At 61.4% G+C, this 228,225-nt stretch carries 202 protein-coding genes, 2 tRNA genes and 2 pseudogenes (2 of these 206 only partly in view); 106 read left to right on the forward strand and 100 right to left on the reverse strand.

Features of this window, described 5'->3' with window-relative positions:
* On the reverse strand, nt 1-596 hold the 5' portion of the coding sequence (locus NKT35_RS03390; RefSeq protein WP_254298851.1) for a LysR family transcriptional regulator. It extends 316 nt beyond the left edge of the window; 596 of the gene's 912 nt are visible here — the first part of the coding sequence; the start codon lies at nt 594-596; the stop codon falls past the left edge of the window.
* 112 nt (nt 597-708) lie between these two features.
* Between NKT35_RS03390 and metE the strand changes: the two genes are divergently transcribed.
* From metE to NKT35_RS03415, 5 genes are all read left to right on the forward strand, one after another.
* A complete protein-coding gene (gene metE / locus NKT35_RS03395) occupies nt 709-3,000 on the forward strand; it encodes a 5-methyltetrahydropteroyltriglutamate--homocysteine S-methyltransferase (RefSeq protein WP_254298852.1) in 2,292 nt (763 codons plus the stop codon).
* A 436-nt stretch (nt 3,001-3,436) separates the two neighbouring features.
* Complete coding sequence (locus NKT35_RS03400; RefSeq protein ID WP_254298854.1) at nt 3,437-3,895, forward strand: MarR family winged helix-turn-helix transcriptional regulator; 459 nt, start codon at nt 3,437-3,439, stop codon at nt 3,893-3,895.
* A gap of 38 nt (nt 3,896-3,933) precedes the next feature.
* Nucleotides 3,934-4,293, forward strand: a complete 360-nt coding sequence (locus NKT35_RS03405; RefSeq protein WP_254298856.1) for a VOC family protein — start codon at nt 3,934-3,936, stop codon at nt 4,291-4,293.
* A gap of 32 nt (nt 4,294-4,325) precedes the next feature.
* Nucleotides 4,326-4,682, forward strand: coding sequence for a hypothetical protein (locus tag NKT35_RS03410; protein WP_254298858.1), 357 nt, complete (start codon nt 4,326-4,328; stop codon nt 4,680-4,682).
* Between the two features lie 141 nt (nt 4,683-4,823).
* Nucleotides 4,824-5,318, forward strand: coding sequence for a DUF1398 domain-containing protein (locus NKT35_RS03415; RefSeq protein WP_254298859.1), 495 nt, complete (start codon nt 4,824-4,826; stop codon nt 5,316-5,318).
* Nucleotides 5,319-5,504: 186 nt separating this feature from the next.
* Here NKT35_RS03415 and aguA read toward each other — a convergent pair whose 3' ends face one another.
* The gene (aguA, locus tag NKT35_RS03420) at nt 5,505-6,614 is read right to left on the reverse strand and encodes an agmatine deiminase (protein WP_254298861.1); all 1,110 of its coding nucleotides are present in this window, start codon (nt 6,612-6,614) and stop codon (nt 5,505-5,507) included.
* Between the two features lie 257 nt (nt 6,615-6,871).
* Between aguA and NKT35_RS03425 the strand changes: the two genes are divergently transcribed.
* Both NKT35_RS03425 and NKT35_RS03430 read left to right on the forward strand, forming a co-directional pair.
* Entirely contained in the window at nt 6,872-7,828 is a 957-nt protein-coding gene (locus tag NKT35_RS03425; protein ID WP_254298863.1) for a LysR family transcriptional regulator, read from the forward strand.
* Between the two features lie 183 nt (nt 7,829-8,011).
* Complete coding sequence (locus tag NKT35_RS03430) at nt 8,012-9,718, forward strand: amidase (RefSeq protein ID WP_254298864.1); 1,707 nt, start codon at nt 8,012-8,014, stop codon at nt 9,716-9,718.
* 325 nt (nt 9,719-10,043) lie between these two features.
* On the opposite strand, the gene NKT35_RS03435 is transcribed toward NKT35_RS03430, so the two are convergent.
* Complete coding sequence (locus tag NKT35_RS03435; RefSeq protein ID WP_254298866.1) at nt 10,044-11,711, reverse strand: ABC-F family ATP-binding cassette domain-containing protein; 1,668 nt, start codon at nt 11,709-11,711, stop codon at nt 10,044-10,046.
* Between NKT35_RS03435 and NKT35_RS03440 the strand changes: the two genes are divergently transcribed.
* Nucleotides 11,710-11,910: a hypothetical protein gene (locus NKT35_RS03440; RefSeq protein ID WP_254298868.1), complete on the forward strand. Its 201-nt coding sequence runs from the start codon at nt 11,710-11,712 to the stop codon at nt 11,908-11,910. The two genes, NKT35_RS03435 and NKT35_RS03440, sit on opposite strands and share 2 nt — an antisense overlap.
* 464 nt (nt 11,911-12,374) lie before the next feature.
* Here NKT35_RS03440 and NKT35_RS03445 read toward each other — a convergent pair whose 3' ends face one another.
* The 3 genes and pseudogenes from NKT35_RS03445 to NKT35_RS03455 all read right to left on the reverse strand — a co-directional run bounded on the left by NKT35_RS03445 (nt 12,375) and on the right by NKT35_RS03455 (nt 15,742).
* Nucleotides 12,375-13,676, reverse strand: a complete 1,302-nt coding sequence (locus tag NKT35_RS03445) for an MFS transporter (protein ID WP_254298870.1) — start codon at nt 13,674-13,676, stop codon at nt 12,375-12,377.
* Between the two features lie 421 nt (nt 13,677-14,097).
* Nucleotides 14,098-14,685, reverse strand: a pseudogene (locus NKT35_RS03450) (IS5 family transposase); the annotation flags it as partial.
* Between the two features lie 4 nt (nt 14,686-14,689).
* Nucleotides 14,690-15,742 carry a DEAD/DEAH box helicase gene (locus NKT35_RS03455; protein WP_254298872.1) on the reverse strand — a complete coding sequence of 351 codons (1,053 nt, stop codon included), beginning with the start codon at nt 15,740-15,742 and terminating at the stop codon, nt 14,690-14,692.
* A 56-nt stretch (nt 15,743-15,798) separates the two neighbouring features.
* Here NKT35_RS03455 and NKT35_RS03460 point away from each other — a divergent pair, with 56 nt between their 5' ends.
* Nucleotides 15,799-16,263: a hypothetical protein gene (locus tag NKT35_RS03460; RefSeq protein WP_254298873.1), complete on the forward strand. Its 465-nt coding sequence runs from the start codon at nt 15,799-15,801 to the stop codon at nt 16,261-16,263.
* Nucleotides 16,264-16,560: 297 nt separating this feature from the next.
* Here NKT35_RS03460 and NKT35_RS03465 read toward each other — a convergent pair whose 3' ends face one another.
* Both NKT35_RS03465 and NKT35_RS03470 read right to left on the reverse strand, forming a co-directional pair.
* Complete coding sequence (locus NKT35_RS03465) at nt 16,561-19,188, reverse strand: hybrid sensor histidine kinase/response regulator (protein WP_254298875.1); 2,628 nt, start codon at nt 19,186-19,188, stop codon at nt 16,561-16,563.
* Nucleotides 19,185-19,988 (reverse strand): response regulator transcription factor, encoded by an 804-nt coding sequence (locus NKT35_RS03470; protein ID WP_254298878.1) that lies wholly within the window; start codon nt 19,986-19,988, stop codon nt 19,185-19,187. The genes NKT35_RS03465 and NKT35_RS03470 overlap by 4 nt, the downstream gene beginning before the upstream one ends.
* Before the next feature lie 740 nt (nt 19,989-20,728).
* On the opposite strand from NKT35_RS03470, the gene NKT35_RS03475 reads away from it, so the two are divergent.
* From NKT35_RS03475 to NKT35_RS03490, 4 genes are all read left to right on the forward strand, one after another.
* Nucleotides 20,729-21,130 carry a hypothetical protein gene (locus NKT35_RS03475; RefSeq protein WP_254298881.1) on the forward strand — a complete coding sequence of 134 codons (402 nt, stop codon included), beginning with the start codon at nt 20,729-20,731 and terminating at the stop codon, nt 21,128-21,130.
* 279 nt (nt 21,131-21,409) lie between these two features.
* Entirely contained in the window at nt 21,410-22,783 is a 1,374-nt protein-coding gene (locus tag NKT35_RS03480; RefSeq protein WP_254298882.1) for a hypothetical protein, read from the forward strand.
* Between the two features lie 13 nt (nt 22,784-22,796).
* Entirely contained in the window at nt 22,797-24,944 is a 2,148-nt protein-coding gene (locus NKT35_RS03485; protein WP_254298891.1) for a LodA/GoxA family CTQ-dependent oxidase, read from the forward strand.
* On the forward strand, nt 24,941-26,101 hold the full coding sequence (locus NKT35_RS03490; RefSeq protein ID WP_371926435.1) for an NAD(P)/FAD-dependent oxidoreductase: 1,161 nt from the start codon (nt 24,941-24,943) through the stop codon (nt 26,099-26,101). The genes NKT35_RS03485 and NKT35_RS03490 overlap by 4 nt, the downstream gene beginning before the upstream one ends.
* A 195-nt stretch (nt 26,102-26,296) precedes the next feature.
* On the opposite strand, the pseudogene NKT35_RS03495 reads toward NKT35_RS03490, so the two are convergent.
* The 10 genes and pseudogenes from NKT35_RS03495 to NKT35_RS03540 all read right to left on the reverse strand — a co-directional run bounded on the left by NKT35_RS03495 (nt 26,297) and on the right by NKT35_RS03540 (nt 40,539).
* Nucleotides 26,297-27,261 (reverse strand): annotated as a pseudogene (locus NKT35_RS03495) (IS5 family transposase).
* 302 nt (nt 27,262-27,563) lie between these two features.
* Entirely contained in the window at nt 27,564-29,171 is a 1,608-nt protein-coding gene (locus tag NKT35_RS03500) for a GMC oxidoreductase (RefSeq protein WP_254298893.1), read from the reverse strand.
* An 11-nt stretch (nt 29,172-29,182) separates the two neighbouring features.
* The gene (locus tag NKT35_RS03505; protein WP_254298895.1) at nt 29,183-30,055 is read right to left on the reverse strand and encodes a hypothetical protein; all 873 of its coding nucleotides are present in this window, start codon (nt 30,053-30,055) and stop codon (nt 29,183-29,185) included.
* Nucleotides 30,056-30,082: 27 nt separating this feature from the next.
* Complete coding sequence (locus NKT35_RS03510; protein ID WP_254298897.1) at nt 30,083-31,330, reverse strand: ferritin-like domain-containing protein; 1,248 nt, start codon at nt 31,328-31,330, stop codon at nt 30,083-30,085.
* On the reverse strand, nt 31,327-33,174 hold the full coding sequence (locus NKT35_RS03515; protein WP_254298900.1) for a GMC family oxidoreductase: 1,848 nt from the start codon (nt 33,172-33,174) through the stop codon (nt 31,327-31,329). The genes NKT35_RS03510 and NKT35_RS03515 overlap by 4 nt, the downstream gene beginning before the upstream one ends.
* Before the next feature lie 68 nt (nt 33,175-33,242).
* On the reverse strand, nt 33,243-33,734 hold the full coding sequence (locus tag NKT35_RS03520) for a hypothetical protein (protein ID WP_254298902.1): 492 nt from the start codon (nt 33,732-33,734) through the stop codon (nt 33,243-33,245).
* A 254-nt stretch (nt 33,735-33,988) separates the two neighbouring features.
* Nucleotides 33,989-36,667 carry a DEAD/DEAH box helicase gene (locus tag NKT35_RS03525; protein WP_254298904.1) on the reverse strand — a complete coding sequence of 893 codons (2,679 nt, stop codon included), beginning with the start codon at nt 36,665-36,667 and terminating at the stop codon, nt 33,989-33,991.
* Nucleotides 36,664-38,667: a phospholipase D-like domain-containing protein gene (locus NKT35_RS03530; RefSeq protein WP_254298906.1), complete on the reverse strand. Its 2,004-nt coding sequence runs from the start codon at nt 38,665-38,667 to the stop codon at nt 36,664-36,666. The genes NKT35_RS03525 and NKT35_RS03530 overlap by 4 nt, the downstream gene beginning before the upstream one ends.
* Nucleotides 38,660-39,955 (reverse strand): hypothetical protein, encoded by a 1,296-nt coding sequence (locus NKT35_RS03535; RefSeq protein WP_254298908.1) that lies wholly within the window; start codon nt 39,953-39,955, stop codon nt 38,660-38,662. The genes NKT35_RS03530 and NKT35_RS03535 overlap by 8 nt, the downstream gene beginning before the upstream one ends.
* A 23-nt stretch (nt 39,956-39,978) precedes the next feature.
* On the reverse strand, nt 39,979-40,539 hold the full coding sequence (locus NKT35_RS03540) for a hypothetical protein (protein ID WP_254298910.1): 561 nt from the start codon (nt 40,537-40,539) through the stop codon (nt 39,979-39,981).
* Nucleotides 40,540-40,681: 142 nt separating this feature from the next.
* Here NKT35_RS03540 and NKT35_RS03545 point away from each other — a divergent pair, with 142 nt between their 5' ends.
* A complete protein-coding gene (locus NKT35_RS03545; RefSeq protein ID WP_254298912.1) occupies nt 40,682-41,614 on the forward strand; it encodes an IS5 family transposase in 933 nt (310 codons plus the stop codon).
* Between the two features lie 94 nt (nt 41,615-41,708).
* Here the strand turns inward: NKT35_RS03545 and NKT35_RS03550 are convergent, their stop codons facing one another.
* From NKT35_RS03550 to NKT35_RS03560, 3 genes are read right to left on the reverse strand one after another with little or no spacing between them, the layout of a single operon-like run.
* Nucleotides 41,709-42,446, reverse strand: a complete 738-nt coding sequence (locus NKT35_RS03550) for a hypothetical protein (protein WP_254298913.1) — start codon at nt 42,444-42,446, stop codon at nt 41,709-41,711.
* Nucleotide 42,447: 1 nt separating this feature from the next.
* Nucleotides 42,448-43,851: an SH3 domain-containing protein gene (locus NKT35_RS03555; protein WP_254298916.1), complete on the reverse strand. Its 1,404-nt coding sequence runs from the start codon at nt 43,849-43,851 to the stop codon at nt 42,448-42,450.
* A 3-nt stretch (nt 43,852-43,854) separates the two neighbouring features.
* The gene (locus NKT35_RS03560; RefSeq protein WP_254298918.1) at nt 43,855-46,608 is read right to left on the reverse strand and encodes a type VI secretion system Vgr family protein; all 2,754 of its coding nucleotides are present in this window, start codon (nt 46,606-46,608) and stop codon (nt 43,855-43,857) included.
* Nucleotides 46,609-46,901: 293 nt separating this feature from the next.
* Between NKT35_RS03560 and NKT35_RS03565 the strand changes: the two genes are divergently transcribed.
* Nucleotides 46,902-47,240, forward strand: coding sequence for a hypothetical protein (locus tag NKT35_RS03565; protein WP_254298920.1), 339 nt, complete (start codon nt 46,902-46,904; stop codon nt 47,238-47,240).
* Nucleotides 47,241-47,323: 83 nt separating this feature from the next.
* Here NKT35_RS03565 and NKT35_RS03570 read toward each other — a convergent pair whose 3' ends face one another.
* Both NKT35_RS03570 and NKT35_RS03575 read right to left on the reverse strand, forming a co-directional pair.
* Entirely contained in the window at nt 47,324-47,503 is a 180-nt protein-coding gene (locus NKT35_RS03570; RefSeq protein WP_103321104.1) for an antitoxin PaaA2 family protein, read from the reverse strand.
* Nucleotides 47,504-47,825: 322 nt separating this feature from the next.
* Nucleotides 47,826-48,506 (reverse strand): hypothetical protein, encoded by a 681-nt coding sequence (locus NKT35_RS03575; protein ID WP_505190901.1) that lies wholly within the window; start codon nt 48,504-48,506, stop codon nt 47,826-47,828.
* A 503-nt stretch (nt 48,507-49,009) separates the two neighbouring features.
* Here NKT35_RS03575 and NKT35_RS03585 point away from each other — a divergent pair.
* From NKT35_RS03585 to NKT35_RS03595, 3 genes are read left to right on the forward strand one after another with little or no spacing between them, the layout of a single operon-like run.
* On the forward strand, nt 49,010-51,598 hold the full coding sequence (locus tag NKT35_RS03585; RefSeq protein WP_254298924.1) for a TnsB C-terminal domain-containing protein: 2,589 nt from the start codon (nt 49,010-49,012) through the stop codon (nt 51,596-51,598).
* Nucleotide 51,599: 1 nt separating this feature from the next.
* Entirely contained in the window at nt 51,600-52,751 is a 1,152-nt protein-coding gene (locus NKT35_RS03590) for a TniB family NTP-binding protein (RefSeq protein ID WP_254298933.1), read from the forward strand.
* A 14-nt stretch (nt 52,752-52,765) separates the two neighbouring features.
* Entirely contained in the window at nt 52,766-54,094 is a 1,329-nt protein-coding gene (locus NKT35_RS03595; protein WP_254298935.1) for a TniQ family protein, read from the forward strand.
* 160 nt (nt 54,095-54,254) lie between these two features.
* Here the strand turns inward: NKT35_RS03595 and NKT35_RS03600 are convergent, their stop codons facing one another.
* The 4 genes from NKT35_RS03600 to NKT35_RS03615 form a co-directional block, all read right to left on the reverse strand.
* Nucleotides 54,255-56,024 carry a UvrD-helicase domain-containing protein gene (locus tag NKT35_RS03600; RefSeq protein ID WP_254298937.1) on the reverse strand — a complete coding sequence of 590 codons (1,770 nt, stop codon included), beginning with the start codon at nt 56,022-56,024 and terminating at the stop codon, nt 54,255-54,257.
* Nucleotides 56,014-58,059, reverse strand: a complete 2,046-nt coding sequence (locus NKT35_RS03605) for an ATP-dependent nuclease (protein ID WP_254298940.1) — start codon at nt 58,057-58,059, stop codon at nt 56,014-56,016. Before NKT35_RS03605 ends, NKT35_RS03600 begins: the two co-directional genes overlap by 11 nt.
* 757 nt (nt 58,060-58,816) lie before the next feature.
* Nucleotides 58,817-58,892: transfer RNA gene (locus NKT35_RS03610), tRNA-Ala, on the reverse strand.
* Between the two features lie 52 nt (nt 58,893-58,944).
* A complete protein-coding gene (locus tag NKT35_RS03615; protein WP_254298942.1) occupies nt 58,945-61,284 on the reverse strand; it encodes a PAS domain-containing sensor histidine kinase in 2,340 nt (779 codons plus the stop codon).
* A gap of 136 nt (nt 61,285-61,420) precedes the next feature.
* On the opposite strand from NKT35_RS03615, the gene NKT35_RS03620 reads away from it, so the two are divergent.
* The 6 genes from NKT35_RS03620 (at nt 61,421) to NKT35_RS03645 (ending at nt 68,410) form a co-directional block, all read left to right on the forward strand.
* Nucleotides 61,421-62,425 (forward strand): TRAP transporter substrate-binding protein, encoded by a 1,005-nt coding sequence (locus NKT35_RS03620; RefSeq protein WP_254298944.1) that lies wholly within the window; start codon nt 61,421-61,423, stop codon nt 62,423-62,425.
* A gap of 56 nt (nt 62,426-62,481) precedes the next feature.
* The gene (locus NKT35_RS03625; RefSeq protein ID WP_254298946.1) at nt 62,482-63,072 is read left to right on the forward strand and encodes a TRAP transporter small permease; all 591 of its coding nucleotides are present in this window, start codon (nt 62,482-62,484) and stop codon (nt 63,070-63,072) included.
* Entirely contained in the window at nt 63,069-64,397 is a 1,329-nt protein-coding gene (locus tag NKT35_RS03630; RefSeq protein ID WP_254298948.1) for a TRAP transporter large permease, read from the forward strand. Before NKT35_RS03625 ends, NKT35_RS03630 begins: the two co-directional genes overlap by 4 nt.
* Nucleotides 64,398-64,550: 153 nt before the next feature.
* The gene (locus NKT35_RS03635) at nt 64,551-66,827 is read left to right on the forward strand and encodes an NADP-dependent malic enzyme (protein WP_254298949.1); all 2,277 of its coding nucleotides are present in this window, start codon (nt 64,551-64,553) and stop codon (nt 66,825-66,827) included.
* An 84-nt stretch (nt 66,828-66,911) separates the two neighbouring features.
* Entirely contained in the window at nt 66,912-67,154 is a 243-nt protein-coding gene (locus NKT35_RS03640) for a PhaM family polyhydroxyalkanoate granule multifunctional regulatory protein (RefSeq protein ID WP_254298950.1), read from the forward strand.
* A gap of 353 nt (nt 67,155-67,507) precedes the next feature.
* A complete protein-coding gene (locus tag NKT35_RS03645) occupies nt 67,508-68,410 on the forward strand; it encodes a VirK/YbjX family protein (protein ID WP_254298951.1) in 903 nt (300 codons plus the stop codon).
* A 67-nt stretch (nt 68,411-68,477) separates the two neighbouring features.
* Here NKT35_RS03645 and NKT35_RS03650 read toward each other — a convergent pair whose 3' ends face one another.
* A complete protein-coding gene (locus NKT35_RS03650; RefSeq protein ID WP_254298952.1) occupies nt 68,478-69,080 on the reverse strand; it encodes a flavin reductase family protein in 603 nt (200 codons plus the stop codon).
* Between the two features lie 117 nt (nt 69,081-69,197).
* On the opposite strand from NKT35_RS03650, the gene dnaE reads away from it, so the two are divergent.
* Both dnaE and NKT35_RS03660 read left to right on the forward strand, forming a co-directional pair.
* Nucleotides 69,198-72,632, forward strand: a complete 3,435-nt coding sequence (gene dnaE, locus NKT35_RS03655) for a DNA polymerase III subunit alpha (RefSeq protein WP_254298953.1) — start codon at nt 69,198-69,200, stop codon at nt 72,630-72,632.
* A 206-nt stretch (nt 72,633-72,838) separates the two neighbouring features.
* Nucleotides 72,839-73,051 carry a cold-shock protein gene (locus NKT35_RS03660; RefSeq protein WP_254298956.1) on the forward strand — a complete coding sequence of 71 codons (213 nt, stop codon included), beginning with the start codon at nt 72,839-72,841 and terminating at the stop codon, nt 73,049-73,051.
* 65 nt (nt 73,052-73,116) lie between these two features.
* Here the strand turns inward: NKT35_RS03660 and NKT35_RS03665 are convergent, their stop codons facing one another.
* A complete protein-coding gene (locus NKT35_RS03665) occupies nt 73,117-75,087 on the reverse strand; it encodes a phosphocholine-specific phospholipase C (RefSeq protein ID WP_254298959.1) in 1,971 nt (656 codons plus the stop codon).
* A 146-nt stretch (nt 75,088-75,233) separates the two neighbouring features.
* Between NKT35_RS03665 and NKT35_RS03670 the strand changes: the two genes are divergently transcribed.
* Genes NKT35_RS03670 through NKT35_RS03705 form a run of 8 tightly spaced genes read left to right on the forward strand, consistent with a single transcriptional unit; the run spans nt 75,234 to nt 80,920 of the window.
* Nucleotides 75,234-75,674, forward strand: coding sequence for a GNAT family N-acetyltransferase (locus NKT35_RS03670; protein ID WP_254298960.1), 441 nt, complete (start codon nt 75,234-75,236; stop codon nt 75,672-75,674).
* 39 nt (nt 75,675-75,713) lie between these two features.
* On the forward strand, nt 75,714-75,899 hold the full coding sequence (locus tag NKT35_RS03675) for a hypothetical protein (RefSeq protein WP_254298962.1): 186 nt from the start codon (nt 75,714-75,716) through the stop codon (nt 75,897-75,899).
* The gene (locus tag NKT35_RS03680; RefSeq protein WP_254298964.1) at nt 75,896-77,359 is read left to right on the forward strand and encodes a sodium:solute symporter family transporter; all 1,464 of its coding nucleotides are present in this window, start codon (nt 75,896-75,898) and stop codon (nt 77,357-77,359) included. The genes NKT35_RS03675 and NKT35_RS03680 overlap by 4 nt, the downstream gene beginning before the upstream one ends.
* A gap of 34 nt (nt 77,360-77,393) precedes the next feature.
* Nucleotides 77,394-78,017, forward strand: coding sequence for a glutathione S-transferase family protein (locus tag NKT35_RS03685; RefSeq protein ID WP_254298967.1), 624 nt, complete (start codon nt 77,394-77,396; stop codon nt 78,015-78,017).
* A gap of 25 nt (nt 78,018-78,042) precedes the next feature.
* Complete coding sequence (locus NKT35_RS03690; protein ID WP_254298968.1) at nt 78,043-78,348, forward strand: hypothetical protein; 306 nt, start codon at nt 78,043-78,045, stop codon at nt 78,346-78,348.
* Nucleotides 78,345-78,857, forward strand: coding sequence for a cupin domain-containing protein (locus NKT35_RS03695; protein ID WP_254298970.1), 513 nt, complete (start codon nt 78,345-78,347; stop codon nt 78,855-78,857). The genes NKT35_RS03690 and NKT35_RS03695 overlap by 4 nt, the downstream gene beginning before the upstream one ends.
* A 15-nt stretch (nt 78,858-78,872) precedes the next feature.
* On the forward strand, nt 78,873-79,541 hold the full coding sequence (locus tag NKT35_RS03700; protein ID WP_254298972.1) for a M15 family metallopeptidase: 669 nt from the start codon (nt 78,873-78,875) through the stop codon (nt 79,539-79,541).
* Nucleotides 79,538-80,920 (forward strand): FAD-binding oxidoreductase, encoded by a 1,383-nt coding sequence (locus NKT35_RS03705; protein ID WP_254298979.1) that lies wholly within the window; start codon nt 79,538-79,540, stop codon nt 80,918-80,920. The genes NKT35_RS03700 and NKT35_RS03705 overlap by 4 nt, the downstream gene beginning before the upstream one ends.
* Nucleotides 80,921-81,516: 596 nt before the next feature.
* Here the strand turns inward: NKT35_RS03705 and NKT35_RS03710 are convergent.
* From NKT35_RS03710 to NKT35_RS03735, 6 genes are all read right to left on the reverse strand, one after another.
* Complete coding sequence (locus NKT35_RS03710; RefSeq protein WP_254298980.1) at nt 81,517-83,403, reverse strand: tetratricopeptide repeat protein; 1,887 nt, start codon at nt 83,401-83,403, stop codon at nt 81,517-81,519.
* 210 nt (nt 83,404-83,613) lie between these two features.
* Nucleotides 83,614-83,811, reverse strand: coding sequence for a hypothetical protein (locus NKT35_RS03715; RefSeq protein ID WP_254298981.1), 198 nt, complete (start codon nt 83,809-83,811; stop codon nt 83,614-83,616).
* Nucleotides 83,812-83,902: 91 nt separating this feature from the next.
* The gene (locus tag NKT35_RS03720) at nt 83,903-85,780 is read right to left on the reverse strand and encodes a methyl-accepting chemotaxis protein (protein ID WP_254298982.1); all 1,878 of its coding nucleotides are present in this window, start codon (nt 85,778-85,780) and stop codon (nt 83,903-83,905) included.
* 377 nt (nt 85,781-86,157) lie between these two features.
* On the reverse strand, nt 86,158-87,789 hold the full coding sequence (locus tag NKT35_RS03725; protein WP_254298983.1) for a 3-(methylthio)propionyl-CoA ligase: 1,632 nt from the start codon (nt 87,787-87,789) through the stop codon (nt 86,158-86,160).
* 121 nt (nt 87,790-87,910) lie between these two features.
* Nucleotides 87,911-88,435 carry a response regulator transcription factor gene (locus tag NKT35_RS03730; RefSeq protein ID WP_254298985.1) on the reverse strand — a complete coding sequence of 175 codons (525 nt, stop codon included), beginning with the start codon at nt 88,433-88,435 and terminating at the stop codon, nt 87,911-87,913.
* On the reverse strand, nt 88,432-89,694 hold the full coding sequence (locus NKT35_RS03735) for an ATP-binding protein (RefSeq protein ID WP_254298986.1): 1,263 nt from the start codon (nt 89,692-89,694) through the stop codon (nt 88,432-88,434). Before NKT35_RS03735 ends, NKT35_RS03730 begins: the two co-directional genes overlap by 4 nt.
* A 116-nt stretch (nt 89,695-89,810) precedes the next feature.
* On the opposite strand from NKT35_RS03735, the gene NKT35_RS03740 reads away from it, so the two are divergent.
* The 8 genes from NKT35_RS03740 to NKT35_RS03775 all read left to right on the forward strand — a co-directional run bounded on the left by NKT35_RS03740 (nt 89,811) and on the right by NKT35_RS03775 (nt 98,687).
* On the forward strand, nt 89,811-91,754 hold the full coding sequence (locus NKT35_RS03740; protein ID WP_254298988.1) for a TonB-dependent copper receptor: 1,944 nt from the start codon (nt 89,811-89,813) through the stop codon (nt 91,752-91,754).
* A gap of 204 nt (nt 91,755-91,958) precedes the next feature.
* Complete coding sequence (locus NKT35_RS03745) at nt 91,959-93,035, forward strand: MbnP family copper-binding protein (RefSeq protein ID WP_254298989.1); 1,077 nt, start codon at nt 91,959-91,961, stop codon at nt 93,033-93,035.
* Nucleotides 93,032-94,156 (forward strand): methanobactin export MATE transporter MbnM, encoded by a 1,125-nt coding sequence (locus NKT35_RS03750; RefSeq protein ID WP_254298990.1) that lies wholly within the window; start codon nt 93,032-93,034, stop codon nt 94,154-94,156. Before NKT35_RS03745 ends, NKT35_RS03750 begins: the two co-directional genes overlap by 4 nt.
* Nucleotides 94,157-94,221: 65 nt before the next feature.
* A complete protein-coding gene (locus tag NKT35_RS03755) occupies nt 94,222-94,617 on the forward strand; it encodes a hypothetical protein (RefSeq protein ID WP_254298991.1) in 396 nt (131 codons plus the stop codon).
* A 27-nt stretch (nt 94,618-94,644) separates the two neighbouring features.
* Nucleotides 94,645-94,980, forward strand: a complete 336-nt coding sequence (locus tag NKT35_RS03760) for a 5-carboxymethyl-2-hydroxymuconate Delta-isomerase (protein ID WP_254298993.1) — start codon at nt 94,645-94,647, stop codon at nt 94,978-94,980.
* A gap of 219 nt (nt 94,981-95,199) precedes the next feature.
* Nucleotides 95,200-96,039 carry a UDP-2,3-diacylglucosamine diphosphatase gene (locus NKT35_RS03765; RefSeq protein ID WP_254298995.1) on the forward strand — a complete coding sequence of 280 codons (840 nt, stop codon included), beginning with the start codon at nt 95,200-95,202 and terminating at the stop codon, nt 96,037-96,039.
* Entirely contained in the window at nt 96,027-97,061 is a 1,035-nt protein-coding gene (locus NKT35_RS03770; RefSeq protein ID WP_254299003.1) for a glycosyltransferase family 4 protein, read from the forward strand. The genes NKT35_RS03765 and NKT35_RS03770 overlap by 13 nt, the downstream gene beginning before the upstream one ends.
* An 843-nt stretch (nt 97,062-97,904) precedes the next feature.
* Nucleotides 97,905-98,687 (forward strand): ferredoxin--NADP reductase, encoded by a 783-nt coding sequence (locus NKT35_RS03775; RefSeq protein ID WP_254299005.1) that lies wholly within the window; start codon nt 97,905-97,907, stop codon nt 98,685-98,687.
* 174 nt (nt 98,688-98,861) lie between these two features.
* Here the strand turns inward: NKT35_RS03775 and NKT35_RS03780 are convergent, their stop codons facing one another.
* The 10 genes from NKT35_RS03780 to NKT35_RS03825 form a co-directional block, all read right to left on the reverse strand.
* Nucleotides 98,862-99,815: a hypothetical protein gene (locus tag NKT35_RS03780; protein WP_254299007.1), complete on the reverse strand. Its 954-nt coding sequence runs from the start codon at nt 99,813-99,815 to the stop codon at nt 98,862-98,864.
* Nucleotides 99,816-99,953: 138 nt separating this feature from the next.
* Nucleotides 99,954-100,661 carry a rhodoquinone biosynthesis methyltransferase RquA gene (gene rquA / locus NKT35_RS03785; protein ID WP_254299009.1) on the reverse strand — a complete coding sequence of 236 codons (708 nt, stop codon included), beginning with the start codon at nt 100,659-100,661 and terminating at the stop codon, nt 99,954-99,956.
* Between the two features lie 167 nt (nt 100,662-100,828).
* Complete coding sequence (locus NKT35_RS03790) at nt 100,829-101,944, reverse strand: response regulator (RefSeq protein WP_254299012.1); 1,116 nt, start codon at nt 101,942-101,944, stop codon at nt 100,829-100,831.
* Nucleotides 101,945-101,955: 11 nt separating this feature from the next.
* Nucleotides 101,956-105,081 carry a hybrid sensor histidine kinase/response regulator gene (locus NKT35_RS03795; RefSeq protein ID WP_254299014.1) on the reverse strand — a complete coding sequence of 1,042 codons (3,126 nt, stop codon included), beginning with the start codon at nt 105,079-105,081 and terminating at the stop codon, nt 101,956-101,958.
* The gene (locus NKT35_RS03800; protein ID WP_505190902.1) at nt 105,078-105,689 is read right to left on the reverse strand and encodes a SpoIIE family protein phosphatase; all 612 of its coding nucleotides are present in this window, start codon (nt 105,687-105,689) and stop codon (nt 105,078-105,080) included. The genes NKT35_RS03795 and NKT35_RS03800 overlap by 4 nt, the downstream gene beginning before the upstream one ends.
* Entirely contained in the window at nt 105,680-106,126 is a 447-nt protein-coding gene (locus NKT35_RS03805) for an anti-sigma regulatory factor (RefSeq protein ID WP_254299018.1), read from the reverse strand. Before NKT35_RS03805 ends, NKT35_RS03800 begins: the two co-directional genes overlap by 10 nt.
* Nucleotides 106,123-106,485, reverse strand: a complete 363-nt coding sequence (locus NKT35_RS03810) for an STAS domain-containing protein (protein ID WP_254299019.1) — start codon at nt 106,483-106,485, stop codon at nt 106,123-106,125. The genes NKT35_RS03805 and NKT35_RS03810 overlap by 4 nt, the downstream gene beginning before the upstream one ends.
* A gap of 10 nt (nt 106,486-106,495) precedes the next feature.
* A complete protein-coding gene (locus NKT35_RS03815; RefSeq protein WP_254299021.1) occupies nt 106,496-107,383 on the reverse strand; it encodes a protoglobin domain-containing protein in 888 nt (295 codons plus the stop codon).
* Nucleotides 107,384-107,540: 157 nt separating this feature from the next.
* Entirely contained in the window at nt 107,541-108,314 is a 774-nt protein-coding gene (gene xth, locus NKT35_RS03820) for an exodeoxyribonuclease III (RefSeq protein WP_254299023.1), read from the reverse strand.
* Nucleotides 108,315-108,565: 251 nt separating this feature from the next.
* On the reverse strand, nt 108,566-110,602 hold the full coding sequence (locus NKT35_RS03825; RefSeq protein ID WP_254299025.1) for a M3 family metallopeptidase: 2,037 nt from the start codon (nt 110,600-110,602) through the stop codon (nt 108,566-108,568).
* A gap of 101 nt (nt 110,603-110,703) precedes the next feature.
* Here NKT35_RS03825 and NKT35_RS03830 point away from each other — a divergent pair, with 101 nt between their 5' ends.
* Nucleotides 110,704-111,249, forward strand: coding sequence for a gamma carbonic anhydrase family protein (locus NKT35_RS03830; RefSeq protein ID WP_254299027.1), 546 nt, complete (start codon nt 110,704-110,706; stop codon nt 111,247-111,249).
* Between the two features lie 3 nt (nt 111,250-111,252).
* Complete coding sequence (locus NKT35_RS03835) at nt 111,253-111,741, forward strand: RDD family protein (protein ID WP_254299029.1); 489 nt, start codon at nt 111,253-111,255, stop codon at nt 111,739-111,741.
* A 2-nt stretch (nt 111,742-111,743) separates the two neighbouring features.
* On the opposite strand, the gene NKT35_RS03840 is transcribed toward NKT35_RS03835, so the two are convergent.
* On the reverse strand, nt 111,744-113,387 hold the full coding sequence (locus tag NKT35_RS03840; protein ID WP_254299031.1) for a methyl-accepting chemotaxis protein: 1,644 nt from the start codon (nt 113,385-113,387) through the stop codon (nt 111,744-111,746).
* A gap of 351 nt (nt 113,388-113,738) precedes the next feature.
* On the opposite strand from NKT35_RS03840, the gene NKT35_RS03845 reads away from it, so the two are divergent.
* Nucleotides 113,739-115,373 (forward strand): APC family permease, encoded by a 1,635-nt coding sequence (locus NKT35_RS03845; RefSeq protein WP_254299033.1) that lies wholly within the window; start codon nt 113,739-113,741, stop codon nt 115,371-115,373.
* Between the two features lie 74 nt (nt 115,374-115,447).
* On the opposite strand, the gene tpx is transcribed toward NKT35_RS03845, so the two are convergent.
* Complete coding sequence (gene tpx, locus NKT35_RS03850) at nt 115,448-115,945, reverse strand: thiol peroxidase (protein WP_254299034.1); 498 nt, start codon at nt 115,943-115,945, stop codon at nt 115,448-115,450.
* Nucleotides 115,946-116,223: 278 nt separating this feature from the next.
* Between tpx and NKT35_RS03855 the strand changes: the two genes are divergently transcribed.
* From NKT35_RS03855 to NKT35_RS03865, 3 genes are all read left to right on the forward strand, one after another.
* Nucleotides 116,224-116,703, forward strand: a complete 480-nt coding sequence (locus tag NKT35_RS03855; protein ID WP_254299036.1) for a DUF1842 domain-containing protein — start codon at nt 116,224-116,226, stop codon at nt 116,701-116,703.
* A 183-nt stretch (nt 116,704-116,886) separates the two neighbouring features.
* On the forward strand, nt 116,887-117,612 hold the full coding sequence (locus NKT35_RS03860; protein ID WP_254299038.1) for a superoxide dismutase: 726 nt from the start codon (nt 116,887-116,889) through the stop codon (nt 117,610-117,612).
* Nucleotides 117,613-117,625: 13 nt separating this feature from the next.
* A complete protein-coding gene (locus NKT35_RS03865; protein WP_254299040.1) occupies nt 117,626-118,345 on the forward strand; it encodes a haloacid dehalogenase type II in 720 nt (239 codons plus the stop codon).
* A gap of 62 nt (nt 118,346-118,407) precedes the next feature.
* Here NKT35_RS03865 and NKT35_RS03870 read toward each other — a convergent pair whose 3' ends face one another.
* The 5 genes from NKT35_RS03870 to NKT35_RS03890 form a co-directional block, all read right to left on the reverse strand.
* Nucleotides 118,408-119,640 carry a DUF2399 domain-containing protein gene (locus tag NKT35_RS03870; protein WP_254299042.1) on the reverse strand — a complete coding sequence of 411 codons (1,233 nt, stop codon included), beginning with the start codon at nt 119,638-119,640 and terminating at the stop codon, nt 118,408-118,410.
* Complete coding sequence (locus NKT35_RS03875; protein ID WP_254299045.1) at nt 119,640-122,441, reverse strand: AAA family ATPase; 2,802 nt, start codon at nt 122,439-122,441, stop codon at nt 119,640-119,642. The genes NKT35_RS03870 and NKT35_RS03875 overlap by 1 nt, the downstream gene beginning before the upstream one ends.
* Nucleotides 122,441-123,199, reverse strand: coding sequence for a hypothetical protein (locus NKT35_RS03880; protein ID WP_254299047.1), 759 nt, complete (start codon nt 123,197-123,199; stop codon nt 122,441-122,443). The genes NKT35_RS03875 and NKT35_RS03880 overlap by 1 nt, the downstream gene beginning before the upstream one ends.
* Before the next feature lies 1 nt (nt 123,200).
* The gene (locus NKT35_RS03885; RefSeq protein ID WP_254299049.1) at nt 123,201-123,419 is read right to left on the reverse strand and encodes a hypothetical protein; all 219 of its coding nucleotides are present in this window, start codon (nt 123,417-123,419) and stop codon (nt 123,201-123,203) included.
* A 189-nt stretch (nt 123,420-123,608) separates the two neighbouring features.
* Nucleotides 123,609-124,874 carry a hypothetical protein gene (locus NKT35_RS03890; protein WP_254299051.1) on the reverse strand — a complete coding sequence of 422 codons (1,266 nt, stop codon included), beginning with the start codon at nt 124,872-124,874 and terminating at the stop codon, nt 123,609-123,611.
* 120 nt (nt 124,875-124,994) lie between these two features.
* Here NKT35_RS03890 and NKT35_RS03895 point away from each other — a divergent pair, with 120 nt between their 5' ends.
* From NKT35_RS03895 to NKT35_RS03905, 3 genes are all read left to right on the forward strand, one after another.
* Entirely contained in the window at nt 124,995-126,122 is a 1,128-nt protein-coding gene (locus NKT35_RS03895) for a succinylglutamate desuccinylase/aspartoacylase family protein (protein WP_254299053.1), read from the forward strand.
* 61 nt (nt 126,123-126,183) lie between these two features.
* Nucleotides 126,184-126,642 (forward strand): inhibitor of vertebrate lysozyme family protein, encoded by a 459-nt coding sequence (locus tag NKT35_RS03900; RefSeq protein ID WP_254299056.1) that lies wholly within the window; start codon nt 126,184-126,186, stop codon nt 126,640-126,642.
* Between the two features lie 2 nt (nt 126,643-126,644).
* On the forward strand, nt 126,645-126,884 hold the full coding sequence (locus NKT35_RS03905; RefSeq protein WP_505190903.1) for a putative hemolysin: 240 nt from the start codon (nt 126,645-126,647) through the stop codon (nt 126,882-126,884).
* A 131-nt stretch (nt 126,885-127,015) separates the two neighbouring features.
* Here the strand turns inward: NKT35_RS03905 and NKT35_RS03910 are convergent, their stop codons facing one another.
* From NKT35_RS03910 to rplU, 7 genes are all read right to left on the reverse strand, one after another.
* On the reverse strand, nt 127,016-127,783 hold the full coding sequence (locus tag NKT35_RS03910; RefSeq protein WP_254299058.1) for an ABC transporter ATP-binding protein: 768 nt from the start codon (nt 127,781-127,783) through the stop codon (nt 127,016-127,018).
* Nucleotides 127,784-127,802: 19 nt separating this feature from the next.
* Nucleotides 127,803-128,516 (reverse strand): ABC transporter permease, encoded by a 714-nt coding sequence (locus NKT35_RS03915; RefSeq protein ID WP_254299059.1) that lies wholly within the window; start codon nt 128,514-128,516, stop codon nt 127,803-127,805.
* Nucleotides 128,513-129,205: an ABC transporter permease gene (locus NKT35_RS03920; RefSeq protein WP_305883464.1), complete on the reverse strand. Its 693-nt coding sequence runs from the start codon at nt 129,203-129,205 to the stop codon at nt 128,513-128,515. The genes NKT35_RS03915 and NKT35_RS03920 overlap by 4 nt, the downstream gene beginning before the upstream one ends.
* A gap of 140 nt (nt 129,206-129,345) precedes the next feature.
* Nucleotides 129,346-130,125 (reverse strand): ABC transporter substrate-binding protein, encoded by a 780-nt coding sequence (locus tag NKT35_RS03925; protein WP_254299060.1) that lies wholly within the window; start codon nt 130,123-130,125, stop codon nt 129,346-129,348.
* A 473-nt stretch (nt 130,126-130,598) separates the two neighbouring features.
* Nucleotides 130,599-131,765 carry a GTPase ObgE gene (gene obgE / locus NKT35_RS03930; RefSeq protein WP_254299061.1) on the reverse strand — a complete coding sequence of 389 codons (1,167 nt, stop codon included), beginning with the start codon at nt 131,763-131,765 and terminating at the stop codon, nt 130,599-130,601.
* Between the two features lie 134 nt (nt 131,766-131,899).
* On the reverse strand, nt 131,900-132,175 hold the full coding sequence (rpmA, locus tag NKT35_RS03935) for a 50S ribosomal protein L27 (protein WP_114060389.1): 276 nt from the start codon (nt 132,173-132,175) through the stop codon (nt 131,900-131,902).
* Between the two features lie 12 nt (nt 132,176-132,187).
* Nucleotides 132,188-132,499, reverse strand: coding sequence for a 50S ribosomal protein L21 (gene rplU / locus NKT35_RS03940; RefSeq protein WP_254299062.1), 312 nt, complete (start codon nt 132,497-132,499; stop codon nt 132,188-132,190).
* Between the two features lie 188 nt (nt 132,500-132,687).
* Here rplU and ispB point away from each other — a divergent pair, with 188 nt between their 5' ends.
* From ispB to NKT35_RS03960, 4 genes are all read left to right on the forward strand, one after another.
* Nucleotides 132,688-133,656 carry an octaprenyl diphosphate synthase gene (gene ispB, locus NKT35_RS03945; RefSeq protein WP_371926439.1) on the forward strand — a complete coding sequence of 323 codons (969 nt, stop codon included), beginning with the start codon at nt 132,688-132,690 and terminating at the stop codon, nt 133,654-133,656.
* 22 nt (nt 133,657-133,678) lie between these two features.
* Nucleotides 133,679-133,753: transfer RNA gene (locus NKT35_RS03950), tRNA-Arg, on the forward strand.
* Between the two features lie 185 nt (nt 133,754-133,938).
* The gene (locus NKT35_RS03955; protein ID WP_254299064.1) at nt 133,939-134,454 is read left to right on the forward strand and encodes a tyrosine-type recombinase/integrase; all 516 of its coding nucleotides are present in this window, start codon (nt 133,939-133,941) and stop codon (nt 134,452-134,454) included.
* A 9-nt stretch (nt 134,455-134,463) separates the two neighbouring features.
* Entirely contained in the window at nt 134,464-135,396 is a 933-nt protein-coding gene (locus tag NKT35_RS03960) for an IS5 family transposase (protein ID WP_254294827.1), read from the forward strand.
* 209 nt (nt 135,397-135,605) lie between these two features.
* Here the strand turns inward: NKT35_RS03960 and NKT35_RS03965 are convergent, their stop codons facing one another.
* The 3 genes from NKT35_RS03965 to NKT35_RS03975 form a co-directional block, all read right to left on the reverse strand.
* A complete protein-coding gene (locus NKT35_RS03965; protein ID WP_254299066.1) occupies nt 135,606-136,817 on the reverse strand; it encodes an MFS transporter in 1,212 nt (403 codons plus the stop codon).
* Between the two features lie 70 nt (nt 136,818-136,887).
* Nucleotides 136,888-137,358 carry a cyanase gene (gene cynS, locus NKT35_RS03970; protein ID WP_254299068.1) on the reverse strand — a complete coding sequence of 157 codons (471 nt, stop codon included), beginning with the start codon at nt 137,356-137,358 and terminating at the stop codon, nt 136,888-136,890.
* A 41-nt stretch (nt 137,359-137,399) separates the two neighbouring features.
* Nucleotides 137,400-138,035 (reverse strand): carbonic anhydrase, encoded by a 636-nt coding sequence (locus NKT35_RS03975; protein WP_254299069.1) that lies wholly within the window; start codon nt 138,033-138,035, stop codon nt 137,400-137,402.
* 108 nt (nt 138,036-138,143) lie between these two features.
* Here NKT35_RS03975 and cynR point away from each other — a divergent pair, with 108 nt between their 5' ends.
* Complete coding sequence (cynR, locus tag NKT35_RS03980; protein WP_254299070.1) at nt 138,144-139,031, forward strand: transcriptional regulator CynR; 888 nt, start codon at nt 138,144-138,146, stop codon at nt 139,029-139,031.
* A gap of 196 nt (nt 139,032-139,227) precedes the next feature.
* Here the strand turns inward: cynR and NKT35_RS03985 are convergent, their stop codons facing one another.
* Nucleotides 139,228-140,304 (reverse strand): zinc-binding alcohol dehydrogenase family protein, encoded by a 1,077-nt coding sequence (locus NKT35_RS03985; protein WP_254299071.1) that lies wholly within the window; start codon nt 140,302-140,304, stop codon nt 139,228-139,230.
* Nucleotides 140,305-140,408: 104 nt separating this feature from the next.
* On the opposite strand from NKT35_RS03985, the gene NKT35_RS03990 reads away from it, so the two are divergent.
* Complete coding sequence (locus NKT35_RS03990; RefSeq protein ID WP_254299072.1) at nt 140,409-141,254, forward strand: LysR family transcriptional regulator; 846 nt, start codon at nt 140,409-140,411, stop codon at nt 141,252-141,254.
* Between the two features lie 7 nt (nt 141,255-141,261).
* On the opposite strand, the gene lpxO is transcribed toward NKT35_RS03990, so the two are convergent.
* The 3 genes from lpxO to NKT35_RS04005 form a co-directional block, all read right to left on the reverse strand.
* Nucleotides 141,262-142,182 (reverse strand): lipid A hydroxylase LpxO, encoded by a 921-nt coding sequence (lpxO, locus tag NKT35_RS03995; RefSeq protein WP_254299077.1) that lies wholly within the window; start codon nt 142,180-142,182, stop codon nt 141,262-141,264.
* 77 nt (nt 142,183-142,259) lie between these two features.
* Complete coding sequence (locus NKT35_RS04000) at nt 142,260-142,994, reverse strand: metallophosphoesterase (protein ID WP_254299079.1); 735 nt, start codon at nt 142,992-142,994, stop codon at nt 142,260-142,262.
* 121 nt (nt 142,995-143,115) lie between these two features.
* Entirely contained in the window at nt 143,116-145,476 is a 2,361-nt protein-coding gene (locus NKT35_RS04005; RefSeq protein WP_254299080.1) for a penicillin-binding protein 1A, read from the reverse strand.
* A gap of 114 nt (nt 145,477-145,590) precedes the next feature.
* On the opposite strand from NKT35_RS04005, the gene NKT35_RS04010 reads away from it, so the two are divergent.
* The 8 genes from NKT35_RS04010 to NKT35_RS04045 all read left to right on the forward strand — a co-directional run bounded on the left by NKT35_RS04010 (nt 145,591) and on the right by NKT35_RS04045 (nt 152,773).
* Nucleotides 145,591-146,703, forward strand: coding sequence for a pilus assembly protein PilM (locus NKT35_RS04010; protein ID WP_254299082.1), 1,113 nt, complete (start codon nt 145,591-145,593; stop codon nt 146,701-146,703).
* Nucleotides 146,704-147,345 (forward strand): PilN domain-containing protein, encoded by a 642-nt coding sequence (locus NKT35_RS04015; RefSeq protein WP_254299084.1) that lies wholly within the window; start codon nt 146,704-146,706, stop codon nt 147,343-147,345. It begins immediately after the preceding gene.
* Entirely contained in the window at nt 147,342-147,959 is a 618-nt protein-coding gene (locus NKT35_RS04020) for a type IV pilus inner membrane component PilO (RefSeq protein WP_254299085.1), read from the forward strand. The genes NKT35_RS04015 and NKT35_RS04020 overlap by 4 nt, the downstream gene beginning before the upstream one ends.
* Nucleotides 147,960-147,979: 20 nt before the next feature.
* Nucleotides 147,980-148,498, forward strand: coding sequence for a pilus assembly protein PilP (locus NKT35_RS04025; RefSeq protein ID WP_254299087.1), 519 nt, complete (start codon nt 147,980-147,982; stop codon nt 148,496-148,498).
* Nucleotides 148,495-150,603: a type IV pilus secretin PilQ gene (locus tag NKT35_RS04030; protein WP_254299088.1), complete on the forward strand. Its 2,109-nt coding sequence runs from the start codon at nt 148,495-148,497 to the stop codon at nt 150,601-150,603. Before NKT35_RS04025 ends, NKT35_RS04030 begins: the two co-directional genes overlap by 4 nt.
* Before the next feature lie 34 nt (nt 150,604-150,637).
* A complete protein-coding gene (gene aroK, locus NKT35_RS04035; RefSeq protein WP_254299089.1) occupies nt 150,638-151,189 on the forward strand; it encodes a shikimate kinase AroK in 552 nt (183 codons plus the stop codon).
* 4 nt (nt 151,190-151,193) lie between these two features.
* Entirely contained in the window at nt 151,194-152,273 is a 1,080-nt protein-coding gene (gene aroB, locus NKT35_RS04040) for a 3-dehydroquinate synthase (protein ID WP_254299090.1), read from the forward strand.
* Between the two features lie 119 nt (nt 152,274-152,392).
* Nucleotides 152,393-152,773, forward strand: a complete 381-nt coding sequence (locus NKT35_RS04045; RefSeq protein ID WP_254299091.1) for a type IV pilus assembly protein FimV — start codon at nt 152,393-152,395, stop codon at nt 152,771-152,773.
* Nucleotides 152,774-152,827: 54 nt separating this feature from the next.
* Here NKT35_RS04045 and msbA read toward each other — a convergent pair whose 3' ends face one another.
* The 11 genes from msbA to cysG all read right to left on the reverse strand — a co-directional run bounded on the left by msbA (nt 152,828) and on the right by cysG (nt 164,969).
* The gene (gene msbA, locus NKT35_RS04050) at nt 152,828-154,585 is read right to left on the reverse strand and encodes a lipid A export permease/ATP-binding protein MsbA (RefSeq protein WP_254299092.1); all 1,758 of its coding nucleotides are present in this window, start codon (nt 154,583-154,585) and stop codon (nt 152,828-152,830) included.
* Nucleotides 154,586-154,751: 166 nt separating this feature from the next.
* The gene (locus tag NKT35_RS04055; RefSeq protein ID WP_254299093.1) at nt 154,752-155,984 is read right to left on the reverse strand and encodes an O-antigen ligase family protein; all 1,233 of its coding nucleotides are present in this window, start codon (nt 155,982-155,984) and stop codon (nt 154,752-154,754) included.
* Nucleotides 155,984-156,967 carry a glycosyltransferase gene (locus NKT35_RS04060; protein ID WP_254299094.1) on the reverse strand — a complete coding sequence of 328 codons (984 nt, stop codon included), beginning with the start codon at nt 156,965-156,967 and terminating at the stop codon, nt 155,984-155,986. The genes NKT35_RS04055 and NKT35_RS04060 overlap by 1 nt, the downstream gene beginning before the upstream one ends.
* Complete coding sequence (locus tag NKT35_RS04065; RefSeq protein ID WP_254299095.1) at nt 156,968-158,023, reverse strand: glycosyltransferase family 4 protein; 1,056 nt, start codon at nt 158,021-158,023, stop codon at nt 156,968-156,970.
* Complete coding sequence (locus NKT35_RS04070; RefSeq protein ID WP_254299096.1) at nt 158,020-158,862, reverse strand: glycosyltransferase family 2 protein; 843 nt, start codon at nt 158,860-158,862, stop codon at nt 158,020-158,022. Before NKT35_RS04070 ends, NKT35_RS04065 begins: the two co-directional genes overlap by 4 nt.
* Nucleotides 158,863-159,648: a glycosyltransferase family 2 protein gene (locus tag NKT35_RS04075; protein WP_254299098.1), complete on the reverse strand. Its 786-nt coding sequence runs from the start codon at nt 159,646-159,648 to the stop codon at nt 158,863-158,865.
* Nucleotides 159,649-159,819: 171 nt separating this feature from the next.
* Nucleotides 159,820-160,920, reverse strand: coding sequence for a putative lipopolysaccharide heptosyltransferase III (gene rfaQ, locus NKT35_RS04080; RefSeq protein WP_254299100.1), 1,101 nt, complete (start codon nt 160,918-160,920; stop codon nt 159,820-159,822).
* Between the two features lie 14 nt (nt 160,921-160,934).
* Nucleotides 160,935-162,674, reverse strand: a complete 1,740-nt coding sequence (gene ptsP, locus NKT35_RS04085; RefSeq protein WP_254299102.1) for a phosphoenolpyruvate--protein phosphotransferase — start codon at nt 162,672-162,674, stop codon at nt 160,935-160,937.
* Nucleotides 162,675-162,784: 110 nt separating this feature from the next.
* Entirely contained in the window at nt 162,785-163,054 is a 270-nt protein-coding gene (locus NKT35_RS04090; protein ID WP_254299104.1) for an HPr family phosphocarrier protein, read from the reverse strand.
* Nucleotides 163,041-163,448 carry a PTS sugar transporter subunit IIA gene (locus NKT35_RS04095; protein WP_254299106.1) on the reverse strand — a complete coding sequence of 136 codons (408 nt, stop codon included), beginning with the start codon at nt 163,446-163,448 and terminating at the stop codon, nt 163,041-163,043. Before NKT35_RS04095 ends, NKT35_RS04090 begins: the two co-directional genes overlap by 14 nt.
* Nucleotides 163,449-163,556: 108 nt before the next feature.
* Nucleotides 163,557-164,969 carry a siroheme synthase CysG gene (cysG, locus tag NKT35_RS04100; protein WP_254299108.1) on the reverse strand — a complete coding sequence of 471 codons (1,413 nt, stop codon included), beginning with the start codon at nt 164,967-164,969 and terminating at the stop codon, nt 163,557-163,559.
* 201 nt (nt 164,970-165,170) lie between these two features.
* Here cysG and NKT35_RS04105 point away from each other — a divergent pair, with 201 nt between their 5' ends.
* Entirely contained in the window at nt 165,171-167,120 is a 1,950-nt protein-coding gene (locus NKT35_RS04105) for a sensor domain-containing diguanylate cyclase (RefSeq protein WP_254299109.1), read from the forward strand.
* 30 nt (nt 167,121-167,150) lie between these two features.
* Complete coding sequence (locus tag NKT35_RS04110; protein WP_254299111.1) at nt 167,151-167,960, forward strand: DUF3025 domain-containing protein; 810 nt, start codon at nt 167,151-167,153, stop codon at nt 167,958-167,960.
* Here the strand turns inward: NKT35_RS04110 and NKT35_RS04115 are convergent.
* Nucleotides 167,912-169,165: a YihY family inner membrane protein gene (locus NKT35_RS04115; protein ID WP_254299113.1), complete on the reverse strand. Its 1,254-nt coding sequence runs from the start codon at nt 169,163-169,165 to the stop codon at nt 167,912-167,914. The genes NKT35_RS04110 and NKT35_RS04115 overlap by 49 nt on opposite strands.
* A 55-nt stretch (nt 169,166-169,220) precedes the next feature.
* Between NKT35_RS04115 and wrbA the strand changes: the two genes are divergently transcribed.
* Nucleotides 169,221-169,817: an NAD(P)H:quinone oxidoreductase gene (wrbA, locus tag NKT35_RS04120; RefSeq protein ID WP_254299115.1), complete on the forward strand. Its 597-nt coding sequence runs from the start codon at nt 169,221-169,223 to the stop codon at nt 169,815-169,817.
* A gap of 222 nt (nt 169,818-170,039) precedes the next feature.
* On the opposite strand, the gene NKT35_RS04125 is transcribed toward wrbA, so the two are convergent.
* Nucleotides 170,040-170,813, reverse strand: a complete 774-nt coding sequence (locus tag NKT35_RS04125) for an AraC family transcriptional regulator (RefSeq protein WP_254299117.1) — start codon at nt 170,811-170,813, stop codon at nt 170,040-170,042.
* 96 nt (nt 170,814-170,909) lie between these two features.
* Between NKT35_RS04125 and NKT35_RS04130 the strand changes: the two genes are divergently transcribed.
* The 6 genes from NKT35_RS04130 to NKT35_RS04155 all read left to right on the forward strand — a co-directional run bounded on the left by NKT35_RS04130 (nt 170,910) and on the right by NKT35_RS04155 (nt 176,445).
* On the forward strand, nt 170,910-172,109 hold the full coding sequence (locus NKT35_RS04130; RefSeq protein WP_305883465.1) for an MFS transporter: 1,200 nt from the start codon (nt 170,910-170,912) through the stop codon (nt 172,107-172,109).
* 238 nt (nt 172,110-172,347) lie between these two features.
* Nucleotides 172,348-172,893, forward strand: a complete 546-nt coding sequence (locus NKT35_RS04135) for an iron transporter (protein ID WP_254299119.1) — start codon at nt 172,348-172,350, stop codon at nt 172,891-172,893.
* Nucleotides 172,894-172,991: 98 nt separating this feature from the next.
* Nucleotides 172,992-173,324 carry a cupredoxin domain-containing protein gene (locus tag NKT35_RS04140; RefSeq protein WP_254299121.1) on the forward strand — a complete coding sequence of 111 codons (333 nt, stop codon included), beginning with the start codon at nt 172,992-172,994 and terminating at the stop codon, nt 173,322-173,324.
* An 18-nt stretch (nt 173,325-173,342) separates the two neighbouring features.
* Nucleotides 173,343-174,170: an FTR1 family iron permease gene (locus NKT35_RS04145; protein ID WP_254299123.1), complete on the forward strand. Its 828-nt coding sequence runs from the start codon at nt 173,343-173,345 to the stop codon at nt 174,168-174,170.
* On the forward strand, nt 174,134-175,618 hold the full coding sequence (locus tag NKT35_RS04150) for a 4Fe-4S binding protein (RefSeq protein WP_254299125.1): 1,485 nt from the start codon (nt 174,134-174,136) through the stop codon (nt 175,616-175,618). Before NKT35_RS04145 ends, NKT35_RS04150 begins: the two co-directional genes overlap by 37 nt.
* A gap of 65 nt (nt 175,619-175,683) precedes the next feature.
* A complete protein-coding gene (locus tag NKT35_RS04155; protein ID WP_254299127.1) occupies nt 175,684-176,445 on the forward strand; it encodes a substrate-binding periplasmic protein in 762 nt (253 codons plus the stop codon).
* On the opposite strand, the gene ybaK is transcribed toward NKT35_RS04155, so the two are convergent.
* The 4 genes from ybaK to mnmL all read right to left on the reverse strand — a co-directional run bounded on the left by ybaK (nt 176,429) and on the right by mnmL (nt 179,529).
* On the reverse strand, nt 176,429-176,905 hold the full coding sequence (gene ybaK / locus NKT35_RS04160; RefSeq protein ID WP_254299129.1) for a Cys-tRNA(Pro) deacylase: 477 nt from the start codon (nt 176,903-176,905) through the stop codon (nt 176,429-176,431). The genes NKT35_RS04155 and ybaK overlap by 17 nt on opposite strands.
* A gap of 71 nt (nt 176,906-176,976) precedes the next feature.
* A complete protein-coding gene (gene msrQ / locus NKT35_RS04165; RefSeq protein ID WP_254299138.1) occupies nt 176,977-177,594 on the reverse strand; it encodes a protein-methionine-sulfoxide reductase heme-binding subunit MsrQ in 618 nt (205 codons plus the stop codon).
* The gene (gene msrP / locus NKT35_RS04170) at nt 177,594-178,511 is read right to left on the reverse strand and encodes a protein-methionine-sulfoxide reductase catalytic subunit MsrP (protein ID WP_254299139.1); all 918 of its coding nucleotides are present in this window, start codon (nt 178,509-178,511) and stop codon (nt 177,594-177,596) included. Before msrP ends, msrQ begins: the two co-directional genes overlap by 1 nt.
* Before the next feature lie 79 nt (nt 178,512-178,590).
* Complete coding sequence (gene mnmL, locus NKT35_RS04175; protein WP_254299140.1) at nt 178,591-179,529, reverse strand: tRNA modification radical SAM protein MnmL/YtqA; 939 nt, start codon at nt 179,527-179,529, stop codon at nt 178,591-178,593.
* Nucleotides 179,530-179,690: 161 nt separating this feature from the next.
* Here mnmL and NKT35_RS04180 point away from each other — a divergent pair, with 161 nt between their 5' ends.
* Nucleotides 179,691-180,452, forward strand: a complete 762-nt coding sequence (locus NKT35_RS04180) for a hypothetical protein (RefSeq protein WP_254299141.1) — start codon at nt 179,691-179,693, stop codon at nt 180,450-180,452.
* A 4-nt stretch (nt 180,453-180,456) separates the two neighbouring features.
* On the opposite strand, the gene NKT35_RS04185 is transcribed toward NKT35_RS04180, so the two are convergent.
* Nucleotides 180,457-180,639 carry a protein MIGRI gene (locus tag NKT35_RS04185; RefSeq protein WP_254299142.1) on the reverse strand — a complete coding sequence of 61 codons (183 nt, stop codon included), beginning with the start codon at nt 180,637-180,639 and terminating at the stop codon, nt 180,457-180,459.
* A 160-nt stretch (nt 180,640-180,799) separates the two neighbouring features.
* Between NKT35_RS04185 and metX the strand changes: the two genes are divergently transcribed.
* The 4 genes from metX (at nt 180,800) to NKT35_RS04205 (ending at nt 184,152) form a co-directional block, all read left to right on the forward strand.
* Nucleotides 180,800-181,942: a homoserine O-succinyltransferase MetX gene (gene metX / locus NKT35_RS04190; protein WP_254299145.1), complete on the forward strand. Its 1,143-nt coding sequence runs from the start codon at nt 180,800-180,802 to the stop codon at nt 181,940-181,942.
* Nucleotides 181,939-182,535, forward strand: a complete 597-nt coding sequence (gene metW / locus NKT35_RS04195; RefSeq protein ID WP_254299147.1) for a methionine biosynthesis protein MetW — start codon at nt 181,939-181,941, stop codon at nt 182,533-182,535. The genes metX and metW overlap by 4 nt, the downstream gene beginning before the upstream one ends.
* A gap of 25 nt (nt 182,536-182,560) precedes the next feature.
* A complete protein-coding gene (locus tag NKT35_RS04200) occupies nt 182,561-182,749 on the forward strand; it encodes a YqaE/Pmp3 family membrane protein (RefSeq protein WP_254299150.1) in 189 nt (62 codons plus the stop codon).
* A gap of 125 nt (nt 182,750-182,874) precedes the next feature.
* Nucleotides 182,875-184,152 carry an AmpG family muropeptide MFS transporter gene (locus tag NKT35_RS04205; RefSeq protein WP_254299151.1) on the forward strand — a complete coding sequence of 426 codons (1,278 nt, stop codon included), beginning with the start codon at nt 182,875-182,877 and terminating at the stop codon, nt 184,150-184,152.
* Nucleotides 184,153-184,365: 213 nt separating this feature from the next.
* On the opposite strand, the gene NKT35_RS04210 is transcribed toward NKT35_RS04205, so the two are convergent.
* From NKT35_RS04210 to polA, 6 genes are all read right to left on the reverse strand, one after another.
* On the reverse strand, nt 184,366-184,794 hold the full coding sequence (locus NKT35_RS04210; RefSeq protein ID WP_254299152.1) for a type IV pilin protein: 429 nt from the start codon (nt 184,792-184,794) through the stop codon (nt 184,366-184,368).
* Complete coding sequence (locus NKT35_RS04215; protein ID WP_254299153.1) at nt 184,791-185,447, reverse strand: pilus assembly PilX family protein; 657 nt, start codon at nt 185,445-185,447, stop codon at nt 184,791-184,793. Before NKT35_RS04215 ends, NKT35_RS04210 begins: the two co-directional genes overlap by 4 nt.
* Nucleotides 185,444-186,226, reverse strand: a complete 783-nt coding sequence (locus NKT35_RS04220; RefSeq protein WP_254299154.1) for a hypothetical protein — start codon at nt 186,224-186,226, stop codon at nt 185,444-185,446. Before NKT35_RS04220 ends, NKT35_RS04215 begins: the two co-directional genes overlap by 4 nt.
* Before the next feature lie 28 nt (nt 186,227-186,254).
* The gene (locus tag NKT35_RS04225) at nt 186,255-186,764 is read right to left on the reverse strand and encodes a PilV family protein (RefSeq protein WP_254299155.1); all 510 of its coding nucleotides are present in this window, start codon (nt 186,762-186,764) and stop codon (nt 186,255-186,257) included.
* A complete protein-coding gene (locus NKT35_RS04230; RefSeq protein WP_254299156.1) occupies nt 186,751-187,293 on the reverse strand; it encodes a pilus assembly FimT family protein in 543 nt (180 codons plus the stop codon). Before NKT35_RS04230 ends, NKT35_RS04225 begins: the two co-directional genes overlap by 14 nt.
* Nucleotides 187,294-187,524: 231 nt before the next feature.
* On the reverse strand, nt 187,525-190,302 hold the full coding sequence (gene polA / locus NKT35_RS04235; RefSeq protein ID WP_254299158.1) for a DNA polymerase I: 2,778 nt from the start codon (nt 190,300-190,302) through the stop codon (nt 187,525-187,527).
* Between the two features lie 14 nt (nt 190,303-190,316).
* Here polA and NKT35_RS04240 point away from each other — a divergent pair, with 14 nt between their 5' ends.
* From NKT35_RS04240 to NKT35_RS04250, 3 genes are read left to right on the forward strand one after another with little or no spacing between them, the layout of a single operon-like run.
* Nucleotides 190,317-191,045, forward strand: a complete 729-nt coding sequence (locus NKT35_RS04240) for an LOG family protein (RefSeq protein WP_254299160.1) — start codon at nt 190,317-190,319, stop codon at nt 191,043-191,045.
* Between the two features lie 30 nt (nt 191,046-191,075).
* Complete coding sequence (locus NKT35_RS04245) at nt 191,076-191,408, forward strand: DUF2782 domain-containing protein (RefSeq protein ID WP_254299162.1); 333 nt, start codon at nt 191,076-191,078, stop codon at nt 191,406-191,408.
* A 9-nt stretch (nt 191,409-191,417) separates the two neighbouring features.
* Nucleotides 191,418-192,359 carry a homoserine kinase gene (locus NKT35_RS04250; RefSeq protein WP_254299164.1) on the forward strand — a complete coding sequence of 314 codons (942 nt, stop codon included), beginning with the start codon at nt 191,418-191,420 and terminating at the stop codon, nt 192,357-192,359.
* 9 nt (nt 192,360-192,368) lie between these two features.
* Here the strand turns inward: NKT35_RS04250 and NKT35_RS04255 are convergent, their stop codons facing one another.
* The gene (locus NKT35_RS04255; protein ID WP_254299166.1) at nt 192,369-192,842 is read right to left on the reverse strand and encodes a hypothetical protein; all 474 of its coding nucleotides are present in this window, start codon (nt 192,840-192,842) and stop codon (nt 192,369-192,371) included.
* Nucleotides 192,843-193,161: 319 nt separating this feature from the next.
* Between NKT35_RS04255 and NKT35_RS04260 the strand changes: the two genes are divergently transcribed.
* From NKT35_RS04260 to NKT35_RS04270, 3 genes are all read left to right on the forward strand, one after another.
* A complete protein-coding gene (locus tag NKT35_RS04260) occupies nt 193,162-195,990 on the forward strand; it encodes a YjbH domain-containing protein (RefSeq protein ID WP_254299168.1) in 2,829 nt (942 codons plus the stop codon).
* Between the two features lie 75 nt (nt 195,991-196,065).
* Nucleotides 196,066-197,946, forward strand: coding sequence for an SLBB domain-containing protein (locus NKT35_RS04265; RefSeq protein ID WP_254299175.1), 1,881 nt, complete (start codon nt 196,066-196,068; stop codon nt 197,944-197,946).
* Nucleotides 197,943-199,157, forward strand: a complete 1,215-nt coding sequence (locus tag NKT35_RS04270) for a GumC family protein (protein ID WP_254299177.1) — start codon at nt 197,943-197,945, stop codon at nt 199,155-199,157. The genes NKT35_RS04265 and NKT35_RS04270 overlap by 4 nt, the downstream gene beginning before the upstream one ends.
* Before the next feature lie 122 nt (nt 199,158-199,279).
* On the opposite strand, the gene NKT35_RS04275 is transcribed toward NKT35_RS04270, so the two are convergent.
* Complete coding sequence (locus NKT35_RS04275; protein WP_254299179.1) at nt 199,280-200,491, reverse strand: multidrug effflux MFS transporter; 1,212 nt, start codon at nt 200,489-200,491, stop codon at nt 199,280-199,282.
* Nucleotides 200,492-200,658: 167 nt separating this feature from the next.
* Here NKT35_RS04275 and arsC point away from each other — a divergent pair, with 167 nt between their 5' ends.
* The 5 genes from arsC (at nt 200,659) to NKT35_RS04300 (ending at nt 205,841) form a co-directional block, all read left to right on the forward strand.
* A complete protein-coding gene (arsC, locus tag NKT35_RS04280; RefSeq protein ID WP_254299180.1) occupies nt 200,659-201,009 on the forward strand; it encodes an arsenate reductase (glutaredoxin) in 351 nt (116 codons plus the stop codon).
* Nucleotides 201,010-201,134: 125 nt separating this feature from the next.
* On the forward strand, nt 201,135-201,635 hold the full coding sequence (locus tag NKT35_RS04285; RefSeq protein ID WP_254299182.1) for a MarR family transcriptional regulator: 501 nt from the start codon (nt 201,135-201,137) through the stop codon (nt 201,633-201,635).
* Between the two features lie 89 nt (nt 201,636-201,724).
* Nucleotides 201,725-203,134 (forward strand): efflux transporter outer membrane subunit, encoded by a 1,410-nt coding sequence (locus NKT35_RS04290; RefSeq protein ID WP_254299184.1) that lies wholly within the window; start codon nt 201,725-201,727, stop codon nt 203,132-203,134.
* Nucleotides 203,135-203,147: 13 nt separating this feature from the next.
* Entirely contained in the window at nt 203,148-204,296 is a 1,149-nt protein-coding gene (locus tag NKT35_RS04295) for an EmrA/EmrK family multidrug efflux transporter periplasmic adaptor subunit (RefSeq protein ID WP_254299186.1), read from the forward strand.
* Between the two features lie 12 nt (nt 204,297-204,308).
* Nucleotides 204,309-205,841 carry a DHA2 family efflux MFS transporter permease subunit gene (locus NKT35_RS04300; protein ID WP_254299187.1) on the forward strand — a complete coding sequence of 511 codons (1,533 nt, stop codon included), beginning with the start codon at nt 204,309-204,311 and terminating at the stop codon, nt 205,839-205,841.
* Between the two features lie 54 nt (nt 205,842-205,895).
* On the opposite strand, the gene NKT35_RS04305 is transcribed toward NKT35_RS04300, so the two are convergent.
* Nucleotides 205,896-206,765, reverse strand: a complete 870-nt coding sequence (locus NKT35_RS04305; protein WP_254299193.1) for a LysR family transcriptional regulator — start codon at nt 206,763-206,765, stop codon at nt 205,896-205,898.
* 105 nt (nt 206,766-206,870) lie between these two features.
* Between NKT35_RS04305 and NKT35_RS04310 the strand changes: the two genes are divergently transcribed.
* Nucleotides 206,871-207,896: a YeiH family protein gene (locus NKT35_RS04310; protein ID WP_254299194.1), complete on the forward strand. Its 1,026-nt coding sequence runs from the start codon at nt 206,871-206,873 to the stop codon at nt 207,894-207,896.
* 199 nt (nt 207,897-208,095) lie between these two features.
* Here the strand turns inward: NKT35_RS04310 and NKT35_RS04315 are convergent, their stop codons facing one another.
* From NKT35_RS04315 to NKT35_RS04335, 5 genes are all read right to left on the reverse strand, one after another.
* A complete protein-coding gene (locus NKT35_RS04315) occupies nt 208,096-208,689 on the reverse strand; it encodes a hypothetical protein (protein WP_254299195.1) in 594 nt (197 codons plus the stop codon).
* A gap of 63 nt (nt 208,690-208,752) precedes the next feature.
* Nucleotides 208,753-209,223: a hypothetical protein gene (locus NKT35_RS04320; RefSeq protein ID WP_254299196.1), complete on the reverse strand. Its 471-nt coding sequence runs from the start codon at nt 209,221-209,223 to the stop codon at nt 208,753-208,755.
* Nucleotides 209,224-209,331: 108 nt separating this feature from the next.
* Nucleotides 209,332-209,514, reverse strand: a complete 183-nt coding sequence (locus NKT35_RS04325) for a hypothetical protein (protein ID WP_254299197.1) — start codon at nt 209,512-209,514, stop codon at nt 209,332-209,334.
* 147 nt (nt 209,515-209,661) lie between these two features.
* Nucleotides 209,662-209,850 carry a YbdD/YjiX family protein gene (locus NKT35_RS04330; RefSeq protein ID WP_254299199.1) on the reverse strand — a complete coding sequence of 63 codons (189 nt, stop codon included), beginning with the start codon at nt 209,848-209,850 and terminating at the stop codon, nt 209,662-209,664.
* Nucleotides 209,843-211,909 carry a carbon starvation CstA family protein gene (locus NKT35_RS04335; RefSeq protein WP_254299201.1) on the reverse strand — a complete coding sequence of 689 codons (2,067 nt, stop codon included), beginning with the start codon at nt 211,907-211,909 and terminating at the stop codon, nt 209,843-209,845. Before NKT35_RS04335 ends, NKT35_RS04330 begins: the two co-directional genes overlap by 8 nt.
* 176 nt (nt 211,910-212,085) lie before the next feature.
* On the opposite strand from NKT35_RS04335, the gene NKT35_RS04340 reads away from it, so the two are divergent.
* The 13 genes from NKT35_RS04340 to NKT35_RS04400 all read left to right on the forward strand — a co-directional run bounded on the left by NKT35_RS04340 (nt 212,086) and on the right by NKT35_RS04400 (nt 224,712).
* Nucleotides 212,086-212,802, forward strand: coding sequence for a response regulator (locus NKT35_RS04340; protein ID WP_254299203.1), 717 nt, complete (start codon nt 212,086-212,088; stop codon nt 212,800-212,802).
* Between the two features lie 3 nt (nt 212,803-212,805).
* Nucleotides 212,806-214,158 carry an ATP-binding protein gene (locus tag NKT35_RS04345; RefSeq protein WP_254299205.1) on the forward strand — a complete coding sequence of 451 codons (1,353 nt, stop codon included), beginning with the start codon at nt 212,806-212,808 and terminating at the stop codon, nt 214,156-214,158.
* 95 nt (nt 214,159-214,253) lie between these two features.
* Nucleotides 214,254-215,072: an alpha/beta hydrolase gene (locus tag NKT35_RS04350; protein ID WP_254299207.1), complete on the forward strand. Its 819-nt coding sequence runs from the start codon at nt 214,254-214,256 to the stop codon at nt 215,070-215,072.
* Nucleotides 215,073-215,241: 169 nt separating this feature from the next.
* Nucleotides 215,242-216,150: an oxygen-dependent coproporphyrinogen oxidase gene (gene hemF / locus NKT35_RS04355; RefSeq protein WP_254299209.1), complete on the forward strand. Its 909-nt coding sequence runs from the start codon at nt 215,242-215,244 to the stop codon at nt 216,148-216,150.
* Between the two features lie 102 nt (nt 216,151-216,252).
* The gene (locus tag NKT35_RS04360; RefSeq protein WP_254299211.1) at nt 216,253-217,911 is read left to right on the forward strand and encodes a glycosyltransferase family 39 protein; all 1,659 of its coding nucleotides are present in this window, start codon (nt 216,253-216,255) and stop codon (nt 217,909-217,911) included.
* A gap of 96 nt (nt 217,912-218,007) precedes the next feature.
* A complete protein-coding gene (locus NKT35_RS04365) occupies nt 218,008-218,379 on the forward strand; it encodes an SMR family transporter (protein ID WP_254299213.1) in 372 nt (123 codons plus the stop codon).
* A gap of 14 nt (nt 218,380-218,393) precedes the next feature.
* Nucleotides 218,394-219,518, forward strand: coding sequence for a DegT/DnrJ/EryC1/StrS family aminotransferase (locus NKT35_RS04370; protein ID WP_254299215.1), 1,125 nt, complete (start codon nt 218,394-218,396; stop codon nt 219,516-219,518).
* Between the two features lie 5 nt (nt 219,519-219,523).
* Entirely contained in the window at nt 219,524-220,474 is a 951-nt protein-coding gene (locus NKT35_RS04375; RefSeq protein ID WP_254299217.1) for a glycosyltransferase, read from the forward strand.
* Nucleotides 220,471-221,388: a formyltransferase gene (locus tag NKT35_RS04380; RefSeq protein WP_254299219.1), complete on the forward strand. Its 918-nt coding sequence runs from the start codon at nt 220,471-220,473 to the stop codon at nt 221,386-221,388. The genes NKT35_RS04375 and NKT35_RS04380 overlap by 4 nt, the downstream gene beginning before the upstream one ends.
* A gap of 42 nt (nt 221,389-221,430) precedes the next feature.
* Nucleotides 221,431-222,474, forward strand: coding sequence for a bifunctional UDP-4-keto-pentose/UDP-xylose synthase (locus NKT35_RS04385; protein WP_254299221.1), 1,044 nt, complete (start codon nt 221,431-221,433; stop codon nt 222,472-222,474).
* 258 nt (nt 222,475-222,732) lie between these two features.
* Nucleotides 222,733-223,398 (forward strand): DUF4145 domain-containing protein, encoded by a 666-nt coding sequence (locus NKT35_RS04390; protein WP_254299223.1) that lies wholly within the window; start codon nt 222,733-222,735, stop codon nt 223,396-223,398.
* Between the two features lie 69 nt (nt 223,399-223,467).
* Nucleotides 223,468-224,367 (forward strand): 4-deoxy-4-formamido-L-arabinose-phosphoundecaprenol deformylase, encoded by a 900-nt coding sequence (locus NKT35_RS04395; RefSeq protein ID WP_254299225.1) that lies wholly within the window; start codon nt 223,468-223,470, stop codon nt 224,365-224,367.
* 90 nt (nt 224,368-224,457) lie between these two features.
* A complete protein-coding gene (locus NKT35_RS04400) occupies nt 224,458-224,712 on the forward strand; it encodes a DUF6868 family protein (protein WP_254299226.1) in 255 nt (84 codons plus the stop codon).
* A 187-nt stretch (nt 224,713-224,899) separates the two neighbouring features.
* On the opposite strand, the gene NKT35_RS04405 is transcribed toward NKT35_RS04400, so the two are convergent.
* A complete protein-coding gene (locus NKT35_RS04405) occupies nt 224,900-225,913 on the reverse strand; it encodes a nucleoid-associated protein (protein WP_254299228.1) in 1,014 nt (337 codons plus the stop codon).
* A 60-nt stretch (nt 225,914-225,973) separates the two neighbouring features.
* Nucleotides 225,974-226,843 (reverse strand): LysR substrate-binding domain-containing protein, encoded by an 870-nt coding sequence (locus NKT35_RS04410; RefSeq protein WP_254299235.1) that lies wholly within the window; start codon nt 226,841-226,843, stop codon nt 225,974-225,976.
* A 99-nt stretch (nt 226,844-226,942) separates the two neighbouring features.
* Here NKT35_RS04410 and NKT35_RS04415 point away from each other — a divergent pair, with 99 nt between their 5' ends.
* A complete protein-coding gene (locus NKT35_RS04415; protein WP_305883466.1) occupies nt 226,943-228,082 on the forward strand; it encodes an S-(hydroxymethyl)glutathione dehydrogenase/class III alcohol dehydrogenase in 1,140 nt (379 codons plus the stop codon).
* A gap of 5 nt (nt 228,083-228,087) precedes the next feature.
* Nucleotides 228,088-228,225, forward strand: the start of a protein-coding gene (fghA, locus tag NKT35_RS04420) for an S-formylglutathione hydrolase (protein ID WP_371926490.1). 693 nt of this gene lie beyond the right edge of the window; only the first 138 of its 831 coding nucleotides appear in the window; it begins with the start codon at nt 228,088-228,090; the stop codon falls past the right edge of the window.

Consider the following 228,225-nt stretch of genomic DNA (forward strand, 5'->3'; position numbering starts at 1 on the left):
ACCGGATAGGTGATCAGCGTCTCCTCCGCCAGATGTTCCGGCTCGGCGTGCGGCCGGTCGCGCAGCGGATGGCCGGGGCCGACCACCAGCACCTGCTCGTAGTCGAACACCGGTTCAAAACGCAGGCCGGGCCGATACAAGGGATCGGGCGTCACCAGCATGTCTATCTCGTAGCCGAACAGCGCGCCGATGCCGCCGAACTGGAATTTCTGCTTCACATCCACATCCACCAGCGGCCAGGCCGCCAGATAGGGCGACACGATTTTCAGCAGCCACTGGTAGCAGGGGTGGCACTCCATGCCTATGCGCAGCGCCCCGCTCTCGCCGCGGGCAAACTGCTTCAGGCGCTCCTCGACATGGGTCAGCTGCGGCAACAGCCGGTTGGCGGCGGCCAGCAGGTATTCGCCGGCCTGGGTCGGCTGCAGGCTGCGGCCCTCGCGCCGCCAGATCGCCACGCCCAGCTGGTCTTCCAGCTTGCGCATGGTGTGGCTGAGGGCGGACTGGGTCAGGTGCAATTGTTCTGCGGCGGCGGTCAGCGAGCCGTGCTGGTCCACCGCGCGGACGATGGACAAATGGGTGCGTTCAAGAATAGCCATGGCGCATCTTTCATGAAATTTATTTATCGATCAATGAAACAATACCATTTTTCTTCATGCAAAAGCCGCTCTACGATGACCCTACATTTGGTTATTAAGCAAAGGAGAAATCATGGCTTTTACGCATAACCTGGGTTTTCCCCGCATCGGCGCCAAGCGCGAACTGAAGTTCGCCCTGGAATCCTACTGGAAAGGCCAGACCTCGCTGGCCGAGTTGAAGTCGGTCGGCGCCGAGCTGCGCCGCCGCCACTGGCATGACCAGGCCGCGCTGGACCTGGCGCCGGTGGGCGAATTCTCCTTCTACGACCAGGTGCTGGACATCAGCTTCACGCTGGGCAACCTGCCGCAGCGCGTGCGCGATTTCCACGGCGACGCGCTGGACAACTACTTCCGGGTGGCGCGCGGCCGCTCGGCCCAATCCGCCGAAGACCACGCGCACTGCTGCGGCGGCGTGGCGGCCGGCGAAATGACCAAGTGGTTCGACACCAACTACCACTACATCGTGCCGGAATTCAGCGCCGCCACCGCTTTCAAGCTGGATGCCTCGCGTCTGCTGGAACAGCTGGCGGAAGCCAAGGCGCAAGGCGTCAAGGCCAAGCCGGTGATCATCGGCCCGGTCACCTACCTGGCGCTGGGCAAGGCCAAGGACGGCTCCGACAAGCTGGCGCTGCTGCCGCGGCTGCTGCCGGTGTACGCCGAACTGCTGGCCAAGCTGGCCGAGCACGGCGCCGAGTGGGTGCAGGTGGACGAGCCTATCCTGGTGACCGAGCTGGACGCCGGCTGGCGCCAGGCTTTCGTCGACGCCTACCAGGTCCTGGCCGGCGGCAAGGCCAAGCTGCTGCTGGCGAGCTACTTCGGCCAGCTGCAGGGCAATCTGCCGCTGCTCGCCTCGCTGCCGGTGCAAGGCGTGCATGTCGACGCCGTCAACGCCCGCCATGAAGCGGAAGAACTGGCCAAGCAGCTGCCGGCCGACCGCGTGCTGTCCGTCGGCGCCATCAACGGCCGCAATATCTGGAAAACTGATCTGAGCGCCGCGCTGGAATGGCTGGAGCCGCTGGCCCGCGCGCTGGGCGACCGGCTGTGGCTGGCGCCGTCGTGCTCGCTGCTGCACGTGCCGGTGGACCTGGACAGCGAGCAGAAGCTGGATGGCGAAATCCAGTCGTGGCTGGCCTTCGCCAAGCAAAAACTGGAAGAGCTGCGCGTGCTGGCCGCGGCCCTGAACCAGGGACGCGATGCCGTGGCGGCGGAACTGGCCGCCAACCGCGCCGCCATCGAGGCGCGCCGCCTGTCGCCGCGTGTCCACAACCCAGCGGTGAAGGCCGCCGTCGCCAACATTGATGCAGATCTGGGCCGCCGCCAGAACGGCTATGCCCAACGCGCCGTCAAGCAAGCCGCGCGGCTCCATTTGCCGAAATTCCCGACCACCACCATCGGCTCCTTCCCGCAAACGGCGGAAATCCGCCAGGCGCGCAGCCGCTTCAAGGCCGGCGAGATCGACGAGGCAGCTTACACCGCGGCGATGCGCGCCGAGATCGAACACAGTGTGCGCGAGCAGGAAGCCCTGGGCCTGGACGTGCTGGTGCACGGCGAAGCCGAGCGCAACGATATGGTGGAGTACTTCGGCGAGCAACTGGACGGCTACGCCTTCAGCCAGTTCGGCTGGGTGCAGTCCTACGGCTCGCGCTGCGTGAAGCCGCCCATCCTGTTCGGCGACATCAGCCGCCCCAAGGCGATGACGGTGCAGTGGATCACTTATGCGCAATCGCTGACCGCCAAGCCGATGAAGGGCATGCTGACCGGCCCGGTGACCATCCTGAACTGGTCCTTCGTCCGCGACGACCAGCCGCGTTCGGTATCGTGCCAGCAACTGGCGCTAGCCATCCGCGCCGAAGTGCTGGATCTGGAAAAGGCCGGCGTCAAGGTGATCCAGATCGACGAGGCCGCGCTGCGCGAAGGCCTGCCGCTGCGCAAGGCGCAATGGCAGGAGTACCTGGGCTGGGCGGTGGAATCGTTCCGCATCACCGCCAACGGCGTCGGCGATGAAACCCAGATCCACACTCATATGTGCTACTCGGAGTTCAACGACATCATCGCCTCCATCGCCGCCATGGACGCCGACGTGATCACCATCGAGACCTCGCGTTCCGACATGGAGCTGCTCGACGTATTCGACCACTTCAGCTACCCGAACGAGATCGGCCCCGGCGTCTACGACATCCATTCGCCTAACATCCCGAGCGAAGAGCACATCATCCAGCTGATGAAAAAAGCCGCCGAGCGGATTCCGTCGGAACGGCTGTGGGTGAACCCGGACTGCGGCCTGAAGACCCGGCAGTGGAACGAAGTGATCCCGGCGCTGACCCATATGGTCGCGGCGGCCAAGACGCTGCGCCAGCAGGCTTAAAACCGCATCGCCCGGTGAGACGCCTCACCGGGCATTTTTTCGCCTAGCATTCACCGCTTGAAAGAAGGCTCAGGCCGAACCGCTCCCCCCATATCGCACAAGCTCCAGCCTGCGCGCCCCACTCATCAAAGCCGGAAACATAAGCTGACCAAGAGCTGGCGGCACAAAACCACTCTGCACAAGCCCTTTGAGCGGCTGCCTCGCTCTAGAACCCACCGCGCAAGCGACCCGAGCATCAAGGCATCATCCCGCCCTGCCCCAAGCCCAAAGCGCTTGCCTCAGCGCATCGGAAACAACGTCCGCACGCCTCCAGCGGCCTACGCTGTATTCAACGCTTAGATAAGCGAATACCTGACGGAAGCGCGAGCCAAATTCATCGCTTGACAAAGGTTTCCATGGAAACCACCATGCAATTAAAGTTTCCAGGGAAACAAAAATGAACTCCAATCAAATCAGCCATCTTCAAGCTCACCTCGGCTACTGGATGCGGATGGTCTCCAACCGCGTTTCAGAAGAATTTCAGCGCGGGGTCGAAGCCAGTGGCGTGTCGGTGTCGGAATGGGTGGCGCTACGCGTCCTGTATGACCAGAGCAACACCACTCATGGCTCGCTGACGCAAACGCTCGGCATGACAAAGGGAGCCATCTCGAAAATCGTCTCGCGCCTTGAAGATAAGCAATTAATCGAACGCAGCGTGGACGACGGCGACGCGCGGCTTGTCGTACTGGCGCTGACGCCTGCCGGACGGGCGCTCGTGCCTCGTCTCGCGCAAATTGCGGATGAAAACGATCAACGCTTCTTTGGGCATCTGTCTGAAGCGCAGCAAGCCCAGTTGCGCGAGTTGCTCGAGAGCATCGTCCGTCAACAGCAGCTCACGGAAATACCAGTTCGCTGAAACACTGATTGCACCCTTCCCACAGCAAGGAGAAAACCATGATCGACCATATCGGCTTGCGTACCCATCAAATGGACCGCATGCGCGCCTTCTATGCCGCGGTGCTGGCTGAACTGGGCTACGCCTTATCGGCGGACTACGGTGAATCCATCGCGTTCGGCGAAAAAATGACTTTGTGGATATCGGCATCGGATGCCGCGCCATCCAGCACGCATCTGGCTTTCCAAGCGCCGTCGCGCGACGCGGTTGAGCGCTTTCATGCCGCGGCGCTGAAGCTAGGCGCCGGCGACCATGGCGCCCCCGGATTGCGCCCGCACTACCATGAGCACTACTACGCGGCGTTCGTCATAGACCCCGACGGCAACAATATCGAGGCTGTCTGTCACGACGCGTGCTAGCTGGCCGCGGAATTCACATCAGGAGATTGGCGATGGGCTCGAAAGCGATTCTTATCGGCGGTGTACTGCCGGCTGTTCTGCTCGGAACGGCGACGGTGCTGATGAAACTGAGCATGCGCGCCGGCTCTAGCATCATGGGCTACCTGGCCGTGGTCGGACTGACTGTTTGCGTGATTGGACTATTCGGCATGAGCTTCCTGAATCAGGATGCGGGAACGCTGAAATCGGCGGGCTTTGCCGTCGCGATGGGCGCAGCCTGGTCAATTGCCATCGCCACAATGGCCTATGGCATTTCGCGGCTCAACATCCCGGTTTCCATTATCGCGCCACTGACGAACTCAAACGCATTGATCGCCTTGATGCTGTCTAGTGTGATCTTCCGCGAATGACAAAACCTAAGCATGCCCAAAGTCCTAAGCGGCAGCTTACTCATTGTCTTGGGGGCGACAATCGTCTCCACTGCCCAATCCTCGTAGATCGCCTTGCGCGAATAGCGTTTGCCATCAACCACCCCCCAAGAGGCAACTGAAATGAACTCGAATGCCAACATCTCCATTCCCGCGGCAGCAGCCCGTGTCGCCGAGCAAGTGGCGGCGGATGTGCAAGCTGGGAGAATCGACTTCCCCAGTGGGCTTAAAGCCTTGGCCAGCGCCGGCTTCGTCGGATACGCCGTCGATTTTCGGACAGCGACGAAGACTTTCTTTCACAAATCCGGAGGCTATCAGGTGGAGTCTTTCATGGAGGAATTCATCGCGGCCGGCGGCGATAAGCATCGTTTCAAGATACGCAGCACCTTTGACGTGGAAAAAATCCGGGCGCTGCTGGAATGGGCGAAATCCGGCGACCCCGAATACACCTATGCCAAATTCGCCGCGCTGGCGACACAAGAGGGAGGGTGCGCCTTCTACAACATCTCCTTTACCGCAGGCAGCAATCACTCAATCGGTTTGGACAACGAAACCCACACCGAACATTTCCCCGCAGGGACTGCGGAATTACTGCGCAGCCTGATCGCGCAAGCGTAACCGACGCCCATTGCGATTGCGTCGGATAGCGTGGCGCCCCCTGCTCAATAGGGCGCCACTCATCCATCCTTCATGCGCGGATCCACCGTCCCACTTCACATGGCGTATTCGCTGCCATGCCAAACGGCGGTTCGGCTCATGCCCGGCAAAAACGGCGGGAATTCACCCGCCGTGCGCGATAACGCCTCAGCCAGCCTTGCCCGCCGGAATCTGCTGGGTGATGCAGTGGATATTGCCGCCGCCAAGCAGTACCTCGCGCGCCGGAACGCCGACAATTCGGTACTCGGGGAAGATCTCCTGCAAGCGGCTGGCGGCCGCGGCATCGGTGCGCTCATCCAGCAGCGGGAAGATAATCTGTCCGTTGCTGATCAGGAAATTGACATAGGAAGCGGCCATGCGCTCGCCAACCTCGCGCGGCACTGCCTGTCCGCTCGCCACCACGCCAGCCGTTTCATCCTGCTCATAGAACAAGGGGCCCGGGGCCAGCATCTTGTGGATCTTGAGCTGGCGGCCCTTGGCGTCGCGCGCTTTGGACAGCACTTCGTAGGCGGCCTGCGAGCGCGGATACTGCGGATCCTGCTCATCGTCGACCCAGTGCAGCACCACCTCGCCCGGGCGGGCAAAGCAGCACATATTGTCGATGTGGCCGTCGGTTTCATCCATGAACACGCCTTCCGGCAGCCAGATGAAGTGGCTCACGTCCAGATATTCGGACAGCAAGGCCTCAATCTGGGCTTGGGACAAATCCGGATTGCGATTGGGATTGAGCAGACATTCTGCGGTGGTGAGCAGCGTGCCTTCGCCATCGACATGGATAGAGCCGCCTTCCAGCACCAGCGGGGCTACATAGCGGTCAAAACCATGGTGGGCCAACACCTGGCGCGCAACTTCGCTATCCTGGTCCCAAGGATGGTACAGCCCGCCATTTAAGCCGCCCCAGGCATTGAACTGCCAGTCCACGCCGCGCACATTGCCGGTCTTGTCGATGACCACGGTCGGGCCGCTGTCGCGCATCCAGCAGTCATCGCTATTCATTTCCACCAGCGTCACTTCGGATGGCATCACCGCGCGGGCCTCGGCCATGCAGGCTGGCGGCACCGCCATGAAGACCGGGGTGGCCGCGGCAATGGCCTTGGCGATGGCGGCGAAGGTTTGTTGCGCTTCGCGGCCGGCATGGCGCCAGTTATCCGGGCGCTGCGGCCAGATCATCCATACCGCCTGATGCTCAGCCCACTCGGCCGGCATGTGAAAACCGTCGGCGGCAGGTAGACTATTATTGTGCGTTGTATTGTTCATGTTGATCACCTTCGACTTGATAAATGCATCAGAAGTATTCAATAGATCGTGCATTTGCGGATGACAGACTCGGCACGTCTCCCGATCTGCCCGATATGGAGGCTAGAGCAATGCACATTCGCCGGGCGGATCAGCCTGCTCGAACGGCAGATTTTCTCTGCAATGAGCGACGAAGTGATTGACAGACGCAGTCTAGGGAGAGCCAAACTATTCAGCAAATGAACAATACTAATACTTTCATAAATACGGTGCATGGCGTGAAACTGCATCAACTGGATCTGAACCTGCTGTTGGCGCTGGATGCCTTGGTCAGTCTGCGCAGCGTCACGCGCGCGGCAGAGAAACTGTTTGTCAGCCAGCCGGCGATGAGCCACTCGCTCAATCGCCTGCGGACATTCTTCGACGACCCGCTGCTGGTGCGCTCGCCGCATGGCATGCTGCCGACACAAAAAGCGCTCTATCTGCAACAGGGCGTCCATCAGGCGCTCAGCCTGCTGCAAAGCCATTTCAGCCAGCCGGAGGCCTTTGACCCGGCCACATCGACGCGCCGCTTCACCCTGTGCACCACCGATTATGTAGAGTGCGTGCTGATTCCGCCGCTGGTGAAAAAACTGGCGGAGGCCGCGCCTAACGTTCATATCGACATCTCCATCCTGCGGGAAGACATTCCGGAACTGGCGCTGGCCGACGGTGAAATCGACTTCCTGCTGGGTTTTGACGAATACATGTCCATCCCCAACTATCTGTGCCGGGAAACCTGGCTGAACGAGCCGCTGATCGGCATCTTGCGCCATGACCACCCTCTCCAGAGCGATAGGCTGACACTATCGGATCTGATTGCCTTGCCGCATGTCTTCCACGCGCCGCTGGGCAATCTGAGGTCGCCTATGGATGACTTTCTTGCCGAGCGTGGCTTGCAGCGCAAGATTTCGGTGCGCAGCCAAAGCTATATGGCCGCGGCCGCCATCGTCAGCAACACCGATCATTTGTTTATCCTGCCCAAGAAAGTCGCGGCGATGATAGCGGGCTACTGGCCGTTGAAGATGGTTGCGTTGCCGGAAGAGTTGCCAGGCTATCATCTTAACTGTATCTGGCACCCAGTACAGGATAGTAATCCTGCGCTGCACTGGCTGCGCGATTTGATGCGCAAGCTCATCGAATCCGATGAGGCGGCGCACGGCATGATGCTGCCCCGGTATTCGCCGCATGAATAAGTGCATCAAAATGAATCATTTTCCCGCATAACGCTATCTCTTGTAGATTAGCCGCCCTATTGCAGAACAGCCCATGCGTGCGCCGGCTTCCGCGCGGCGCCTGAACGCGCTGACCCGCCTGCGCATGCAGGAAACGGCCACCGCGATGGGAGTGAAATCCGTCTTCTTAGTGGAGGTAGTAGCATGATCGAGGTGACCGAACTATCCATTGCCGAGCTGCGCGCAGCGCTCGAATCCGGGCGTTCGACAGCGGTTGAACTGGTCAAGGCCTATCTGGCGCGGATAGAGGCCTACGATGGCCCCGCGACGGAGACCAGGCTCAATGCGGTGGTGGTGCGTAATCCGGATGCGATCCAGGAAGCCGAGGCATCCGATGCCCGCCGCGCCCGCGGCGAAACGCTGAGCCCGCTGGACGGCATCCCCTATACCGCCAAGGACAGCTATCTGGTGAAGGGGCTGACCGCCGCTTCCGGCAGCCCGGCGTTCAAGGATCTGGTTGCCCAACACGATGCCTTCACCATCGCGCGCCTGCGCGCAGCCGGCGCCATCTGCCTGGGCAAGACCAATATGCCGCCCATGGCCAATGGCGGCATGCAGCGCGGCTGCTACGGCCGCGCCGAAAGCCCCTACAACGCCGACTACCTGACCGCGCCGTTCGCCTCCGGCTCCTCCAATGGCGCCGGCACCGCAACGGCCGCCAGCTTCGCCGCCTTCGGCATGGCGGAAGAAACCTGGTCGAGCGGCCGCGGCCCGGCTTCCAACAATGGCCTGTGCGCCTATACGCCGTCGCGCGGGGTGATCTCGGTACGCGGCAACTGGCCGCTGACGCCGACCATGGACGTGGTCGTGCCGTACGCCCGCACCATGGCAGACTTGCTCGAAGTGCTCGACGTCATCGTCGCAGACGACCCGATCAGCCGCGGCGACCTATGGCGCCTGCAGCCCTGGGTGGAGATTCCCAAAGCCTCGGCGGTTCGGCCGGATTCCTATTCCGGCCTGCTGGCTCAGCCCGACATGCTCAAAGGCAAGCGCTTTGGCATACCGCGCATGTACATCAACAAGGACGAACTGGCCGGCACCAGCGAGACGCCCGGCATCGGCGGCCCGACCGGACAGCGCATCCATACCCGCGCTTCAGTGATCGATCTGTGGGAAGCCGCCCGCCAGGCGCTGGAAGCCGCCGGAGCAGAAGTCATCGAAGTGGATTTTCCGCTGGTTTCCAACTGTGAAGGCGACCGCCCCGGCGCGCCCACCGTATTCAATCGCGGCATCGTCTCGCCTGAGTTCCTCAATGACGAGCTGTGGGAGCTGTCCGGCTGGGCCTTCGATGAGTTCCTGCGCGCCAACGGCGACCCCAAGCTCAACAAACTGGCTGACGTGGATGGCCCGAAGATCTTCCCGCACGATCCGGGCACCCTGCCAAACCGCGAAGGAGATCTGGCCGCCGGCATGGACGAATACGTCAACATGGCCAAGCGTGGCCTCAAGTCCTATGAGCAGATTGCAAGCGTGCCGGATGGCCTGCGTGGCCTGGAAAAGACCCGCAAACTGGATCTGGAAGACTGGATGGATCAGCTAAAACTGGACGCGGTGCTGTTCCCCACCGTGGCCGACGTCGGCCCGGCTGACGCAGACATCAATCCGCGCTCAGCCGACATCGCCTGGAGCAACGGCATCTGGGTAGCCAATGGCAATCTCGCCATCCGCCATCTTGGCGTCCCGACCGTTACCGTACCAATGGGGGTGATGGCGGATATCGGCATGCCGGTGGGGCTGACTTTTGCGGGGCGCGCCTATGATGACAACACGCTGCTGCGCTTCGCCGGCGCATTTGAAGCCACCGGCAACAAGCGCATGATCCCGCCGCGCACGCCGCCGCTAGGTCAATGAGCGCCAGCCAGGGTTGACCAGAACTGCTATTCAACCAGTAGCAGTGGAGTGGAAGCTTCATTGGTTTCTTTGCGGGGGAATACCACTCTACTCTGGCCGAACCTTCATCCATAGCCAGTGGCGCTGGACGACGGCTTCACTTGAATAAGCACACAATAGAAACGACAAACCCGCCGTTAGGCGGGTTTGCATGGATAGTGATGCGCAGTTCAGCGTTATATGCACGGACCCTGCGCCAACGCTTACGAACTATCTCGCGTAAGGCCAGCTAGCTGTCCAGTCCCGGGGGATTGGCCGCAAGGCGGCAGCGCGCAGACGGGCCGGCTTAACGCTTGCCGGCCGCCTCTTCTCGCCGGCGCTTGGCCTCTTCCAGCAGGTAGACCTGGTAATCGTCCAGATCGCCCGCGAAATCGCTGACCCCGCCGCGCGACACCATCCAGAATTCGTCGCACACCGCGCGCAGCAACGCCCGGTCGTGGCTGACCAGCATCACCGAGCCTTCGAACTCGTTCAGCGCCACGCTCAGCGCCTCGCGGGTGGCGAGGTCCAGATGGTTGGTAGGCTCATCCAGCAGCAGCAGATTGGGCCGCTGCCACACGATCATGCACAGCACCAGCCGCGCCTTCTCGCCGCCGCTCATGCTGCCGACCGGCTGCTTCACCATGTCGCCGCTGAAGTTGAAGGTGCCGAGGAAATTGCGCAGCCCCTGCTCGCGGCAATCGTTGGCCGGCGGCCGCATCGCCGCCGGGGTGTCGCGCGCCAGACGAAACATGTGCTGCAGCGGATCGTCCTCCGGCCGCAGCACGTCCAGCTCCTGCTGCGAGAAGTAGCCGATATTGAGCCCCTTGCCGCGAATGATCTCGCCGCCGACCGCCTGCAGCGCCTCGGCCACGGTTTTCACCAGCGTCGACTTGCCCTGGCCGTTGGCGCCGAGAATGCCGATGCGCTGCCCAGCCAGCACGGTGCGGTTCACATTGCGCACGATCACCGTCGGCGGCGTGCCTTCCGGCGCGCCCTCCGGCGCCGGATAGCCGAACACCGCGCCGGTCATCGACAGCATCGAGTTCGGCAGGCTCTGCGGCTCTTTGAATTCGAACTGGAACTCGGCATCGGCCAGCACCGGCGCGATCTTCTCCATCCGCTCCAGCGCCTTGACACGGCTCTGAGCCTGCTTCGCCTTGCTGGCCTTGGCCTTGAAGCGGTCGATGAACTTCTGCAGGTGCGCCATCTTTTCCTGCTGCTTGGCCTGCGCCGCCTGCTGCAGGACCAGCTGTTCGGCGCGCATGTCCTCGAACTTGCTGTAATTTCCGCCGTAGCGCACCAGCTTGGCATTGTCGACGTGCAGCGTCACGTTGGTGACCGCATCGAGGAATTCGCGGTCATGGCTGATCACCACCATGGTGCCGGCGTACTGCTTCAACCACGCTTCCAGCCATACCAGCGCGTCCAGATCCAGGTGGTTGGTCGGCTCGTCCAGCAGCAGCAGGTCGGACGGACACATCAGCGCGCGCGCCAGTTGCAGCCGCATGCGCCAGCCGCCGGAAAAGCTGTTCACCGGCTGCTGCAGCTCGGCGACGCTGAAACCCAAGCCGAGAATCAGCGCCTGCGCCCGCGCCGGCGCGTCGTGGGCGCCGGCATCGTTGAGCGCGGTATAGGCGTGCGCCATGCGCATGTAGTCTTCGCCGGCCTCGGCCTCGGCCACCTCCCGCTGCGCCGCGAGCAGGGTGGTATCGCCTTCGACCACAAACTCGGTCGCCGTCTGCGCCGTTTCCGGCATGTCCTGCGCCACCTGCGACATGCGCCATTGCGACGGAATCGACACATCGCCGCCGTCTTCGTGCAGCGAGCCGTTCAGCACAGCGAACAGCGAGGATTTGCCGGCGCCGTTGCGGCCGACCAGGCCGACTTTCTCACCGGGATTGAGCGTCACCGATGCGTTGTCGAGCAGGACTTTGGTGCCGCGGCGCAAGGCCACGTTTTTCAGAATGATCATGGGAAGCGCCGTGCGGCGGCAGAAAAAAGGTTACGCCGCGACCGGCGACAAGGCGGGAAGACGACAGAAAAACGGCCAACATTGGCCGCATCATGGCAATGGTGCGGCAGCGGTGCGCCGCCGCATGCCGCAAAGCAATAAAAACGGCACGGCGCAGATGGTAACACGCCCCTGCGGCTCCAAAGTGGAAGAAAGCTGACCTTCAACAGAGAAATCGCCGGTATGTGAATCTGGGCAGACGTTCAGAACAAATGGGATAACAGACCGCCTTGGCCGACCTCCTGTCCGACCACAACAGTTGCATCGATGCAATGACGGGATTGGCAGGAAGCAACACATGCCAATGGCAAGCATGCGTAAGTTGAAAACAGACCGTTACGGTAAACATCATCTTGTGACGCTGAAGCAGATTTCGTTCAGATAAATCGAACGGTACTGCAAGGACACGCTGGGAAAAACCTGAGCCAATGGCATTGGCGGGGAGAATTGTTCAATCAGCTTGAATACAATGAGAGAAAGCACAGTAGCGTCGGAACGATAACCCTGCGAATTTCGCAACATTATGGTTCCGATCACAGCTCTGATCCACGCAGCTGTCGGCACATGATTAGTCACACCCTTTCAGGTGTGCCCAAGCCTCCAAATTGAATCGCCCCCGCTTTACTAGATACTTAGATGGGGATCATCGATCACAAAAACATGCTCGTGAGCCTCATCCGCTTCATGCTTAGCCAAGTGCGGGTGGCCGGCCGGCAAATCATCATGACTGTGCGCCAACTGATCCGGATCGTGATAGGCCCAGATCCTCATGCTGATCAACGCCGCCACGCCGGCCAGCCCACCCAAGATGATGAAGGTTGCCAGCAAACCCGCCTTGGCACCCAACCAACCGGCCAATGGGTAGGTGATCAGCCAGCAAGTGTGTGAAAGCGCGAACTGGGCGGCAAATAGCGCCGGCCTATCCTCTGCATGCGCCGAACGACGCAGCAGTCGGCCAGACGGTGTTTGCACCAGGCAGTATCCCAGCCCCAGAACGAACCACAGCGGCAGCAGCAAGGTGTAACTATCCAGCCAAGCACCTAGCAGCAGGCCGACTACCAGTATCGCGGCACCGGCCAGCATTGCGCTTCGATCCGGAATACCCTGCAACAACCGAGGCAGCGCCAGCGCTGCCGTCATCGAGCCGGCGCCAAAAGCGGCTAATGCCCAGGCCGTGGCATGTTGCGTCAGACCAAAGTGGGCCTGGACCAGCACCACTGTGTTGACGATGACCATCGCGCTAGCTGCGGCCACAGCCAGGTTCAGCGCCAACAAGCCCCGCAACCGAGGTGTCGCCAGGTAGATGCGAATCCCACGCGTGGTGCGGTCATAGATACCGCGGCGGATCGCCGGTGCCGCTTTGGGCAAGGTCACGGAGACCACCAAGGCCGCCGAACCGAGAAACCCCACCACGGTGCCGGCGAACAGGCTGTGGTAGCTGATCACCGATAGCAGAGCCGCCGCCAGCATCGGGCTGGCTACGCTTTCCAGATCGTAGGCGAGGCGGGACAACGACAGTGCCCGGGTGTAGTCCTCTTCGTCTGGCAGCACATCGGGAATGGTCGCCTGGAAAGTCGGCGTGAACGCGGCCGATGCCGACTGCAGAACAAAGATCAGCGCATAGACCTGCCACACTTGCGTGACGAATGGTAGCGCCAGCGCCACGGCGGCCCGCACCAGGTCCAGCGCCACCAGCATGCTCCGCCGCGGCCAGCGACTGGCGAATGCGGTGGCGATCGGCGCCACGCCAATGTAGGCGATCATTTTGATCGCCAGTGCGGTGCCAAGCACCTCGCCGGCCTTGCCACCTGCCAGCTCATAGGCCAGCAGGCCCAGCGCCACCGTTGCCAGACCGGTGCCGACCAAAGCCACCACCTGGGCCAGGAACAAATGCCGGTACGTCCGATTGGTTAAAACATTCAGCATGCATCACCTGTTCGATCAGGACGATCACCGGCCTGACAACCGTCTAAGAAGGCATCTGGGAGGGAGGACATCGTTGCGTGGCTCTGCCATTCGCAAGCCGCCACATAATACTACCACCCAGTATATGAGGCCACTTTTTCCTGATCACCTGCCTAGGTGGTGTTATTAGAATGCTCAGAGGCTTTGTTACATAACCCCGCACAAGAATGAGGGGCCCCGGATTTAGCCCATAGCCGCCACCTGTCGGTCAAAGATGTGACCGGAACCGGCGCTGTTGCACAAATCCAGAACAGGGTGAGTTTCCCCTTTCCCCAAACGGATTTACGCCACCGGCACCGTGCACGGTCGGCCCAGCATGCTGAAGCGGTTCAAGATGGCAGCACGCACTTGAAGCTCTGCCACTTGACCATCGAAACGCCGGGCCATCTCCGCTCACACAGGCTATCGGCTCGTCGGCCGGAATTTGGGTCAATAGCGAAGGCAACATTTGTGCATCGCTCTGGCGGTTGTCGGTTACCTCGATCGCGCGGATTTGCAAGGTTTCCGCATCGATGCCCAGATGCACCTTGCGCCATTGCCGGCGATATTCCGCGCCATGTTTCTTGGTTTTCCATTCACCTTCGCCCAGCATCTTGATGCCTGTGCTATCCACCAGCAGATGCAGCGCGCCAGAGCTTTTCTGGTAGGGAATCTTGACCTGTAGTGTCTGCTGCCGCCTGGATAGCGTGCTGTAATCTGGGACGCCCCAGTCCAGGCCCGCCAACTTGATCAGGCTTTGGATTAAGCCGATGGTCTGCCGCAACGCCAGTCCAAACAGGTTCTTAATGGTCAGGCAGAATTGAATAGCGGCATCGCTATAGGTCTGCGTCCGTCCGCGCTTGCCCTGAGGAGTTGCCCGCCATGACATGCTTGTGTCCAGCCAGACGGACAGGGAGCCGCGTTGGATCAGGGCTTGGTTGTAGGCTTTCCAGTTGGTGGTGCGGTAACGTTTCGGAGCGGGTTTGGTCATGCCACTACCCCATCGCTCGGTATCCGACTTGCCGCTTTTCCCACATCCGCACGAGGGCTGGGTGCCCTATATCGATAAAATCAATAATGCGTACGTCCGTCTTTTCAGCATGCTCCCGGTGAAGCCGCCCAGCATATTGCTGTAGTGTTCCCTTCCAAGAAACGGGCATGGCCAATACCAATGTATCGAGCGGAGGATGGTCAAAGCCTTCACCAACTAGCTTGCCTGTGGCCAGCAGAACACGAGGGGAGTCCGGCGGCAAGCCGTTCAATTCTGCGACCATTGCCGTGCGCTGTTTACGCGACATCCTCCCGTGCAGCACAAACAACGAAGCAATGAGTGGCTGCAGCATTGACTGAAGCATATCCAGATGTTCCGTCCGCTCGGTCAATACCAGGATTTTCCTCCCCAGCCTGAAGGCCTCAGTCACTTCATTAACAATCATCTGCGTTCGCATACCATCTGCTGACAAATGGCGGAACACATCCTGAATACCCGCATCACCCGGCACGTCAATAACGTGAGACAGAGACCGGGGATATACTTCAAGCAGATGGGGCGCAGTAGCCGGTCGCTCCGCGGTGTAGCGTATTGGGCCACACTGCATGAAAATTATCGGTTGTTGGCCATCTCGCCTTATCGGCGTGGCCGTCAGCCCAAGCACATATTTCGCCCTGGCCCGCTTCAAGAGCAAATCGAAAGAAACTGCGCCAACGTGATGGCACTCGTCAACAATCACCTGTCCATAGTTCTCGATAAGTGAACTGATTTCCCCTTTGCGGGACAGCGACTGCATCACCGCAATATCGATTTTGCCGGTCGGCTTGTTTTTACCGCCCCCAATGCAGCCAACCAATCCTTTGCCAGCCCCCAAGAAAACTTGTAATCGTTCCTGCCATTGCTTGAGCAACTCGGTCCGATGCACCAATATCAGCGTATTGACTCCTCGCCGGGCTATCATCGCGGCCGCTGTGACCGTTTTCCCAAATGCTGTCGGCGCACACAATACGCCAACATCGTGATGCAACATCGCCGCAATGGCTGCTTCTTGGTCCAAGCGCAAGGTGCCGCCAAAATTGACACGAATGGGCTCCCCCTGATGGCGGCATCGGCTTGGACAAACTGTTCGCCGGCGAGGTCCAGAACTGGGCAATGCCGCATCAGCCCTTGCAACTGAACATTGCGCTGTCCGAATCGCCTCGTGCTGGCATCCAGTCGCGCGAGCTGGATTGGGAAGAAATCCGCGCCAGTTTGCGTTTGATGCTTGAGCTTCCCACGCCCCTTTCCATCAACGAAGCGGGTAAACGTGTGGGAATCGGCCGCAAACACCTGTACCTGCGGGCGAATGCCGAGGCCCGTGCGATTGCAGACCGCCATCGCCGCTACCGCGCGGCCTCCAAACAACAACACGTTGACGAACTACGGGCCAAGATTGAGATGTTGCTCGACGAGCGACTGGAGGCGGGATATGAAGGAATCAGCGCGCGCGACATCTGGGCGCGGCTGGACACGGAAGCGCAATCCGTCAACGGCATCTTCCACCACATCAATCTGGTCATCTCAAGCCGCTACGGCTGACCGCGCGCGCAGCCAGAAAACCAAAACGGGACCTTCAGGTCCCGTTTTTCATGTCTGGAATCTTTGCCGCCAAGTAGATAATGCACTGGTTTGCAAGGAAAAATCGATTATTGTACTACGCCGTTTCCCGTAAACCATAATGTGTCCAAACGGGAAATAAAGCATATCTTGGCCACCTGGCCACTTTATGCTTAACGGCACAACAACGATGTGACCGGAACCATATCTTGGCCACCCTTGGGAACCATAAGCTGGCCAAAGGCACAAAAGCAGTGCTATGCGTTGATCGGGTTGCCGCTATTCTTCACAAAGCATATGCAAGGCGGCCAACTCCCCCCGCCTAACTAACTGTCGCACCTGCTCGACGAAATCCTCGTAACGCGCATCTCCCTGAACAATACATTCAGCCCAGTCCAACAAATCGGTCATCGCGCCCAAACGGATCAGCCCGCGCGCCTCCTCCAACTGCCTTGCATCCGGCTTATGAGCATTACCAGGTATGGATGGCACATCAACAGACGACTGCCCCACCAATTTCAGCAATCTGACCAGGGTATGGCGCAGCTCGGCCAGATTGATCGGCTTGAGCAGGCCGGCATCGAAACCCTGCGGTCCAATCGCTTGCGGCAGGGCGGAAATCGCCACCACCGGCACACCGGGCAGCAGGCGGCGGGCAGCGGCCAAGACCTCCAGCCCGCTTGCGCCGGGCATCATATGGTCGGTCAGTATCAAGTCGGGCGCGGGGACTCGCTCCTGCATTTTCCCGATCAGCTCCAGTCCGTTTCCCCAGGCTTCCACAGCAAAATTTTGGCCAAGCAGCTCGTCGGACAGCAGCCCGCGGATCTCGGGCGTGTCTTCTGCAAGCCAGATCGTTTTGCCCACTCCGTCTATCTGCGGCAGTACGCCCAGCGCGTCCGGTTGGTAATAGCTGCTCATGTTCTCTTCGGGCAAAGCCCGCGCAAACAGCGTGATATGGATGGAGGTGCCGACGCCCGGCACACTGTCCATGCTCAACGCACCGTCCATAAGCTCCACCCATTGCTTGACGATGGACAGACCAAGACCGATGCCGGGTTGCGAACGAGTCTGGCTTAGGCGCTGAAAAGGCTCAAAAATGCGCTGCTGGTCTTCCGCGGCAATACCGCAGCCCGAATCGCGCACCGTAAACGACAGCTTTCCAGCTTTATTCGAATCCAAGCAGTAATCGACCGAGAGGACAATCAGACCGGACTGGGTGAATTTATTGGCGTTATCCAGCAAATTGCCCAATAGCTGACGCAGGCGCTTTCCATCCAGCTCCAATACAGCGGGCAGCGCCTCGCTCACCTCCAACTGGAAACAGTTGCCGCTTTGCATCGTGAGATTCTCGTTCTCCTGTGCAATCGCCTTAAGCAGCGCATGGATGTAAACCGGCTCCTTGCGCACCGCATTGGGTGAGCCACCCGCTGCGTAGTCGATCAGGTCGTTGATCATTTGCAGCATGTGGGTGGCGCTGCGGCGGATGATGCCGCCGCGCTCGGCCTCGCTGTGGCCGCCGGCCTGGATCAGATCGGCATAGCCGATGATGGACGTCAACGGCGTGCGTAGATCATGGCTGACCCGGGCCAGGAAGTCCGATTTGGCGCGGTTGGCCTCGTCGGCCACGATCAAGGCGCCCTGTAATTCCCGCGTGCGCTCTTCCACAGCATTTTGCAGCCGTTCATGCTCCTGCAAGCGGGCATCCTGCAAAGCGTCTTGAGCCAGTTGCTTTTCCAGCCTCAATTGTCGTTGGCGTCGGACGTTGACGACCAGCAGCAACAAGATGATGGACAGATTACCCCATACGATTTCCGCGCCACCGACCAGGGATTCGGAAAGCAATCCCAAACCGACCGCCATCTTCAAGACACCACGGCTGCTATACAGGCAAAAGGCCAGAAAAAACAGCCTGGCTTCGCGTGAACCTTGCCGCCAGCGATGCAGACAGCTGCCGAAAATCAGAATCAGACAGGGCATCAGCACCCAGGTCAAACCGTAAGCAAACAGACCATAGTCTGCAAAGGCCATTCCCGCGGTGCAAACTGCCACGCCCAACAGGGATGCTCGATATAGCCAGCGCCAAAACGCAATACCGCCTGCTTCGATAAAGTTCATCATCAGCGCGAGGAACAGCATCACCGTGACACCAGGCAACACGCCGGTAATGCGCAGCGCGGCGTCCCCGCCGCTTTGCATCAGGTAGTAATAGTGGTAGCCCTGGAAAGAAAGATCGTAGACAAGATCGCTGAACGCCATGCCTGCCAGCAACAGGGAGATCCGGTCCCGCCGCGCGATCCCCATTGCCAGCGTGTAGAGGCCGATCGTGAGCATGGAGCCTACCAGCAGCATTTCCATGGCCAGCTGCACATCCTGATTGGCGCGGTGAGCGGTTGGTGTCCATAACTCCGGCGAGATGCTGATGATTGAGCGGCTGCGGACGCGCAGCACAAAACGAATGCTCTCGCCGGGAGCCAAAGTAATAGGGAAAATCGACAGCAAGGCCGGAACGGGATGCAAGGCCAGCGGCATGCCGAGTCCGGCTTGAAGGGTTTCCATCGGCCACACCGCGCTCAGCCCCAGCCGGTAAAAGCGGATGTCCTCCAAGCGGCAGGAGCCGACGGACAACCAGCGAGTCGCCGGCTGGCTGCCGCTATTGTAAAGCCGGCCTTGCAGCCAGTAAGTATCGGCGGAAAAGCCGGCAGTCAGCCGTTTGAGCGTGGCGGTCTGCCAGTCTGGATTCGCTAGCGCCTGTTGCAGCGTCAGGCTCTTTCCTGGCTCGCGCATGATGTCGAGCTGACCATACAGCGGGACATGTTCGGGCGCAACGGCCAAGTCGACAGGCTGTGCCGCCCTGGCCTGGCCGCAGCAGATCAACAGCAGCCAGAGCAGCCAGCCGCGCCAACTCATGCGCCGACATCCCCGCCGCGGCGCAGGCTGGTAGGCGGGCAGCCAAACCGGTCTTTGAAAGCGGTGGAAAAATTCGACTGGTTGCCATAGCCGGTGGCCTGCGCGATTGCTTGCACCGGCAGATCGGACTCCACCAACAGACGCCGCGCCTCCTTCATTCTGGCCTCGCGCAGGAAATCGAACACCGTCATGCCCGCGCAGCGGCGAAAGGCCTGGTTTAGGCGCCGGGTATTGGTGCCCACCGTCTGAGCTAACCCGGCCAAGTCCGGCGTAGCGTCCAGCGCTGCCAACAGCAGCTTGCGAGCAGAACGGTACAGCACCCCGTCCAAGCCGCCAGCCTTGGGTTCTTCGCTTTTCTCTGCGGCTTCGGTCAATGGTGGTCCGGGTGGTTGGCTCATGCGCAGATGGATGCACAACCGGATGCGGACTTCCTCGAAATCAAAAGGCTTGGTGATGTAGTCCACCGCGCCGGCAGCCAAGCCCTCCACCCGCTCCTTGGGCAGCGCGGATGCGGTGAGAAACAGCAGCGGGATGGCGGCGGTCTGCGGGTTGGCTTTCAGCAGCCGGCAAGCGGTCAAACCATCACATTGCGGCATGGAGATGTCCATCAGGATCACATCCGGCCGCACCGCTTGCGCCTTGTGATAGCCGTCCCGGCCATCCTCGGCAAGATAGAGACGACAACCATGCCGGGATAGAAAGTCCATCAGCAACATGCGGTCTTGGGCATTGTCGTCGACGATCAAGACTCGTAAGCCGCGCAGCACGCCATCAAGAGATGAAGATGCAGATGGGTTCATGCTTCGCATTATCGCACAAAAAAATCGAATGGCATGTTTTTCAGGCTTTGCTGCGTCAACCATCTCTTTCTGAGACAGGCTCAGGCTAAGCACAGCACACCCGCAACGCCTCGGGACCAGAAATGCAAGCAGCGCTACACAAGCGCCAATTGGCATGAGCACGACCGCGCTTACCTCACGCGGATCGCGCGGGTCTGGCTAGGGGCTGTTGACGTTTGCTGAGCGGTCGTGCCGAGATGCATTTTGCGCCGAATCGAGGCGTTTCGCGCGCCGCAGCAGCCATGCAGTTTTGTCTGAGCATCAAATACGCGTGCAAGCAGCCGTTGCGACAGCGCTTGGGCACAGTGCAAAGCCTGCGGTATCTAGGAAGAAGGACAGCGAGCCGCGCGGGATCCGGACTTGCTCGTAGGCTTACCCGTTGAAAGGCAGTAGCTTTCGGAGCAGCTTTTGCCATTGCGCAATCTTACCAAACTGCGGTGCAGGCTGATTTGTGCAAGAAAGCGGTGCGCCATCAAAAGATGGGGATGCCGACGGGCAGTACACAAATTATTCCGGGGAAAAATTCCAGGCCATGTAGTTCTCAATTAGCTCATGCATATAGCCACCATCCATTCACAGACAAATAATATTCCCTACAACAAACATTTTCTTCCTTTACGCAAAAACTTCACCTTGCCGACCCACTATGCTACCCATGACATGTGATTGGAAATTAATTCAACCCAACAGGAGAAGCACTTATGTCGCAAATAAACATTACCAACACCACCGGAGTCTCTTTATCCATAACGGTGGTAATAACCCCCAAGAATGGGAACCCCCAACAGATTTTCAACAACACCCTTATAAACCCAGGCAGCACTTTAGTTGAAAACTACACAGCAGGCTTATCTCAGGATTTTGATAAAATAAAATTTAATGCATTTTTTTCGGGCAAGTATTATTCATTAGAACTGAATAAAGACCATTACTTCGGCGACAACGAAGGCATATACCCTGGCAGCGACACTGCCGTCAATTTTATACTTACTGGCTTTTTTAGCAACTTCAATAAAATCCGACTGGCCAATTCATATAAAAAGCTCGCAATTTCAAACGACCCATTTATTTCTTCCGACGATTGGAAGGTTCTATCCTCATAACAATAAAGCCAGCAAAGTTCAGCACAGCCCCGACCCAAGCTCTAACTCAAGGGAAGGGGCTGGTGCTCAACTGTGAAACAAGCGGAAAATTTCAAGGGCATTTTCCAAACCAAGAACTTAACCAAACCCGTTCAAGCTATTTATCACTGACATCAATTCAATCGAAACATCAATGGTTTTCTCATCGTGGCGACTGACAGGCTGCCGCAATAATAGTCTAGGCATTCATGGAGACATCAAATGATGAACCGTTCTTCGCTCACCAAAGCGTGGTTGGGCTTGGCGCTTGGCGGCACCGTTCTGTTAAGCGGTGTGATTGGCGCCGAGCAGGCTTATTCTCCCGTGCAGAAAGCGGCGGCATCCACCGGAAAAAACGCGAGCGCCTGTCTGCCGCAACAGGCGTGGTTTCCCCACGCGCAAACGCAAGAGCCGGACTCCGCTCAGTTTGCCGCCGACCCTGGCAATTGCGCTTTCCATCAATGGTCCTGGCAAATGTTCTTGTGGCTGACTCAGCCAGTGCCGGATACCGCCCACCAAGGCCAGAGCCTGCCTCGTTTCCTGACCTTTCCCAATCCCAGCATCCTGCGGCATGAGTCAACCGCAGATAGTTTCCTGCCCGCTCTGAATTTGAAAGATGACCGGCCGCTCGATGAGTACTTGCAGGCTGGACCGGATGGCATGCTGATCGACCAGAATGGCCGCTTGGTTTATTACTCGATGTATCTGAACGATGTCTTTGCTCAATTCGTCAAGGAGCAGGGCCTGAACAACGCGGAAAGCATACGCAATTTCAGTCCGGACAAAAATTATCCAGTCGGAACGCTGACTTTGAAAGCGGCGTGGAAAGTGCTGTCTAGCGAGGAACAGAAGCTTAATCAGGCATCCGGCAAGTTTTACACACGCACGGCGCTGGTACATCCGCTGAAGAAGCGAGGGCGGGGGTTTGCGATAGATCGCAGCCGTAGCGAAGCCGTGGTGTTGGCCTTGGTGGGCCTGCATGTCGTAGGTGTCACCCAGCATCACGAAGAAATGATTTGGGCTTCTTTCGAGCATGTCGACAACGCACCGGATGTCGACGCGGGCGCGATACCAAGCCCCCAAACCCCCGTTTCCGACCGGGACTGGACTTTTTACAAAAAGAACACGCCGCTAACGGAATGCAATCTGAATCTGGCGTCCAGCGGCAAGTTAAAGCTGGATGAGGCAAGCCAGACCTTTAGCCCGGTCACCCAAGCATGCCGGATGTATCCCTATGGCAGCGGCCCGGACAAGCAAGCTGTCAATGCCGCCAATATCAAAACACTGAATGCCGCGGCGAGCGAGAAGCTAGAGGCGCCTTGGAACCACTATTTCGAAGTCGGCGCCATCTGGTTTGATACTCAGAATGGCAAGTCGCTGCAAGCGAACTGTGACTTTCAGCCCGGCGCCAACCAATGCGACGTATTGCTAGCCGGCTCCACGCGGCTGTCCAACGCCGCGATCGAAACTTTCACCCAGTCCCAGAGCAGCTTGAACAACTGCTTTGCCTGCCACCAGACCATGCCGCGTTATGGCAGCCCGGGACAACAAAGCTTGCCGGGCAAGAACATCAACATCAGCCACATCATGAACAATCTGTATTTCGACCTGCAATCGTCGAAGAAGCCGAACTAAGGAGGAAGACTCGATGAGCGATTACATTCTGCGGGTGCACCCCGCCATCAATATCGCCCGCATTGGGAGCAGCGATGAGTTCTACATCGCGCCGGAAACGCCGGCCGGCGAAAGCCTGCCGGACAGCGATTTACTGGGCGGCTTGCCTATCAAGGCAGGGACAGAAAATACGCCTATCGACGAAAGCGATTTCCGCGACGCGAAAGGGCTGGTCAAACGGCAGGCGGCTCGTTTCCGCATCTTCGCCTATCCGGCCGACAGCCAGAGCCTGAACCAGTACCCGATGGGGCCACAGATCAAGCCGATAGAGGTGGTGCTGGGCGCCCGGCTAGGAAACCGGGTGGTCAAAGATATCGTTTGGACCGTGCATGTGGCCAACAAAAAGCTCAACAACTTCGCGATCGGCGATGATGGCCTGGACGGGTATCTGGACCCCGCCACGGTGCCCTTGCGCAACGGTTATTATCCCAACCTTCCGCCCAACTTCCCCGTGCTGCCCACGACCAATGGTTCGCCGTATTGGCGTGAAATCATGAACAACATCAAACGCTGTGCCGATCTGGTGATCGATCCTGGCCCGCGCAGCATTAGCGCACTTCAAAATCAAGGCAAGGCAAAAGCTTTTTCCAAACATGAGCGAGCCTGCTTTGCCGATAGCCAAGGCGGCATCCAGTATCTGGATTACCCGCAAAGCTTCCCCCAGGACGCTCACCCCTATCTGGAGCAACCGTTGGGGGCCATCGACTCCTTGGGCGAGCTAAGGGTCGATGCGCAAGGTCGGCTGCTGGTGACCGGGGGCTTTGGCCACACGGCGGGAGTGAAGCTGTCGGCGACCGGTATGCCCCCTCCCCTGAAATACTCCACGGAAAACGGCTTGTGGTTCGATGATGCCTCGGACGGCCCGGTCAACGCGATAGTGATCTTTGAGGATGGCAGCCAAGAGGCGCATGGCGCATGGGTGGTAACCGGCGATCCCGGCTACGCGCCGCAAATCCGCAATGTGGTTTCGGCCTGGGATGATATTTTCGACATGTGGGTCAGGGAGTTGGATCTGATGCCGTGCCTCTACCGGGACCAGGCATACGACCATGCCGAATATCAACCCAGCTTCCGTCATCAGGTGCAGCCGATTTTCCAAGCCGCGATGTTGCAGCGCTGGGGCACCAATCTGCCGAATCATGTGGTGAATGCCCATGACAGCATCGGCGCCATCCAACCGACGACAGATCCCCGCGCGATCATCCCGGATCTGGAAAAACTGATACGCAATCCGGAAGGCACTGCTCAAGAGCTGCAAACCGGGCGGCCACTGATGCCCCTGTCCCTGGGCGATGCCCGCAAGAGCTTCCTGACCGTGACGCGCACCCAATATTTCTTTTTGCAGCGCTGGCACCAGCAGCAATGCTCGACCGAGGAGACAATGTCCTTGGGCGAAGGAGAGAAATTGGATTATGCCGCGCTGGCCAACTGTCTTGGCGGCCGCTACAGCCCAGGGATAGAAGTCTCCTTTCCCGTGAGGGATCCCAATCTCTACATCCGGAACTGGCGAGAGCGCGGGTGCGGGCCATTCCGCATCAATCAGGCCCGGATAAATTACGCCAATATTGATAGCAGCCAACCCGTTCTGCGCTGCGGCTATGTGCCTCTGCAAAAAGTACCGGTAGATAAAGGCACGGTAGAACCGGGCGATGTTTCCAAATTCATGTCGGTGCCTTGGCATACCGATTACAACTCCTGCGCCGTGCATCTGCCGAATCCCAATCCCATCAATGTGGATGGCAACGGCACGCCCTATCCCAATAACGTGCTGTTCTGGTCCTGGCCTGCGCAGCGCCCGGTGCAGGTTTTTCCCAAGTCCAGCTGCGACTACGATCCGGAAACCGGCACCTGGATCTTGGGCAACCAAGTTTTTTCCATCCGCGGGGCGGGAACCGAAACCGAATATCCCGCGACGGCTGGCCGTTTCCAGAGCTATGCCGACTATATGCAGCAATGGAACAAGACAGGCTTTGTCATCCAGGGCCTGCAAATCCCCGCAGCCGAAAAAGCAAACTATGGCCCTCGCCTGTTTCTGGAGGTGTCCAGTCAGATGGATCCGGAGGCGGGCCCCCCGGTACAGCCCTTCCCTACGGCTTCCGTTCCGCCGGAGGAAAAGGCTTGACGACGCGTGGTCAGAACCGGCAGGCAGGCGCAGCCGAGCAAACCGAATCTATCCGTGTCGCTATTATCGGTGCCGGAGCGGCAGGATGCGCCGCCGCTCTCGGCTTATTGGCTTGCGGGGTGGACGAGGTACTGATGCTGGACAGCGCCTCGTCCGGCGAGGCGGACCGCATAGGCGAGTGCCTTCCCCCATCGTGCGTGCCGATTTTGCAAAGCCTGAGGCTATGGGATGACTTTCTGTCCCAGGGGCACTTGCCCAGCGTTGGCAGCGCGGCGTGCTGGGGGAGAAACGGCTGGGGCTTTAATGATTTTCTCATGGATCCGCACCGTTGCGGCTGGCATTTGGATCGGCGGATTTTCGACGCAAGCATGTTGGCGGCGGCACAACAGCGCGGCGCCCGCCTAGAGCAAGGCTGCCGTTTGCGCGGCTTGACGAGACGTGGGAAAGGCGGCTGGCTGCTTGACTTGGAACAGGCGGGGCAGCCGCTGCGGCGGCAAGCGGACTTTGTGCTGGATGCCAGCGGCGTGGCGGCTGTCGCGGCCAGGCAGCTTGGCGTGATGCGCAACGAAATCGACTGCCTGAATGTGTCTTATGCCTACTTGAATTGCGTCGATGCCATGGCCTTTCCCGCACGCTCCTGGCTGGAAGCGGTGGAGAATGGCTGGTGGTACGCGGCCGGCGTGCCAGGGGACAGAATAGTTGTGGCCTATGCCACGGATCGCAAGCGGGGCAAGCCGCAAGGCGCCGCGGCCTGGATGGCAGCATTGCAAAATACCCGTCACTTATGGCCGGTGATACGGGACGCACACCCCATCCCAATGCCTGGTACCGTGAGGATCACGGCCGCGCCCAGCGCCATTCTGAGCAATGTGGCAGGCCAGGACTGGTTGGCCGTGGGAGATGCGGCCTGCAGCTATGATCCACTGACGGCGCATGGGATTTTAAAGGCCTTGCATGATGGAGAGGCTGCCGGGCGCGCGGTGGCCAAGGCCTTGGCGGGAAATCCGCAAGCCTTGCAGAATTACCAAACTGGCGTCTTCGCCCGTTTTTCCAACTACTTGCGCTTGCGAAACCGTTTGTACTGTGATGAGGGGCGTTGGCGGCATATGGGCTTCTGGGCTCGGCCCTTAACTCAAGTGGCGAGGAGAGCTGGCTGAGGGCTGGATTCAGGAGACCATAGCAAAAAAGGGGATGATCAACGAGTAAGCTGACCCCAACTTGTGCAAAATTGCACGACTTGAGCCCAACACTGGGCGCGACAGTTGCAGTCACTGGGCCATAACAATCAGCGGATCCATGACTCTGTTGCACAAACCCAGAACAGGGCGACGCTCCCCTTTCTCCAGACAGATTTACGCCACAGCCATCGTACAAGGACGGCCCAGCATGCTGAAGTGGTTCAAGATGGCAGCACGCATTTGCAGCTCTTCCACTTGACCCTCGAAGCGCCGGGCCGTCACCCTTTCCCCCAACTGTTTGAAGCAATGCATCTTGGTTTCCACCAAGCGGCGGCGATGGTAGCCGCTCCAGCGTTTCCAGATCGTCCTTCCTAGCGGTTGGGTGGCACGGAGTATCTCGTTTCGCGCCAGCACGCCCAGCGAACTTCCTTTCCATGATCTCGCATCCTTGCGTGTCGGGATGTCCCCCGATGCACCTCGCGCGGCAATCGCCTCGTGGCACGCCTTGGTATCGAAAACCCCGTTCCGGCTCACGCAGGCTATCGGCTGATCAGCCGCCGGGATTTGCGTCAATAGCGAAGGCAACATTTACGCATCGCCCTGGCGGTTGTCGGTCACCTAGATGGCGTGGATCTGCAGGGTTTCTGCATAAATGTCCAGATGCACTTTGCGCCATTGCCGGCGATATTCCGCGCCATGCTTCTTGGTTATCGCTGAACGAATCTAAATATTCGCACGCAGCCCACTCGCCTTCGCCCAACATCTTGATGCCTCTGTTATCCACCAGCAGATGCAGCGTGCAAGAACATTTCTGGTAGGGAATTTTGACTGTAGCGTCTGCTGCCGCCTGGACAACGTGCTGTATTCCAGGATGCGCCAGTCCAGATCCGCCAGCTTGAGCACACTTTGGATAAAACCGATGGACTGCCGCAATGCCAGTCCAAACAGTTCTTGATGGTCAGACAGAACTGAATGGCGGCATCGCTATAGGTCTGCGTCCGTCCGCGCTTGCCCCGAGGAGCCGCCCACCATTACATGTTCGTGTCCAACCAGACGGACAGAGAGCCGCTTTGGATCAGGGCTTGGTTGTAGGCATTACAGTTGGTCGTTCGGTAGCGTTTTGGAGCGGGCTTGGTCATGCCGCCATCTTACCAAGCTGCTGCGGGGAAGGATTTGTGCAACAAAGCCAATCGTACCCAATCACTATGTTCGCAACCTGAGCCAGGCTTTGCCTGGTCCTGTAGCATCGGGCCCAATCACTTGGTCAGCAACCTGAGGAGGTACTCTCCCGTTTTTCCTGCGCAGAACGGTAGGGCCGCATCGCTGCAGGCAGATGCACGCCCGCCGAGCAGGGCCTTCTCGTTCCCGCAGGAGGGGCAGCCACAAGCGTCCGGCAGGCAAGAAAAAGCCCATGCGGGCGGTTTGCGTTAGTGCGTCTCGATTAGCGCCCTTGCTGTGCCAGGTCCCGGGCCAGTGCAAAAGTCATGGCGATGCCGGTAAAAGTCGGGTTCCACGAACCGGGGGACGGGAACAACATGCTGCCGGTGCCGTATAGATTGGCCACGCCATGCATCTTGCCTCGGATGTCGGTGACTGAATGCGTCGGATTGTCGCCCATCCAAAGCGTACCGGCCTCGTGGAACACCATCCGCGAGCAGATGTGCTCTGGCGGCTCGGCATGCCAGCTGATGTCCAAAGGCTTGTCCGGCGGCGCATGCATATACTCCACCTTGGCGCCGGCGGCTAGCACGCACACGATGTCGAACACCGAACGGTCCATGATCTCCCAGGCCTTATTGTCCGCCTCGCGCGCCTTGATCGTGATGATGGTCTGTTCGCCGCTGCGACTGACGTGGTTCCAGCTCTCGGCGCTGCGCTCGCCCAACACCTCGCCCAGCGCCTGCACCAGCACGTAGATGTAGCCGGTCTGCTGGTACATCGCCAGCGATTGCGACGAAGAGGCGTCGGGCAAAATGCGGTACAGCAGATCGTTGTCCTGTTGCGGGTCCGGGTTGTACACCACCGAGATATGGTTGTGGAAGAAGCGCTGGCTGTCGATCTGGCTCAACTGGTAGTAGCCGCATACTTGCAGTTGATCGGCGATGCTGGGGAATTGCTCGACCGGAACCCGGAAAGTCAGCGCCGAGCGATTGTGCACGCACAGGTTCTTGCCCAGCAGCGGGTGGTCCGGAAAGGCGGTGAGCGCCAGCGAGGCCGCTTCTATGCTGTTGTTGGCCAATATGACTTGCGCCTTGGCCACGGACAGCGTGGTCCGTTGCTCGCCCCCGGTGGCCTTCAGCTCCAGCTCGGCGATGCGTCCGCCAGCGGCCCGCATCGCCGTCACGGTGCTAAGCGGCACGACCTTGAGCCGATCCGGATAGCGCTGCGCCAGGCCGACCAGATGGCCGACCGGCGCATATTTGGCGAATTGTCCCGGCGCGATGTCGGCGCCGGTCGCCATGGCGCTCTCTAGGTCTGCCGGGGTGGTGAGCGGCACCGCGCAGGCAATACTGTCGTTGCCGGCGAACAGCCGGTTCTTGGCCACCGCGTCCAGGGTGGCGTTGTCGTTGCCGGCGCAGGCCAGGCTGAAGCGCCGGCCCAGCATTTCGTTGGCCGGATACCATTCGCGGTTCAGCCGCGTCACCGCCGCCCGCGGCCAGTCCGGAAATTCAAACGGACGCGGCTGCGGCACCCAGGCGTTCCAGAACAGCGCGCGGCCGCCCAGATACGGCTGCTGCGGCGCCAAATAGAAATCGCCCTCGCAAATCCACGGCGTCGCCGCCGCGCCATAAACCGCGTCTACGTAAGAGGGCGGCAGGTTCTGCGAATGGTCGGGGAAAAACACCGTGCCTTGTTCCAGAACCAGCACGCGGGCGGTTTGGCTCAGGCTGAGCATGCGCTGGGCAAAGGCGGTGCCATACGCGCCACCGCCTATCACCACATAGTCGTAGTGCTGGTTCAGATCCTGCCAACTGCCAAGGAAGTATTCGGCCAGATTGGTGTAGACCTTGCGATTGCTGGGGGCGGGCGTTTTATCGTTGCAGCTCATCGCGCGGCCCCTCAGAGGAACACGGCCCGGCTTTGGACCGCCGCCGGCGCTGAAATAAAGGTTTGCACCGCGCGCACTTGCGCGCCGGCCAGCAGTTCCCGCATCGCGGCCTGCATCGGGTGGCAACTGTCGCCGTAGCTGAGCTTGACCCGTCCGGCGTCCTTGTCGTTCAGGAAATAAGTCTTGAACGGCTGCAGGATGTTCCAGCGGCAGGCGATGGGCTGCTGGTCGTGGATGCCGTATTCAGTGATCGACGAGATATTGCCGGGAATGGGATTGAGGCCGTTCAGATCGGCAATGCAAGTGAAGATGTCATTCTTGGGCGAGTCAGGATCGTTGACTTTGAACCCCCAGGTCTCCACCCACTCCGGTTGGTAATGCGCGCAGCTGGCGTCACGTACCGGATTGAACGAGGGCAGGTTGACGCCGAAAGTGGTCTTGAACTTGGGTTCGCCAAAGAGAACTTCGCCGGCCTGGATCGCCTGATCGTTATCGCAAGGCACGTACACCCGGTGGTTGCCCATCAGCTTGCTTTGCTCATCGCCCATCACCCATTCGGCAAAACTGACGCGCGGCAGATAAGCGGCTTGCGCCCGCGGGTAGGCGACAATATTCAGCTCCACTTCCTGCGTGACGCCTATGCAGCCGGTAGACCATTGCGCCGGCGGCTGGTCCACGCCGCCGGAAAACTGGCCGGCATAAGCCTGGAAGTTGAAAGCCACGCAGGCCTTGCCATCGAACAGCGCCGGCTCCAATACCGTATCCGCCAGGAAGGGGCGGACTTGATGCGGTTCGGTCAGGTAATGCACCACGCAATTATTGAGCGAGGCATAGTAAAACGGCATGGTGAGCGGCGCCGGAACGGACGGTAGCGGTTTTTCCATGGTGTCTTCTCCTGCAGGGCTAGGGGTTTAGTCGGCTTGCTGAGCCAGCGTGGTCGATGGGCTTGCAACGGCGGCGCCAGGCGCCGCGTATTCGAATGTAGGCGCCGCATGCCAGCCTTCCGTCGAGCCGGGCAGCGGGTTGTTGACCAGGCGCAGGATCAGCTCCTTGAGCGAGAACATGCAGCCGATGCCGGTTTGAAGCAGCGCCGGCTCGCCGTTATAGGCGCGGTTGAGCTGGCGCAGGAAATCGCAATACGCCGTGTTGAAGGCCAGGGCATGGGCGTGAATTTCCGGCGCGGCGCGGTAGTCGGCCAGCTTGCTATTGGGCTTGATCTTGATCGCCGCCTCCCAGTCCACCTCGAATGGCTTGCCCGTCGGCCCGCTTTGCACCGTGTCGCCGCGCTGATATAGCCGGCCCTGCAGCAGCTCGTTGAAGCGGAAATAGTGCGCCACTTCCGGGAAACTCTTGAACTGTTCGCGGTTGCCGGTCCAGATGGTATCGGACACCCCTTCGCCCTGGTGGCGAATGGTCTGCAGCGCGAGCAGGGCGGAGACGGTATCGGTGATGGGGAAAGTGGCGCCGGCGCCGTCGTAATAAAAGCCTTCCCTGACCTGGCGGCGGGTATCTCCGATGAACACCACCGCCTCGCCGTGTCTTTCCACCATGGCGCGCAGCCGCGCCTCCAGGATCAGATAGAACTCGCCTATGGTCAGCTCTCCCGGTGCCGGCCGGGCTTGGAACAGCATGCTCGCGCGGATGTCGCGCGGCCGTTCAATCGCGCAGCCTTGTTCCACCGCCGCGCGCGAGAAGCCAAGCAGATTGACTTTGATGCCATCGACGTCGAAGGGCAGCGCCGACGGGTAATCGGGCATGAAATCGGCGGCGGCGGTATCCGGGCTGCCGCCCAGCGCATTGATCAGGTTGGCCACCAGGGTCATGTGCAGCATTTCCTCCACCACCACCGAGCGCAACACTTCCTGGGCATGCCAACTGCTCTTATTCGACAAGGTATATAGCGCGGTCAGGTAGGGCGGAATGGTGGCATGCTCCAGCTTCAGCGCCTGTTGCAGATCGTGCAGCAGCAAGGCCCGTTCCGCCTCCAGGTCCTGCCAGTCCATGGTTTGGACCAGGGCGGCGAAGTCCTGTTCCAGCCCGGGAATGGCTTGGTCAAGCCCCGGTTGCGGCAGCCCGCTGGGCAGGTGGGCTTTGCCGCGCGGATCCGCCTGGTTGGCGCGGTATTGGCCCAGCAGTTCGAGTTGTTGGATCAGATTCATGCGCTGACTCCCGTGGCGATCGCCTGCGTATTGCCCAAGGCCTGGTGAATGCGTTCCGCCGCCAGGATGCTAAGCGCGGCGCCGGTCAAGGTGGGGTTGGAAGTGCCACTGGTGGTCATGCTGCCACAGCCCACCAGATACAGATTGTTGTGATCCCAGGAACACAGATTGGCATCGACCACCGAGGTGTTGCGGTCGCTGCCCATGCGGTGCCCGCCCATGTAATGGCCGGCGCCCTGGTAGTTGAACGGCTGGCCGGCGTAGCTGAAATTCGGCTGGTCCGGGAAGAAGGTGGTGTGGTCGGCAATGCCGCAGCGCTGGAAAATGGCGTTGGAAACCTCGCGCGCCTTGGCGAAACCGGCGCGGCTGTAATCGCCTACGTCGTAGTGGATGACCGGCCGGAAATTGCCCAGTGGATCGCGATATTGCGGATCGATGACGACGCGGTTGCCGGCCTCCGGCAATTGCTCCACCAGGATGCCGAAGCGGACCTGGCGGGTGACCCGCTCAATCAGCGAGCGCTGCAATTGCTTGCCCCACAGATTCTGGCCCACGAATTCCTGCACGTCGTAGCCGGGCGAACCGGTTGGCCAGCCCCAGCCCTCGTTGCCGATCTCGATCCGGAACGAGGCGTGGCGGCTGCGGAAATCGCCCCAGCGCAGACCCTCGATGCCCGAAGTGGCGATCGGGCCGCGAAACGGCCATACCTGCTGTTGGGTCAGGCCCCAGGTCAGCAATTCCGGATGGTCCATGATGCCCACGCCCACCAGGCCGCTGCTGTTGCCCACCCCGGAGGCCAGCATCAGCTTGGCGTTTTCCACCGGCGCGGCGCAAAGCGCCACGATATCGCCACGGGCGATATAGACCTTGTGCGCCGGATCATTCGGCCGGTCGTAGCTTTTGACCTCCACCCCGCTGATACGACCATTGTCCGGATCAAGCAGCAGCCGGCTGGCCACACACTGCGTCACCATGGTGACATAATCGTGCTTGCTCGCCACCAGGGTTTTCATGGCGTTGTATTTGGCCTGCACCGGACAGATCGGCACACAGCTGGTATTGCCCATGCAGCGGTGGCCGATGGCGCGCGAACCGACCGCGCCCACCGGCTGGTAGCCCTTGCCGCCGTTATAACGCGGATTGGGAATGCCGTTGCGTGCCGCCGGCGTGCCAATCACATCGAGCGGGTGGCGCTGGCCGTCCAGCTCATAAAACTGGCCGCGCAGCGGCTCGGCGAAAGCCTGATCGACCAAGCTGGGCGGCAGCCCATGCATGGGGTAAACGTAGCCGGGCGGAAACTGCTGGCCGTGGTAAGACTGATCCTCCACGTCGGCGGAAACCCCAAGCTCCCATTCCGCCTGTTCGTAATAGCGAGAGAACGACTCGTAGGCCAGCGGCCAATCCTGCGCCTGACCGTACAAGGATTGCATGCGGAAATCCTCGGGCAGCATGCGCAAGGAAGTGCCCAGCCAATGCAAGGTGGTGCCGCCGGCATAGCGGGTATAAGTGCTGCGATAGGGCAGCGGCCCGCGTTGAATGAAATAGCCCGGCGCCGGCTCCTGGCCGGGCGGCGTGAGGCCTATGGTCAATTCGTCTGGCTGCGGCGCGTCCGGGTTTTCCGGATAAGGCGATTGCGGCACCTTGGCGCTGGCACGGTAATAATTTTCCAGGAACTGGCTGTAATTGTCGTAACTCAGGCCGGCGCCGTTGCCGGCTTCCAACAGCAGTACGCGCCGCTTGTTTTCAGCCAGGCGGCGAGCCAGGATGGCGCCCATGATGCCGGCGCCGACAATCACCACATCGTAATGGCGCGACAACGCCGCTTCGGCTTTTTCGATTTTCATGGCGGTAAACCTCATCAACAGCCAGGCTAGCGCTGGCAAGGGAAGATGGAGAGCCCGGCCCGCGGGCCTCAGCCCAGCGCCGCGGGCAGCGGCGGACGCGACCACACGGCCCAACCCTGTTGCTTGGCCCCCGGGGGGTGGGCGTCCAGCAGTGGCCAAACCAGCCCCTGCTGATAGGTCTGGCTGGACACCACCACGCTGGTATTGGGCTTGTCCGGCGCATAGCGCTGCTGCCAGCTTTCCGGCAGCTGCAACCACGAGCCGAGATACCAGACCATCTGCAGATTGCGGGTGATCGGGCCGTAAAAATCATCGTTCAGCAGCTTGAACATGGCCTGCTCCTTGGCCAGCGGCTCGGACGGCAGCTCAAGCAATTGTTCCATCCAGCCATCAAACCGTTCAGGCCCCACGTAATCACGGCAAAACTCGCACAAGGTCGCGGCCACGCCGGTGCCTTGCAACTGATAAAGGGAAAATTCGAGCAGCTTACAGCTGGCTTGCAGGAAAACATCGACCCGCTGCGGCGCATGCGAGCCGGCGGCTGAGGCGGTATTCGTCATTGCTAAGCTCCCTTAGCGGACTGTGGTACGGAACAATGGGCAGCGACATGAGCGGCAAAATTTGCGACGCAAGCAGGCTCTGCGCAAACTCAATATATGCTTAGCAGATAAAAACACTAATAGCATAACGATTTTGCATTTTACTAGTCAGCCAAGGCCGGGAGGGCATTGCGCTGCTAAGGGAAGGGATGGCAGGCATGGGCTGTTATTTGGGGGTTACGGTCTCGGTCTGTACAGACAGACGCTCAGTTACGCTATCCCTTATCGAAACGCATCCTGAAAGGAGAGAAATTCGGTGCAGACCCGTTTATTTCTCCGATCAGCGCCTCGGGAAGATTTGCTAATTTCCCACGGATCGAGGAAATCACGACCCCGTGCAATTGGGCCCGAAGATCATCCCAGCGTTCACGCAAAATGCCCCAGTTCCTTTCATCGTATGTCCCTCGGAACACGACAGGTCGCACAGTAATGCGAGGCAGTTCTCCACTTCCGGCCCCAGATTTCAGCACATCCTCAAGCTGCTGTTCCCACAGGCTGCCGACACGGTCGACTCGACCGATTTGCTGCTCTACCACCCCGGGGTTCCACTCTGGATGCAACAAAACGACAGTCTTGCAGGCTTTGTGAAGGTTCAACCCTTCGCGTCCGACAACCGATTGTGCTACCAGCACACGGGGGTGGCTGTGAGGTCGGTTAAACGACAACTGCAGCAATCTGCGAGTTTTGACCTGGGTACCACCATACATCAAACGGGCAAAACTACCTTCCGAACGATTAAATTCTTCAGCGATCCGTGCCTGCAACTGCGCCCACAAGGCCTGTGCTTCATGCTCATCCAGTTGGCCATCCCCATTCTCACCCCCTTCGTCACGTTCGCATAAGGCCTCGACCAACTCAGTGAAAGCATCTGCGAATTGCGTGGCCGACATGCCATCCGGTTGCCATCCCTGTAAATCATGCAAGGCTTTCGCCACTAGCACGATAGGGGACTCGCCCTCATTCGGCTGTACCTTCTCGACCTCGGAACGAAACGCATCAAAAATCGCGCGCATCCGCCCTTCGAGAGGCGGTGCCTCATCCAAATGTTTCAGCAAATCGAGACGTCCCACCCTCCGTCGTTCTTCAAGGTGGCGATATTGCCGCTCAAGCTGGAAATCCAACGCATCTCTGTCCAATGTGCCTGTGCGGTGCAACTGGCGATGCGCAGCCTGCAGTGCTGGCCATTCATTCTCATGAACCTTTGCTTGCGCCCACAACTCACCCGAATCAAGCGCTCTGAGCATCGCTCTAGCATTGAGCAACAATACCAAAGCCTGTAATGGCCGGGTAAAGCGTCCAAATACCAATACCTTCTCTTTCTTTTCACAAGCGATTTCTTCAATGGCCACGATGGCAGCCAAAATGGCCGGATGATCAAAAAGCGGGTTTTCATCTTTGGGAAATGCAGAGATCAACGCCGTTTTCCACCACTGCGTCCTCGCCTTACGCTTGTCATCTCCCGGAACCGATGCATTGTTCTTACCTGAATCTTGCTCTTGGGCTTCAGCCTCTATCTGATCGCAATCGAGAGCCGTATCCTGCTGAGAAGAATCAAGTAAAGATGCAATCCCATGACCATTTCCAATAGTCAATCGCGAACGCTTGGCGGTTGAATCAGCCACCATATCGCTCACAAATGACAGCGCCTCCGCCGCACAAACGGCTTGTCGCCAAGCAGGAGAGAGCAATGCCATATCTACAGCAATCTCAGCCTCGCTACGGTAAGCATGCAGCGGCTCCCCACTGCGTTCGGCAAAGGCTTGCACACAAGACAACTCTCGCTTGTCCCGGCGCAATAAATAAGGGGATAACGCCGCCTGGAATTGTTGCGAAAGCTGTCGAAACCTTTCTCGTGCATCCGGGTCATTTGGACAACGCCTTACCTTGTCGCAAGCATCGGCATAACGCTGGAAAATATCCCCCTCATTGTTTGACAGGCCAACGCCTTCAACACCAATCCGTTTCAGCGTCTGGTGCCATTGTCCCGCATCCAGCTCCACCGGGGTGGCAGTCATGGCCATACGCCGCGCACTGTGGTTGTGAATAATGACCTGCTCAAGCAGACGAGCAAGTCCGCTTTCACCACTCCGGCTTTTGTGGGCCTCGTCCACGATGACCAGATCAAATGTACCCAAGCCCAAACCCACCGCTGTTTCCAACCATGGGCGCAGATCCTCACCCTTTCCGTACTCACTGGCATGCATAGCCTTCGGCCAAGGCGTGCCTTCACTTAACGATTCAAGTTTCTCGCGGGCAACGTGATTAACTGGCAAGGATTCAACGAATTCCGCAATGCTTTCAGCAGCCAGGAGCGCCATCTGCGCCCGCTTGTCATCCAGTGCTGTACCAAATCTTTCCGCCCAGGTTTGATCGCCCTGCACCAGTTTGTTGTAACCCCGGGGATAACGTCCTTCCGTCGCCTTTCTCCATTCTGCATACAGCGCTGGCAGCATCGCCCACCGCCAGGTCGCACTGTCTTGCCCCAGCCGCCAATTGGCAAAACCATGAGAAATCAGCACGACATTCTGTTTGAACCAGGGCGATGCCTCATCCCAATTCCTCAAATATTGACCAATGCTGCGCAGAAATACGGGAGCCTCAACGCCACCTCCCCGCAACTCATCCTGCCACTGGAATCCCAATCCCGGCGGAACCAGTATCGCTACGCGGCCACCCGCCTGTATCACACTCGATGCCAATGCAACGGCGATACGTGTCTTGCCCATCCCCACTTCATCGGCAATGACCACGCCGTTGTTTGGCAGGCGAGCGCCCATGGCTCTCAAACTCGCACATTGCCCTTCGTTAAGGGACCAATGTTCTTTGCCCCCTGCTGCCGCCAGCTTTCCCAATTGATCGGCAACCACACCCCAGCCTTGAAATGGCTTATTCATTCAGTTGTGCCTCCCAAAGGCATGAGATCTGCAATACCCCATTGCTCACCAATCCGCTCCAGCACACTTTCATACAGCCTGCCTGCAGAGGTTGAAGCATCTTCCGCAAAATCTGGACGAAATACCGGCACCAGTAAGGGACTTAAAGGATTCAACCCAAGGGTCTTGAAATAATCGACCACAGGGCTATCAGCGACGCGAGACAGCGTCTGCTCCAGACGCGCACACCATGCAAGCCAATCTGTTTCCTCTACGGCTGACTGTCGATCCGCGATCCGCTCTATCAATTCCATCATTTGGCGAACCGGATAAGAAGCCGTGTTGTCTTGAGGCACCTGCCCATTACCCTGGGGGATTCTCAACATTTCGCCTTCTTCATCCAGATTGTCTTCCTCACCCTCACTCATTGCGGCAGGAAAGCCCACCAAAGCCCACCAGGCTTCGTCAAAATCAATTGCAGTCAACGGCGTGGCCGCCAAGCGGCCGAACTCATCCCGAACAGGGACTCGGCATTCATGTTCGCCATCCTCGGTGTACCATCTCACTCGAACTTGCAAAGGAGGCGCATCATCCCAGACAAATTTCTGGCCTTCCCGATTACAAGGGATACCAGCGGTATCCAGCACATCGCCACTGGACAGCTCCTGCTCAGGAGCGCACAGATACCCACCATGCTCCGCAGCTTGCCAATTCAACCATGCCCAGGGCGGGGCGAGGAAAGGGTCACCTGGTGGCGGCATGTCTCCGCCCATAGACAGCGCATCGACGTTTTCAATTTCGGAATCCCATTGGATCGGCAATAGATGGGTAACCGCATTTTCCGGTTCCGCATCTTCTGCATCCCAATACAGCGCCCCCGGGCTGAAGACAACCCCGGCTTCCAGATTGCCGCCCGATGAAGAGCTCTTGGAATCAAAACCCGGTCCGGTCAAGTTGCCAGACCCCAGATACACCCAAGGCTTACCACAACGTGAGCTCGTTTCCCGTGTGTTTGCGCTAAAGAGGAACTTGGCATGCAAGGATCGCTGGGCATTGGACCCAAAGACCGCTTCCATTTTGGATGCCGCTCTCACCTGCCAGCCTCGCTGCATCATGGCAGGCAAGGCGGATGCCACTGACTGGCAAGCCACTGGGTTGACAATCACATCCACACTAGGCTTTTGGATTAATAAGTCAGAAGCCTGCAGTTGCTTAACGATGCTTTCCAGCACCTTAGGAACTGAAGGTTGCTCACTAAAGGGTGCACCTTCAAAAAAACCCGATCCCATGGCCAGATAGTTTCGCTTGCCTTCAACCTTCGTGCTTTTGACCAAATCAGGCAGCTGCTCCAACAAGGACTTTGATCGATTATCAAAAAATCTCGTTTCAGATCCTGCATACTTCGCGCATTGCGCAAGCCAGGCGTCAAGACTTTCCCGTTTACCGCTGCGTGTATCCATGCCATGTGCTGTCGAGGCATTGAGTAGTCGCATGTCAAAACAGGATTGCAAAAATTCAAACATCGACCAGCTGGCCATGATGTCAGCGCAGCGCAAAGGCAAGTCGCTATTTTCTCGACCCAACTCATCAGAGTCGACCTCGATAGACCATGCCAGGTCAAGACTTTCTTCCAGGGTTTGTCGTGTCCAGTTACCGGTAGACACAATCAACCGCAAACGCCAGTGATCCAGTTTTTCAACATGGCGAAAACCCAGCAGCGCAACTTTGGCATGCAATAAGCGGAATGGTTTATTGCGAAAGGACAGGAGGGGAAGATGTGCCAGCCCCGGCACTTCTGTCGGCTCTATCGCCGGATGTCCGGGATCCAGCATCAGGGCCACGGAAATTTCGCCACGGGATGCACGTTGCCCTTTCGTTTCACGCGTCAATCTTTCCAGCGCATCGTTGAGAAAAGACGCATCAGCAGAATAGCCACACATCCAGCCAAAAATACATTTGAAATCTTCCGGCGCGTCAAAATGCTGCACCAATGAAGGGGGGCAAAATCTGTTTTTAGCCATTTTCTGTTTCCTCAGCATTTGGATGCAGATATTCTTCGAGGCGACCTTCCAGATCCAGACTCATCCACCAAAGATTGCGGATAGAGTAAGAAATATTATCCGGCCAAGAAATTTGATCAGTCAGGGACGTCTCCTCCTCACTTTCACTTATTTCGTCAGCCCCAATCATGACTTCCCCACCTTTGAATGCAGGGCCCGGGCACACTTTATCGCCAACAAGCCGTAAAATACGACCATCACGCGCCACCAGCCGTCGCAATACACTCTCATCAGATGGATCCATCACTTCGTGTCCAAAGCGATTGGCCTCGGCATCCGCATGTTTGAATTCAAGAAACGCTTTCGCCCTGCTTCGCAATTCGACCAACCGCTTGCCAACTTGCTCTGGCAAGTCGCTGTTTAATGCAAAGTTTCCCTCACGAGTCCCAATAAGCTGCTCCAGCGCATCCAGTACGGCATAGGCTGCATCACGCATGGCAAAGAAGCAGGCACCCGCATGCATATCCCGCCAATGCTCAGGGCTAATTTGCGCAGGGCGCTCACTCCAACTTACAACAGTCGCACCTTTTCGACGGGATGCTACCCATTGAAAAGCATCATTTCTTCTTTTATGTTCCTCTGGTGAGCCGCCGGGAGCACCTTGAAGGATGCGTTCCTTCAGCAATTTTCTGGCCTCTTCAGGCAAAGGGTTTAGAGGAGTCAAGGCATTCCGTAGTGCCTCTGTATTGATCCGATCCGCTTTACCCAACGCCCACTGCAGGAGATAACCTTCAACCGTACTGTTGAAAGGCCTATATTTTTGACCAGCCGCTTCGACAAACTGAATCCCTGCCAAGCTGCATGAAAACCCGTTGAAACGCCCGCCTCCCTTTGCTTCAACCAAACCTAAAGCAGGCAAGGCTGTAACACACGACATGCGCATAGGCTGAGTCACATAGAAACTTGGCTGACGAGCCTTTTTAAAACTGAATTCACTCTCAGTTATATTGGCCAGCTTCACCCGCCCTTGAATACGCCCATCGACAAGGTTGCTTTCGTTCAAGGCATACCAGCAAGCCAATGCCTCAATCGCATTGGCAACCGCAATCTTGGTTACCTTATCTCCAGCCATTTCGGCCACGCGCACGCCAAGCGTAGCCAGGTATAACTGCTTGCCAAACCAGACTCTTCCCAGACCGGGCACCGCAAGGTCATTAAAAAGCCGGGTACTCACACCCAAGCCAAGTGTGCGAGTTCGCCGTGTACTTTCAATGACACCGGGCCCCAGAATTCCCCATCGCATCGCCACTGTTTCTCCTTTGTAATAATTGATTACTTAACTGGCTTCCCATTCTCCGTCACTCGCCCATCCTTGTAGACAAACAAGTGTTTTTCTTTTCCAGCCTTTTTCTGGGAAGCTTTGGATTCAAACTCCCCCTTGTATCCCGGCATGGATACCGTCAGTACAACCCCATCCTGTTTTACTTTTATCAGGTCAGAGCATGTTCCGAATCCAGGGGTGGCAGACACGCGAGCCTTTGAAACCGTAGCGAAATAGTAGGTCGCAGGACAGGCCGTTCCACCATTATCTTGAACCAATACAACATCTTTATCATCGATGGTATATTTTTCAAGCAGCGACAATCCATTATTTCCTTGCACCTCTGGCTTGAGCGGCTTCCCATTAAACAGCAACTGGTTTTCATCATTGACTTGCAACTGACCAAAGCGGGTGGGGAGTGCATCAGCCCATGTGGCCGAAGCCAAAGATCCCATTACCAAAACAGACATAAGCGCGTATTTCATATTAACCTCAAGCATGGCAATTGATTTTAAATAATTTTCTAAAAAACAGATCGAAGAAAATGGTTGTATGGAATGATCAATACTCACCACCCAGCCCAGTTAGCATATTTTTCCTGAAAATATTTTCACCGTGGAAATATCTTGCTCATTACAATATTCGAAACGGTCTTGCAACCAAACGGCGCTGTTGCACAAATCCTCCCCATCCGCAGCCTGGTAAGATAGCGGCATGACCAAGCCTGCGCCGAAACGCTACCGAACCACCAACTGGAAAGCCTACAACCAAGCCCTGATCGAACGCGGTTCTCTGTCCGTCTGGCTGGACACAAGCATGTCATGGCAGGCGACTCCACGGGGCAAACGCGGACGGACACAGACCTATAGCGATGTGGCTATCCAGTTCTGTCTCACCATCAAGAACTTGTTTGGATTGCCTTTACGGCAGACCATCGGTTTCATCCAAAGCCTGCTCAAGTTGGCGGGCCTGGACTGGAATGTTCCTGACTACAGCACGTTGTCCAGGCGACAGCAGACGCTGCAGGTCAAAATTCCCTACCAGAAAAGTTCAGGTGCGCTGCATCTGCTGGTTGATAGCACTGGCATCAAGATGCTGGGTGAAGGTGAGTGGAAAACCAAGAAACATGGCGCAGAATACCGCCGGCAATGGCGCAAAGTGCATTTAGGCATTGATGCGGAAACCCTGCAAATCCGCGCCATTGAAGTGACGGACAACCGCCAGGGTGATGCGCAAATGTTGCCTTCGCTATTGACGCAAATTCCGGCTGATGAGCCGATAGCCTGCGTGAGCGGCGACGGGGCTTTCGATACCAAAGCATGTCATGAGGCGATTGCCGCACGCGGCGCGATCGGGTGCATTCCGACCCGCAAGAATGCGAAACCGTGGAAAGGAAATTCGCTGGGTGTACTGGCTCGCAACGAGATTCTGCGGGCTACCAAGCGATTAGGCAGAGCGATCTGGAAACGCTGGAGCGGCTACCATCGCCGCAGCCTGGTGGAAACCAAGATGCATTGCTTCAAACGGTTGGGTGAAAGAGTGACGGCCCGGCGTTTCGATGATCAAGTGGCAGAGCTGCAAGTGCGCGCTGCCATCTTGAACCGCTTCAGCATGCTGGGCCGTCCTTGTACGGTAGCTGTGGCGTAAATCTGTTTGGGGAAAGGGGAGCCTCGCCCTGTTCTGGATTTATGCAACAGTGCCCAACAAAGCCGTACGTGCATCAAATTTATGGAGTGTAGTATTATTTTTTAGTATGCAACGGAATATTTGGAGGCAATTGAACACCAAGCTTTCTGCTTGCTTGAATGGCAGCCGCAATGCAAATACAGCTGATCATATAAATTTGAATGAGGCAAGCCAGTAGAAATGACATTGCCGTACTAATAGCCATCGTTGAAAACTCAGGGTATGTCTTTCTAAGGTTTAGACCCAATATTAATAGCAACATCATCGCAATGGGGAAGATTAGCTTTAGGATGGAGCCATTGAACTTATTAAGCAGGAGCTTTTCCTGTATGGAAAAATGTTCAATCACCCTCCCTCCCGAAATTACACCGGAAGCTTTAAATTCTTTTATAAAAAACTCTTTTACTTCTAATGTTTTTGGGAATGCAAGGAAACCATGTACGATGGAAAATATTGCCCAGGCCGCAGTGTAGGCGATTAATATAAGTGTAAAGTTTTCCGCATCGTATTTTGTAAAAAATGCAGGAAAAATGAACAAGAATGCACTAAGAATCGTGCACGCAAAAAAAACATTAAAAATAACCAAGGAGTAAACAGCTATTTTGTTTGCTTTCCTACTAAGCGCAAGCGTTGAAATTGTTGCAAAAATTGCAAAGGAAAGATAGAAATTTATTGAGAATCTAATAGCCTCAACTGATTTGCCAGACCATTGATTTGCCATGACAAAAGCTAGGGGCAGCAGAATCCATGCCCATACCAACACAATTCTAGAAATTTTTGTAATGGGACTCATATTATCTAGCCCAACCGGCTACGGTCTCTTTAACATTGAATGTGCTATCTACATAGTCAATTACTGTTGCGGCAAGTATGTAGCCTCCAACAACAACCATTGCGCCAAGCCAAACCGGGGCAGTTACAGTAACACCAACTGCTGATGCGGCAGCGGCGGCAGTATACATAATACCTGCGGTAATCAAGCCTCCTAAGGCAGCTGTACTCCCTGCTTTGAAGATAGACACTCCAGCTCTTCCAAAAAATTCGCTCATATCATTGGATTTTCCATCTCCAAATGTGGTAGCGAAATCCCCATATAAATCTATCACTGTTCCAATGCCTTGAACCTTCATCCCCGCCCGAAAATTTCCCTTAGCGGTTAAGAATACTCTTTTAAAGCCACCGAGACCACGCCGTCCTGTCAAGTGATGGTTCGACCCTAAAAATTCAGCTTTGTTGCTACCTACGGGCATGCTAACAGTTTTGGCTTTGGACAGTCCTGCTGGAGTAATCAGCTTGCCTTTGAAGACATAGCGATACATGCCAATTTTGGACCTTTCTATATAGACTCGCATGCCTAGCATGTTGAACCTCTTCCAATGAGACTGAATATAGCCTGCTGTTTCTTTAAAATAATTGGCTGTGAGAGGGGAATCATTGCTTGTCATTGCGACATTGGTTCCTTCAACTACATTAGCAATTATAGATTCAAGCTGACTACCTTTCTCAGGCTCTTTAAATAATTGATCTGGAGCCCCTGTTATTTGCCCCCCAAGTCGTTCAAGTTGCTGAATTGCCACAGGAGTTAGCTCATTTTTTGATATCGTGCCGGCAATATAGTGCTCTTGGAGATCGGGCTTATTCATACTTCCTAGCAAATAGGAGTATTGACTCTTCTTCATTTTTTCATCGCTCAGGAAGTCTTGAAGCAACTGATCTTCCTTGGTTAAAACAGCAGAGTGCCCATAGGGGTCCGCAGCTGTACATTTCAAGAGGTTAGATGCCGCTGGCTTACTATTCAGAATGATCATCAGCGGTTCAGGTTTGATTGCCGGATCTTTGTCATACTTATTATTGTCTAGTTTGTTCGGATGCCATTCGCCCAGAACTTTCCCAGAATTTTCAATAATTAACTTTCCAGAAAAGTCTCTGGATATCCAAACATATATGCGCTCACCATCCTTAAAGGACATGCCTTTGCTTGCATGATAAGCATATAGCAGTTTGTCTCTTTCGCTATAAAAATCACTTCGGTCTGTTCGCAGAGTATAGGTGGCATTTGGTTTTATATTTATTTGAATAACCACATCTCTGTGCTTGCGCTTAATTACTCGATTTTTGCAACCGGCGACCAGACCTTTTGCAGTTTCCCCGGGAAGACAAACATAAACTACATTTTCCGGCATCGCTTTATCGGACATGATTTAACCTTTTCTCCTTCCAGGCAAATCGCCCTTGAATGTATCGAAAAGCACATTCTTAAATTTTACCCAGCCGTCTGCATCGGATGATTGTTGCAATTGCGTATTATCACCTGATTGCAGCTTGATTTGTTCTCCAACCAAGGGGTTGCCCTCAGCATCCTCATAACGTACATGCAAGTCAGTGGTTTTATTCTCTGATTTCAGCGTCTTAACAAGACTTGTGGGTCCGCTAAATTGATGCTCAGCCCCCTTGATGCTGACCGTATCAGGACAATGCACCTCAATATTGCCGCCGGCAATACGGATATAGCCGCCGCCGCTGGCGAGCAGGATTTCCTGGCTGGCGGCGATCTGTACCTTGCCTTTTACTGACGTGATGGTGACGTCCTTATCCGCCGTCAGTTCCATCGCATCGCTTTGCGCCTGGATTTGTACCTTGCCCTTGGCGGCGATCAATTTCACCGCGATCTTGTCCTTCACTCCTGCCACAAACAAGCTGATGTGTTTGCCCACGTTGTGAATCCAGCGCCGGCCCGTGGTGTGGTTAGTGTCGCGCTGGGCGACGAGGTTCAGGTTAGTACCGGCAGTCAAGGTTTGGCTTTGCTCAGTCACGCTGGCAATGCCGGCCGGGCCGGACAGCACCAGCAAGGGCTGTTGGCCGGCCTGTTCTTTCGCCGTTTTGCCGTCTTTGTCGGTGTTGCTGCCGGCTTCCCAGGCTTTCAGCGCGTCGACGTGGTGTTGCAGGTGACCGTCCGGCTTTTTGCCGGCTTTGGCGTTGTCCGGGCCAATTTCGTCGGGCCCGGTTTCCATGGTGTCGGCCAGCTGGCCGGTGGCGGTTTCCGCTAGCGCCTGGCTCAGTGCGACGGCGGACTGCAGCTGGCTTTGCGCATGCTCGCGCGCTAGCTGTTTGCCGCCGGCGCCGTTTTTCGCTTCGGTGGACAGCAGCAGGCCGTGCGCGGCGCGGATGGCGCCGTGCTGGTCGGTGCGCAGCTCGAAGCCTTCGCCACGCGGCTGGGCTTTGCCGTTGCTGCGCGGGTGGGTGAGGAAGCCCTGGTTGAGCTGGGTCTTGCCGGATTCGGAGCTGAGCTTGGCGCGCACTTCGCCGGGGGTGTCGTCGAACAGCAGCTCGTTGTAGCCGCCGCCCTGGTGTTCTTTACTCTTGATGCCGGACAGCGTCTTGTTGGCGGGCAGACTGCCGGCGCCGCTGAAGTCGGGCGTAGGGTGGCTACCGTTGTACAAGACGCCTGTTATTACGGGACGGTCGATGTCGCCTTCGATGAAGTCGACCAGCACTTCCTGGCCGATGCGCGGGATGAACTGGTGGCCGAAGCCGGCGCCGGCGCTGGGCATGGCCACGCGCAGCCAGCAGCTGGATTTGTCGTCGAGATTGGCGCCGAACTGGACGTGCTCCTCTGGCCGTTGCCAATGGAATTGCACCTTGATGCGGCCTTGGGCATCAGTGTAGATCTCGTCGGCGACTTGGTCTGTCGGCTCGGCCGGGCCGACCACGGTGGCGGTTTGCACGCCGCGCGATTTGGGTTTGGCCAGCGGCGTGTCGGCATAGGCCGGGGTCAGCGGAATGCCACGGCGCTGGGTCTGCAGCGTGGTGGTGAACGGCGCGGCGTCGCTGGGGGCGCCGACGTGCTGGGCCAGGTCTTGCGGCAGGTTGTTGCGCACCAGGAAGGTTTGGCCGGTGACCACGAATTCGCGGTGTTGCGGGCTGTCGGTTTCATGCGCCGGATGGTCGTCCAGGCGGAACCATTCGCCCGGCTGCAGGCCGCGCACGGTGCCGCTGGCGCGGAAGGACTTGGCCTGCAGGTCATGCGCCTGCTGGCGCAGCTGGGCGTAGCGGCCCAGCTGTTCATCGTCGCCGGCGTAGTACAGGCCCGGCGCGTCGTAGTGGGTCAGGCTGCTCTGCAGCGACTGGCCGGCCTGGCCCTGCTCGATGCGGCTGCCGTCTTCGCTGCGCTGGGTGGAGACGGGTTTGTAGTCGTAGCTGGCCAGCGCCACGCTGCCGGGCACGATCTGGCGCGCGGCTTGCCATTCGGTCAGGCCGTCTTCATCTTCAGTGGCGTCGCTGCGGTGGAAGCGCACGCGGCTCAATGGGGCGGCTGGCAGGCTATGCGGATCGTCAAACACCGCCAGCTGCACCTGCGGGCCGTCATCGTCTTGATGCAGGAAACGCCAGGCGTAGCCTTCTTCGTGCAGCAGGCGGACGATGAATTCGTAATCGCTCTCGCGGTATTGCAGGCAGTAGCTGCGCGGCTGGGCCGGCTGCACCTGGATGGACAGCGTCTGCACGCGGGCGAAGGCCGGGTTGCTCTGCTGATGTTCGGACAGGATCTGCTGGATGATGTCCGGCACCGTCAGGTCCTGGAACACGCGCGAAGTGCGGCGGTGACGCAGCAGCGCGAACGGCGGCTCGATGGTCAGCTCGTACTTGGCGAAACCGCCATCGGCGCCTGCCAGCCTGGCCTCGCTCACCACGCCGCAGCGGATGGACTCGCCGCCCGCCGCATCCTCGATGCCGATGCGCGCCGGCTGGCCCAGCAGTGACTTCAGTTCGAGATGGGTATCCGGCGACAAGCAGGTCAGCGTATAGCGGTAAGGTTGGGACAGGCCTTCTTCGGCATGCAGACTCAGCGGCAGCAGCTGTTCGGCGGCGATCTGCCCGGTGCCCAGCTGCAAAGTCAATACCCGTCGATCTTGGCCAAAAGCGGAGGCGAAACTGGCCAGCAGTGCGTTCAAATCCATCCGATTCCCAAATAAAAATACCCTCCAAAGAGGGTATGTCATTGAACTAAAAGAGGATAAGAATTTTATGATGTTACGCGGGCGTCAACAACCGATGAGTGCCAAAAAGGTTGACAGACCTAGACTAAAGTACAGGTCTAACGATGAACGTGGCCCGCCATTGCGACCGGTAGAGCACCTTGCCAGCGATCCTTGGCTTGGCAAACACACCCGTTTATATCATAACCAGGGCACCTCGTCCGGTGGCCATGGACTACAGCCAAGTGGTTTACAGCATGCGATTGGAGTGCATCATGATCGATGATCCGTATTCTGAAACTTGGCTAACGCTGCTCGTGAGTCGTCAACTCCAGCAGCGGCTCGCCAAAATGGCTGCAGCCCAACAACAGTCGGTGGATGATTTAGCAGCAAGTCTGCTGGATGCTGCGATTTCAGATTGGGAAAACCTGCCCCAAACCAGCTGGACGGTTCCGCTACTGGATGCAGGAGATGGCAGTGGCGATGCGCTACTGGCGATTCCCGATGAGCTACTGGCTTCTGCAGGCTGGGTAGAGGGCGATACCCTATCTTTTGAAGATCAAGGTGATGGGACGCTGTTGCTGAAAAAGGCAGGTAATAAGGAGGATGCGTAACTGCTAGAAGACTACCTCTGGCAGATGGCCTTCAGGCCACCAAACCCTTGCGTCTGCCATAACAGATGGGGCCTAATGGCCACTTAGTCGGGCTTTGAGCGCTGCAGCAGCGCGGCGCGCTTGAGGGCAAAGTAGTGCTTCGCCTCCTCATGTGAAACGCAGGGGCGCGGATCATCCAGCGCGGCCTGGACGGCTTGGCGAACGTACTCGTTATAAGAAATCGCAGATTCGGGAGCGAGGGGGATGGGCTCCGGCAATGGCATGGGGTCTTCTCCTGACTTTCGCTACTAGCGTATTGCAGAAGGAGCGTTACATGGCAACCACGATTAAAAGCACAGCACGTCGCATGGCAGGTGGCACGGGTCATAAGCACATCACATAACTGAGCTTATCAGCCGAGAGGTCTTGGAAAAGTTGCTTGGCCAACTCCAGGCAGCCCTACACAGCCCACTGGATGGGGCCACAACAACGCTCAACTAGCGACTCGGACCAGACATGCAGCCCTCCTGAGGGCCAGCCGATTTCAGTTCATGGAAAATCGTCGTCCGGCATAGCAAGCCCATCTGACATACATGCGCTCCGACATCACATCCGATAGTCGCCCAGGCGCCTGAGCACATCTCTGCCCAATACATCAGCAAAGAGATGCAGCAACTCCCCCTGAGAATAGGCAAATTTCTGCCGGAATGGCGACTGCTCCAACCAACACGCAAAGGCCTCGCGACCACTCAAGTAGTCGCTGCGATTGAGCCGTAGCCGGGCCTCCGCAATCAGACACAAGATAACGGTGCCGGCTTCCAAGGTGGGCGAAGCAATCAGCTCGGCGCCGAGCTCTCGAATCCCCTCCCGACTCCGCCAGAATTCCTCGCGCGCGTGGCGCTCATCGATCAGTCTGTAGCGCCACTGGCCTTTCAGTTGCAAGTACACCTGCTGGATTTCAGGCCAAGTTAGTGCTTTCCGTTCGAGTACTGACCAGAACAGGTGACGATACCAGGTGGCGGTACCGCGATAGTCCTGCTCGACCAGGCCGATCACCGATGCCTGCCCCATAACGCCATCGTCCTTGGGACTAACCAGCCCTTTCTGATACTTGTGCCAGAGACACTGCCGCTGCCCCCTCCCCTGTGAGTTGGGCGGCGCATAGAAGCGATCGAGTTCTGCCAGCGGGGCGCAAGACAGCTGCAGAACCAGCTTCACCCAGGTTGCTACTCGCAATTGCTCGTAAACGCTCCGCCGGGGACGCCCCCGTTTTTTCAGCGTGCCCAAAGCTCCACCCCATGCCAAATGGTTGTGGAAAAATATTACGCAAAACTTTCCGAATTAACAAAAAAATCTTCAACGTCAAGACCAGGCTAAATTTAGGTAAGGAATGGCTGAAACCCTTGTACAGCAAGGAAAGCAGCTTGAATTCGCCCGTCATTACGATCGAGAAGAAAGGCGGGATTAACTAACAAAAAACCCAAAAAAAGCGGTTTTACCTCTTGCATGGGATTTGATTTCTTGCATTGTAATTTCCCCTGAGGGGCGTTTCGCACCACAGGGAAATGGAAGGAACCGTAGCCGGACCACGACATTATCGATACAAACAAAACGGCCCAGGATGGTGTCCTGAGCCGTTTGATGCCGCTCATCCAGTTTGCCGACTAGATAAGCGCAGCATACAACAGGCCTCGTTGAATTCAAGCAGCCTGAGGGTGCCTGCATTTTGCCGCATCGATACTGTCCCAGCCACGGCTCCGCGTGAACGACTTCACATGGAGTGCATCGTCATGTTCAACCTGCAAGAACTCGAAACGTTCTACCTTCGACAACAATTCGGCCTCCGCGCGCGCAAGGCCATCGAACGCGTCAGAAGCCATCCACCCAGCCGCCGCGTGCGTAGCAGCGCCGGCAATGTCGCCTGCCGCTTCCCCAGCAAAAAAATGAACTGCGTGATCCAGGCGGAGAGCCACCACAATGAACTCGGCGCTATCTACCTGTGGGAGCGCGATCCTGACGTCTACGAGTTCTACGACCAGCCGGATCCGATCAAACTCAGCTACACAGCCGCGTCCCGCAAGATCAGCTACATGCACACCCCAGACTTCTTCCTGATTTCCGAAAACTTCACCGGCTGGGTGGAATGCAAACCGGAATCGAAGCTGCAAAGCCTGGCCAAGAAATACCCGCAACGTTTTCAGAAAATCAACGGGGAATGGGTGAGCCCTCCAGGCCAAGCCTATGCCGCGCAGGTCGGCCTGGGTTACGCCCTGCGCTCCTCCCAAGAAAACAATGGCGTGCTGATCCGCAATCTCAAGTTTCTGGACGACTATTTCGATGCCGAAGCCATGGAGCCATCGCCATCCGAATACGCCCTGGTCGACCAGCTCTTCCAGCTGCGCAGCTGCTACAGCCTGCATGAACTCCTGCTGGCGGAGCCACGCCCCCTTCCAGACACGATCTACAAAATGATCGTGGAGGATGAGCTCTACATGGATCTGAGCGTAAGCCTGCTCAGCGATCACAGTCATGCGCTGGTTTATCGCGACTACAACACCGCCCTGTTGATCCAGCAACAGGCACGCAGCGCATGCCAAGTCCATCCGATCAGCTTCGAAGCCGGCAGCAAACTGCTCTGGAAGGGGCAATCCTGGGAGGTCATACACCAAGAGCAAGACCAGCTCACGTTGGCCTCCTCCTCCGGGCAGATACTCCCGCTAGCCTGGGAGTCAGTCCAAGGACTGCTCGATCGCTGCGAACTACAAGCGGACGCTGAAGCGGAGCAGCTTTCTCTGAAAAATCAAGCCTTCGCCAAGATGTCGCATCATAGCCGCGCAGACTTGCTGAGCGCCAAGCTGCGCCTGGACAAGCTTGAAGGCCGGAGCGCCACTTCGGTGCGGAGCTTACGCCGCTATCGCCATAACTATCAGCAGGCCAAAGACCTGATGGGGAACGGCTTTGTCGGCCTGATCGACCAAACTGCGCGCAAGGGCAATCGAACGCCTCGCTTATCGGAAGAGACCGTGGAGCGGATGAATACCGCGCTGCGGGAGCACTACCTCAACCAAAGCAACGCCAAATTGTCCATGGCCTACGCAATGCTGCTAGGACAGTACGTAGATGAGCCGGATGCCGCGCCCAGTATCAAAGCTTTTCGCAAAGCGTTGAAACGGATGCGCACCCATTATGAGGTCAAGCTCATCCGGGAAGGCAGCAAAGCCGCGTATAACCAGAAAGAACTGGTGTGGACCGAAGCTGCAGTCTTCCCGCCTCATGGCGAGTGCCCCTTCGATATCGCTCACATCGATCACACCCAGATCGACCTGATGGGCCGCGAACTGGGCCCTGACAGCAAACCTCAACGTCTCTGGCTCTCGGCAATGATCGATGGCTACTCTCGCATGGTGCTGGCCTACTACTTCAGCTACGGCACGCCCACGTCCATCAACACCATGATGCTGATCCGTCAATGCGTGCAAAGGCATCATCGACTGCCAGGCACCATCGTGACGGACGGCGGCAAGGACTTCGCCTCCACGCATGTGGAAACACTCCTGGCCTCGCTCTACATCACCAAGAAAACACGTCCTCCTCATGCTCCGCGTTTCGGCGCCACAATGGAACGCCTGTTCGGTGTCCTGAATCAGGAGATCTGGCACAACCTGAGAGGCAATACCCAGTTGCTACGGGATCCAAGATCCTGCTCTCCCAGCCATGATCCGCGAAAACTGGCGGTCTGGAGCCAGGAGAAAGTCGAAGAGTACTTCGAAAAGTGGCTGAACGACGTCTACGAAGTGAACCAGCACACCTCTCTACAAGCGTCGCCCCGGCGCGTCTTCGAGACTGGCTGCTTCACATCCGGGGCCCGTGCGCACACGCACATAGCCTACGATCTGGCCTTCTTGATTCATTGCCTGCCTCAAACCAAAGCCAAGGGCCACGCCATCCACGGAGGCCGCGGCATCAAGCACAACAATCGCTACTACTGGAACAATGCGTTCCGTCAGCCGGAAGTGCAAGCCACCAAAAAGATTCCCGTGCGCTATGACCCCTTCGACCTATCCACCGTCTACGCGCAGATCAATGGCGAATGGCTGAGCTGCCGCAGCCAGGACCGCATTCGTTACCAGGATATGAGCGAGCACGCCATTCGCCACGAGGCGCTTGCAGATCATTTGCTTACAGCACAGACGGCTGAAATGCGGGTCGAAGACGCCAAGCGTAAGTCCGATTTCTATCGCGAGGTTCACCAAGTCGAAGCCGCCCAAGCTGAAGAGCACAAAAAGCTGGCGACTCAGGAACACGTAGAAGCCCCCACCACCCCGCCCCCGCCGCCCCTCCCATCGCTCCATACGCTGACGGTTTTCGGAGATTTCTGACATGAACACACTGCCCAACCAAAATCAGGAACAGAACATGCGCGAAGCCCACGTAGCGGACTTTTTGAGCCGGAGGATCAACCACCCCAAGCTGAACGACGCGCTGAAACAACTGGAAGACACGCTATGGCAGAAGTCTCATCCTGACATCATCGTGCTGACGGGCCCAACCGGCGTCGGCAAATCCACCCTCGCCGAGAAACTGGAGCAACGGATCCAAGAGCGATTTGCCACAGACATGCGGCGCCAGATCGACATGGTCCCCGTGCTCCACCTGTCGATTCTTTCCGCCGGCAGCAGCACATTCAACTGGAAAGAGCTTTACAGCCGGATGCTGCAGCAACTGAGCAGCGTCAGCCCCCAGCTCACGCTGCCGTTCGACACGGACGACATGATGCTGATCGATGAGCCGATCAAGCTGGGGCGCTCGGCGCCGACGGCGAACAGCCTGCAAAGCGCGCTTGGCAAGGCCGTCAAAAAACGCGGCGTGCGCGCCATCATCCTCGACGAGGCCAATCAGCTCCTGCTGGGCCATAAGGCACAGGAGCAAAGTCGGCAGTATGAAATCCTCAAATCGCTGGCGGCCAGCACCAACGCCGTCATCATCCTGGTCGGCACTTACGATCTGCTGTCCATTCAAGAGCAGAGTGCCCAGTTGGTGCGGCGTACCCGCATCATCAAACTGCCGCACTATCACAGGACAGACAAGGATGACTGGGAGTCCTTCTGCTCATCGCTTAGCACGCTGATCTCGTGGATGAATCTGCCCCGCCAACCAGACCTGCTCCACAAAGCTGAGTATTTCTATCTCAAATCGGCAGGTTGCATCGGCATCCTGAAGCCTTGGTTGGATAGCGCATACGAGTACTGCCGCGTACATGGGCTCGATCAACTCGACATGAATGTGGTCGAGCAGTTGGCTCCAGAAAACCGCTCCATTCTGACCATTCTGAAAGAGGCCCAGGCAGGAGAAATCCGCCTGCAGGATATCCCGATGGATGAGCTACGCCAGCACTGCCTGCTTGGAGAGAAGGACTACAAGGAGTCGCATCACTACCGCGATGACGACAACCACCGCTATGGCAAACCCAAACAGAAACGCAGACCGGGAGAACGCAAGCCCACTCGAGATCAAACCGGCTGGCAGCCTTGAGGGTGGACAGGACCATGGACAGGAATCTCACCCCCTCCAATCCAAGCGCGCTGTTCGCCTTGCCGCCCATGCAGGGCGGCGGGCGCGCGACGGAGAGCCTGCTGTCCTATCTGGTGCGGCTGGCGCGAGCGCACCAGATCGACGCACGGCGGCTGGTTCGCTACACGGTATGGCCGGTACTGCCGCTAGACGGCGCCGGCCTAGCCATCTCGTTTTACCGGGAGGACGCCAGAACGGTAAACGGCATCGGCCGCTATGCCTACGCTTTTACCCAGGCCTTGGAGCGGCTCACCTCGGTACAGGGCCTGGAAGGTCTTACCTTCCAGGCCTGGAAAGGCGTGATCCCGGAAATCGGCGCCGGCTTTCTGGCCAAGGAGGTACGCTGGTGCCCCGCCTGCCTGGCCGAACAACGGCACCAGCGTGTTGACAGCCACTTCCCGCTGGTCTGGTCCTTGGATGCCTACCGGGTGTGCACCCGGCACCACCGGCCACTACAGCACTTGTGTCCCTGGTGCGGCAAGCGCCAACAACTGATCCCGCACTATCCGGACCAGGCACGCTGCACCCACTGTTGCGGCTACCTGGCGCCAACATCCTCCCTGCAAACGCAAGAAACCATCCAGGAAGCCGACCTGCGCCGCGCCCACTCACTGGAAAGCATGATCGCCACGCCTGAAGGCAGGATCATGCCCACGCAACTGCAGCTGATGGCCATCCTGCAAACCGCGGCCGAACGCTGGACCGAAGGGGAAAAGAAGAAACTGTCGCTCACGCTGGGCCTGGGCGACCGAGCCATCGGCGGCTGGGCCAACAAACAGCAGAAGCCGGCATTCCCACAGCTGCTTCAGATAGCAGACACGCTGGGCATGACGCTGTACCAGCTATTCACCCAGCCTCTGCCGGATCAGGCGCCAAGCAGCGCATCACCCGTCCCTGCAAAGGACAAACCACGCCCCGCAGCCCAGCTGAGTAAAGCCTCTCTCGAATCACGGCTTCGCCAGCAGCTCGACGCCCCCAACACCGCGGAACCAGTCTCCCGCATCCTGAAGCGCATCGGCGTGACGCGCAGCTACGCCAAATATTGGTTTCCGGAACTGCTGGCACAGCTTGCGTACAAGCACCAGCAGTCACAGCAGCAGGCCACTGCCGAACGCCAGATAGAAGACGTGGAACGGGTAGGCAGAGTCTTCAGGAACATCGTCGCCGGCGGGGACTATCCGAGCATCCGCCGGATGTCCCAGGCCCTACGGCCTTATCGGCTATCGCTGCAGCGCGGACCGCTGCGCGAGGAGTACAACGAGCTGCGGGAACAACTCCGAAACACCGGGCAACATAGGTCATAAAGCAATGGTAACAGTAGGTCTGCATATCGGCCGAAGCCGCCTTTCATCCCCTCACCCCACCTCAGCCATGAACGTCCGATCTAAGATGATTACCAGCCTTTACCTTCCCCATCGTCACTGTTTGACGTACGACCAAGCCCGTCTGTATTGCGCATTTTTGCTATGTAAGCGAAAAATCGAAGACATTCTTGCTGCCGAATAACTTGGAAAGGCATTGGATCGCTGTATCTGAGAGCTCCTGCGTAAATAGCACGGCCAGCCGTTTCTTTGGTCGGGAGCAGGCGACGTAGAAGAGGTTGCGCCACCTTTCATATGCGGACCGGTCAGCAGGGATGTCTCCGGGATTTGCCAGGTACTCGAGCAGCTTGTTGAAGTCGTATTTGTTCCACCCCCGACCGGCGACAACGATCACGTTGTCGAACTCCACTCCCTTGACCCCGTGCTTCGTCGAGAACAGCGTGTGTTCGTCCACGAATTGTGAGAGTGCAATAACTTCCGTGTAATTGATCGAGAGGAGTTGCTTCAAGCGTGCTTTGGAACCAGACTCCTCTGCTTCACCCGCTTCCATCCACTCCCGCAATTCCTTTTCCCTCTGCAGAATCGAATCTGGCAAGCGAGGGTGCCCTGTCGCCTTCAGGTGGTCGATTACCTCCCCGATGGTTGCCTCCTGGCGGAGCTGCAGCAATGCCGACATGTCGCGAGCCCATTCGAGCTTGTCTTTCGCCCGGCGTATCTGCGGGATCTTCATTCCTAAAACCCGGAACATCTCGCCGAAGCGCTTGCCTTCGTACGCAACAGCCATGGGTTCCACTACTTCCAACAAGAACTTGATGAGGCTGTCTTCCTTCTTGGCGTAGGAATTGTTGAATCCCGAAAACGCCTTCGCGATACCCCTGTAGCCTTGCTCGGAGGCGAGCACCCCGTGGGTGAGCATGAGTATTTTGGTCTGACCCGACGACATGTCCCAGCCGTCGGCTTCCAGTTTTCCACGTAGTGCTTCGAGGTAAGCATGGGCTGTCTCTTCAGGGAGATCGCCTTTCCAATGTCCCCCGCCTTTTCCGTCCCGCCGTACCCCTTTCCACGAATTCGTGTGATAGGCTGCAACCTCTCCTTCCGCGTCGGGGTCTGAAAAAGCTTGTGGCAGCTCGGGGCGCATCTTATTAAGAACCTCAATTACTGGTGGCGCTGAGCGGAAGTTTGATTTCTGTTGGACTTTCGCCAACGCATCGTCGGTGATACGGCCACAAGTGTCCTCCTCACCGTAGATCTGCTGCCAATGGTCTCCGAAGAATCCAATCAGAGGTCCCTCGCCCTTCCTGACACAGTTGTCGATGATAGAGCTGACGAACTGCCTATTAGTGTCTTGATACTCGTCGATAAAAATGACGGGGTACCTAGAAACAAGCAGCTTCCGAAACTTCGGCTGATCCATTAGCCTAACCATCAGCTGCAGCACATCGTCATGATGGAGCGAAACTTTTGGATATTCCTTGCGGGCGGAGGCAAAGCCAAGCTCGTATTCAATTTCTCTCCCAGCCAGGCCGCCAGCTTCGTCCAGCCTTTCCTGCCATTTCGGCAGTTTGGGTAGCTCCTCGCGTAGAAACACTTGGAAGCCCTTAATCAGCGACCAACAGAATGCGTGGATAGTCGCCGAAAAGACCGCCGGGTGACCATCCGTGCGAGAGGTGATCTCTTCACTTGCGACGTTTGTGTAGGTGATACAGGCGATCCGTTTACCCCGGCGAATGAATTCGTCCCCCTGTTTCCCTATCAGGTAGCGCAACGCCATCACAAGCGAATGGGTTTTCCCCGAACCGGCGCCCGCCTCGAGGATGAAGCTCTTCCCGCCGTCCAAGCATTCGTAAATCTCGTTTAAGGACTTGCGCGCCGCCTCGACGGCAGGATTTTCGGCAACCACGTTAGTTTCCATGAGAACCAGCCTCAACTGCTTGTTCAGCCGCTTGGCCGGGCTTCGAACCGCTGGCTTCTGTTGGCGTCTTCGCGAGCCAGATGAGCCCCTCGCGTATGTAATGCGGAGCCGCCCAGTTGGTATCGCGGATGGCATGTTTAAGTGCGAATTCCGACTTCTTTGCCTTTGCTGCCTTATCCCAAGCCGACATTTCTAAATCGGCGGCGTCCAGCGAGAATTTGGCAGCATTGGCGAGCATAAAAGCACCCTCCAGGCTGCGCCCGCATGCAGGGGTGCCCGGCTCCGGGACCTGGTAGGCCATCCGCCGAACACCCTTGATCTTGTCAGCTTCTTTTTTCTCCAATAGCTCTTGAGGAGAAATTGCACCTACGTCGAACCAGGCCTTGATGCTGGCATTGCTTGTTCCTGCCCCCTTGGAAACCGCACAAGCCTCGCTGCCCGCATCCACCGAGTCCAGATCCGTGATAATGAGCGCGGGTAGTTCTAGGAAATCGAGCAACCGGAAAAATATGTGCGAGTAGGCTCCACCGACCTCCAGCACGCTGATGTACTGGCTTTCTAGCTTCTCCGCGTCGGCCAGGACGGCATCAACTTTCCCGATCATAACGGGGAGCAGTAGGCGCTCGGACGTGCCCTCAATGAGGATGACCTTATCTGCGAACAGGAGGTCGCAGCGGGTCAGCGTCATGTATTGGTGGAGGAATTCGTTGTCCTTGTTCTCGCGGTCTCCGAAGTCGAGCTTGAGGTCCTTGACCTTCGTGCGGGAGGAGCCAGCCACGTCCGGATCTGGCATCGCCAGGAAATACCGAATGGAATTGAATTCCGCTTTGTTTGCCATGTGCGACGAATGGGTCGTCACAACGAATTGCACGGGCCACGGCTGCCCGTCGCCGTATCTGTCTGCGAACAACTTGGCAATTACTTCCAGCTTGCTGACGAAAACCTCCTGCATCTGGGGATGCAGGTGTGCCTCCGGTTCTTCAATGAACATCAGGTGCATGCCGGGTTCGCTGCCTCGGGCCTTGAAGGATTTAAATGCCTCGAACAGTTTGAGCAGGATGTAAATCAGGTTGCGAGTACCGAGGCCGTTGTAAGCCTCCGGCAGGCTAATGCCATTGGCGCCGGCGTAGCGGATTTTCGTATGGTTCCGGAGCAGGAGGCCTACATCGAGACTGGTCTCAGTCTGAATATTTGGGTCGGGAAACCTGTATCCAAAGAGGTTGAGCGCTGGCAGGAGGTTGGTGAGCTGTCCGTTAAAGCTCTTGTCGATGCTTTCCTGGACGTTTTTGACCCCTTCTTTGAGTGTGTTGACGGTCTGCTGGTCTGCCTCTCGGGAATTCTCTTGGCCTGCCGATTCAAACAAGGCGCTCAGGATCCTGCTCAGGGAGTCGTTTTCCTTATGGGTGATATCGTCGATTCCACGTTGGGCTGAGACGAGATCCCCTTGGATGAGTTCCCTGAGCTTCGCCCATTCCAAAGGCCGCTCATTGGTCGGGTCGTTCGGATCCCTCGCGAAAACCTTGCACGAATAGTGCTTCGGGACCAACTCTTTCATTTTCTGAAGCAATATCGCCTTTTGCAGGGCCTCATCTGTCTCATTGTCCACCTCGATCTCGCCGAGGAATACCTTTAGCTTTCCATCGCCAAGCTGGTAGCAAATATCAACGCACGCTTCCTCACAATCGGGATCCAGATCAACGATAAAGTCCGAGAGCGGGCCAAAGCTTGCTGCCGCTTTGTCATAACCTACTGTAAGCGTTACCTCAATAGAGGGCAGGGCCGTTCGCACGTCGGTATCCTCCCGCTTCTGCCGCACCATTTGGAGTGCATCCCAAAATCCTGAATGTGCCGCAAGCGAAAAGTCCTCAAGGCTGAATCCGGCAGCCTTTTCTGAGAGTAGTCTCCTGAAAAGTTCGGCAAGCGACGTTTTGCCACTGTTGTTTCTGCCGACGATCAATGTCATGTGTTCGTCAAGGCATAGTTCAGTGTTCTTCAGTAAGCGAAAATTCTTTACCTGTACCTTTTTAATTCGCATGATAATTTTCGTTTGGAGGCTTGATGCGAAGTTGGCTGAATAAAAAAAATAAATTTTTTGTCGATCACGAAACACTTCGATTATCGGTGTCTCCGAATCGACGGACGTGCGCCAAAGCCCAGTCGAGCGAAGCCACTTGTAGCCTTAGCACGCGGTCTCCTTATTCCACAGTAGACAACGCCGTGAGCTCAATGCAGTTATTGGGTGGTCTCGGGGGTTCCCTGGGTCCTAGTGCGTATCAATAATCCATGTCTCAATTATGACCCTGTACTTGGATGGCCCGCAAGCCATATTGCCAGGCGGGAACAGCATAGCAATCTGTGCTGCGCGGGTATTTGTGGAGGCTGTTTGGTTTAAGTTGGTCTGTCCTGCCTTCCCTTAACAAGAAGTAGAGCGTCTGGCGATGGCTGACTGTCGCATAGCTGCCGCTGGAAGTTCATAGGCCAATTGGCGGCTTTGGCCGAACAGCAGCCCGCACATATCACACACGCTATCCTGACAAGCATCGCACTCTGTCGTTAGGAACCATAAGCTGGCCAAAATCGACGATTTGTACCCATAAGCTGGCCAAAAGCTGGAACGGTGTTTCAAACGTGGAAAGCCTTGCTGCGCAACACTTTCAAGGAATAGGGGTGGAGAAAATGGAATGACCTTGGGACGGCGGAGTGGCTAGAAACGCGAAACGGGAAGTATAAGCTGGCCGTTTCGGCCAACTTATGCTTCCCGTCACAAACGAAGAAAAAACTGAGGGGCGTGTTGGTGGACCGAAAGGGGATCGAACCCTCGACCTCTGCATTGCGAACGCAGCGCTCTCCCAGCTGAGCTATCGGCCCGTATCGATTTTGAATCGATCCAAACATCCTATCACAACGGCATTTTGCTTGCCTAGCCCCTCTCTCCGGCCAGCGGCAGGCTGAACCAGAACACGCAGCCGCCTTCCGGGCTGCTGAGCGCGCCGAATTCGCCGCGGTGGAATTCGACGATGGAGCGGCAGATGTTGAGGCCTATGCCCATGCCTTCCGGCTTGGTGGAGTAGAACGGCGTGAACAGATTGTCCTGCATGCCCTGGGCCAAGCCGGGGCCGTTGTCCACCACCTCCACCCGCCATTGCTGGTCGCCCACGCAGGTGTGCAGCTGCACGCAGGGGCGCGGGGTGCCAGCTTCCACCAGGGCTTCGATGGCGTTTTTCAGCAGGTTGAGCAGCACCTGTTCGATCAACACCGGGTCCATGTCCAAGAGACAGGCGCGGCGGTCGGGCTCCCATTGCAGGCTGACGCCGTGCTTGGCGGCCAGCGGTTCGGCCAGGCCCATCGCCCGCGGCACCACTCGCGCCGGGTCCACCCGCTCCAGCTGCGGCTCGTGCTTTTTGACGAAGGCGCGGATGCTGCTGACAATCTGCGCCGCGCGCTTGGCCTGCTCGGCCATGGCTTGCAGCGCCTCGCGCACGCCGGCGGGCAGAGCCAATTCTTCCGGCAGGCGGCGGTTGACGCCGGCGGCGTAGGTATTGATGGCGGTGAGCGGCTGGTTGAGCTCATGCGCCAGCGTGGAGGCCATTTCGCCCATGGCGATCAAGCGGGCGGTGTTCTGGAAGCGTTCCTGCTGCGCTTGTTCGCGCTCTTCGCGGCGGCGGTCGGCGGTGACATCGCTGACAATGGCCAGCCAGGCCGACTCGCCGTTCACCCACTCGATGCGGCGGCGGCGGATCAATAAATAGCGGTGCTCGTGGGCGACAATGAACTCCATGCCGAAATCCTCGCTGCGCCCGTCCGCCATCAGGCCCGGCAGCAGCACGCAGCACGGCGCTTCGGCATCGCCCACTAGCCAGAGTTCGGCGAAGCCGGGGTTGGCGTACAGCAGCTGCCCGCTGCCCTCGTCCACCACGCACACGCCGGCCGCCAGGCCATTCAGCACGGTGAGAAATCGGCGATGGGCGGCGTCCAGCGCGGTGCGCTGGCGCTGGCGCTCGGTGATATCGAACATCGAGGTGATCCAGCCGTGCTGACTGCCGTCCTCTTCCACCAGCGGCGTGGCGAACAGGCGCACTACCACCGTGCCGCCATGCTTGCGCCGCATGGTCAGTTCGAAGCCGTTTTCCGGCTGGTGGTTGGCCCGCATCGCCGCCAAGGCCTCAGCCAAGGGCGCGTGATGCGCCGCCGGCCAGAACGGATGCGGCGGCAGGCTGCCCACCAGCTCGTCGGGGCTGAAGCCCAGCATGTCGCAGAAGGCGCGGTTGACGCGGACGATTTCGCCCTCCTGGCCGATGGCCATCAGGCCGCTTTTCATCGAATCCTCTATCGCCTGCCGCAGCGACACTTCCTTGGACAGCCGCTGCTCGGCCAGGGCGCGCTCGCGCATATGGCGGCGGGTGCGCCACACCGCGTAGGACAGGGTGAACAGCAGCAGCACGATCACGCCGGTCAGCACAGGCAAGGTCAGGCCCAGGCCGCTGCGGTACGCCACCGCGCGCAGATATAAGCCAAAGCCCGGCGGATCCAGGCTGGTCTGGTGCGAGATATTGCCTGGCCGCTCGGCGGCGTCGAACTTCTGCGCCAGCGTTTTCCCGCCCAGATCAATGATGCTGATGTAGTTCTTGGAGGCGATCCACCACGGCACCTGGTGATACAGCAGCCCGTCCAGTTGATAGGACAGCCGCACCCCGCCTTGCAAATGGCCATCGTGGACGATGGGGATGGCCAGATCGAAACGGTATTTGCCGTCGACGCCCTGATAAGGCGCGCCGTAGGATGGCCGCAGCAATCGCGCGGCCCGCCACAGCGCGTCGTACTCCGCCGAGTTCAGCTCGCGGCCATCGCGCCGGGTGCCATGCGCGTCCCATTGCACCACCCTGCTCTCATCCACCCTTTCCAGCGTCACCAGCTCCGGATTTTCCCGCATGTAGAAGGCCGCCAGATGCGCGAAGCGGCCGCTGTCCACTTTGCCGGCGGCGATGTCGCGCGCCAGTCCGTCGCCCCACTCCTGATGCCCTTCCAGATGCATGCGCAGCGATTGCTCCAGCCACAGCACTTCCTGGATCAGATTGTCCTGCTGCTCGTCGCGCCAATCGCGGTATACCAGATAACTCAGACTGCACAGCGCCAGCAGCAAGGCGATCAGCGACAGGCTGATGCCGGGCCACAGCATGAAGGGCAGGCGTTTTAGACGGGAATCGGATGAGGACATGATGGAGACGCGGACAATTGCACAGTCCGGATGATAGCTCGACATGAGACCTTCCGGGCGCATGACCATGTTCTGGAATTCCCTAATGGTCAACCTGGTCTGGAGCAACTACTTTAACGGCACAAAATGCCGCAACATCGGCGCACAACACTATCAATGCTACAAACGGATGGAGAAACCCATGAAATTCAAGCATGCCGCTCTGGCGCTTTGCGTCGGCCTGTCTTTTTCCGCCATGGCTCAGGCCGCCGGCGAAATCGTCATCAAATTCAGCCATGTGGTGGCGCCGGACACGCCCAAGGGCAAGGCCGCGGAATACTTCAAAAAGCTGGCCGAACAACGCACTCACGGCAAGGTGAAGGTGCAGGTCTACCCCAACAGCCAGCTGTACAAGGACAAGGAAGAGATGGAAGCGCTGCAACTGGGCGCGGTGCAAATGCTGGCCCCCAGCCTGGCCAAATTCGGCCCGCTGGGCGTGAAGGAATTCGAAGTTTTCGACCTGCCCTATGTGTTCGACAACTATGACGAAGTCAATAAGGTGATGCACGGCGCCATCGGCAAGCAATTGCTGGGCAAGCTGGAAAGCAAGGGCATCAAGGGCCTGGCTTACTGGGACAACGGCTTCAAGAATTTCTCGTCCAACAAGCCGATCAAGACCCCGGCCGACCTCAAGGGCATGAAGATCCGCATCCAGTCGTCCAAGGTGCTGGAAGAGGAAATGCGCACCCTGGGCGCGCTGCCGCAGGTGATGGCCTTCTCCGAGGTCTACCAGGCGCTGCAGACCGGCGTGGTGGACGGCACCGAGCTGGAAGCGTCCAATCTGTACACCAGCAAGTCCTACGAAGTGCAGAAGAACCTGACGCTGACCCAGCACGGCTTCCTCGGCTACGCGCTGATCGTCAACAAGAAGTTCTGGGACGGCCTGCCTGCCGACGTGCGTTCGCAGCTGGACAGCGCGGTGCAGGACGCCAGCGTCTACGCCAACAAGATCGCCAAGGAAGAAAACGACAAGGCCGTGGCGGCGATCAAGGCCTCCGGCAAAACCAAGGTCTATGTGCCGACGCCGCAAGAGCGCGAAGCGTTCAAGAAGGCGCTGCTGCCGGTGCACCAGAAAATGGCCGACCGCATCGGCCCGGACCTGCTCAAAGCCATCTATAAAGAAACCGGCTTCAAGCCCGCCAAGTAAGGCCATCCGCCGCGCCCTGAACGGCGCGGTTTTTTCATGCGCCAAGGAAACCTGCCATGCTGAAATTCCTCGACCACCTCGAGGAGTGGATGATTGCCTGTCTGATGGGGGCCGCCACCCTGATCACCTTCGTAGCGGTGCTGCACCGCTACGGCTCGGGCATTCCCACCCTGCAACCCTACCTCGCCCACATCAATCTGTCGTGGGCGCAGGAGCTGACTGTTTATCTGTTTGTGTGGATGGCCAAGTTCGGGGCCGCCTATGGCGTGCGCACCGGCATCCACGTCGGCGTCGATGTGCTGATCAACCGCCTGCCGGACAAAACCCGCGGCTATTTCATCGTATTCGGTCTCCTGGCCGGCGCGCTGTTCACCGGCACGGTGGCGGTAATGGGCGGCGACTTCGTCTGGAACATCGCTCACACCGACCAGACCTCGCCTGACCTGGAGGCGCCGATGTGGCTGGTCTACCTGGCCATCCCGGCCGGCTCCACCCTGATGTGCTTCCGCTTCCTGCAAGTGGCCTGGCGTTTCGTCAAAACCGGCGAACTGCCCAAGCACGACCACGGCCACGTGGACGGCATCGAGGGCGATGAAGCGCTCGACAATCTGCACCCGCACGATACCCCGCACGGAGGCCGCCCATGAGCGCTTTGATCATCTTCGGCCTGCTGCTGGCGCTGATGCTGACCGGCATGCCGATCTCCATCTCGCTGGGCCTGACCGTCCTCACCTTCCTGTTCACCATGACCGAGGTGCCGATCACCTCGGTCGCGCTCAAGCTGTTCACCGGCATAGAGAAGTTCGAGATCATGGCGATCCCCTTCTTCATCCTGGCCGGCAACTTCCTGATGCACGGCGGCGTGGCGCGGCGGATGATACGCTTCGCCACCACCCTGGTGGGCCATTGGTACGGCGGCCTGGGCCTGGCCGGCGTGGTGTCGTGCGCGCTGTTCGCCGCCATCACCGGCTCCTCGGTGGCCACCGTCGTCGCCGTCGGTTCCATCATCCTGCCCGCCATGCTGAAACAGGGGTATCCGGCCCGCTTCGGCGCCGGCGTCATCACCACCTCCGGCGCGCTGGGCATTCTGTTTCCGCCGTCGATCAATCTGGTGATGTACAGCATCGCCACCGCTGGCATGAGCGTCACCGGACCGGATGGCAACTCGGTGTCCACCGCCTCGGTCGGCCAGCTGTTCATGGCCGGCGTGCTGCCCGGCTTGTGCCTGTCGGCGCTGTTGGGCCTCACCACCTGGTTCCGCGCCAAGAAGTTCGATTACCCGCGACTGCCCAAGGCCAGCTGGCTGGAACGCTGGCAAGCCTTCCGCGAGTGCGTGTGGGGCTTGCTGCTGATGGTGCTGGTGATAGGCGGCATCTACACAGGCATCTTCACCCCCACCGAGGCGGCGGCGATGGCGGCGGTGTACGCCTTCGTGATCGCGGTGTTCGTCTACAAGGACATGGGGCTGAAGGACGTGCCCAAGGTGCTGATCAACGCCGCGTCGATGAGCGCGATGCTGCTCTACATCATCACCAACGCGGTGTTGTTCTCCTTCCTGATGGCGTCGGAACAGATTCCGCAAACCATGGCCGCCTGGATGGCTACCCAAGGCTTCGGCATCGTCGCCTTCCTGCTGCTGACCAATGTGCTGCTGCTGGCGGCCGGCAACTTCATGGACCCGTCGGCCATCGTGCTGATCATGGCGCCCATCCTGTACCCGGTGGCGGTGAAGCTGGGCGTCAACCCCATCCATTTCGGCATCCTGATCGCGGTGAACATGGAGGTGGGCATGTGCCACCCGCCGGTGGGATTGAACCTTTATGTGGCATCGGGGATCACCAAGATGGGGATCACCGAATTGACGGTGGCGGTATGGCCCTGGCTGCTGACCATGCTGGGCTTCTTGCTGGCCGTCACCTTCATCCCGGAAATCTCGCTGTGGCTGCCGAGGGCGCTGGGCATGATGGGTTGAAATCTTCAGCTCAAATAATATGCAGCCGCGATGGAGCGATCTGTCGCGGCTTTTGTCCGACACCTCGTAGCCCCTGCTTGGCAGAAGGCATATAATGCTGGGCTAAATTCCCTTACACAAACACAAGAACATCTCTCTATCAGGAGCCTGCGAATGGACGAGCAATTGCGCCAAAGCGCGCTGGAATTTCACCAGTTCCCCACACCCGGCAAGATTCAGGTCGCCCCCACCAAGCCGCTGACCACTCAGCGCGACTTGGCCTTGGCCTACTCTCCCGGCGTGGCCGCCCCCTGCGACGCCATCGTCGAAGACCCGCTCAACGCCTACAAGTACACCGCCCGCGGCAACTTGGTGGCGGTGATCTCCAACGGCACCGCCGTGCTGGGCCTGGGCAATATCGGCGCGCTGGCCAGCAAGCCGGTGATGGAAGGCAAGGGCGTATTGTTCAAAAAATTCGCCGGCATCGACGTGTTCGACATCGAAGTCAACGAGCTCGACCCGGACAAGCTGGTAGACATCATCTGCTCGCTGGAGCCGACTTTCGGCGGCATCAACCTGGAAGACATCAAGGCGCCGGAGTGCTTCTACATCGAGAAGAAGTGCCGCGAACGCATGGGCATCCCGGTCTTCCATGACGACCAGCACGGCACCGCCATCGTGGCCGCCGCCGCCGTTCTGAACGGCCTGCGCCTGGTGAAGAAGGAAATCGGCGAAGTGCGCGTGGTGGCCTCCGGCGCCGGCGCCGCCGCCATCGCCTGCCTGGACCTGCTGGTGGCCCTGGGCGTGAAGCGCGAAAACATCACCATCTGCGACTCCAAGGGCGTGGTCTTCATCGGCCGCGACGAGAAGCTGGATGAGTCCAAGCTGCGTTACGCGATCAAGGACAACGGCTGGCGCAAGCTGGCAGACGCCATGGCCGGCTCCGACATCTTCATGGGCCTGTCCGGCCCGCGCCTAGTGTCGCAAGACATGGTCAAATCCATGGCCCGCGATCCGCTGATCCTGGCCATGGCCAACCCGGAACCGGAAATCCTGCCGCCGCTGGTCAAGGAAGTGCGTCCGGACGCCATCATCGGCACCGGCCGTTCGGACTTCCCGAACCAGGTCAACAACGTGCTGTGCTTCCCCTTCATCTTCCGCGGCGCGCTGGACGTGGGCGCCACCACCATCAATGAAGAGATGAAGCTGGCCACCGTGCGCGCGATCGCCGACCTGGCGATGGCCGAGCAGAACGACGTGGTCGCCTCCGCCTACGACAATCAGGAACTGTCCTTCGGCCCGGAATACGTGATTCCGAAGCCGTTCGACCCGCGCCTGATCGTCAAGATCGCCCCGGCCGTGGCCAAGGCCGCCATGGAGTCCGGCGTAGCCACTCGCCCTATCCAGGACTTCGACGCCTACGCCGACCAACTGGCGCAGTTCGTCTACAAGACCAATCTGTTCATGAAGCCGGTGTTCGCCCAGGCCAAGCAAAACCCGAAACGCGTGGTGCTGACCGAAGGCGAAGACGAGCGCGTGCTGCACGCCACCCAGGAAATCGTCACCCAGGGTCTGGCCAAGCCCATCCTGGTGGGCCGTCCGAGCGTGATCGAGAAGCGCATCGAAAAGCTGGGCCTGAAGCTGCGCGCCGGCGTGGACTTCGAGCTGGTCAACAATGAGTCCGACTCGCGCTTCAACACCTACTGGCAGGACTACTACCAGCTGATGAAGCGCAAGGGCGTGTCGCAAGAGCAGGCTCGCCGCCGCGTGATCGGCAACACCACGCTGATCGGCGCGATGATGGTGCGCCGCGGCGACGCCGACGCGCTGATCTGCGGCACCTACGGCCCGTACCGCCAGCACTTCGACATCCTGGAGAACGTGCTGGGCTACGCCAATGAAGACAAGGTGGCCGGCGCGATGAACGCGCTGATCCTGCCGACCGGCAACATCTTCATCACCGACACCTACGTCAACGCCGAGCCGAGCGCCGAGCAACTGGCCGCCATCACCAAGATGGCGTCGCAGTCGATCAAGCGCTTCGGCATCCAGCCCAAGGCCGCGCTGCTGTCCAACTCCAGCTTCGGCGCGCTCAACACCGCGTCCTCGCAGAAAATGCGCGCCGCCTTCGACCAGATCCGCGAGAACCAGCCGGAACTGGAAATCGACGGCGAAATGCAGGGCGACGCCGCGCTGGTGGAAAGCATCCGCCAGCAAGCGATGCCGGATTCGACGCTGAAGGGCTCGGCCAATCTGTTGATCATGCCGAACGTGGAAGCCGCCAACATCAGCTACAACCTGCTGCGCGTATCGGCGTCCGACGGCGTGACCATCGGCCCGATCCTGATGGGCATGGCCAAGCCGGCGCACATCCTGACCCCGATCTCGTCGGTGCGCCGCATCGTCAACATGGTGGCGCTGGCCTCGGTGGACGCCCAGCAACAGGGCTAAGCCGGACACGCTCCGACATCCAGCGGTATACTGAACGGGCAAGCTTGGCTTGCCCGTTTTTCATTTCTCACAAGGACAAGCGCCATGAGCGACCAAGGCCACGATCCGTTCTCGCTGTTCCGCCAGTTCTGGCAACAAGCGACGCCCCCTGGCATGCAGGCTTTTCTGCCGCCGATGACGGAGGAGGAAATCGACCGCAAGCTGGCCGAATTGAAAGTGGTGGAAGGCTGGTTGACGATGAACCTGGGCGTGCTGACCATGCAGATCAAGACGCTGGAGATGCAGAAAACCGCGCTGCATTCGATGCGGCCCAAGGATGCGCCATGATGCCGGAGACTCCAGCCGTGGAGAGCTCCTCTTTCGCCTAAATATGCGGAAGGGCAAACAGGCCGCGCGGCGGCTGCGCCAGCCCTTGGCCTTGACTCGAATCATTACTGCGCCAGCATTACAGATCCTTGCCGGGAATCGATGTTTTTTGCGATTTGACTAAGCGTCAGCCTGGCCTAAATGTGCTTGCAAGCCCTGCTCAGAGGCTGGACGCATATTTATTGCAATAAACTGTAAACCTTGGCATGACATAAAATTAAAGCGTCACAGACAGTCACACTATCCTACATAACTATTAACAATTTGCCTGACAGGTTTACCGTATCCTTATGTGCTCATAGGTAGAGGTACGCATGACTGTCATTCAATCCATGGATCTGTTCTGGTCGCTGGCCAATGGCTCGTTCTCGCAACGGGACGGCTTCGACGAAGGCAAGAACCGCTTCAAATTCGCTCTCCGCGGCATGCTGACGCTGCCGTGGACTTTGCGTTGGCTGAATACTTTCCGCTCGCAATCCCTGCTCACCTATCTGAAACGCAATCCCAGGCTGGCTTGCAAGCTGCATCGTCCCTACCTGTACCGCTCACTGGGCCCTGCAGGCAAACTTGCCGCATTGCAAAACCACTATGCGCTGCAAGAAAGAACTTTCAACGCCCAAGCCCTGAAAGTTCTGTTGTCCAATGCGCAGTTGGAGCTTGCGCAAGTCTCGGGCAAAAATGAGGAAAGCCTGCTGGCGCAATTGACGCTGAACCACTCCTTCGACAAGGAGGGTGAGTTGTCACTGCAGGTTTGCAATGCGGATCGGGTGCCGCTAGCCACCCTGACCTTCACGCTGACCCGCCGCGAAGACCTCTCCGTGCTGGTAGTGGGCGGCCTGCAAGGCCCGCGCAAGCCGCATGGAGCGGAAACCGTGCAAAAAGCCACCAAGGCGGCGCACGGGCTGTTCCCCAAGCGGCTAGCCATCGAGGCGCTGACCGCGCTGGCCCGCAAGATCGGCGTCGATGAAATCCTGGCCGTAGGCAACCGCGAGCATATCTACAGCTCCTGGCGCTATCGCCGCGACTTTTTCGCCGATTACGACAGCTTCTGGCAAACGCTGGAAGGCGAGCCGGTGGAGAACGGCCGTTTCTACCGCCTTCCGCTGACGATTCCGCGCAAGGCCATGGAAGACATCGCCAGCAAAAAGCGCGCCGAATACCAACGCCGCTACACGCTGCTGGACGAGTTGTCCGCCCAAACCGCCCGCGCGGTTTAATACCCGCTCACACAAGCCCTCACGCTGCCGCCGCGAACGGACGCTCCTTCGCGGCAGGCAAGACCCGTCAGGGCCGGGCCAGGCTGAACGCAGGTTCGGCCTTGCTATAGCGGTCGCCGCCCAGCTTGCCGATCGCCTGCAGGCCGACGTCGTCGATGGCGCCGTTTTTCCAGACCTGATCCGCCACATAGATATGCCGCACTTCGGCCAGCACCAGATTGCCGGCCCCGGTGCCATGTCCGAAAGTCAGGCACTGATGCAGCGTGCACTCCAGACGCACCGGCGCGTCGGCCACGCCCGGCGGCTTCACCGTCACGCTCTGCGATTTGGCCAAGCCCGCCAGTTCGAACTCGTCCACATCGGCCGGATAGCTGCCGCAAGTGATATTCATCGCCTCGGCCAAAGGCTGGCTGACGATATTGACCACCAGCTCGCCGGTCAGACGGATGTTGGCCAGCGTGTCCTTATCCCGCTCCGACGCCTGTTTGAGGATGCTGAAACCCAGCAAAGGCGGCGTCACGCTCATCACATTGAAGAAAGAAAACGGCGCCAGATTGCAGACGCCCTTCACATCCTGCGTGCTGACCCAGGCGATGGGCCGCGGCAACACGCAGCCCACCAGCAGTTGATACAGATTCGTTCGCTCCAATTGCTGCACATTGAACTCCATCGTTTCGCTTCGCCCGAGGTGAATATTGCCATGCCAGCATTCTAATGCGGCAAGGCCGCCGAGTGCCAGCCGTGAATTCAACTGGTTCGCCATCCCGCCAGCCGGTAAAATGCCGGGATGAACGCACCTCGCTTTGTCCATCTTCGCCTCCACTCGGAGTTTTCCATCACCGACGGCATCGTCCGCCTCGATGACGCGGTCAAACGCGCCGTCAAGGAACAGATGCCCGCGCTCGGCGTATCCGACCTGATGAACCTGTTCGGCATGGTCAAGTTCTACAAGAGCTGCCGCAACAAGGGCATCAAGCCCATCATTTCCGCCGACATCTGGCTGGAGAACGAGGAAGACCGCGACAAGCCCTACCGGCTGATGCTGACGGCGAAGAACCGCGAGGGCTACCGCCGCCTGTGCGAACTGCTGACCGAGGCCTTCAGCCACAACCAGTACCGCGGCCGCGCCGAGATCAAGCGCGAATGGCTGGAGAGCGGCGACAACAGCAACCTCCTCTGCCTGTCCGGCGCGCATCTGGGCGATGTCGGCGTCGCCCTGTCCATGGGCCAGCGCGACGAGGCGCGCCGCCGCGCCGACTACTGGGAAAGACTGTTCCCCGGTGCCTTCTATCTGGAAATCCAGCGCGTGGACAACCCGCAGGTGGAAAGCGTGGTGCAAGCCACCCTGTGGCTGGCTGGCGAAGCCGAACTGCCCGTCGTCGCCACCCACCCCATCCAGTTCATGGATAAGGACGATTTCAAGGCGCACGAAGCGCGGGTGTGCATCGCCGAGGGCTTCACGCTGGGCGACAAGCGCCGGCCGCGCAACTTCAACGAATGCCAATACTTCCTCAGCGCTGAGGAGATGGAGACCCGCTTCGCCGATATTCCGGAAGCGCTGGCCAATACCGTTGAAATCGCCAAGCGCTGCAATATCTCAGTGGTGCTGGGCAAGAACTACCTGCCGTTGTTCCCGACGCCGGACGGCATGTCGCTGGACGATTTCCTGGTCTACGAAGCCAAGCGCGGCCTGGAAGAACGGCTGAAGCAGCTCTATCCGGACGAGGCCGAGCGCGAAGCCAAGCGGCCCGATTACGACGCGCGGCTGAAGTTCGAGTGCGACACCATCATCCAGATGGGTTTCCCCGGCTACTTCCTGATCGTGGCGGACTTTATCCAGTGGGGCAAAGGCAACGGCTGCCCGGTGGGACCGGGCCGGGGTTCCGGCGCCGGCTCGCTGGTGGCGTACAGCCTGTCCATTACCGATCTGGACCCGCTGAAATACGCGTTGCTGTTCGAGCGCTTCCTGAACCCGGAACGGGTGTCGATGCCCGACTTCGACGTGGACTTCTGCCAGGAAAACCGCTGGCGCGTGATCGAATACACCCGCCGCAAATACGGCGAGGAGGCTGTGAGCCAGATCGTCACCTTCGGCACCATGTCGTCCAAGTCGGTGATCCGCGACGTCGGCCGCGTGCTGGACCTGCCCTTCGGCCTGTGCGACCGCCTGTCCAAGCTGATCCCGCTGGAGGCCAACAAGCCGCTGAGCCTGGACAAGGCGATGCAGGTGGAGCAGCAGATCGGCGAAATCATAGAGAGCGAGGGCGCGCAGGAGCTGATCGAACTGGCGATGAAGCTGGAAGACCTGACCCGCGGCCTGGGCATGCACGCCGGCGGCGTGTTGATCGCGCCGGGTAGGCTGACCGACTTCTGTCCGCTGTACATCGCCAGCGGCGAAGGCGCGTCGCCGGTTTCGCAATTCGACAAGGACGACGTGGAACAGATCGGCCTGGTGAAGTTCGACTTCCTGGGCCTGCGCAACCTCACCATCATCGAGCTGGCGCAGAAGTACATCAAGGACATCACTGGCGAAGAGGTGGACGTCGCCCACCTGCCGCTGGACGACAAGCCGGCCTACAAGGTGTTCGCCACCGCCAACACCACCGCCGTGTTCCAGTTCGAGTCCTCCGGCATGAAAAAGATGCTGGTGGAGGCAAAACCCAGCAAGTTCGAGGAAATTATCGCCTTCGTGGCCCTGTACCGTCCGGGTCCGATGGACCTGATCCCGGACTTCATCCAGCGTATGCACGGCGCCAAGTTCGAGTACCTGCACGCGCTGCTGGAGCCGGTGCTGGCCCCGACCTACGGCATCATGGTGTACCAGGAACAGGTGATGCAGTCCGCCCAGGTGATCGGCGGCTATAGCTTGGGCGGCGCCGACTTGCTGCGCCGCGCCATGGGCAAGAAGAAGGTCGAAGAGATGGTGGCCCAGCGCGCGATGTTCGTGCAGGGCGCGGCCAAACAGGACATTCCCGAGTCCAAGGCCAACGAAATCTTCGACTATATGGAGAAGTTCGCCGGCTACGGCTTCAACAAATCGCACGCCGCCGCCTACGCGCTGGTGGCCTACCACACAGCCTGGCTGAAGGCGCATCACTGCGCGGCCTATATGGCGGCGACGATGTCCACTGAATTGGACAACACCGACCAGCTGAAGGTGTTCTACGACGACTGCCAGGACAGCAAAAACGGCATCACCTTCCTGCCGCCGGACGTCAACCACAGCTTCTACCGCTTCGTGCCGGTCAGCCGCCAGGAAATCCGCTACGCGCTGGGCGCGATCAAGGGCACCGGCGAATCGGCGGTCGATCACATCGTCGCCGCGCGCCAAAGCGGCGGACCGTTCACCGATCTGTTCGATTTCTGCAAACGCACCGACAAGAAGCTGGTCAACAAACGCGTGATCGAGGCGCTGATCCGCGCCGGCGCTTTCGACGCCATCGAGCCCAACCGCGCGCTGCTGTTCGCCAATGTCGGCCTGGCCATGGACGCCGCCGAGCAAGAGCACGCCAACGCCAACCAGGGCGGTTTGTTCGACATGTTCGGCGACGATGTCGCCCCAGCCGTGGAGATGGTGGCCACTCGGCCATGGAACGACGCCGTCAAGCTGGCCGAGGAAAAACTGGCCATCGGCTTTTATCTGTCCAGCCACCCCTTCGCCGCCTATGAGAAAGAAGTGCGCGGCTTCATCAAGACCCGGCTGTCGCGCCTCAGCCCGCGCAAGGAGCCGCAACTGCTGACCGGCTTCGTCACCGGCATCCGCGTCAAAGTGGGCAACCGCGGCAAAATGGCCTTCGTGCAACTGGACGACGGCTCGGCCAAACTGGAAGTGTGCCTGTTCGCCGAAAGCTTCGAGCTCAACCGCGACAAGCTGAAGGAAGACATCGTGCTGGTGGTGGAGGGCAAGGTCAGCGAGGACAGCTTCTCCGGCGGCCTGCGCATCGTCGTCGACAAGCTGCACACGCTGGGCGAAGCGCGCAGCCGCTACGCCCGCGGCCTGGCGCTGCAATTGCCGGCCAAGCCGGACATCGCCCGGCTCAAATCCGAACTGCACCCCTTCAAGAGCCAGGACGCCGGCTGCCTGGTGCGGCTGGCCTACAACAACGGCCAGGCCAAGGGCGAGCTGATGCTGCCCCAGGAGTGGGGCGTGCGGCTTGACGATGGCCTGCTGTTGGCGCTGGGCGACTGGCTGGGCGAAGACAAGGTCAAGGTGATGTGGTAAGCGACGCTTCGCCGGCCGCCTTCAGATGCTTTGCGCGGCATTTTCTTTGCCGCGCAAGGCTGGGCAGGCTATGATGCCAACGTTGCGCGCCGCGATGATAGACTAATCAGCCGCTCGCGCGCGAATTCGCTTATGATGGGCTAAGGTGCCAGATCAGCCGATCTGGGCTTTCGGCACTGAAAATACCCGTTTCCTGGAGATACCCCATGTCTAATCGCCAAACCGGCACCGTAAAGTGGTTCAACGATGAAAAAGGCTTCGGCTTCATCACCCCTCAAGGTGGCGGCGACGACCTGTTCGTACATTTCAAAGCAATCGAAAGCGATGGTTTCAAAAGCCTGAAAGAAGGCCAAACTGTCTCCTTCGTGGTTGAAAAGGGCCAAAAAGGCCTGCAAGCCGTACAAGTTCGCGTCGAGTAATCGTCCGAGCAGCGAAAAACCCCTGTCGAATCGACAGGGGTTTTTTTATTGTCCAGCCGCCGCGCTCAACCGCTTATGCTGGCCGCGCCGTTTTCCACATGGCCCACCAGGCGGCGCACAAAGCTGCTGTCGCCGGTGCAGGTGACGGTGAAGTCGTACCAGCCGTAGACGCTGGACAGGTTCCAGCTCAACAGCTGGCCGCCGCCCGGCGTCACCGTGACCTGTTGCGGCGCCGAACCGCCATAAGCATTGCCGCTCACCTGGAAAACCGCCACCTTGCCGCCCTGGTTGTTCAGCTGCAAGGTCAGCTGCGGCACGCCCGCCACGACCGAGACCGCGCTGACCGCCTCCAGCACGCCCAACGCGCTCTTCAGATTGCCGGCGAAGCGGCGCAGGAAGCCATTGGGGCCGTAAACGGTCAGATCGTACCAGCCATTGCCGTAAGTCTGGGCATGAAAGTAGTCCTTGATCTCCGCGCCCGCCGCCACATCGTACTGCCAGGGGCCGTCGATTCGATATTGGTTGGCGTAGATGGCGTAATGCGCGCCCTGCTTGCCGCCGTTCTGCATATGCACCCAGAAGATGCCAGACGACAGATCGGTGCTGCCATAGGCATTGCACTGATAAGGCAAGGCCCGCGCCGGCCGGCGGCCGTTTTCCGGCTGCGGCATCTGCCCCGGCTGCGGCGCGGTGGGCGCGGGCCAGTTCTTGGTCTGCTGGGCCTGGGACAGCAGAGCCGAGGCATCGGGGAAGGCCGGCACGCTGACATTGCTGCTGCTGAAGTCCAGCGCCGTGGTCAGATCGCCGCAGATCTGCCGCCGCCAGGCTGAGATATTGGGTTCCTGCACCCCGGTCCAGGTCTCCAGGAAGCGGATCACCGAGGTGTGGTCGAATACCTGGGAGCAGACATTGCCGCCGCGGCTCCAAGGCGACAACACCAGCATAGGCACCCGCGGCCCCAAACCGATAGGCAGGCCGCCGATGAACTCGTCCGCCGTGCCGGCAGGCGCCACCGGCGGCTGCAGGTGGTCGAACAAGCCATCGTTTTCGTCGTAATTGAGCAATAGCACCGTCGAGGCCCACACATCGGGATTGGCCGTCAGCGCTTGCAGAACCTGATCCAGCAGATAAGCGCCGGCCGCGGGAGCGGCGCTGGGGTGCTCGGAGTACTCCTGCGGCGCGACGATCCACGATACCTGCGGCAGCGTGCCGTTCACCGCGTCCTTGCGGATGGCGGCGACCAGGTCCGGCACCGAGTTGCCGCTGACCTTGGGCACCGAGCTCATGCCGCGATCGAACAGCGGATTGCCGGCCTTGGCATTGCGATATTGGGTGAACCAGGCCAAGGCGTTGTCGTCGAAATTATCGCCCAGCACCTGATACACCTTCCAGCTGACGCCCGCGTTCTGCAAACGCTCGGGATAGGTGGTCCAGCTATAGCCTTTTTCGCTGTTGTCGGTCACCGGCCCGCCGTGCTTGCCGGCCGGATCGATCATGCCGCTCCACAAATACAAGCGGTTGGGATTGGTCGGCCCCTGCACCGAACAGAAGTAGTGGTCGCAAATGGTGAAGGCGTCCGCCAGCGCGTAGTGATAAGGAATGTCGGCGCGGGTGAAGTAACCCATGGTCAGATTGGACTTGGCGGCGATCCAGCCATCGTACTTGCCTTGATTCCAGGCCGCGTGGGTGCCCGTCCAGGAGTGGTCCAGATCCGTCAGGTACTGGGCGCTGGTGCGGCTGGTATCCAGATGGAAGGGATATTCGCCGGAGGCCAAAGTCGGCTGACGGAACACGCTGTTGCCGCTGCGCAGCTGCAAAGCGCTGCGGTCGCCAAAGCCGCGCACGCCGCGCAAGCTGCCGAAATAGTGGTCGAACGACCGGTTTTCCTGCATGAACACCACAACATGCTTGACCGACGACAGGCTGCGGCCCGCCGGCCTCACGCCCATCGCGGCCGCCAGGCCGGGGGGAATAGCGCCAGCCGCCATCCCGGCGGCGGACAATTTCAAAAACTCGCGACGCGACAATTCGCTCATGACAACGCTCCAGATAGGTTCACGATCCATGACCATGGCAATTCTGGCCAGCGCGCAGTGTGCTCAAGCAATATGATTGTTTGATGAAACCGCCGCATGGTTTACTCTTGGCCGGTACCAGAACCTCAATCTTCAGCATAGCTCCGATGAAACTCCGCCAGGCCACTCACGCCGATCTCGCCGCCGTCTTCGCCATCGAACAAGCCGTGTTCGGCGAACACGTCTACCCCGACTTCTTCTTCCGCCAGGCGCTGGACCTGTGGCCCAGCTGGTTCTGGCTGGCCGTGGACCAGGCGGACCAGCCCGCCGGCTATCTGCTGGGCGCGCCCAGCCAGGATCCGGCGCACTTATGGGTGCTGTCGCTCGCCCTGCTGCCGGCCTGCCGCGGCCAAGGCGCGGGCAAGGCCTTGCTGCAGGCGGCCATGCAGGCGATGCAGCCCCGCGCCGCCAGCATCCGGCTGACGGTGGATCCGGCCAATCCGGCCGTCGGCCTGTACCGCCGGCTCGGCTTCGCCGAAATCGGCCGCGAGCCCCATTACTTCGGCCCCGGCGAAGCGCGCTTGCTGATGGAGTGGCAGCCGCGCTGACATGCGCTACACTCGATCCTTTGCCCGAGTGAAGCGCGCATGAAGTTGCTGCTGGTTCTCCTCGCCCTGGCTTCCAGCCTGGGCTATTACCTGATTCTGGCCCTGTGCCCGGCCTGGCTGGCCGGCCATGTCGCAGGCCTGCCTGCCGCCATTGTCCTGGCGCTGGCCGCCATGCTGGCGCTCTGCCTGATCGCTACGTTTTATGGCCGGGGAACGCAAGAATGAGCCTCGCCCAAATCCTGTTCCTGGCCTTGGTGCTGCTGACGCTGGCGCTGACCGCCGCCGCCCGCAAACGCACCGCCTCCCTCAATGATTTCTATACCGCCGGCGGCCGCTTGCCCGCCTGGCAAAACGGCCTGGCGCTGGCCGGCGACTATTTGTCCGCCGCGGCCTTTCTCGGCGCGGCCGGCATGTATCTGGGCCAGGGCTACGACTCGCTGGCCTACGCGGTGGGCACGCTGGCCGGCTGGCCGCTGCTGCTGCTGTTGCTGGCCGAGCCGCTGCGCAAGCAAGGCCGCTATACCGTGGCCGGGGTGCTGAGCCAGCGCTTCGACCACGGCGGCGTGCGGCTGGTGGGCATCGCCAGCACGCTGACGGTGACCTTGTGCTATCTGATCGTGCAATTGGTGGGCGCGGGCAAATTGATCGAGCTACTGTTCGGCCTGCCTTACCTGGCGGCGGTCGGCTTGGTAGGCGCGCTGATGATGGCCTATGTGGCGGCGGGCGGCATGTTGGCCGCCACCTGGGTGCAGATCGGCAAGGCCAGCCTGCTGTTCGTCTGCGCGCTGCTGCTGGCCATCGGCGTGCTGGGCCGTTTCGACGGCAGCCCGGCTCGCTTGTTCCAAGCGGTGGAGCAGCTGCGCGGCGGCGCGGTTTTCCTGCCCAGCAAGGGCTTGTCAGACCCCATCGAGGTGCTGTCGCTGGGCCTGGGGCTGAGCCTGGGCCTGCTGGGCCTGCCGCACGTGCTGATGCGCTTCTTCACCGTCGCCGACGCTCGCGCCGCCTGCCGTTCGGTCAAGCTGGCCACCTGGCTGGTGGGCGCGTTTTTCGCGCTGAACCTGATCATAGGCTACGGCGCGATGGCGCTGGTCGGCCCCGATCCGCGCTTTCACGGCGCGGACGGCAAGCTCTTGGGCGGCGTCAATATGGCGGCCCTGCACTTGGCCGAGCTGCTGGGCGGCGATTTCGCCCGCGCCGCCATCGCCGCCATCGCCTTCGCCACCATTCTGGCAGTGGTGGCCGGCCTGACGCTGGCCGGCGCCAGCGCCATCAGCCACGACTTGTACGCCAGTTGGCTGAAAAAAGGCCGCGCCGACGCCGCGGCCGAACTCAAAGTCTCGCGCCTGGCCACCTTGGGCCTGGGCCTGGCCGCCATGCTGCTGTCCACGGTGTTTCAGCAGCTGAATATCGCCTTGATGATGGGCCTGGCCTTCGCCATCGCCGCTTCGGCCAATTTTCCGCTGCTGCTGCTTAGCCTGCGCTGGCGCGGCCTCACCGCCCGCGGCGTGATCTGGGGCGGCGCGGCCGGCATAGCCGCCTCGCTGGCGCTGATCGTCTGCGGCCCCTCGGTGTGGGTGGCCGCGCTGGGCCACGCCAAGCCGCTGTTTCCCTATTCCAACCCCGCGCTGTTCGCCATGCCGCTGGCCTTCGCCGCCGCCTGGCTGGGATCGCGCGGCAAGCGCTAATATGAGTTGATGCGCCTTACCGAAAGCAAGCAAGATGAGCAACCTGATCCTCTACGGCAACCATCTCTCCGGCCACAGCTATAAAGTGCGCCTGGCGCTGGTACTGGCTGACATTTCGCACGATTACATCCATATCGACCTGTCCCTGCCGCGCGGCGAGCGCCCGGAAGATTTCCGCGCCGCCAGCCGCTTCGGCGAAGCGCCAGTGCTGGTGGCCGACGGCGTGCCGCTGTGCCAGTCCAACGCCATCCTGCAATGGCTGGCCGACAGCTACGGCGCCTTGGGCGGCGCTCTGGGCGAGCGCCAACGGGTGCGCGAATGGCTGAATTGGGAAACCAACCGTCTGGGCATGTCGCTACCCAATCTGCGTTTCTCCCGGCTGGCGGCCCACTACGAGCCGGCGGTGGAAGCCTGGCTGGAGGCGCGGCTGCGCGAAGACTTGGCCGTGCTGGAGCAAGAACTGGCCGAGCGCCGCTATCTGGCCGGCGATCAGGTCAGCATCGCCGATGTGTCGCTGTCAGGCTATCTATGGTGGCAGGGCGACGCCGGCCTCAACATCGCCGACTGGCCGAACATCCAGGCCTGGCTCGCCCGCATCGCCGCCCAGCCGGGCTGGCAGCATCCGGACGAGCTGATGGCGGCGGACATACCCGAATAATTCTTTCGTCATGAATAGCCGGCAAGTGATATGGTTGCAGGCGGCCGCGCCAGCCAAACCCGCGCCCGGCCAGCCTTGCAATGGCTGCGGCGTGTGCTGCGCCGCAGCGCCCTGTCCTTTGTCGCGCCTGCTGCTGGGCCACAAGACCGGCCCCTGTCCGGCCTTGAAATGGGAAACCCCGCATTACCGCTGCGGTCTGATCATGCATCCCCGCAGCCATCTGCGGCGCCTACCCGCTTGGCTGGAACTCGGCTTCCGGCGGCTGGCGCGGCGTTATCTGGCGATAGGCGCGGGCTGCGACAGCCTGGCCACTACTGAGGAAGACACATGAGCCGTCCCGACTGCATCCAACACTGGCGCGAACTGGAGAATCCGGAAGCCGGCCGCTACCCCGGCAGCCAAGAGGAAATGGGCTATGCCGCCCGTTTCGGCCAGCATTTCGGCTTTGCCCGGCTGGGCATCAACCATCTGCGGCTGGAGCCGGGACGCCGCAGCAGCCTGCCGCATTGCGAAAGCGCCGAGGACGAATTCATCCTGGTGCTGGAGGGCGCGCCCGACGTTTGGCTAGACGGCGAGCTGCACCGGCTGGCGGAGGGCGACTCGGTCGGTTTCAAGGCCGGCGACGGCCTGTGCCATACCTTCATCAACAATACCAAGCAGACCGTGAGATTGTTGGTCGTCGGCGACAGCCACCGAGCGGACAACCGCTACCACTATCCGCGCAACCCGGAACGCAACGCCGCCGCCGGCGCGGGACATTGGTTCGACTCTCCGGCCCGCCCGGACGGCGGCCATGACGGCCTGCCGGACAAGCTGCGCGCCAGCGACGGACCCTTTTGAAAGCCGTTTGACACGATGCTGACTTTAGCCGACCCGAGCTTGCTCGACATCGCCATCGCCGGCGGCGACGAGCCTTTTATCGATCTCGCCGCCTATGCCGAATGGGAAACGGACCTGAGCCGCAGCCAGATCTCCAGCCGCAGCCCGCACTTTTTGAAAGCCCGCCGCGCAGTGGCCGAACGACTGCGTCTGGCGGCCGGCCTGCTGCCCGATGGCCTGCGCTTCTATGTCAAGGAAGCCTACCGGCCGCTGGCTCGGCAACGCCGCTCTTACGAAGAGCACCTGGCCAAGCTGCGCGCGCTGCGGCCGGAACTGGATGAAGCTCAGCTGCTGAGCGAGGTTAGCCTTTACGTCGCGCCGCCGGCGGTGGCCCCGCATCCCACCGGAGCGGCGCTGGACCTGACGCTGATCGATGCCGCCGGCCGCGAGCTGGACATGGGCTGCCCATTCAACGCCGACAGCGAGGAATCGGGCGGCGCCTGTTATACCGACGCTCCCGGCCTGCCGGAAGCCGCCCGCGCCAACCGGGCCATGCTGATCCAGGCAATGCGAGCCGCTGGTTTCGTCAACTATCCCTCCGAGTGGTGGCACTGGTCCTATGGCGACCGCTACTGGGCAGCCGTCACCGGCGCGCCCGAGGCCTTGTACCCTGCCGTGGAAGAACATCTGCTGGAACCCGCATGAGCGAATTTTTGCGACAGCTGGCCGCCGTCATCGGCCCCCATCATCTGCTGACCGCCGACAGCGACACGGCGCCCTACACCTTGGACTGGCGCCGCCGCTACCAGGGCGCGCCGCTCGCCGTGGCCTTGCCCGGCGCGGTGGAAGAAGTGTCCGCCCTGGTCAAACTGTGCCGCGCCCATCAGGTCGCCATCGTGCCGCAAGGCGGCAACACTTCCACCTGCGGCGCAGCCACGCCTGACGCCAGCCGCCGCCAGCTGATCGTGGCCATGCGCCGGCTGAAGAGCGTCCGCAGGGTGGATACCGACAACAACGCGCTGACGGTGGAAGCCGGCGTCACGCTGCTGGAGGCGCAACAGGCCGCCGAAGCGGCCGAGCGGCTGTTCCCGCTGGCGCTGGCCTCGCAAGGGACCTGCCAGATCGGCGGCAATCTCTCCACCAACGCCGGCGGCGTGGCGGTGCTGCGTTACGGCACCATGCGCGAGCTGACGCTGGGGCTGGAGGTGGTGCTGCCGGACGGACGGGTGCTGGATCAATTGCAAGGCCTGCGCAAGGACACCACCGGCCTGGATCTGAAACAGCTGTTCATCGGCGCGGAAGGCCAGCTCGGTCTGATCACCGCCGCCACGCTCAAGCTGTTTCCGCTGCCGCTCGCTCACGCCACCGCCATGGTCGGCGTAGCCGACATCGAGACAGCGATCGCTTGGCTTAACCGGCTGCGCGCCCGCTTCGGCGATCGGCTTACCGCCTTCGAGGTGATAGACGCCAACTGCCAGCAAGTGCTGCAGCGCCACCATCCCAGCCTGATGCCGTTCACCGCGCCCTGGCTGATCTTGATCGAGCTGTCCGACGGCGGCGATGCCGCCCAGTTGAACGACGCGCTGGTGGAGTGGCTGGCCACGCAGGAGATGGCGGACGGCGTGGTCGCGCAGAACGAAAGCGATAGACGCAAGCTGTGGACGCTGCGCGAGGAAATATCGGAAAGCCAGCGCAAGGACGGCCCCAGCATCAAACACGACATCGCGGTGCCCACCTCCGCTCTGCCGCAATTGGTGCGCGACTGCGCGGCCGATCTGCAGCGCGCCTTCCCCGGCGTCCGCATCGTCGCCTTCGGCCATGCCGGCGACGGCAATCTGCACTACAACGTCAGTTTCACCCGGCCCGGCAATATCGATCTGTTTGACGACGAAGCGGCGGTCAACGCCATCGTCTACGACCATGTCTACCGGCTGGGCGGCACTCTGGCGGCCGAACACGGCGTCGGCCAATTGAAAAAGGATTGGCTGGTCCGCTACAAAGACCCGCTGGCGCTGGAGCTGATGCGCAACATCAAGAGGACGCTGGACCCGGATGGTTTGATGAACCCTGGGAAGTGGCTGTAACGCCCCGTTTCTGGTACTCATCAGCCAATGCCCCCCCTCTCCCTCTCCCCCGCCCCCTCTCCCGCAAGGGGAGAGGGGAGGCACGGAGAGACTTGGCTGCAAGCCACAGAGTTCAAACATTCCCGGATAGGCAGGACCGAATCCACTCATCAAACCCTTCTCCCTCAAGGAGAGAGGATGAGGCACGGGGAGACTTGGCTGCAAGCCGCAGAGTTCAAACATTCCCGGATAGGCAAGACCAAATCCACTCCTCAAGCCCATTCCCGCAAGGAGAGAGGGTGAGGCACGAGGAGACTTGGCTGCAAGCCGCAGAGTTCCAACATTTCCGGATAGGCAAGACCGAATCCACCCTTCAAGCCCACCTCTCGCAAGGGGAGAGGGGAGGCACGGAGGGACTTGGCTGCAAGCCACAGAGTTCAAACATTCCTGGGTAGACAAGACCGAATCCACTCCTCAAGCTCATTCCCGACCAGGGGAAGGGAGTGGCGCGGACAAAGATGAGGCCATTCACTCCGACGATAGGGAACGGCACCGCCAAACAATCCTGACTGCCGTCTGTAGAACTCAAACCTTCCCGTCAGCCAAAACAAGATCGCCTAGGCAAGCCCCTCTCCCCTCGCGGGAGAGAGGTTGGGGAGAGGGGGCGGCTCAAGCCATCCTCTCGCCATCGCCGCCTCCCACGCCTCGCCATGCCGCTGGCGGATCAACCGCATCGAGGGATACCACGACGTCGCCTCTCCGTCCCGTCCCCAGCGCCAATCAACATGCTCAGACGCCAACAACAGACGACACGGCAAGCCTAAGGCCCCTGCTAAATGCGCCATCGCCGTATCCACCGTCACTATCCCGTCCAGCTCAGACAACAAGGCAGCGCTATCGGCGAAATCGCCCAATTTGGAGCCCAGATCCAATACGCCGTGTCGCGCCAGCCATGCAATCTCCTCCGGCGTCGGCTCCGGCTGCAGAGACAGCCAAAGCGTGGACGCATCCGCTAGCAAAGGCTCCAGCAAGGCCGGGCTTGGCAGCGAGCGGCAATGATCGAAGGGATGCTCGAAACGGCCGCGCCAGACCAGGCCTATCGTCCTCCGTCCAAGTGCCAACGCCAGCCTTTCGCGCCAACCTTCGCGCAATAAAGGATCGGCCCTCAGATCAGGCGGAAAGGCCCATGGCTCGGGCGCCAGCAGCAGGGGCAGGCTCATCGAGAACACATGGCTATCGTGAGCGGGGAATGCCGCTGGATAGGCATCCCCCATAGCCTGCCACGACACTTGCGGCCATTGGCTGGAGAACAAACGCAGCAACGGTTTCCGGCACAACGCGGCTACCCTCCCCTCGGCCCTCTCCAACAGGGCGGGAAGATAGCGGCTGAACTGGATGGCGTCGCCATAGCCTTGCTCGAATATCAGCAACAGCTGCCGCCCATTCAACGCTTCTCCCTGCCAGCGGGGCGAATCCGGTTTAGGGTAGATGGCAGCCGCCAAGCGCGCCTCATGCAAGGCCCAGCCTTCCCGCCACTGGCCGCGCGATAGCTGCAAATAGCCGAGATTCTGCCGCAGCCGCAGGTGATCCGGCGCCGCCTGCAGGCCTTGCCCCCAGGCCTGCTCCGCCTCATCGCTCCTGCCTTGCTGCTCCAAGGCCACGCCCAGCGCGCACAGCCAATCCGCATCGCCAGGCTTCGCCGCAGCGGCTTGGCGCAGCACCGCCTCCGCCTCTGGGGCCCGGCCGGTCGCGGTCAGCAAAGCCGCCAGATTGGCCGCCACCGCCGCGGGCGACTGTTGGAAAGCTTGCCGCAGCAAGCGCTCCGCCTCTTCCCAACGGCGCAGTCCGGTCAACAACAAGCCTAGATTGTTCAAAGCGGCGAGGTGGCCGGAATCGAGAGCCAGCGCCCGGCGCAAACAAAGTTCCGCCTGCTCCGCTTGTCCCAATTCCGCCGACAGCTGCCCCAATAATTGCAGGGCCTCGGCATCGTCCGGCTGCCGCGCCAAGGACTGGCGGAAGCTCTCCGCCGCTTCGTCCAAACGGCCCAGTCGCCGCTGCAGTCGGCCTAAGTTGAAATGAGGATTCGCCGCCTCAGGCTGGGCATCCATCTGCCTGCGGTAGCAGCCCTCCGCCTCCTCCAGGCGGCCATCGTTCTGCAAAAGATTGCCCAGATTGCCCAGGCTGGCGGCATGGGACGCATCGCGCGCCAATTCCGCCCGATAGCAAGCTTCGGCCAGAGCCGGCTCGTTTTGCTCTTCCCGCAAACAGCCCAGATTGAACTGCGCGTCCGGCGTGGCCGCATCCAGCGCCAAGGCTTGACCCCAGCATTGCTCGGCCAGTCCGCTCTGCCCCAGCCTGGCGGCGCAGACGCCCAGCAGATTCCACACCGGCGCATTGTCGGGCTCCGCCAGCAACACCCGCTGCGCCCATTGCAGGGCCTCGCCGATTTTGCCTTCGCCCAGCAAACGGCCTGCCGTCAAAGCATCGGTGGATAAGGCATGCATAGCGGCTCCGGCGGAATTCGTTGTTCAGAATCTTCCAAGCAAAACGGGCGCCTGACAAGACGCTGCCGCTATCAGGAGAAAAACGGGAGCTAGGGGAGAAGAAGCATGGACGGAAATGAGGACTTCCGGATCAGAAAGCGGCGGAGCGCTCCCGCCCGCGCGAAGCGGCCGTTCAATCACAAGCAGCGGGGAAAGCGCGCGGGCCGCCCATCATCTGCCGGCGAGGTGCGCTCTTTTCATCAATTGCAAACCCACCCAGCCGACCAGCAGCGACCACAGCACAATCGCCAGGCAGAATCCTCGCGGCGACAATGTGCGCAGCGCGACGAGCAATAAGAGCGAGCCGATGGCAATAGCTAGAACTTGAAAACCGAAGTAATGTTGGTAGCGCTTTAAATAAGCAATCATGGCGTTGCCTTTAGGTTGTCGGGCGGGGGACTGCCATCCCCCGCTATTGCCAACATAACCTCAAGACATCGTCATTGCAAGAGAATGACCGTCAAAGCCTGAACTTGTTGAACTCCGAATCCATCTTGCCCGCATTGCCGGCCAGTCCTTGCAAGGTGCTGCTGACGTTCTGCAGCACGTCGTCGTTCTCCAGCACGTGGCCGTTGATCGCTTCCGAGCTTTGCGCGATCAGCGTGGTGGCTTTGTGCTGCTCCTGGGTGGAGTTGGAGATTTCGCTCATCTTGGCCACCACTTCCAGCATCGATTCGCGGATGGCGGCGATATTGTCCACCGCCTCGCGGGTCAGGCCCACGCCTTCGTCCACCGCCTCCACCGTGCTGTGGACATCGCCCACCGCGCGGCTGGTTTCCTCGCGGATGGCGCCGACCATATTGGAGATTTCCAGCGTGGCTTGCGCGGTGCGCTCGGCCAGCTTGCGCACCTCATCCGCCACCACCGCGAAGCCGCGGCCCTGCTCGCCCGCGCGCGCCGCTTCGATGGCGGCGTTGAGCGCCAGCAGATTGGTTTGGTCGGCGATGTCGCGGATCACATTGGTGATGCCGGAAATCTCCTGCGAGCGCTTGTCCAAGGCCGCCAACATTTCCTCCAGCCCCCTTACCGACTGCACCGTGCTTTCCATGCCGCTGGACAAGCGTTGCATATTGTCGGCGCTGGCGGCCAGATTCTGGCCGGTGGCGCTGGCCAGATCGTCGGCCTGGCGGGCGCTGTCGGCGATATGGGAGATGGAGACGGTGATCTGCTCCAGCGTCGCCGCGTTGGAGGAGGACACGTCGGAGATATGGCGCGAGCTTTGCGCCACATTGGCCACCAGCTGGCTGGCGTCCTGCACGCCGCCCACCACGCCCTGAGCGTCCACTTTCAAGCCGCGGAACAGGTTGCCCAATTGCGCGATGAAGGTGTTGAAGGCGCGCGCGGTGGCGGCGATTTCATCCTGGCCGTCGTCTTTCAAGCGCAGCGTCAGATCGCCCTGGCCGCGGGCGATGTCTTCCATCGCCGCCTTCAAGCGCACCAGACCGGCCAGCATCTTGCCGATGATCAGGCTGGAGAACGGGATCATCAGCGCGAACACCAGCAGCGTCAGCCCTCCTATGGTGTACAGCAGCTTGTGCAAGGGCGCGAGGATTTCGTCCCTGTCGGCCACCAGCGCCAGAATCCAGTTGGTGCCGGGTATGGTTTGCGCCGAGATCAGCATCGATTTGCCGCCGATTTGCGCCTCAGAGGCCTGATCGTTCTGGACCAATTGGGCGAAACGGTCGGCAGTCAGCTCCGGCACCAGCGTCGTCAGCGGTTTCAGCGTCAGGTCCGCCTGCGGATGCGCGATCACCGTGCCCTTTTTGTCGACAAGGAAGGCGTAGCCATTGCCGCGCACCTTCACCGCCAGCACCGATTTGACCAGGGTATCCACCATCACGTCGCCGCCGACCACGCCGGCGAAAGCGCCGTTATGGCTGAACGGCGCGGCGATGGTGACGGTCAGCTTCTTGGTCGCCTCGTCCACATAGGGCTCGGTGACGATGGGCTGGCCGGCGTCCTTGGCCATTTTGTACCAGTCGCGATCGGCCACTTTGTAGTCGGCCGGCGCGACCCAGTCGTCGGAAAACAGCGAATGGCCGTCGGAGAAACCGGCGTAATTGACATTGAAACCACCGGCCTTGGTGCCCACTTTGAGGAAACGCAGCGCGTCGGCTTCGTTCGCCGCGCTGGCCTGGGCGGCGATCTGCTGTTTCTTTTCACCTAGCCAAGTGCTCACCACCGCGCTTTGCCCTTTCAGGCTGGCGGAAAATTCATTATCCAAGCCCTCCAGGATTTCTGAGCGCATCTGCATGAAGACGATGCTGACCAGCACCAGGCCGAACAAGGCCATCAGCAGCGCGTTAAGCGCGATCAGGCGGCTGCGGAGTGATTTCATGTTTTCCCTTTCCTACTCTGTAAGGCCCACGCAGATTCTGCTTCCCCGGGCTGCATTTATAATATTTTGTTAGATGCCGGCAGAATAATCTAAATCAAATTGCCTAAACTCAGCTTGATCAAACTCATGCCGCTTCAAATTATGATAGGTGGTAGCCAGACAGGCGTCGATGTGAAAAACACTGCCGATTGGACAAAAAAACACCCCTGCGGCAACGCGGCAGGGGTCAACACGAGGAAGAAACATCGGACCGGCCTTTGCCAGCCTGATATTTCGAGGGGCTAACACCTCAAAACCTCACGGTTCTCAGTGCAGCCGGCATTCTAACGTAATTGCTCTATGAAAATCCAGCGCTTTTAGAGCAATTCATCCAAATTTCATGACTCCGGCCAGACATGCTGGCGGAACTGCTCGCGCAGCTTCATCTTCAGCAGCTTGCCGGTGGCGGTGTGCGGCAGCTCGTCGACGAAGGCCACATCGTTGGGCGTCCACCATTTGGCGATCTTGCCGTCGAAGTAAGCCAGCAGTTCCTCCCGGCTGGCTTTGGCGCCGGGCTTGAGCGTCACCACCATCAGCGGCCGCTCGTCCCACTTGGGATGCGCCACCGCGATGGCCGCCGCCTCCGCCACCGCCGGATGGCCGACCAGGATGTTTTCCAGATCGATGGAGCTGATCCATTCGCCGCCGGACTTGATCACGTCCTTGGTGCGGTCGGTGATGCGCATATAACCGTCGGCGTCTATGGTCACCACGTCGCCGGTGTGGAACCAGCCGTCGGCGCTGTGATTGGCGTCCAGCTCGCGCTTGAAGTATTGCGACAGCACCCAGGGGCCGCGCACTTGCAGATTGCCGAACGACACGCCGTCATGCGGCAAAGGCAGGCCGGCGTCGTCGACAATGCGGATGTCCACGCCGTAAATCGGCCGGCCCTGCTTGATCAGCAGATTGATCTCCTCCTCGCGGCCCTGCCCCTCGTGCTTCAGTTTGGGCGTGCAAGTGGTGCCGCAGGGCGACAGCTCGGTCATGCCCCATAGCTGGCGCATCTCTATGCCTTGCGCGGCCAGTTGCTCGATCATGCTTTCCGGCACCGCCGAACCGCCGGCGATGACGCGCTTGAGCGGCGCGAGCGACAGTTTTTCGCGCTGGCAATATTGCAACAACTGCAGCCAGACCGTCGGCACGCCTATGGTGGTGGTCACGCCCTCCTCCGCCACCAGTTGCTGCAAGCTGGCCCCATCCAGCTTGGGCCCCGGCAACACCAGCTTGCTGCCGTTCATCGCGCAACTGTAAGGCAGGCCCCAGGCGTTGGCGTGGAACATCGGCACCACCGGCATCACCACGGCGCGCGCCGAAATATCGAAGCTGTCCGGCAGCGAGCTGCCATAGGCATGCAGCACAGTGGAGCGGTGCGAATACAGCACGCCCTTGGGATTGCCGGTGGTGCCCGAGGTGTAGCACAGGCTGGAGGCGGCGTTTTCATCCAGCTTGGGCCAGGCGTAGACATCGCTGTGGCTGTTGACCAAATCCTCGTAGCTGAGCAGGTTCGGGATGCCGCTATCGGCCGGCAGATGGGCGTGATCGGCCAGCAGCACGAACTGCTCCACGCTCTTGAGCTGATCGGCGATCTGCTTCACCAAGGGCAGGAAGCTGGCGTCGAACATCAGCACCTTGTCTTCGGCGTGGTTGATGATCCAGGCGATCTGTTCCGGGAACAGCCGGGGATTGACGGTGTGGCAGACCGCGCCGCTGCCGGAGACGGCAAAATAGATCTCGAAGTGGCGGTAGCCGTTCCAGGCCAGCGTGCCGACGCGGTCGCCGGCCGCCACGCCCAAGGCAGGCAGCGCGTTGGCCAACTGGCGCGCGCGGCGGGCGGCGTCTCGATAGGTATAGCGATGAATGGGACCTTCCACGGCGCGCGACACGATCTCGGTGTCGCCATGAAAGCGCTCGGCATGCACAAGCAGGTCGGAAATCAGCAACGGCAGTTCCATCATCTGGCCACGCAACATCTCGCATCTCCCCATTATTGGTATGGAAATAGCACGTTACGACGCCATGGAGCATTCGCTCCAATCATATTTTCTGATGGCCGGCCCTTGTTCGATTTATATATCCGTCATTCCCTTTGACTTAGCTTTTCACCGGCTTTTTGGCCAGCATCCGCTGCAAAGTGCGTCTATGCATGTTCAGCGCCCGCGCGGTGGCGGAAATATTGCCGTCATGCTCGGCCAGCACCCTTTGCAGATGCTCCCAGGTGACGCGGCGCAAGGACATGGGCTGCGGCGCCACCGGCAATTCCGGATTGGCCGACTGCTGCGCGAAAGCGGCCAGGATTTCATCCACATTGGCCGGCTTGGCCAGATACTGCACCGCGCCCAGCTTGGTGGCCTCCACCGCGGTGGCGATGCTGGCGTAGCCGGTCAGCACCACGATGGCGCTGGCCGGGCTGATTTCGCGCAAGGCCGGCAGCAGCCGCAGGCCGCTGTCGCCGTCCAGATTCAGGTCCAGCAAAATACGCGCCGGTTCTTCGGCGGCCATCGTCAGCGCTTCCGCGGCATCGCGCGCGCGCGCCACCTCCTGGCCGCGCCGGCCAAGCGAGCGCGCCAGCACCATGGCGAACGCGTCGTCGTCGTCGATCAGCAAGAAATCGCTCATCTGCTTTCCTCGATTCGCAAAGGCAGCCGAATGCGGGCATGCACGCCGCCCTCGGCCCGATTGTCCAGGCTCAGTTCGCCGCCCAGCCGCGCCAGCGTGGCGTGGCTCAGCAGCATGCCCAGCCCCATGCCCGCCGGTTTGGCCGACTCCAAGGGCGTCAGACCGGCGCGCATCAATTGCGCCTCGCTCAAGCAGCCTTGCCGGTTGACGATGTCCAGCACCAGTTGCTGCCGCCGCAACTGCGCCTCTACCTGCACCTCGCCGCCGCCGGCCTCCGCCGCGTTGTTGACCAGATTGAACAGCGCCGGCCAGAAGGCGGCATCCAGGCTCACCAGCGGATCATCGCCTTCGGGAGCCCGCCATTGCAGCTTCACATCCGGCCGCAAGCTGCGCCAGCCTTCCAGCTTTTCGTTCAAAGCCGCGAACAAAGGCAGCGGGCCAGGCGCCGGCTCGGAGCCGTGCTTGAGCCGGGCCAGCGTGCCGCGGCAACTGGCCAGCTGCGCCTGCATCAGCAATAAATCCTGTTTGAGCGGCTCGTCATCCTGTCTTTCGCTCAGCAACTCATCCACCAGCAGCGTCAAGGTATTCAGCGGGGTGGACAAGGAATGGGCCGCGCCCGCCGCCTGCATGCCCACCGCCAGCAATTGCTCGTCGCGCAGCTGGGTTTCGCGCGCCTGCGCCAAGGCATCTCCCTGATGCCGGAGCTGGCGCGCCAGCCAGGAAACGAAACCGGCGATCAGCAAGGCCGACAGCGCGAAAGTCAGCCACATGCCCGACAAATGCAAGGTGAAGGCATAGGCGGCGTTGCCGCCGTTCAGCGGCCAGTCCAGATGCCACTGAAACAGCAAGCCGTAGCACAAGATGCTGAGCCCGGCCAGCAGCCAGGCGAACCAGCCCGGCGACAGCAACGCGGCGAACAATACCGGCGGCAGATAGAGCGAGGCCAAGGGATTGGCCGCGCCGCCGCTGAAGGCCAGCAGCTCGGTCAGCACCAGCAAATCGGCCAGCAGTCCCAAGCGCAAAGCCGCTTCCGGCGTGCCGACCCAGGCCGGCCATGCCGCCAGCAGCCAATTGGCCAAGGCCAGCGTGGCCAAAGCCTGCCCCACCAGCAGCCAAGGCAGCTCCACGCCTTGCCAAGCGCAGCCGGCCAGGATGGCCAGCCCCAAGCCCAGCATCAGCCAGCGCAGCCGCCGCACCCGCAGGCCTGTCCGCAGCGCCTCGCTTTCCGGCTCCGGCGTCCATATCGCATTCCATTTCATGCCGCCACTTTACCACCAAGCCCCTGCCGCCGACGCTGCGACAATATGCCGCATTCCGTCCTATATAAGGTTTGCACTAGCATCGCCGCAAAATTCAAAACAGATTCACTACCGTGATGCTCATCAATAAAATTCTGCTTCCCGTGCCTTTGGCGCTGGCGGTCGGCCACGCTTTTGCCGCCGAAACGCCTGTTTACCAACTCGAACCGGTCGTCGTCACCGGCGTGCAAACCGATCAGCCCCTGACTATCAGCACCGATCCGCGCGCGCCGCGCCAACCGGTGCCGGCCGGCGATGGCGCCGACCTGCTGAAAACCATCCCCGGCTTCAGCGTGGTGCGCAAGGGCGGCAGCTCCGGCGATCCGCTGTTGCGCGGCTTGGGCGGCTCCCGCCTCAACATCCTGGCCAATGGCGGCTTCGTCTACGGCGGCTGCCCCGGCCGGATGGACCCGCCCACCGCCTATCTTTTCCCCGACGCTTACGACAAGGTGGTGGTGATCAAAGGCCCGCAATCAGTGAAGTACGGCGGGGCGCTGATCAGCGGCGCGGTCAGTTTTGAACGCAAGACCAAGCCTTTCGACGAACCCGGCCTGCGTTTCGACGGCAGCCTGCTGGCCGGCAGCGCCAAGCGCCAGGACGCCTATGCCGATCTGACCGTCGGCAGCAAACTCGGCTATCTGCGGCTAATCGACTCGCACAACCAGGCCGACGACTACCGCGACGGCGATGGCCAGAAAGTCCACTCCGCCTATCGACGCGACAGCCAGAGCGTGATCGCCGGCTTCACGCCCGGCCGCGACACCACGCTGGAGCTGTCCGGCGACGTCAGCAACGGCCGCGCAGCTTATGCCGACCGCAGCATGGATGGCAGCCAGTTCGACCGCCGAGCCTGGGGCTTCAAGGCGGAACAGCGCAATCTGGCAGCCTGGCTGGACGCCGTCCGGCTGGCGGCCAACCACAGCTACGCCGACCACGTGATGGACAACTACACGCTCCGCCCGCTGCAAGCAGGCAGGCAGCCGATGGCCAGCAATCCCGACCGAAGCACCGACGCCGCCAAACTGGAAGCGGATCTGGCGCTGGCCGACATCGAGCTGACCACCGGCGTGGATTGGCAGCGCGACCGCCACACCGCTCGCGGCGGCGCGAATTACGCCAGCAAACTACGCGTGCCGGACCAGCATATCGAACGCGCCGGCCTGTATCTGGAAGGCAGCAAGCCGCTGCTGGACGGCAAAGTCATCGCCGGCTGGCGGCACGACCGCGTCCGCGCCTTCTACGACGCCACGCTCAGCCAGGGTGAACAGCTGCAGGATTACCGCCTGTACAGCGGCTTCGCCCGTTACGAATACAAGCTCGGCAATTGGACGCCCTATCTGGGCATAGGCCATGCCGAGCGCGCGCCGGACTACTGGGAACGCTCCAAGGTCAGCGGCAACCGCAATGTGTTGCAGCCTGAGCGCAATAATCAGCTGGACGTCGGCGCGCTGTACCGCGGCGACAAGGTCAAGGGCTCCATCTCCGGCTATCTGAGCCGCATCGACGACTTCATTCTGATCGATAGCAAAGCCAGCCAGCAGACGCGCAATATCCAGGCCTATCGCTACGGCTTCGAGGCCGACGCCTCCTGGCAATTCGCGCCCGCCTGGCAACTGTCCGGCACCGCCGCCTACAGCTGGGCCGCCAATGCCGACGACGACAAACCGCTGGGCCAGACGCCGCCGCTCACCGCCAGCCTGACTCTGGGCTGGGACAAGCAGACCTGGGCCGCCGCCGCCGTCTGGCGCGTGGCTGCCGCGCAGACCCGCTACGCCATCGGCCAGGGCAATATCGCCGGCCAGGACCTCGGCCCCACGCCGGGTTACGCCACGCTGTCCTTGAACGGCGGCTGGCGCGTCAGCAAAGCCATCAAGCTCACCGCGGGCATCGACAACCTGTTCAACCGGACCTACGCCGAGCACGTCAGCCGCGGCGGAGCCGACATCTCCGGCTATGAGCAAACCCTGCGCGTCAACGAGCCAGGCCGCACTGCGTGGCTGAAGCTGCAAGCACATTGGTAAGCCAGCCGTAGGGCGGAAGCCCAGCTTCGCTGGGCGTTCCGCCTCACCCTGCGCGCCGTCGCAACGCTGCAAGAAAAATGACCGATCGCGCCGCGCGCGGTACAGCCGAGGCCACCGTGATCGGAGCCAAAAGGCGGATCGCCCCGCTTGCGGGGCATCCGCCCTACACAAGATCAATTTCATAACAACAAATGGAGAACCGTGATGAAACCCTATTGGATGCTCGCGCCCGCGCTATGCCTCAGCCTGGCCGGCTGTTTGGGTGGCGGCGTGAAAAGCAGCGAAGACCCGACCCCGAATCAGAATGCGCAAACCCAACAGCCCGCCGCGCCGAGCCAGCCCGCCGCGCCGAGCCAGCCGGCCAGCAGCCCTGCGGCGCAGCAACCCGCCTACCCAGGCGGCGCCACCACCGTGCATTTCGCGCTGAAATCCGGCAACCAGCCGGTCGCCTGCGGCAGCAAGCTCACCAGCATCGGAACCAGCCTTGCCAACGCGCAGCTGACCGAAGGCATGATCTATGTGCACGATGTAGCGCTGATCAATGATCAGGGCCAAGAGGTGCCGCTTCAGCTTGATCAGAAAAACCAGTGGCAATTTCTGAACCTGGCCCTGCTGGACTTTGCCGGCGGCAGCTGCAAACAGCCCAATGTAGACGACAACCAGCCGCTGGATGGCAGCAATAGCGACGTAGTCGGCAGCGCACCGGCCGGCCGTTATACCGGCCTCAGCTTCAAGGTAGGCGTGCCGATCTCGGCCAAGAACGCGCAGGGCAAGGAAATCGGCCTCAATCATCAACCGGCGCACAGCCCGCCGCACCCGATACTCGGCGTCTATTGGCTGATGTGGGAATGGCAATCCGGCCACCGCTTCATGCGGGTGGACCTTGCGCCGGATGGCGGCGTCAAACGCCAGGATGGCAAGAGCGATCCGAAATGGGCCTTCCATCTGGGCTCCACTGATTGCAAGCCGGACCGCGACATCGTCGGCGGCTACCGCTGCGGCAAGCCCAACCGCTTCAAAGTGTTGTTCGACCGCTTCAACCCGCAGTCCGACCGCGTGGTGCTGGATATCCAGTCCTTGTTCAGCGGCAATGACATCACCCGCGACGACAGCGCCGATTTCGGCTGCAAGTCCAATGTCACCGACGCCGAATGCCAGCCCATCTTCGACCGGCTCGGCCTGCGCCTGAACGAAAGCCAGCCCGGCGCCAATGATGGCGGCCAGCCCTTGAACGATGGCCGCAACGCCCGCGTGTTCCGCCTGGAGAAAATCGCGTCATGAACCTCGCGCGCGCGCTGGCCGTCGCGGCCATGGGGCTGATCGGCCTGACCGCCTGTCAGCCGGACTCCCCAGCCCAGCCAGCCGCGCGCGGCGACTGGCGATGGAGGCTACCGCCCGGCGTGAGGCCGCCGCCGGTGCCGGCTGACAATCCTATGACCCAAGCCAAGTTCGAACTGGGCCGGCGGCTGTTCTACGACAAGCGCCTGTCCGGCAACGGCAGCATCAGTTGCGCCAGCTGCCATCCGCAAGCCAAGGCCTTCAGCGACAGCGTGCCCTTGTCCTTGGGCAGCGCCGGGGAGCGCACCTTGCGCAACGCCCAGCCTTTGGCCAATGCCGCCTGGCATCAAAGCTATACCTGGGCCAACAACACGCTGACGACGCTGGAGCGGCAGATGGACGGGCCGCTGTTTCGCACCGATCCGGTGGAAATGGGCATCAACGATCTGACCCAGCCCAAGGTGCTGGCGCGGCTCCAGGCCGATCCCGTCTATGTTCGCGGCTTTGCCCAAGCTTTTCCGGCGGAAAGCGGGCCCTTGAACATGGCCAACATCGTCAAGGCCATCGCCACTTTCGAGCGCGGCATCGTGTCGTTCGACTCGCGCTATGACCGCTATCAAGCCGGCAAGGCCCAGCTGTCCGCGGCGGAGCTGCGCGGCCTCAAGCTGTTCCGCTCCGAGCAAGGACAGTGTTTCCGCTGCCACGGCAGCGCCAACTTCGACGATCAGATGGCGGGGGAAAGCGGCGGCCTGCCCTTCCACAATATCGGCCTCTACAATCTGGACGGCAAAGGCGGCTATCCCTTCCCCAACCGCGGCATGTTGGAGCTAAGCGGCGCGCAGGCCGACATGGGCCGCTTCCGCAGCCCCAGCCTGCGCAATGTGGCCCTGACCGGACCGTATATGCACGACGGCAGCGTGGAGACGCTGGAGGAGGCGATACGGGTTCATGCCGAGCATGGCCGCGGCGCCGGCAAATCCAATCCCTGGAAAGACGCAAGCTTGGACCGGATACGCCTCAGCCGGCAGGAGCAAGCGGATCTGGCGGCGTTTTTGAAAACGCTGAGCGACGACACGCTGACGCATGACCCGGCGCTGTCCGACCCATTCGCCGCCAAACCATGACAACGGCACTCGTCGGCAAGCGGCCAGTCTGATACGCTGGGGGACTTTCGTCGCCCGACCACCGCATGAAAACACCCTATTTCAAAATTCTGGCCTGCGGGCTGATCCTGTTCATCCTGCTCGGCCCCTTGGTCGGGCTGCTGGCCAGCGGCGTGGTGCCGATGATGGCCTACCTGCTGGGCGCGGTGCCGGCCTTGATCGTCGGGCTTTTGCTCAGCCTGCTGCGCATCAGCCTGGCCGGCAATATCCAGCGCTGGCAAGCGCAATGGCCGGCGTGGCTGTTGCTGGTCGTGGCTTTCGCGCCCGGCGCGATCAGCGGCAGCACCATCACCCTGCTTTACGCCCGCGTGGCGGAGCCGCTGCTGTACAACGACTGGATGACGATCTACCTGGGCGCGATGGCCGGCGGGGTGTGCAACGCGCTGTTCTGGCGCATGCGTTTTGGCGGCACGCCCGCCTGAAACCCCATTTAGATTCTGAGAAAGCTCATGCCGCATTGCATCATCGAATGTTCCGAAGACCTGGCTCAGCAAGCCGCCGCGCCGCGCCTGCTGCAAACCGTGCATCAAGCCGCTTTTGACAGCGGGCTGTTCCAGGCCGGCGACATCAAATGCCGCCTGGTTCCGCTGCGGCACTATCTGGTGGGCGGCCAAGCCGCCTCTTTCATCCACATCGCCTGCCATATCATGGCCGGCCGCAACGCCGAGCAGAGGAGCCAGCTGGCCAAGCGCCTGGTGGCTGCGACGCAGGCGCTTCACCCGGAAATCGCCGCCGTCAGTTGCGAAATCCACGAAATGCTGGCTGAGAACTACAGCAAGCGCTAAGGCCTGCAGATAAAAAAATGCCCGCCAGGTCTGGGCGGGCATGCAACCTTTGTCTGCCCGATGCCGTTACGACCGGACAGCTGAAGCATAATCCGCTTTTCCTTGCGGCGGGATGCGGCCGATTGTCGCAGCCGCCTTCATCCCCCTGTCAACAAAACCTCATCCGCCTGTCACTTGCGCGTTGCAGCATGCCCTCATCGACCTCTCCCTGATGACGCCATGCACGCCGACTCCGCTCCCGAGCCCGAAGCCAGCCGCAAACTGCGCAGCATCTGGATTTCCGATGTGCACCTGGGCACGGCCGGTTGCCGCGCCGATCATCTGCTGGACTTCCTGCGCGAGCATGAGTCCGACTATCTCTACCTGGTCGGCGACATCGTCGACGGCTGGCAACTGCGAAAATCCTGGTACTGGAAGCAAAGCCACAACGATGTGGTGCAAAAGCTGCTGCGCAAGGCGCGCAAGGGCTGCCAGGTGATCTACATCCCCGGCAACCACGACGAGGCGGCACGGCAATATTGCGGGCTGGATTTCGGCGGCATCGCCATCCGCCAGGAGGCCGAGCATCTCACCGCCGACGGCAAGCGTCTCTTGGTGCTGCACGGCGACGAGTTCGACGGCGTGATCCAGTACGCCAAGTGGCTGGCCTATGTCGGCGACAATCTGTACACGCTGATTCTGCAACTGAACCGCGGCTTCAACTGGCTGCGCCACCGCATGGGCCTGCCTTATTGGTCGCTGTCGCAGTATCTGAAACACAAGGTCAAGAACGCGGTGAACTTCATCACCCAGTTCGAAACCATTCTGGCCGGCGAAGCGCGGCGGCGCGGTTTCGACGGCGTGATCTGCGGCCACATCCACAAGCCGGAAGTGCGGATGATAGACGGCATCCTCTACGGCAACAGCGGCGACTGGGTGGAAAGCCTGTCCGCGCTGGTGGAGCACCCCGATGGCCGGCTGCAGGTGCTGCACTGGACGGCGCTGGCCGCCGCGCAGGCCGCCGATCCGGCTTCGATCCCCTCTTCCACGAGCTCCGAGGAGTCCACATGCGCATCATGATCGTCACCGACGCCTGGAAACCGCAAGTCAACGGCGTGGTTCGCTCGCTGACGGAAACCATGCGCGAGCTGGATGGTTTCGGCCATCAGGTCAATATGATCACGCCGTTGGAATTCCGGACCCTGCCCTGCCCCACCTATCCGGACATCCGGCTGTCGCTGTTTCCCTACCGCCAGGTGGCGCAGCGTATCGCCGGCTTCGCGCCGGACGCGGTGCACATCGCCACAGAAGGGCCGCTGGGCTTGGCCGCGCGGCGCTATTGCCTGCGCCATGGCTTGAGCTTCACCACCGCTTATCACACCCGCTTCCCGGAATACATCCATGCCCGCTGCCGGCTGCCGCTCAAGGTCAGCTATGCCTGGATGCGGCGTTTTCACAACGCTTCGCGCGCGGTGATGGTGCCCACCCGCTCCATCGCCCGCGATCTGGAAAACCGCGGCTTCAACAATATCCAGCTGTGGAGCCGCGGCGTCGATACCGCCATGTTCACGCCCGGCGAAAGGCAAAGGCTGGACGAGTCGGATCCGCCCCGCTTCGTCTATATCGGCCGGGTGGCGGTGGAAAAGAACATCGAGGCGTTTTTGCAGCTGGACTTGCCCGGCAGCAAATGGGTCGTCGGCGATGGCCCGCTGCTGCCCAAGCTGAAACAGCAATATCCCGAAGTGTATTTCGCCGGCGTGTTTCCGCAGAATGAGCTGGCCCGTTTCTATCGCGCCGCCGATGTATTCGTCTTTCCCAGCCTGACCGACACCTTCGGCCTGGTGCTGCTGGAAGCGATGGCCTGCGGCACGCCGGTGGCCGCCTTCCCGGTGGCGGGTCCGCTGGACGTGGTCGGCGGCACCGGCGCCGGCGCGCTGGACTGGGATTTGAAAGCCGCTTGCCTCAAGGCCTTGGATATCGACCGCGATCATGTGCGCAAAGTCGCGGAAACCTATTCCTGGCAAACCGCCAGCCGCCAATTTGAATCCCATTTGCGGCCCAACCCGCCCATGGCTGCGGCGATAGCGGGTCAATTAGATTAACTCTTTCTTGCTTTATCAGCGGCAGGCTCTATATTGCAAATGTTGAAGCAACAGGGAGGATGCGGAATGCGTCAAGCCTCTCTAGCCGGCAGCCCGATGTTTGAAATGGCATTGTGACCGCGCCAAGACCACGCGCAGCGGTCGGTTCCGTAGGGAGCCCTCAATGCCCGAGACAGCATCCAGGACGGATGCAAGGCACAGCCAAGCGACAGCCGGCCAGCCAGACATGACTAGTTGTTTTCATGACCTGCGAAGTTGAAGTGCGCGAACAGGGAATAGACTGTCCCCACATTCGGCCCTTAAAGGGCGAAAGACTAAGCGCCGGAATTTAAAGATAGCGGTACCGGCCAATGTTTCCCGAGCTTCGACGCGGCCAGTCGAATCGACTGTGCCAGTATTGAGTTGGTAATGAGCAGTCAGATTCGGATCCACGCATAGATAGCGCGCCTATCCGGATAGTCAGCATGATTCAGGCAGTTATCCAGAGGGCATCCCACCACCGGGGTGCCCTCTTTCATTATGGCTAATCAGAACGATATCGCGTATCGTTAATAACAGTCAGTGCTAAAAAAATCAGAAAACAATCTTCCTGCCATCCAACACTGTCGGTTACCATGCGATAATAAACGCTTTCGCCAGACGGAATCATCCACTTGGCGATCACTCACGATGCGCCCCGCCCACTCGGCCCGGCGTTATCCCAAGCACAACGCCGACGCGGCTGAATGCCGCGCCGCCGCATAATGCCCGGCGCCGCGCGATCAAGCAGGGGGCTGGCAAACGGGCTAAAGTTATCGCATTGCAACATTTTTCCGATCTTTAATTGAGTGAGCCGCACGAGATATGTCTTCTCCCAATCTGACCGCTGAAAAAGTCCTGTCCGTCCATCACTGGAACGACACGCTGTTCAGCTTCACCTGCACCCGCGACGCCGGTCTGCGCTTCATCAACGGCCAATTCGTGATGATAGGCCTGGAAGTGAACGGCAAGCCGCTGATGCGCGCCTACTCCATTGTCAGCTCCAATTACGAAGAGCACCTGGAGTTCTACAGCATCAAGGTGCAGGATGGCCCGCTGACCTCCAAGCTGCAACACTTGCAAGTCGGCGATACCGTACTGATCAGCAAGAAGCCGACCGGCACCCTGGTGCAGGACAACCTGCTGCCGGGCAAGAATCTGTATCTGCTGTCCACCGGCACCGGCCTCGCCCCCTTCATGTCCATCATCAAGGACCCGGAGGTGTACGAGCGCTACGACAAGGTCATTCTGACCCACGGCGTGCGTTGGGTCAGCGAGCTGGGCTACCACGACTACATCACCAAGGAACTGCCGGAAAACGAATTCTTCGGCGACGTGGTGAAGGAAAAGCTGATCTACTACCCGACCGTTACCCGCGAGCCGTTCCGCAATCAAGGCCGTCTGACCGACCTGATCACCAACGGCAAGCTGTGCGCCGACATCGGCCTGCCGCAGCTGAATCCGGAACACGACCGCGTGCTGATCTGCGGCAGCCCGAGCATGCTGCATGACCTGTGCGAAATCCTGAACGGCATGGGCTTCAAGGAATCGCCGCGCATGGGCGAGCCGGCCGACTACGCGATCGAACGCGCCTTCGTCGAAAAATAAGCGCCTCGCTTCCGCTCCTGCGGAATGAGAAAAGCCCCGCGGCCGATGCCTGCGGGGCTTTTTTATCGCGCCTGTCGCCGGGCCGGTTTACCCGGGCCATCAGCGATGGATAAACAAAAGGGAGGCCGAAGCCTCCCTCATTTTTTGTGCGAGCCAGATTGCGATCTGGTTTGATTACTTGGCGGCCGAAGCGGCAGCCTTGTGAGCCTTCTTGGCGTGGTGCTTGTGAGCCTTCTTGGCTACCGGAGCGGAAGCGTCGGCCTTGGCAGCTTGGGCCTTGGAGGCAACAGCCTTCTTGGCGGCGTGCTTGTGAGCCTTCTTGGCTACCGGAGCGGAAGCGTCAGCCTTGGCAGCTTGGGCCTTGGAAGCTTCAGCCTTCTTGGCGGCGTGCTTCTTGGCGTGGTGCTTGTGAGCCTTCTTGGCTACCGGGGCGGAAGCGTCGGCCTTGGCGGCTTGAGCCTTGGAAGCTTCAGCCTTCTTGGCCGCGTGCTTCTTGGCGTGGTGCTTGTGGGCCTTCTTGGCTACCGGGGCGGATGCGTCGGCCTTGGCGGCTTGAGCCTTGGAGGCAACAGCCTTCTTGGCGGCGTGCTTATGAGCCTTCTTGGCTACCGGAGCGGAAGCGTCGGCCTTGGCGGCTTGAGCCTTGGAAGCCTCAGCCTTCTTGGCGGCGTGCTTCTTGGCGTGGTGCTTGTGAGCCTTCTTGGCTACCGGGGCGGAAGCGTCGGCCTTGGCGGCTTGAGCCTTGGAGGCTTCGGCTTTCTTGGCGGCGTGCTTCTTGGCAACGTGCTTGTGAGCCTTCTTGGCTACCGGAGCGGAAGCGTCAGCCTTGGCGGCTTGAGCCTTGGAAGCTGCGGCCTTCTTGGCGGCATGCTTCTTCACGCCGACTTTCTTGGCCGGAGCGGAAGCGTCGGCCTTTGCGGCTTGAGTCTTTTGCGCGGCGGAGGCGGTTACTTTTTCAGCCTTTTTGGCATGATGGATCTTGGCCGGGGCTTTTTTCTCGGCTTTTTTGGCGGCCGGGGCAACCTTGGCGGCCGGAGCGGAAGCCGGGGTGGCGGCTTCAGCGGCGAAGCCGGCGGCGGAACTCAGACCAAATACAACGGACAGGGCAAGAAGGCTCAGCTTTTTCATGATTCGTCTCCAGATTCGGTTGCGGAGGGAATCTCTCCGCCAGGCACCGTGTTTGGTGTTTCCTTGAGACGTATCCTAGTCCTGCCCCTTCTTGCCGTCTGTTAGCGCCTTGTAAGGCCGTGTAACGCGACGTACAACTCAGTCGCGCCGCTTTGCCCTGACGATCTGGTATACGCCGCCGAACACGGTGCGCTTGCTCCACTCAAACTGAGCCGCCTCCGTGGCGTAAGCGGATATCTCCTTGCGCCACAAGGCTTCCGCGAACGGCTCCAGCGCGCGGTTCACCCATTTGAGCAGCCAGCCTATCGGCTGCCACGGACGCGGGCCGTGGTAGTCGACAAACATCGCGCGCCCTCCCGGCGCCACCTGGGCCAGCATATTGTCGACGATGGCGTGCTTCATCTCCTCCGGCACCTCGTGCAGCAAAAAGAAGCTGCACACCAAATCCTGCTTCTCTTCGGCCTGATAAGTCGCCGCGTTGGCGCGCACCACGCGCGCCTGCGGCAACGACGCCAGCTTGCCTTCGGCCAGCTCGACCTGGATGGGGGTCACGTCGGTCAAGGTGAACTGGCCTTTCGCGCCCGTCCGCTGCGCGGCGCGCTGCACCAGGTCGCCGTAGACATGGGCTAGCTGCCAGACCTTCTCGCCCTCGCGGATTTCATCCAGATACGCTCGCATCAGCCGCTGGTCGTTGCCGAACAAGAGCGTGCGCACCACCAGCTTGTGGTCCAGCAACCGGGCCTTGCGCGGATTGACATAAGCCCAGTCGTACACTTCGGTCATATACTGGGGCACGTCGCGGTAATAAGGGTCCGGCTGGATCGTAGTCGTTTTCAATGTGGTCATGGTCGCTACCGGAAGTCATGTGTGTGGAAACAGCTTAGCAAGAGCCGCCTTCTCCCGGCTTGAGCCAGGCCAAACGATGATGGACCGACGGCCGAATAGGCGATAAACCATGCTCGGCAATGCTTACGCCGGGGCGCGGGCGCCCCGGGATGGAGGCGCGGCCGGGACTAACCGCCCATATGCTCGACTTCGGCGTCGGCGTAAGCGATGGCGATTTCCCGAAAAGACTGCTGCACCGCGATAAAAGCATCGACGACATCGGGATCGAAATGCCTGCCGCTGCCCGCCAAGATGATGTCCCGGGCTTGTTCGTGGGTCATCGGCGGCTTGTACACCCGCTTGTTGATCAAGGCGTCGTAAACATCGGCCAAGGCCATCAGCCGTCCCGCCACGGGAATCTCATCGCCCTTCAAGCCGAACGGGTAGCCGCTGCCATCCCATTTCTCGTGATGCGAGCAAGCGATTTCCTTGGTGAAATGCAGAAACTCCACCTCCAGGCCCAGCTGGCATTCCGCCGCCACAATGGCGTCCCGGCCTAATACCGCGTGCTGCTTCATGATGGCGAACTCGTCGTCCGTCAGCTTGCCAGCCTTGAGCAAGATATGGTCGGGAATGCCCACTTTGCCGATATCGTGAAGCGGCGCCGACTTGCAGATCATATCGATGTTGCGATCACTCAGACACTGGTCGAAGCGCGGATGCGCGCGCAGATGCTCCGCCAGCGCCTGGACGTAAAACTGGGTGCGCTTCAAGTGTTTGCCGGTTTCGTTGTCGCGCGTCTCCGCCAGCGAGGCCAGCGCCCAGATCGCCACGTTCTGCACCATTTCGGTTTCGCGGGTGCGCCGCTGCACTTCCCGCTCCAGATAATCGTTCTGGTTTTTCAGGAAATCGCGGGCGGCTTTGACATCCAGCTGGTTGCGCACCCGCGCCAGCACGATGGGCGGGCTGATGGGCTTATGGATATAGTCCATGGCGCCCAGATCCAAACCCGTGGTCTCATCCTCCACCTCATGCTTGGCGGTCAGGAACAGCACCGGGATGTCGAAATCGGGCCGAGTCGCGCGCAAGCGCCGCATCACCTCGTAGCCGTCCATGTCCGGCATCATCACATCCAGCAAGATCAGGTCAGGCGGACTGCTTTCCACTATCTGCAAGGCCCGCGGACCATTGGGCGCGACCTTGACGCGATACGACTCCCGCAACAAGCCGCTCATCAGGGACAGGTTGTCCGGCGTGTCGTCCACCACCAGGATGGTGGGACGGTTGTCGGCTGCATGCTCCATGCTTGCTCCCGCTATTTCGCCGCAGGGCCTGCCCGCGCTTCGCGCAGAGAGGTCAGCGCCTCGTCAAACCGATACTGCAGCAAGGCCTGCTCGATTCCCGCCGCCGCCGGCCCCAGCGCCGTTCGCAAGATGCCTGCCGACGCGCTGAACACCTCCACCGCGTCGGCATCGTCATCCTTCAACAATTGCTCCAACTGATCGAACAAAGGCTGCAAGGCCTGCCAATCAACCGGCTGGGACGGTTTGGCGTCCGGCTCCGAAGGCAAAGCCTGCTTCAGAGATTCAATCAACCTGTCCAGCTCTCGCTGCGTCTCCGCCAGCCCCGCCTCCAAGTCGGCCAGCTCAGACCCCGCGTTCAGCGTCTTCTCCAGCTTGGCCGCCATTTCCTGCAGTTCGTTGGCGCCTATCGTGCCCGCCACGCCTTTGAGCGTATGCGCGGCGCGCGTGGCCGCCACACGGTCATCGCGCCCCATCTCCCGCCTGACGTCATCCAGGGCGCCCGCCTGCCCCGAGACGAAGCGGCGCAGCAGATTTTCGTACGAGGCCCGCTTCCCCAGCACCCGGCGCAAGGCGTTGGCGACATCCAGGCCTGGAATGCTGCTCAGGGGGTCATTGTCCGCCAGCGCGCCCGCTTGATCCGGCCCGGCGGGCGGCGCGGCGGGGCCCTGCTTGGATCTGGACTTGGCCTTTCCCTTGCCTTCCGGCTTGCCTTGCCGGCGCGGATCCCACTGCCTCAAGGTGGCGAACAGCTGAACGGGATCGATAGGCTTGGCGATGTGATCGTTCATTCCGGCATCGACGCAGCGCTCGCGGTCGCCCGTCATCGCATTGGCGGTCATCGCCAGGATGGGCATGTCCTGGAACGCCTCCAGCTGACGCAAACGGCGCGTCGCCTCCAAACCGTCCATCACCGGCATCTGCATATCCATCAGCACCAAATCGAAGGGCTGCCGCTGCGCCAAACTCAGCGCTTCTTCACCATTATTGGCGATAAGCACCTGAATTTCCGCGGATTGCAACAGTTCGGTCGCCACTTGCTGGTTCAGCTCGTTGTCTTCGACCAGCAAAATCTTCATGCCCTTGAGCGGCTCCAGCCCTGGCAATGCGTCATCCGGCCGATTGTCCGGCGCTTCGCCCGCCAGCCTCTCGCTGCCGAACAGGCGTATCGTCGCGTCGAATAGCACCGACGAGCAAACCGGCTTGACCAAGGTCATTTCGATGCCCACGCTTTCCGCCTCGCGGAAAACCTCCTCGCGCCCATAACCGGTCACCATCACGCGGTGGGGGCGGACTTTCTCGTCGCGCAGCATCAGCCGCCTCGCCACCTCGATGCCGTCTATCCGCGGCATCCGCCAGTCGAAGAACACCACTTCGTATGACGCATCCTCCCGCTCGGCCTCCTCCACCATTTCCAGGGCTTTCAAGCCATCTCCGGCCTCATCGACCCGGAATGTCATGCTGCGCAACTGCTCGGCCAGGATGGTGCGGGCGGTCTTGCTGTCGTCCACCACCAGCACCCGGCGATTCCGCAAATCCACGCTGGGCAGCCGTTCAGGATGCTTCATGCCCTTGCCCAGCCGCGCGGTGAACCAGAAGGTGCTGCCTTTGCCGACCTCGCTCTCAACGCCGACCTCGCCCTGCATCAAGCCGGCCAGTTTCTTGGAAATGGCCAGCCCCAGGCCGGTGCCGCCGTACTTGCGCGAAGTGGAGGTATCGGCCTGCTGAAAAGACTGGAACAGCTTGGCCTTCTGCCCTGGCGTCATGCCTATGCCGGTATCGACCACTTCAAAATACAACAGCATGTCTTGGGCGTTATCCTCGCGGCAGCGCACCCGCACCGTCACTTCGCCCTTGTCGGTGAACTTCACCGCGTTGTTGGCGTAGTTGATCAGGATCTGCCCCAGGCGCAAGGGGTCGCCGATCAGGGACAGATTCAGATGCGGATCGACATCGAAGATCAACTCCAGCCCCTTGGCTTCGGTCTTCTCGCCCAGCAGCGTCGCCAGATTGTCCAGCACCCGCTCCAGATCGAACTCGATGTTTTCCAGATCCAGCTTGCCGGCCTCTATCTTGGAAAAATCCAGGATGTCGTTGATGATGCCCAGCAGATGCTTGCCGGAGCTGTGGATCTTCTGCACATAGTCGCGCTGCTTGGGGTCGAGGTCGGTGCTTTGCGCCAAGTGGGCCATGCCGATGATGGCATTCATCGGGGTGCGGATTTCGTGGCTCATATTCGCCAGGAAATCGCTTTTGGCGCGGGTCGCGCTTTCGGCGTCCTCCATCGCCTGCGTCAAGCGCGCCTCGGCCTGCTTGCGGCTGGAGATATCGCGGATGAACAAGGTGCCGGTGCGCGCGCCGGCCATGTCCACTACCGTCAAGCCGGCTTCCACCTGCGTCGAGGACCCATCCTGGCGGCGCAGCAACAGCTCCCAGAACTCTCCGTTCAGTCCGCTCAAACTGGCGGAGGCCAAATCCTGCGCCAGGATGCCTGGCAGCGGACCCTCGCCCTCCAGTTTAAGCAGCTCGCCGAGGCGGCCGGACAAGGCGACCGCGGCCTCGACGCCGAAGATGCTCAAAGCGGTGCGATTGATGTCCTTGATTTCGCCCCGGCCATCCATCACCACCACGCCGACCGGCGCGCCGGCGATGATGGACTGCGAGAGTTTTTCGCTTTGCCTGAGCGCGTCGGTGCGGCGGACGATTTCCTCCTCCAGCCCCGCCTGATATCGCGACAAAGCCTTATTGCTGGCCACCAGCTCGCTCAGCAGTTCTTCGCGGCTTTTCTCATCCAGGATGCTGCGGATCAGCTCCGGGTCGGACTCCCCCATGCCGGGCGCGTCTATCACCACGCAATTGCGGCCCTCGCGCCTCTCCAGCCGCCATTGCGGATCGGCCAGCCGGATGTCGACGCGGCGGGCATCCTCCACGCCGATGAACAAGGTGTCCCAATCCACTTCAAGCTCGATGGACTCATAGCCGAGCTCCTGCAAATGCCGCAGCAGGCTGAACAAGGTCACGGCATGCCGCTCCAGCGCGCCGCCGCCCAGCCAGGACAGCTCCATCAAACGCAAAATCTTGTGCCTGGCGCGATAGAGACTCGCCTCTCCCACCAAAGACAGGTTGACCTGTTCGCTCATGGATCCCATCTCGCAACAACGCAGGTGGCGTCGTCATGCCACTTGGCGTGATCATTCATCAGCAGATTGCTGACCCGGCTGGCCGGCAGTTTCAGCCAACTTTCCAATAGCTCGACAGGCAAGTGCTCCTGCACGCCATCGGTGGTCAACAGCAACAAGGCGCCGGCCCTCAAGCGCAGCTGGCGCTCCACAATCACAGGCACCGCCTGGCCTATCGTGCCCGGCTGCCCGGGCAGCAACACCAGCTCAGGCTGCAGCACGCGCAGCAAGGCATTGCCGATATTGGCGCATGTCAGCATGCCGTCCGCCGCCACCCGGACCAGGCAAACCGCCGCGCCGCGAGTACCCTCAAAGGACCGGTGCATTTCCCGCAGCAGCTCGCTGACCGGCTTCCGCTCCGCCTGTTCCAGCCAGCGCTCCATCTGCCGCGCCAGGCCGTGCGCCTCCGCGCCGTGCCCCAGCACATCCAGGATGGCCAGCAGCGCGCCATCGGCCTCGCTTCGCACCACCAGCCCGTCGCCGCTGACGGTCTCGCCGAAAAATGGCCGGCCGCCCACCGACACTTCGCTCAGCGCCGGCGGCCAGGCATGGTCTGTCATCACTTCCATTTTCGGACGCATACCCGAGTGCCCTTGCGTGGCTCGCTGTCTATCCAAAACTCGTCCATCAGCCGACGGGTGCCGGGCAAGCCCAGCCCCAGGGTCCCCTTGCTGCTGTAATGCTCTTCCAGCGCCTTGGCAAGATCGGGAATGCCCGGGCCTTTATCCCGAGCCTGCAACTCCATCCCTTGCCGCAGCCCCTGCTGCACCGTGTGCCAGCGCACTTCTCCCTCTCCGGCGTACTTGAGGATATTCATCGCCAGCTCCGAGGCGCCGGTGGCCAGCTGGGTGGCGCCGACCGCGGTGAAACCCAAGCTGGCGGCATAGGCTTGAACCTGGAACACCATCATCCGGACATCGGTTTCGCTACGTATGGCCAGCGATCCGCCCATGCCCATTCGCTGCGCGGCCGTCAATGGCACCAGCTCCAGCGGCCGCGCGCTCATAGCTTCAAAGCCAGCGCCTGCTCCAGCGAGATGGCCCCGCGGAAGGCGCCCAGGTCGGCGCCGACTTGGGACAGGCCCTGGATCACGCCTGGGCGCAAGCCCACCAGCACGGTGGCGGCCCCCATCAGCGAAATGGTTCGCTTCATGTCGATCAAGGCCTGGTAGGACTCCAGATCCATGAACCGCACTTCGGACAGGTCCAGCATCACCTTGCGCACCGCTCGGCCGCTGATGCGCTCTAGCAATCGGCTCTGCATCTGCCTCACCACCGAAGGCCGCAATTCGGCCTGCACGCAAGCCAGCATGGCATCGCCGATTTGCGACAGCGTGATCCTGGCTTCGGATGCTTCGTCTGACATGTCGGCGCTCCTAGCTCAGTTGGCGGATCGCCAGCCCGCAGATGCGAAACGCCGCCTCCAGCGCGTCCCGCAAGGTGGAGAAAGTGGAAATCTGTTCGGTATCGATGCCCAGGTGGACGATGGTCTGGGCAATGGCCGGCGACAAGCCGGACACCAGGCTCTCGCAGCCCATCAACTGAGTGGCCTTGGTGATCTTGACCAGATGGTTGGCCACCGCGGAATCCACCACCGCCACGCCGGAGATGTCCATGATGAACACCCGCGAGCGCGTCGAGGAGATCTTGTTCAGAATCCCCTCCATGATGCTCTGCGAACGCTGGGAATCGATGATGCCGACAATCGGCAGCAGCAGGATGTCTTGCCAGATCATGGTGACCGGCGTCGACATCTCCATCATCGCCCGGCCTTGCTCCATGACCCGCTCTTGCAGCAGGCGGCTGTAAGTCTCCACCACCAGCGCGGTGTCCAGGTGCAGCAGCTTGCTGGCCGATTGCGACAGCTGCGACACCGTGTCGCGATCGCCGCTTGTCAAATAGCCGCTGAACAGATGGAAAGCGTAATTGACGCCGGCAAAATAGGTGCTGAGCGGCAGGCCGATCCGGGCATGGGTTTCGCCCGCGCACACCCGCTCCGCCAGATAGGCTTCGTCTATCACGCCGCGGAAAAAGCTGCGCCAGTAGGCCTCTTGCGCGACTTGGGCGTTACGCAGGGTAGAGGGACGGGAGAATAAGGCTTCATATTCGGGCAGGCTGGGCAGCCATTCGTAGAAATGCAGCATGGCCTCGCCCAAATGCGGCAAGACCGCCTCTCCCATGGCCTGCACCCGTTGCAGATCGTCGTCCTGAATGGCGAACCGCTGCAGGCATTCCCTCGCGTCCGCAAGACTGCTCGGATCCATCCGTTCCCCCCCCGCTAGCCGCAATTGCATGTTATGGATTGCTGTATGCCTATTGCTATCTATAGGCCATATAGCCATAGAATTTCCATCACGCGGCAGCGCGCAAAACAAAGGCCCGGCGCATGCGCCAGGCCTTGCAGGGGACGAACCGGGACGCTTAGTCCGCCAGCGTCAGCACTACCGGCGTGTGATCGGAGGGGCGCTCCCACTTGCGCGGGGCCTTGTCGATCTCGCAGGACTGCGCGCGCGGCTTGAGCGCGTCGCTGACCAGGATATGGTCGATGCGCACGCCCTTGTTGCGGCGGAACATCATCTGGCGGTAATCCCACCAGCTGTACTGTTTTTCTTCCTGATTGAACAGGCGGAAACTGTCTGACAGGCCCAGGCCGATCAGGCGGCGGAAGGCGTCGCGCTCCGGCGTGCTGCACAGCACCTGTTCATGCCAGCCCTCCGGGTCGTACACATCGCGGTCTTCCGGCGCGATATTGTAGTCGCCCAGCAAAAGCAGGTTGGGATGCGCGGCCAGCTCGGCGGCGACATGGCCCTCCAGCTTGGACAGCCACTCCAGCTTATACGGGTATTTGGCCGAATCCACCGCCTCGCCGTTGACGAAATAAGCGCAGATGGCGCGCACGCCGGCGATGGTGGCGGTGATGACGCGGCGTTGCTCGTCGCCGTAGCCGGGAATGCCGGACACCACGTCCTCGATCTCCAGCGGCGCCTTGGCCAGGATGGCCACGCCGTTATAGGTTTTCTGCCCGAACCAGACCGCGCGGTAGCCTGCGGCCTCTATGTCCGCCAGCGGGAAAGCGTCCTGGTCCATCTTCAGTTCTTGCAGGCACAACACTTCGACGCCGGTCTCGGCCAGCCATTGCAAGACTTGCGGCAAGCGGACTTTCAGGGAATTGACGTTCCAGGTGGCAAAACGCATCGAAGGGGCTCCTGAGCAAAGAATACGATAAGCCCGACACCATACCAGCCGGCGGCCGGACTGTTGAGCGCTTTTTCACGCGCCGCCGCGCGTCGGCCAAAAAAAAGCGCCCCCGCGATTGGCGGAGGCGTCAATAGACACAATATCACTACCCCTGATACGCGTCTGGCTCGCTTGCTGCTCCGGAAAACCCTGAGCAAATGATTAGAGCGAAACGCTTACAGCGGAGTTCCGGAAAGTTTCACATTTTTTTACGCGGCGGTTTCCACCATGCCGGAGTGGCGCAGCAGCGCGTCGATTTGCGGATCGCGGCCGCGGAAGGCGCGGAACGACTCCAGCGCCGGACGGCTGCCGCCAACCGCCAGAATCTCGTTCCAGAAGCGCTTGCCGGTGTCCGGATTCGCGCCGCCCACTTCTTCGAAAGCGGCGTAGGCGTCGGCCGACAGCACCTCGGCCCACTTGTAGCTGTAATAGCCTGCCGCGTAGCCGCCGGCGAAGATGTGGCTGAAGCCATTGGGGAAGCGGTTGTAGGCCGGCGGGAAGTTCACCGCCACCTCGCGGCGCACCTCATCCAGCAAGGCTTGCCAGTCGCCGGATGCCGGATCGAGCTGGCTGTAAGCCAGCAGGTCGAACAGCGCGAACTCCAGCTGGCGCACCGTGCCCATGCCGCTCTGGAAGTTCTTGGCCGCCTCCATCTTGTCGTACAGCGCGCGCGGCAAAACCTCGCCGCTGTCCACATGGGCGGTCATGCCTTGCAGCACATCCCATTCCCAGGCGAAGTTTTCCAGGAACTGGCTGGGCAGCTCCACCGCATCCCATTCCACGCCGTTGATGCCGGACACGCCCAGTTCGTCGACGCGGGTCAGCATATGGTGCAGGCCATGGCCGAACTCGTGGAACAGCGTAATGACTTCGTCGTGGGTGAACAACGCCGGCTTGTCGCCGACCGCGCGGGTGAAATTGCAGGTGAGATAGGCCACCGGCGTTTGCACGGTTTCGCCCTTCTTGCGGCGGCCGCGCGCGTCGTCCATCCAGGCGCCGGAGCGCTTGCCGTCGCGGGCGTACAGGTCGAAGTAGAAACTGCCGAGCAGCTCGCCATCCTTCAGAATTTCATAGTAACGGACATCCGGATGCCACACCGGCGCGGCGCTGTCGCGCACTTCCACGCCGAACAGCTTGTTCACCACGCCGAACAGACCTTGCACCACCTTGGGCTCCTGGAAGTACTGTTTCACTTCCAGCTCGGAGAAGGCATAGCGCGCCACGCGCAGCTTTTCCGCCGCGTAGGCCAAGTCCCAGGCCTGCAGTTCGGCGATGCCCAGCTCTGCCTTGGCGAAGGCTTCCAGCTCCTGGCGATCCTTCGCCGCGAACGGTTTGGCCTTGGCGGCCAGATCGCGCAGGAAGGCGATGACCTGCTCCGGGCTTTCCGCCATCTTGGTGAACAGCGACAGCTCGGCGAAGTTGGCGAAGCCCAGCAATTGCGACTCTTCGCGCGCCAGTTGCAGCTTTTCGCGGATGATGGGGCTGTTGTCGCGCTCGGCCGGGCCGAACTCGGACGCGCGCTGCACATAGGCCTGGTACAGCTTCTCGCGCAGGGCGCGGTTGTCGGCGTATTGCAACACCGGGAAATAGAAAGGGAATTGCAGCGTGATCTTATAGCCGGCCTTGCCATCGCCTTCCGCCGCCGCGGCGAACAGCGCCAGCGAGTCCTCAGGCACGCCGGCCAGCTCGGCCTGGTCTTCGATGATCAGGCTGAAGGCGTCGGTGGCGTCCAGCACATTCTGCTCGAACTTGGCCGACAGCTCCGCCAGGCGCATCTGGATGGCGGCGAAACGCTCCTTGGCCGCGGCTTCCAGCTCGGCGCCGGACAGGCGGAAGTCGCGCAGATCGTTTTCGATGATCTTCTTGCGCGCCGCGCCGTAGGCGGCATGCTCGGCGCTGGCCGCCAGCGCTTTGAAGCGGGCGAACAAGGCCAGGTTCTGCCCCATTTCGGTCCAGAATTCTGACACCCGCGGGATATTGGAATTGTAAGCCTCGCGCAATTCCGGCGTATTCACCACCGCGTTCAGGTGCGTCACCACGCCCCAGGCGCGCGACAGCCGCTCGGTGGCGTCGGTCAAGGGGCTGACGAAATCGTCCCAGCTCGGCTCGCCGGTTTCCGCGGTCAGCCGAGCCACGGCGGCGCGCGCCTCTTCCAGCAGCGCATCCAGCGCCGGATTGATGTGTTCCGGGCGGATTTCGGCGAAACGGGGCAGACCGGATAAATCGAGAAGGGGATTCTGGCTCATGGCTTCAGCGTCCTGTTACATGGAACGGATATGATAAGGGAATTTGCATGCCGCCGCGCGCGGCCTGCACAATGCATTATTCCTGAGATAAGGACGAAACGATGAAAAGCAATATCCGCCCCTACGACGGCCATCACCCGGTCATCGCCGACGATTGTTACATCGACCCCGCCGCCGTGGTGATAGGCGAAGTCGAGCTCGCGGCCGGCGCCTCGGTGTGGCCTTGCGCGGTGATCCGCGGCGACGTGAACCATATCCGCATCGGCAAGAACAGCAATGTGCAGGATTTCGCCATGCTGCACGTCAGCCACAAGACCGAGGCCGACCCGCAAGGCGCGCCGCTGATCATAGGCGAGCACGTCACCATCGGCCACCACGTGACGCTGCATGGCTGCACCATAGGCGACGAGGTGCTGATCGGCATCGGCAGCATCGTGCTGGACCGCGTGGTGATCGAGGACAAGGTGTTGATCGGCGCCGGCAGCCTGGTGCCGCCGGGCAAGCGGCTGGAATCCGGCTTCCTGTATCTGGGCAATCCGGTCAAGCAAGCCCGGCCGCTGAGCGACAAAGAACTGGCGTATTTCAAATATTCGGCCGAGCACTACACCCGCGTCGCGGACAAGCACAAAGCCAATCTGGAAGGGTAAGCGATGATAGACAGCGACGATGAGCTGGAATATGTCGGTTTCTGGGCCAGGGTGGCCGCCTGCCTGGTGGATACCGTGCTGCTGGTCGTGGTATCCGCGCCGCTGCTGTGGCTGCTGACCGACGGCGGCGCCAGCAGCTTCGACAACTGGACCGAAATCGCCCTCGGCAACAGCAAAACCGACCATATCGCCGACTTCATGATCAACTATGTGTTGCCGGCGGTGGCGGTGATCCTGTTCTGGATCTACAAAAGCGCCACGCCGGGCAAGATGATGCTGGGCGCGATAGTGGTGGATGCCGACAGCGGCGGCCCGCTGACGCCGGGCCAGGCCGTGCTGCGCTACCTGGGCTATTACCTTTCCCTCATTCCCTTTGCCCTGGGACTAATCTGGGTGGGCCTGGACGCGCGCAAGCAGGGCTGGCACGACAAGCTGGCCCGCACCGTGGTGGTGCGGCGCAAGCCGGCGGCGGTGGCCTTCCGCCGCCGCTAAGCTCAAACCGCGGCCAGCGCGCGCGCTTGCGTCCGCCCTTGGCCGGTCGCCGCCGGACGCTCGCCCGCCGGCAGCCGGAACCACGCCAGCGCGCCCCCCAGACCGCTGGCCGAATTCGCCAATTGCAGCATCAGCGGTTCGGCCTCTTCCATCTGGCTTTCGATGTCCACCGCCAGGCTGGCCAGTTCGTGGCCGTGCTGGCGGATGCTGCCGCCGGCTCGGGCCTGCAGCTCTCGGGCCGCGCCGATGTCGTCCATCAAATCGCCCAAGCCGCCCAGCGCCTCGTCCACCAAGCCCAGGGCCTGGGCCAGAGACTGCTGTGAAGACAGGCTCTCGCCGCTGGCCGCGCCCGCCGCCAGCAAGGCTTCGCCCAGTGCGCCCTTAGCCCGCTCCATCTTTTGCAGGCTGCCGAAAATCGCGCCGGTCGCCTTGGCCGTGCTTTCCGCCAGCTTGCGCACCTCGTCCGCCACCACGGCGAAACCGCGGCCGGACTCGCCGGCCCGCGCCGCCTCGATGGCGGCGTTGAGCGCCAATAGATTGGTCTGCTCCGCCACGTCGCGGATCAGCGAGCTGCTCTGCGCGATGTCGCCCACCGCCTGGCTCAGCTCGCGCATCTCGCGCGTGGCCAGCTCTATTCTTTCCGCCAGCAAGCGCATGGCTTCGGCGTGGTATTCCCCCAAGGCCCTGGCCTGCCCCGTCGCCACGCCCGCGCCGCGCGAATGGTCCAGCGCCGCCTCGATGTGCAGCGCCATCTGCTCGGCATGATTGGCGATTTCGCCGGCGGCGTCGTTGCACAGCCGGCTCTTGCCGATTTGCTGCTGGCTGGCGTCGGCGCTTTGCCGCGTCAACAGCTGCAAGCGCTGGCTGTCGCGCAGATTGTCGCCGGCATGCAGCCGCACTTCGTCCAGCAAGCCGGCCAGCCTTTCCAGGAAACGGTTGATGCGCGAGGAGGCATGCGCCAGCTCATCGCCGCCGCCATCCGGCAGCCTCACCTCCAGATTGCCTTCGCTCAAGGCGTCCGCCGCCAGCGCCATCGCCGACAGGTGGCGCTTCAAGCGCCGCGCCAGCGTCAGCTGGATCAGCACCACCAGCACGCTGGCCAGCGCCATCGGCCCCAGGATCAAGGGCGCCAGCCAGGTCAAGGAGCGGGCCAGCTCGGCCTTCTCTTGCGCCAGCTCGCCTTCGCGTTTCGCCAGCTGCCTGTCTATCTCCAGGGTCAGCGGCACCAGTTCGTTCTGATAAGCCTGCTCCGGAATGGACAACGCGTCCTGCGGCGCCGTTTCGGCGATATGCAGGGCGCTTTCCAGATTGCGGGCGTAACTCAGCCAATGTTGGCTCATCGCCTGGCTGAATAGCTGGCGATCGCCGCCAGGCAGCACCGCCTCGATGTCGCGCTGCAAGGCCGCGGCGCGGCTTTGGGCCTCGGCCAATCGCTTGCCGGTATCCGGCAGCAGCGGGTCGGCGCGGGCAAACGACAAGGCCACCGCCTTGAGCTGCTGCAAATTGGCCGACAACTGCTGCGCGCTGCTGTAGCGATCGACATGATGGGTGAAGGAGTACAACTGCTGGCTGGTGACTGCCATCACCAGCGCCAGACTGGCCAAAGTAAACAGAATGGTCAGCCACAGGCGTTTGATCAGAGACATGATTTTAAGACGAGGTAGAACGATGCAGACGGCCCACTGTAGCGCCGAAACATGACAAAAAGATTGCATTGCGGTAATCCGCAATAGCAACATTTTCTAATATTAGGTTACAATCCGCCGCCCTTGCAGGTGCAAACTGCGCCCGGCGCCCTCGGCGCATTCCGCCAGTTTTCCCTCGGCGCGGGCCGTTTTCCGGCTCCGCCGCCATCAGGCATGGTTCTCCATCGAGTGCCGCATTCTAGAAGACCGGGCCCACCCGGCCTAGTGGGCAGACATCCGTCCGGATTTGGCGCGAGCGCGCTAAACGGCGGCGTCTGGCCCGTCATCGTTCAAATGACAGGAGATACGCCCTTGCAACATCAACATTCCCGCCACATCGGCCCCATCGCGCTGATGCTGACCGGACTGGGTTCCATCATCGGATCCGGCTGGCTGTTCGGCGCCGCCCACGCCGCGCAGATCGCCGGCCCGGCCGCCATCGTCGCCTGGATCGTCGGCATGGTGATCATTCTTTCCATCGCCCTGAGCTACGCCGAATTGGGCGCCATGTTCCCGGAATCCGGCGGCATGGTGCGCTACGCCCGCTACTCGCACGGCTCTTTGCTTGGTTTCATCGCCGCCTGGGCCAACTGGATCGCCATCGTGTCGGTGATTCCGATCGAGGCCGAAGCCTCGGTGCAGTACATGAGCACCTGGCCCTACGCCTGGGCGCATGATCTGTACCACAACGGCGAACTGAGCACTGTCGGCCTGTCGCTGTCCGCCGTGCTGGTGGTCGTTTACTTCCTGCTTAACTACTGGGGCGTCAAGCTGTTCGCCAAGGCCAACAGCGCCATCACCGTGTTCAAGGTGATCGTGCCCGCGGTGACGGTGGGCGCGCTGGTTTACAGCGGCTTCCATTCGGAAAACCTGAACAACGCGGCCCTCGGCGGCTTCGCGCCCTATGGCTGGGCCAGCGTGATGACGGCGGTGGCCACCAGCGGCATCGTATTCAGCTTCAACGGCTTCCAGAGCCCGATCAACCTGGCCGGCGAGGCCCGCAATCCGGGCAAGAGCGTGCCCTTCGGCGTGGTCGGCTCCATCCTGCTGGCGGCGGTGATCTATGTCGCGCTGCAAGTGGCCTTCCTCGGCGCGCTGTCGCCCAGCGATCTGGCCCACGGCTGGAAAGGCATCGATTTCAGCTCGCCCTTCGCCCAGCTGGCCATGGCTCTGGGCCTGAACTGGCTGATGATGACCCTGTACTTCGACGCCTTCGTCAGCCCCAGCGGCACCGGCGCCACTTACATGGCCACCACCTCGCGGATGATTTACGGCATGCAGCGCAACGGCACCATGCCGGAGATGTTCGGCCGCATCCACCCGCTATACCGCATTCCGCGTCCGGCCATGTGGTTCAACCTGGCGGTGTCCTTCGTGTTCCTGTTCTTCTTCCGCGGCTGGGGCACCCTGGCGGCTGTGATCTCGGTCGCCACGGTCATCTCCTACCTGACCGGCCCGATCAGCGTGGCCGCGCTGCGCCGCTGCGCGCCTGACCTGCCGCGCCCGCTGCGCCTGGCCGGCCTGTCGGTGATCGCGCCGTTCGCCTTCGTCTGCGCCTCGCTGGTGCTGTACTGGGCGCGCTGGCCGCTGACCGGCGAGATCATCTTCCTGATCGTCGCCGCGCTGCCGGTGTACTTCTGGTATCAGGCCAAGGCCGGCTGGCCGGACTTCAACCGCGAGCTCAAAGGCTCGCTGTGGATGGTGCTCTACCTACCCACCATGGCCTTGCTGTCCTGGATCGGCAGCACCGACTTCGGCGGCATCGGCATCCTGCCTTACGGCATCGACATGGCCGTGGTGGCCGCCGCTGCGCTGGGCTTCTACTTCTGGGGCGTGAACAGCGGCTGGTACACCCGCTACCTGCGCGACGAGCACGACCCGGCCATGGTGGAAGCGATGCAGCAGGACGGCGAGCCGTCCGGCAAACTGGCTGCCGAACGCGGCTAAGCGCCGCCAGCCTTCGCTCAAAAACAAAGCCGACCCGCGATGGGTCGGCTTTTTCTTTGCCTGCTGCCGGTGGATTACAGCGCGGCCAGGGCGGCGGCGTAGTCCGGCTCGTCGGCGATCTCGCCTACCAGCTGGCTATGCAGCACCTTGTCGTTGGCGTCCAGCACCACCACGGCGCGGGCGGTCAGGCCGGCCAGCGGGCCGGAAGCCAGCTTGACGCCGTAAGCCTCGGCGAAAGCCGGGTTACGGAAGGTGGACAGGGTGGCCACGTTTTCGATGCCTTCGGCGCCGCAGAAACGCTTCTGCGCGAACGGCAGGTCGGCGGACACGCACAGCACCACGGTATCGGCCAGGCCGGCGGCCTTTTCGTTGAACTTGCGCACCGAGGTGGCGCAAGTCGGGGTATCCACGCTCGGGAAGATATTGAGGATCTTGCGCTTGCCGGCGTAGTTGGCCAGCGTCACTTCGGCCAGGTCGCCGCCGGTCAGTTGCAGCGCCGGCGCTTGTTCGCCTTGGGCCGGCAGCTTGCCCGCCACTTCAACAGCATTGCCGCGCAGGGTTACGGTTGCCATGTCTTGAGTCCTCGTCGGGGTTGAGATGGCGATAGTGTGAGGCAAAGCCGCGAGATTTCAACCCCATGCCTGGCATGGTTGCCATCCGGACCAACCCCTTTCTTATCGTCGCCACACGCATCAAATTCCAAACAAGCCTAAAGGACAGTGTATTTAGTTTTATTTTGGAATAAGAATAAGCGCCGTGGCTACCGCTACCACGGAGCCACGAGCAAGCCATACGGGATGTCCGCTTACCGGCGGCATCGACTGTCATCCGATATACAAGGAGCCACGCAATGGCAAACCATTTGGATCGCGATCAGAAGTCCGGCCTGTTCCTCGTCCGCTACGACGTGTTCAAACCCGGCATCGTCGGCGGCTATCATCTGCAACTCAACCTGACCGTCTATCCGCCCAAGCGCCATGTCGGCGGCGAAGCCGTCATCACCCAGGCCACGGCTCAGCCGCTGGTTCTGCGCACCGCCGTGCATGGCCACTACGAGCAGAACGGCAGCAGCGTGACCAGCGACATCGATCTGTTCCTGACCGGCCGCAACCTGTTGCCCATCCCGCAGCAGCAGCAACAGCCGCACATCCTGCCGCTGGGCGAGGATTTCATCTTCGACGGCCTGCTCAAGGGCGGCTGGAGGGCGACACCGGGCTCCACCGCTCGCTACCTGTTCCTGCATAACGGCCGCTGGATCGAAGAAGTCGGCCAGGACATCCAACTGGAACACGAGCTGCAAAACGCCCATAAGGCGCTGAACCTGGCCTAAACCGGCCCCCCGCCTTCGAAACCGCCAGCGCTCCGGCCTGGCGGTTTTGCGCGTTTGACACACCCGGAGACCGCGCGGCATGACTACAGCAAGTTTCCGCCGCGCTCGCCAAGCAGCCGGATTATGATTCGACCAACGGCCCCCGCGGCCGCATTCCGGCCCCACCCATCCAGGAGCTGTCCCATGCCGCTCAATACGCCTGACTCCGTCTCCCCGCACCCCGAACTGAACCGCCGCGGCTTCCTGTTGGCGGCCGCCGGCTCGCTGGCCGCGCTGGCGCTGCCTGCGCTTTCACCGTCCGCCCTGGCTTCATCGGCCCATACCCTGCCGCCGCTGCCCTATGCCGACAACGCGCTGGAGCCGGTGATCTCCGCCCGCACCATAGGCTTCCATTACGGCAAGCATCACAAAGCCTATCTGGACAACCTGAGCAAACTGACCGCCGGCCGCGACTACGCCGACCTGTCGCTGGAGGATGTCATCACGCGCTCAGCCAAGCAGGCCGGCGACGCCGCCATCTTCAACAACGCCGCCCAACTGTGGAACCACACCTTCTACTGGAACAGCATGCGGCCGAAAGGCGGCGGCACCCCGCCGCAAAAACTGCGCGAAATGATAGAAGCGTCGTTCGGCAGCGTGGACGCCTGTAAGCAGCAACTGGCCGGCGCGGCGATTTCGCAATTCGGCAGCGGCTGGGCCTGGTTAGTGCAGGATGGCGACAAGCTGCGGGTGGTGAAAACCGGCAACGCCGACAATCCGATCACCGCCGGCCTGACGCCGCTGATCAATGTGGACGTGTGGGAGCACGCCTACTACCTGGACTACCAGAACCGCCGCGCCGACTACGTCAACGCGGTGCTGGACAAGCTGATCAACTGGGATTTCGCGCAACAGAACCTGAAAGTGTAAACAAGAGGCGACCATGCGGACGGGACCGGTAGACGCGCTGGTTTTCGATGTATTCGGAACCGTGGTGGACTGGCGCGAAGGCGTGGCCCGCGACGCGGCCGCCTTCCTCTCCCGCCGCGGCCTGCCGGCAGACGGCCATGCCTTCGCCGACGCCTGGCGCGCCCGCTATTCGCCGGCGATGGAGGCAGTGCGCAGCGGCAGCCGGCCATTTGCCCGGCTGGACCAATTGCACCTCGAAAACCTGCGGGCCATCCTGCCGGATTTCGACATTGATCCGGCCTCGGCGCCGGAGGACGAGCTGCAATGGCTGAACCGCGCCTGGCACCGGCTGGAGCCGTGGCCGGACAGCTTGGCAGGGTTAAGTCAACTGAAGCGGCGCTACATCATCGCGCCGCTGTCCAACGGCAATTTCAGCCTGTTGCTGAACCTGGCCAAATACGCGGGCCTGCCGTGGGACGCCATCATGGGCGCGGAACTGGCCCAGGCCTATAAACCGACCCCGCAGGCTTATCAGCGCACGGCGGCGCTGCTGGACCTGCCGCCGGAGCGCGTCTGCCTGGTGGCGGCGCACAACGGCGACCTGGCCGCCGCGCGCCGCAGCGGCTACAAAACCGCCTTCATCCACCGGCCACGCGAGCATGGCCCGGATCAGAAAAGCGATCTTGTCCCAGAGCAGGATTGGGATTGGGTGGCGGGGGATTTGGTGGGGCTGGCCGGCATGCTTGGGGCCTGAAATCAAAGTGGACAAACGAACTAGCTTGCCCACATAAAACACACATTGATCCCTACGCCCAACTATTCAAGAAACAGAATCTCCTGCTCCAACTTGTGCCCGGTTCTCTCCATCGCCTCAAGCAAGTTACGCAATTCATCAGGCAACGACTGTTTGAGCAAGCTCTGAATATGGCGTCTATCGAGGGCCTCCAGTGGCCAGTTACACTCCATCAGCTTGTCGTCATCGGCCTGCATACGCCATGGCTGCCATGAACGGCCTTGCTTCTCGACTAACAGCCCGACCTGCAAGGCAATAGCGACACCAGCCGGGTCCAAATCGCATGCGACATAGACTGGCGCATCGCACAAGCTGACTAAATGGGAAAACGCATTGCGCCAGCGGCTGTGCGGCTGCCCTGGCACCCAGACTACAACGGCATCAGACACACCGGAGGCAACCTGCTGGGTCAATGTTTGGAACACGCTGAAATTTTCTACAACCCGTACTTCTCGGACGAGACCCGCTACTCGCTTGATATCCAACACAGTCTCCGCAGGCAAAGCATTGCCTTGCCGCAGCAGGCTGGAACGGAGCAGCAAGCCTACTTCGTCATAGCAATCCAGATTGGCCGCCAGGAAAAAGTAAGGCGTATGCGGGGAGATGCCGCAGGCGTCCAGATTCAAGCCAGATTCGGCCAACCATTCTTTATCGGCTTTTGCCAATGCCTTCGTATGCTGGAAAACCACTTGCGAGAACTGGCGCTCGGTTCCGAAGCGCTCCTCGCCAAGCCAATCATCCAGCCCCTGCAGCAAACGCAACCGTCGTCGCGACGTATCTACTTGCATCGATGCCTTGCGACAGAGGGCTGCGATATCCTTCAACCAAGGATGGCGGGGCTGCCACTGCGACCACTGTTCTTGCAAAGCCTCTTTCTCGGGCTGATTGGACCAACCCAATGCGCGCCGTAACCCCTCCTTATCCCGCCAAACCACTTTGTAAGGAAGGTAGTGGTTCTGAGCAGCGCCCTTTCCGGCATAGCGAATCAACTCGCACCACCCTGCCTGCAGCAGGCGGCATAACAGGCTCTCGCAATGCAGCCACGCCTTCTCTGCCTTCTCTTGGCTGTTCTCGATCATCCATGCCCATTTGGAAGACGTGCCGGCCGGCTTGAGCCAAGCTCGTAAAGTCTGCCACTGCAGTTCCTCCAACCCCAATAATGGCATTTCGCCCGGAAGCAGGCGCGGCACCAACTGGTCCCGCCCCTTGCTTTCCTCGCGCACAAAAGCGCCCATGTCGAGATCAGATAACAGCATTAGAGCCCTTCCACCCGCCGCCGCGTCTGCAGGATGGGCGGCGCCCAGGTTTCGCCGGGACGCTTCTTGCGCGTGGCCAGCGTCAGTTCGGACGGGGCGAAGATGTTGATGTTGTGGGTGTTCGGCGTGGTGATCAAATACTGCGCCTCGGTGGCCTTGAGGAAGCCGGCGACGCGGTCGATGTTGAAGATGTCGAGGTGGGCGAACGGTTCGTCGATGAAGACGAAGCCGGACGGATTGGACTCGTCCATCATCAAGCCGATCAGCAGGATCAGCGACTTCATCACCTGCTGGCCGCCGGAGGCCTCGCCGTCGTTCATGCCCATCATGCCCTTCTGGTCGAAGTTGAATTTCAACACCAGCCCGGCCTGGGCCAACACCGCGTCGTCGTTCTCCAGCTTGGGCAGCTCCACTTCCACCTGGATGCCGGCCAGCTCGCCCAGCCGCTTCACATTCTGGCCGTAGGCGCGCACGGTGGCGCGCAGCTTGCCGATATAGGCGGCGCGCGCTTCGTCGGTCAGCTCGCGCGAGCGGTCCACCTCGCCCTGGCGGCGCTGCCGTTCCTTATCCAGCGACGTCAGGTCTTCCACCAGCTTGTCCTTCAGCGCCAGCACCGAATCGTCCTGCTCCCAGTCGCCGCTTTGCAGCTTCTCTTCCAGATAATTCAGCTGGTGCTTGGCGTCGGCGGCGGTATCGAACTCGTCCTCCAGCTGCGCCACATGCTCCGGCGCCAGCGCCGCGTCCGGCAAACGCTCCGCCCACTCCCGCAGCTCGGCAATCAGCCGCCGCAATTGGCGGCGCGCCTGCTCCACGTCCTGCAGCTTCTGATTGTATTTGCCCAGGCTTTCCATCTCGCGCTGGCAGACGCGGTCGTGCGCCAGGCGCGCGTCGCCATAACGCTGGTCGGCGGCATCCTTCTCGCCGCTGGCCTCGGCCAGGGCCGCGCCCTGGCGGGCGATCTCGGCTTCCAGTTCCGCCTTGCGCGATTCCAGCGCGGCGAATTCGTCGGCGCGGCTGTCCAGCTGGCGGATCGCGTCCATGCCGCCCAGATACTCGGCCAAGCCGGCCGCCTCGCGGGTGGCGGCCACCAGCCGCTCCTCATCGGCCAGGATGCGCACATTAAGTTGCTTCAGCTCATCGCGCACCGCCAGCAGGCGCGATTGCCGCGCCGCTTCGCCGAAGGCGTATTCATGCATGGGCACGCCGATGTGGCGCGCGCCGCGGCGCTCGCGGAAATAGCCGTCGCGGGTGATCCAGTCGCCGTCGGCATTCGCGCCCTCGCTCGCGTTCTCCACGCGAGTCACACTGTTCATCTGCCGGTACAGCCACTCCGGCGCGTCGGCGGAGAAGCGCACCACTTCCAGCAGGCTGCCCTTTTCGGCGCGCGGCGGCTTGCTGCGCTCCGGCACCACGAAATGGCGGTAGCGCAGCTTCTCGCCTATCTTCCAGGCCTCGCGGCGGTCCGACTCCTTGTCCAGCAACACCACGTGGCGATAGCCGCGCAGCAGCGCTTCCACTGCGGCCTGCCAATTGGAATCCATCACCTCGACGATGTCGGACAGCATGGCATGGCCTATGCCGGCCTCGTCCAGCGCCGCCTTGAACTGGCGCACGTCTTCCGGCGAACGGCCGCGGCCGATCTCCAGCGCCTCCAGATGCTGCTGGCTGTCCTGGCGCTGCTTTTTCAGCTCGCGCAGGCCGTCTTTCAATTGATCCGCTTCGGCGCGCAAGGCCGCCAGCTTGTCGGCCAGTTGCGCGGCATCGGCGCCGTATTCCTTGCCGGCCAGAGCCTGCAAGCGGTCGCGCTCCTTCAATTGGCCGGCCACGCCGGCATGCTCGCCCTTGGCCTTCATAAAGGCTTCCTGCACCGCCTGGCGCACCGTTTCCGCCGCGCCGCGCGCCTCGGCAGCGCTCACTTCCGCCGCCTTCAGCTTGGCCACCAGATCCAGCGTGTCGGCATGTTCGGCGCGCGCCTGGTTCAGCACATGGTAGCCGGCGCGGTAGTCGTTCCACTGCTTGCCGAAGGAGGCCTTGCCGTCCAGATAAGCCAGCACCGGCAGCGCCTCTTCGCGCAGCCGCTTGATGCCGGTTTGCAGCTGCTTCCATTCCAGGTAGCGGTTGGCGCGGTTCTTCATCGCTTCCACCCGCACCTGCAGCGCCTCTTCCTGGCGGCTCAGCGCCTCCAGCTCCAGCTCGGTGGCGCGCTGCTCGTCGCGCGCGCGCTGGTAGTTGTCCAGCACATCCTTGTCGCCGAAGACCTGGAACACCAGGTCCAAGAGCTGGCGAGGGCTGTATTCGGTCAGCTTGTCGGTGTCGCCCTGCTCCAGCGCCAGCACCTCGCCCACCGCGGCGGTCAGGCCGGCGGCCTCCAGGCGGCGGCGGTATTCCTGCACGCCCAGCCATTGCGCCTGGCCTTCGGCATGCTCCAGCGCGATATCGCCATCCAGGATGGCGTAGTGGCGCACCCAGTCGCCGCCCTGCTTCTTGATGCGGCACAACAGGGTGACGGACTCGGAGACGATGGGGAAGAACGGCGTCGGATACAGGCCGCCGCCGACGCGGCGCGGGTTGTCCACCACGCCGCGCAGATAGGCGAAGGCCTCCTTGTTGTTGCGCACATAGCGCTTGTAGTCGCGCTTGCCGGAGCATTTGATCGCCAGCAAGGTGCGCAGCGCGTCCAGCAAGGTGGTCTTGCCGGAGCCATTGGGGCCGATGATGGTGACGATCTGCGCGTCCAGCGGCACGGTCAGCCGCTGCCAGAAGTCCCAGTGCACCATTTCCACCGATTTCATCTGGAACATCAGCGCACCTCCCCATCCGCCGCGTCTTCCGCCGGCAGCTCAAACAGCGGACCGGCCGACTCAATGTCGTCCGCCGCATTTTCTTCTTCGATATCTTCCGGCGCGCGCTTGTCGGCCAGCGCCTCGCGGCCTTCGCGCCGCAGCAGCACATCGGCCAGTGCGCCTTCGATGATGCGCGGCGCCAGTTGGGCGTAATCTATCATCAGGTCCAGCATCGGCCCCTCGTCCAGCCAGCGGTTGCGGCGGACGATGAAGCCCAGGTTGACCAGCCGGCCCAGGTTGGCGTTGAAGCGGGTGCGGCCGCCCAGGGCCTTGCCGAAATCGGCGTACAGCGCGTCCTCGGAAATGCCGGTGGACACCGCCTCGCCGGTTTCCAGCGGCTTTTGCGCGCCGAACATATCGCTCTGGTTCTCCTTGCCGGCCTCGACGCGGGCGATCTGCCGCTCGCGCTTGGGCAGGATGATCAGCGCCCACAAGATCACCAGCAGCGCCACGCCGTCGCGCGGCAGGCCCAGGTTGTTGTTGAGCCAGGCGTCGCCCGAGCCGAACACCGGCTCGGTCATTTCCGGCAGCAGCGCCGCGGCGATGTGCTCGGCATAGGGGTTCTCCACCAGCCGCAGGCCGACCGCGGCCAGGCTCTTGTCCAACTCGGCGCGGAAGATGTCGTCCAGCAGCGCCTTGCGCGCCAGCGCGTCGCCACGGGGCACCACGCGGTGCGCCAGCAGGCGGGCGGTGAGGGTTTTGATTTCGTGTTCCATATTATTTCTTGGCTTGCGCCACGCTCTGGATCAGCATCAGCGCGGCGGAGGCCGCCAGCGCGGCATCGCGCGGGTCGGCCAGATCCTGGTTGAAGCGCGGCAGCAATTGCCGGTAATGCGCCAGCAAGGCTTGCACTTCGGTATTCACATCGCCGCCGAGGCGGGTTTCCATCCTGGCTACCGTCTCGGCCAGTTCTTGCCGGGTAATCGTCGGTTTCATTTCACACGCTCCCGCAGTGGGTGGTGAGGCAGGCATCCCCGCCAGGGGGAGGAGCTTTGGGCGGCTATCGATAGGCCACGCGCCGCAATACTTATGCGCATAAGCGTCGAGTCTCCCCTCTCCCCTCGCGGGAGAGGGGCCGGGGGTGAGGGGGTCGAATGCGAGCGTGGCAATCCCGCGCGCATCCATTCAGCGCTTTCCCATCGCCACCAACTTGGCGTCGGACAGCGTCGCCACCTCCGGGTGGTCCGGCACTATCACGCCATCGCCGCCCTGCAGGCTGAACGGCAGCTTGGCCAGCGCGGCGACGATGCTCTGGTCGTTGCTGGTTTCCGGATCGCCGATCAAGGACAACAGGGACAGGCGATAAGCGGTTTCGTTGTAGCTGTCGGCCAGCACCGCCTGGCTGATATGGGCGTCGGCCGCGCCGCTCATGCCCAGCGTGAGCAGCGCGTCGTACATGTCCTCGGCCTCCAGCAGCCGCTCCATCTCCGGCGCGTCGGCCATAGGCGCGGCTTCGCTGCCCGGCAACACATGCTCGCCGGCCTTGGCGCGCTCGCGGGCCAATAATTCGAATTCGGCCACATCGGCCAATTCCGGCGTGGACAGGAAGGCCGGCTCCAGGCAGATGGACAGCCCGTCCGCCAGCTTGCCGGCCAGCGTGGCCGAGCCCTGGCGGCGCAGCCAATCGGCGATGTCGGTGGAGGTGAGGCCGGAATTGCCCAGGTGCACGCGCTGCGCGGCCAGCTGCGCCAGACGGCGCTCAAAGGTGCCGGCCAGCGCCAGCATGCGGCTTTGCGCCAGCGCGATGGCCTGCGCCTGGTTCAGCACCAGCAGGCTCAAGCTTTCGTCCTGGGTCAGGCCTTTCACCACCTCGGTGGATTTCGCCACCCAGCGCCATACCGCTTCCAGCCTATGCTGGGCGGCGCGGATGCGGAATTCGGACTGCGACTCCAGCGCCTCTTCGAACTCCGCGTACAGCTCGTTCAGCCGCGCCAGCAAGTGCTTGAGCGCCTCGTCCGACACCTGCCCCACCGCCTGGCCGGCGGCGACCTGGCTGGTCAGATAACCCAGCTCCACGTCGTCGCCGACGAAATCTATCATCGTCGCCAAGGCCGCCAGCGCCACTCGCGCGCCCTCGGACAACTGGTAAACGCCGCCGTCGCTGTCGTAAACCAGCAAATCGCCTTCGCGCAAACGCCCCAGAATGGTGGCCAGTTTGGTATCGTTAAGATAAGAGAAGCGCTGGGCGATTTCCTGCGGCGTCCATTGCGGCGCTTCGGCGCGGCCGCCCAGCTCATGCAGCACCAGGAGGCGCATCAGCACTTCCTCGTCGCCGCCGCGGAACAGCGTGACGAAAACGGACAAATAGCCCCAGGCGCCTTGCAGCCGCGACACGGCCTGCAAAGAGCCGGGCTCAATGCCGGGCTGGAAGAAATCGGACAAGGAATCCAAACGCGCTCCACAATGGGAATCAAAGCGCAGATTGTCCCGGCCGGCCGGCGCTTCGTCAACGCGGCGGCGCGCTTTATGCAAACAGCAATATACAATAGAGAACACCGAGAAGGAGCCATCATGCATGTCCGCCACCATCCGCTGCTGTCGCCCAGCCTGGGCACCCAGCGCGCGCTTACCAGTTTCCACTTCGGCCAGAGCGGACAAGGCGAAAAAGTGCACATCCAGGCCAGCCTGCACGCCGACGAATTGCCCGGCATGCTGGTGGCCTGGCATTTGAAGCAGCGGCTGCGGCTGCTGGAAGACGAAGGCGCGATCCGCGGCGAAATCACCGTGCTGCCGGTGGCCAACCCGATAGGCCTGAACCAGAACCAGAACGGCCGCCTGCTGGGCCGCTTCGAGCTTTTGTCCGGCCAGAACTTCAATCGCCATTACCTGCCGATGGCCGAGCCGGTGTTCGCCGCCGTGCGCGGCCAGCTGGGCCCCGACGCCAGCGCCAACACCCGGCTGATCCGCGAGGCCATGCGCAATGTGCTGCTGCAGCACCGGCCGCAAACCGAGCTGCAATCGCTGCGCCACACCTTGCACTCCCTGGCCTTCGACGCCGACATCATGCTGGACCTGCACTGCGACAGCCGCGCCGATCTGCATCTCTACACCGGCACGCCGCTGTGGGATCAATGCGAGCCGCTGTCGCGCTACCTGGGCGCCTGCGCCAGCCTGCTGGCGGAAGATTCCGGCGATCAGCCCTTCGACGAAGCCTGCAGCCAGCCCTGGTGGCAGCTGCGCGATCTGGCGGCTCAGTCCGGCCTGTCCGTGCCCATAGAAATGGCCTGTCTGGCGGTGACGGTGGAGCTGCGCGGCGAATGGGACGTCAACCATGAATACGCCGCCCGCGACGCCGAGGGCATCATCCACTTCCTGCAGCACCGCGGCGTGATCGCCGGCGACGCGCCGGAGCTGCCGCCGCTGCGCCACCCCGCTACCCCGCTGGCCGGCTCGGAAGACCTGTTGGCGCCCCACGCCGGCGTGGTGGTGTACCGGGCCGAACCGGGCAGCCTGCTCAGTCCGGGCGATCTGGTGGCCGACGTGATCGACCCGGAACACGACGTGGTCAGCCAGGTGTGCACCCAGCGCGGCGGCGTGTTGTACGCCACCAGCGACCGGCCCTACGCCACCGCAGGGCTGGGCATCGCCCGCGTGGCCGGCGACACCGCTTTCAAGAGCGGCAAACTGCTGACGGCCTGACGGAATTTTCCCTCCGCGCGCGGATCAAACCGCCTTTGATCCGCCCGGATGGAGCCGAAACATGAAAATCCTACCCTCGCTCGCGCTTGCCATCGCCCTTGGCGCCGCCCTGCCGTCCATGGCGGAAGACGCCCAGGCCGTAGCGGTGTTCGCCGAACTGCCGGCCAAGCCGGACTATCATGCCGCCTGGCTCAAAATGCTGAGCGGCGAGAAATCCGTGCCGCGCTGGCTGCGCGCCGCCCGCGCCACCAGCTCGCCTTATCAAGCCGTAACGATAGACGGCAAGAAGTACCTGGCCGGCGATATGTGCAAGCCGCACGACTGCTTCAATCATCGCTTCCTGGGCCTGTTCAGCGCCGACAAGCAGCGCGCCTGGGGCTTGCTGGTCACCGTCGCCGATACGCCGGGCGCGATGGAGCAACCGGCGAAACACGCCAGATTGCGCTGGTTCGGCAACCCGGATCCAGCGCAAAGAGACTATCTCAACGGCCAATTGCAGGCCGACCCTAACTGGAAATAATGATGAAAACCACCCTCTTCCACGCCCTGGCGCTTGCCGCCCTGCTGGCCGGCTGCGCCCAAGACCAGCCGCAAGCGCCGCTGATCGGCATGGCCAACCCGGCCTCGGTGTTCTGCAAGGAGCAAGCCGGCAAGCTGGAAATGCGCAAGGACGCCAGCGGCAACGAATACGGCATGTGCCACCTGCCGGATGGCCGCGTGGTAGATGAATGGGCGTTTTACCGGGAAAAGCATCCCCAATGAATCAGGCCTGGGGATGACATAACCATTTTATCCACAGCCATGGACATTTCCCAGACTTGTCCACAGCATAAAAAAAGCCCGCCGGCAAACTACGCCGACGGGCTTTTTCCTACCCCCTTGGCAGGGAAATTCTATTTTAGACTACCGGACAAAAATGCCTTGAGTCTTTCGCTCTTGGTGTTGCCGAAAACTTCATCCGGATGGCCTTCTTCTTCCACCCGGCCCTGATGCAGGAACATCACGTGGTTGGACACATTGCGGGCGAAGCCCATCTCGTGCGTCACCACGATCATGGTGCGGCCCTCTTCGGCCAGCGCCTGCATCACCTTCAGCACTTCGCCCACCAGCTCCGGGTCCAGCGCCGAGGTCGGCTCGTCGAACAGCATCACTTCCGGCTCCATCGCCAGCGCGCGGGCGATGGCCACGCGCTGCTGCTGGCCGCCGGACAGGTGAGCCGGGTACTTGGCCTGGGCGCGCTCGTCCAGGCCTACCTTGGACAGATATTTCTTGGCGCGGGCGATGGCTTCATCGCGCGCCAGGCCCAGCACATGCACCGGCGCTTCGATGACGTTTTCCAGCACCGTCATGTGGCCCCACAGATTGAAGTGCTGGAACACCATGGCCAGTCGCGTGCGCATCGCTTGCAGCTGTTTCTGGTCGGCCGGCACCAGCTCGCCCTGCTTGTTGCGGGAGAGGCGGATTTCCTCTCCGTTCAGGGTGATGGTGCCGTCATTCGGCTTTTCCAGGAAGTTGATGCAGCGCAGGAAGGTGCTCTTGCCCGAACCGGACGAGCCGATGATGCTGATCACGTCGCCGGCCTTGGCCTTCAGCGAAATGCCCTTCAGAACTTCGTGATCGCCGTAGCTCTTGTGAATATTGTTGATGTTCAGCTTGTCCATCTATGAATCCCCGTATTTCTCAGCTCTTGGTCGGGCGCAGATAAGCCATCCAGCGCGTTTCGGCCTTGCGGAACAAGCCGACCAGAATAAAGGTGATGCTCAAGTACAGCAGCGCGGCCAGGCCGAAGGCATTGAAGGAATCGTAAGTGGCGGCGTTGACGTCGCGCGCGACCTTCAAAATGTCCGGCACCGTGGCGGTAAAGGCCACCGTGGTGGCGTGCAGCATCAGGATCACTTCGTTGCTGTACGCCGGCAGCGCGCGGCGCAGGGCCGACGGGATGATGACCCGGCGGTACAGCGTGAAGTCGCTCATGCCGTATGCGCGGCCCGCCTCGATCTCGCCATACGGCGTAGCCTTGATGGCGCCGGCGAAGATCTCGGTGGTGTAGGCGCAGGTATTGAGCGCGAACGCCAGGATGGTGCAGTTGTAGCCTTCGCGGAAGAAGTGGTTCAAAAAGCCCACCTCGCGCACCGCGTCCAGGCTGTACATGCCGGTGTAGAAGAACAGCAGCTGCACATACAGCGGCGTGCCGCGGAACACATAGGTGTACAGCCACACCGGACGCGCCAGCCACTTGATCTTGGATACCCGCGCCACCGCCAACGGAATCGACACCACGAAGCCGAAAGCTATCGACAGCACCAAAAGCCACATGGTAACAGCCAGGCCGGACAGGTGGTAGCCATCGCTCCACAGAAATGCCTTCCAGTATTGCTGGATGATGTCGATCATAGCTCGGCCTCCCTCACACCCATCGAATAGCGGCGCTCCAGCCACATCAACACGAAATTGGACAGCGTGGTCAGCAGAAGGTAGATCGCCCCCGCCACCAGCGTGAAGAAGAACACCTTGTAAGTGCTCTTGCCGGCGTCGATGGACGCCTTCACCACATCGGCCAGGCCGATGATGGACACCAGCGCGGTGGCTTTCAGCATCACCTGCCAGTTATTGGAAATGCCGGGCAGCGCGAAACGCATCATCTGCGGAAACTGCACCCGGTGGAAAACCTGCCAAGACGTCATGCCGTAAGCGATGCCGGCCTCGATCTGCCCCTTGGGCACGGACAGGAAAGCGCCGCGCAGCGTCTCGGTGAAATAAGCGCCGTAAATGAAACCCAGCGTGACGATGCCGGACACGAACGGGTCGAGGTTGATCTGATCCACGCCCAACGACTCGGTGATCTTGTTCATGCCGATCTGCAAGCTGTAGAAGATCAGCAGCATCAGCACCAGATCGGGCACGCCGCGCACCAAAGTGGTGTAGACGGTGGAAATCCCGCCCAGCACGGGGTTATGCGACAACTTGGCGCCCGCGCCAAACAGGCCAATGACGAAAGCCAAGAGCAGCGACAGCACCGACAGCTCCAGCGTCACCAGGGTCCCCTGCCAGATAATGGGACCGAATCCATCCAGAAACATCATGTGTTCCCCTTGTCGAGAAGCCTGCCCATTCAGCTTATACCGCCGACTTGCGGCAGGCTCTCCAGATTAATACGCCCCGGCCAGGCGGGGCGCATCGCAACATCCGGGAGGACGGCTCGCGCCGCCCGCCGGGTCAGCACTTAGTTGCCGTATACGTCGAAGGAGAAGTATTTCTTCTCAATCTTCTTGTAGGTGCCGTCTTTGAGCATGCCGGCGATAGCCTTGTCGATATCGGCCTTCAGCTCTTTGTCTTCCTTGCGCAGGCCGATGCCGGCGCCTTCGCCCAGGGTTTGCGGATCGACCAGGTCCTTGCCGGCGAAGGCGAAGCCCTTGCCTTCAGGCTTCTTCAGGAAGCCCATGTCGGCTTGCACGGCGTCTTGCAGCGAGGCGTCCAGACGGCCCGCGGTCAAGTCGGCCAGCACCAGGGTCTGGTTCTGGTAGGGAACCACTTCCACGCCAGCCGGCGCCCAGTGCTTCTTGGCGTAGGCTTCCTGGATGGTGCCCTGCTCCACGCCCACGCGCTTGCCCTTCAGCGAGGCCGGGGTCGGCATCAGGCCGGCGCCGGTCTTGGCGACCATGCGGGTCGGGGTGTTGAACAGCTTGGCGGAGAAGGCGATTTCCTTCATGCGCGCCTCAGTCATCGACATGGACGACAGCACGCCGTCGAACTTCTTGGCCTTCAGCGCCGGAATCATGCCGTCAAAATCGTTTTCCACCCATACGCACTTGGCCTTCAGGCGCTTACAGATTTCGGTACCCAGGTCGATGTCGAAGCCGACGATCTGGCCATTGGCGGCCTTGGACTCAAACGGCGCGTAGCTGGCGTCCACGCCAAAGCGGATTTCTTTCCAGTCTTTGGCCAAAGCGCCGAACGAGGCGGCCATCAGGCCGATTGCGAGAGCTGCTGCTGCCTTCTTCATGTGATTCTCCTCATCAAAGCAAACTACTTTGTTGGTGGTTACGGCCTTATGGCCAACCTTGTATCCCCAGGCAAACCCCACCCGGAACAAAACCGAAACGACATGTCAATAACATAGCGCCGCGCATGAGCAAAAGGACGGCTGCACCATGTTATATAGTTAGAGCAATTTGTCTAGCAAGCTTGTCGTGGCGGCTATGCCATTCGGCTTTAGCGGCCAGCTCCTGCCCGACAAAGCAGAATCCATGCCCGAAAACGCTGAAATGACAGTTTTATTGCGGTTTTTCGCCTGAGGAAAAAATACAACATCCAGTCGACAGGAGAACTAACGAGGGGGAGAAAGATCGGTGTACAGGAAAGCGACAAAAACTAACGAAAATCGGCCAAAACCCTGCATTTTGCCCATAATGAATAAAAAAAGGGACTGGATATGCCTCCAGTCCCCGCTCTTATCAGCAAAAGATGACGATCGCTTTATTGCGACTCATCTCCGCCTTGCTCCGTCGCCGGCGCTTCCGGCGAGATCAGCTTTTGCTTGGCCGCCGCAGCTTGCTGCTGCAAGGCTTCCGACTCCTTGCGCGCCTGGGCCCGCACCACGTCCAGATAGGACATGATGGCGAAAGTCAGATCGCGGGTGCCTTCGTGGTTCAGCGCGGAGATGCTGAAAACGCGCGGCGCCGTGATATCGAAGCCGTAAGAGTCGTTCGGTTGCTCCTGCGGCCAGCCGTAAGCATTCAGGAAGGCCGACACGGTCAGTTCGCGCTCGTCTGGCGGCAGCATGTCCACCTTGTTCAGCACCAGCCAGCGCGGTTTGCTGTACAGCTCTTCATCGTACTTCTTCAGCTCTTCGACGATGGCGCGCGCCTCGCGCACCGGATCGACGTTAGGATCGAACGGGGCGATGTCCACCACGTGCAGCAGCAAACCGGTGCGCTGCAAGTGCTTGAGGAAGCGATGGCCCAGACCGGCGCCTTCGGCCGCGCCCTCGATCAGACCCGGAATGTCGGCCATCACGAAGCTGCGGGTGTCGTCCATCCGCACCACGCCCAGATTGGGGTGCAGCGTGGTGAACGGATAATCGGCCACCTTCGGACGCGCGGCGGACACCGAACGGATGAAGGTGGACTTGCCGGCATTGGGCATGCCCAGCAGGCCCACGTCCGCCAGCACCTTCAGCTCCAGGCGCAGCGTGCGCTGTTCGCCCGGCTCGCCCGGCGTGGACTGGCGCGGCGCGCGGTTGGTGGACGATTTGAAGTGGATATTGCCCAGGCCGCCCTTGCCGCCCTTGGCGATCATGATGCGCTGGCCGTGGTGGGTCAGGTCGGCCACTACCTCGCCAGTGTCGGCGTCGTGAATCACCGTGCCCACCGGCATTTTCAGCTCGATATCGTCGCCGCCCTTGCCGTAGCAATCGGCGCCGCGGCCGCGCTCGCCATGCTCCGCCAGATACTTTTTGACGAAACGGTACTCAACCAGGGTGTTGACGTTCTCGTCGGCCACCGCGTACACGCTGCCGCCCTTGCCGCCATCGCCACCGTCCGGGCCGCCGAAAGGCACGAATTTTTCGCGACGGAAACTGGCCGCGCCGTTGCCGCCGCGACCGGCCATCACTTCAATTCGGGCTTCATCGATGAATTTCATTGCACTCAACCTCTGTCTTGCGAGGAGTCAGGGGTCAGGACTGGCCGCGCCAACCCTCACGCCTTGCCCCTCGGGTATGAAAAAAGCCCTATCGCAAGGATAGGGCTTTCTTACTTAGATGTCAGAAAGCGAAATTATTCGCCGTCAACACCAGTGTACGGAACCACGTTAACGGTCTTGCGCTTTTGCGCGCCCTTAACGGTGAATTCAACGTAGCCGTCAACCTTGGCGAACAAGGTGTGATCCTTGCCTTGACCGACGTTTTCGCCAGCGTGGAACTTGGTACCGCGCTGACGCACGATAATGGAACCAGCCGGAATCAGTTCGCTGCCGTAAACCTTAACGCCCAGGCGTTTGGCTTCGGAGTCACGACCGTTGCGGGAGCTACCGCCTGCTTTTTTGTGTGCCATGACTGTTTATCCTTACTTCGAAATCGCGTCGATGCGGATTTCGGTGTAGTTCTGACGATGACCCTGATGTTTCTGGTAGTGCTTACGACGACGCATCTTGAAGATGCGGATCTTTTCGCCACGACCGTGGGAAACAACGGTGGCCTTCACAGCGGCGCCGGCAATCAGCGGGGCGCCTACAACAACCTGTTCACCGTCAGCAATCATCAGCACTTCTTCAAGTACGATCTGGCTGTCGACGTCTGCAGGTATCTGTTCTACTTTAAGTTTTTCACCGATGGCAACTTTGTATTGCTTGCCGCCGGTTTTTATGACCGCATACATTCGCATGAGCTCCTGATAAATAAATCCCCACGCCTAATGCGCAGAGAACGCGAGAATATACGGGACCTGCGTCAAGTTGTCAATGATTTCATCGACTTACCCCGCCACCACGCTGGCATGGCGGCGACCGGGGCTTTTCTGGTAACATCGCAGGCTTTGGCACCCGCAGACGATAACTGGTTGAAATCGTGTCCACCCCGCTTTTCCGTACCCTGATCGCAGAAGACATGCAGACGGTAGATCGCGTGATCCGCACCCGCCTGCACTCCGACGTCGTCCTGATCCGCCAGGTGGCGGAATACATCATTAGCGCCGGCGGCAAACGTCTGCGCCCGGTTCTCACCCTATTGTCCGGCCGCGCGCTGGGCTATCACGGCGAACATCTGCATGAACTCGCCGCGATGGTGGAGTGCATCCACACCGCCACGCTGCTGCATGACGACGTGGTGGACGAATCCGACCTGCGCCGCGGCCGCAAAACCGCCAATGCCCTGTTCGGCAACGCCGCCAGCGTGCTGGTGGGCGACTTCCTCTACACCCGCGCCTTCCAGATGATGGTGACCACCCGCAATATGGACATCCTGGAAGTGATGGCCGAGGCCACCAACATCATCGCCGAAGGCGAGGTGCTGCAGCTCTTGAACATCGGCAATACTGATGTCAGCGAAGACGAATACCTCAAGGTCATCCAGTACAAAACCGCCAAGCTGTTTGAAGCCGCCGCCCGCGTGGGCGCGCTGATCGCCGGCGCGCCGGCCGAGCAAGTGCAAGCCATGGCCGATTACGGCATGTACCTGGGCACCGCCTTCCAGATCATCGACGACGTGCTGGATTACAGCGGCGACGCCGAAGCCATAGGCAAGAGCCTAGGCGACGACCTGGCCGAAGGCAAGCCGACCCTGCCCTTGATCTACACCATGCGCCAAGGCAGCCCGGAAGCCTCCGCCCTGGTGCGCGAAGCGCTGGAAAACGCCAGCCACGATCGTTTCCACGATGTGCTGAATGCGGTACAATCCTGCGGCGCGCTGGAATATGCCAAGAACGAAGCCGTAAAAATGGCCGAACAGGCCATCGCCTCCTTGCAGAACATTCCCGAATCGGAAACCCGCCAGGCCCTGATCGAGCTGGCCCGCCTGTCGGTGGACCGCAGCGCCTGAGCGCGCCCCCGTTTTCAGTAGTGTCTCCGTAGTTAAATGGATATAACGGCCCCCTCCTAAGGGGCAGTTACAGGTTCGATTCCTGTCGGGGGCACCACCCACACTTCCAAAGCAGTCCGAGAAAGTCCACAAACCCGCGCCAAATAAGGATTTGCGGGTTTTTTTACGTCCAAAGTCGTCCAAACAGGTCCATTGAAAGCCGGGGGCACATGGGGGCATACTTGGGGGAATCACTACAGGGGGCACATTTCGATGCCCCCAAATGCACCCGAGAACAACCTCATGCCCCTGACCGATACCGCCTGCAAGACGGCCAAACCGCGAGAGGACGGCAAGCCGCTTCGCCTGTCCGACGAAAAAGGCATGTACCTGGAAGTCATGCCCAACGGCTCCAAATACTGGCGGCTGAAGTACCGCTTCAACGCCAAGGAAAAACGCCTGGCCCTGGGCGTCTACCCGGAGACCACGCTGAAGGAGGCCCGCCAGAAGCGAGACGGCGCCCGCCGACAGCTGGCCAATGGCGAAGACCCAGGCGAACAGCGCAAGCTGGAAAAGATACTGAAGCAGGCCGCGACCGCCAACACGTTTGAAGCCATCGCGCGGGAGTGGCATGAAAGAGAAAGCCACGAATGGTCCGCCGCCCACAGCGAGCGCGTCCTAGCAGCCATGAAGACCCACATCTTCCCTTACATCGGCGACAGGCCAATCCACGAGATTCGCCCGCTGGAGCTGCTGGAAGTGCTGCGTAAGGTGGAAAGGGCTTTGTTGCACAAATCACCCTCCCAGCAGGCGGGGTAGAATGACGGCATGAGCAAGCCCGCCCCGCCCAAGTACAAGACCACCAACTGGAAGACCTACAATGCTGCGCTCAAGGCGCGTGGGTCGCTGATGATCTGGTTGGACCGTGACATGCGCTGGCATGGCTCTGCAGTCGGCAAACGTGGACGGACACCGACTTTCAGCGATGCCGCCATTCAGTTCTGCCTGACGATCAAATGCCTGTTCAATCTTGCGCTCCGACAGGCCGTGGGTATGGTGCAAAGCCTGCTCAAACTGGCGGGGCTGGACTGGCTGACGCCGGACTACAGCACCGTGTGCCGGCGGCAAAAGCATTTGCAGGTGGCCATTCCTTGCCGTCCAACCACGACCGGGCTGCACCTGTTGATCGACAGCACCGGCATCAAGATGCTGGGTGAAGGCGAATGGAAAACGAAGAAACACGGCGCGGAGTACCGCCGTCAGTGGCGCAAGGTGCATTTGGGCATTGATGCGCAGACGCTGGAAATCCGGGCGATTGAAGTGACCGACAACGCGGTGGGCGATGCGCCAATGTTGCCGGAGTTGCTGGACCAGATTTCCGCGGGGGAAAGGATTGCTGCAGTAAGTGGCGATGGTGCCTACGACACCAAAGGCTGCCATGAAGCGATTGCCAAGCGAAAAGCCGAGGCGGTGATTCCTACCCGAAAGAATGCCAAGCCGTGGAAGGAAAATCGGTTGGGCGCCCATGTCCGAAACGAGATACTGCGTGCTACCCGGCTCCTGGGTCGAGCGATCTGGAGGAAATGGAGCGGTTACCATCGCCGCAGCCTGGTGGAAACCAAGATGCGCTGTTTCAAGCTGCTGGGCGAGCGGGTAATGGCAAGGGACTTCGACCGTCAAGTCGCAGAGCTCCAAGTGCGAGCGGCGATCTTGAACCGCTTCACGCGGCTCGGGACGCCGATGACGGTGCGCATGCCATAAATCCGTCCGGGGAAAGGGGCTTTGCATGCCGAAGCCTATTTATGCAACAAAGCCCCATGAAAGCCCCGATGTGCAGGACTGCCGCGACAAAAGAAAAATGCCCTAGCAGCCCTCCTCATCCGATAGCTATCGATCTGCCGGCAATGGCGCGCAAGGCGTCCCATGCGCGCCCGCGAGACAGCCAACGGCCCCGCGATATCGGGCGCCCATCAACCCGTTGCCGCTTCCAAGCTGGCAGACCGCTCTTTGGCCGCCTCGGATTTAGCAGTCAAACGCGCCAGTTGCAGCAGCGCCGCCATGCCGGCTCCGGCCAGGCAGACACCGGTCCAGCCGGCGTGGGCGTAAGCCAGGCTGGCCGCGCCGGAACCCAGCTCGCCGCCCAGAAAATAACTGACGAGGTAGACCGTGGTGATGCGGCTGCGGGCTTCCGGCTGCAGCGCGTAGATCACGCTCTGGTTGGATATGTGCAAGGCCTGCACGCAGATGTCCAGCAACAGCACGCCCGCCAGCAGCGCCGCCAGCCAATGGCCGCCCAGCCACAGCAGGCCGAAGGCCAGCAAGATGCCCAGGCAGCAAGCGGAAGTGACGCGCCGGCCGTGACCGCGGTCCGACAGCCGGCCGGCCCCGCTGGCAGCCAGCGTGCCAGCCGCGCCCACCAGGCCGAAGGCGCCGATCTGCGCCTCGCTGTAGCCGTATGGCGGCTGGCTGAGCAGGAAGGTCAGGCCCGTCCAGAACAGGCTGAAACAGGCGAAAGCCAAGCCGCCGTACAGCCCGCGCAGACGCAAGGCCGGATGGGCGCGCGCCAGCGTCAGCAGCGAAGCCAGCAAGGCGCCGTAGCGCAGCGACTGGCTATGGCGGTCGCTGGGCAGCGCCCGCGCCAGGATGGCGGTGAACAGCAGCACCACGCCTGCGGCCAGCCAGTACACCAGCCTCCAGCCGCCCAGCTGGGCCACCAGGCCGGAAAAGGTGCGCGCCAATAGAATGCCCAATAGCAGGCCGCTCATCACCGTGCCCACCACCCGGCCGCGCTCATGCTCCGCCGCCAGCGAGGCGGCGAACGGCACCAACAGCTGGGCGGCGCAAGTGCACAGCCCCAGCGCCGCGCAGGCGGCGGCGAACCAGCCCAGGCTGGGGCTGGCGGCCACCGCCATCAACGCCAGCGCGCTGCAGCCCAGCAGCGTCACGATCAGCTTGCGGCGGTCCAGCGCGTCGCCCAACGGCACCAGCAGCAGCAGGCCGCAGGCATAGCCCAGCTGGGTCAGCGTGACGATGAAGCCCAGGCTGGATGGCTGCGCGCCAAAGCCGCCGGCGATGACGGCCAGCAGCGGCTGGGCGTAATAGATGTTGCCGATGACGGCGCCGCAGGAAACCGCGAACAGCAGCGCCATGCCGCGGCCCAGGCCGGGAGCGGAAGTATTCATGTCCATCCTTGAAAGTGCGCAAAACAAAAAACGGCCGCATGCAATGCGCGGCCGCTCGGCAAAACCCGGGTCAGTACGGCTTGTTGGGCAGGAACTTGCCGTCCAGCGTGATCACCGCGCGCTCGCCGCCTTCGGGATCGGCCACTTTCTGGATGTCCAGCCGGAAGTTGATCGCGCTGATGATGCCGTCGCCCAGCTTCTCATGCACCAGAGCCTTCAGCGTGGTGCCGTAGATCTGGATCATTTCGTAGAAGCGGTAGATGGTGGGATCGGTGGGAATGCCGCCCGGAATGCTACCACGCAAGGGGATGGTCTGCAGATTGATGGAGTCCGCCGCACTCAGGCCCAGCCGCTCGCACACCAGGTCGGCGGCGGTTTTGGGCAGCGCGTGCTGGCCCAACAGGGCGGCGGTGACATAGGCCAGGCTGAGGCCGGTATCGGCGGCCAGCTGCTCCCAGCTCAAATCTCGCAGCGCTTTGGCGGCGACGATGCGGGCAGTCAGTTCGATTCGGGCGTCCTGGGTGGTATGGGATTGCTGCATGGTGTTTCCTTTCTATAGATAGTGGTCTGGCTCAATCGCGCTCAGGCGGCGCGGGTTTGCGGAAAGCCCGCCAGCGGGACGAAGCGCTTGCTGGCGCCGTCCAGCGTTTCTATGGTTCCGCTTTCGATGTCGTAGACCCAGCCGTGCAGGCGCAACTTGCCTTGCGCCATGGCCAGCGCCACCGCCGGGTGGGTTTTGAGATTGGCCAGCTGGGCGATGACATTCTCCCTGACCATATCGCTCAGCCTGGCCTGGGCGGATTCGTGATGGCGGGCGGCGTTGACCGCCTTGGCGGCATCGGCGTGGCGCAGCCAGCCGGCCACCGCCGGCATATGGTCCAGGCAGGCGCAGCGGGAGATGGCGGTCATCGCGCCGCAATCGGAATGGCCACAGATGACGATGTCGCTGACTTCCAGCGCGGCCACCGCGTATTCCACCGTGGCAGTGACGCCACCCGGCTCCGGACCGTAGCCGGGCACGATATTGCCGGCGTTGCGGATCACGAACAGGTCACCCGGCTCCTGCTGCGTCAGCAGTTCCGGCACCACCCGGCTGTCGGAGCAGGTGATGAACAGCACGCTGGGGTTCTGGCTGTCGGCCAGCTTGCGGAACAGCTCGGAACGCTGGGGAAAGGCTTCCTGCTGAAACTTGAGAAAGCCGTCGATGATGGCTTGCATGGGGTTCTCCTTGCGGGTGAAACGATGCCGCAAGGATGAACCGATTAAACTATAGCGTCCAAGACTGATATAAAATAGAAACCATAAGTAATTCCTATAGTTTGCGCCATGATACTCAGACATATCCGCTACCTGATCGCCGTAGCGGAGCACGGCAACTTCACCCGCGCCGCGGAGGCGCTGCACGTGTCGCAGCCGACGCTGTCGCAACAGATCCGTCAATTGGAAGACATGGTGGGCGCGCCGCTGTTGGACCGCAGCGGCCGCACGGTGCGGCCCACCGACGCCGGCGCGGCCTACCTGGAATACGCCCAGCGGGCGCTGCGCGAGCTGGCCGCCGCCCAGCGCGCCACCCATGAAGTGGCGGATTTGTCGCGCGGCACGCTCAGGCTGGCGATGACGCCGACCTTCACCTGCTATCTGCAGGGCCCGCTGCTGGAGCGCTATTCGGCGCGGCATCCCGGCGTGAGGCTGGAAATCCGCGAGATGACGCAGGATGCGATGGAAGCGGCGCTGGCGGCGGACGAGCTGGACCTGGGCGTCGCCTTCGATACCGCTGGCTCGCCAGAGATTGAGCGGCGGCCGCTGTTCGCTGAAAAACTATGCGTGGTGGCCGGCCCGCGCCACCGCTGGCGCGAACTGGAGCAGCCGCTGGACGCGCGCGAGCTGGAACAGGCGCCGCTGGCGCTGCTGAGCGCGGACTTCGCCACCCGCGGCCATATCGACGAGCACTTCCGCCGGCTGGGCATCGCGCCGCGCGTGGCCATGGAGGCCAACACCATAGGCGCCATCCTGGAGGCGGTGCGCCGCGGCGTCATGGCCACCATCCTGCCGGAAGCCATCGCCCGGCAAGACCCGGCCTTGCAGGCGCTGGAGCTGCGGCCGGCGCTGCCCTCCCGCACCGCCGCCCTGCTGTGCCGGCGCGATGGCTTCCGCAGCGCCGCCGCCCGCGCCTGTCTGCCGCTGCTGGATGAATTGGCGGAGCAGCTGGCCTAGCCGGAGACTGGCGCTACCCCGCACAGCCTCATCAGCTTGGCCATGACAGACTCCAGCATCCGGGCAGCATCCGCCAGCCCACGATATGCGCCATACAAAGACACCTGGTCGCAGGCCTGCGGCCGGCCGGGAATGAAAACGCGTCATCCTCCAGTCAGATCAGCTCGCCTCCGCCAGCCGGCGGCTGAAAACGTAGTCAAGAAAGGTCGGCGCGATCAGGATGCGGCTCATGCTCGCTCCTGAACGCTGGGAAACCCGACAAGGTCAACTTGCCTATGGTGTCGCCCCGCGCCAGCCGGACATGGGCCGCGCTGAGATTGCGGGCGGATAGGCTGCCCAAATGTTCGCGCTGGGTGCTGCGTATCCGTCCTGCCTCAGCCAAACGGGCCAAATCGGCCAGAATCTCGCCCTGGCGCGCCATGTCCGCGGTCTGAAACATCGATCGGGTGAACATGTAGTTCCAGCTCAGACTCACGCTCTTGCGCATCAGCAGGTTGATTTCAGGCGGCTGGGAAAATGGCACGATATTGACGATGTGTCCAAACGGCACCATCAGTTCCGCCAAGGCGGCGAAGTGTTCATCAGGCCGATTGAGCAGCAAAACCGACTGCAAGCCCTCAACCCCGATGGCCTGCAGCTGCGGCCGCAAGGGTTGGCGGTGGTCGATCACCTCATGCGCGCCCATTTGCCGGCACCAGTTCACCGATTCCGGACGCGAGGCGGTGGCGATCACGCGCAAGCCAGGCGCCAAGCGCGCCAACTGGATGGCGATGGAGCCGACGCCGCCCGCCCCGCCCAGCACCAGCAAGGTTTGCCCTGCCGCAGATGCTTCCGGCGCATAGCCAAGATGCTCGAACAAGGCCTCCCAAGCGGTCAGCCCGGTCAAAGGCAAAGCGGCGGCCTCTTCCGCGCTCCAGTTGGCGGGGCGGCGCGCCGCCAGCCGCGCGTCCACCAGCTGATAGGCGCTATTGCAGCCAGGCCGGTTCACATCGCCGGCGTAATACACCGCGTCGCCGGGGCGGAACCGCTCGGCGGCCTCAGCGCCGCACGCCACCACTACGCCGGCGGCATCCCAGCCCAGCACCACAACCTGGCCATCATCGAGCTTGCGCTGGCGGACGCGGCAATCGGCAGGGTTCACCGCCACCGCATCCACCCGCACCAATATATCGTGCCCAGCAGGCGTGGGAACAGGCAGGAACACATCGCGCAGTTCCGCCGGCGGGGGCGCCTGAATGCCTACGGCAGGCATCTGCGTGGGGAGCAAGTTCATGATGGACGCTCTCGATAAGGAAGATGAGCGTAGTGTAGGCCCTTGATTTATTCGACATAAGTCGAATAAATTGGCGGCATCTGTGCATTCATGATCGGACCGCCATGCAATGGGACGATGTGCGTTACTTTCTGGCGCTGGCCCGCGAGGGCAGCCTGTCCGCCGGAGCGCGGACGCTGGGTGTGGAACACAGCACCATGTCGCGCCGAATCGGCCAGCTGGAGGCGGCACTGGGGCTGCGGCTGTTCGATAGGCTGCCGCGCGGCTGGCAGTTGACCCAGGAAGGGGAAAACCTGTTGCCTCAGGCGCTGGCTTTGGAGTCCGGCATTGCCGCCATGCGGCAGGCGGCCGCGGAACACAATGCGCTGGCCGGCCAAGTGCGGCTGACGGCCCCGCCGCAGTTGCTCAATCATGTGCTCTTGCCGCTGCTGCCCGCTTTTCGCCAGCGCTATCCGGAGATTGACCTGGTCTTGCTGGGCGAGCAACGCCGCGCCCGGCTGGAACAAGGCGAAGCGGATTTGGCCTTGCGGCTGGATGAGCCGAACACGCCGGAGCTGATCGCCCGCCCGCTGGCCCAAGTGGGTTACGCCCTGTACGGTGCCGCGCGCTGGCGGGAGACGGCGGACAGCGAGCGGCTCTTCATAGGCTTTGACGACAGCCTGGCCGGCCTGTCATTGAAACGATGGCTGGACCAGCATGCCGGCGAGCGGCGGGTGGCGCTGCGCGGCAATGATCTGGACACGCACTTCCAGGCGGCGAAACAGGGCTGGGGGATCGCGCTGCTGCCGCATTTTCTTGCCCGCGGCGCGTCGGAATTGGTTTTGCTGGACAGCCCGCCGCCGCCGGACAAGACGCTGTATCTGCTGATGCATCCGGATGTCCGCCGCGCGCCGCGGGTTCAGGCGCTGGCGGACTTCATCGCCGACGCCCTGCCCGCCGCGCTGAGCTAAGCGGCGCTCAGCGCCAAGCGCCCCAGAACAGCCACAGCACGATGGGCCCGCCCAGCAGCAGCCACTTCAACAAGTAGTAAGTGAAGCGGCTTTGCGCTTTGATTTTCTTGCCGAACAAGCGCAGCTGCTGGATGTAGCGGAAAGCGCGGTTCAGGCCGCCGGTGCGGTCGCCTTCCTGGTTGGGCGCATTGGCCGCGCCCACCAGCAGTCGGCTGACGATGCGGTTGATCCAGGCCGCCGGCGCGAACCACATCGGCCGCTCCACATCGCAGAACAGAATGATGCGGTTCTGGTCGGTGGTGTTCTCGGCATAGTGCAGATAGGTTTCGTCGAACATCACCGCCTCGCCGTCGCGCCAGCTGTACTTCTCGCCATCCACATCGATATAACAACCCTCGCTGTTGGGCGTCAACAAGCCCAAATGGTAGCGGATGGAGCCGCCGAAGGGATCGCGATGGCGCACCAGCCGGCTGCCCGGCGGCAATGCGGTGAACATCGCCGCCTTGATATTGGGAAACTGTTTCAACAGCTGGGTGGTATACGGGCACAAGGCCTGAGCCGAAGGGTGGTCCTGGCCGTACCACTTCAGGTAGAAGCGCTTCCAGCCGGTTTTGAAGAAGGAGTTGAAGCCCAGGTCATCATACTTGTCTGAGGCTTTGATATTACCCTGATCATACAATGCGGCCGCTTCTTCGCGGATTTTCTCCCAATTGGCGGTCAAGGCCGCCAGCTCTGGAAACCGCGCCACCGGCAGGAAGGGCTTGGCCGGCACAGTGGAAAACAGATACATGAAGCAGTTGATCGGCGCCATGAAGGTCGAGTGATCGCTCAACTGGCGCCAGAAGCCCAAGCGAACCCGGCCGCGGAAATGGACATACAGGGTGGATAAGATAAAAACGGCTACGATGCTGAGTTTGACATACGGCATTCGCGACTTCTCCAGGCTTAGCGTTGCGCATCACGCCTGATCGGCAAGCAACACGCGCACGCGCGAACCCTGCAGACTCAAGCGTAAATCGTGGCCACATCGTACCCCTGAATCCCGAATGTAAACAACCGGCCGCCTTGCCGGTTTTCGGTATCCACCGTCGACGTGCCCTTGCGCCATTGGAAACAGGCGGCCGGGCATACTTCCAGCGCTACACTGCCGCGAGCCAGGCTATGTTCGCCATGGACATGGCCGCAGATCGCCAGCTTGAGTGCAGGAATGTCTTGCACCGAAGACCAGAACGCCTCGCTCTGTTGCAGCATGCAAACATCCAGCAGCGGCGTGCCCACCGCCAGCGGATGATGATGCATCGCCAGCGCCAGGTTCGGAGCGGTGGCGTTCTGCAGCCGTACTCGCAGCACGGCCAGCGCATCCGGGGCGATCAAGCCTTCGTCCTGATTGCCCGGCAGAATCGTGTCTACCGCCAACAGCGTCCAGCCCGGCCACGACAGCTCATCCAAACGATGCAGGAAGGAATAGCCGGCGAACACGCTAGCCACCGTGGCGGGGCTGTCGTGGTTGCCGGGGATCCAATGCACCGGCGCGTCAAACGCCGCCAATGCTTGCGCCGCCCAGTGGTAAGAGGCCTCCGACATATCCTGCGAGATGTCGCCAGTCAACAACACCGCGTCCGGCTTGGCGGCGGCCAAGGCGGAAACCACGCGCCGCAAACCGGCGTAGACATCATGTCCGAGAAAAACCGCCGCCGGGTCGGCGAACAAATGCAGATCGGTCAATTGCGCCAGCTTCATCGCTCAAGCCTTGCTTCGATTCAAACCATCAGCATATCGCATCGCCATGCCCGCCCGCCTCCGAGCAATAAAAAAACCGGCGGGAAATTCCACCGGCTTTGTTGGGCGAAAACGCTTAAGGTCAGAACAGCTGGTCTTTGACGTTTTCCACCGCGTCCTGCGCCGCCGGCTTGTTCGGATCGTCCGAAACCGGCGCGCTGGCGTCTTCGTCGCTGCCCGGCACCGTGCCGCGGTTGTCGATATGCAGTTCCGGATTGGTCTTCTGGAACTCTTCGTAGTAGTACTCGTCGCCGCCGCGCTGGCCGGCGCCCGGCTTCACCACGATGCCAGACGGCACCGGCAGCTCGATCTCCGGCTGGCCCTTCAGCGCGTTGCCCATATAGTTGATCCAGATAGGCAAGGCCGCGGAACCGCCGTAGCCGTAGCGGCCCAGCGAGCGCGGCTGGTCGAAGCCCACCCAGGTGGCGGCCACCAGATTGGGGTTGAAGCCGACGAACCAGGCGTCTTTCCAGTCCGAGGTGGTGCCGGTCTTGCCGGCCAGGTCGCCGCGGCCCAGGCTCATGGCGCGGAAGCCGGTGCCGTAGCGCACCACATCGCCCATCATCGAACGCATGATGAAGGCGTTGCGCGGATCGATGGCTTGCTGCGCGTTCTGGCCGGCCACCGCAGGCGCGGTCTTGGCCAGCACGCGGCCGGACTGGTCTTCGATGCGATCGATGAAGAAGGCCTTGGTGCGATAGCCGCCGTTGGCGAATACCGAATAGCCTTCCACCATCTGCAGCGGCGTCACCGAACCGGCGCCCAGCGCCATCGGCAGATAAGCCGGGTGCTGCTTGGCGGAGAAGCCGAAGCGCTGGATGTATTGCTGGGCGTAATCGGTGCCCACCGCCATCAGCACCCGCACCGACACCAGGTTCTTGGACTGGGTCAGGCCGCGGCGCAGCGAGATCAGGCCGGAGAACTTGCCGTCGTCGTTCTTCGGCTCCCAATTCTGGCCGTTGATGCCCGGCACCGACAGCGGCGCGTCGTTGATCATCGTGGACGGCGTAATGCCGCGCTCGATGCCCGCCGAATAGATGAAGGGCTTGAACGAGGAGCCCGGCTGGCGCCAGGCCTGGGTCACGTGGTTGAAGCTGCGGCGGTTGAAATCGAAGCCGCCCACCAGCGAGCGGATGGCGCCGGTATGGGTGTCCAGCGATACGAAAGCGCCTTCCACCTCGGGCATCTGCACGATTTCCCAATACCCCTTGGGATTAGCCTGGAGTCGGATCACCGAGCCGCGGCGGATCTGCAGCTGCTGCGACGCCTTGGCGCTCAGCCCGCGACGGGCGAAATCGAGCCCCGCGCCTTTGACTTCCGCGATCTTGCCGCCGCGCATATAGGCGCGCACTTCAGACTGGCTGGCCGACAGCACGATGGCCGGCAGCATGTCGCCGCTGTCGCGCAGATCGGCCATGGCCTCGTCCAACGCCTCGGTGGCGTCTTCGCCGTCGCCGGACGGCAGATCCAGGGTGCTTTCCGGGCCGCGATAACCCATCTTGCGGTCGTAATCGACCAGGCCGGCGCGCAGCGCGTCGTAGGCCCACTTCTGGTGGCGGCTGTCTATGGTGGTGTAGACCTTGAAGCCTTCGGTGTACGCCGCTTCCTTATAGCGCTCGTACATGGCCTGGCGCACCATTTCCGCCACATACTGGCCAGGCTGGCTGGTATCAGCTGCCTGACTGGCCAGATGCAAAGGCTCGCTCACCGCCTGATCATATTGCTCTTGGGTGATGAAGTTCAGCTCGCGCATGCGGCGCAGCACATACTGCTGGCGCAGCTTGGCGCGATCCGGATTCACCACCGGGTTGTAGGCCGACGGCGCCTTGGGCAGGCCGGCCAGCATGGCCATCTGCGCCACGCTCAGCTCGTTCAGCGGCTTGCCGTAATAGGCCTGCGCCGCGGCCGCGAAGCCATAGGCGCGCTGCCCCAGGTAGATCTGGTTGAAGTACAGCTCCAGGATCTGGTCCTTGCTCAGCGTGTGCTCGATCTTGAAGGCCAGCAAGGCTTCGTTGAACTTTCGGGTGAAGGTTTTCTCGCTGGACAGGAAGAAATTCCGCGCCACCTGCATGGTGATGGTGCTGGCGCCGGAACGGGTATGGCCGGACACCAGGTTGCCGACCGCCGCGCGCAAGATGCCGAGGTAGTCGATGCCGCTGTGTTGGTAGAAACGCTCGTCCTCGGCCGCCAAAACGGCTTGTTTCATCAGCTGCGGCACTTCGTGGATGCGGGAAAAAGAACGGCGTTCTTCGCCGAATTCGCCAAGCAGCTGGCTGTCGGCCGAATAGACCCTAAGCGGAATTTTCGGCCGGTAATCTGTAATTACATCAAGGCTTTGCAATCTGGGGTAGGTTATGATGATGGCAATCGCCGCAGCGCCCGCCAGCAATACCACGCCCCCCAGAAATGCGCCCGCCAGAATTGCAAGTAATCGTCTGAGCATAGTTACGATGGGCTTTCAGTGGAATACGGATTATAACGTCTTGTGTAAGCCAGAAAGATAAACAATGGCGGCGACAGTCCTAAATCTGTTGCAAGTGACGGGATAAAGACAGCGATGTTAGCCGAAAAACTATGGCCCGGCCGCTCATGGCTGACCCAACTGGGACTGGGAAAAGCCCACAACCATCCCATGCTGGGACTGGATATCAGCACCACCTCGATCAAACTGGTGGAGCTGTCGCGCAGCGGAAAAAACCAACAGATCGAACGCTATGTGATCGAAGCGCTGCCCAAGGAGGCGATCAACGACGGCAATCTGATCGAGATCGACGGCATCGCCGAGACGCTGCGCCGCGCCTGGAAACGCCTGGGCAGCCCGATCCGCAGCGTGGCCATCGCCATTCCCACCCCCATGGCCATCTACAAGAAAATCCTGGTTCCCGCCAGCCAGGCGATAGACATGGAAGAAATGATCGAATCCGAAGCCAACCAGATCATCCCCTTCCCGCTGGACGAAGTAAACCTCGATCATCAAGTGCTGGGCCCCTCGCCATCCAGCATCGACGATCTGGAAGTGCTGCTGTGCGCCGCGCGCAAGGAAAAAGTGGAAGAGCGCGTGGCGGTGGTGGAGATGGCGGGCCTGCGCGCCCAGGTGGTGGATGTGGAATCGTTCGCGATGATGACGGCGTTCGAGCAGATCCAGCATCAACTGCCCGAAGAAGGCATGAACCAGACCTTCGCCATGTTCGACATCGGCGCCACCCGCATCCACTGCAACATCATCCGCAACGGCCAGCAAATCTACTATCGCGAGCAGATGTTCGGCGGCCACCAGCTGACGCGCGACATCCAGCGCCGCTACAACATCAGCTTCGACGAGGCCGAAAGCGGCAAACGCAGCATGGCGCTGCCGGACGGCTACGAGTCCGAGCTGATGCACCCCTTCATCGACTCCCTGGCGCAGGAAATCCAGCGCGCGCTGCAGTTCTTCTACACCACGGTCAGCGTCTCGCAATATCTGCGGGTGGACTACATCCTGCTGGCCGGCGGCTGCAGCATGCTGCCGGGCCTGGACGACGCGGTGGCCGGCCGCACTCAGATCAGCACCATGATCGCCAATCCCTTCACCACCATGGTGCAGTCATCGTCGATCCGCCTGAAAGAGCTGCTGCTGGACGCGCCGTCGCTGTTGATCGCCTGCGGGCTGGCGCTGCGGAGGTTCGACTGAATGATACGGATCAACCTGCTGCCCCACCGCGAGCAGAAAAAAGCCGCCCATAGACTGCGCTTCCACTTGCTGCTCGGCTCCACCGCGGTCGGCTCGCTGCTGATCGTGGCCATGGTCTATCTGGCGCTGGAACACCAGCAGTCCAGACAAGAGCAGCGCAACCAGTATTTGCAAGCCGAAATCGTTCGGCTGGATCATCAGATCAAAGACATCGGCAAATTGAAGAAACAGCGCGACGACCTGCTGGCGCGCAAGCAATTGGTGGAAAGACTGCAATCCGGCCGCAACGAGGCGGTTCACCTGTTCGATCAACTGATCCGGCAGACGCCGGATGGCGTCTACCTGAGAAGCTTCCATCAGACCGGCAGCCAGATCGTGCTGACCGGCTACGCCCAATCCGGCGCCCGCGTCTCCAGCTATATGCGCCAATTGAGCCAGTCTGAGTCGTTCGAGAACCCGTCCCTGGTTGAAGTGACCTCATCCATCGTCAACAACCAGCGCGTCAACGCCTTCACGCTGAACGCCAATCTGCGCCAAGGCCCGGCCGGCGCCCTGCCGCCGGTCTTGCCGGCGACGCCCCCGCCCGCTCCGCCGCCTGGCGTCAACGCGCAAGGCTTCAACGCATCGGGAGCCAAGCCATGACCCTGGACGAGCTGCGGACGCTAGATCCCAAAGAATTGCCCAACTGGCCGCTGCAGGCGCAAATCATCATGCTGGCGCTGTTGGCGATGATTCTGTTCGGCCTCAGCTATTTTATGGTGCTGAGCGACGAGCTGGATCATTTGAACCAGTCGCGCCAGCAAGAAGAGCAACTCAAGCAAACCTTTGTCGACAAGAAACGCCAGGCGGTCAACCTGGACGCGCTGCAGCAACAGCTGAAGGAAATCGACGCCTCGTTCGGCGCGCTGCTGAAACAACTGCCCACCAAATCGGACATGGACACATTGCTGACCGAAATCAACCAGGCCGGCCTGGGCCGAGGCCTGCAATTCGATCTGTTCAAGCCCGGCAACGAGCTGCGCTCGGCGGAGATGGCCGAAGTGCCGATCGCCATCCGCCTGACCGGCAGCTACAACGACCTGGCCGCCTTCGTCAACGATGTGGCCCAATTGTCCCGCATCGTGACGATCAACGACATCACCCTGGCGCCGAGCGGCAAGGACAATCGCCTGACCATGGACGCCACCGCCCGCACCTACCGCGCGCTGGAGGCGAGCGAGCGCACCGGCCAGCCGCTGGTGGCCCCGCCCAAATGAGAAGCGAAAGAAGCACAGCGATGATCCGATTCGCCCTCTGCCTGCTCATCCTGACGCTCGCCGCCTGCGGCGGCCCGAATACCGACGATTTGCGCCAATGGATGGCCATGAACAGCCAGGGTTTGCGCGGCCAGATCGAGCCGCTGCCGCAGGTGCAGTCCTACCAGCCCTTCACCTATCAAGCCTATGACCTGACCGACCCCTTCAACCCGCAAAAAATGCAGGCGGGCAAACGACAAAACTCGGCCAACGCGCCCGACTTGAAACGAACGCGGGAAGCGCTGGAAAACTACGATCTCGACAAATTGGCCATGGTGGGCACCCTCAAGCGCGGCGCCGCCATGTATGCCTTGATCCGCACGCCGGAAGGGGCGATCTATCGCATCCAGGCAGGCAACTACATCGGCCCGAATTACGGCAAGGTCATCTCCATCAGCGAAGGCGAAATCGTGCTGTCGGAAACCGTGGAAGACCTGAACGGCGAATGGGTGCAGCACAACAGCAGCCTGTATCTGGATGAACAAGGGCAATCCAAATGAAAAAAACGCTACTCACTCTGCTCTGGCTGCTGGGCCTGTCTTGCGGCGCCGCCTTCGCCGATACCGCCATTACCGCGCTTGAGCTGGGCAAGGCCGACGGCAACCAGCAAGTGCTGCAAATCACTTTCGATGGGCCGGCGATCAAACCCAATAGCTTCGCGCAGTCCAACCCGCCGCGCATCGCCTTGGACTTCGCGGGCGCGGACGTCAAGATGGCGCAAACCCAGCTGAACCTGAACGGAGCGCTGCTGCGCTCGGCCATCGCGGTGCCGGTCCCGGGACGCACCCGACTGGTGCTGAACCTGACCCGCAACGCCACTTACCGCAGCCAGCTGTCCGGCAACAAGCTGTTGATCACGCTGGATGGATCGCTGTCGCCCGGCCAGGCCGCCACGCCCCAGGAGCAACCAGCCCAGGCCGGCGCCGATCGTCAGGCGCAGGCTCAGCTCGCCGCCGCGGCAGGCTCCGCCAGCCTGGATTTCCGCCGCGGCCGCGGCGGGGAGGGCCGGATCGAATTGACGCTGCCCAGCGCCAACACCCCGGTAGACATCCGCCGCGACGGCAAGAATCTGGTCATCGACATCGTCGGCGCCATGCTGCCCCGGCAGCAGGCGCGTCGGCTGGACGTCACCGACTTCGGCACGCCGGTAGCCAAAGTCGAAGCGGCCAATCAGGGCAACAACATCCGGATTCAAGCCATGCCGCAGGGCGATTGGGATTACTCTTCATATCAAACCGACGGCAAGCTGGTGGTCGAGATCCGGCGGCCCAATGCCGACGCCGCCGCAGACAGCGGCAATGGCAAGCCGCAGTACAAAGGCGACAAGTTGTCGCTGAACTTCCAGAATATCGAAGTGCGCACCGTGCTGCAGGTGATCGCCGAATTCACCGGCCTCAACATCGTCACCAGCGACTCGGTCAGCGGCAATATCACGCTGCGGCTCAAAGATGTGCCCTGGGACCAGGCGCTGGACCTGATCCTGCAAACCAAGGGCCTGGATCAGCGCCGCAACGGCAACATCATCCAGATCGCGCCGCGCGACGAGCTGCTTGCCCGCGACAAACAGGTGCAGGAAGCCCGCCTGCAATTGTCCACGCTGGAGCCGCTGCGCTCGGAAACCTTCGTGCTGCGCTATCGCTCGGCGGAAGACTTCAAAAAGGTGTTGAACGGCGAGAACACCGCCGGCAAAAAAGACAGCCTGCTGTCCGAGCGCGGCAGCGTGTTGATCGACCCCAAGACCAATACCCTGATCATCAACGACACCGGCGCGGTGATAGACAATATCCGCGACATCATCACCAAGACCGATATCCCGGTGAAGCAGGTGTTGATCGAGGCCCGCATCGTCGAGGCGACGGACAATTGGGAGCGCGACCTGGGCGCGCGCCTGGCGTATGAGCGCGTCGGCAGCACCGGCATCATCAGCGGCAGCGGATTGCCGCAAAGCATAAACAACGCCAACGGCCGCATCCCCCCGGTGCAATCCGCCACCCAGACCCCTTATGTGGTCACGCCCGGCGTCAACCTGCCCATCGCCACGCCGGCCGGCTCGCTCACCACGCTGTTCAGCGTCGGCCAGTCCGGCATCATCGGCCTGGAACTGCAGGCCATGCAGGCGGAAGACAAAGGGCGGATCATCTCCAGCCCCAGAGTGATGACCTCCGACCGCCAAGAAGCCACCATCGAGCAAGGCACGGAAATCCCCTATCAGGAAGCCAGCTCCAGCGGAGCCACCTCGGTCGCATTCAAAAAGGCGGTGCTCAGCCTGAACGTCAAACCGCAGATCACGCCGGACAACCATGTGCTGCTGGATGTGAAGGTCAACAAGGATTCGGCCAACTTCCAGCAGACCGTCAACGGCACGCCATCGTTGACCACGGAGAAGATCGAAACCCAGGTCCTGGTGGACAACGGCGGAACCGTGGTCATCGGCGGCATTTATCAGCAGCAGCTGGACAATGTCGTCAATAAAGTGCCCTTTCTGGGAGACATTCCCCTGTTGGGCATCTTTTTCCGCAATACCCAGAAAATCGACAAGCGCAGCGAACTGCTGATTTTCATCACGCCTAAAGTGGTCAATGACCTGATCACGGCGGGACGCTGAACCGCCAAGACAGATTCTCAAACGATCAGCTACAATGGCTGGCATGGAGAAACTGGCAGGCAATTACTTTCTGGTCGGCCTGATGGGCGCGGGCAAGACCACGGTGGGCCGCGCGCTGGCGCGCCGGACCGGCAAAACATTCTATGACTCCGATCAGGAGATCGAGGCGCGCACCGGCGTGCGCGTAGCCACCATCTTCGACATCGAAGGCGAGCTGCGCTTCCGCAACCGCGAAACCTGCGTCATCCGCGACCTCGCCCAGCAAAGGGACATCGTGCTGGCGACGGGCGGCGGCGCAGTCCTGCGCGAGGAAAATCGCCGCGTGCTGGCTCAGTACGGCACGGTAATCTACCTGCGGGCCGCCATCGACGACCTCCTGGCGCGCACTCAACACGACAAGAACCGGCCGCTGCTGCAAATCGCCGACCCTCGCGCCAAACTGCAAGACCTGTTCGACGAGCGCGATCCGCTGTATCGTGAAATCGCCGACATCATCGTCGACACCACCCAACAGAACGTCAATCTGCTGGTCAACAAACTGATAGACCAGTTGCTCGACCAGCCACCGCAACAAGAAGGAAGCTGAACCCGTGATTACGCTCGACCTCACCCTGCCCGACACCCGATACCCGATACACATTGGCCACGGATTGCTGGAACAGGTCGAGTTGCTGTTGCCTCACCTCCCGCTGCCCAAAGTCCTGATCGTCAGCAACGAAACCATCGCGCCGCTTTATCTGCCCCGCCTGCGCCAGGCGCTGGAAGCCCGCGGCGTGGTCTGCGCCAGCGTCGTGCTGCCCGATGGCGAGCATCACAAGAATTGGCAGACGCTGAATCTCATTTTCGACGCCCTGCTGTCCAGCCATGCCGAGCGCAAGACCACCCTGATCGCGCTGGGAGGCGGCGTGATCGGCGACATGACCGGTTTCGCCGCCGCCTGCTACCAGCGCGGCGCGCCCTTCATCCAGATTCCCACCACCCTGCTGGCCCAGGTGGACTCGTCTGTTGGCGGCAAAACCGCCATCAACCATCCGCTGGGCAAAAACATGATAGGCGCCTTCTACCAGCCGCGGGCGGTCATAGCCGACATGGACCTGCTCGCCACGCTGCCTGACCGCGAGCTGTCGGCCGGCCTTGCCGAAGTGATCAAGTACGGTCTGCTCGGCGATGCGGATTTCCTCGCCTGGCTGGAAACGAATATGGCGGCGTTGCGCGCGCGCGACAGTGCCGCGCTGCAATACGCGGTCAAACGCAGCTGCGAAATGAAAGCCGCCATCGTCGCCGAAGATGAGAAGGAAAACGGCGTGCGCGCGCTGCTGAATCTTGGCCACACCTTCGGCCACGCCATCGAGGCCGGCCTGGGATACGGCGTCTGGCTGCACGGCGAGGCTGTCGCGGCGGGCATGTCTCTGGCCGCCAGAGCCTCCGCCGAGCTTGGCTGGCTGTCTGGCGCAGACATCGCTCGGATCGACGCGCTGCTCCATTCTGCCGGCCTGCCCAGCGCCGCGCCCGATATGCCGCTGGAGCAGTGGCTGGAGTTGATGGGGCATGACAAAAAAGTAGAGTCAGGCACCATACGCTTTGTACTGCTGCGCCGCTTGGGTCAAGCCTTTATTCAGCTGGGCATCGACCGCGCCATCCTGGAAAAGATTTTACCCAACCGAAGCTAATGCCTTATGAGTAAAAGTCAAAACTAGGGATTTTTACGGATTGCGCAAGCAGTAACCTCGTTAGAATAATCAACCAACTACAAGATGTTGCTGCATCGCACACGAGGGGGAGAAACAGAATGGATGTTTTTACGGCACTGGCCAGCAGCCTGGCGCTGATGCTCGTCTACTATTCGCTGCGCCAATTCTGGCGCCGGCTTCGCTACACCAAACCCATACAGCGTGGAATCGACCCCGTGGGGGAGGCTGAAGTATTTCTGGCCTATGGCCGCACCCGGGAAGCCGTTCGCGTCCTCAAGGACTCCTTGAAGGATGACCCTGACAACCTGAACGCCAAAGTGGCGCTGCTGCGCGCCTATTCCAGCGCGCGCGACAGCGAGTCCTATGTGCTGCTGGCGCGCGATGTCCACGCCGAGGTGCAGGACAAGGCCGTTTGGCGCACGATACAGGAAAACGGCCGCGAGCTGGCCCCGCAGGAACCCTTGTTCGATCGCGCGTAAGCCCACAAATCAAAGGGCCGCAAACGCGGCCCTTTGATTGGCTGATAGCGAAACCTATTCCGGCTGCGGCTCGCCAAATTGCAAACTATGCAGCTTGGCGTAGATCCCGTCCGCCGCCAACAACTCATGATGGCGGCCCTGCTCCATGATCCGCCCGCTCTGCATGACCACGATACGATCGGCGTTTTCGATCGTAGACAGTCTATGGGCAATGACTATCGTGGTCCGATTTTTCATCAAATTATCCAGCGCCGTCTGGACCAGCCGCTCCGACTGCGTGTCCAAAGCCGATGTCGCCTCATCCAGGATTAGCAGCGGCGCATTCTTCAGCAACGCGCGGGCAATGGCGAGACGCTGGCGCTGGCCGCCCGATAGCCGGCCGCCATTCTCGCCGATGACGGTATCCAAGCCCTCCGGCAGCGATTCGATGAACTCCCATGCATTCGCAGCCTGCGCCGCGACGATGATCTCCTCTCGCGAAGCGCTGGGCCTGCCATAAGCGATATTGGCGGCGACAGTATCATTGAACAGCTCGACATGCTGGCTGACCAAGGCGATATTTTCGCGCAGTTGCGGCAACGGCAAGTCGGTGACGGGTATGCCATCCAGCAGCAAGCGCCCCCCGCTAGGCTCGTAAAACCGAGGGACAAGGTTCGCCAACGTGGTTTTCCCGCTGCCGGAAGAGCCGACCAGCGCCACCGTCTGCCCAGGTTCGATGCTCAGATTGATGCCAGCCAGGGCCGGTCTCTCGGCACCGGCATAAGCAAAATCAACCTGGTCGAAAGACAGCTCTCCACGCGTCTTCTCAAGCCGATGGCGGCCTTGATCCGGCTCCCCCGGCTCATCGATGAAAGCAAACACCGATTCCGCCGCCGCCAAACCACGCTGCATGGCTTGGGACACGCTGGAAATGCGTTTCACCGGGGCGAATAAGCCTAGCATCGCCGTCAAAAACACCATGAAGTCGCCAGCAGTCAAACTGCCATGCTGCGCGCGCAAACCAGCGAAATACAAAATCGCAGCCAAGGCGCAGGCGATCATCAACTGGGTGGCGCCGGTATTCGCGGCGCTGGCGGCGCTCTGCTTGACCTGGTTGCGGCGCACCGCGCCGGCGGTGGCATCGAAACGGGCGGTTTCCCTATCTTGCCCACCATACACCTTGATGGCGTGCTGGCATTGAATGCTCTCCGCCAACACCTGCGTCATCTGCGCCATATTCTGCTGATTCTGCCGCGCCAGACCACGCAAACGCTCGCCGACCAACTTCATGCAATAAGTCACGGCGGGCAAAACAACCAAACAGATCAGCGTCAGTTGCCAGTCCGTTGTCAACATCAGTCCCAACATCGCCAGCGCGGTCACCCCATCGCGCACCGTCACCGTTATGACATTGAATCCCGCCTCGGTCACTTGGTTGACGTCATTGGTGATCCTCGACATCAAGCGGCCAGACTGCTGTTCGTCATAATAATGCGAGGGCAGGCGAACCATCTTGGAGAACATCTGCTGGCGCAAAGACTGCACCAAGTGGCCAGTCAACCAACTGGCCGTGTACTCATTGATGAAGCCCGCCACGCCGCGCAGCAGATAAATGCCGATGATGGCCAAAGGCACCCACAAGATGACTTTAGGGTCTTTATTGACGAAACCGCCATCGATCAAGGGTTTGAGCAACTTGGCTACCGCAGGCTCGGTCAGCGCCGCCACCATCATCGATAGCATCGATAGCAACAACACCTTCCAATAGCCGGCCAAATAGCCTAGCAAGCGGCGGTAAACGCTCCAGCTGTGTTGAAAACTGTTCTCTTTCATGCAGATTCCATATCATGCTACCCACTAAACGGGGGAATCATACAAGCGATTCCATCAATTTCTGTTACATCGTGTATCGACTCAACCCGCTCCCATCACACCATAAAACACTTGCGATGCCTTATGCGATCTTGTCATCGTGGGTCCGGCCAAACATGCGAAATGCCTAGTTACTATCAGATATTGCTGTACTCAACTTATACAATGATGCCAACAAAACTGCTTGAAACACTGCATAAATAGAAGCATACATTACCAATCCCAAAGTAATATGGGTAAAGCCGACAAAGAAGAAAACAATACTCCCAGCCACTCCAGCCCTCCCGATTTTAACGATATCAGGCAGAGATGACTTAAGTGCACGCACATATGGCAATGTCACACCAAAATAAAACATAACATAAACTAAGAGACCTACAGTTCCCAAGCTAGCCGCATTGTAAAAGAGCTCTGCATGGGTATCAACTGCATCCGAAACGGCCTTACCGACAATTCCACGATGATATAGGTCCTGCATAGTCGGAACAATATCTCGACCCACTCCAAAAACTGGATGCTCTGTATAAATATGATATGAAGCCGATGCCATATCCATCCGCATACTAACAGAACCATCCTTCTTCCCTGCAAAATATTCCGAATACTCTGCAGTGGCCTTATGCACACGATATTGAACCATAGGACTTTGATGATATACGGCTATCAGAATCACTGGAATAGCCACTACCATCAAACATAGTTTCTTCCAACTGAATCCCAAATGCGAGAAAATGACATACGCTAAAACTGCAAGCGTGGCGATCCATACCCCTCGCGCTTGAGACAAATAAATTACAGTTACCGCCACCAGCGCTACCATCACGCTAAAGAGACTATCCAGTCGGCTACGGCCAAAAGAGTAAATAAAGAAGGAAACAGCAAACAACAAGCAAAACGCAGCAAATGGAATGGTGTTGGTAAATGCAGTATGTATACGATCATCCCCTACTTGTTCCGCACCGCTGATGCCAAAAAGCAGCATAGATAAGACAGCCACCGGAAGCATCCATCTTATATTATGAAAACTTAGCCGCCGAGAACAACAAATTGCTGCAAAAACGGGTATTGCAACCATCAAACGGGTCGCAGAATCAGCGTAACTAGTTCTAGGATTCAGATCGATCAATAGCCGTACCAGAATTGCCAATCCCAACGCTGACATGCCTATTACCCAGGGCTTATACAAATCCCAGCAGGGCTTGAAATAGTTACGCCCTACAAAAAGCGTACCGAACCCAAGAAGAGCAAGCAATAACGAAGCAGCAGGCGCACTGCCTCGCCAAACAAAGCCCATTGCCAAGATAAAAAATAATAACAGGCCTACAAGAAGATCATAGATTTGATCTTTACTGAAAAACATCAGCGCGCTCCTCTAACCAATCGCTTCAAGGCAAAAAAAGGTCCAAACAAGAACGGAAACATCCCATAGCTCAATATCCTGATCTTGAAACCCCAATCAAGATCTACAGCCTTCCACCAATACCACAATTTATCCTTGGCAGAAATTGGACTCCGCAGCATTATCTCGATCAAACACTCTTTCTGATAAAGATTCATGAAATAGCGCAACAAAGCCGGAGAGGCTCTCTTACGAGCGGCGACTTCGATCATGTGAAGCAATTCTATCTTGGTGTTATCAATCTTCTTGATGAAGGCCGCCTTGACTTCATCCAAAGAAAGATGCCTGCGCTTTCCTGTCGTACCTCCGCGTCGATACAAAACCAATGGTTCAGGAATTGTCAATGCGCCGCCTGCTGAAAAGGCGCGGAAGGCCATCAACATGTCTTCAGCCACCACCCCGCTCGGAATCCCCCGGAACTCATCGTAGAGTCGCCGAGTCCAGGCCTGAGCAGCCCCAATCAAGGTTGGATGCCCCTGAAGCCAAGCATCAACCCCTTGGTAGCGCGATAAATCTGTCACAGGTATAACGTCATGCGTGGCGCCGGACTGGTCCAGATCCTGCAGGTACGATGCCAGCAAATCAGGACGTTTGCCATGTTCTAACCAGTTTTTCGCCAAAACCGAGACGCGATGCGGCAAGGAAATATCATCGCCAGCCGTCACAACCAGCAACTCGCCGCTAGACAAGGACACGGCGGTATTGAGATTCTCACCAATTCCGACATTCCGTTCATTGCGGTGAAGCACCAGTTTGTGCGGACCTTGATACTCTGCGCTGAAATCACTCAAGATATGGAACGTCTCATCGCTAGAGCAATCATCAGACACTATGATTTCAAGATTTCCATAATCTTGGGACAAAGCCCCTTTCAGCGCATCTAAAGCGTAGCGCTGCTGATTGTAAGTAATCAGCAGCATCGAAATCTTTGGCAAACTATCCATTTACGACTCCAGCATATCCAGCAAGCTATCAACGTGCCCAGCCAGTGAATAAGGATAATGAATCGACTGCTGAGCCAGCTTACTCAGCTCGATTCCTTCGCAGACCCGCTTCTCCATCAACCGCTCCAACGCCTTGCGCAGAGAGACGGCGTCTCTTTGGAAAACGTAGCAGCCCGGCTCTGACAGCACCTCCACCGCGCCGACTGTATCAGCGAACAATACCGGGGTGCCGCACAGAATCGATTCTGGCCCGACCATGCCGAAAGCCTCATATTTGGAGGCAAGGATGGTCGCATCGGCGGCAGCGTACAAGGCAGGCATATCACTGCGGAATCCGGCATTGACCACTCGCTCGCCACTCAACGGCGCCTTGCCCGCGGCAACAAGAGTCACGTCTTTGCGTCCAGCCAAGACTTGCAGAATCAGATCTCCGCCTTTCAATGCGTGGTTGTTAGAAGGAAACAACAACATGAATTGATCCGGCGCAATGCCCAGTTCACGCCTGAGCGCCGCTCTTCCCTCACGGGCCGAAAGCGAAAACTTGCCAGTGTCTACAGGGGGATATAACACCGATAATTTATCCCCGGCCATGCCGTAATGCTGGCGAATTTGTTCGCCAACCCTCACCGAGTGCGGCATGATGGCTTTTGCATTAGCATAGAAGAGGGTTTCATGCGCGATAGTCCGCTTATCATAAAAGCCAGGGCGCAGTTTTCCTTTATCCAGCAAATGGCCTATATGCGTGCCGCCGACAATGGCGAGATCGACAGGTCCGGTCACTCGCGAAATGCCTATGGTTTTCCAATCTGGATGGCAAGCGCGCAAAGCTTTGCGTTCAAACAGCAGATTATTCAAGCGTGAAAACGGCGTGCGGTCCGCTAACCGCGACAATTCGACGCCACGAGGCGGTTCCGGCCAGTCTATCTTGCGCGCTATGCCGCGAACGGCTATGCCCCGCCTGCATAACTCCGCAATCACATCCATGACGTAGCGTTCCATGCCGCCGCCGGGACGGATCGAATGGAATACCAGATTGATACCGCGTGGCGTGCTCAATTCGAGTTCTCCGTCCCCGCGCCGGACAGTCCTTCTTGCGCCCTCACATGGCTGCCATGCAGGGACGCTTCAAAGCGCTTCCAATTCTCGCCTTCAAAACTGCGATCATTTTCCTTGTGCCACAAATGCAGCACCGGCACGGCAAAGCGGCCATTCTTGATGCCCGCGCCATGGCGGATCAAGCGCACCGCGAAATCGGAATCTTCATAACCCCAGCCGGAAAAAGCGGCATCGAAACCATCGACCGCCAGGTAATCGCTTTTCCATACGCCGATATTGCAACCGCGCAGCAGTTTCCAGTCATCGCGGCGTTTTTTCCGCCAAGCAGGCAGCGCCAGCCGCAACCAGCCCAGGCCATTATTCACGCATTTTCCTGCGCGCAATCGCAGCCAGGTCCACCGGCCCCAACGGGCGACCGGCTTGCAGCGTCCCGCCAGGTAATCCCGCGTAAAACGCTCGGCCAGCAGCACTCGATTGCCGGCCACCACCCAGCCCGATTCGGCCAGGCCCTGATGGCAAGCGATGAAATCGCGCTGAGGCACGCAATCGCCATCCAAAAACACCAGATACTCGTTCTTCGCCCCGCGCGCCGCCTTGTTGCGGATTTCGGCCAAACGGAACCCTTTATCCTCATGCCAGACATGCGACAGTCTTTCGCCCAATTGCGGTTTGAATGCGGCGACAACGTCCGCGGTGCGCGCGTCGGAGCCATCATCGGCGACCACCACCTCCCATTGAGAAGGCTCGACGCCGCTCTGGGCCGCGAATCCCGCCAGCACCGCGCTCAAGGCGTCTGGCCGGTTATAGGTGCTGACAATCACGGAAATGCTCGGCGCCATTCAGCGTTTCTCCCGCTCGCTCAGATATAAAAGTTTCAACTGCCGGTAGAAAGTGCCTTCCGCATTGGCCACCGCGATGACAAAACCTTCGCGCCCGTCCAGAAAGCCGCGCCGCAACAGATAGGTGCGGCAAAAAGACCAACAGGCTTTGGCGATCACCGAGGCCATGCTCCCGCCGCGTTTGCCGCGCGCGAAGCGCTGCTGGGCGCCGGCCGATGAGTAACGGTTCATTTTGTCGACCACTTCGTCCAGATCGTCGAAAGAGTAGTGCAACAACTCCCCGGACAACAGGAGAGGCTCGCCCTCGAAAACCAAACGCTCATGCACTAGGTCATCGGAAAAACGCGCGCGCCCGCGGCGGAATAGTCTCGCCACATGATCCGGACGCCAGCCGCTGTAACGCATCCAGCGGCCGCATAGATTCGATAATCGAGACAGGCTGAACACCGCGTCCTCGCCCGAAGCTACAGCCTGGCGGATTGAATGCGCCAGTTCATCGGTCAAGACTTCATCGGCATCGAGGGACAGCACCCAATCCGTAGCCAACTGATCCAGCGCGCGGTTTTTCTGCGGCCCGAATCCTGGCCAATCCGCATCGACAAACACGCGCGCGCCATGGCTGCGGGCAATGTCCGGCGTGCCGTCCGTGCTGCCGGAATCGATCACCACGATGTCGTCCGCTACGGCTTTTGCCGCAGCCAAGCATTTTTCGAAATGCGCGGCGGCATTCTTGGTAATAATGGCCACCCCTAAGGTGGGTTTGGCCAGTTGGGAAATTTCAGTCATCGCCTTATCGCTTTCCAGCTTGCCGACGCCGCTGCGGAATTCCGCTCGGTGTTCATCAACCGCGCGTGGATGGGTTGGGTCGCAACGGCAGCTCGGCATCCTGTTTCGCCTCAGCCCGACGCATCTTGATTGATGCGCCAAGCAAGGCATGAAGTCGCTGCGCGCGTGGAATCAGTTTGGATAAGCCTGGCCAGTCTCCGCCAGCAAGCTCTCCACCGCCGCCAATACCTGCCGAACCGGGATATTCTCCAAACACTCGCTGCGCTCGCTGCCGCCGCACCCGGCCAAGTTGCAAGGACGGCAGGGCAGATCCAGCGAGACCTGGCGATGCGGCACTTGCCACGGCCCCCAAACCTTATCGCGCGATGGCCCGAACAAGGCCACCACCGGCGTTTGCGCCGCGGCCGCCATATGCATGGGCAAGGAATCCACGCCCACCAGCATCCGCGCCCTGGCGATCAGGGCCGACAATTCCTTCAAGGAAAGCTGGCCGCTGAAATCGATAACAGGCTGAACGACGCCGGCCTTGACCTCGGCGATCATCCTGGCTTCTTCATCGGACGGCGCGCCGCTCAGAGCCACTTGCCAGCCGCGTTCATGCAAGGCATTGATCAAAGCCGCCATCCGCTCCGCCGGCCAGCACTTGTAAAACCAGCGCGAGCCCGGATGCACCAAGATGAAACCGCCGCGCGGCAACCCTTGCGCCGCCAGCAAACCATCGACCCGGCTCTCCGCCTCCGGACCGGCCACCATCTGCAGCTTGGTTTCCGATTCGCTCGGAAAGATCCCCAGCCTGCGCAGCGCGTCCAAGTGCCAATCGACGATATGTCGTTTATTGCCCAACACCAAGGCATGTCTATGGGTAAAGGTCTTGCGGAAGAAGCGCCCGCGATCGGGGACATCGGGCACCACCGACCAGCGCGGCTTGAGCAGGCGGACCAAGGCAGTCGCCCGATTATTGTCGTTCAACACCACAATCAATTGATAAGCGCGCGCCTTGAGCCGGGCAAACAAAGCCCACTCCAGCTTCAGCCGCTGCCAGGCGCCCAGCTTCTTCCAATTGCGGTCGATGGTGAAGACATTGTCTATCGCCGGATGCTGGGTCAGCATGTCTCGGGTTTCGTGATAGACCAGCGCGTCGATCTCGACATGAGGCGCATGGTTTTTCAGCACCGTGAACACCGGCGAGCTCAACAACACGTCGCCGTGGTGCATCAGCCTCACCACCAGCACGCGGCGGAGCTGGGACAAATCGATAGCGTCTTTAGGCATAAATAAAAACCGGGCTACTCGCCCGGCTCTGCGTTCAGCAGTTGCAACAAATCGGCTATTTTATCAGGATCTTCCGATCTGAGCATGCGCGCCGACAGCGAGGCGATTTCATCCAGGTGCGTGGTCAATACCTGCTGCTTCACCGCCAGCAAATTGGCCGGATGCATGGAAAACTTGCGCAGCCCCATGCCCAGCAGCAAACGGGTCAGCCTGGCGTCGCCCGCCATTTCGCCGCACACCGCCACCGGCAGATTGGATTTGATGCCGGTTTTGATGGTGTGCAGGATCAGCTTCAGCACCGCCGGATGGATGGGATCGTACAGATGGCTGACCGTGTCGTCGTTGCGGTCGATCGCCAGCGTGTACTGGATCAGGTCATTGGTGCCGATGGACATGAAGTCCACATGCTTGGCGAAACTGCCCGCCACCAGCGCCGCGGACGGGATTTCTATCATCGCGCCCACTTCCACGCCGTCGGCGTAGGCTATGCCCTCTTCGCGCAGCTCTTCCTTGGCGTACTCGAACTGCGTCAGCGCCTGCTTCAGTTCCGGCAAGGAGTTGAGCATCGGGAACAGCACGCGGATGCGGCCGTGCACCGAGGCGCGCAACAGCGCCCTGAGCTGGGCGCGGAACATCAGCGGCTCCGCCAGGCACAGCCGGATGCCGGTCAGACCCAGCGCCGGGTTCTCCGCCTGGCAATGATTGAGCCACTTCGGGCTCTTGTCGGCGCCCAAGTCCATGGTGCGGATGGTGACCGGCATGCCCTTCATCGCCGAAGCCACATGGCGATAGGCTTCGAATTGCTCGTCCTCGGTCGGCAGCGTGTCGCGGCCCAGGAACAGGAACTCGCTGCGGAACAGGCCTATGCCCACCGCGCCGGATTCGCGCACATCGTCCACGTCCTGCGGCCGCTCGATATTGGCCAGCAGCTCGATCACGGTGCCGTCGCGCGTCACCGCGCTGGATTTGCGGATCGACGACAGCTTGCGCCGCGCGCCGCGCCAGGCGCGCTGGCGGCGGCGGTATTCGGTCAGCACCAGATGATCCGGATTGATGATCACCACGCCTTGCTGGCCGTCGATGATGATCATTTCGTCCTGGCGGATCAGCTCGCGCGCATGATGCAGCGCGATCACCGACGGCAAGTCCAGGCTGCGCCCCAGAATGGCGGTGTGCGAAGTCGCGCCGCCGACGTCGGTGACGAAGGCGGCGAAGTTGGAATCCTTGAAATACACCATGTCGGCCGGCGACAGATCGTGCGCCACCAGGATGTGGTCTTCCACCAGATCCTCAGGCGCCGGCAGCTGCGGCGCGTCGCCGTCCAGATTGGTGAAGATGCGCTCGATTACCTGCAGCACGTCGTTCTTGCGTTCGCGCAGGTAGTCTTCCTCGATGGCGTCGAACTGCTCCACCAGGTGGTCGCATTGCAGCTTCAACGCCCATTCGGCGTTGCAGCGTTGTTTCTCGATGATTTCGCGCGGCTCGATCGAGATGGTGACGTCGCTCAGCAACATGATGTGCAGCGACAAGAACGCGCCCAGCTCGGCCGGCGCGTTCTCCGGGATGCTGCCCCACAGCATCTCCAGCTCTTTGCGAGTGGCGCGCACCGCTTCGTCGAAACGCGACTTTTCCGCCGGAATCTCTTCGTCTTCCAGCAGATAGTGCGCCACATCGTCCATGCTGCGCGAAATCAGGTGGGCCCGGCCTATGGCGATGCCCCCGCCTATGGCCACCCCGTGCAGGATGATGCTCATTGCCCCTCCCCCGGCGGACCGGTGTTATTGTATGTCCGCCTACATTCCCGCCGCTTGGCGACGGGCTCCCTGAATGACCGGGGCAAACCGGCCCCATGCGCCTCAGCGCTTTATTCCGCCTCGTCGAAGCGGTTGTTGATCAAGGCGATCAGCGCGTCCAGCGCCTGTTGTTCGTCTTCGCCGTTGATTTCCAGCTCTACCTTGGCGCCCTTGGCCGCCGCCAGCATCATCACGCCCATGATGCTCTTGCCGTTGACGCGGCGATTATTGCGGGCGATGAAGATATCGCTCTTGTAACGGCTGGCCAATTGCGTGAACTTGCTAGAAGCGCGCGCGTGCAGTCCCAACTTATTGATGATTTCCACTTCAGATCGCAGCATTACCTTCCCCCGGAATAATATAAAGCACGCCCTCCAGGCCGCCTGTGATCGCCTTGCTGACTACCACCTCCAGCGGCTGGCCGCTATAACACAGCGCCCGCACCAACATCGGCAGGCTCGCGCCGGCCACCGCCTCCACTCTGCCCGGCCGGATCAGCCGGCTGGCGATATTGGATGGCGTACCGCCGTACATATCGGTCAACACCACCACGCCGTCGCCTTGCTCCAGCCTGTCCACCAAGCTCTGAGCCTCCGTCAGCTTGCGCTCCGGGTCTTCGGTCTTGTCCACTGCCATCACCGCCAGATTTTCCGGCTCCCGGCCCAGGATATGCCTGGCGCAATCCGCCAGGCTGCGCCCCAGGTCGCCATGTGCGATTATCAGAACCCCTACCATGCCATTGTCTTCGGTGTGAGTGCGGCCAAACGGCGTGGCCGCGTGATTTGAGCCAAGCTCCAATCGCGCGGTCCGGGACGCATCCCGCCCGTTCCGCGCGGCGCGAATTCAATCTTCCTGAATTGTAACAGCTGAATCTGAGCTGCGGCGGTACCAGGACAGCTTGTCGGCCAGACTCACCACCTCGCCGACGATGATCAGAGCAGGCGATGCGATGCCATGCGAGGCCATCAGACCGGGCAGACTGGATAAAGTGCCGCACACGGTGCGCTGTCTTTCCGTCGTCGCCCACTCCACCGCGGCCGCCGGCGTCTCCGCCGCCCGCCCATGTTCGATGAAAGCCTGGCACAGCTCGGCGGCGGTGGACACGCCCATGTACACCACCACCGTCTGCTGCGGCCGGGTCAAGGCCGGCCAGTCCAGCTCGATGCTGCCATCCTGCTTGTGGCCGGTTACAAAGGTAACCGACTGGGCGTAATCGCGGTGTGTCAGCGGAATGCCGGCATAAGCCGCCGCGCCGCTGGCCGAGGTGATGCCCGGCACCACTTCGAAGGCGATGCCATTCTCGGCCAGCGTGGCAATCTCCTCGCCGCCGCGGCCGAAAGTGAAGGGATCGCCGCCTTTCAGCCGCAACACGCGCTTGCCCTGCCGCGCCAATTTCACCATCAATTGATTAATATCGTCTTGCGGCAACGCATGATTGGCGCGCGCCTTGCCGACATACACCCGCTCCGCGTCGCGCCGCGCCATGTTCAACAGCTCCGGCGCCACCAGCTTGTCGTACAACACCACATCCGCCAGCTGCATCAGCCGCAAGGCGCGGAAAGTCAGCAAGTCGGGATTGCCCGGCCCGGCGCCCACCAGATACACCGCGCCTGCCGGCTCGCAGCCGCCAGCCTCAATGCGGCTGGCCATCTCGGCGCGCGCGGCGGCCTCGTCGCCGTTCATCACCGTTTCCGCCAATTGGCCTTCCAGCACCGACTCCCAAAAACGGCGGCGGGCATCGATATTGTCGAAACGCGCCTTCACCTCGTCACGAAACGAAGCGGCGAAACGCGCCAAGCGCCCATATCCGGCGGGAATCAGGCTCTCCAGCCGCGCGCGGATCTGCCGCGCCAATACCGGCACGCTGCCGCCGCTGGCCACGGCTATCATCAGCGGGGAGCGATCAATGATGGCCGGGCTGATGTAACGCGACAGCTCGGCGTCATCCACCACATTCACCAGAATGCCCAGCGCCTCGGCATCTTCGGCCACCTGGCGATTCACAGCGGCGTCATCGGTCGCGGCAATCGCCAAACGCATGCCAGACAATTGTTCCGATGCATATCGCGCATTCAGGTGCGCGATTTCGCCGCGCTCCGCCATGCCCGCCAGCTCGGCGTTCAAGGCCGGCGCCGCCACGTTCACCCTCGCCCCCGCCTCAAGCAAGAGACGGACCTTGCGCAAGGCCACCTCGCCGCCACCCACCACCAGGCAGGATTGGCCCGTCAACTTGAGGAAAATCGGGAAAAAATCCATATCGCACTCCATTGCGCCGCACGCGAACGGCCATCCATGACTCAGAAGCCGCGACGCTTGGCCCACGCCCTCCCATTACCAGGCAGCATACTTTATTTGTTGCATAAATACGACGCTTAAGCCCCCGCTTGTCGCGTCGCAGCGAATAGACCCTGCGGCCAGTGTCAGAATCGGCGTTCACTTATTTGCAGTGGTGATTGTTTGACACAATTCTTCAACCGCAGCCGCCGCTTGGCTATCGTCGTCGGCCCGCTCTTGATGCTGATCCTGCCGGACGCCGCCTTGGCTGCCCTGCGCCCCGAACGATACGCAGGCAATCTGGCCAGCGTTTTTTGCCTGGGGCTGGCGCTGGCCTGTTGGCTGCGCGGCCGCTGGCTGCGCCAAAAAGTGCGCGCCGTGCTGCAGGATGCCAGCCTGGGCTTGCTGGAGTTCGATCTGCCGCGCCAGTACGTGACCGCCAACACCCACACCCTGCAACGCCTGCTGGGCATGCCGGCGCACACCCGCGGCATGGACTGCAACCGCTGGCTGTCGCTGCTGCATCCCGAAGACCGCGCCCGCTTCTCCATCATGCTGGAAACGCCGCCGCAAGCGCCGGAGGCCGGTTACGAAGCGCGCATCCGCCACCACAGCGGCCAGTGGGAATGGCTGGAAATGACGCTGCAGCCGGTTTGGCGCGCCGGCAAAGTGAGCCGGCTGACCGTGATCTGCCGCGTCGTCACCGCCCGCAAGCATCAAGAAGCGGCCATCTTGCGGCGCGAACAGCAATTCCGCACCCTGGTGGACAACTCGGAAGACATCGTCGCCCGCTATGATCTGGATCTGCGCTGCCAATTCATCAACCGCAGCGTGGTCCGCTTCTCCCCTTTGCCGCTGGAAGAGCATCTGGGCAAAACCCCGCGCGAAAAGGGCTGGTCGGAAGAGGCCAGCCAACGCTTCGAAAACGAATGCCGGCAATTGATGCAGAGCTGGGAGGCCAGGCGCTTCGAACTGGAGCTGCTCAACGGCGCGCAGCGCCACATCTTTGAAATCCGCCTGTTTCCCGAATTCGACAGCGCCGGCGCCTTGCGGACCATCTTGTCGGTAGACCGCGAAATCACCGCCAACCGCCAGGGCGAGCGGCTGCTGGCCGAAGAAAACGCCGTGCTGGAAATGATAGCCGGCCACCGGCCCTTGACCGAGACGCTGGAGCAGATCTGCCTGATGATGGAGTCGCAGCAGAGCGGCGGCATGTGCGGCATCATGCTGCTGAACGAAGACGGCGAATCCTTGCGCTACGCCGCCGGCCACAGCCTGCCGCCGGTGTACCGCAAGCAGATCGAGCGCGTGGCCATCGGCCCAGCCAGAGGCTCCTGCGGCACGGCGGCGCACTGGAAGCGCACCATCGTGGTCGAAGACATCGAGAAAAGCCCGCTATGGCAACACGCCCTGGAGCGCACCCGCGCCTTCGGCCTGCGCGCCTGCTGGTCCACGCCTATCTTCTCCAGCGAAAGAGCGCTGCTCGGCACCTTCTCCACTTATTATCGCGAACCGCGCAGCCCCAGCCAGGAAGAACTGGCCCTAGTGCAACGCAGCGCCCACATCATCGCCATCGCGCTGGAACGCGACGGCCATGAAAAACAACTGTATCGGCTGGCCACCCAAGACGGGCTGACCGAGCTGAACAACCGCCGCCAGTTCATCGAGCTGGCCGATCGAGAAGTCGAGCGCAGCCGCCGTTACCGCTCGCCCCTGTCCGTGCTGATGATGGACCTGGACCATTTCAAGTCGATCAACGACCAGCACGGCCACGCGGTGGGCGATGAGGTGATACGCCACTTCGCCCAGATGTGCCGGGAAGCGCTGCGCGCCTGCGACCTCAGCGGCCGGCTGGGCGGCGAGGAGTTCGCCGCCGTCTTGCCCAATACCGGGCTGGACGACGCGCTGCAAGTGGCCGAACGGCTGCGCGCCATGGTGGCCGAAGCCTCGCATGCCTGCGGTGCCGCCGTGCCGAACTACACCGTCAGCATAGGCGCGGCCATGTTGCGCCCAGACGAGAACGGCATTGATGAAGTCCTGACCCGCGCCGACAAACAGCTCTACCAAGCCAAGCGCGAAGGCCGCAACCGCGTTTGCGCCGACGGCGAGGCCCAATTGGCGCATTCGGGGTAAAATCGGCTTTTGCATGGAAACCGCCGCATCGTGACCGTCTGGCAGACCGCTTACCTGTCCCATCCCCTGTATCGCCCGCTGCAAGGCATCGCCGGACTGGCTGATCGCGCCGCCTGGCCGGACCAGGCCGAATACGACCGCCTGCTCGCCCAAAGCCGCGCCGCCGGCCAGCCCCTGCCTGAGAAGCTCAGATTCGTCTGCGACCTCGACCCCGGCGCGTATTACGAGATGCACATCGGCGCCACCGGCGAAGTGCCCACCCGCGGCGAAAACTGGCACGACTGGTTCAACGCGCTGGCCTGGCTGATCTGGCCGCGCGCCAAAGCCGCGCTCAATCGCCGCCATGTGCGCGCCATCGCGCGCGGCGAAGTGAAACGCGGCCCGCTGCGCGACGCCGCCACGCTTTTGGACGAATGCGGCGTCATCGTGGCGACGGCGGAGCCTAGGCTGGGCCAGGCGCTGGACGATATGCGCTGGCGCGAATTGTTTATCGAGCGACGCGCCGACTGGGGCCGCCGCATCGACGTTTTCACGCTGGGCCACGCGGTGATGGAAATGGGATTGACGCCGCATATCGGCTGGTGCGGCAAAGCGTTGATTCTGGAGGTCGACCCGACGTTTTTCGAGTGGGACGATACCAGCAAGCTGCGCCATCTGGACGCCGCGCTGGCGGCCAGGCTGGACGACGACGCCTTCCTGCCCGCGCCGCGCGCGATGTGCCCGCTGCCGCTATTGGGCCTGCCAGGCTGGTGGCCGGACAATGAGAATCCGGCCTTCTACGACAATGCCGCTTACTTTTGCCCGACGCGGCGAGCGAAATCAGCCGCCGTCACGGCCTGAAGCCCATCGCTCAGCGGTCCCATCACATCGGTCAAGGCTTCGCTCAAGCCGTCGCCGCCCGCCGAGCTGCGGCGATACACGAACAGTTCGAACAACTCGGCCAGCGTGATGGCCGACAAGCGCTTGCGCAGCACCCAGGCGTCGCCCTGGCCTTTTTGGACATAGCCGTTCTGCGCCAACCGGTCCAGCACCAGGCCCAGTTCGTCGTAACCCACCTTCACCCGCGCGCGCAGTTGCGGCGGCGTCAGCGCCTCGCCCCTATCCTGGCCGGCGTCCAGCAAGAGCAGCACTTCCAGCGCGTCCTGAAAACGGCGGTGCGGCTCATTGCGACGGCGCCAAGCATCGCCTTCCCAATAAGACAGCGCCGAGGTGAACACCGCGCCGGCCAGCACCACCAGCCACAGGCAATACACCCACAGCAGAAAGATCGGGATGCTGGCGAAGGCGCCATACACCAGCTGGTAATTGGCCACCTGGCCGATATAAAAGCCGAAGCCCGCCTTGGTGCCCTCCAGCAATACCGAGGTCGCCAGCGCGCCGACGATGGCGTGCTTGATCGGCACAAAGCGGTTGGGCACGATGCGATACAGCAGCGACAACACCAGCGCCGTCAGCACGATGGTGCCGCCTATCTCCACCACATTGGCGAGCACCGGCAGGTTCTTCTCGAAACGGGTGGCCTTGAACAGCCAGCGCCAGGACAGCAGGCTGCCGCCCAGCACCAGCGGGCCCAAAGTCAGCACCGTCCAGTACACCATGCTCTGCTGCAGCCAGGGCCGGCCGCGGCGCACGCCCCAGATCGCGTTGAAAGTGCGTTCGATGGTGGACATCAGCATCAGGGCCGTCACCCCCAACATGGCGATGCCGGCGGCGGTGAGCTTTTCCGCGTTGTCGGCGAACTGCCGCATATACACCGTTATCACCTTGCCGGCGAACTCCGGCACCAGCGTGGACAGCAACATGATCTTGAAACGGGTGCTGTAGTCGGCGAATACCGGAAACGCCGAAATCACCGTCAGCGCGATGGTGAACAAGGGCACCAGCGCCAGCAGCGTGGTGAAAGTCAGGCTGCCCGACACCTGCATCAGGCGCAGCGCGCCCATGCGGCGGGCAAGGAAGCGGGCGAAGCCGCAAACGGGTTCAAAGCTTTGGATCTGCATGGCGGCAAAGGTAAAGCCAAAGCCGCCGCGAAGCAAGGGAGGCAAGCGCGGCGGCTTTGCCCTATCATGCGGCGATTAAGCAAGATTGAGAGAGAACTTCATGCTAGACATCCTGGTGCTGTATTACAGCCAGAGCGGCGCGACCCGCGAACTGGCCCGACTGATCGCCCGCGGCGTGGACAGCGTGCCCGGCTGCCAGGCCCGGCTGCGCACGGTGCCGAAGATTTCCACCGTCTGCGAGGCGGTGGAGCCGGCCATTCCGGAAGACGGCGCGCCTTATGTCGAGCGCCAGGATTTGATCGATTGCGCCGGCCTGGCGCTGGGCAGCCCCACCCGCTTCGGCAATATGTCGTCGGCGATGAAGTATTTCATCGACGGCACCGGCGGGGAGTGGATGCAGGGCACGCTGGCGGGCAAGCCGGCCTGCGTGTTCACCAGTTCGGCCTCCTTGCACGGCGGCCAGGAGTCTACCCTGCTGACCATGATGATTCCGCTATTGCATCACGGCATGGTGATCGCCGGCCTGCCGTACTCGGAGTCGGCGCTGACGGCGACGCAGACGGGCGGCACGCCGTATGGGGTGAGCCATGTGTCGGGGATGGATAATCGGCAGCCGATCAGCGAGCACGAGAAGGTGTTGGCGCTGGCGCAGGGGAAGCGGCTGGCGGAGTTGGCGGTGAAGCTGGCGGCAAGGTGATGGAAGGGGGCGCACGTCCCGTAGGGCGGAAGCCCCTGCGGGGCGTTCCGCCGCCTTGCTGTTGAAACGCGGGCAAGGCTGATGGCCTGCTCGCCCAACTTGCTTGCCCGCCCGGCGCGGCGAGCCAACTTGCTCTCCTGTGCTAAATGGAATCCGCTCTGCGAACACGAGGCCTTGCCGAAACCACACCGGCGGAACACCCGGCCTTGCCGGGTTTCCGCCCTACGGCGCGGCGAAGAAGCTGCTGGGCGGCGCGCCCAGCTCGCGCTTGAACATGGTGGCGAAGGCGCTGGGGCTGGCGTAGCCCAGGTCCAGCGCCACTTTCAATACGCTGTCGCCGCAGGCCAGCCGCTGCAAGGCTTGCATCAGGCGGGCCTGCCGCCGCCATTGGCCGAAGCTGAGGCCGGTTTCGCGGCGGAAGCGCCGCTGCAGCGTGCGCGGGTCCAGCGCCAGTTCGCGCGCCCACTCCGTCGCGCCGCGCTCGTCGTCCGGCCGCTCCAGCCACACCGAGCACAAGCGTTGCAGCGCCGGGGACGCGGGCTGGGGCAAGGACAGCGGCAGCACCTGGGCGCGGCGGATTTCATCCAGCGCCAGCAACATCACCCGTTCATCGCGCGACCCCGGTTCGCAAGGCACCGGCACATCCACCGCCGCCAGCACCAGTTCGCGCAATAAAGGCGTCACCTCCAGCACGCAGCACGTTTCCGGCAAGCCGGACAACATGTCCTGCCGCACGAAGATATTGCGCATGCGCACCGGGCTGACCATGCGCACCTGATGCCAAGTGCCGATGGGCAGCCAGATCGCCCGAGTCGGCGGCACAATCCACTGCCCGCGCTCGGTGCCGACCCACATCAGCCCCTCTACCGAATACAGCAACTGCGCGGTAGGATGCTGATGGCGCGGCGACTCGACCCCTGCTGGATAGTCGCGCAGCTTGCCGACCACCGGCAACACGCCCCGGTCGTATCGTTCCAGATCGTCGAAGCTGCTCATATCGCCTCTTTCAATAAGATGGATGCCTCATTTTCGCAGGACTGGCTGATTTTTGCCGCATAAGATGGACACACCACCTGTATCGAGAATCTTTTCATGGCCACCAGTTCTTCCCTCGCCGCGCCGGCGCAGGACACCCGCTTCAAGGTGCTCGGCGCCATCAGCGTCTCGCACTTTCTCAACGACATGCTGCAGTCGCTGCTGGTCGCGCTCTACCCTTTGCTGAAGGGCAATTATCATCTGAGCTTCGCCGAAATCGGCCTGCTGACCTTCACTTACCAGTGCACCGCCTCGCTGCTGCAGCCGCTGGTGGGCATCTACACCGACAAGAAACCGCAGCCGTTCTCGCTGGTGTTCGGCATGGGTTCGACGCTGTGCGGCATGCTGCTCTTGTCCTGCGCCGCCAACTTCCCGCTGCTGATGCTGGCCGCCGCGCTGATCGGCACCGGCTCTTCGGTCTTCCATCCGGAATCTTCGCGCGTGGCGCGGATGGCGTCCGGCAACCGGCCCGGCCTCGCCCAGTCGCTGTTCCAAGTGGGCGGCAACGCCGGCAGCGCCACCGGCCCGCTGTTGGCGGCGCTGATCGTGATCCCGATGGGCCAGGGCAGCGTGGCCTGGTTCAGCCTGGCCGCCCTGCTGGCCATGCTGGTGCTGTACCGCGTCGGCCTGTGGTATGCCCAGCAGCATCGCCAGGCCAAGAAGCACGCCGCGCCGGTCCTGCCCGACCTGTCGCCGGGCCGCGTCAAGGCTACATTGCTATTGCTGCTGTTGCTGGTGTTCTCCAAGCACTTTTACCTCGCCAGCATCTTCAGCTACTACTCTTTCTATTTGATTCACCATTTCCAGATCGGCGTGCAATCGGCGCAGCTGTATTTGTTCCTGTTCCTGTTCGCCGTCGCCGCCGGCACGGTGCTGGGCGGCCCCATCGGCGACGCCATCGGCCGCAAGCGGGTGATAGGCTTCTCCATCCTGGGCGTGGCGCCGCTGGCGCTGGCGCTGCCGCACGCCAATCTGTTCTGGACCGCGGTGCTGTCCTTCCCCATCGGCTTCATCCTGGCTTCGGCCTTCCCGGCCATTCTGATTTACGCCCAGGAGCTGCTGCCGGGCAAGGTGGGCATGGTGTCGGGCATGTTCTATGGCTTTGCCTTCGGCATCGGCGGCATCGGCGCGGCAGTGCTGGGCCTGGTAGCGGACAGCCATGGCATCGAATCGGTTTATCTGATGTGCTCTTTCCTGCCGCTACTCGGCATCGCCGCCGTGGCGCTGCCGGACCTGCATCGCAAAAGAGCCGCCTGAGTTTCCGCGAAGCATCCAAGCGCCCGCCTGCCGGGCGTTTTTGCATTTCGCCTGCGTTCAGCTCAGCGGCTCAAAACTTGACCGGCTTAATTAAATGACCAATAAAATGCTTTTGACATTTAAATAATAATATCTGGTTAACAACCCTACTCGCAGATCAGAGTTTGCAAACGAGAATTACTAGCACTATCATGGCGTTCCAAGACCTGTCCATCAGGCCAAAATTCATAAGGAAAACATGATGCGTCGCTTTGTCTGCCAGCTGGCCGTCGCCAGCATCGCCCTGTCCGCCTCCTTCGCCGCCATGGCCAAGGAATACCCGATCGGCAAACCGTTTCTGAAAAACGGCATGGAAATCGGCGCCGTCTACCTGCAGCCGACCAAGATGGAACCGGACGGCATGATGCTGAAGCCGGAGGCGTCCGACGTGCACCTGGAAGCCGACATCCACGCCACCAAGAACAACCCGAACGGCTTCGAAGAAGGCGCCTGGATGCCCTACCTGGTGGTGAAGTACGAACTGACCAAGGTTGGCGGCAAGACCCAGAAGGGCGACCTGATGCCGATGGTGGCCAACGACGGCCCGCACTACGGCGACAACGTCAAGCTGCAAGGCCCGGGCAAGTACAAGCTGAAATACACCATCATGCCGCCGTCCGCCAACGAGCACGCCCACTTCGGCCGCCACGTGGACAAGGAAACCGGCGTCGGCCCGTGGTTCAAGCCCTTTGAAGTGAGCTACGAGTTCACCTACGCCGGCATCGGCAAGAAGGGCGGCTACTAAGCCAGCCGCACCGGGAATGTGAACGCAAAGCATTCTTGATTGCGATACAATGACACAGCGCGGCTTTCGCGCTGTTTCTCATTCGGGATACTGATTCGATGACCGCATTGCGCCTCGCCGCCGCCCTGTTGGCCGGCCTGCTCTCCGCCTCGGCCTTGGCCGACGACATGCCCGTCTTCAAGCTGCAGATGAAAGACGGCCAACTGATTCCCGCCCGGCTGGTGGTGCCCGCCGGCAAGAAATTCAAGATCGAAGTGATGAATATCGGCAAGACCCCGGCCGAGTTCGAAAGCACGCCGCTGCGCAAGGAAAAAGTGCTGGGCCCCGGCGCCGAATCCTTCCTGGTGTTCCAGCCGCTGGCGCCCGGCGAATACAAGTTTTTCGACGAATTCCACATGAAGACCGGCCAAGGCGTCATCGTCGCCAAGTAATCGCGTAAGGAACAAGCAATGGGACAGGTACTCTTCATCGTCTGGCGCGAAAGCGTGGAGGCGCTGCTGGTGGTCGGCATCCTCAATGCCTGGATGAACCACAATCCGGCCGGCCGCGCCGGCAAGCCCTATCTGTGGGGCGGCGTGGCGCTGGGCCTGGCGATGGCCGTGGCCCTGGCGGTGGCGCTGTTCACCGCCGGCAGCCTGATGGCCGGCGCTCAGGACTACTTCCAGACCGGCATGGTGTTCATCGCCGCCGCGCTGATCGTGCAGATGGTGCTGTGGATGCGCGAACATGGCCGCACGCTGAAGAAAGAACTGGAAAGCGGCTTGTCGGAGAAAGCCTCCAGCGGCAGCTGGTGGGGCGTCACCGTGCTGGCCGCGCTGGCCATCGCCCGCGAAGGCAGCGAGACAGTGGTCTTCCTCTACGGCATGCTGGCCGAAGCCGGCGGCATGGAACTGGTGAAAATGGCCGGCGCCGGCGCGATCGGCCTGGCGCTCGCCTTCCTGACTTTCTACGTGCTGCAATTGGGCGGCAAGGTGCTGTCGTGGCGGCTGTTCTTCCGCGTCACCGAAATCATGCTGTTGCTGCTGGGCGCGTCCTTGTTCTTGTCCGGCGTGGAGAAGCTGATCTCGATGGATGTGCTGCCGGCGCTGGTGGACCCGCTATGGGATAGCTCCGCCGTGCTAGACGACATGTCGCCGTTCGGCGGCGTGGTGGCAGCCCTCACCGGCTACCGCTCGCACCCGGCGCTGACCAGCCTGCTCGCCTACGCGCTGTTCTGGGCAGCCATCTGGGCGCTGTTCCAATGGCGCAACCGTCGCCTGGCGGCCGCCGCGGCATGAAGCCGTCCCGCCAGCCGCGCCCGCCGCAGCGGGTCATCCCCATCATCGCCGCTCCAGCCGGGGGCGGTTCCTGTAGCCCGGAGCGGCGGCCGCGCGGCCTGCTGGCGCTCGCGGGCGATTGGCTGCGCGACCACGGCTCGCTGCTGCGCAAGCTGCAGTGGGCGGTGGTATTGGTTTATGCCTTCCTGCTGATCGTGCCGGCCTGCCTGTCCTTGCCTGAAGACACCGCGCGGATGTGGGACAACCTGACCATTTTCGCCCAATTCGTGTTCTGGGGCATCTGGTGGCCCTTCGTGCTGTTGTCCATGGTGCTGTTCGGCCGGCTGTGGTGCGGCGTGCTGTGCCCTGAGGGCGCGCTGTCGGAATGGGCGGCGCGCAAGGGCATGGGCCGGCCGATTCCGCGCTGGATGCGCTGGGGCGGCTGGCCATTCGTCGCCTTCGTCCTCACCACGGTCTACGGCCAGCTGGTCAGCGTCTACCAATACCCCAAGGCCGCACTGCTGGTGCTGGGCGGCTCCACCGTGGCCGCGGTGATCGTCGGCTTCATCTACACCCGCGGCAAACGCGCCTGGTGCCGCCACCTGTGCCCGGTCAACGGCGTATTCGGCCTCTTGTCCAAGCTGGCGCCGCTGTATTACCGCGTCGACGAAGCCGCCTGGAAAGCCTCCCATGAGCGGACACCAGCGGTGGACTGCGCGCCGCTGCAGCCGCTCAGGCATATGCAGGGCGGCAGCGGCTGCCATATGTGCGGCCGTTGCAGCGATCACCGCTCGGCCATCCAGCTGAGCCTGCGCCCGTCCAGCGACGAGGTGGTGCGGGTGGCGGAGAAAGAAGCCGACGGCTGGCAGACGGCCTTGATCGTCTACGGCTTGCTGGGCGTGGCGATGGGCGCTTTCCACTGGACAGTCAGCCCCTGGTTTGTCTGGCTCAAGCAAACGGCGGCGGAATGGCTGGTGGACCGGGACATCATGTGGCCGCTGGACACCAATGCCCCATGGTGGCTGCTTACCCACTACCCGATGCACAACGACGTGTTCTCCTGGCTGGATGGCGCGTCGCTGATCTCCTATGTAAGCGCCACTTCATTGGCGCTGGGCAGCGGCATTCTGCTATCTCTGGCCCTGGCGGTGATCATGGCCGGACGCTGGCAGACTCAGCGCTTGCATCATCTGGCGCAGGCACTGATCCCGCTGGCTGGTTGCGGCGTGTTTCTGGGCCTGTCCGCCTTGACGGTGACGCTGCTGAAGGCGGAAGGCTACGGCATGCATTGGGTCAACCATGCCCGGCTGGCCTTGCTGGCCGGCGCCAATCTGTGGGCGCTGCGCCTGGCCTTCGGCATTCTGGCGCGCTGGAAAGCGGGCTTGCGCGGCTATCTGGCGCTGGCGCCGTTCTGCGCCGCGCTGGCCTTGGTGGACTGCGCCTGGGGCTTCATGTTCTGGTGGTGGTAAGACGTCTTGGAGGAGACGGGACGCTGTGCGATAACACAGTATCCCTTCTCCGCTAAGGAACCGCCATGCGGCGTCTGCTGTTCGCCATGCTTGTCTTGCTGTGTCGGCCGGCAGCCGCGACGGAGCCGGTGGTGGAGCTCGCCACCGGAGAATGGCCGCCCTATGTGTCGCAAACCTTGCCGGAACAAGGCGCATTCACCGAAATCGCCCGCGAAGCCTTCCTGCGCGCCGGCTTCCAGATCCACCTCACGTTCCAAAGCTGGCCTCAGGCGGAATTGCAGACCAAATCCGGCAAAGCCGCGGCCGCTTTTCCCTATCGCCCCACGCCTGAGCGCGAGCAGGATTTCGATTTCTCCCCGCCGCTGATGCGGACCAGCAGCTATCTGTTCTATCACAAGCCGCATCTACCGCATCCGCCCCCGGCCTTCAAATCGCTGGATGAACTGCGCGGCTACCGCGTCGCCATCCAGCTGGGCTACTGGTATATCCCCTTGTTCCAGCAGCACAAGCTCAATACGCTGCTGACCAGCGATGAGCTGAACGCGCTGCGCCAGCTGTATCTCGGCCACCTGGATCTCGCGCCGATGTCGCTGGAGCGGGGATTATTTCTGATCCATAGCATCATGCCGGAGCGCGAGAAAGAATTCGGCTACATTCCCAGCCCGCTGGACAAGGAAACGCCGCTGAGCCTTATGTTCTCTCGCAGCTACCCGCAAGCCGCGCGTATCCGCAAAGCGTTTGGCCGCGCGCTGGAACAAATGGAGAAAGACGGCAGCCTGCAAGCCATCTACCAGCGCAACTTCCCGGAAGCTAAGCCGCAGCGTTGACCAGGGTGGGGTTCAATACGCGGATCACCTCCTGCGGGCTGACCCCCACCAAAAAGCCGCGCTTGCCGCCATTGATATAGATGACCGGCAACTCGGCGATGCTGGCTTCCATATACACCGGCATGGGATGCCGCGTGCCGAAGGGGCTGGTGCCGCCCACTTGATAGCCGCTGTGCTTGTCCGCGGTTTTCGGATCGCAGGGATGAACCTTTTTGACGCCGATCTGCTTGGCCAGCATGCCGGTGCCCACTTCGCAGTCGCCATGCATCAGCACGATCAGCGGCCGCTTGTTCTCATCTTCCATGATCAGCGTCTTCACCACGGCGTGCTCGTCCACGCCCAACTCGCGCGCCGACACGGTGGTGCCGCCTTTTTCCTCGTACTTGTACAAGTGTTCGGTGTAATCCACCTTGTGCTCGCGCAGCGCGCGGATGGCCTGGGTGACGGGGGCTTTGGACATAGGGAATTCGTTTGCAAGTCAGACAAACTCCCGACTTTAAAACGCCCGCGCCCCGCTGCCAAGCCGAAGGATCAAGCTTTGCGCGCGCGCCACCACAAGCGCAGGCCCAGCAACAGCGCCAGCACTGCGGCGTAGATCAAGGGCTGGGTGATGTCCTTCTTCACCAGCCACCAGTAATGGATCACCGCCAGCATGGCCACCGGATACACCAGCCGGTGCAGCTTGCCCCAGTTGCGCTTCAGGCGCCGCATCCAGCCCTGGGTCGAGGTCAAGGCCAATGGCGACATCAGCAAGATCGCGGCGAAGCCCACGGTGATGAAAGGCCGTTTGGCGATGTCCTTGACGATGTGATGCCAGTCGAAGAACTGATCCAGCCAGATATAGGTGGTGAAATGCAGGCTGGCGTAAAAGAAGGCGAACAGCCCCAGCATGCGGCGGCACTTCAAGGGCCAAGCCTGGCCGGTGAAGCGGCGCAGCGGCGTCATGCTCAGCGTGGCCAGCAGCCACACCAGCGTCCAGGTGCCGGTGGAACGGGTGATGAACTCGATCGGGTTCACCGCCTCGCCGGACAGCACGATCCAGGCGGCGCGAGTCAGCGGCGACAGGCAGGCGATGAACAGCAAGACTTTGCCGATGGCGAGGCGGCGGTCGGCCGTGGAAACCGGTGATTTCATGCGCAGCGTCGTCATCAGAAGTTCTTTCTCAGGTCCATGCCGCGGTAAAGCCCGGCCACTTGCTCGGCGTAGCCGTTGAACATCAGCGTCTTGCGCTTGAAGAATTCGCCGATGCGCCGCTCGGAAGCCTGGCTCCAGCGCGGATGGTCCACTTCCGGGTTCACATTGGAGTAGAAGCCGTACTCATGCGCGTTGGCCATATTCCAGCTGGTGGCCGGCAGGGTTTCCTGCAGCCGGATGCGCACGATGGACTTGATGCTCTTGAAGCCGTATTTCCACGGCACCACCAGCCGGATGGGCGCGCCGTTCTGGTTCGGCAGCACATTGCCGTACAGGCCCACCACCAAGATGGTCAGCGGATGCATGGCTTCGTCGATGCGCAGCCCCTCGCGGTACGGCCACTCCAATACCGCGTCGCGCTGGCCCGGCATCTCGCTGGGCCGCTGCAAGGTCTCAAACGACACGTACTTGGCGCGCGAGCTGGGGTTCATCTGCTTGAGCAGGCTGGCGAGCGGAAAGCCCACCCAGGGAATCACCATGCTCCAGCCTTCCACGCAGCGCAGCCGGTAAATGCGCTCCTCCAGCGGAAACTTCAGCAAGTCCTCGATGGCGAAGCGGCGCGGCTTGGCCACCTCGCCGTCCACCAGCACGCTCCACGGCCGGGTATGCAGGCTGCCGGCGTTCTCGGCCGGATCGGACTTGTCGGTGCCGAATTCGTAGAAATTATTGTAGCTGGTGACTTCCTTGAGGCTGTTGGGCTTGTCGTTGGACGCCAGCTGCGACAGCGGGCTTTTCTTGGCGTTGAGTCCGGCCAGCGTCTCGGCCGACAGCAGCAGGCCGGCGGCGCCGAGCATGAATTGGCGGCGATTGAAATAGACGCTTTCGGGGGTGATGTCCGACGGCAAATGGTCGGCTGGCTTTCTGATCAGCATGGCGGCGCTCCTGTCGTTTCCATTTGGTCGGAATATCATGTCGATTCTGACAGTAGCGCACACCTATTGTTTTGGCCGATCAATATTCGCTAACACAATCCCGCGCCGGCCAGCCCCCGCCCAAGGCTGCGCCCTGCCCGCCGTCCCGCGCCAGCCGCTCGCCTATCGCCTGCAAAGCGCTCCAGCGCGGGCCGCACCATTCGGGCGCGATCAGGGTCGGCGCCTGCGCTGTGGCGGAAATGCGGTGATACACCACTTCGCGCGGGGTATGGCGGATCAGGCTGGCCGCCAGCTCGGCGTAATCATCCAAGACCATAGGCATAACTTCTCCGCGCCGATATTGCGCCGCCATGCGGCTGCCGCGCACTATCATCAAGGGATGCAGCTTCAGTCCCTCCACGCCGATATCCAGCACGGTCTGCAAGGTGGCGTGCGCGTCGCCGGCATTCTCGCCGGGCAAACCGGCGATCAAATGCGCGCACACTTTGAGCCCGCGCGCATGCGCCCGCTGAACGGCATCTTGGTAATCGGCCAGCGTGTGGCCGCGGCGGATCAAGGCCTGGGTGCGGTCATGCGCGGTTTGCAAGCCCAGCTCCAGCCACACCTCGCTTCCTTTATCCTGATACGAGGCCAACAGGTCCAGCGCGGCGTCCGGCACGCAGTCGGGCCGCGTGCCGACGCATAAACCCACCACATCGGCGCTGGCCACCGCCTCATCGTACAAGGCGCGCAGCGTTTCCACTTCGGCATAGGTGCTGGTATAGGCCTGGAAATAGGCCAGGTATTTTCTCGCCCGGTCGGTCTTGCGCTTTTCGCGCGCCAGCTGCTGGCTGATAGACAGCTCCGCCGCCTCCCGGCCGAAGCTGCGCACATTGCAAAACGTGCAGCCGCCGCGCCCCAAGGTGCCGTCGCGGTTAGGGCAGGTAAAGCCGCCGGCCAGCGACAGCTTGTGGACAGGCTCGCCGTAGCGCTGCTTCAGGTAGTAGCCAAAGGTGTGCAGATGGCGGGTGAGATCCATGGTCTTGCCGGCAAAAGCGCGCAGTCTAGCCTAGCCGGGATCACGGCAAAATGAGGAAGATCAAACACTTCGGCGTTGGAAGCTGGTTTCCGGATAGATGCGATTGACGAAAGCATATGCTTTCACCACAATTAAGCAAATATTCATAATGAACACTCCCCATGACCTCTCCCTTGAGCTACCGCATCCAGCGCGCGCGCGAAGTCGACCTGGAAACGCTGCAATGCCTGCATCGCCTCCGCCTGGCGCAATTTCCTTTCAGAGAGCCATCGACTCAAAAAGAAAGCGCGATGTGGCGCGAGTTTCAACATAGCTATCGCCAAAACCATGCCTGGTCTGTCGTTTTTTACGATGGGAAAGGCGTGCCCCGCGGTTTTTGGCTTGCGGTGAGCGAGAAAACGCGCGCTCCCGCCAGGAAAGGGATGCTGCTCCGGGTGGACTATTCTTATACCGATCCTGGCTGGCGCGGCAGCTCAGCCTTGATCGTCTCCACCCTGGCGGTGCTGTTGCGAGTCAAGTTGCAGGCGCCGCTGCTGCCGCTGTTGTTTGGCTGCATCTGTTTCCCTAACAGCTTTGTGCGCGTGGCGGCGACATTCCGCGGCGTGAGAACCCTGGCAGACAGCACGCTTGCCGCGGCAGACAAAGCCTTGCTCGAACAACTGGGCGCCGATGCCGCAGGAGCGCGCTGGCAAGCGGCGGCCGGTTTGGCGGACTTCAGCGATCACCATCCTCCCGCCCTTGCGCGCAGCATCGCCGACACCCCGCGCCTGGCCCGGCATCTATCCCGCTACGAGGCGGCCAATCCCGCATGGCGGCAAGGCCTGTCCATGCCGATTTTCTGCGAGATCGGGCTGGCCACCGCCAGCCAAGGCATCTGGCATAGCTTGCGCCGCGTCCTCAGACGCAAACGCAAACGCCGATGAATCCTCACAATTGATGCCAGCCCAGCCAATACAGCACGCAAAACAGGCCGGCGCTGATCAGCAGGGCGATGGCGAGCGCGGAGAACAGCTCGTGCAGGGTGCGGCGCTGGCCTGGCTTCAGCAGCCAGCGGGCCACCGCCCACAAGATGAAGCACAGCGCGAAGAATTTGAACAAGCGTCCGAACATAATGGCGGCGGCGATGAAAACGCGCCGATTATCCCGGCCGCCCCCCTCCCGCGCAAGCATGTCTTGTGGATATAATCATCGGGTAGCCGCAGGAGACCTCGCCGCGACATGCCCCGACAGAGGGCGGCCGGCGCGGATAAAAATAGAAGAGGCCCACCCCATGACCGACGCCAACTGTTCGGTGGGGATCGTCGCGGCGCAGGACGCCGTGTTCGATACCCCCTTGCCGCTAGCCAGCGGCGCCGCCCTGCCCGGCTACCAGCTGCGCTTTGAAACCTACGGCCAGCTCAATGCCGACAAGAGCAACGCCATCCTGATCTGCCACGCGCTGTCTGGCCATCACCACGTCGCCGGCCGCTACCACGCCGACGATAAAACCGCGGGCTGGTGGGACAATATGATAGGCCCCGGCAAGCCGATAGACACCTCGCGCTTTTTCGTCGTCGGCGTCAACAATCTGGGCGGCTGCCACGGCAGCAGCGGCCCCTCCAGCATCAACCCCGCCACCGGCCAGCCCTGGGGCTCGACCTTTCCTGTGATGACAGTCAGCGACTGGGTCACCACCCAAGCCCGCCTGGCCGACCGGCTGGGCATCGCCCGCTGGGCGGCGGTGATCGGTGGCTCGCTGGGCGGCATGCAGGCGCTGCACTGGAGCATCGCCTATCCGGAGCGCGTCGCCCACGCGCTGGTGATCGCCTCCGCCCCCAAGCTGTCGGCGCAGAACATCGCCTTCAACGACGTGGCGCGCCAGGCCATCCTCACCGACCCGGAATTCCATGGCGGCGACTTCTACCAGCAGAACGCCATCCCGCGCCGCGGCCTACGGCTGGCGCGGATGCTGGGCCACATCACCTATCTGTCCGACGACGGCATGGGCGAGAAATTCGGCCGCATGCTGCGCTCCGGCGAGTATCAATTCGGCTACGACGTGGAATTCGAGATCGAGAGCTATCTGCGCTATCAGGGCGACAAATTCTCCGACTACTTCGACGCCAACACCTATTTGCTGATGACCAAGGCGCTTGACTATTTCGATCCGGCCAAAGACCATGGCGGCGATCTGGCGGCCGCATTGAAGCCGGCGCAAGCGCAATTCCTGCTAGCCAGCTTCACCAGCGACTGGCGTTTCTCACCCGAACGCTCGCGCGAGACGGTGCAGGCGCTGATCGCCGCCGGCAAGCGCGTCAGTTATGCGGAGATCGAGTCGGCCCACGGCCACGATGCCTTCCTGATGACCGATCAGCCCTATGTGGATTTGATGCGCGCCTATTTGAACCGCGTGGCCGAGGAGGTGAACGCATGAGCGCCATCGACATTCTCCGCCCCGACCTGCGATTGATCGCCGACTGGATCGCCCCGAACAGCCGGGTGCTGGACTTGGGCTGCGGCGACGGCCAGTTGCTGGCGGCGCTGCAGCAAGACAAACAGGTGCAAGGCTACGGCGTGGATTTCGACGTGGCCAATGTGGTGCGCTGCGTCGCTTCCGGCGTCAACGCGCTGCAGGGCGATCTGGAAAGCGGCCTGTGCCAGTTCGGCGAGCAGCGCTTCGACCATGTGGTGCTGTCGCAGACCATCCAGGCGATGCGCCATACCGAGGCCATCCTCAACGAGATGCTGCGCGTCGGCCGCGAAGCCATCGTCACCTTCCCCAACTTCGGCTACTGGCAGAACCGGCTGCAAATCCTGCACGGCCATATGCCGGTGTCCGACACCATGCCTTACCAGTGGTACGACACGCCCAACATCCATTGGTGCATGCTGGGCGACTTCGAGGAACTCTGCGCCAAGAACCGCATCCGAGTGCTGGAGAGGGTGGTCATGGACAAGGGCAAGCGGGTATCCTTGCTGCCTAATCTGCGCGGCAGCCTGGCGTTTTACCGGGTGGCGCGCGGCTAAACCGATCCGCAAGGAGGAACGACGCATGCGCCTGTTGCTGGCCATTTTCTTGCCCTGGCTGCAGTTCTTCACCATAGGCCGGCCTTTTGCCGGCTTGTTTTGCCTGATGCTGCAACTGACCGTGATAGGCTGGCTGCCGGCCGCCTTGTGGTCGGTATACGCGCTCAGCCAGTACAAGACCGACCAGAAGATAGAACGGGCGCTGCGGCGCTGATCGCGCGGACGTTTTCGCCGCAAGGTCCGGCCTGCCGCCTCGCGGACAATAGAATAGCCGCCTTCCCGCCCGCGCATTGCGATGCCGCGGGCGGTTCCGCCAACCGATAACGACAACAACAGACCATGACCCTGGCTTCCATCAACTGGCGGCGCGACGTGTTCTCGCGCACCATGCTCACCTGCGTATTCACCGGCTTCGCTTCCGGCCTGCCCCTGTATACGCTGATCAATCTATTGCCCGCCTGGTTGCGCAGCGAGGGCGTGGATCTGAAGTCCATCGGCCTGTTCGCCTTGATCGGCTTGCCCTACACCTGGAAATTCCTGTGGTCGCCGCTGCTGGACCGCTACGCGCTGCCGCTCTTGGGCCGCCGCCGCGGCTGGATGCTGGCCACCCAGTTGGCGCTGCTGGTCGCGGTCGCGCTGTTCGGCCTGTTCTCGCCGCAGGCGGACATCGCCGCCATAGCCGGCCTGGCCTTGCTGGTGGCGTTTTTCTCCGCCAGCCAGGACATCGTGCTGGATGCTTTCCGCCGCGAAATTCTCCACGACAACGAGCTGGGCCTGGGCAACACCATCCACATCAACGCCTATCGCCTGGCCGGACTGGTGCCGGGCTCGCTGTCCCTGATCCTGGCCGATTATCGCGACTGGGGCAGCGTGTTCATGTTCACCGCCGTGTTCATGCTCCCCGGCATCTTGATGACGCTATTGGTGAAAGAACCAGCGCTGGCGAAAAGCAGCCCGAAGACGCTGCGCGAAGCGGTGATCGAACCCTTCCATGAATTCCTTACCCGCCAGGGCTGGCAGGGCGCGCTGTGGATTTTGGGCTTCATCTTCCTATATAAGCTGGGCGACAGCATGGCCACCTCGCTGGCCACGCCGTTTTATCTGGACATGGGCTACGCCAAATCGCAGATTGGCCTGGTGGCCAAGCATGCCGGCTTGTGGCCCGCGGTGGCCGGTGGCCTGCTAGGCGGCCTGTGGATGATCAAACTGGGCATCAACCGCGCCTTGTGGGCCTTCGGCGTGGTGCAGGTGCTGTCCATTCTCGGCTTCGCCTGGCTGGCCAGCTATGGCCGCTTCCATGCCATAGGCAGCGAACAGCTGGCCATGCTGGCGACGGTGATCGGCTTTGAAGCCTTGGGCGTGGGCCTGGGCACCGCGGCCTTCGTCGCCTTCATCGCCCGTTGCACCCACCCGGCCTATACCGCCACCCAGTTCGCGCTGTTCACCAGCCTGGCGGCGGTGCCGCGCACGCTGGCCAACGCCGCCACCGGCTACATCGTCGATTCGGTGGGCTGGACCTCGTTCTTCTTCCTATGCACCGCCTTGGCGATTCCCGGCATGATGCTGCTGGTCAAGGTGGCGCCATGGGGGGACGACCCTGAGCCGGAAAAAGCCTAAGGCCTGCCAGCCCATCCCTAAGCCAGGCTAGCGCGGCCGAGCGTATTTCGCTTCGCAGGGGCTGGTCGTTCGCGTTTGAACGACAGGATGGGCAAGGCTGGCTTGACCCACCCGCTTCCACGCCGCGCTGATCAAGCGCGGCCCAGCCCGCAAGCCGCTTTTCATCTGGCCGTGGCCACGCCCGGCAGCGCCCGTTAAGCGCCCTTTCGCCAACTACAAACGGCATTTCTCCATTCCGCTCTCTTGCCGGCATTGCTGGATATTGCCATCCTGATCCAGCTTGAGCATCCATTCCTCCAAGCCGGAGCCCGCTTTAGGACTCGCGACCAAGGTGAACGTAATGCTCGCCAGATTTTCGTCCGAAGGCGTCTGGCTGCTCAGGCCGATGTCGAAAGCCGTCGTCTGTAAAATCGGCAAGGAAGGCCATTCCGCATTGGCCGCCGACAGATACGCGCCGTGTCGGCGAAACCATTGCTGCATGAAATGGCCATCCTGCAACAAGGCCGACTTGGCCTCATCCAGCCTGGCTCGCTGCATATACTGCTGATAGGCCGGGGCCGCAGCCGCCAGCAACAGCACCGCTATCGCCAGGCCCATCATCAGCTCCAGCAAGCTGAAGCCTCGCTCTCGCCATGGTTTCATTCCAGCACCTCCATATGGTTGAGGCGTTTGCCCTGCACGCTCATATCTTCCAGTCGAACCACTCGATACCAGCTTTGCATCGTGGCGGCGCTGCGCTCGCTGAGGCCCCAGGCCCGTACGGTGATGCGATACAAGCGAGCCGTGCCAGGCTGGCCCTCCACCGGAAACCGAGGATCCACCAATTCCACCATGAAGCGCGGGTTGGCCCAGTGATTGACGCCATGCCGCACTTTGGCCGGACACCAAGGCTGCGTTTGTCCCGTCTCCAGCGCCAATTCCTGGCTCGTCCCGCAAGGGTGCAGCACCAACACGCCATCCTGCATGCGCTTATGCGGCGGCACTGTCGGCTCGCATACCCCTTTGCCGGCGGGCCCTTGGCAATGAGGGGGAAAAATTCCAGCAGGGCCATACAGATCAGCGGGCTTTTGCGCTCTATCCGCCATATTCAGTTTCTTATCCAGCGCCGCGACCCAGGCTTCAGCCTGCGGCAAAGCCAAACCCGCCGACTGCGCAGCCCTTTGCCGATCCGACACGTTGCGCTGCAGCCTCGCCAATCCGACGACGTTCTGCGAAACGCTCAAAGCCAGCAGGCTCAGCATCGCCAGCAGCGCCGTCACCATCAGCAATGCCGCGCCGCGTTGGCCGGCGCTCATGAGGGACACGCCAGGCCGGACGCCAGCGGGATGGTCCGCGACAAAGTCCGCGCGCGCTCTCCCTCCGGCTGCCAGTCCAGCTCCAATTGCGCGGCCAGGATCTCGCCAGCGCCATTCCACGCCTCCCAAAACCGCCATGCGCCGGCTTGGGCGCAGCCTTCCTGAACCAGCACTTTCAAGCGCATCGCGCGCACGGGCGACAGCATCACTTGCGCTTCCTGTTTATCGTCGCCCGCCTCAACGCTCACGCGCTCCAAACGTCCATCCGCATGCAGCCGATATCGCCGCTCCAGCGGCATCCACAATTGCAAAGAAGGCAGATGCAATGCGCCGGGCTGCTGATAGGCGACGGGCAGCGCCGGATGCAAGGCCACCGTTTCGCCCTGCCGGCTCCATTGGCCCAGACCCAAGCCATGGCTGGCTAGGCAGCTGGAAAGCAATAGGCTCGCCCCAGGTAGAGCCTGCGGCACGCCCTCGAATCGCTGCAATTTCCCTTCTCCATCGATAGCCAGCTTGTTGAAAGACACCGCCGTGCCCGCCAGGCGCAAATGCCACGCCGCTGCGGAAAAATCCGCTTTCCTCCACCCCAGGAGCGCGCAACCAAAACGGCCATGCCGCGCCAGATCGCGGGCCATCTCGCGCAACGCCCAATCCGCCTGCTGCCATTGCTCCAACGCGGCGGCATCCATGCTGACGTTCCGCGCGGCCCTGGAGAAAGCAGACACCGCGCCCGCGATGATGAAGCTGGACAAGGCCAAAGCCAGCAAAGCGCTGATCAAGGCGCTGCCGCGAGCGATACGGCATGACTCAGGGCGACAGCGGCCACACCCGCGACTGCTCATGCCAGGCTTTTCCATTGCGGCTGCGCCAAGCCACCCGGATGCCAAGCGGTCCGCTGCCGCCGCAGCCGTCCGACGCCAGCGACGGCGCCTGCTTGCCATCGCTCCGGCATACCGCGGCGCGTATTGCCTCCTGCGCCCCCCGTCCCGAGCGCAAAGACTGCTTGAAACGCCAGAGCTGAAACGCCGCCCTTTGCTGCGCGGAACAGCCGCTCAAACACGTCGCCGCGCCGTCGAGATGATCGTCATAGCCGCTTTCCTGAAAATGCTTCCATTCTTGCGCCGGCATGGTTTGCGCCATGGCAATCAGCTCGCTGGCGGCTTGCTCGATGGCGGCAAGCTGTTCGATGTCGCGGCTTTGCTGCAAGGTTTTCGCCTGCAGGCTGAACAAGCCGCTCATCCCCAGCATCCATATCGCCAGCGCCAGCAAGGCCTCGATCAAGCTATGCCCTTGCTGCTGCGCCTTAGCCGCAGCCATCGTCCACCTCGCCCAGCCTTGCCGCCCCATTGGCGGCCAGATGCACGCGCAAACAATGGCCGCTGGCTCCGCTCAACCAGAAATCCACGTCCTCGCTCGGCCACACCCGGCCTTCCACGGTAAACATCAGCTGCCGCATCCGATTGGCCACCGCGACGCGCCGTCCATCCAGCATGGCTAGCTTCAAGCGCTCGCCGCCGTTGTATGCGCCGTTGCCCGGCGCATCGAGATCGGCAAATGCCAATGCGCCCTCCGGCCAGAGCTGGCGCATGCCGCCCATCGGCGGCAGACATCCTTGCAGCTCCAGATTGGTTTTGAGATTGGCGGCGCACACATAAACCGGCTGGTTCAGCCGCACAGCCTCGCTGCGGGCATGCCACAGCACCGAGGTCAAGATAAGCGCCTGCTGCCGCAAACGGTAACGCTCCAAAGTAGAGGCGAACATAGGCGCAGCCATCGCCATCAGCGCGCAGGCAAGAGCCAAGGCCGCCAATGACTCGATCAAAGTGATGCCGCTTTGCGTGCGCATGCGTCCGCCGCTCCCTGTGCCATGTTCGAGCCAGTTTGCCGCTCACGGCCGAGTCCATGCTCGCGTGCCTGTCCCAAAGCCGGAAATGAGGATGGGGGCTTCGCACCAAAGGGCAGGTGCGCGGATGCCACGCCCATGGAAAGGATGCGCGCGCAAAAAGAAAATGGCCCGGAAAACCGGGCCATCAGGGCTTGCCTGCGGATGCGCCATCCGCCAATCAGAAAAGCGCGCTCAGTGCGCGGCTTCCCAGCTGTCGCCGGCGCCGACTTCCGCCAACAGCGGCACGCTCAAATCCGCCGCGCCGGCCATGATTTCCGGCAGGCGGCGCTTGACCAGCTCCAGCTCGGCTTGCGGCACTTCCAGCACCAGTTCGTCGTGCACCTGCATGATCAGCTTGCTTTGCAAGCCATCGCGCTCCAGCCAGTCCTGCACCGCTATCATCGCCAGCTTGATCAGATCGGCCGCGGTGCCTTGCATCGGCGCGTTGATCGCGGCGCGCTCGGCGCCGGCGCGGCGGCCCGGATTGGACAGCTTGATGTCCGGCAGATACAGGCGGCGGCCGAACACCGTTTCCACATAGCCTTGCTCGCGCGCTTTCTCACGCGTACTCTGCATATACTCCGCCACGCCCGGATAGCGCATGAAATAGCGGTCGATGTACTGCTGGGCAGCGCTGCGCTCGATGTCCAGCTGAGCGGCCAGGCCGAAGGCGCTCATGCCGTAGATCAGGCCGAAGTTGATCGCCTTGGCGGCGCGGCGCTGATCCGACGTCACCGCGCCGAGATCCACGCCGAACACCTCGGCCGCGGTGGCGCGGTGAATGTCCTCGCCGCTGGCGAAGGCCTTCTGCATGCCTTCGTCGCCGGACAGGTGGGCCATGATGCGCAGCTCGATCTGCGAGTAGTCGGCCGATACGATCTGCCAGCCAGCCGGCGCGATGAAGGCCTCGCGGACGCGGCGGCCCTCGGCGGTGCGCACCGGGATGTTCTGCAGATTGGGATCGTTGCTGGACAAACGGCCGGTAATCGCCACCGCCTGTGCATAAGTCGTGTGCACGCGGCCAGTCTGTGGATAAATCAGCGTCGGCAGCTTGTCGGTATAAGTGGACTTCAGCTTGGCCAGGCCGCGGTATTCCAGAATGCGTTTGGGCAGCGGGTGGTCCAGCGCCAGCTGCTCCAGCACCGATTCATCGGTGGAATAGCCGCCCGACGGCGTTTTCTTGACGCCCTTGGTGGGGATGGCCAGCTTGCCGAACAGGATTTCCTGCAGCTGCTTGGGCGAATTCAGATTGAACGGCTGGCCGGCCAGCTCGTAAGCCTGCTGCTCCAGTTGCAGCATCTGGCTGCCCAGCTGGTGGCTCTGCGCCGCCAGCTTGTCGCGATCGATCAGCACGCCGTGGCGTTCCATCTTGAACAGCACTTCGGCCACCGGCAGCTCGATGTCGCGATAGATCTTTTCCAGGTCGCCGCTCAATTGGCCGGCGAAATGCTGGTTCAAACGCAGCGTGATGTCGGCGTCTTCGGCCGCGTAATTGGCGGCGACGTCCACGTCCACCTCGCCGAAACCGATCTGCTTGGCGCCTTTGCCGCAGATCTCCTCGTAGCTGACGGTGTTCTCACCCAGGTGGCGGCGCGCCAGATCGTCCATATTATGACGCTGATGGCTTTCCAGCACGTAGGAGGCCAGCATCGAATCATCGACGATGCCGCGCAGGGCGATGCCATGGTTGGCCAGCACGTGGCTGTCGTACTTCAGGTTCTGGCCGCACTTCTTCTGGCCGGCGTCCTCCAGCCAGGGCTTGAGCCTGGCCAGGGCCGCATCCAGCCCCAGCTGCTCCGGCGCGCCGGCGTAATGATGCTCCAGCGGCAGGTAGGCGGCATGGCCGGCCTCCACCGAGAAGCTGACGCCGACGATGCGCGCCTGCATCGGATCGAGGCTGGTGGTTTCGGTGTCGAAGGACACCACCTTGGCCGCCGCCAGCTTTGCCAGCCAGGCGTCCAGTTGCGCGTTGGTGAGGATGGTTTCGTAATGGCGCTCGACATTCGCGGGAACCGCAGGAGCTGCCGCGACAGCGTCGTCCGCGCCGCCGAATAAATCGCTCTGCGCGGCGGGCGCTTCTTCCTGGCGCTGGACGACGGCAGGCATCTCCTCGCCCGCGGTCACTTCGTGATAGAAGGTGCGGAAACCCAGATCCAGGAACAATTCGGCCAGCCGCGGCTTGTCCTTCTGGCCATGCTGCAGGCCCGGCAAGCCGTGCGGCAGGTCGGTCTTGAGATCCACTTCGCAATCGATGGTGATCAGCCGCTTGCCCATCGGCAGCCAATCCAGCGCGGCGCGCAGATTCTCGCCCACCTTGCCGCCGACGCTGTCGGCCTGGGCGACGACAGCGTCCAGATCGCCGTATTGTTCCAGCCATTTCACCGCGGTTTTCGGCCCGCACTTGTCGACGCCAGGCACATTGTCCACCTTGTCGCCGATCAGGGTCAGGTAGTCGATGATCAGGCTAGGCGGCACGCCGAACTTCTCCTTTACCCCGGCCTCGTCCAGCAGCTCGTTGGTCATGGTGTTGACCAGCGTCACCGCCGGCGTCACCAACTGGGCCATGTCCTTGTCGCCGGTGGAGATGATCACCTGCATGCCCGCCGCCGCCGCCGTGCGCGCCAGCGTGCCGATCACATCGTCCGCCTCCACCCCCGGCACCACCAGCATCGGCCAGCCGGAAGCTTGCACCACGTCGTGGACCGCCGTAATCTGGGAGGCAAGCTCCTCGGGCATCGACGGGCGATTGGCCTTGTATTCGGGGTACAGGTCGTCGCGGAAGGTCTTGCCCTTCGCGTCGAAGACGCAGGCGCTATAATCGAATTCAACCTCCTTCTCCAGCCGCCTGAGCATGTTCACCATGCCATAGACAGCCCCCACCGGGCGGCCATCCGGGGATCGCAAATCGGGCATCGCGTGAAAGGCGCGGTACAAGTAAGAAGAGCCGTCGATCAATAACAATGTTTTCATAAAGAGGCAGAAGTATGAGCTTGTCCGATAAGTTACCGCAGACCAGTGATCGCCATGCCACCATGCAGCGCTTCCGCTCGCGCGAAGCCTGGCATGTGATGAAGATACTGTCGGAGTTTGTCGAGTCGGCCGAGGAGTTGCAAGGCATTACGCCGGCCGTCAGCATTTTTGGCAGCGCCCGCACGCCGCGAGATCACAAATACTACAAACTGACCGAAGACGTGGCGAGAAGACTGTCCGATTCGGGCTTTTCAGTGATATCCGGGGGCGGCCCCGGCATCATGGAGGCCGCCAACAAGGGGGCATTTTACGGCAGAAGTCCATCGGTGGCGCTGAACATTGTGCTGCCGCACGAACAAAAACCCAACGACTACCAAGACCTGGCGGTCAAATTCAACCACTTCTTCAGCCGCAAGGTCATGTTCGTCAAACATGCCATCGCCTATGTGGTGATGCCCGGCGGCTTCGGCACGCTGGACGAGATGTTCGAGGCGCTGACGCTGATCCAGACCGGCAAGAGCCGCAAGATCCCCATCATCTTGTGCTGCAGCGAGTTCTGGAGCGGCCTGCTGGACTGGGTGAAAGACCGGCTGGTGTCCGAAGGCATGATCAATCCGGACGACCTGAACCTGATCCAATTGATCGACGATCCGCAACAAATCGTCGAAACCATTTTCAAACATTACGAAACCCGAGGCTTCGACGCGCTGCCTGAAGAGCGCGAACAGATGCTGAACCTTTAATATCGCCGCATACACACAAAGGAAAACACCATGCGCCGTTCAATCGCCCTCCTTCTTCTCCTGCCGCTGGCGCCCGCCTTCGCCGCTGAAGCGCCGTCCGCGCCGCCCAAATCGGTGGTGCCGCCGCCGCCGGTCATCACTCAGGACAACGCCGCCGAGCCGGAGCCGGAGGTGCGCCTGATCCAGAAGGGCGACGACAAGATCGAGGAATACCGCTTGAACGGCCAGCTTTACATGATCAAAGTCACGCCTTCGCATGGCGTGCCGTATTACCTGATCGACGACAACGGCTCCGGCACCATGAAGCAGGTTGATCCGAACACCCGCATCGTGATCCCGCGCTGGGTTCTGGTCAGGTTCTAAGGAGTTCGCATGTCGGTTTACACCACGGTCAGCCGGGAATCGCTGCAAAACTGGCTGCAGGGTTACGCCTTGGGGCAGTTGCTTGAGCTGCAAGGCATCGCGGCGGGCATCACCAACACCAACTACTTCGTCACCACCACGCACGGCCGCTACGTGCTGACGCTGTTCGAAACGCTGCAACTGGACGAGCTGCCGTTCTACCTGTCGCTGATGAGCCACCTGGCCAAACACGGCGTAGCCTGTCCCGCCCCCATCGCCGACCATACCGACCATTTCGCGTCCCCGCTGGCCGGCAAACCGGCCAGCTTGGTTTCCTGCCTGAGCGGCGCGGACGTCAGCCAACCCAGCGCCGCGCAATGCCGCGCAGTGGGCGAAATGCTGGCGCAGATGCACAAGGCCTCCGCCACCTTCCCGCTGAAAATGCGCAATCCGCGCGGCCCGCGGTGGTGGAGCCAGGCCGCGCAGCAGCTCTATCCGCTGCTGGACGCGGAAACCGCCGCGCTGCTGCGCCAGGAAATCCAGCTGCAGGACAGCCATCGCTTCGATCATCTGCCATCCGGCGTGATCCATGCCGACCTGTTCCGCGACAATGTGCTGATGGACGGCGACAAGATCAGCGGCTTCATCGATTTCTACTACGCCTGCAACGATGTGCTGCTGTACGACATCGCCATCGCCGTCAACGATTGGGCGCGCCTGGAAAACGGTGAGCTGGACGACAGCCTCGCCCGCGCCTTCCTGGAAGGCTACCAGTCCGAGCGCGCGCTGACCGAGGACGAAAAAGCCTGCTGGCCAGTCATGTTGCGGGCCGCGGCATTGCGCTTCTGGGTATCCAGGCTCCATGATCTGCATCAGCCGGTGGAGGGCGATCTGACCTATACCAAAGACCCGGCCGTCTTCCAGCGGTTGCTGGCAGCCCACGCCAAGCGCCTTGACTTCTGGATGGTCTAGCCATTCAGGCTACAGCATGATGAATGCCTTGTTTTGAAATGTTTTTTTCATATCAAACATCAGCAGGAACGACTTGAAAAATACGGAATCCTGCCTATCATCCAGCATAGGTAGTGGCGGTTCCTTCTTTTCCGTGGTCCAACGTTGAGTAAAGGATTCATCATGCTGCTGAAGAAAATCATTGTCCTCGCTTTTTCCGCCGCTCTTGTTTCGCCTGCCTTTGCGGCTGGTGAGGAAGCAGGTACAACCACCACTAGCACTGCGGGCACCGCGGGCACGGCTGGTACTGCAGGCACGGCGGGTACTGTCGGCACCGCAGGCATCGCCGGCACTACCGCGGGCATCGCCGGACTCAGCGTCGGCACCATTGCCGCCATCGGCGCGGCGGTTGCCGCGGCCGTCGCGGTATCCAGCAACAGCAACTCTTCGTCCTCCCACTCCGCTGCGACTCACCACTAAGCCAATAGTGGTCGCGGACCGCAAGGCTACATCTACGCCAGGCAGACTGCTTAGCAGCTGACAGTCTGTTTGGCGCCTATTCACCGCCACGCGGCCTTGTCGCTGTAGCTAGAAAATAGCCGGGCATGATGGGCCAGCTTATTCCAGGCTTTAGCGTCCCCGCACTCCTCGCTTGATCTGCAACACCTGAAAAACCTGTAACGCCGCAACACTCATCCAAGATAGGTCAATGCCTAGCACATTGATCAGCGCAGCCCTCGCGCTTGATGGCTGCAGCATAAACACAAAAATCTGGGTAGCTTTGATGCGCAAAAAAACCAGAAGTCATTTTGCGATAGGGGTATTGCAAAAAGGGGTCCCGCTGCTATTCGCCTGCGGCGCCATCGCACAGCCATCGCTAACCGGCCAGATGGGCTATATCAACATGCCCTCCGCCCGCGTGGGCAATGATGGCACCCTCAGTTTCGGCTATGGCTATGACAAGCCATACGGCATTCTTTGGACCTCCCTCACCCTCCTGCCCTGGCTGGAAGTGTCAGGACGCTACACCTCCATCGCAGACGTTGAAGGCTTCCAGAATCAGCAATACGGCGGAGGCTATGGCCGATACAAAGACAAGGCCATCGATACCAAATTCCGCTTGCTGGAAGAAACAACCTGGTTGCCGGAAGTTTCGCTCGGCCTGAACGACATCCAAGGCAACCGGCTTTGGAAAGGCACCAACCTCATCGCGACCAAGCAAGTGCTGCCGGGCCTGGAAGCCACGATAGGCCATGGCTCGGGCCGCATCCAAGGCATGTTCGGCGGTTTGCGCTACACGCCGTCTTTCTTGCCCAACTGGTCGCTGGTCGCCGAATACGACGCCAACAACTACCCTCAAGACCCGGCGCCATACGGCATACAAACCTATGCCACCGAAAAGCGCAACAAAGGGCCTGCCGTAGGCCTCGAATATCAATGGGGCTGGCTGGGTCTGCAAATGGCTTGGGCGCAGAAGGGCTCGGTGCCCATCATCAATGCCCATGTAGACATACCATTGAACGTAAAGGAATATGTCCCCAAGATACAGGAGCCCGCCTATTTCAGCGGCGGCCCCGACATTCCAGCCCGGCCGACGCTGGAGCAGTGGAACGATGACAGCGCCCGAGCCCGCCAGCTGGCCACGGCGCTTGGCAAGCAAGACTTCAAAAACATCCGCATCGCCATGCAGCGCGACACGCTGGTGATGGAGCTGAGCAACAGCCAGATATCCAATGTCGGCCGCGCCGTCGGCCGCGCGGTCAGAACCGCCCTATACTTCGCGCCGTTGGAAACCAGGGAAATCCGGGTGGTTTATACCGAGCTTGAACAGCCGGTCGCCACCTACAACTTCTACGATCTGCAAACGCTCAATGACTATCTGCTTGGAAAAGCAGACCGGACGCGCTTCCTGGAAACCGTCAATATCAAGCCTGGCCGGGACGAGGAACTTCAACCCTTGGACAGCCAAACATTGGCGCAATCGCTGAAGCAGGGCATCAATGTCAATCTGCTGACCAATCAAGAAGCCGATCTGATCCAGGTCACCAGCGACGACACCGAAGACAATCACTTCCATCTGGCGCCCAAGATGGGCGTTTACTTCAACGATCCCAGCGGCGCATTCCACTACGACATCATGGCTGAGGCCACTTACAAGCGCCGGCTGGACAAAGGCCTGTATCTGGACAGCGCACTGAGCGCGGACCTGGCCAACACCATCACCCAAGTCACCCAGCCGTCCAACAGCTTGCTGCCGCACGTGCGCTCGGACATCGCCGATTACAAAAGAGTGAACCCCCCCAAGCTCAACCGATTGCTGCTCAATCAATACATGACGCTGGGCTCCAATCTGTATGCCCGCGCGTCCGCCGGCATTTACGAAGAAATGTTCCGCGGCGCCGGCGGCCAGATTCTTTACTACCCCAGCTTCACATCAAACTGGGCAGCCGATCTGGCCGTGGATGCCTTGCAGCAACGTGACTTCAAAGGATGGTTCGGCAAGCGCGACTACCAAACGATCACCGCGATCGCCTCCTTGCACTACCAGTTGCCCATGGGCATGACCGCCACCATGCGCGGCGGACGTTTCCTGGCCAAGGACGACGGCGTCCGCTTCGAGCTTTCGCGCCGCTTCCAATCCGGCATTGAAGCCGGTTTCTGGTATACCGTGACCAATGGTCATGACACCACCTCCCCGGGCACGCCATCCAAACCCTATAACGACAAGGGCGTCTTCTTCTCCATTCCGCTCAACAGCCTCCTGACCTTCGACTCCCGCAACATCGGCGACTTCTCGCTTTCGCCCTGGACGCGCGACGTCGGCCAGATGGTGATGACGCCGGGCGATCTGTACGAAATCCTTCGCAATCCCAAGCGCGACATCAACGCTTACGATGGGTTAGGCAATTTCGCCGAGCGTCCTGACGAGCAGAATCTGCCGCAAGTCACGCCCCCCGTCCCAGACTACAACCCCTGGCCCGTAGTCAAAATGCGGCTGGACGATTCCGGCGCCCAATGGCTGAACATGGATGAGAAGACCGCCGGCTTCAGCCTTGCGGTGCTTGCCGTGGCCGCCGCAGCGGCTGGCGATAAATCCATGAATCAATTCTTCCAGAATCATGAGCAAAACCGACTGGTGAAAGACTGGGGCAAGCTGGGCAAAGATCTGCCCTATGTGACCGCAGCGCTGTCCGGTGCCGCCTTCGCGCTTGGCGACAGCCGGCTGAGCAACACCGGGCTGATCGCCCTGGAATCCGGAGCCCTGGCGGTGGCCGGCAGCGAGGCGCTCAAGTACACCGTCAACAGAGAACGCCCCGGCAACGACAACAGCGCCTGGAATGCTCAAGCTGGCGGGGTGTCCCGCTGGCAAAGCAGCTTCACCTCCAATCATGCAGCCTTCCTGTTCGCCACGGTCACGCCCTTCGCCAAAGAGTACAACCAACCCTGGCTGTACGGCCTAGCGGCGCTGGCCGCAGCCGGCAGAGTCGCCAGCCGCGATCACTGGTTCTCCGACGTCGCGGCCGGCAGCGTGCTGGGCTATGTGGCGGGCAACTGGCTATGGCAAGCGCAGCGTGATAACAGCCGCTATCAAAGCAATCTGTTGCTCACGCCGAAGCAGGTGGGCGTTCAAGTGAATGTCCCTATCCAATAAGCGTTCATCAGAGGGGTCAGGAATATGAAGCGTTGCAATCTACCGGTAAAACCTCTGCTGGCTCTATGCTGGCTGATGAGCGCCTCGCCGCTGTTCGCCGCCGGCGGCTATCCCGCAGACGGCAATCCCTATTCCGCCATAGACTCCCAGGCATCGCTCGGCAGCGACGGCACGGGCTTGCCGTCCATCAATGGCCAGCCATCCTTCGCCGGGAGAAACAACGCCCAGCCCCCCTCCTCGGGAGAAAGCCGGCTACGCGCGGCCCCATTCTATGGCCTGGATGAAAACGGCTATCCCCTGGACAAAAATGGCCTGTCCAAGCTGCCGCCCTTCACCGAGTACGTCAAACAAGCCGCCGATAAGATTTTGCCCATGTTCGGCAGCCGTTTGTTCAACAACCCCAATTATCGCTTCGACTCGCTTGCCAACACCCAGGTCAATCCAGACTACGTGATAGGCAGCGGCGACCAGCTGCAAATCAAGGGCTGGGGCATGGTGGACATAGACTTGACGCTGACGGTGGACCGCAACGGCGCCATCTACCTGCCGCGAGTGGGCGGCATCTCCGTCGCCGGCGTGAAATACCGCGACTTGCAAGGCGTGCTGAAGAAAAGCGTCAGCCGAGTGTTCAATAACTTCGACCTGAGCGTCAGCCTGCTGCAAAACCGCTCGGTGCAAATTTACGTGGTCGGCCATGCCAGACAGCCGGGCAGCTACACCCTGAATGGGATGAGCACCGTGCTGAACGCCTTGCTGCAGTCCGGCGGCCCCAATGACAGCGGCAGCCTGCGCCAAGTGAAGCTGATGCGCGACGGCAAGGAAGTCGCCACTGTAGACCTATACAGCATTCTGGTGGATGGCGATAAATCGGCGGATCAATCCCTGCGCGACGGCGATGTGATCCAGATTCCCGCCGCCGGTCCGCGCGTGGCCCTGCTGGGCGATGTGAAAACGCCGGCGATTTACGAGTTCAAACCCGGCGAAACCAGCGCAGACCTGCTGCGCTGGGCCGGTGGGCTGGAGTCCGCGGCGGAGGGCAAGGAGTTGCTGATCGAAAAAAGCGTGGACAACCGCTTCGTCAAGCAGGCCTCGGTTCTGGCCGATCCCGCGCCGCTGCGGCAGATCAGTCTAGCGGCCGGCGACATCTTCCGCCTCAACGTTCCCAATGCCCAAGCCGTTACCGTGAGGAAGGGCGAACAGTTCGTCACGGTCAGCGGCGAGGCCAAAACGACCGGCACCTTCCAGCTCCGCAAAGGCGAGACCCTCAGGCAACTGCTGATGCGGCTGGGCGGCGCCGGCGAAAACGGCTATATATTCGGCACCGAGCTCAAGCGCGAAAGCATACGCGAGATGCAGCAGCAGAAGCTGGACGAAGTCGCCACCCGCTTTGAGAAAGATCTGGAACAGAACGCCTCGGTCAAGCTGGCGAAACTGACCGACAAAGACGCCATCGCCGCGGCCAATGCCGAGGTCGACGGCCAGCGCCGGCTGGCGGCGAAGATGCGCACCATCCGCGCCGAAGGCCGTGTGGTGCTGGAAATGAAGGATGGCACGGCTGAAGCCAAGGATCTGCCGGATCTGGAGCTGAAAGACGGCGACAAGATCGAGATTCCGCAGCGCCCGGGCACCGTCAACGTGCTGGGCGCGGTCTACCAGACCAGCGCCTTCATCTACCGGCCGCAGCGGAATGTCAGCGACTACCTCTCGCTGGCCGGCGGCGCCACGCCAAGCGCCGACAAATCCTCCACCTATGTTCTGCGTGCTGACGGCACCGTCGCCAGCAGCAACAACAGCGGCTGGTTCGGCAATGTAAGCGGCATGCGCATCAACCCCGGCGACACCGTCGTCGTGCCGGAGGACCTGAACACCGGCAGCTGGGTGCAGTCGCTTAAAGAATGGACCTCGATACTCTATCAATTCGGCCTGGGCGCCGCTGGCTTGAAGGTGCTGAAATGAACCAACCTGATATGAAGGGATCGCCGGCGCGCGCCGCATCCAACGGGCAGTACGACGATGCCATAGATTTGCTCGCCTTCTTTGCCCGCCTGTCGCAACAGAAGCTCTGGATCCTGGGCTGCACCGCCCTGTTCGGCGGCGCCGCGCTGCTCTACTGCCTGTTGGCGCGGCCGGTGTTCACCGCCACCGCCAGCATCCTGCCGCCGCAGCAGCAAAGCAGCAATGCCAGCGCCCTGTTGGGACAACTTGGCGGGCTGGCTGGCGCAGCCGGCAATCTTGCCGGGCTGAAAAGCCCCGCCGCGCTGTACATCGGCATGCTGCAAAGCCGCACCGTCGCCGATCAACTCATCGCCAAGTTCCAGTTGCGGCAACGCTATGATCAAGAAACGCTCGACGCCACCAGAAAAGTACTGGAGCATCAATCCGAAATGGTCAACGGCAAGGACGGCCTGATCAGCGTCAGCGTCGATGACTACGACCCGGTCTTCGCCGCCACGCTGGCCAACGCCTATGTGGACGCGCTGAAGACGATGAACCAGAAACTGGCCGTCACCGATGCCGCCAAGCGCCGCCTGTTTTTCGAGCAGCAGTTGAAAGACAGCAAGGACCAGTTAGCGGCGGCGGAAGCCGCCCTGCGCCAGACCCAGGAGTCCACCGGCATCGTGCAGCCGGAAGGCCAGCTGCCCGCCATCGTCGCCTCGGTCACGCAGCTGCGCGCCAGCATCGCGGCCAAGGAAGTCCAGCTGGAAGCGATGAAGAGCTATGCCACCTCGCAGAACCCCGCCTACATCAAAACGCAGCAAGAGCTGGCCGGTTTGCGCGAACAGCTGGCGAAAATGGAAACCGGCCAGCGCGCGCAGGGCGATCTCTTGGTGCCGACCGGCAAGTTCGCGCAAAGCGGCCTGGAATACATGCGCAAACTGCGGGAAATGAAGTATCAGGAAACCATCTTCGAACTGTTGTCCAAACAGTATGAGCTGGCCAAGATAGACGAAGCCAAGGATTCCTCGCTGATCCAGGTGCTGGACACCGCCATCCCGCCGGAACTCAAAAGCAAGCCGAAACGGATGCTCATCCTCGGCGGCGCGCTGCTGATAGGATTGGCATTCGGCGTGCTAAGCGGGCTCTTGCGCGCCAATCTGCGAGAGGCCGAAGCCCAATTCCGGCTCCCGCGCGAAGAGTTGACCCCCGCGCTGAAAAGCGAGAACTAGACGCCCGGATAAACGCCATCGCGCGAGGCACCAGAACCGCCTGTCTTTCGGCAGGCGGTTTTCGCTTTCCATCCGCGCCAAGCGCATGGCGTGATTCTCCGCGCGGCAACGCCGACAGGGATTCAGCTGGCCTTCGCCTTCGCCGCCAGCCTCAAACGATATCCGCTGCGGCAAACGAAACCCAAAACCAGCAGCAAACACATGGTCGCGGACAATCTCAAAGGACTGGACCAAACCAGGGGCGCCAAGGCGCCGGCCACCAGACTGGACATCATGGTCTGGAAGAAACCCTGCATGGATGAGGCCGTGCCGCGCAGATGGGGAAATTGGTCCATCAAGATCAGCGTGATCGACGGCGCCGCCAAGGACATGCCGGTGGTGTACAGCGCCAAGGGCAACACCGCCCAAGGCAGCGCCAATTGCGGCGCCAGCAGGTTGTATCCCAGGTTCCAGGCGGCGGCGATGAACATCAGCCAATACCCGCGCGAAACAATCTGCCGGGCGGAAAAGTGCCCCGCCATCCGGCCCGATAAAAACGCGCCGAACATGATGCCGGACACCGCCGGACCAAACAGCCACAAAAATTGCGTCGGCCCCAGATGCAGATGCTGCATCAAAAACACCGGCGCCGAGGGCACATACAGGAAAAAGCCGGCAAAGTTGAACGACACCGCCGCCGTCAGCAGCTGGAATTCGGTTTGGCTCGAAACCTTCCAGTAATTGGACAGCAAGGTCCGCGGATGCAAGGGCTGGCGCGAGGCCGGGCCATGCGTCTCCTCCAGGCCGAACCAGCACAAGGTGAACAGCGCCAGACCAATGAGCCCCATGAACACGAAGATGGAATGCCAGCCGAAAGCGCCGAACAGCCAGCCGCCTATCACCGGCGCGATGGCCGGCGACAAGGAAAACAACATAGTCACTTGCGACATCAGCCGCTGCGCCGCCGCGCCTTCCAGCTTGTCGCGGATGATCGCTCTGCCGACCACCAGGCCGGCCCCGCCGCACAAGCCTTGCAGCGCCCGGAACAGCAGCAACGATCCCAGACTCTGCGACAGCGCGCAGCCTATCGACGCCAAGGCGAATAACAATGACGTCGCCAGCACTACCGGCCGCCGGCCGATGGCATCCGAGATCGCGCCATGCCACAGCATCATCAGCGCATAGCAAAACAGATATACGGTCAAGGCCTGCTGCATCTGCAGCGGCGAAGCGTTCAAACTGTCACCTATCGCCCTGATGGCGGGCAGGAAGGTGTCGATGGAGAACGGACCAAGCGTGGACAAGGCGGCCAGCAGAAAAGCCAAGCCTAGGTGATTGCGGTGGCGGGCGGACATGATGCGATCAATATGAAGAATAATTGAATGGTAACCATATGCATTGAAATTGCCAAACCCGGCGCGCCGACTTGGCACCAAGCCGCTTTCATGCCACGATGCCCACATCTTCCAAACCGTCCCGCGGCCTGGCGAAGCGGGACTACCCACAACAAGGGAGAAACCGCATGATTCGCCTGTATCACAATCCCAAATGTTCCAAGTCGCGAGCCGCCCTGGCCCTGCTGCAAGAGGCCGGCGCCGAAGTGGAAATCGTCGAATATCTGAAACATCCGCCCAGCATAGAAGAGCTGGACCGACTGCTGGATCTGCTGGGCATGGAGCCCAGAGAGCTGATGCGCACCAAAGAGGAAGAGTACGCCGACCTCTACCTGGACGACATCACGCTGGAGCGCAAGCACCTGATCGCCGCCATGGTGGACAATCCCAACCTGATCGAACGGCCTATCGCCATCGCGGCGGACAAAGCCGTCGTCGGCCGGCCGCCCGAGCAAGTGCTGACGCTGATAGAACCATAAGCCTTTGATAACAATGGCGGCAAACTGTCGCCATTGCAACTTTCCCGCCACAGCCGGCGCGCCCTGAGCGTCAACTCGTTTATTGTCACTTGAAAAATAATACCGCACGTTACAAAATACGCGGTATGCACCCAAATAAATCCTTCGCTCAACTGGAACAGGCGATCAGCCGCGTCGAAGCCCGCTTTCCCGGCGTGCCGCGCCAGGAAGTGATTCTGACCCGCCTGATGTTCCACATCGTTCCCAGGCTGTCTTCCTATATGGGAGACACCTTGAAGCAGCACGGCCTGAACGAAACCGTGTGGATGGCGCTGCTGGCGCTGTACGCCTGTCCGAACCAGACGCTGAACCCATCCGACATCAGCGAAACCCTGGATTCGTCGCGCACCAATGCCACCCGCATCGCCGATGAACTGGAGAAAAAGGGCTGGGCGGTGCGCTCAGCCAGCGCCGAGGACAGACGCAAGATCGTCCTGGAGCTGACGCCCGCCGGCGTCGCGCTGGTGGAAAGCCTGCTGCCCTATTCGCGCGAAGTGCACCGCGAACTGTGGGCCGATTTCGCGCAGGAAGAAAAACAAATGCTGGAAAAGCTGATGCGCAAGCTGCTGGCCAAGCTCGGCGGTTGAGCGCGGCGCTTTTTTTCGCGAAATTAATAACGTATGTGATTATCACAAGATAAATCACCATCACACACATCACGATGGAGACCGACAAGGTGAACAAGATATCTTGGCCCCATGCCGCGGGGGCGCTGTTGCTCAGCGCCGTGCTCAGCGGCTGCGCCGGTTTCGGGCCCGACGTCGCCCCGGACCAGGCGCTATCCGCCGAACAATTGAAATTGGCCGCGCCCGGCAAAGAATCCGTCAGCGCCGCCTGGTGGAAGCAACTGAACGACCCCGCGCTGGACCGGCTGGTAGAAACCGCGCTGAAAGACGCGCCGTCTCTGAAACTGGCCGCCGCGCGCCTGCGCCAGGCCCGCGCCGCCGTAGGCATCGTCGAAAGCAAGGACGGCCCGCAACTGGACGCCACCGCCAATGCCGCCAACATCCATTACGATCCCTTGCAGCCTCTGCTCGGACAACAGCACATCACCGCCTACACCGCGGCGCTGGTCGGCAGCTGGGAGTTCGACTTCTGGGGCAAGAACCACGCCGCCGTCAGCGCCGCGCTGGGCCAGCAACAGGCCATCGCCTATGAAGGCCAGCAAACCCGCCTGCTGCTGACACAGGCCGTCATCGCCCAATACACCCAGCTGCAGCGCAGCCAGGCCCAGGCCAAGCTGATCGGCCAACGGCTCGCCGTCGCGCACAGCCGCCAGTCGCTGACCCAGGCCCGCATCAACGCCGGCCTGCTGCCGGGCGACAACCAGCGCGGCAACGAAGTGTCGATTGAGAAGCTGGAGCAACAGCAAAGCGCGCTGCAAACCGATATCGAGCGCAGCCGCCACGCGCTGGCCGCGCTGACCGGCCAGGGCCCGCAAGCCGTCGCGCAGCTAGACGCCGCGCCGCTGAGCGCCCCGCCCGCGCCAGCGCTGGACAAGCTAGACGCCAATCTGCTGGGCCGCCGTCCCGATATCGCCGCCCAACGCGCCCGCGTCGAAGCCATGAGCGAATCGGTGAAGGAAGCGCGCGCCGAGTTCTACCCCAACGTGAAGCTGACGGTGTTCGCCGGCCAGAGCACGCTGGACCTGAGCCAGATGTGGAAGAGCGAATCCTCGCTGTGGGGCTTCATGCCGGCCATCAGCCTGCCCATCTTCCATTCCGGCCAGTTGCAGGCCAATCTGTCCAAGCAACAAGCCGGCTATGACATGGCGGTGCAACAGTACAACCAGACTGTCCTGGACGCGCTGCGCGATGGCGCCGACGCGGTAAGCGGCTGGCAGAACAGCCAACGCCAGCTGGCTCAGGCCCAGCGCGCGCTGGACAGCAGCCGCAAGGCCAGCGACGCCATGGCCTCGCGCCTGCGCGCCGGCCTGGTCAACAAGCTGTCGCTGCTGGACGCCCAAGACGCGCTGCTGAACCAGCAATCCGGCTATCTCGACGCCCAGGCCTCCCACCGTCTCGCCTGGGCCGCACTGAACACCTCGCTGGGCGGCGGTTTCGACTCCCAGCCCGCCACCCGCTAAGGACACACATCAAATGGATCAAAAAATAGAAACCGCCAAGAGCCGCAAGCGCAACCTGCTGGTGGCCACCACGCTGTTCGCCGCCATCGCCGTAGGCTACGGCGCCTATTGGAGCCTGGTGCTGAGCCATCAGGAAGGCACCGACGACGCCTATGTCGGCGGCCATCTGGTGCAAGTGACGCCGGAAGTGGGCGGCACCATCGCCAAGGTGCTGGTGGACGACACGGTCGCCGTCAAGGCCGGCCAGGTGCTGGCCAGCTACGACGACAGCGACGCCAAACTGGCCTTTGAACGCGCCCGCAACGAGTTCGCCCAGTCCGTGCGCCAGACCCGCCAGCTGATGGCCAATACCCAGCAACTGGATGCCCAGGTCAAGCTGCGCGAGGCGGAACTGTCCCGCGCCGAAGCCGACCTGAAACGCCGCAAACAGCTGGCCGGCAGCGAAGCGATGTCGGCTGAAGAACTGGGCCACGCCAATGACGCCGTCGCCGCCGCCCAAGCCGCGCTGACCGCAGCCCAAGAGCAAGCCAAGGCCGGCGTTGCGCTGGTCGGCAAGGACGAGCTGGCGCAGCAGCCGGCCGTCAAAGCCGCCGCCAGCCGCCTGAAGGAAGCCTGGCTGGCGCTGCAGCGCACCGAGATCAAGTCGCCGCTGGCCGGCACCATCGCCCGCCGCAATGTGCAAGTGGGCCAACGCATCGCCGCCGGTACGCCGCTGATGGCCGTGGTGCCGCTGGAAAACCTGTGGGTGGACGCCAACTTCAAGGAAGGCCAGCTGGCCAAGATCCGCGTCGGCCAGCCGGTGGAGCTGCAATCCGATCTGTACGGCAGCAAAGTGGTTTACCACGGCAAGGTGCAAGGCCTGTCCGCCGGCACCGGCAGCGCCTTCTCGCTGCTGCCGGCGCAGAACGCCACCGGCAACTGGATCAAGGTAGTGCAGCGCGTGCCGGTGCGCATCGCGCTGGATCCGCAGGACCTGAAAGACCATCCGCTGCGCGTTGGCCTGTCCATGGACGTGGTGGTGGAAACCCGCAACCAGGACGGCAAATCGCTGGCCGAGGCCGCGCCTGCCGCTGCGCCTAGCGAGAACAACAGCGCCTTGCCGGATCTGAAACAGGCCGACAAGCTGGTGGCCGACATCCTGGCCGCCAATGCCGGCAAATAAGGACCCGCGCCCATGAACCATCCGCCACTGACCGGCTCGAAACTGGTCTGGATCACGCTGGCGCTGTCGATGTCGGTGTTCATGCAAGTGCTGGACACCACCATCGCCAACGTGGCGCTGCCCACCATTTCGGGTAACCTGGGCGCGGCCACCAGCCAGGGCACCTGGGTGATCACCTCCTTCGGCGTGGCCAACGCCATCTCGGTGCCGCTGACCGGCTGGCTGGCCAAGCGCTTCGGCGAGGTGAAGCTGTTCACCGCCTCCACCTTGCTGTTCGTGCTGACCTCCTGGCTGTGCGGCATGTCCAGCAGCCTGGAAATGCTGATTTTCTTCCGCGTGCTGCAAGGCGCGGTGGCCGGCCCGATGATTCCGCTGTCGCAGAGTCTGCTGCTGTCCTGCTATCCGCCAGCCAAGAAAGGCATGGCGCTGGCACTATGGGCGATGACGGTGATCGTCGCGCCGGTGTTCGGCCCGATTCTGGGCGGCGTCATCAGCGACAACTGGCACTGGGGCTGGATCTTCTTCATCAACGTGCCGGTGGGCCTCGCGGCCGCCTTCATCTCCTGGCGCATCCTGAAGCCGCGCGAAACCGACACCGTGGACCTGCCCATCGACAAGATCGGCCTGGCCTTGCTGGTGATCGGCGTCGGCTCGCTGCAGATGGTGCTGGACCGCGGCAAGGAGCTGGACTGGTTCAACTCCGCCGAGGTCGTCACCCTGGCCGTAGTCGCCGTGCTGGCGCTGGTCTATCTGGTGATCTGGGAGCTGGGCGAGGAACACCCCATCGTCGATCTGTCGCTGTTCAGCCAGCGCAACTTCACCGTCGGCACCGTCGCCATCAGCCTGGGCTTCATGCTGTACTTCGGCGCGGTGGTGCTGCTGCCCCTGATGCTGCAGACCCAGCTGGGCTACACCGCCACCTGGGCCGGCCTCGCCGCCGCTCCTATCGGCCTGATCCCGGTGGTGCTGTCGCCCATCATAGGCAAGAACGCGCATCGCTGGGACATGCGCTGGGTGGTGACGGTCAGCTTCAGCGTCTACGCGCTCTGCTTCTTCTGGCGCAGCAACTTCAACACCGACATGGACTTCTCCTATGTGGTGTGGCCGCAAGTGGTGCAAGGCATAGGCGTGGCCTGCTTCTTCATGCCGCTGACGACGATCACGCTGTCCGGCCTGCATCCGTCGCGGATCGCCAGCGCGTCCAGCCTGTCGAACTTTCTGCGGATTCTGGCGGGCAGCATCGGCACCTCGATCACGACGACGATGTGGGACCGCCGCGAGGCGCTGCACCACTCCAAGCTGACCGAGCATGTGACGCAGTACGATCCGGAATCGGTGTCCTGGTTCAGCTCGATGAGCAAGCTGGGGCTGGGCAGCAGCCAGCAGCAGGCGCTGACCCAGCTGCAGATCACCAAGCAGGGCTACATCATGGCCGCCAACGAGATCTTCTGGGTCTCCGGCATCCTGTTCGTGCTGCTGATCGCCTTGGTGTGGTTCGCCAAGCCGCCATTCAGCGCCGCCGGCGGCGACAGCGGCGCGCATTAATCCTGCCGTCCATGGCAAAACGGGCAAAACCTCGACTGAGGTTTTGCCCGTTTTTCATCGCAAAAAGCCGTCGAATGCCTCCATTCCCCGGCTCACCGATTTGTCGCGGTGCTGAATGCGGAACAGGGTGCGGGTCAGCAAGGGCAGGTCGGCGTCCAGCTCGACGATGCCGCCGGCAGCCAGCAAGTCCGCCACCACATGGCGCGACAGGCAACTGACGCCTAGCCCCGCCGCCACCGCGTGCTTGATGGCCTCGGAATGGCCGAGCTCCATGCTGATGGCCAGCCGGTTCAAATGCGGCAGCAACACCCGCTCCACCTCTTCGCGCGTGCCTGAGCCCGCCTCGCGCAATATCCACGGCGCGTCGGCCAGCTCGTCCGCCGCCACCTTGCGGCCGGCCAACGGGTGATCGACGGCGGCGAACACCAGCAGCTCGTCCTGCCGCCAAGGCGTGGCCAAGAGCTCAGGATGATGGCAAGGGCCCTCGATCAGGCCGAAATCGACGCGAAATGCCGCCACCGCCTCGACAATGTCGCGGGTATTGGCCACCTCCAGCTCCAGCCGCGCCTGCGGCCAATCCTGGCGGAAGGCGGCCAGCAAGGGCGGCAGCAGATAATTGGCGATGGTGGTGCTGGCGCCGATGCGCAAGGCCAGCTCGCCGCCGTGGAACAGGTTCTGCACATCCCCCGCCGCGTCCAGCAAGGCGCGGGCGCGCGGCAACAGCAGCCGGCCATGCTCGTTGATCAGCAGCCGGCGGCCGACGCGGTCGAACAGCTTGACGCCCAAGCCTTGCTCCAGCTTGTCCAGCGCCTGGCTGGCCGCCGATTGCGTCAAGGCCACGCGCTCGGCGGCGCGCGTCACCGTGTCCAGCTCCGCCACCGCGGCGAACACCTCCAGCTCTCGCAAGCTGATGCGCAAACTCATGCCGCCTCCTAAACAGTTTTTCTAATTGTACATATTAATTTTATCCGTTTTTCTACTTAGACGGACCCGCGTATCGTTAGCCATATATCGAAGAGGTATGAGCATATGACTAATTATCGCAATCTTATCCCCGGTCTGGCTTTGTCGCTGGGCCTCGCCGGCGCCGCCATCTGGGCGGCCGACTTGCCGGCGATGAAGAGCCTGGGCTTTTCCGCCCTCACCATCGCCATCATCGGCGGCATGATCTTGGGCAATACTTTCTATCGTTTCATCGCCGAACCCAGCCACCACGGCATCACCTTCTCCAAGCAGAAGCTGCTGCGCGCCGGCATCATCCTGTTCGGCTTCAAGCTCACTTTTCAAGACATCGCCGCCGTCGGCTTCTCCGGCGTGCTGATCGACGCGCTGGTGCTGACCTCCACCTTCTTCCTGGCCTTCTGGCTGGGTCGCAAAAAACTGGGCCTGGACGAACAGAGCGTGATCCTGATCGGCGCCGGCAGCTCGATCTGCGGCGCGGCCGCGGTGCTGGCCACCGAACCGGTGGTGAAGGCGCATGCCGAAAAAGTGGCGGTAGCGGTGGCGACCGTGGTGGTGTTCGGCACCGCCGCCATGTTCCTGTGGCCGCTGATGTTCGAGGCGGTGCGCCACCTGGGCATTTCCGAATTCAGCTACGGCCTGTTCGCCGGCTCCACCATCCATGAGGTCGCCCAGGCGGTCGCCGCCGGCAAATCAGTCAGCGACGCGGCGATGAACACCGCGGTGATCACCAAGATGATACGGGTGATGATGCTGGCGCCGTTCCTGATCGGCCTGTCCGCCTGGCTGGCGGGCAAGCACAGCGGCGGCCAAGCGCAAAAGCAGCCCATCTCCATCCCCTGGTTCGCTGTGGCCTTCCTCGCCGTGGCCGGCTTCAACTCCTTCAACCTGCTGCCGCACGCGCTGCTGCAACAGATCATCGCTCTGGACAACCTGCTCTTGGCCGCCGCGATGGGCGCGCTGGGCATCACCACCCACATCTCCGCCATCCGCCAGGCCGGCGCCAAGCCGCTGCTGTTGGCCAGCGCCTTGTTTGGCTGGCTGATCGTAGGCGGCGGACTGATCAATGCCGGCGTGCTCGCCTTGCTGCATTAAGCTTAAATTCTCCATTAGGCGGCCCTGCCTGCCCAAGATGGGCGACACGACTCGCCTCCCCCGGCATCTACAAAACTGCAGTCCGCCAGATCGGGAACGATGCCTGGCGACTGCGCCGCTTTACGCTTAGCCGCGCGCCAGCCTCGTCCCCGCGAGCGTCGGATGCCTCGGCATCATCAAGCGACGAGGAGCCGGCCCGCTACTGTCCCCTCAAGCTGGCCAAGCGGCTTTGCACCAGCGCCTCGGCGAAGCGCTCTCTGAACTGATCCTCAGGACGCCAGCCCTTCCTCTCCCGGACAAAGCCAAACTCGCCCTCCAGCACCAACGCGCCTTCGCGGCCAAAAGCGGCCATCAAGGGATCGCGATATTCAGCCATCAGCTTACAGCGCCAGACGCCTCCCTCCCCCTGGACGCAGTTGTTCAGCGCCAATACATCCTTCACCGCGGACTCCGGCTTGGCTTCCTCTCCGCGCATGCGCGCCAGCGCGATAGCCCCCGCGCCGCTCAGCTTGTCATACCCATCCACGCCCTGCAGAAATGCCTGCCGCACGCCCTCCCTGCCCAACGGCTTGCCAAGCTCCGGCAAGCCGCCTTCCGAATCCACCTGAGCGTATCGAGCCCGCAGAAGACGCTCATTGCGGCCCTCTACGTAGAAATCGTCGCCTTTCTCCTTCACTTCGTAGGCAATCGGCAACTGCGCCTTATCCACAACCAGCGTTGCCACGCAAGCGCGCGAACCCTCCGACTGGATATGGCCGACTTCTTTAATCTGCTCCAGTTTTGACGAAAACATATTGAGGCTCTTCGCCTCGCGGCCCCCCGGCAGATGCGCTTGGCTGACCTGCTGGCGAATCTGCTACGTAAACAAGCCCGCGCGAATCGCGCTCGTCACCTCGGACTCATCGCAGCTCGGCACTGCAGCCGGCGTCAGGAAATACCAACACGCCGCGCCGACCAGCGCCCCGACGCCCAGCAGCCACGCCCACCAGGGTCCGGGAAACAAGTCGCCAAACGAAATCGCCTCCTGTTGGCGACGTAAAGCGATTCGCTGCGCCAGCACCTCGCCGCATTCATCCAATGCCTGCCGGCGCAATTCATTGGAGGCGAACCCTTCCTCCATGTCCGCCTTGTCCTCTATCTCCCCCAACTGCGGCAGGCTCAACACCTCTTGCTCCACCAGCCAATGCAATCCCTCGCCAAGCGTGGCGAACGGCTCTTTCTCCAGCGCCTGCAGCTTGCTCCGCGCCGCCTCGTAAATCGGCTGGTCAATGACTCCGCCCTCCAGCAAGCGGGTCAGAATGGGAGTCTCAAATGTAGAATCAGTCATGTCTTCCATAGGCGACGCGCATCTCGATGCGGGCGTCCTGACGAGTGAAAAGATCTCGCAGCATAACCCATCAATCAGAAAATTCAGATATTCAAAAAAATGGGGAAATTAAATGCTCTTCATAACCGCTTCGCGATTGCCGAGATGCAATCCGGCCTGCCCCGCCGCGCCAGCAGGAAAACTCTCAAACCACTGCAAATGAAGGCCGGCCTGGCACAATGCGGACGAACTTGCCCTATCCGGCGCTGCGTAGAACCCATCGGCGTGGACGCGAACGGTCGATACAGACATCCAGATCCTCCGGCATGCCGATCGGGAAGCGGAATGAAAAACGCCGCGAGACTTGCTCGCGGCGTTTGAGGAGCCCTGCTGCGCAGATCGGCATTTGTTCACACGATCGCTTGGATCAAACCGTTCCCTACATTGAACATCCAACCTTCAGCAAGGGCATTTCTTTATGCTTTTGCCGCCATAGCGCTGCTCCTGGCAATAGCGGAAGAATTCCTCGCGGCTCATCACCTGGGCCTCCGGGTCGAAGCGGCGGCGACGGCTGACATACAAGTCATAATCGCGCTGCCCCACCATCAGCCGGGCGGTCGTCACCGCCGCCCGCCACCATTCAGCCATTGGCGCCTCCTTGCCGGTATACCGCCGGCACTTCCTTGGCCGTCACCCATTTCACCGCCAGCGACTTGCGGATCACATGGATGCCGAACACCAGCATCGCCAACACCACCGCCATGAACAGGCCGGTCAATGTGGCGTCCACATAATCATTGAAGATGATTTGCTGCATTTGCGCCATGCTCTTCGCCGGCGCCAGCAATTCGCCCTTGGCCACGGCGGCGGAGAACTTGTCGGCATGTGCCAGGAAGCTGATCTTGGGGCTGGCGTCGAACAGCTTTTGCCAGCCGGCGGTCAGCGTGGCCAGCAGCAGCCAGGCGGTCGGCAGCGCCGTCACCCATACGTAGCGGGTTTTCTGCATCTTCACCAGCACCACGGTGGCCAGCGTCAACGCGATGCCGGCCAGCATCTGGTTGGCGATGCCGAATAGCGGCCACAAGGTATTGATGCCGCCCAGCGGATCCACCACGCCCTGGTACAGGAAATAACCCCAGGCCGACACCGCCAGCGCGGTGGCCACCAGGTTGGCCATCCACGATTCGGTGTTGGCCATCGGCTTGATGAACACGCCCAGCAGATCCTGGATCATGAAGCGCAGCACGCGGGTGCCGGCATCGACAGTGGTGAGGATGAACAAGGCCTCGAACAGGATGGCGAAGTGATACCAGAAGGCCATCATGGTCTTGCCGCCGATCACGCCGGACAGGATGTGGGCCATGCCCACCGCCAGCGTCGGCGCGCCGCCGGCGCGCGACAGCACCGTGTGCTCGCCCACATCGGACGCCAGCTGCGTCAGCGTGTCAGGCGTAATGACGAAGCCCCAGCTGGAAATCACCTGCGCTGCGTCGACCGCGGTCTTGCCGATCAAGGCCGCCGGGCTGTTCATCGCGAAATAGACGCCCGGATCCAGCACGCACGCGGCGATCAAGGCCATGATGGCGACGAAGCTCTCCACCAGCATGGCGCCGTAGCCTATCATCCGAGCCTGGGTTTCATTCTCCACCAGTTTGGGCGTGGTGCCGGAGGCCACCAGCGAGTGGAAGCCGGACACCGAGCCGCAAGCGATGGTGATGAACAGGAAGGGGAACAGGTTGCCGGAGAACACCGGGCCGCTGCCGTCGATGAACTTGGTGACAGACGGCATATGCAGCTGCGGCGCCACGATCAGAATGCCGATGGCCAGGCCGACAATGGTGCCTATCTTCAGGAAGGTGGACAGATAATCGCGCGGCGCTAGCAGCAGCCACACCGGCAGCACCGAGGCGATGAAGCCGTAGCCTATCAGCGTCCAGGCCAGCGTGGTGCCCTTCAGCGTGAACAACGGCGCCAAAGTTGCGCTCTTGGCCACATCGCCGCCATAGACGATGGCCAGCATCAGCAGGATGAAGCCGATCACCGACACCTCGCCTATCTTGCCCGGCCGGATGTAGCGGGTATACACGCCCATGAACAGGGCGATCGGGATGGTGCAGGCGATGGTGAAGGTGCCCCACGGGCTGTCGGCCAAGGCTTTCACCACCACCAGGGCCAGCACCGCCAGCAGAATCACCATGATCATAAGCACGCCTATCGACGCGATCACGCCGGCGATGTCGCCCATCTCCTGGCGTATCATCTCGCCCAAAGACTTGCCGTCGCGGCGCATCGACAGGAACAGCGTCAGGAAATCCTGCACCGCGCCGGCCAGCATCACGCCGACCAGAATCCACAGCGTGCCGGGCAGATAACCCATCTGCGCGGCCAGCACCGGGCCCACTAGCGGACCGGCGCCGGCGATGGCGGCGAAGTGGTGGCCGAACACCACCCATTTGTTGGTGGGCACGTAATCGAGCCCGTCGTTGAATTTTTCCGCCGGCGTCAACCGGCGCGCGTCCAGCTCCAGCACCTTGTCGGCGATGAAGCGGCTGTAAAAGCGATAGGCGATGGCGTAAACCGACAAAGCGGCCACCACCAGCCATACCGCATTGATCGTCTCGCCGCGGTTGAGCGCCACCATGGCGAAGGCCGTAGCCCCCGCCAGCGCCACCAGCAGCCAGACGACGCACTGCTTGATCTGTTGCATAAGGAGTCCCTGTTCTCTATCTCCCCCAGCTTTTGACGGCGGCAGCCCATCTGCCGGCCGCATGTCCGGGCGTGGTTCTATATCTTGATTCTGTCGGCATGTCGCCCGAAACTCAAGCCTGTCAGCGGCTCAGGCGCGTGTTAATATTTTGGCGGACCGATTCGGATACGGATGCAATGGCTCAACACATTCTCATCGTGGAAGACGATGCGAGACTGGCGGACTTGGTGGCCGCCTATCTGACCAAACATGGCTACCAGGTCAGCCTGCACGGCCGCGGCGACACCGCGCCCGCCGTGATACTGGAATCCAAGCCCGACCTGGTGGTGCTGGACGTGATGCTGCCCGGCAAGGAAGGCTTCGACGTCTGCCGCGAGGTGCGGCCGCACTACGGCGGGCGCATCCTGATGATGACGGCGCGCGATGAGGACGTGGACGAAATCCTGGGCCTGGAGCTCGGCGCCGACGACTACCTGGCCAAGCCGGTGGAGCCGCGCCGGCTGCTGGCACGCATCCGCGCCCTGCTGCGCCGCAGCGGCGGCGCCGACGCCGCGGACGAAGCCGAAAGCGAAGCGGGCAACGACAGTGTCGCCTTCGGCCAATTCAATATCAGCCAGGCCACCCGCGAAGCCTGGCTAGGCAATGAGCAAATCGAACTCACCACCGCCGAGTTCGACCTGCTGTGGCTGTTGGCCGTGCACGCCGGCCAGATCCTGTCGCGCGACGACATCATGGGCGAATTGCGCGGCATCGGCTTCGATGGCCTGGACCGCTCCATCGACGCCCGCATCTCCCGCCTGCGCCGCAAGCTGGGCGACAACCCGGACGCGCCGGCGCGGATCAAGACCGTGCGCGGCAAGGGCTATCTGTTCTCGCGCAGCGACTGGGAATAAACAATGCCATCCAAGAACCTGCGCGGCTGGCTCAAGCCGTCGCTGGGCACGCTGTTCGCCCGCTACTTTCTCGCCACCATGCTGGTGGAGCTGCTGATCATCATCGGCTTCGGCTTTCTGGTGACCAAGCTGTACGAAAACAGCGACCAGGCCAGCAAGGTGCAGTTCATGAACGGCACCGTGTCGCTGGTGCGCGCGCAACTGCAAAGCCACCCCCAGGCCGAGTGGAACGCGCAGCTGGCCCCGCTGGCCAGCCATTTCAGCTATCCCATCCATCTGGTGGACAAACTGCCGCCGGAGCTCGCCGCCGACGCCGACTCGGTGCTGAAAATAGGCCTGCCCTATCTGGACAGCGACAACCAGATTCTCTACGCCCCGCTCTCCGGCAGCCCCAAGCTGCTGGCCTTCGGCCCGCTGGATGTGCAGTCCAGCGACAGCAGCTGGATCAGCGAAGATATCGAAGTGCTGCTGATCTGGATGCTGCTGTCCGGCACCACGCTGGGCACGCTGCTGTATTTCAGCCTGCAGCCGCTGTGGAAAGACCTGCTGGAAGTGCGCCGCACCGCCGAAGTGCTGGCCGAAGGCGATTTCAGCGCCCGCGCCCGCTCCGCCAAGAGCCGGCTGTTCGCGCCGCTGCCGCTGGCCTTCAACAGCATGGCGGAACGGCTGGAGCGGCAGATGGAAACCCGCCAGGCGCTGTCGCACGCCATCGCCCACGAAATCCGCACTCCCATCGCCCGGCTGCGTTTCGGCTTGACCATGCTGGAAGAGGAGGAAGACCAGGCGGAATGGCAGCGCTACCGCGACGGCATGGAGCGCGACCTGCACGAACTGGAAGACCTGATCAGCACCAGCATGGAGCTGTCCAAGCTCAAGCGCAGCGAAGTGCCGCTGCACCTGGAGACGATTGACCTGTTCGACTGGTTCGACGACCTGATCGACCTGGTGACGCCGCTCAAGCCTGCTGGTCTGGCGCTGACGCTGGAATGTCCGCATGAATTCGGCGACTTCGACCGCAAACTGATGTACATCGCCAGCCGCAACCTGCTGCTCAACGCCTTCAAATATGCCCAGCAGCAAGTGCGGATGCGCGTGTTCCATCAAGACGGCCAATTGGTGATCGAAGTCGACGACGACGGCTGCGGCATTCCGGAAGAAGACAGGGAAAAAGTGTTCGAACCCTTCCATCGGCTGGACCGCAGCCGCGACCGCGCCACCGGCGGCCATGGCCTGGGATTGTCCTTTGTGCGGCTGATCGCGGAGCACCACCAGGGCGCGGCGATTGCCGAAGGTTCAGACCTGGGCGGCGCGCGTTTCCGCATGATCATTGCCCAACCGACTCACGAAGAGCATTAAGTCACTCACCGTCACAATCCAGCGACAGGAAACCCACAGACCTCCTTGTGCGAGTTATGGATAATGCCAAGCATCGACACATAGGATTATGCGAAATGGTTTCCACTCGACCGGCAGCGCTTCTGGTACACGGCCTCGGCGGCACTGCCTACGACCTGGGCGCGCTGGGCCGCACCCTGGAAGAAGCCGACATCGTCACCCACACGCCGGTGCTGCCGGGTCACGGCGGCCAGCCGGAAGACCTGCTGGGCGTGCGTTGGCAAGAGTGGGTGGAATGCATTCGCACCGAGTACCGCGCGCTGAAAGCCAAGCACAAGGTGGTGCACCTGGCCGGCGTGTGCCTGGGCGGCTTGGTGGCGCTGGAAGTGGCCCGCCTGGAAAACCATCAGGACAAGTTGGCCCTGTACGCGCCGCCGATGTTCCTGGACGGCTGGAGCCTGCCCAAGCTGACCTGGCTGCGCCACGCCGTTTACCACATCCCGGGCCTGGCGCAGAAGATGCGCGTGCCCGAGGTGTCGCCGTTCGGCATCAAGAACGCGCGCATCCGCAAGGCCATCCAGCAGCGCTTCGAGCGCGGCGACCGCTTCCACTACGCCTACATCCCGCTGGTTTGCATCCGCGAAGTGGACGGCCTGCGCCGCCAACTGTTGCGCCACGTATCGGAAATCACCTGTCCGACGCTGATCGTCCACGCCGACGAAGACGACATCACCAGCCCGCGCTCCGCCCATTACCTGATGCAATACCTGGGCGGCCCGGTGGACTTCATGCCGCTGTCCAACAGCTACCACATGGTGATGGTGGACAATGAGCGCAACGATGTGCTGGCGCGCAGCTTGAAATTCTTCAACACCGCCGTCACTTCCAAACAAACGGCCGAAAGCTGCGGCTGGACCGCCTTCGCGGCAGCCTGATTTTGTACCGGCCATCGCCCCGCGATGGTCCTCTTCCTCATCCCTTTGTATGATTCAGCCCGCCGCCAAGCGGGCATTTTTTTGTCCGCCGCCCGCTTTTGCAAGCCGCCGGCCTCAGCGATCGCTCTGCTACAATCGCTCCATTCTCCCGAAATTGACGGACCCACCCATGAGCCATCCGCATAGCGACGCCGTAAAAGCCTTTCTGCTCGACCTGCAAGACCGCATCTGCTCCGCCCTAGAGCTCGCGGATGGCGAAGGCCGTTTCCGGGAAGACGCCTGGCAGCGCGAGGCCGGCGGCGGCGGGCGCAGCCGGGTGCTGAGCGACGGCGCGGTCTTCGAGCAGGCCGGCGTCAATTTTTCGCATGTGCGCGGCGACGCGCTGCCCGCCTCCGCCACGGCCCACCGGCCGGAGCTGGCCGGCCGTGGCTTCGAGGCCATGGGCGTGTCGCTGGTGATCCACCCCAACAATCCGCACGTGCCCACCAGCCATGCCAATGTGCGCTTCTTCATCGCCGAGAAGGACGGCGAGGCGCCGGTGTGGTGGTTCGGCGGCGGCTTCGACCTGACGCCGTTCTACCCGGTGGCGGAAGACGTGGTGCACTGGCACAGCGTGGCCCGCGGCCTGTGCGCGCCTTTCGGCGACAGCGTCTACCCGCGCTACAAAAAGTGGTGCGACGAATACTTCTATCTGAAGCACCGCGACGAAGCGCGCGGCATCGGCGGCCTGTTCTTCGACGACCTCAATGAATGGGGCTTCGACCAGAGCTTCGCCTTCATGCAGGCGGTGGGCAACGGTTATCTGGACGCCTATCTGCCCATCGTGGCCAAGCGCAAGGACACGGCCTGGGGCACGCGCGAGCGCGAATTCCAGCTCTACCGCCGCGGCCGCTATGTGGAATTCAACCTGGTATGGGACCGCGGCACGCTGTTCGGCCTGCAGTCGGGCGGCCGCACCGAATCCATCCTGATGTCGATGCCGCCGCTGGTCCGCTGGGAATACGGCTATCAACCGGAGCCGGGCAGCGCGGAAGCCAAGCTCTACACCGACTTCCTGCCGCCGCGCGATTGGGTGTGAGCTTGCCCGGTTACAAAGGCGCAACGTACAGCGCGCCTGTAATCGGTTATGCTGTCCAGTTCGCTTGAATTCAGAATATTAAAACGAAAGCCCCCTACGCCCATGTTCACCCCTCAAGGCTATGACGCATCGCCGTCGCGCGCGCGCGAAGCCGCGCTGTGGCTGCTGTTCGCGCTGATCTGGTTCGGCAGCCTGGGCTATCGCGGCCTGATACACGCCGACGAGGGCCGTTACGCGACGATTTCGCTGTTCATGCTGCACAGCGGCGACTGGATCACGCCCCGCCTGAACGGCCTGCTCTATTTCGAGAAACCCATCCTGCAATACTGGATGGGCGCAATCAGCTTCGCCGTCTTCGGCGTCAATGAATTCGCCGCCCGCTTCTGGCCGGGCCTGACCGGCTTTCTGAGCGTGGCCGCGGTCTCGCTGACCGCGCGCCGGCTATGGGGCGTGGATGCCGGCCGCCATGCGGCGCTGGCCGCCGGCGGCATGGCCTGGATCGTCGCCAACAGCCACTTTCTGTCGCTGGACATGGGCGTCAGCTTCTTCCTCACCGCCGCCTTGTGCGGTTTCCTGCTGGCGCAGCGCGAGGAAGCCAGCCGCGCGGAAACCCGCTGGGCAATGTGGATCACCTGGGCGGCCATGGCCGGCGCGGTGCTGAGCAAGGGCTTGATCGGCCTGTTGATTCCCGGCGCCACGCTGGTGTTGTACAGCCTCGTCAACTGGCAGTGGGCGTTCTGGAAACGCATGCACTGGCTCAGCGGCCTGGCGCTGTTCTTCGCGCTCACCGCGCCGTGGTTTGTGCTGGTTTCGGAACGCAACGCCGATTTCGCTCACTTCTTCTTCATCCGCGAGCATTTCGAGCGCTTCCTCACCACCGAGCACAAGCGCACCGGCGCGCCGTGGTATTTCGTGCCCTATCTGATCCTGGGCCTGCTGCCGTGGACCACGCTGCTGCCGCGCATCGTCAAGGACGCCTGGGCCGACCGCGCCGCCGGCCTGCGCATCGGCCGCCTGCTGCTGATCTGGTGCCTGTTCATTTTCGCCTTCTTCAGCAAGTCCAGCTCCAAGCTGCCGTCCTACATCCTGCCGATGTTCCCGGCGCTGGCGCTGATGTTGGCCTATAGCTTCAGCCGCATGACGCCGGCGCAGTTGAAGAAGCACATCGTTCTGCCGGCGCTGCTATGGCTGGCGCTGCTGGCCGCCTGGCCCTTCGCCGGCCGCTTCGCCAATGAAGACTCGCCGCTGGAGGTGATCCAACCCTTCGCGCACTTCATCGCCGCCGGCGCGGCGGCATTCTTGATCGCCTCGGTTTACGCCTGGCGCGCGCTGGGGCGGGGCCGCATGCTGGCCGCCGTCGCTGCGCTGTCCTTCGGCAGCCTGATCGCCGTCACGCTGGCCGCCAGCGGCCACGACAGCTATGGCCGGCTCAAGGGCAGCAAGGAAATCGTCAAGCAAATCCAGCCCTACCTGACGCCGGACAGCGAAATCTACTCGGTGCGCTACTACGATCAGACCTTCCCCTACTACGTGGGACGGCCGGTCAAACTGGTGGATTTCGTCGACGAGTTCGAGTTCGGCGAGGGGCAGGAGCCGCAAAACTGGATGCCGCGGCTGGAACAATTCACCGCCGCCTGGCGCGCCGCGCCCAAGGCGGTGGCGATGCTGACCGACAACACCTTTCAGGAACTGCGGAAGCAAGGCCTGCCGATGAAAGTGATTTATCAGGACCCGCGGCGGATGGTGGTGGCTAAACCTTAAGCCCCCTCTCCCCTGGCCCCTCTCCCGCGAGGGGAGAGGGGAAAGCCAATCGTCGCCCCGGATGCTGCCCGCCTAAAGGGCAAAGGATGTGAATGAATGAAACTGATTGAATTTGGATTGATCTTGTTCGGCGTGCTGCTCAACGCCGCCGCGCAACTGTGCTTGAAAGCCGGCGTGCGCCAGATCGGCCACTTCGACTTCTCCTTGGCCAATGCCTGGCCGATAGGCTGGTCTCTGGCCACCAATCTGCCCATCGTCGGCGGCCTGTCCTGCTACGCCGTCAGCGTGGTGGTGTGGATCATGGCGCTGTCGCGCGTGGAGGTCAGCGTGGCCTACCCCATGCTGTCCATCGGCTACGTGGTCAACGCCCTGCTCGCCTACTGGATGTTCGGCGAAGCGCTGGCCACGCAAAAACTCATCGGCATCGCCGTGATCATCGTCGGCGTGGTGCTGGTCGCCCGCAGCTGAGATAAAGGTTAGATATGGAATTTCTGCCCTTCACCCGTCCCGCCATAGACGAAGACACCATCGCCGCCGTAGCCGAAACGCTGCGCTCCGGCTGGATCACCACCGGCCCGCGCTGCCAGCAGCTGGAAACCGAGCTGTCCGCCTTCTGCGGCGGCCGCCCGGTGCGGCTGGTGGCATCGGCCACCGCCGCGCTGGAGATGGCGCTGCAAATCGCCGGCGTCGGCCCCGGCGACGAGGTGATCACCTGCCCGCTGAGCTGGATCGCCACCGCCAACGTGATCCTGAAAGTGGGCGCGACGCCGGTGTTCGTCGACGCCGATCCGGCCATCCGTAATATCGATCTGTCCAAGCTGGAAGCCGCGATCACGCCGCGCACCCGCGCCATCATCCCGGTGGATCTGGCCGGCCTGCCGGTGGACCGCGACCGTCTGTACGACATCGCCCGCCGCCATAAGCTGCGCGTGGTGGAAGACGCCGCCCAGTCCATGGGCGCCAATTGGCAGGGCAAGCGCATCGGCGCGGAAGGCGACCTGGTGTCGTTCAGCTTCCACGCCAACAAGAACATGACCAGCGGCGAAGGCGGCTGCCTGGTGCTGAACAACGCGGAAGAAGCCCGCTTGTTCGAAAAGCTGCGCCTGCAAGGCGTCACCCGCTTCCCGGACGGCACCATGGACGTGGACGTGCTGGGCGGCAAGGCGAACATGACCGACATCGCCGCCGCCATCGGCCTGGGCCAGCTGAAACAGCTGGACGCGTTCAACGCCCGCCGCCGCGAATTGGCCAAGCTGTATTTCCAGCATTTCGACCGCGAACTGGGCTGCGAGCTGCCGCCGGAAGACTTTGAACAGAGCAACTGGCACATGTTCCAGCCGCTGCTGCCCCTGGACAGAATGATCATAGGCCGCGGCGAATTCATCGCCCGCATGAAGGCGGAACAGATCGGCGTGGGCGTGCACTACCCGGCCATGCATTTGTTCACGCTGTTCCGCGAAAAGGGCTATAGCGAAGGCGACTTCCCGGTAGCCGAAGACATCGGCGCGCGCACCGTCACGCTGCCGCTGTTCCCGGCGATGAAAGACCAGGACGTGCTCCGCGTCTGCCAAACCTTCAGCGCCGCGCTGCGCGCCGTTTTACACTGACACTCATGAATACAAGCATCAATCTTTCCGTCGTCATCCCGGTCTACAACGAGCAGGACGTGCTGCAGGCGCTGTTCGACCGCCTGTACCCGGCACTGGACGCGCTGAACATCCGCTACGAGATCGTGTTCATCAACGACGGCAGCCGCGACAAGAGCGTGGCCATGTTGTCCGAACAGTTCAACCGCCGCCCGGACGTGACCCGCGTGGTGCTGTTCAACGGCAACTTCGGCCAGCACCGCGCCATCCTGGCCGGCTTCGAACACAGCCGCGGCGAGCGCGTGGTGACGCTGGACGCCGACCTGCAAAACCCGCCGGAAGACATCGCCGTGCTGCTGGCCGAAATGGACAAGGGCCACGACTACGTCGGCTCCATCCGCCGCCAGCGCAACGACAGCCTGTGGCGCCACCTGGCCAGCCGCGCGATGAACCGCCTGCGCGAGAAGCTGACCCGCATCAAGATGACCGACCAGGGCTGTATGATGCGCGCCTACAGCCGCCGCATCATCGACACCATCAACCAGTGCAATGAGCTGCACACCTTCATCCCGGCGCTGGCCTACCAGTTTGCGCAGAACCCCACCGAGGTGACCGTCGGCCACGAGGAGCGCTTCGCCGGCGAATCCAAGTACTCGCTGTACAGCCTGATCCGCCTGAACTTCGACCTGATGACCGGCTTCTCGCTGGTGCCGCTGCAATGGTTCTCGCTGATGGGCATGGCCATTTCCGCCGGCTCCGGCCTGCTGGTGATCTACCTGATCCTGCGCCGGCTGATCATAGGCCCGGAAGTGGGCGGTCTGTTCACGCTGTTCGCCATCGCCTTCTTCCTGATCGGCATCGCTCTGTTCGGCATCGGCCTCTTGGGCGAATACATCGGCCGCATTTATCAAGAAGTCCGCGCCCGCCCGCGCTATGTGATCCAGGCGGTGCTGGAGCAGAAAGAGGAACAGGCATGAGCCGCGCCGTCGTTTTCGCCTACCACAATGTCGGCGTGCGCTGCCTGAAGGCGCTGATCGGCCGCGGCGTGGACGTGGCGCTGGTGGTGACCCACCAGGACAACCCCAACGAGAACATCTGGTTCGCCAGCGTAGCTCAAGTCGCGCGCGAGCACGGCATCGCCTGCATCACGCCGGATGATCCGAACGCGCCGGAAGTGGTGGCGCAGGTGCAAGCCTGCCAGGCCGATTTCCTGTTCTCCTTCTATTACCGCCACATGCTGAAGGCGCCGCTGCTGGAAGCGGTCAAGCGCGGCGCTTACAATATGCACGGCTCGCTGCTGCCCAAGTATCGCGGCCGCGTGCCGATCAACTGGGCCGTCATCCACGGCGAAACCGAAACCGGCGCCACGCTGCACCAGATGAACGTCAAACCGGACAACGGCCCCGTCGTCGACCAGATGGCGGTGCCCATCTTGCCGGACGATACCGCGGACGAGGTGTTCGCCAAGGTCACCGTCGCCGCGGAAATGGTGCTGTGGCGCAGCCTGCCCGGCCTGATGGACGGCAGCGCGCCGCATCTGCAGCAAGACTTGAGCCTGGGCGGCTACTTTGGCGGCCGCAAGCCGGAAGACGGCCGCATCGACGGTCAAGCCGCGGCGGCGCAGCTGCACAACTTCGCGCGCGCGCTGACGCGGCCTTTCCCCGGCGCCTTTGCCGATACCAAGGCCGGCCGCCTGCTATTGTGGAAAACACTGCGCGCCGGCAGCGCTGCGCCTGCCGAACGCGCCGAAATTTATGCCGCCGACGGCAAGCTGTGGCTGCGCTGCGTCGACGGCGGCCGCCTAGCGGTGCTGGAAGCGGAACTGGACGGCCAGCCGCTCTCCGCCGACAACTTCGCCGCCCGCGTCGAAGCCGACGCGTTGGCCTTATAAAAGAATTCGATTATTCCGCCTGCGGGCGAGTGAGGACATCCAATGAAAAAAGTACTGATTCTGGGCGTGAACGGCTTCATCGGCCACCACCTGACCAAGCGCATCATCGAGACGACCGACTGGGAAGTCTACGGCATGGACATGCAGGACGACCGCGTGGCCGAGTGGAAAGACCATCCGCGCTTCCACTTCTTCGAAGGCGACATCACCATCAACAAGGAGTGGATCGAATACCACGTCAAGAAGTGCGATGTGGTGCTGCCGCTGGTGGCCATCGCCACGCCGTCCACCTATGTGAACAATCCGCTGCGCGTGTTCGAGCTGGACTTCGAAGCCAACCTGCCCATCGTGCGCCAGTGCGTGCAGTACAAGAAACACCTGGTGTTCCCGTCCACCTCGGAAGTCTACGGCATGTGCCACGACGACGAGTTCGACCCGGAAAACTCCGAGCTGATCTGCGGCCCGATCAACAAGCCGCGCTGGATCTACTCCTGCTCCAAGCAGCTGATGGACCGCGTGATCCACGCCTACGGCATGCAGGAAGGCCTGAACTACACCCTGTTCCGCCCGTTCAACTGGATAGGCGGCGGGCTGGACAACATCAACACGCCCAAGGAAGGCTCCAGCCGCGTGATCACCCAGTTCCTGGGCCACATCGTGCGCGGCGAGACCATCAAGCTGGTGGACGGCGGCCACCAGAAGCGCGCCTTCACCTATGTGGACGACGGCATCGCCGCGCTGATGAAGATCATCGAAAACCAGGACGGCAAAGCCACCGGCCAGATCTACAACATCGGCAACCCGAGCAATAACTACTCCATCCGCGCACTGTCGCAGATGATGCTGGACCTCGCCCGCGTCTACCCGGAATACCAGCTCAACGCCGACCAGGTGCAAGTGGTGGAAACCACCTCCGGCCAGTATTACGGCAAGGGCTATCAGGACGTGCAAAACCGCGTGCCCAAGATCGACAACACCATGGCCGATCTGGACTGGAAGCCGACAGTGACCATGGCCGACGCCCTGCGCGGCATCTACGACTACTACCGCGACCAAGTCGCTGCCAGCCGCGATCTGTCCGAATAAGCGCCCACGCCATATGGAATCGCGGGTATGGCCTGTTAGGCCAACCCGCTCTACGGAGCTGCCCTATAGCCCCTCTCCCCCCGTGGGAGAGGGGTTGGGGAGAGGGGGGCACGCAGCCAAGATCGATATCAGCCGTAGCGCGGGTTGGCCGCAGGCCATACCCGCGAAAAGTTGTCCCACAAGGCATGAACAGGTAATGGAAACCGCGGGTATGGCCCTCCAGGCCAACCCGCGCTACATAACTTGAAAGGTAAAGATATGGCAGACATCGTCACGATGAAAGCTCACTGCAACACCTGCGGTGGTAAGCGAAACCATAATTTACTTCACCAAGTTGATAAAACCTGGGAAGAGGATGTCGGTGATGGCACCTTCATTTCTGGATGGGACAAGTTTTTTATTTTAGAATGCAAAGGGTGCGAAAGCATAAAGATACTCCATAAATCTCACTTTAGCGAAGAAACAGATGAGAATGGAAATCCTTGCGTTTCGGAAACATATTACCCACCCTCTATATTTCGCCCACAACCCAGATGGATCAACTCACCATCATCCGCACCACATATTCGACAAGTATTATTAGAAATCTACCAAGCATTACAAAACAAAGCGCCATCTCTTGCATGCATGGGGATCAGATCAGTCATTGAGGCCATAATGATTGATAAAATTGGAGACAATGGTACTTTTAAGAAAAATATTAATGAATTTAAAAACAAAGGCTTTATTTCAAATTTTCAAGCTGAAATCTTGGAAGCCGCGTTAGAGCTTGGGCATGCAAGTACACATAGAGGATTCATTCCAAACTACTCGCAAGTCAATGCTGCAATGGATATTATGGAAAATCTTACACATCAACTATACTTCCTTGAAGATCAAGCAAAAACGGCCATAGAAAAAATTCCAAAACGCCATCCAGACTAAAATCTCTCTTCGAAAATTTAACGCTCTGCCAACTAAACCCAGTCTATCCAGTACATACGCTCTAATCTCATGAAAAAACTCGCACTGAAGATAGACGTCGACACTTGGCGCGGCACCCGCGAGGGCGTGCCGCGGCTGATAGAGATGCTCCAGCGCCACCAGGCCGGCGCCACCTTTTTGTTCAGCCTGGGCCCGGACCACACCGGCCGCGCCATCAAGCGCGTGTTCCGTCCCGGCTTTTTGTCCAAGGTTTCGCGCACCTCGGTGGTGGAGCACTACGGCATCCGCACCCTGCTCTACGGCACCGTGCTGCCGGGGCCGGACATCGGCAAGCGCGAGGCCACCCTGCTGCGCGGCGTGCGCGACGCCGGTTTCGAGGTGGGCATCCATTGCTGGGACCACATCAAGTGGCAGGACTACGTGGCCGGCAAGAATGCCGCCTGGACCCGCGCCGAAATGAAGAAAGCCGCCGACCGCTTCCGCGAGATTTTCGGCGAGCCGGCGCGTACCCACGGCGCAGCCGGCTGGCAAATCAACGATGCCGCGCTGGCGTATCAGAAAGAGCTGGGCATGGCCTACGCGTCCGACGGCCGCGGCAGCCAAGCCTTCCAGCCGGTGGACGCCGCCGGCCAGCCGCTGGGCGTGCCGCAGCTGCCCACCACGCTGCCGACGCTGGACGAGCTGATCGGCCTGGACGGTCTGACTAACGATAACGTCCACGAACATCTGTTGAAGCTGACCGAAACCGCGCCGGCCAGCGGCCACGTCTACACCCTGCACGCCGAGCTGGAAGGCATGCGGCTGATGGACACCTTCGACCGCTTGCTGGCCGGCTGGAAACGCCAGGGCTATGAGCTGGTCAGCTGCATCGATCTGTTCAACAGCCTGGACGCCACCGCGCTGCCCAAGGGCCGCGTGGTCATGGGCGAAATTCCCGGCCGCAGCGGTACGCTGGCTTTGCAAGCCTGATCCGAGCGCCACGCGGGCAAGCCCTTGCGGCCTGCCCGCCCTGCCAGGCCGGTCTATTCTGAGAGCATCCCACTCATCAGGAGCGCCGCCATGGATACCGCCCAACTCGAACGCCTGCTGCTGATCAGCCTGGCCTTCCACTACGCCATCCTGATTCTGTGGTTTGGCGTTTTTTATTTCTGCCGCGGCTGGCTGTACCGGCTGCACAGCCGCTGGTTCCGCTTGTCCGAACCCGCCTTCGATTTGCTGAACTACGGCGGCATCGGCCTCTATAAAATCCTGGTATTCGTGTTCAACCTGGCGCCGCTGCTGGCGCTGTGGCTAAGCCATGCGGGCAAGGCCTAAGGGCCAGCCCGCCCTACCGCCGCGCGCTATGTAAACGCCAGCAGCCCCAACCATGTAGGGCGGGCAGGCCCCGGCCTTGCCCGCGCGGAAGGGGGATGCATTGCGCAATCGCCGCCCTCCCGGCATGGAACGCAAAAACGGCGACGGCCCGAAGACCGCCGCCGTGATTGTCGGATCAACTCAACCGTCAATGATCGCGCTTGTTCAGGAACAAGGTCAGGCTGATCCCGCCTTCGCCGTCGTTCTGCGACTGGATGTTCTTCAAGGTGATGCCGGACGGCAGCAACACGCTGATGCCATGGCCCACGCCATAGCGCGACAGCGTTTTTTCCAATTGCTTGGCCACGCCCTTGGCCGGCAGCCGCGCCTCGTCGTCCAGCTCGAAGCCATACGACTCCGCCGCACTGCCCAGCGCCACTTCCACCTGCTCGCGCGGCACAAAGCGTTCGGCGGCGGCGGTCAACGCCTTGGCCTGCACCTCTTCCGGCTGGCTTTCCACCAGTTGCAGCAACTCGTCCTTGAAGCGCGCCTGCTGCATGGGGTCTTCGATCTCGCCCGACAACTGTTCCACCACGCTGGCCAGCATCTTGCTGCTGGACGCCTTGTCCGGCACCCGCAGCGCCTTCAGGAAATCATCCAGCCAGAACTTGGCCTCGCGGCTCAGCCTATCCACCGCGTACACCGTCGGGCCGTGCTCCAGGATCAGCGCGCCCTTGTCGATCAAGCGCGGGTTGATGCCGGAGGCGTGGCTGATGTCGAACACGCCGCCGCCTTCGATGATGGTGAGGAAGTCGTCGCGGATCTCCGACTTGAACACGCCCAGCGCGTGGATCTCGCGGTCGCCGTCGCTCAGGCCGGCAAACTGGATCACCAGCAAATCGCCGGCGCTGATATTGGGGTGCTGCGAGCGGCCGTACAGATGCTTGGCGATGCGCTGCGACACCTCCAGGAAATCGATCTCGCCGCGGAAGAACTGGCGGGTGTAGTGATAGACCTCGTTCAGATTCAAATCGGTCTCATGGACGAACTGGTGCTTCTTGCGGTCGGACACGATGCCCTTCAAATAGCCGTCCAGCAGCAGGCCGGACACCGCCTCGTCCACCATCGTGGTGCGCTCGGACAGCTGCAGCGGCTCCCCTCGCGTGGGATTGCCCACCCGGTGCACCACCATGCATTCCACTTTTGATTCGGTAATCACCATCGCCATGCTCCGCAAAATAATGCGCGATTATTGTCGCCGCACCCCGCCTTGACAAGAGCCCTAGCCCAGCCGCTCGGCCAAAAAGTCCACCAACAGCCTCACCTTGGGGCTGAGCTGGCGGTTATGCGGGTACAAGGCCCAGATGCCTTCCTCTTCTTCGGCGTACTCCGCCAAGACCTCGATCAGCTCGCCGCGCGCCAGGTGGGCCGCCACATAATAGTCGGGCAGCTGCACCAAACCCATGCCGCGCAAGGCCGCCTCGGCCAGCGGGGCGGCGGTGCTGCAGCGCAGCGGCCCCTGCACCCGGAAGGTCTGCCGCCGGCCGCCCACGCGCAGATGCCAGCCCTCCTTGCCTATCGACAGGCAGCGCTGCCGCGCCAGGTCCTGCGGCGTGCGCGGCAAGCCATGAACGGCGAAATACGCCGGCGAGCCGCAGATATGATAACGGCGCTGCGCCAACTTGCGCGCCTTCAGCGTCGAATCGCCCAGATGGCCGATGCGTATCGCCAAATCATAACCGTCGTGCACCAGGTCCTGCACTTGGTTGCTGAGATTGAGCTGCACCTCCAGCAAGGGGTAGCGTTGCATGAAATCCAGCAATAGCGGCGCGATATGGCTTTGGCCGTAAGCCAGCGGCGCGGTCAGCTTCAGCGCGCCGCGCGGCTCGGCCTGCAGCTGCGACACCGCCTGCTCGGCCTCGGCCAGCGATTCCAGCAATTGCCGGCCATGCGCCAGGTACACTTCGCCGGCCTCGGTCAGGCTGATCTTGCGGGTGGTGCGATACAGCAGCCGCGCGCCCAGGCGCTCCTCCAGCCGCCCCACCAGCCGGCTCACCTGCGCCACCGACAAGCCCAGCCGCCGCGCCGCCGCAGTGAAGCCGCCGCCGTCCACCACCGCCACGAACTCGCTCAGCCCTTCCCAGTCCGCCATTATTGCTCCATGGAAAAAATGATTTACCTATCGGGCCGATTATCAACGCCAGGCAAAAAAATACAATGAGCGATTGCCCATCCCCAACAAGGAAAATCGATGAGCCAAGACATCATTCGCTGCAAGGCCGCCGTGGCCTGGGCCGCCGGCCAGCCGCTGAGCATTGAAGAAATCGAAGTGCATCCGCCCAAAGCCGGCGAGGTGCGCGTGAAAATGGTGGCCAGCGGCGTCTGCCACACCGACGCCTTTACCCTGTCCGGCGAAGATCCGGAAGGCGTGTTCCCCTGCATTCTCGGCCACGAGGGCGGCGGCATCGTCGAATCAATCGGCCCCGGAGTCACCAGCGTGGCGGTGGGCGACCACGTCATTCCGCTGTACACCCCGGAATGCCGCGAGTGCAAATTCTGTCTGTCCGGCAAAACCAATCTGTGCCAGAAAATCCGAGCCACCCAAGGCAAGGGCCTGATGCCGGACGGCACCAGCCGCTTCTCCAAGGACGGCAAGACCATTTACCACTATATGGGCACCTCCACCTTCAGCGAATACACGGTGCTGCCGGAAATCTCGCTGGCCAAGGTCAACAAGGCCGCGCCGCTGGAGGAAGTGTGCCTGTTGGGCTGCGGCGTCACCACCGGCATGGGCGCGGTGGTCAACACCGCCAAGGTGAAGGCCGGCGACAGCGTGGCCGTCTTCGGCCTGGGCGGCATCGGCCTGTCGGCCATCATCGGCGCGCGCATGGCCGGCGCCGGCCGCATCATCGGCATCGACATCAACGAGAGCAAGTTCGAACTGGCCAAGAAGCTGGGCGCCACCGACTGCGTCAATCCGGCGGATTTCGACAAGCCGATACAGGACGTGATCGTGGAGATGACCGACGGCGGCGTCGACTTCTCCTTCGAGTGCATAGGCAACGTCAAGGTGATGCGCGCGGCGCTGGAATGCTGCCACAAGGGCTGGGGCGAATCGGTGATCATAGGCGTGGCCGGCGCCGGCCAGGAAATCTCCACCCGCCCCTTCCAACTGGTGACCGGCCGGGTGTGGCGCGGCAGCGCCTTCGGCGGCGTGCGCGGCCGCACCGAACTGCCGGATTATGTGGAGCGCTATCTGAAGGGCGAATTCCGCCTCGACGACTTCATCACCCACACCATGCCGCTGGAGGGCGTCAACGAGGCCTTCGAGCTGATGCACGAGGGCAAGAGCATACGCTCGGTGATCCACTACGCGCCGGAGCGGGCATGAGCGGTTTGGAAAAGCTGGCGGACAACCTGGCCTTCGGCGGACGGCAACAGCAGTGGCGGCACGACGCGGACACCTTGTCCTGCCGGATGCGCTTCAGCGTGTTCCTGCCGCCGGCGGCGGAGCAGGGCCGCGTGCCCTGGCTG

It is taken from the genome of Chromobacterium sp. IIBBL 290-4 (genome assembly GCF_024207115.1).
Lineage (GTDB): Bacteria > Pseudomonadota > Gammaproteobacteria > Burkholderiales > Chromobacteriaceae > Chromobacterium.

Excerpts from the sequence above, each read along its gene's own strand:
- NKT35_RS03605 (WP_254298940.1), bottom strand. The coding sequence starts at position 58,059 with ATGCGAATTAAAAAGGTACAGGTAAAGAATTTTCGCTTACTGAAGAAC.
- NKT35_RS03720 (WP_254298982.1), bottom strand. The coding sequence starts at position 85,780 with ATGAAATCACTCCGCAGCCGCCTGATCGCGCTTAACGCGCTGCTGATG.
- obgE (WP_254299061.1), bottom strand. The coding sequence starts at position 131,765 with ATGAAATTCATCGATGAAGCCCGAATTGAAGTGATGGCCGGTCGCGGC.
- NKT35_RS03860 (WP_254299038.1), top strand. The coding sequence starts at position 116,887 with ATGCCGCTCAATACGCCTGACTCCGTCTCCCCGCACCCCGAACTGAAC.
- NKT35_RS04295 (WP_254299186.1), top strand. The coding sequence starts at position 203,148 with ATGGATCAAAAAATAGAAACCGCCAAGAGCCGCAAGCGCAACCTGCTG.
- NKT35_RS04240 (WP_254299160.1), top strand. The coding sequence starts at position 190,317 with ATGAGCTTGTCCGATAAGTTACCGCAGACCAGTGATCGCCATGCCACC.
- NKT35_RS03910 (WP_254299058.1), bottom strand. The coding sequence starts at position 127,783 with ATGGACAAGCTGAACATCAACAATATTCACAAGAGCTACGGCGATCAC.
- rplU (WP_254299062.1), bottom strand. The coding sequence starts at position 132,499 with ATGTATGCGGTCATAAAAACCGGCGGCAAGCAATACAAAGTTGCCATC.
- NKT35_RS03700 (WP_254298972.1), top strand. The coding sequence starts at position 78,873 with ATGCTGACTTTAGCCGACCCGAGCTTGCTCGACATCGCCATCGCCGGC.
- NKT35_RS03515 (WP_254298900.1), bottom strand. The coding sequence starts at position 33,174 with ATGAAAATCGAAAAAGCCGAAGCGGCGTTGTCGCGCCATTACGATGTG.
- NKT35_RS03925 (WP_254299060.1), bottom strand. The coding sequence starts at position 130,125 with ATGAAGAAGGCAGCAGCAGCTCTCGCAATCGGCCTGATGGCCGCCTCG.
- NKT35_RS04000 (WP_254299079.1), bottom strand. The coding sequence starts at position 142,994 with ATGAAGCTGGCGCAATTGACCGATCTGCATTTGTTCGCCGACCCGGCG.
- NKT35_RS03555 (WP_254298916.1), bottom strand. The coding sequence starts at position 43,851 with ATGTCCGATAAAGCGATGCCGGAAAATGTAGTTTATGTTTGTCTTCCC.
- NKT35_RS03435 (WP_254298866.1), bottom strand. The coding sequence starts at position 11,711 with ATGATCATTCTGAAAAACGTGGCCTTGCGCCGCGGCACCAAAGTCCTG.
- NKT35_RS03795 (WP_254299014.1), bottom strand. The coding sequence starts at position 105,081 with ATGAGCGAACAGGTCAACCTGTCTTTGGTGGGAGAGGCGAGTCTCTAT.
- NKT35_RS03550 (WP_254298913.1), bottom strand. The coding sequence starts at position 42,446 with ATGAGTCCCATTACAAAAATTTCTAGAATTGTGTTGGTATGGGCATGG.
- NKT35_RS03520 (WP_254298902.1), bottom strand. The coding sequence starts at position 33,734 with ATGACGAATACCGCCTCAGCCGCCGGCTCGCATGCGCCGCAGCGGGTC.
- NKT35_RS04335 (WP_254299201.1), bottom strand. The coding sequence starts at position 211,909 with ATGCAACAGATCAAGCAGTGCGTCGTCTGGCTGCTGGTGGCGCTGGCG.
- NKT35_RS04275 (WP_254299179.1), bottom strand. The coding sequence starts at position 200,491 with ATGTCCGCCCGCCACCGCAATCACCTAGGCTTGGCTTTTCTGCTGGCC.
- NKT35_RS04415 (WP_305883466.1), top strand. The coding sequence starts at position 226,943 with ATGAGCCAAGACATCATTCGCTGCAAGGCCGCCGTGGCCTGGGCCGCC.
- NKT35_RS04405 (WP_254299228.1), bottom strand. The coding sequence starts at position 225,913 with ATGGTGATTACCGAATCAAAAGTGGAATGCATGGTGGTGCACCGGGTG.
- NKT35_RS03445 (WP_254298870.1), bottom strand. The coding sequence starts at position 13,676 with ATGCTGAATGTTTTAACCAATCGGACGTACCGGCATTTGTTCCTGGCC.
- msrP (WP_254299139.1), bottom strand. The coding sequence starts at position 178,511 with ATGCTGATCAGAAAGCCAGCCGACCATTTGCCGTCGGACATCACCCCC.
- NKT35_RS03800 (WP_505190902.1), bottom strand. The coding sequence starts at position 105,689 with ATGGAAGTGATGACAGACCATGCCTGGCCGCCGGCGCTGAGCGAAGTG.
- ybaK (WP_254299129.1), bottom strand. The coding sequence starts at position 176,905 with ATGTCCAAAGCCCCCGTCACCCAGGCCATCCGCGCGCTGCGCGAGCAC.
- NKT35_RS03680 (WP_254298964.1), top strand. The coding sequence starts at position 75,896 with ATGAGCCTCGCCCAAATCCTGTTCCTGGCCTTGGTGCTGCTGACGCTG.
- NKT35_RS04010 (WP_254299082.1), top strand. The coding sequence starts at position 145,591 with ATGTTAGCCGAAAAACTATGGCCCGGCCGCTCATGGCTGACCCAACTG.
- NKT35_RS04400 (WP_254299226.1), top strand. The coding sequence starts at position 224,458 with ATGGATACCGCCCAACTCGAACGCCTGCTGCTGATCAGCCTGGCCTTC.
- NKT35_RS03985 (WP_254299071.1), bottom strand. The coding sequence starts at position 140,304 with ATGAACTTGCTCCCCACGCAGATGCCTGCCGTAGGCATTCAGGCGCCC.
- NKT35_RS03440 (WP_254298868.1), top strand. The coding sequence starts at position 11,710 with ATGGGAAGCGCCGTGCGGCGGCAGAAAAAAGGTTACGCCGCGACCGGC.
- NKT35_RS04210 (WP_254299152.1), bottom strand. The coding sequence starts at position 184,794 with ATGAAACCATGGCGAGAGCGAGGCTTCAGCTTGCTGGAGCTGATGATG.
- NKT35_RS04380 (WP_254299219.1), top strand. The coding sequence starts at position 220,471 with ATGAGCCGCGCCGTCGTTTTCGCCTACCACAATGTCGGCGTGCGCTGC.
- NKT35_RS04390 (WP_254299223.1), top strand. The coding sequence starts at position 222,733 with ATGGCAGACATCGTCACGATGAAAGCTCACTGCAACACCTGCGGTGGT.
- NKT35_RS03485 (WP_254298891.1), top strand. The coding sequence starts at position 22,797 with ATGAGCGATTACATTCTGCGGGTGCACCCCGCCATCAATATCGCCCGC.
- NKT35_RS03405 (WP_254298856.1), top strand. The coding sequence starts at position 3,934 with ATGATCGACCATATCGGCTTGCGTACCCATCAAATGGACCGCATGCGC.
- NKT35_RS03505 (WP_254298895.1), bottom strand. The coding sequence starts at position 30,055 with ATGGAAAAACCGCTACCGTCCGTTCCGGCGCCGCTCACCATGCCGTTT.
- NKT35_RS04385 (WP_254299221.1), top strand. The coding sequence starts at position 221,431 with ATGAAAAAAGTACTGATTCTGGGCGTGAACGGCTTCATCGGCCACCAC.
- NKT35_RS03665 (WP_254298959.1), bottom strand. The coding sequence starts at position 75,087 with ATGAGCGAATTGTCGCGTCGCGAGTTTTTGAAATTGTCCGCCGCCGGG.
- NKT35_RS04340 (WP_254299203.1), top strand. The coding sequence starts at position 212,086 with ATGGCTCAACACATTCTCATCGTGGAAGACGATGCGAGACTGGCGGAC.
- NKT35_RS03865 (WP_254299040.1), top strand. The coding sequence starts at position 117,626 with ATGCGGACGGGACCGGTAGACGCGCTGGTTTTCGATGTATTCGGAACC.
- NKT35_RS03725 (WP_254298983.1), bottom strand. The coding sequence starts at position 87,789 with ATGTTGCGTGGCCAGATGATGGAACTGCCGTTGCTGATTTCCGACCTG.
- NKT35_RS03470 (WP_254298878.1), bottom strand. The coding sequence starts at position 19,988 with ATGAACCCATCTGCATCTTCATCTCTTGATGGCGTGCTGCGCGGCTTA.
- NKT35_RS04185 (WP_254299142.1), bottom strand. The coding sequence starts at position 180,639 with ATGTTCGGACGCTTGTTCAAATTCTTCGCGCTGTGCTTCATCTTGTGG.
- NKT35_RS03840 (WP_254299031.1), bottom strand. The coding sequence starts at position 113,387 with ATGTCTCTGATCAAACGCCTGTGGCTGACCATTCTGTTTACTTTGGCC.
- NKT35_RS03705 (WP_254298979.1), top strand. The coding sequence starts at position 79,538 with ATGAGCGAATTTTTGCGACAGCTGGCCGCCGTCATCGGCCCCCATCAT.
- NKT35_RS03530 (WP_254298906.1), bottom strand. The coding sequence starts at position 38,667 with ATGGCTAAAAACAGATTTTGCCCCCCTTCATTGGTGCAGCATTTTGAC.
- rquA (WP_254299009.1), bottom strand. The coding sequence starts at position 100,661 with ATGACCACATTGAAAACGACTACGATCCAGCCGGACCCTTATTACCGC.
- NKT35_RS03740 (WP_254298988.1), top strand. The coding sequence starts at position 89,811 with ATGCTCATCAATAAAATTCTGCTTCCCGTGCCTTTGGCGCTGGCGGTC.
- NKT35_RS03990 (WP_254299072.1), top strand. The coding sequence starts at position 140,409 with ATGCAATGGGACGATGTGCGTTACTTTCTGGCGCTGGCCCGCGAGGGC.
- NKT35_RS04150 (WP_254299125.1), top strand. The coding sequence starts at position 174,134 with ATGGCGCAACCGTCGCCTGGCGGCCGCCGCGGCATGAAGCCGTCCCGC.
- NKT35_RS03750 (WP_254298990.1), top strand. The coding sequence starts at position 93,032 with ATGAACCTCGCGCGCGCGCTGGCCGTCGCGGCCATGGGGCTGATCGGC.
- NKT35_RS03730 (WP_254298985.1), bottom strand. The coding sequence starts at position 88,435 with ATGAGCGATTTCTTGCTGATCGACGACGACGACGCGTTCGCCATGGTG.
- metE (WP_254298852.1), top strand. The coding sequence starts at position 709 with ATGGCTTTTACGCATAACCTGGGTTTTCCCCGCATCGGCGCCAAGCGC.
- NKT35_RS04285 (WP_254299182.1), top strand. The coding sequence starts at position 201,135 with ATGCACCCAAATAAATCCTTCGCTCAACTGGAACAGGCGATCAGCCGC.
- NKT35_RS03905 (WP_505190903.1), top strand. The coding sequence starts at position 126,645 with ATGAAAACCACCCTCTTCCACGCCCTGGCGCTTGCCGCCCTGCTGGCC.
- tpx (WP_254299034.1), bottom strand. The coding sequence starts at position 115,945 with ATGGCAACCGTAACCCTGCGCGGCAATGCTGTTGAAGTGGCGGGCAAG.
- NKT35_RS03595 (WP_254298935.1), top strand. The coding sequence starts at position 52,766 with ATGGACAGGAATCTCACCCCCTCCAATCCAAGCGCGCTGTTCGCCTTG.
- NKT35_RS04370 (WP_254299215.1), top strand. The coding sequence starts at position 218,394 with ATGGAATTTCTGCCCTTCACCCGTCCCGCCATAGACGAAGACACCATC.
- NKT35_RS04140 (WP_254299121.1), top strand. The coding sequence starts at position 172,992 with ATGACCGCATTGCGCCTCGCCGCCGCCCTGTTGGCCGGCCTGCTCTCC.
- NKT35_RS03670 (WP_254298960.1), top strand. The coding sequence starts at position 75,234 with ATGAAACTCCGCCAGGCCACTCACGCCGATCTCGCCGCCGTCTTCGCC.
- NKT35_RS03770 (WP_254299003.1), top strand. The coding sequence starts at position 96,027 with ATGCGCATCATGATCGTCACCGACGCCTGGAAACCGCAAGTCAACGGC.
- NKT35_RS03765 (WP_254298995.1), top strand. The coding sequence starts at position 95,200 with ATGCACGCCGACTCCGCTCCCGAGCCCGAAGCCAGCCGCAAACTGCGC.
- rfaQ (WP_254299100.1), bottom strand. The coding sequence starts at position 160,920 with ATGCCTAAAGACGCTATCGATTTGTCCCAGCTCCGCCGCGTGCTGGTG.
- NKT35_RS03685 (WP_254298967.1), top strand. The coding sequence starts at position 77,394 with ATGAGCAACCTGATCCTCTACGGCAACCATCTCTCCGGCCACAGCTAT.
- NKT35_RS03875 (WP_254299045.1), bottom strand. The coding sequence starts at position 122,441 with ATGTTCCAGATGAAATCGGTGGAAATGGTGCACTGGGACTTCTGGCAG.
- NKT35_RS03760 (WP_254298993.1), top strand. The coding sequence starts at position 94,645 with ATGCCGCATTGCATCATCGAATGTTCCGAAGACCTGGCTCAGCAAGCC.
- aroK (WP_254299089.1), top strand. The coding sequence starts at position 150,638 with ATGGCTGGCATGGAGAAACTGGCAGGCAATTACTTTCTGGTCGGCCTG.
- NKT35_RS03900 (WP_254299056.1), top strand. The coding sequence starts at position 126,184 with ATGAAAATCCTACCCTCGCTCGCGCTTGCCATCGCCCTTGGCGCCGCC.
- NKT35_RS03735 (WP_254298986.1), bottom strand. The coding sequence starts at position 89,694 with ATGAAATGGAATGCGATATGGACGCCGGAGCCGGAAAGCGAGGCGCTG.
- NKT35_RS03915 (WP_254299059.1), bottom strand. The coding sequence starts at position 128,516 with ATGATCGACATCATCCAGCAATACTGGAAGGCATTTCTGTGGAGCGAT.
- NKT35_RS04245 (WP_254299162.1), top strand. The coding sequence starts at position 191,076 with ATGCGCCGTTCAATCGCCCTCCTTCTTCTCCTGCCGCTGGCGCCCGCC.
- NKT35_RS04325 (WP_254299197.1), bottom strand. The coding sequence starts at position 209,514 with ATGTCTGTATCGACCGTTCGCGTCCACGCCGATGGGTTCTACGCAGCG.
- dnaE (WP_254298953.1), top strand. The coding sequence starts at position 69,198 with ATGAACGCACCTCGCTTTGTCCATCTTCGCCTCCACTCGGAGTTTTCC.
- NKT35_RS04410 (WP_254299235.1), bottom strand. The coding sequence starts at position 226,843 with ATGGCGGACTGGGAAGGGCTGAGCGAGTTCGTGGCGGTGGTGGACGGC.
- NKT35_RS04270 (WP_254299177.1), top strand. The coding sequence starts at position 197,943 with ATGAACCAACCTGATATGAAGGGATCGCCGGCGCGCGCCGCATCCAAC.
- NKT35_RS03560 (WP_254298918.1), bottom strand. The coding sequence starts at position 46,608 with ATGGATTTGAACGCACTGCTGGCCAGTTTCGCCTCCGCTTTTGGCCAA.
- NKT35_RS03630 (WP_254298948.1), top strand. The coding sequence starts at position 63,069 with ATGAGCGCTTTGATCATCTTCGGCCTGCTGCTGGCGCTGATGCTGACC.
- NKT35_RS03775 (WP_254299005.1), top strand. The coding sequence starts at position 97,905 with ATGTCTTCTCCCAATCTGACCGCTGAAAAAGTCCTGTCCGTCCATCAC.
- NKT35_RS04060 (WP_254299094.1), bottom strand. The coding sequence starts at position 156,967 with ATGGATAGTTTGCCAAAGATTTCGATGCTGCTGATTACTTACAATCAG.
- NKT35_RS03565 (WP_254298920.1), top strand. The coding sequence starts at position 46,902 with ATGATCGATGATCCGTATTCTGAAACTTGGCTAACGCTGCTCGTGAGT.
- lpxO (WP_254299077.1), bottom strand. The coding sequence starts at position 142,182 with ATGCCGTATGTCAAACTCAGCATCGTAGCCGTTTTTATCTTATCCACC.
- NKT35_RS03620 (WP_254298944.1), top strand. The coding sequence starts at position 61,421 with ATGAAATTCAAGCATGCCGCTCTGGCGCTTTGCGTCGGCCTGTCTTTT.
- NKT35_RS04300 (WP_254299187.1), top strand. The coding sequence starts at position 204,309 with ATGAACCATCCGCCACTGACCGGCTCGAAACTGGTCTGGATCACGCTG.
- NKT35_RS04025 (WP_254299087.1), top strand. The coding sequence starts at position 147,980 with ATGATCCGATTCGCCCTCTGCCTGCTCATCCTGACGCTCGCCGCCTGC.
- NKT35_RS03960 (WP_254294827.1), top strand. The coding sequence starts at position 134,464 with ATGAGCAAGCCCGCCCCGCCCAAGTACAAGACCACCAACTGGAAGACC.
- NKT35_RS04125 (WP_254299117.1), bottom strand. The coding sequence starts at position 170,813 with ATGAGCAGCTTCGACGATCTGGAACGATACGACCGGGGCGTGTTGCCG.
- NKT35_RS04375 (WP_254299217.1), top strand. The coding sequence starts at position 219,524 with ATGAATACAAGCATCAATCTTTCCGTCGTCATCCCGGTCTACAACGAG.
- NKT35_RS03600 (WP_254298937.1), bottom strand. The coding sequence starts at position 56,024 with ATGGAAACTAACGTGGTTGCCGAAAATCCTGCCGTCGAGGCGGCGCGC.
- NKT35_RS04315 (WP_254299195.1), bottom strand. The coding sequence starts at position 208,689 with ATGTTTTCGTCAAAACTGGAGCAGATTAAAGAAGTCGGCCATATCCAG.
- wrbA (WP_254299115.1), top strand. The coding sequence starts at position 169,221 with ATGCTAGACATCCTGGTGCTGTATTACAGCCAGAGCGGCGCGACCCGC.
- NKT35_RS03780 (WP_254299007.1), bottom strand. The coding sequence starts at position 99,815 with ATGAAAAAGCTGAGCCTTCTTGCCCTGTCCGTTGTATTTGGTCTGAGT.
- NKT35_RS03400 (WP_254298854.1), top strand. The coding sequence starts at position 3,437 with ATGAACTCCAATCAAATCAGCCATCTTCAAGCTCACCTCGGCTACTGG.
- NKT35_RS03790 (WP_254299012.1), bottom strand. The coding sequence starts at position 101,944 with ATGGAGCATGCAGCCGACAACCGTCCCACCATCCTGGTGGTGGACGAC.
- NKT35_RS03825 (WP_254299025.1), bottom strand. The coding sequence starts at position 110,602 with ATGAGCCAGAATCCCCTTCTCGATTTATCCGGTCTGCCCCGTTTCGCC.
- NKT35_RS03710 (WP_254298980.1), bottom strand. The coding sequence starts at position 83,403 with ATGCATGCCTTATCCACCGATGCTTTGACGGCAGGCCGTTTGCTGGGC.
- NKT35_RS03895 (WP_254299053.1), top strand. The coding sequence starts at position 124,995 with ATGCATGTCCGCCACCATCCGCTGCTGTCGCCCAGCCTGGGCACCCAG.
- NKT35_RS04130 (WP_305883465.1), top strand. The coding sequence starts at position 170,910 with ATGGCCACCAGTTCTTCCCTCGCCGCGCCGGCGCAGGACACCCGCTTC.
- NKT35_RS03525 (WP_254298904.1), bottom strand. The coding sequence starts at position 36,667 with ATGAATAAGCCATTTCAAGGCTGGGGTGTGGTTGCCGATCAATTGGGA.
- NKT35_RS03625 (WP_254298946.1), top strand. The coding sequence starts at position 62,482 with ATGCTGAAATTCCTCGACCACCTCGAGGAGTGGATGATTGCCTGTCTG.
- NKT35_RS04250 (WP_254299164.1), top strand. The coding sequence starts at position 191,418 with ATGTCGGTTTACACCACGGTCAGCCGGGAATCGCTGCAAAACTGGCTG.
- NKT35_RS03615 (WP_254298942.1), bottom strand. The coding sequence starts at position 61,284 with ATGTCGAGCTATCATCCGGACTGTGCAATTGTCCGCGTCTCCATCATG.
- NKT35_RS04075 (WP_254299098.1), bottom strand. The coding sequence starts at position 159,648 with ATGACTGAAATTTCCCAACTGGCCAAACCCACCTTAGGGGTGGCCATT.
- polA (WP_254299158.1), bottom strand. The coding sequence starts at position 190,302 with ATGAAAACATTGTTATTGATCGACGGCTCTTCTTACTTGTACCGCGCC.
- NKT35_RS04395 (WP_254299225.1), top strand. The coding sequence starts at position 223,468 with ATGAAAAAACTCGCACTGAAGATAGACGTCGACACTTGGCGCGGCACC.
- metW (WP_254299147.1), top strand. The coding sequence starts at position 181,939 with ATGAGCGCCATCGACATTCTCCGCCCCGACCTGCGATTGATCGCCGAC.
- NKT35_RS04230 (WP_254299156.1), bottom strand. The coding sequence starts at position 187,293 with ATGCGCACGCAAAGCGGCATCACTTTGATCGAGTCATTGGCGGCCTTG.
- NKT35_RS03650 (WP_254298952.1), bottom strand. The coding sequence starts at position 69,080 with ATGGAGTTCAATGTGCAGCAATTGGAGCGAACGAATCTGTATCAACTG.
- NKT35_RS03465 (WP_254298875.1), bottom strand. The coding sequence starts at position 19,188 with ATGAGTTGGCGCGGCTGGCTGCTCTGGCTGCTGTTGATCTGCTGCGGC.
- mnmL (WP_254299140.1), bottom strand. The coding sequence starts at position 179,529 with ATGGATCTCACCCGCCATCTGCACACCTTTGGCTACTACCTGAAGCAG.
- NKT35_RS04350 (WP_254299207.1), top strand. The coding sequence starts at position 214,254 with ATGGTTTCCACTCGACCGGCAGCGCTTCTGGTACACGGCCTCGGCGGC.
- NKT35_RS03475 (WP_254298881.1), top strand. The coding sequence starts at position 20,729 with ATGTCGCAAATAAACATTACCAACACCACCGGAGTCTCTTTATCCATA.
- xth (WP_254299023.1), bottom strand. The coding sequence starts at position 108,314 with ATGCGTTTTGCCACCTGGAACGTCAATTCCCTGAAAGTCCGCTTGCCG.
- NKT35_RS03885 (WP_254299049.1), bottom strand. The coding sequence starts at position 123,419 with ATGAAACCGACGATTACCCGGCAAGAACTGGCCGAGACGGTAGCCAGG.
- NKT35_RS03645 (WP_254298951.1), top strand. The coding sequence starts at position 67,508 with ATGACTGTCATTCAATCCATGGATCTGTTCTGGTCGCTGGCCAATGGC.
- NKT35_RS03695 (WP_254298970.1), top strand. The coding sequence starts at position 78,345 with ATGAGCCGTCCCGACTGCATCCAACACTGGCGCGAACTGGAGAATCCG.
- NKT35_RS03430 (WP_254298864.1), top strand. The coding sequence starts at position 8,012 with ATGATCGAGGTGACCGAACTATCCATTGCCGAGCTGCGCGCAGCGCTC.
- NKT35_RS03815 (WP_254299021.1), bottom strand. The coding sequence starts at position 107,383 with ATGGATCCGAGCAGTCTTGCGGACGCGAGGGAATGCCTGCAGCGGTTC.
- NKT35_RS04305 (WP_254299193.1), bottom strand. The coding sequence starts at position 206,765 with ATGAGTTTGCGCATCAGCTTGCGAGAGCTGGAGGTGTTCGCCGCGGTG.
- NKT35_RS04055 (WP_254299093.1), bottom strand. The coding sequence starts at position 155,984 with ATGTTTTTCAGTAAAGATCAAATCTATGATCTTCTTGTAGGCCTGTTA.
- msbA (WP_254299092.1), bottom strand. The coding sequence starts at position 154,585 with ATGAAAGAGAACAGTTTTCAACACAGCTGGAGCGTTTACCGCCGCTTG.
- metX (WP_254299145.1), top strand. The coding sequence starts at position 180,800 with ATGACCGACGCCAACTGTTCGGTGGGGATCGTCGCGGCGCAGGACGCC.
- cynS (WP_254299068.1), bottom strand. The coding sequence starts at position 137,358 with ATGCAGCAATCCCATACCACCCAGGACGCCCGAATCGAACTGACTGCC.
- NKT35_RS04030 (WP_254299088.1), top strand. The coding sequence starts at position 148,495 with ATGAAAAAAACGCTACTCACTCTGCTCTGGCTGCTGGGCCTGTCTTGC.
- NKT35_RS03810 (WP_254299019.1), bottom strand. The coding sequence starts at position 106,485 with ATGTCAGACGAAGCATCCGAAGCCAGGATCACGCTGTCGCAAATCGGC.
- NKT35_RS03570 (WP_103321104.1), bottom strand. The coding sequence starts at position 47,503 with ATGCCATTGCCGGAGCCCATCCCCCTCGCTCCCGAATCTGCGATTTCT.
- NKT35_RS03640 (WP_254298950.1), top strand. The coding sequence starts at position 66,912 with ATGAGCGACCAAGGCCACGATCCGTTCTCGCTGTTCCGCCAGTTCTGG.
- NKT35_RS04045 (WP_254299091.1), top strand. The coding sequence starts at position 152,393 with ATGGATGTTTTTACGGCACTGGCCAGCAGCCTGGCGCTGATGCTCGTC.
- NKT35_RS03415 (WP_254298859.1), top strand. The coding sequence starts at position 4,824 with ATGAACTCGAATGCCAACATCTCCATTCCCGCGGCAGCAGCCCGTGTC.
- NKT35_RS04320 (WP_254299196.1), bottom strand. The coding sequence starts at position 209,223 with ATGACTGATTCTACATTTGAGACTCCCATTCTGACCCGCTTGCTGGAG.
- NKT35_RS03805 (WP_254299018.1), bottom strand. The coding sequence starts at position 106,126 with ATGAGCGCGCGGCCGCTGGAGCTGGTGCCATTGACGGCCGCGCAGCGA.
- NKT35_RS03410 (WP_254298858.1), top strand. The coding sequence starts at position 4,326 with ATGGGCTCGAAAGCGATTCTTATCGGCGGTGTACTGCCGGCTGTTCTG.
- NKT35_RS04070 (WP_254299096.1), bottom strand. The coding sequence starts at position 158,862 with ATGGCGCCGAGCATTTCCGTGATTGTCAGCACCTATAACCGGCCAGAC.
- msrQ (WP_254299138.1), bottom strand. The coding sequence starts at position 177,594 with ATGACGACGCTGCGCATGAAATCACCGGTTTCCACGGCCGACCGCCGC.
- NKT35_RS03835 (WP_254299029.1), top strand. The coding sequence starts at position 111,253 with ATGATAGACAGCGACGATGAGCTGGAATATGTCGGTTTCTGGGCCAGG.
- NKT35_RS03855 (WP_254299036.1), top strand. The coding sequence starts at position 116,224 with ATGGCAAACCATTTGGATCGCGATCAGAAGTCCGGCCTGTTCCTCGTC.
- NKT35_RS03510 (WP_254298897.1), bottom strand. The coding sequence starts at position 31,330 with ATGAATCTGATCCAACAACTCGAACTGCTGGGCCAATACCGCGCCAAC.
- NKT35_RS03880 (WP_254299047.1), bottom strand. The coding sequence starts at position 123,199 with ATGGAACACGAAATCAAAACCCTCACCGCCCGCCTGCTGGCGCACCGC.
- NKT35_RS04205 (WP_254299151.1), top strand. The coding sequence starts at position 182,875 with ATGACCCTGGCTTCCATCAACTGGCGGCGCGACGTGTTCTCGCGCACC.
- NKT35_RS04345 (WP_254299205.1), top strand. The coding sequence starts at position 212,806 with ATGCCATCCAAGAACCTGCGCGGCTGGCTCAAGCCGTCGCTGGGCACG.
- NKT35_RS03965 (WP_254299066.1), bottom strand. The coding sequence starts at position 136,817 with ATGAATACTTCCGCTCCCGGCCTGGGCCGCGGCATGGCGCTGCTGTTC.
- NKT35_RS04020 (WP_254299085.1), top strand. The coding sequence starts at position 147,342 with ATGACCCTGGACGAGCTGCGGACGCTAGATCCCAAAGAATTGCCCAAC.
- arsC (WP_254299180.1), top strand. The coding sequence starts at position 200,659 with ATGATTCGCCTGTATCACAATCCCAAATGTTCCAAGTCGCGAGCCGCC.
- NKT35_RS04200 (WP_254299150.1), top strand. The coding sequence starts at position 182,561 with ATGCGCCTGTTGCTGGCCATTTTCTTGCCCTGGCTGCAGTTCTTCACC.
- NKT35_RS03870 (WP_254299042.1), bottom strand. The coding sequence starts at position 119,640 with ATGCTGTTATCTGATCTCGACATGGGCGCTTTTGTGCGCGAGGAAAGC.
- hemF (WP_254299209.1), top strand. The coding sequence starts at position 215,242 with ATGAGCCATCCGCATAGCGACGCCGTAAAAGCCTTTCTGCTCGACCTG.
- NKT35_RS03545 (WP_254298912.1), top strand. The coding sequence starts at position 40,682 with ATGACCAAGCCTGCGCCGAAACGCTACCGAACCACCAACTGGAAAGCC.
- NKT35_RS03975 (WP_254299069.1), bottom strand. The coding sequence starts at position 138,035 with ATGCAAGCCATCATCGACGGCTTTCTCAAGTTTCAGCAGGAAGCCTTT.
- NKT35_RS03585 (WP_254298924.1), top strand. The coding sequence starts at position 49,010 with ATGTTCAACCTGCAAGAACTCGAAACGTTCTACCTTCGACAACAATTC.
- NKT35_RS03660 (WP_254298956.1), top strand. The coding sequence starts at position 72,839 with ATGTCTAATCGCCAAACCGGCACCGTAAAGTGGTTCAACGATGAAAAA.
- NKT35_RS04365 (WP_254299213.1), top strand. The coding sequence starts at position 218,008 with ATGAAACTGATTGAATTTGGATTGATCTTGTTCGGCGTGCTGCTCAAC.
- NKT35_RS04095 (WP_254299106.1), bottom strand. The coding sequence starts at position 163,448 with ATGGTAGGGGTTCTGATAATCGCACATGGCGACCTGGGGCGCAGCCTG.
- NKT35_RS04180 (WP_254299141.1), top strand. The coding sequence starts at position 179,691 with ATGACCTCTCCCTTGAGCTACCGCATCCAGCGCGCGCGCGAAGTCGAC.
- NKT35_RS03675 (WP_254298962.1), top strand. The coding sequence starts at position 75,714 with ATGAAGTTGCTGCTGGTTCTCCTCGCCCTGGCTTCCAGCCTGGGCTAT.
- NKT35_RS03955 (WP_254299064.1), top strand. The coding sequence starts at position 133,939 with ATGCCCCTGACCGATACCGCCTGCAAGACGGCCAAACCGCGAGAGGAC.
- NKT35_RS03715 (WP_254298981.1), bottom strand. The coding sequence starts at position 83,811 with ATGATTGCTTATTTAAAGCGCTACCAACATTACTTCGGTTTTCAAGTT.
- ptsP (WP_254299102.1), bottom strand. The coding sequence starts at position 162,674 with ATGAGCATCATCCTGCACGGGGTGGCCATAGGCGGGGGCATCGCCATA.
- NKT35_RS04360 (WP_254299211.1), top strand. The coding sequence starts at position 216,253 with ATGTTCACCCCTCAAGGCTATGACGCATCGCCGTCGCGCGCGCGCGAA.
- NKT35_RS04310 (WP_254299194.1), top strand. The coding sequence starts at position 206,871 with ATGACTAATTATCGCAATCTTATCCCCGGTCTGGCTTTGTCGCTGGGC.
- NKT35_RS03590 (WP_254298933.1), top strand. The coding sequence starts at position 51,600 with ATGAACACACTGCCCAACCAAAATCAGGAACAGAACATGCGCGAAGCC.
- rpmA (WP_114060389.1), bottom strand. The coding sequence starts at position 132,175 with ATGGCACACAAAAAAGCAGGCGGTAGCTCCCGCAACGGTCGTGACTCC.
- NKT35_RS04215 (WP_254299153.1), bottom strand. The coding sequence starts at position 185,447 with ATGAGCGCCGGCCAACGCGGCGCGGCATTGCTGATGGTGACGGCGCTG.
- NKT35_RS03830 (WP_254299027.1), top strand. The coding sequence starts at position 110,704 with ATGAAAAGCAATATCCGCCCCTACGACGGCCATCACCCGGTCATCGCC.
- aguA (WP_254298861.1), bottom strand. The coding sequence starts at position 6,614 with ATGAACAATACAACGCACAATAATAGTCTACCTGCCGCCGACGGTTTT.
- NKT35_RS03920 (WP_305883464.1), bottom strand. The coding sequence starts at position 129,205 with ATGATGTTTCTGGATGGATTCGGTCCCATTATCTGGCAGGGGACCCTG.
- cysG (WP_254299108.1), bottom strand. The coding sequence starts at position 164,969 with ATGGATTTTTTCCCGATTTTCCTCAAGTTGACGGGCCAATCCTGCCTG.
- NKT35_RS04015 (WP_254299084.1), top strand. The coding sequence starts at position 146,704 with ATGATACGGATCAACCTGCTGCCCCACCGCGAGCAGAAAAAAGCCGCC.
- NKT35_RS04090 (WP_254299104.1), bottom strand. The coding sequence starts at position 163,054 with ATGCTGCGATCTGAAGTGGAAATCATCAATAAGTTGGGACTGCACGCG.
- NKT35_RS04145 (WP_254299123.1), top strand. The coding sequence starts at position 173,343 with ATGGGACAGGTACTCTTCATCGTCTGGCGCGAAAGCGTGGAGGCGCTG.
- NKT35_RS03745 (WP_254298989.1), top strand. The coding sequence starts at position 91,959 with ATGAAACCCTATTGGATGCTCGCGCCCGCGCTATGCCTCAGCCTGGCC.
- NKT35_RS04225 (WP_254299155.1), bottom strand. The coding sequence starts at position 186,764 with ATGGCTGCGGCTAAGGCGCAGCAGCAAGGGCATAGCTTGATCGAGGCC.
- NKT35_RS04330 (WP_254299199.1), bottom strand. The coding sequence starts at position 209,850 with ATGGCTGAATGGTGGCGGGCGGCGGTGACGACCGCCCGGCTGATGGTG.
- NKT35_RS04005 (WP_254299080.1), bottom strand. The coding sequence starts at position 145,476 with ATGCTCAGACGATTACTTGCAATTCTGGCGGGCGCATTTCTGGGGGGC.
- NKT35_RS03755 (WP_254298991.1), top strand. The coding sequence starts at position 94,222 with ATGAAAACACCCTATTTCAAAATTCTGGCCTGCGGGCTGATCCTGTTC.
- NKT35_RS04265 (WP_254299175.1), top strand. The coding sequence starts at position 196,066 with ATGAGCGCCTCGCCGCTGTTCGCCGCCGGCGGCTATCCCGCAGACGGC.
- NKT35_RS04155 (WP_254299127.1), top strand. The coding sequence starts at position 175,684 with ATGCGGCGTCTGCTGTTCGCCATGCTTGTCTTGCTGTGTCGGCCGGCA.
- cynR (WP_254299070.1), top strand. The coding sequence starts at position 138,144 with ATGATACTCAGACATATCCGCTACCTGATCGCCGTAGCGGAGCACGGC.
- NKT35_RS04135 (WP_254299119.1), top strand. The coding sequence starts at position 172,348 with ATGATGCGTCGCTTTGTCTGCCAGCTGGCCGTCGCCAGCATCGCCCTG.
- NKT35_RS03500 (WP_254298893.1), bottom strand. The coding sequence starts at position 29,171 with ATGAGCTGCAACGATAAAACGCCCGCCCCCAGCAATCGCAAGGTCTAC.
- NKT35_RS03635 (WP_254298949.1), top strand. The coding sequence starts at position 64,551 with ATGGACGAGCAATTGCGCCAAAGCGCGCTGGAATTTCACCAGTTCCCC.